Genomic DNA, 161,760 nt, shown 5'->3' on the forward strand with positions numbered 1-161,760 from the left:
GATGTTCGTCATTCAGAAAATGTCTCCGACGACCATCACTGATCCGATGCAGCAGAAGATTATGACTTACATGCCTGTCATGTTTACCATATTCTTCCTGTGGTTCCCGTCAGGTCTGGTTCTGTACTACATCGTCAGCAACCTGGTGACCATTATTCAGCAGCAGTTGATTTATCGTGGGCTGGAAAAACGTGGTCTGCATAGCCGTGAGAAAAAGCCGGCGAAATAAAATATAGCTTCAGTCAGAATGCGTTCTGGCAGTTATAACAGAAAAGGCGGTCATTGGCCGCCTTAACTATTTGAGCTAAAAAGTAAAAGAGAGATGACCATGAATACCACTGATACGATTGTCGCTCAGGCTACCCCACCAGGACGGGGCGGTGTTGGCATTTTACGCGTTTCCGGCCAGAAAGCAGTACAAGTGGCTGAGGTGGTATTAGGGAAATTACCCAAACCCCGTTATGCAGATTATCTGCCATTTCGTGATGCAGATGGCAGCGTGCTTGATCAGGGAATTGCGCTTTATTTTCCTGGTCCTAATTCCTTTACTGGGGAAGATGTACTGGAGCTTCAAGGGCATGGTGGACCGGTTATTCTCGATTTACTGCTGAAACGTATTCTGACTTTGCCTGGTGTGAGAATTGCTAATCCCGGTGAATTTTCTGAACGTGCTTTTCTTAATGACAAACTGGATTTGGCTCAGGCGGAGGCCATTGCTGACCTGATTGATGCCAGTTCGGAGCAGGCTGCCCGTTCAGCGATGAATTCCTTACAGGGTGCCTTTTCTGCTCAGATTCATCAGATGGTGGAAGCACTTACTCACTTGCGAATCTATGTGGAAGCCGCTATTGATTTTCCAGATGAAGAGATCGACTTTCTTTCTGATGGAAAAATCGAAGCCAATCTGGATAAAGTGATGGTTGAACTTGAGCGTGTACGTTCTCAGGCTCGTCAGGGTAGCCTTTTGCGTGAAGGGATGAAAGTGGTTATCGCTGGTCGCCCTAATGCAGGGAAATCCAGTCTGCTTAATGCACTGGCAGGCCGTGAAGCGGCGATTGTGACAGATATTGCAGGTACAACCCGCGATGTGCTGCGTGAACATATCCATATTGACGGTATGCCGTTACACATCATTGATACTGCGGGGCTGCGTGAAGCCAGTGACGAAGTGGAACGTATTGGTATTGAGCGGGCATGGCAGGAAATTGAACAGGCTGATCGCGTACTGTTTATGGTGGACAGTACGACAACCGATGCGGTTGAACCGGTGGAAATCTGGCCTGAATTTATGGCTCGTCTGCCTGAATCACTTCCTATCACCGTCGTTCGTAATAAAACGGATATGACCGATGAAAAGGTGGATATTACTAAAGTAAGTGGTTACTCACTAATCCGTCTTTCTGCCCGTAGTGGTGAAGGAATAGATTTACTGCGCGATCATCTGAAAGAAACGATGGGTTTCAACAGCAATACGGAAGGTGGCTTTTTGGCTCGCCGTCGCCATTTACAGGCATTAAATACGGCGGCAGAGCATCTGCAACAAGGCCATGAACAGCTTGTGGTTGTTCGCTCAGGTGAATTGCTGGCGGAAGAGCTACGTTTGGCACAACAGGCATTGAGCGAGATCACCGGTGAGTTTACTTCTGATGATCTGTTGGGCAGGATTTTTTCGAGTTTTTGTATTGGGAAGTGAATGGGTAAAATTAGTTTAACGGTTTTAGCGTGTAAAATTTGATTTACCTGCTATAGCGTGTGACAATGAGGTTAACTGCTCAAATTGGTTGATCCTGATATGAAAGTAACTAACTCGAAACAGCTCAGTGCATATTTAAAAGATGTCAGGCGCACTCAAAAGCTTTCCCAAGGTAAAGTGGCAAGCAAAGTGGGTATTCGTCAGGACACAGTATCAAGCTTTGAGCAGCACCCAGATTCTACCAAGTTGGAGACCTTCTTTAAGATTCTGTCGGCGTTGAATTTAGAACTCGATATCCGGCCAAGAAACTCTACTGAGATAAATTCGTCAGTGGAAGATGACCGCACAGTGTCAGACCGAGTGTGGAAAGAGGAGTGGTAATGGCAGCGTTGGATGTCTACATGAACGGCTACCGAGTTGGAGTATTCACTAAAACCAATACCGGTGCCCATCACTTCAAATATGATGTGGCTTGGCTTAAATTACCAGGCAGCCGTCCCATTTCACTGTCTATGCCGCTGCGCCACCAGGCCTACCAAGGTGACGAGGTATATAACTTTTTCGATAATTTGCTGCCGGATAACCCGGAAGTCAGAAGACGAATCGTTGCCAGGTACAATGCAGAATCAACACAACCTTTTGATCTGCTGGCTAAAGTGGGCCAAGACAGTGTTGGGGCTTTGCAACTGGTACAACAAGGCACTCCCGCCAATGATATCAAGAAGATTGAATACAAGCCCTTGTCTGAGACGGAACTGGAGAAAGTGCTGACCGGCTATCAGGATGATGCGCCATTGGGGATGATCGAAGGCGAGGAAGATTTTCGCATATCCATTGCTGGCGCACAGGAAAAAACAGCGCTTTTAGATATTGATGGACATTGGTATTTACCGTTAAATGCCACGCCGACAACACACATCATCAAACTTCCCATCGGCAAAATTGAGAGTCATTCATACTCCATTGATATGTCTGACAGTGTGGAAAATGAATATCTATGCATGTTGATTGCGAGGGAGTTTGGGCTGTCTGCTCCTCACTGTTTAATGATGAAAGTGGGAGGGATAAAAGCACTGGCAGTAGAACGATTTGATCGCAGGTATTCATCTGACAACAGTTGGATTATGCGGCTGCCTCAGGAAGACTTTTGTCAAACCTTGAACGTGCCTTCAGTGAAAAAATATGAGAGCCATGGTGGTCCAGGGATTACCGAGATCATGTCCTACCTCTTGGGCTCGGTTAATGCTCAATTTGACCGTTATGTGTTTATGAAGGCTCAGGTGTTGTTTTGGTTATTGGCTGCGACAGACGGCCATGCAAAAAACTTTTCACTATTTATCGAGGCTGAGGGGAGTTATCGGCTAACGCCTTTTTATGACATCCTTTCCATGTATCCTGTATTCGGAGGCAGAGGGCTTCATCCCCGAGATGCCAAATTGGCAATGGGGCTAACGGGGACAAAAGGTAAGAAGTACAAAATAGAACAGATATTTCCAAGACATTTCTTTCAAACAGCCAAGGCTGTTGGGTTTGATAAGGATGCTATGGCAAGAATTCTTATTGAGTATGCTGAGACTGTTGATACAGTTATCATGGATGTCAAAAACCAGTTGCCAGCAGATTTCCCTGCCCATATCAGTGACTCGATATTGGGAGGACTGCAAGTCAGAGCTAAACGTCTGGTAATTGGATGGGATTAACATTCTCGTCATCAATATTGTCTACTGTAGATGAAGCACAGAAATAATTATCCCCCAAAGAATATCATTCTGGGGGATAAGAGAACATTAACGTCCCAATGCTTTGTTTATTAACCCAGTGGCAATGTTACAACCATTGGGTTTTGATATTTCTGAGTGTGCGCAATCTACCAACTCTACGGTTATTCTGTCGGAGCATTTTAGCTGGTCGATAAAGTATTTTTCATCGTTGGAGAAAAACAACGACGTAGGTTTTACTGATTTCACATCCAGGTAATCGCGGATACGTGAACCAAAGATGCAAATAAAATGCTGAACGGGTAAATTTCTATCATTAGAAAGTCGCCAGGCTACTGTCGCGCCGATACTGAATCCAACCAGTATCACTGGAGTGTTGATATATGTAAGGGTATCCCTTACTTTGCATGTGTATTTATCTATTGATGAAACGTTATGGAAATATTCGTACATCGCCTCTTGATTATTTGGAGTTTCATTTTCTTTTTCGTAAGGGGAAATGAATGATACATCACCACTTAAACGTTCCGCAATTAATTTTGCGTGTTCTGAAATTCCATGGATATCCGTTAAAAATATAAATTTCATTTAATTATCATTGGGTTGGTTTAGTGTAATATTAACATACATGAGTTAGTTATATAACTAAATTGATGTTGTTTGATTTGTTGAATAATAAGTTGTTGTAGTTAGTCCCATGTTAATATATTATTTTTTGTTGTTATGAATTCAATTGAAGTGAGTTTTCATTATCTCTTCACTTTTAATTCATTATAAGTATAAAAAATTCTAAATTGTTAATAGTTATTACCTTAATAACACCCGGCTTATCCATTGCCAGGTCATGAGGTTATTGCTGTTCTGTTTAACTGTCAACTAATGATTTTTTTATCAGCCTTACAGATTATATTTACTGGAAATCGTACTTTGAAAGCACAAATTATTATTCAGTCCGCAGCACAACGACCTGATTTAAAAGATGCCGCTGATGAGATTATTTATCATAACTGGCCTTATGTTTATGCAGAATTCTCCAATGGGAGATGAGTATTGGGACGAACTATTTAAGCCAGACTTTAGCCATTTTCAACAATTTGCTATTTTACAGCAAGGGGAAAAACAGCGGTTAATTGGTGTTGCTAATTCAGTGCCTTTCCCTTGGGAAGGAGGTTCATTGGAACAACTGCCGGATAGTGGCTGGGATGAAGTTTTACGCCGAGGTATGCTTGCCCGTGGAAAGACGGGGACGAAAATGTTGTCGGCATTATCAGTAACGGTATCTCCTGAATTTCGGGGTAAGAATTTACCGGCATTGCTTATTGGTGGTTTAAAGCAAGTGGCGATTAAAGTCGGGTTGAAAGGATTGGTTGTTCCTGTCAGACCAACGTTGAAGAAGAACTACCCATTACAGGATTTCTCACAATACTGTGAATGGAAAAATGATAACAATGAACCTTTTGATCCATGGATTCGGGCACACTGGCGGCTGGGAGCGAGGATTATTCAACCTGCCATGCGCTCAATGTATATCGATGCTACGCTTGAAAAATGGCAGGAATGGACAGGCATGAAATTCCCGCAAAGTGGTCAGTATGTTATTCCTGGTGGTTTAGTGTCGTTGGTAGTGAATGTACAACAACAAACAGGCTATTACATTGAGCCCAATTTATGGATGTTTTACAGCCTGAATGCTTAATCTATTAACCGCTCAGGATGAGTATAAACCGTCGCCCTGCCGGGCTTGCAAAAGCCAGCCAGTGTCAGATTACATCGATCAGCGACTTCTACAGCCAGTGAAGTTGCTGCTGAAACGGCAAACAGAATTTCAACACCACAGGTGGCAGATTTTTGTACCATTTCATAGCTGGCGCGGCTGGATACCAGAGTAGCACCTTGCTGCCAGCCTGTTTTTGCTTTCATTCCCAACATCTTGTCCAACGCAACGTGACGGCCTACATCTTCGCACCCCCCCAATAACTCACCTTTTGGACTGATCCAACTTGCCGCATGAGTACAACCGGTCAGTGCGCCAATATCCTGAACATGAATCAATTGGGAAAGGGCATAATCAAGATGGCTTAATGAAAAGGTTTGAGTGAAAGGCAGTGGGATAATTGGACGAAAAATATCAGAAAGTTGTTCTGTACCGCAGATCCCGCACCCCGTCCGTCCTGCCATATTGCGCCTGCGCTCTTTTAACCCAGCAAAGCGGCGGCTGGAAAGCTCTATTTGCAGCTCAATTCCGCCACGACAATTGACGAGAATATCAACGCCCCGAATTTCTTGTTGAGATTCAATAATGCCTTCAGACAGTGAGAACCCAATAGCGAAATATTCGAGATCTTTGGGACTGGCCATCATCACAACATGTGAGATACCGTTGTAGACCAAAGCCACAGGAATTTCTTCTGCAACCCAATCGGCTTTGAGTGTATTGAGCTGATACTTTTGTTGCACATTCGTTTGTTTTGCACCTTCAATCACATCAAATTGCAACAACTTCCCTGATCTTGTGTTATGCATTAAATAAATTACCTAATAGTGTTGCTACATAATAATGTGGAAAAAAGAGTCTATACTCTTTGTCAGACAATGAATCTGATCACGCTACGGAAAGTGATTAATAATAGAGAACACATTCAAGATTTTTCCCGTGAGGGAATGGATGGTTGTTTAAGACAATGTGAATGAGGAGATCCCCCATGCAAGTCAGCAGAAGGCAGTTCTTTAAGATCTGCGCTGGCGGTATGGCGGGTACGACGGTGGCAGCGTTGGGCTTTGTTCCAACCGCAGCTCTTGCACAAACACGTAGCTATAAACTATTACGTGCGCGTGAAACCCGAAATACCTGTACGTACTGCTCTGTCGGTTGTGGACTGTTGATGTACAGCCTTGGCGATGGCGCAAAAAATGCGAAAGAAAGTATTTTCCATATTGAGGGTGATCCAGATCATCCGGTGAATCGAGGCGCACTTTGCCCTAAGGGTGCGGGTCTGATTGACTTTATCCACAGCGAAAGTCGTCTGAAATATCCAGAATACCGTGCTGCTGGTTCTGACGAATGGCAACGTATCTCTTGGGATGAGGCATTTGATCGCATCGCTAAGTTAATGAAAGCCGATCGTGATGCTAATTTTGTTAAAACCAACAAAGAGGGTGTTACAGTCAACCGGTGGCTAACAACAGGGATGCTATGTGCATCCGCTTCCAGTAATGAAACAGGCTATTTGACTCAAAAGTTTAGTCGCGCTCTCGGCATGCTCGCCGTAGACAACCAGGCGCGTGTCTGACACGGACCAACGGTAGCAAGTCTTGCTCCAACATTTGGTCGCGGTGCGATGACCAACCACTGGGTTGATATTAAGAACGCGAATCTGATTGTCGTGATGGGGGGTAATGCAGCCGAAGCGCATCCGGTGGGATTTCGCTGGGCAATGGAAGCGAAAATCCATAATAACGCCAGGTTAATCGTGATCGATCCACGTTTTACCCGTACAGCATCTGTAGCGGATTTCTATACGCCAATCCGTTCCGGTACTGATATTGCCTTCTTGTCAGGTGTAATTTTATACCTGCTAACCAACCATAAGATTAACCGTGAATATGTTGAGGCGTACACCAACGCCAGTCTTATCGTGCGTGAAGATTACTCGTTTGATGATGGTTTATTCAGTGGTTATGATGCAGAAAACCGTAAATATGACAAAACCAGCTGGAATTACGCACTGGATGAAAACGGCTTTGCCAAACGAGATATCACACTGAGTCATCCACGCTGTGTATGGAATCTGTTAAAAGAGCATGTTAGCCGCTATACGCCTGATGTCGTCAGTGATATTTGCGGCACGCCAAAAGACGATTTCCTGAAAGTCTGTGAATATATTGCAGAGACTTGCGTTAAAGACAAGACCGCTTCCTTCTTGTATGCACTGGGCTGGACTCAACACTCAGTTGGTGCACAGAACATCCGTACTATGGCAATGATTCAACTGCTGCTAGGCAACATGGGTATGGCTGGTGGCGGAGTTAACGCATTGCGTGGTCACTCGAATATTCAGGGATTGACTGATTTGGGGTTGTTGTCGCAGAGCTTGCCGGGATACCTGACACTACCGTCAGAGAAACAGACCGATTTGCAAACTTACTTACAGGCAAATACACCGAAACCCTTGTTGCCAGGTCAGGTTAACTACTGGGGTAATTATCCGAAATTCTTTATCAGTCTGATGAAGAGCTTTTATGGTGGTAACGCTCGTCAGGATAACGATTGGGGTTTTGACTGGTTGCCTAAGTGGGACAAAAGTTATGACGTCCTGCAATTTTTCGAAATGATGTCGAAAGGTGAAGTGAACGGCTATATTTGTCAGGGCTTTAACCCGGTTGCTTCATTCCCGGATAAAAACAAAGTGGTTGATGCACTGTCAAAGCTGAAATTCCTAATCACTATTGACCCACTTAATACTGAAACATCCACTTTCTGGCAGAACCACGGTGAATTTAACGACGTTGATTCAGCTAAAATTCAGACAGAAGTTTTCCGTCTGCCGTGTTGCTGTTTTGCAGAAGAAAATGGCTCGATTGTTAACTCTGGCCGCTGGTTGCAATGGCACTGGAAAGGAGCTGATGCGCCGGGAGAAGCTATCGGTGATGGCGAAATCCTCTCTGGTATCTTCAAACGTATGCGGGATATGTATCGTGCAGAAAGAGGAGTATTACCAGAGCAGGTGCTGAATATGACTTGGGATTACTTCAACCCGGACAGTCCTACATCGGAAGAGGTAGCTCAGGAGAGTAATGGCCGGGCACTAGTTGATCTGATTGATGCTGATGGCAAAGTTATGGTGAAGCAAGGTCAGCAATTGACCTCTTTTGCCCAGCTACGTGATGACGGCACTACCGCCAGTGGTTGTTGGATCTTTGCCGGAAGCTGGACGCCAGAAGGCAACCAGATGGCCCGTCGTGATAATTCTGACCCGTCAGGTTTGGGTAATACACTGGGTTGGGCTTGGGCGTGGCCGTTAAACCGTCGTATTTTGTATAACCGCGCATCGGCTGATCCGCAGGGTAAACCGTGGGATTCGAAACGTCAGTTATTGGCGTGGAGTGGGGCTAAATGGAATGGAGCTGATATTCCTGATTACAGTGTGGCTGCGCCTGAAACAGATGTTGGTCCGTTTATCATGCAGCCGGAAGGTATGGGGCGTCTGTTTGCGATTGATAAAATGGCAGAAGGTCCGTTTCCTGAACACTACGAGCCCTTTGAAACGCCGTTGGGTACCAATCCGTTGCATCCAAATGTGATATCTAACCCGGCTGCCCGTGTGTTCAAAAGTGACTTTGAGGCTATGGGGAAGGCGGATAAATTCCCCTATGTGGGAACCACTTACCGCCTGACTGAACATTTTCACTACTGGACAAAACATGCATTACTGAACTCGATTATCCAGCCTGAGCAGTTTGTGGAAATCGGTGAAAAACTGGCAGAGAAGAAAGGCATCAAACACGGAGATACTGTCAAAGTCAGTTCGAACCGTGGCTACATTAAGGCGAAAGCGGTCGTCACCAAACGTATTCGGACTCTGCATGTGCACGGACGTGAAGTGGATACTATCGGTATTCCCATTCATTGGGGTTTTGAAGGCGCGGCTAAAAAAGGCTTTATTGCTAATACGCTGACACCCTTTGTTGGTGATGCGAACACACAAACGCCTGAATTCAAAGCGTTTCTGGTTAATGTGGAAAAGGTATAAGGGGAAAAATTATGTCATTGCAAACTCAAGACATTATTCGTCGCTCTGCCACCCACTCTTTCACTCCTGCGCCCCGGGTGCGGGATGACCAGGAAGAAGTTGCGAAGCTGATTGATGTCACAACGTGTATTGGTTGTAAAGCTTGTCAGGTGGCCTGTTCCGAATGGAACGATATCCGTGATGAAATCGGTTATAACGTGGGTGTTTATGATAACCCGGCTGATTTAACCGCTAAATCATGGACCGTGATGCGCTTTTCGGAAGTTGAAGAGAATGGCAAGCTGGAGTGGCTTATCCGCAAGGATGGTTGTATGCACTGTGCTGATCCGGGCTGCTTGAAAGCTTGTCCGGCGGAAGGTGCGATCATCCAGTATGCTAATGGGATTGTTGATTTCCAGTCAGAACACTGTATTGGTTGTGGTTACTGTATCGCGGGTTGCCCGTTCAATGTGCCGCGTATTAACAAAGAGGACAACCGGGTATACAAATGTACCTTATGTGTTGACCGCGTTGGTGTCGGTCAGGAGCCTGCTTGTGTGAAAACCTGTCCGACCGGTGCAATCCATTTTGGCAGTAAAAAAGCGATGAAAGATTTGGCTGCTGAACGGGTCACTGAGTTGAAAGGCCGTGGTTATGAGAATGCTGGCCTGTACGATCCGGCAGGGGTTGGGGGTACTCATGTGATGTATGTGTTGCACCATAGTGATAAACCTCAGTTATATCATGGCCTACCGGATAATCCGTCTATCAGCCCGACAGTCACCTTCTGGAAAGGTATTTGGAAGCCTCTGGCTGCGGTGGGGTTTGCGGCGACATTTGCTGCCAGTCTCTTCCATTATGTGGGTATTGGTCCGAATCGTGTAACTGAGGAAGATGAAGAGGATGCACGTTGTGATACGGAATCTTCACCGAAATCAGTGAATGGGGAGGAGCGGAGATGAAAAAGAGGAAGGATATTATTATCCGTCACTCACCGGTTGAGCGGGTAAACCACTGGGCAGTAGTACTCTGTTTTCTGTTTACCGCCATCAGTGGATTGGGGTTCTTTTTCCCATCATTTAACTGGTTGATGAATATTTTCGGTACACCTCAATTGTCACGGATTTTACATCCGTTTGCTGGCTCTGTGATGTTTGTTTTGTTTATCTTTATGTTTTTCAGATACTTCAAACATAACTTTATCGATAAAGACGACATTGTATGGCTGAAAAATATTCGTAAGATTTTGAGAAATGAGGAAGCCGGTGATATCGGTCAATACAACTTGGGTCAGAAAGGTGTCTATTGGTCTATCAGTGTCTGTCTGATATTGCTGGCCGTCAGTGGTATTATTATCTGGCGTCCATATTTTGCTGATTTCTTCTCTATCCCGGTTATCCGTGTTGCTCTATTGGTTCATTCAATGTCAGCCATTGGTTTGATCTTGACCATTATTATTCATGCTTATGCGGCATTCTGGGTGAAAGGTTCTGTCCGGGCTATGGTTGAAGGTTGGGTGACTCGCGGGTGGGCGAAGAAGCATCATCCACGTTGGTATCGTGAAGTGATGAAACAGGAGAGACAGGAAGATAAGCTCTGATATATAATAATCAAGGCAGAGTAGTTATATTCTGCCTATTACTCATCAAGTTTGAGCAATACAGGAAATTATTAAAATAAAAATGGTATCAAATATTTCGATACCATTTATTATATGCCCAGTTCTTAAAAAAACAATATCCATATGATTATCTTTAAAGGTGTCCTGACTGGCTTGTGATTTATTTTACACCCAGTTCGATAATTGAATATAACTCATTTATATTTTTAGTGTTTTTAATAACAAGCCCTGCTTGGTCAGCCAGATATTCGAATTCAGTCAAGTAACGCTCTTTTCCTGATAATAGTACATCCATTGTAATATCTGTAGATTTTATTCTTTCTGATTGCGATTTTTTTATTAATCCTATCAATAAAATAGTTGCATCATTGTCCATCGCTTTTCGACAATTTTTTAAAATTAATATTGAATCATTATCAGACCAATTATGGATAACATTCTTTAAAATATATAAATCGTAACCTGAAGGAATTGATTTAAAAAAATCTCCATCTATAAACTCTATATTTTCTGAAACAGGAATTTCATTATATATATCTAATACAGCGTAATGTTTTCCTTTCACCTTTTCGCTAATTCTTATTAAAAGATTTCCTTCTCCTCCTCCAAGATCTAATATTCTGTTGTATTGGCTAAGATCATAAATATCAAGCAGTTTTCCAATTATTTTGTCTGAGTTTTTTGACATAAAACGATCAAAGTTTGATTTAAGTAATTGATTACTTTTCAAATAATCAAAGAATGGTTTTCCATGTGCTATTTCAAATGCGGGTTTGCTATTATTTTCAAGTAGGGATTTTGAATACATTAACCAAGCGTGCCAAAACTCTGGGCTAATCTCACATTTTGTCATGAGTGATTCCATACTTTCAGGATTGGCAAGTGCACTGCATTCATCAGAAAGCGCGACTCTATCGTTGTTGCCAACTAATACCCCTATTTCGATTAAGAAATCACATAATCGGCTAAGGCGGGAATGATCAATACCAGATTTATGGGAAAGTTCGTTGATATCGATATAAGCTCCATCTTTAAAGTGAACTGATAATCCTGTATCAACAAAAGCATAAATTACGGCTGATTTTCTATATGATGTAATCAGATCGATTAGCATAGCGTTATCCTTATATCTTCATATTTATAGAGAAATGAAGTATTTTCTCAAATATACATTACCTATAGTTTATTTTATTCCTAGTTGGATAATTGAAGATGATTCATCTATATCTTTAGTATCTTGAATGACAAGCCCGGCTTGGTTAGCTAAGTATTCGAATTCATTCAATAAACGTTCTTTTCCTGAAAATAGTACATCCATTAATATGTCTAAAAATATAACCATTCTGGATTGTGACTTTTTCGTATAGTTTATCAATAAGACAGTTGCACCGTTATCCATTGCCTTTCGGCAATTTTCCAAAATTAATATTGCATCATTATCAGACCAATCATGAATAATATTCTTTAAAATATATAAATCATAACCTGATGGAACTGACTTTAGAAAATCTCCATTTATAAACTCTATATTTTCTGAAACAGGAATTTCATTATATCTGTCCAATACAGCGTAGTGTTTTACTTTTACTTTTTCTCTGATTTTTATCAAAAGATTTCCCTCTCCACCTCCAACGTCTAATATTCTGTTGTATTGACTAAAATCATAAATATCAAGTAACTTTTCAATTATTCTGTCTGAGGTTTTTGACATTGCGGAGTCAAAAATTGATCTGGCTAATTTATTGTTATCAAAATATTCAAAGAATGGTTTTCCATGTGCTATTTCAAATGCCGATTTTCCATCATTTTCAAGTAAGGATTTGGGGTACATTGACCAAACGTTCCAGCAATCTGGGCTGAGTTCCCACTTTATAAATAATGATTCCATACTTTCAGGATCGGCAAGTGCACGGCATTCATCAGAAAGTGCAACTTTATCGTTTTTGTTCACTAATACCCCTACTTCAATTAAGAAATCACATAATCGGTTAAGGCGAGAATGATCAATACCAAATTTATGAGAAAGATCACTGATATCGATATAGGCCCCATCTTTAAAATGGACCGATAATCCTGTATCAACAAAAGCGTAAATTGCAGCTGATTTTCTATATGAGGTAATAAGTTCGACTAGCATTGAGTTATCCTTTATGTCTTTATATTATAAAGAAATGAAGTGTTTTATCTAAAGTCCAGGAAGTGCCATTACGACTGATTGGATATTTTTACTAAAATGTGATTATTAGCTTTGTTATTTTTTCCTGGTGATATAGTGAAGATCTAATTCTCTTTACTTGATAATTGTTTAACTTAATTTGAACACGTGTTTGAGTTAGGCTATTAACTATCAGACTATCTTAAATCTGATAAAAAGAAATGATGAAGATCACAATTGGCAGAACATAACCTGCTCGCTGAATATTATTTTAATACGTATATGTTACATTGATATAAAATGAAAATTGGCATCGAAGATTATGATGCCAATTTATATATGAATTTCTTAGTAATGCAATATCCATATAATCATCTTTGGAAGTAATCTGTAACTACCTATAATTTACTTTACCTTTAGCTCAATAGTTGAAAATGTTTCATCTATATCTTTACTATCTTTAATGGTGAGCCCTACTTGATTAGCCAGGTATTCGACTTCATCCAAATAGCGCTCTTTCGATAAAAATAGCATATCCATGAATATGCTCATAGAGTTAGCTATTGGGGATTGAGGTTTTTTCATCATGCTTATCAATAATATAGTTGAGTCATCATCCATTGCTTTTCGGCAATTATTTAAAATTGATATTACGTCATTATCACTCCAATTATGGATGATATTCATTAAGATATATAAATCATAACCTGATGGAATAGATTTCATAAAATCTCCATTTATGAAATCTATATCTTCTGAAACAGGAAGTTCATTATATCTATCTAATACAGAATAATGTTTTCCTTTTACTTTTTCATTAATGCTTTTCAGAAGATGTCCTCTTGCGCCTCCAACATCTAACATTCTGTTATATTTATTAAAATCATAAACATCAAGCAAATTTTTAATTAATGTATTAGAGTTTTTTGTCATTAGAGCATCGAAATCTGCTCTGAGTGATTTATTATCCGCTAGATGTTCAAAAATTGTCTTTCCATATACCATTTCAAATGCTGATTTACCATTGTTTTCACGTAGAGATTTTGAATACATTACCCAAGAGTTCCAATGTTCTTGGTTGGTTTCATATTTTATCATTAATGACTCTAGACTTTCAGGGTCGGTAAGTGCACTGCATTCGTCAGAAAGTGTTATTCCGTGATTGTTGCTAACCAATACTCCTATTTCAATTAAATAATCACATAATTGATTAAGGCGAGATTTGTCAACGCCAGATTTATGGGAAAGCTCGTCTATATCTACGTAGGCCCCATTTTTAAAGTGATCAGATAATCCTGTATCAACAAAAGCGTAAATTGCGGCTGTTTTTCTATGCGATGTAATCAGGTCGATTAGCATTGAGTTATCCTTTATGTGATTATTTTATAAATAAATTATATGTTTAATCTAAAGCCTAAAAATATCATTGTGACTAATTAGATATCTTTTAAACATATTTTAACCAAAATGTAATTATTAACTTTGCCATTTTTTCCTTATTAGGTGATGAGGTTTTAATTCGGCTTGTTTCCCAATTGGTTAACTCAATTTGATTGATCATAGTTAATTTATCCAATATAAAGCTAACACAACATTGAGGGGATCATAATTACATGAACAGAGCAGTAAATCAACAATGTATTATTAAAGTATTTCATCCATCCACCTTGATTACTCATTCTTAGGAGTGAGTTATTAACCAAAGATTATATTAAATCGAATAAAAATAAATGACGAAGATCACAATTAACTATTTTTGTTTTTTTAATCAAATGGCAGGAAATAACATAGTGGAATATTTTTTTTAAATTAATGTATGGAAAAAATTAATAATTATAAAACCTGAATAATTATAGGTGTTTTTAAATATATTGGTTGCTATTGAGTACACAGCTTCCAATATCATTACCTGAGTTTTTACCGTAATTTCCTAATTCTCTCTGTGGCTCAGAGCTTGCTTTTGATCTATGCTGAGTGCTAAAAACAGGCTTAAGGTTATTGTTAGCCTAAAAGCCGTAAAACAGATAACAGGAAGATAGAGCTTAATGAGTATTCGCATCGTTCCTAAAGAACAATTGAGCAAAGATCGTATCAATGAAAAAGCAGCAGATTATATCCCGCCACTGCTTTTTGCTAATCTGAAAAATCTCTATCAGCGCCGGGCTGAGCGTTTGCAACAATTGGCAACAGATAACCCATTTGCTGACTATCTTAACTTTGCAGCAGAAGTTGCTCAGGCCCAGCAAAAAGTGCTGCATGACAATCCATTGAAAATAGAGATAGTGGATATTCTGGAAAAATCTGCCGCTGAAGGTAAACCACCTCTGGATTGTAAAACATTTCCACGCACTAAGCATTGGCAAAAACTGTTTCACTCTCTGATAGCAGAATTGGCGCCGGATGCACCGGAACATGTCAGTGTCGCTCTGGATAATTTGGAAAAAGCGTCGGAGCAGGAGCTGGAACAGATGGCTGATGCTTTGCTGAAAAATGAATTCAGTAAAGTTAGCCCTGAAAAAGCACTCTTTATCTGGGCTGCACTTTCTTTGTATTGGGCACAAATGGCAAATCAAATTCCAGGAAAGGCGAGGGCAGAATATGGTGAGCATCGTCAATTTTGCCCGGTTTGCAGCAGTATTCCCGTCGCCAGTGTCGTTCAGATTGGCACAACCAACGGGCTGCGTTACCTGCATTGCAGCTTGTGTGAAAGTGAATGGCATATGGTACGGGTGAAATGCAGCAACTGTGAACAGACCCGTGATCTGAATTATTGGTCATTAAAGAGTGAGCAAGCCGCGGTGAAAGCGGAAAGTTGTGGTGATTGTGGCAGTTATCTGAAAATCCTCTACCAGGAAAAAGATCCAAAAATTGAGGCTACTGCTGATGATCTGGCTTCGTTGATCCTTGATGCCAAAATGGAAGAGGAAGGTTTTGCTCGCAGTAGCATCAACCCGTTCTTGTTCCCAAATGAGTAAGTGTTAATTTGACGGAATTGCCATGACACAAAAACCGTGTCCGCTGTACAGCCAGATCCCCGCCATTGATCGCCTGTTACATGAGCCACAGATAGCACCGTTTGTGGAACAATATGGACAGACGTTAATCACTGCGACATTAAGAAGAATGCAGGAGCAGGTCAGAATAAATATCAAGCAGCATCAGGAATTACCTGATTGGTGTGATAACTGGGCTGTGGCACTTGGTCAGCGACTGGAGCGGAAGCAAGCTTTGGCTTTAAAGCCGGTGTTTAATCTTAGTGGCACTGTGCTTCATACCAATCTTGGCCGGGCATTACTGGCAGAATCAGCTATTGAAGCGGTAACACAAGTGATGCGTTCACCGGTAACGTTAGAATATTCCCTCAATGGTGCCGGGCGTGGGCACCGTGATCGCGCTTTGGCGAATTTATTGTGTGAATTAACGGGTGCGGAAGATGCCTGTATCGTTAATAACAATGCAGCGGCGGTGTTGTTATTGTTGGCCACTATGGCGTCAGGTAAGCAAGTTGTTGTTTCCCGTGGTGAGATGGTGGAAATCGGTGGTGCATTCCGTATTCCTGATGTGATGGTTCAGGCAGGGTGCCAATTGGTTGAAATCGGTACGACTAACCGCACTCACCTGAGAGATTATCAGCAGGCTATCAATGGAGAGACTGCGCTTCTGATGAAGGTGCATACCAGTAATTACAGTATTGAAGGTTTTACTGCGGAAGTGTCTGGTTGTGAATTGGCCGCTTTGGGAGTGAAATATCAAATTCCTACAGCAATTGATTTGGGTAGTGGCTCTATGGTTAATATGGCGCAATATGGGCTGCCGGCTGAACCGATGCCTCAGGACTATTTGGATCAAGGTATCGATTTGGTTACTTTCTCTGGTGATAAATTACTGGGGGGGCCACAAGCTGGAATTATTCTGGGTAAAAAACAATGGATAGAAGCTATCCAGCGTCATCCACTGAAACGTGCTTTGCGGGCAGACAAAATGACGTTATCTGCTCTGGAAGCGACTTTACGGTTGTATCAGCGCCCTGAACAACTCTGTCAGCAGTTGCCAACATTGCGTTTGTTAACCCGCCAACAGCGAGAAATGCATGATATGGCACAACAGCTATTGCCTGAGATTCAGGCATATTATGGTGACCGGTTTATTGTTCGTAGTGAGCCATGTTATTCACAGATTGGCAGTGGTTCGCTGCCGGTTGATCGTCTGCCTAGTTGGGCTTTAACTTTCGCTGCTGCTGATGGTCAAGGGAGCACACTGGAACAGCTGGCCCGCTGTTGGCGTGGATTGGCGAAACCCGTTATTGGCCGTATCTCTGGAGGGCGCTTGTGGCTCGATTTACGTTGTCTTGAAGATGGAAAGACATTGTTGCAGGCACTATTACTATAATCTTCTGGAACTACCATAATTTTCTGAAACTACTATGATTTTCGCCACAGCAGGTCATGTTGACCATGGTAAAACCACACTGATTCAAGCTATTACCGGCGTTAATACGGCACATTTGCCGGAAGAGAAAATACGAGGTATGACCATCGATCTGGGTTATGCCTATTGGCCGCAGTCGGATGGATCTTCGATTGGTTTTGTAGATGTGCCTGGACATGAGAAATTCCTCGCCAATATGCTGGCCGGGGTCGGTGGTATCGATCATGTTTTGTTAGTGGTCGCTTGTGACGATGGGGTAATGGCTCAGACTAGAGAACATTTAGTTATTCTGCGTTTGATTGGCCGCCCGGCGGTGATAGTTGCGCTCACTAAAGCAGACCGGGTGGAACCACAACGGATAATTGACGTTTGTCAACAGATTGAATATGAGCTGGTAACTCAAGGTTGGATTGGTTCCCCTCTGTTTGTCACGGCTGCCACTGAGGAAGAAAGTGTTATCCCTCTGAGGCAGCATCTGTTGCAGTTACATCAGCAAAATAAGCAGCATGAAAAATTACATCAGCGTTTTCGTTTGGCGATCGATCGCGCTTTCAGTATAAAAGGCGCGGGTCTGGTGGTGACGGGAATGGCATTGGCCGGCCAGGTTAGTGTAGGAGATATCCTTTGGCTGACCGGCAGTGATAAACAAATCAGAGTGCGTGGCCTGCATGCTCAGAATCAACAGACAAGTATGGCTCAGGCTGGGCAGCGTATTGCATTGAATATTATCGGTGATGTGAGTAAAGAACAGGTTTCCCGTGGTGACTGGCTACTTTCCCAAAAACCTTTTAAAAATGTGGAGAAGGTACTGGTGGAAGTGGAAACTGATGAACCTTTGCGAAATTGGCAATCGCTTCATATTCATCATGCCGCCAGCCATATAACGGGTCGGATTTCATTACTGAATCAGCTTTCTGATACGCCTCAGTTGGCTGAGTTGGTGCTTGATAGCCCATTATGGTTGGTTGAGAATGACCGGTTGATATTGCGCGATATCAGTGCCAGAAAAACACTTGCCGGGGCTCGGGTGATAAACCTCAATTCTCCCCGCCGTGGTAAGCGCCAGCCAGAATTTTTGCATTGGCTCACCCGGCTTGCCAAAACATCGGACCATGCGACTAACTTAGCGCTCCATTTGTTACGAGGTGAACTTTCTCTCAGCCATTTTTCTTGGGCGCGCCAGTTAACGGAAGCGGATCTCCATCAGTTACTAGCTGATATGGATGTGATTATTGCTGATGGTATGGTGTTATCACAGAGCAATGCCAGATTGGCAGAACAGAAATTGTTACAGGTTTTAGCTGAATACCATCAGCAACATGCTGATCAACTGGGTTTGGGAAGGGCGCGCCTGAAACGGATGGCTTTGCCAACGCTGAATGAAGCGCTGGTTTATACTCTGATAAATCTCTTGCTCAGGGATGGGCAATTAAAACAGTCACATGGTTGGTTATATCTTCCTGAGCATGGTTTGGCTTTCAGTGATGAACAGGCAAAACTGTGGCAACGAGTAGCCCCCTATTTTACCGAGGATCCCTGGTGGGTACGTGATTTGGCTTCTGATTTAAAGGAAGAAGAGGCGACAATTCGCAGTTTGTTGAAAAAATCAGCTCAATTGGGACATATTACGGCCATTGTTCCGGATCGCTATTACTGTAGGCAACGAATTCAGCAGTTCGCGGAACTTATCCGCAAGTTTAATCAAAATCATGGTGCGATTACTGCCGCCGATTTTCGTGATGAATTAGGTATTGGTCGTAAATTGGCGATTCAGATCCTGGAATTCTTTGATAACAGTGGTTTTACCCGCCGTCAGGCTGAATCACATATTCTTAGGGATAATGGACTATTCTGATAGTTTTTTGTTTAAAATATGGGCAATTTCAGCAAAATCACAGTTTTGTTTCTGTTGATTTAAACAGCTTGTGTTATTTTTGCTAACTGTTATCGGCGTGAGCCTTCTATTTAACTGGATTTAGTACGGTATGAAAAGAAAGATAATATCGGGTGTTTATCTGGGATTATTGTTTATTGCAACTTTAATACTGGTTTTTGAAAAAAGTGAAGATATTTACCCGGCGTTGATCGCTGTCGGTGTGTTTGGTGTGATATTTGGTCTGGTGTTTTTTGTGTCAGCCCGGTTACTGTTTTCTGCCGCCTTTACCGGAACACTGTTTATTATCTTCAAGTTCCTTAATCAGATAAAGATTCATTACTACAAAGAACAGTTGATGTTCTCTGACCTTAACCTGATGTTTGATCCTTCTAATCAGGAAACATTGCGACACTATTGGCTGGCTGGCCTGGGAGTTGTCGCTATGTTTATCTGGTTGATGTTTAATATGACTCTGAGCTGGAAAAAATCATCACCTTTACGTGGTTTCGAATGGCGCGCTGTCAGTCTGGTGTTGGTTGCGTTCTGTGCATGGGAAGTGAGTGCTACCGCCAACGCGTTTAGAGATCAATGGGAATCTTCACTGCCAAAAGGGCGTGGTACAGTGACCAATATGGTGATGTCAGCTAAAGATGTCAAACGTCGTGTGCCTCAGTTTGGGCAATCATCCGATTATTTCCTGCAACAGGCTAAGAATGTCACGTTGCCTGTGCCGCAGTCAGAAATCAAACCCGATGTAGTGTTGCTCTTGCAGGAATCTACAGTTACTCCGCATATCTATCAGCTGCCTGATGATGCCCATCTGCCGGATCTTTATATGTTCCAGCGGGATTCCGGGGTCAGCGCACAAAGCCCAATGCGGGTACAAACTTTCGGCGGTGGTACATGGTTATCTGAATTCTCTGCTCTGACGGGGTTGAATACCGATGATTTTGGCTCACGTAAGAATGCTGTTTTTTATTTTATCGTTGATCACTTGAAATATAGCCTGTTCCGCGAGATGAAACAGAATGGCTATTACACTGTTGTTTTGACTCCATTTAATAAATCCTCCTATCATTCTGGTCATGCTTATCAGACGCTGGGTGTTGACCGTATTATCCAGCCACAGGAATTAGGGTATCCCGCTAGTCTTGATGAAAATCTGTGGACTATCTCTACACAAGAGATATTGAGTTATGTGAAAGAAATTCTGGCACAGGAAACCGATAAGCCGTTGTTTATTTTCTCACTGACTATGTATGAACATGGTCCATATGATGAAGATCATTCAGATGATTACGGGCTTTCCGGGCATGTGAAAAATTCACAGGCGGTTGGTAAGTTCAGTCACTATATGGAGAAAATCAAGGCTTCTGATCCGGCAATCAAAGATTTCAGTGAGTTCGTCGCTAAACGGGAAAAGCCTACCATTTTTCTCTACTTTGGTGATCATCAACCCAATATAGAGCTAGGCCAGTACGATAGCGTATTTTCAAATCCGGGTTATATCACTCAGTTCACTATGCGGGATAACCTAAAACAGGGAAACACTATTCAGACTGATGAACTGACAGATATTTCATTCCTTGGTGGAATGATTATGGAGAGAGCTAAACTGGATTCTTCACCTTTTTACCGGGCGAATATGACGATGCGCCACCTTTGTTGGGGGGCGCTGGATGATTGTCAGGATAAAGCGCTGGTGGATAGTTACAAACACTATATTTATCAGCAATTGGAAGTGGCAGGTAAAAAGTAAGCCGTAAAATAATAAGTGGGCAGGTGCCATATAAATATGGCGCTTGTTGCACTTTAGATGCAGGTAAACACTCTCCAACTTTCTGCCACTGCTTTGCAATTTCACCCTCAATCATTTATTGCGACAGAATATGGCAGGGAAAATCACTTTTCTTATCGGGCTGTTAACATACCTAGTCAATAAAATTATTTTATGTCATTGATAATGCTGTGAATTTATCAGATTCAGTGTGCGTTAGTATTGACCAATAGATTTAGAGTTAGTGGTCCTCGTCGTTTCTGCTCATTGAGGCTTGTGTCAGATTTGTCAGGGGCGGTAACTGCTGATGAAGTGGCAAGCGTCATCTCATCTGATCTGTGCGGGAGTAGCCACATTGATATCACATAATTATATGGGCCGACTTTTATTGAACCTAATTGATGTTAAAGTATAAGTATTTTTTATGAATAAGATTTCGGAAATTGGAGATGACTAAACCCGTATTGGATACATTTCTATGGTTATAGTTAGGCAGTTGATGGTGCGATAGGTATATCTTCTGAACTATAGATTTTGCAATAAGTGGTTGCATTTTGGCTGGATAAGCTGAAAAAACTTTATGACTTTATTGGTGCCGGAATGGATATCATGGAGTCTGTTCCTTGTGCTCTGGTCATGGTGGATTTAGTTGATGGTCATTCGGTTAGGTGTGTGATTTTTTGCGCCAACCTCGGGGGAGATGCGGATGCCATCGGTGCCATGGCTGGAGCCATTTCTGGGAAGCGATCTTTATCCACTGTAAATAGGGTTATTAACAGTGGATTTATTGATGGTCTATTGATGTGGATCCCAGTTCTGGATTATTTGCTTCTTTCTTTGTCAGTCTGATGGAGTTATGGCTTATATTTGACCAGTAAAAGGAGCGACTAATGGGGGATTTACTGCCGATTACCGTAATTGGTGCTGCCGCAGGAGATATTGTTCTTAGCTTACCAAGGCTTCCTCGCAGTGGTGAAGACCAGGAAGCCAAAGAGATTGATCAACAGATTGGCGGTTCGGGTTTTAATGTTGCTCGGGCTTTGGCCCGCCTGCAAATCCCTGTAATTAATGGCATACCCGTTGGTAATGGATACTGGGGTAAGCGGATAACTAAAGAGATGCAGGCTCTTGGGCTTGGGGTCACATTAACCAACTCATCGCTTGATAATGGCTGGTGTCTGGCAATGGTTGAACCGGATGGTGAGCGAAGTTTTGTCTCTATTAGTGGTTGTGAAGTTGACTGGAGTTCGGCAATGCTCTCAGCTATTACTTTGCCGGAAAGGGGATATATCTACTCTAGTGGTTATGTCATGGCGAGTAAAACAACGGCGATTTTGTGTGACTGGTTATTGGCGTCACCACCTGGGCAGACATTATTGCTGGATTTTGGACCTCGTTTACCCAATATAGATCCCGCTTTCATTGATGCGTTGCCTGTTGGCCGAACCATTTTGACACTGAACCGTGATGAAATGACGATATTGTGTGGAACAGGTGATCCTGTCGCTCAGGCCAGTAATTATTCCAGCAAAAGAAAAATCACTATTATCTGTCGGTTAGGTTTACAGGGTACATGGATATGTTTGCCTGATCGTGACCCAGAACATGTTGCTGCCTATAAAGTGAAAGTGGTGGATACCATCGGTGCTGGTGATGCTCATAGTAGTGGCATGCTTGCTGGTTTATCACAGGGAATGTCGCTGAAAGATGCGGTTGAACTTGGCAATCGCGTTGCTGCCATTGTTGTCAGTCGTTCTGGTGCTGCGGGTGCGCCAACCATAAAAGAACTAAAGGAATTTGTGTTTGAATAATTATCAATCAAACACAAGGGATTCAGGTTTCTAAGGTGTGATTAAAATGAATGCATTACATACAGGTTGGAAACGAAAAACGACTCTTTTTTTATTAGCTGAGACAATTTCTCTGCTGGGTTCTTCCATTGTCCAGTTCTCGATCGTCTGGTATATCACCTTAAATACTTCATCAGGAGAAATGCTAGCTATCGCGGTGCTCTGTGCATTTCTTCCACAGGTATTAATCTCTTTATTTGCCGGTGTTTGGGCTGATACTTACAACCGTAAGTTACTTTGTATTGCTTCTGATGCGCTGATTGCATTAGTGACTCTTGGTCTGGCGATCTCTTTTATGTTTGGGTTTAAGAGTATTGAGCTGCTATTTGTGGCACTGATTATCCGCTCGTTTGGTACTGGCATTCAGGCTCCGGCGGCTAGTGCTATCATTCCACAACTGGTCCCGAAAGAGAAACTGTTGCGGGTTAATGGTCTTAATACTTCTCTGAATTCACTGACGATGCTGGCTTCTCCAGCCATTAGTGGTTTTTTGTATTCTCAGACTTCGATTGAGAATATTCTTTTAGTGGATGTTGTTACTGCTGTTATTGGTATCAGTATTGTTGCATTTATTCCTATTGCCAAAATCGCTTCTGATTCTATACCGGATAATAAATTTCAGGCGATGCTAGCGGGTTTTCGCTATTTGCAAGAGAATAAGCTAATCAGAAATATTTTGATTTTTCTGATTTGTGTTTGCTTCCTGATCAGTCCAGCTGCTTTTTTGACACCTCTATTGGTTAACAGGACATTTGGTGAAGATTCATGGTTTTTAGCCGTTAACGAAATGACCTTTAGTGCCGGAGCATTGTTAGGTGGATTGCTGATTTCTTTTTGGAGTGAATATAAAAATAAACTGCGTATAACAGGAATAGCTTGCACACTGTTTGGTGTATTTATGATTGCACTTGGCAATGCATATTGGTTTCCGCTGTATCTGGCATTAAATGTCTCTTTGGGCGCTATAACGCCTTGTTTTAACGCACCAATAATTTCTATTATACAGGAAAAAGTTGAACCGGAAATGATGGGGAGAGTATTTAGTTTAGTTCAAATTGCTATGTCCTGCTCTCTGCCATTAGGCATGGTGATATTTGGTCCAGTTGCTGACTATATTAATATTCAACTCCTTTTAATGATATCTGGTGTATTGATATTACTGACTGGCGGGATATTTTTTATGTTTAACGGAGAAGAGAACAGAGAAAGTAGCAGAGCAGTTTAATAAAGCTGGTATTGCCAAAGACATCGCGTTCATTGTTTGCTTTGTGCGATACCAGTGCTTGTTTGAAGAGAAAAAAATGGAAAACACAGATAATCATTCGCAGTTTATTATCTATCAAACTCTTGTTTAATTTAACGTAAGACTCATATTAACTCAATGCTAATTCAGGATAATGACTGTGATAACAACCGATGAAAGCCACTGGAGCGATTTGTTCTCCGGTAAAAATGCGGCCAGTGCTCTGGCTTTATCGCTGGGAGTTGCGTTACATGCGATTAATATCTTAATTGCTACCACTATCTTACCTTCGGTTGTGCAGGACATTGGCGGCTTGAACCTTTATGCCTGGAATACAACGCTGTTTGTGGTCGCTTCTATTATTGGTTCGGTACTGTCTGCACGTCTGCTTAGCTCACAGGGGGCACGTAATGCTTATCTGGTTGCAGCAATATTCTTCTTCTTTGGCAGTTTGTTATGCGCGTCTGCTCCAACGATGGAAATGATGCTTATCGGACGGACAGTTCAGGGTTTCGGTGGTGGGTTACTGTTTGCACTTTCCTATGCCATGATCAACCTGGTATTTGAACAGGCGCTTTGGCCACGGGCAATGGCACTGATATCCGGTATGTGGGGGATTGCGACGTTGGTTGGCCCTGCTGTGGGGGGGATTTTTGCTGAGATAAATGCATGGCGTTATGCCTTTGGTATCATGCTGCCAATAATGCTGTTGTATGCAGTTTTCACTTACTTAATTTTGCCAAAAGGTAAACCTCAGGATAAGAATAAAGCAGCGTTGCCATTGGTGCAGTTAGTTTTATTAGCGGGAGCAGTATTGATAGTTTCTGCTGGCAGTGTATCTGACAACGTGGAGCTGAATTTTGCAGGGATTATGCTGGCATTAGTATTAATAATATTACTAGTTTGCTATGAACGTCGTGCAGTGATACGTTTGTTGCCTCATGGTGCATTACATTTGGGCTCACCTCATGCTGTGTTGTTTGCTACTATTTCATTATTGGTGATTGGCATGACTAGTGAAGTGTTTATCCCGTATTTCCTGCAAATGTTGCATGGTCAGTCACCGCTGGTTTCCGGTTATATGGCTGCGGCAATGGCAGCAGGCTGGACAGTTGCGGAGATAATCAGTGCGGGTTGGCGTGGGGCGGGTATGCGCCGGGCAATTGTCAGTGGGCCGATATTGGCACTGATAGGTATGCTGATTCTGTCATCGATATTATCACAGCCCTCGGCTGGACATTGGCAAGTGATGATTCCCATTGTAATTGCATTGACTTTGGTGGGATTTGGTATTGGCTTTGGCTGGCCACATTTGCTAACTCGTATCTTACAGGTATCGTCGGATGCCGATAAAGATATCGTAGGTGCCTCAATTACAACGGTACAGTTATTTGCCACTGCTTTTGGATCAGCATTGGCGGGTATGGTAGTGAACCTTTCCGGATTGAATGAACCCGGAGGTGTGGCAGGTACCGCTTCAGCCGCACACTGGTTGTTCCTGCTATTTGCTATCGCACCGTTATTGGCACTGTTTACTGCGTGGAGATCGGCGAAGATTAGGGCGGTGGTGTCGTAATCCTATTTATAGTGGTAACAGTAAAGTACCTGACGATTTAATAGCAGGTGAAATATCCAGAGGGTAGAGCATGATATAGGCGCTTGTTGATGACTCGTCGATATTTTCTTGTTTTTTCGACCCATGATTTTTATATGTCAACATCATCGACATATCGCTAACGGCATACAACGAGAAAAAAGTTGTATGTGATTTGCAGAAGTAACTTGCTCTTCATATTCAAACGTTAGTGTTTCATAATCATTTTCAGGAATAATTTCAATATATTGAGGTTGACCATATGCTTGCCAATATTGTATTACTGCGTACATTTCTTGTTCATGGACTAATGCACCGTGTAAACGAAGCGGTTCAACCAAGTTAGGAGCCATGTAAAGCATATCTCTTATGGGCAGTAATTCAGCGCCATTTTGGCCTGAGATAATACGTGAATCAGTTTTATCGAATACTGAAAAAGCAATTCTTGTAGGGATATTACTTTTAATCAGATTGGTAATGATATCAACTGAGATATATCGAGTAGCAAGTATTAGATGAATACCAGTAATGTGAGCTTGCTGAACAAGAGATATTAGTAATGTTTCTACCTCTTTACCTGCTTTAAGTATCAAATCGGAAAACTCATCAATTACAACAACAATATTGGGTAATTGCATCAACATGGTCATATTTTCCCCATCAGCAGGGCCCCAGAAAGGATTAGGGATAGGGTGTCTCAGATCTACTGCTTGCTGTACACGTCGGTTATATTCAACCAGACTACGAACGCCAAGTGCTGACAGTAGTTTATAACGCCGTTCCATCTCACTGATGCACCAATGTAGCGTATGAACAGTTCCTTCTGTATTGTGAATGATTCTTGTCAGTAAATGAGGTAGTTTTTTGTAAACAGAAAGTTCCAGCATGTTCGTATCAATCATGATAAAGCGAACGTCTACCGGTGTGGCTTTATATAGTATGCTAAGAATCATGGAGTGAATAAACGTAGACTTACCAGATCCTGTAATTCCCCCGATTAGCAAGTGCTGCATATTAGTCAAAGTTGTGATGATGGGTTTTCCAGAAATATCTTTGCCCAAAGCTATTGCTAGATGAGAATCAACTTCTCTAAACTGAGCGCAATCCAGAACTGTACGTAGGTAAACGGTATCACGACTATTTTTAAGTACATCCAGGCCGATATATGGTGTACCCGGTATGATTGGCACAACTTGTATAGAAGATGCAGAAAGAGAGCGTGTTATATCGTGAGATAAATTAGCAATCTGGGAAACTTTAATGCCGGATGCTGGAAGCAGATCAAAATGAATATACATTGGCCCTAGAGATATATGCTCCACATTGGCCGCAATGCCATAAGCAGCCAAGCATGATTCTATTGATTCAGCCATTTTAGCCAGTTCTAAACTGCCTGCCTGAGCTGCATTTATAGGAGGAGAGATTAATAAATCAAATGCTGGAAGACTATTTATCATAGTGTTAGACATAAATTCCTCGGCTTTGATATCTAGAAAGTTTTACTGTAATCCAGAGCGTGTTCAGAATTCTGTGTTATCTAAAAACCCCTTAGTATAGCTATTTCGTCAAGATGATCGAATCTGAATATTGGGTGATGGTTTATTGCCTTTAATTTTATGTATTTTTTCGTGATCTATTTTTTTAATTACATGTAAAACAGGGCAGTATGGGATGCTATAAATTTGATGTGTCCAGCTTGATAGTATTGTTACCATAATATGATATTACAATTTGTTGCACTGAGTGCAAAATAGGTTCTTGGGCTTCACTCCAGTGCGGGCACGGTCTAGCGCCGTTTTCGTGGCGTGTGTTTTTCCTGCGTTAGGGGCATTTTACCCATTTTTTAAAGTTTGAATTTGAGCTGAACTTCATTCTTGGTGAGAGCAAGCCGGAGCTCTTTGAGTTGGCTTTCTAATGTAGCGACTAGGTAGCTACTGAACTTTTCTTTTGCTAAGGTGCGTTCAAATACATTGCTTGGTAAAAAGCGTTTCATTTCGTTCATGAACGCATTACTGGCAATCACATTTGGTAAGGATTGAATGCGTTGTTCTAGCAAGTTTGCAAAGTCAGCAAGTTTGTAATCAGCAACTTTTTGTCTAATTAAGTCGACATCTGGTTTTGCGCCTTGCTGTTGTAACCAAGCTAGATCCCAGATATCGCGGTGGCGGACGTACTTCTGTGTGGCAGGTAACGAAACCATCTTATCCGCCATCACTTCATCAAGGGTTTCTGTGTAGATTAAAGTGTCGTCATAACCATCGGGCAGAAAATCGTAATTCTGAGTATCTACCTGTCTATCGGAATATTTTCAAGCAGCCAGTCATGACTGATATTGTCGAAACATCCTTTGATATCCCCTTCCAGTATCCACACTGGTGCTGTTTTTCGGCAGAGACAGTTAAATACCTGCTCCATCGTGTCAGCAGTGCTTCTTGCCGGGCGAAATCCGTAACTGTTGTGATCGGCAGTGGTTTCCGAGAAGGATCCAGCGCCAGCAGATAAAAAGCCTGCATGGCCCGATCCTGGGGTTTAGGGAGCAACGGAACAGTAAACGTTGTTAAGCAGTCATTTTAAATAGCCATTTAAATATAAATCAATATGTTAACTATCTTCATTGAATGCTCTCAATTCCCCTCTGCTGACAGCTTCCGGAACCGTAAAGGTGTAGCGCCCCTGCATGTTAATATGCCCGCATAGCAATGGAGACAATCTCTTTACATCTTCGTCATGCACCGGATATCCTTCTCGCCTGAGTTGTTGCACTGCGGCATCCATGTAAATCGTATTATACAGAACGATCATATTTAACACTAAACCTAATGAACCCAACTGATCTTCCTGGCCTTCGCGATATGCCTGTCTCAGTTCACCTCGTTTTCCATGAAACACATTTCTGGCTACCGCGTGTCGTCCTTCTCCACGATTAAGCTGTTTGTAAGGTTTTCATGATCGACAGGATGTTCAGACGTTCCAGTTTGAGTGAGGCTATCAGTCGCAGAATATCATCCCAGTGCGGTACGACTTTTTTCTCAAAATTCAGGCGATGTGAGGAGATGGCCGAGTTATAGCGGTGATAACGTTGGCAACCAATAGATCATACTGATTACTGAGCTCTGTTTCAATATCGGTTAGCCCGGTAAGTTCTTTTTTTACTATCAATTAGAGTGATAGACGAGCGTAACTGATGATTACTCAAAGCGATTCTGTGAGCGATGCACGTTCCGTTTTAACTACGGAGCACCCAGCTTGTCGGATTGGTTACCTAAACGGCAAGCTTATCTGCGCATTGCCATATATGTCCTTGGAGGGCAGCCTACCATATTTTTAAAAAAGGTGGCAAAAGCGCTATCGCTGGAAAAAGCCAGTTGGCTGGCGACGTCAGATTGAGCGTATCCCTCTGCTAATAGCTCAATTGCTTTGATTAGCCGCCATTGTTGCCGCCACTGTTGATAGTTCAGCCCAGTTTCACGCTGAAAAATGCGGCTAATGGTTTTTTCTGATGCGCCGATATAACTAGCCAGCTCGTACAGAGGCGGAACTGTGATCATATCGGCTAAATTTCTCAGGCGGCGGTCACTGGGCAGGGGCAACAGGGTTAATTCGCGTGGTGCCAGTTGTATCTCATCTAGGCATACCGCTAGAATATTAGCGGTCGCACCGTGCTGCCAGTTGGTATCGAACTCGGCGATGGTAATGCGTTCCAGCACTTCGCGTAGCAAAGGTGAAGCTGTCAGAACTTCTAAGCATTCAGGCAGACTAGGGTAATGGGAGCGATCGAGATACACCGATCGATAACCTGCCACACCGCTAACTTGCACCCGATGCTCTAGCTGTGGTGGAATCCAAGCGATACGACCCGGCGGGAGCATGCAGATGCTCTCATTGAGCGTAATTCGCATGCAACCTCGCTGACTAAACAGTAGTTGCCCCATCCTATGCCAGTGTGGACCAGAGTCATGCTGAGCCAATTCGGCTGCGATGCCCAATACGCTGTTGCCGAGCGAATCTGGATCAAAGGTATCCTGAGCGTTAAGCCATGTCATATACTGTGCTGTCCGATTATGTAAATTATTTGTCTTTTATATTGTAACAGACGATAGAGTGAAGATGATACCTTGATATCCCTAATTTTATCTTTAGACACAGGACTTGCTATGCAACGCAAACTTACCCTTACACTGGCAACATCTATGATGATGTTTCCCCAAGTGGTGGAAACGATCTACAGCCCAGCGCTTACTCATATTGCTGAAGGGTTTCATGTCAGCGCGGAAATGGCCGCGCAAACGTTGTCCTGTTATTTCTTTGCTTTTGCTCTCGGCGTTGTGGTATGGGGACGAATGTGTGATGTTATTGGACGGCGTCCTACTATCCTTGCCGGACTAGCGTTATATATGTTGGCATCGATCTTAGCTGTCTTCTGCGATAGTTTTACCATATTATTGGTGGCGAGGGTGTTGGCAGCCTTTGGTGCGGCGGTGGGATCAGTGGGTACTCAGACCGCCATTCGTGATCAGTTCAGCGACTACGAATTGGCGCGGGTGTTTTCGGTGATGGGGATAGCTATAGCGGTTAGTCCGGCGATTGGTGTGCTGAGCGGTACGTTACTGACCCATTATTGGGGCTATCAGGGCGTCTTTAGCGGCCTGGCGATATTAGCGGCGGTGTTGTTGGCTTATGCTGCATGGCAACTGCCAGAAACGCGCCCACAAGAGGTCGTAAAAAGCTCCTTTTTCGGTACTTTGAGCCGTATGACTAAAGATGGTGACATTTGGCACAGTGCATTGTTGGTCGCTTTATTCAATATCTGTATGTTCAGTTATTACCAGTTAGCACCGTTCCGTTTTGAAACACTGGGTCTTCCTGCGCAATGGTTTGGCTATACAGGACTGGTGTTGGCAGCCGGTGTGGGTCTTGGCGCAGCCATTAACAAGCTTTTGATCGCCAAGCACTGGTTATTTACTGCGTTGCTGATACTAGCGTGTGTTTTGCTGCTTTCTGGCGGTATCTTGTTGTTTTTGCTGGAAGAAACGGTATGGTTTGTCTTGCCAATGATGCTGGTTGTGATGGCATATGGTATTGCCATTCCCAATATTCTAGCGCGTGCCCTGCGGCATTATAAAGATTGTATGGGAACGGCGGGGGCGATCCTTGGTTTGATGTATTACCTGATGTTAGGGGGCGGCCTAGTTCTGGCAGGGTTGGCGCAACACCTTGGCATGGTACTGACAATCAGCAGCATTTGTGCACTGATGCTGGCAGGGAGTATCGTACGTAGCGAACGGAAACTCGTCTTGCCAGAAGGTGAAAACGAACGCTCCTGAGTATTTAAACGTTGGTCGGTGCTAAATGACCGGCCAACAACCGATGGAGCCTTGCGACTACGGAGTCATATTCCTCTGCCAGATACATATGTCCAACGTCAAAACTATGTTGTTGAAACTCTCCGCTTGCGATCTGGCGCTAATCAGCTAAATCTTGCTCATCAATCCAGTTATCACGGTTCCCCTGAAAAACAGCCAACGGTGCCTGATAGCTGGTGCTTTGTGGAAATAGCAATTGGGCTGAAAGTAACAAATCTGCGCGGATTATCGGTAGGTAAAAATCGAGTAATACACTCTCGTTACGCAGCGTGTCGCTTATACCTCCATTAACTAACCTCAGCTTTGCTTAAGGATAGCGATTTCAGAATCACGTAAATTTAAGCTCGGTTTTTTCGGTTGGAATGGATATGCAATTAAGCCCGATACGACCTCCAACAAAAAGCCGACTATACTCCGATGTCGTGAATGTTCTATCTGAGAAATATTTTTCAATGGGTCATTCACGGTCTCTATCAAAAAACGCTTTCTTAACATAATCTTATCCCAAATCGATAAAAACTTGGCTTTCCTATTGCAACGAACACTTGTGATAAGTGTTATCCCTTCTGCCTCCAGTTCATCACTTAAAGCTTGTGATAAATACCCTTTGTCGCCATACAGATGTCCTGTTAATCCTTTTACCCATTCCTTAACCGGATGGCGAGCATCTGTATTTCCCCGCGTTAATTTGACAGACAAACGCTCCCCACACTCATTAATGACCAAATGAAGTTTAAAACCATAAAACCACCCCATACTGGTTTTCCCCCGTTGTGCTACCCCCTCAAAAACCTTATTTCGGGGAATACGAAGATTATGGCAAACGGCGATTTTGGTGGAGTCGATAAAAGCCATGCCTTGTGATTTTTCTTTGCGTGAAGAAAGAAAAGCGCACAACGGGATAATCGCTCTTTTCTTCAAGGTTATTATTTGGTTGTCACTGACCAGATGGGGGAAATCAGCCTTAAGATACTGTTGCACATGCTCAATATAAAACGCTTTGAAATGACGATAGTGGCTCATGTGAAATAAAATGAGGAGTGTCATGATTTCACTCAGTGACAGGGAAGCGGCGCGATGGCGTTTAAGCAGGTTATTCTCGATGAGCTGTTGTTCCCAAAGCGGAATAAATTGTTGGTAAAAATCATCGACGCAGCAGTCAAGTTCTTCTAAAGTCATCATAGCCTGAGGATCTCCACGATTTTGTTTTCTATACAAAAACTTTGATCGTGCCTCGGGCTCTTAGTTCCTTTTTTCTTTCCTTTCTTAAGCAGAGTTCAGGTTAAATACAGTCCATTATCATCAGAACGCCCATCAAATCGTTATCCATGCTTTGATTTGTATATCCGTTAATTTCGCCATACATCATTCCAATAATATTTTTGCTGTGGTGATATTATATGAGACTTTATAGTATTAAAAAAGTCCGCAATTACGCGGACTTAGCGATGGTGGTGAGATGTCGTGGGACTTTGTGAATTCGCCTGAAAACTTACTCGATGTTTTGAATCTGCTCCCGCATCTGCTCAATCAGCACCTTCAATTCAATAGCGGAATTGGTGATATCGGCATTAATAGATTTAGATGCTAGAGTATTGGACTCGCGGTTAAATTCCTGCATCATAAAATCCAGACGACGGCCGACGGCCTCTTTTTTCTTCAGAATATTGTGGGTTTCTTTAACATGGGCGTCGAGGCGATCTAATTCTTCCGCCACATCAAGGCGTTGAGCCAACAAAACTAATTCTTGCTCAAGTCGGTTATTTTCGAGCTGTATCTGAGCTTCTTCCAGTTTGGTTTGAAGACGTTCCCGCTGCCATTGCATGATTTCAGGCATTTGCTGGCGAACTTTACTGACTTCTTCGGTGACAGCGTCCAGACGCTGTTCAATCATGGTCTTAAGTGCAGTCCCTTCGGTTTCACGGCTTTGAATAAAAGCATCCAGTGTTTTCTCCAGCTCTTCCAGCAATTGGGTACTGATGGCATCCAAATCCTGCTCTTCCGCTGCCATGACACCTGGCCAGCGTAGGATGTCAACAGGATTGATTTTACCTTCATTACTCTGTTGTTTAACCCAATTCGCTGCATTTACCAGCTGTTTCGCTAAAGTTTCATTTAGAATGAGTTCGCCTTGAGTGCGTGAATCCAGTTCGAAACGCAGGTTGCACTCAACTTTTCCGCGAGTCAGACGGGAACGAATGCGTTCACGGATCACCGGTTCCAAGCTTCTGAATTGTTCTGGCAGGCGGATATAAGTCTCTAAATAACGCTGATTAACGGAGCGCAGTTCCCAAGCCGCATTGCCCCATTCACTTTTGATATCGTGCCGTGCAAAAGCAGTCATACTACGAATCATGATTCGTTCCCATTTAAATAAAAGATTAAGGGATTATAACGCTCGTTGTAGATGCAGGATAGGCATTAGCCCTGTTAGGCCGTATAATGCGCCCCCAATAATGATTTAACAACGGAGATAACACTATGCGCCCAGCAGGAAGAGCGGCAGAGCAAGTGCGCCCTATCACTATAACCCGTAATTACACTAAGCACGCGGAAGGTTCGGTTCTGGTGGAGTTTGGGGATACCAAAGTGTTATGTAACGCGTCCGTTGAAGAAGGGGTTCCCCGTTTCCTGAAAGGCCAAGGACAAGGTTGGGTTACGGCTGAATATGGCATGTTACCGCGCTCTACTCATACCCGAAATGCCCGTGAGGCAGCCAGAGGAAAACAGGGGGGGCGTACTATGGAAATCCAGCGTTTAATCGCCCGCTCGCTGCGCGCCGCTGTTGATCTGAAAAAACTGGGTGAATATACCATTACTCTGGATTGTGATGTGATCCAGGCTGATGGTGGTACTCGCACAGCTTCTATAACGGGCGCTTGTGTGGCGCTGGTTGATGCGCTGGATAAAATAGTTGCAGCGGGTAAGCTAAAAGAAAGTCCACTGAAATCAATGGTTGCTGCGGTCTCTGTCGGTATTGTGGATGGTGAAGGCCGTTGCGATCTGGAATATGTGGAAGACTCAGCCGCTGAAACTGATATGAACGTCGTGATGATGGAAGATGGCCGGATGATTGAAGTGCAAGGCACTGCGGAAGGCGAGCCGTTTAGTCATGATGAATTGTTGTCCTTGTTGGCCCTTGCCAAGGGGGGATTAGAGGACATTTTTGAAGCGCAGAGAAATGCGTTGAAACAATAAGTTGATCAGGCGACGTAATTGTCGCCTTTTTTGTGTCTGTCGTGTAGCGGATAACCAAACTAAATAAGAGGAGAAACACCAATGAAAGCCTATCAGCGCGAATTTATTGAGCTTGCGCTAAGAAAACAGGTGCTGAAGTTTGGGGAATTTACCCTGAAATCAGGACGTAAAAGCCCGTATTTTTTTAATGCCGGGCTGTTTAATACCGGGCGTGATTTGGCGTTAATCGGGCGTTTTTACGCGGCAACATTGTTGGATAGCGGTATTCAGTGTGATTTGTTGTTCGGACCAGCTTATAAGGGGATCCCAATTGCAACAACAACGGCGGTTGCATTGGCAGATCACTATGATATTGATATACCGTATTGTTTTAATCGTAAGGAAGCTAAAGATCATGGTGAAGGTGGCACTTTGGTCGGTAGTCCACTTAAAGGAAATGTTGTTCTGGTTGATGATGTTATTACCGCAGGCACAGCTATCCGTGAATCCATGGAGATTATCAAGCAGCATAATGCGACTCTTGCCGGTGTGATGATTTGTCTTGATCGTCAGGAGCGAGGGAAGGGGGAAATCTCGGCAATTCAGGAAGTTGAAAGGGATTACGATTGCAAAGTGTTTTCCATTATTACCCTGAATGATTTGATTAGTTATTTAGCTAGTCAGCCAGAGATGAAAGATCACCTGGATGCAGTGAAAGCATATCGTGAGCAGTACGGTATCTGACAAGTAAGCTTTAAAAAAAGCCCTCGCCCAATAACGGGCGGGGTGAGTAGTAGAATAGCTTATTGTAACTGAGCCAATAACAGTGGCCAGCGAGCTTCAAATTCCTGTGTTGGGCGATAGTGGAATTCTGAGCGAACAAAGCGTGATAGCATCCCTTCACAAAACGCCAGTAATTGGGAAGCCAATAACGACTCATCATAACTGAAACCTTGCCCATCACGTAATTTTTTCTCTTTTAAAACTTGACGGATCTGTACTTCAATTCGTTCAAATAATTGATTTATGCGCCCTTGCAGCCGATTTTGTTCAAACATCAGAGCATGTCCTGTCATGATGCGGGTCAGACCAGGGTTTTTTTCTGAAAAGCCCAGAATCAGAACCAATATCAGACGGATACGAGTAATGGTGTCTTTTTCGTCTTGTAGAATCAGGTTAATCCGTGAAATTAATGTGTCTTCAATAAACTCGATCAAGCTGTCAAACATCCGGGTTTTACTGGGAAAATGCCGGTACAGCGCAGCTTCGGAAACGCCGACATTGGCGGCCAGTTTAGCGGTGGTTATCCGCTGGCTGCCATCACTGGATTGCAACATATGCGCAAGGGCTTGCAAAATCTCCTCACGCCTGTTTCTTTTCTTCGTATTTTCGTTTTCTGCCATGTCTGACAAAACCTCTGATAAGAACAGTAAAATAAACAAATCAGCAATTCTTTGCCCAAGGGTATTTTGAGCAAAGAATATGATAATTAGTTAATGATATTAGGTTTTATAGAGACTTATTGGCGACCGGAATGACCAAAACCACCGCTGCCTCTTTCGCTGGTTTCAAAATCTTCTACCAGATTGAATTCAGCCTGAATGACGGGTACAAAAACCATCTGAGCAATACGTTCGCCCGGTTCGATAGTGAAAGTTTTATCACTGCGGTTCCAGACAGAAACCATCAGCTGACCTTGATAATCAGAATCAATCAAACCAACCAGATTACCCAGAACGACGCCATGTTTATGTCCAAGGCCTGAACGGGGCAGAATAACCGCTGCCAGTTGCTCATCGCCAATATGAATGGCAAGCCCGGTCGGAAGAAGTTCAGTTTGTCCTGGCGCCAGTTCTACCGCGTTGTTGAGGCAAGCCCGCAGATCTAAACCTGCGGAGCCGGGAGTCGCGTAAGTTGGCAGAGGAAATTCCTGCCCGATACGTGGGTCAAGGATTTTAACGTCGATTTTTTTCATCATAGCGTCTGACTATCTCGTCTAATAAATGGTGGCTGAGTAATAACTTATTACTATGAGGTAAGCGGATATCCCCCTCATGCCAGAACAAATGTAGTGCATTAGTATCACTGTTAAAGCCGTGACCAGTAAGGGATACATCATTCGCACAAATCAGATCCAAATGTTTTTGGTTCAGTTTGTTACGTGCGTATTCTTCCACATTCTGGGTTTCAGCCGCAAATCCAACAACAAAAGGGCGATTTTCTTGCATTGTGGCTACGTTGGCAACAATGTCAGGGTTTTTAATCAGAGTAAAAGTAATTTCTTCGCCCTGTTTTTTAATTTTTTCTGGGGCAATTTGTTTAGCGCGGTAATCTGCAACCGCAGCACAACCAATAAAAATATTCTGTAAACTAGCCACCGTCAGTACTTGTTCATTCATTTCTAAGGCGCTGGTTACGTCGATTCGTTTGACACCCGGCGGGGTCGGTAAATTAACGGGGCCTGTGATAAGGGTGACTTCTGCGCCACGTGCCGCTGCGGCTTGGGCAATGGCAAATCCCATTTTGCCGGAGCTGTGATTGCTGATAAAACGGACGGGATCCAGTGCTTCACGGGTTGGTCCGGCGGTAATAGTCAGTCTTAGGTGAGCTAAGTCCTGATTGGCTTGAAAATGTTGTTCAGCCAGTTCAACAATCGCCATTGGATCCAACATCCTACCGGGGCCAACGTCACCACAAGCCTGATTGCCACTGTCCGGACCCCACAGGAGAATCCCTCGTTCTTCAAGAATCTTGAGATTATGTTGTGTTGCCTGGGCACGAAACATTTGTTGATTCATTGCAGGTAACACGGCAATGGGTGCTGGGGAAGCCAGACAGACAGTTGTCACCAGATCATTTGCTATACCAACGGCCAGACGAGCCAGTAAATCAGCCGTAGCTGGGGCAAGAATAATGAGATCAGCCCATTTGCCAAGTTCTATATGCCCCATAGCAGCTTCTGCTGCCGGGTCTAACAGGTCGTCGGAGACGGGGTAACCGGAAACTGCCTGCAACGTCAGTGGTGTAATAAACGCTTTTGCTGCCGGTGTCATTACTACTCGTACCTGTGCGCCGCGATCACGCAGGCGGCGTACCAGTTCGGGAGTTTTGTAAGCGGCGATCCCTCCGCTAATACCGAGCACAATCTGTTTGCCGGAAAGTCCTGCCATCATGGTTGTCCGAATATTAAGTTGCAAGGGTTCTGGATTTTATCACAAGAGATTACAGAGTTGAGGATAGTCTGAACTTTGATAGTGAAAAAGGGTAAGTTTGCGAGCGGCTACGCAGCTTATGAATATGATGTTCGTCCTTATTTTTAAGGCATGGAATACTGTTTGTATCAGATGAAGCAGGGCAGGGAGATGAATATATGGAAGTTGGCATTGCTGAAAATACAGAAGAAATATATTCAAATTTAGCGCCCAGAGAAAAATTGCTGGCATATGGTTCAGTTTCTTTAACGGATGCGGAGCTACTGGCTATTTTTCTCCGTACTGGGACCAGAGGGCTTCCTGTTTTACGGATGGCTGAATTTTTGTTGAAAGAATTTGGGTCTCTGTACCATTTACTCTCTGCTGATTATGACACTTTCTGTTCTCATAAAGGGATGGGATTAGCCAAGTATGCACAATTGCAGGCTATTGCAGAATTGGCAAAGCGTTTTTTCTCCAGTCAGTTTGTTCATGAAGATATTATGAGCAGCCCAAGTGTGACCCAAGAATATTTGCAAAACCTGTTATCAGGGCGTGACAGGGAAATATTTGTTGTGTTGTTTCTCAATAATCAAAATAAAGTTATCTGTCATGAGGAGATGTTTAAAGGCACAATCAATAAAGTTGAAGTTCATCCTCGTGAAATTGTCAGATCGGCGATAAAGGTGAATGCTTCATCTATTATTTTGGCTCATAATCACCCATCAGGTCATCCAGAGCCTAGTCTGGCGGATAAGATTGTCACAGACAAAGTAATTAATGCCTGTAATCTGGTTGGTGTACAAGTATTGGATCATCTGGTTATTGGCCGGCAATGTTGTGTTTCATTTGCTGAGCGAGGCTGGATTTAGCCAACTTTTTCAAGATCCTTGGGGATCTTTAGTTGTGCGGGACTTGAGCGTCAGCGATTGAGGGCGTATACTACGCCACCTTTGAGGATCTTTGGTTTGGCGAGAAGAGCCTATCTCAGCACATTTTCTGAGTAAATGTGAGTCTTTTCAGTAGAATTTGCTGAGATGGGCTCCTAAGCCTGACGAGGCGGCCATACCCAATACAAAGCTCGAGCTGATTTGATTTTTGGAGAATAGACATGTCCCGAGTCTGCCAAGTTACTGGCAAACGCCCGATGAGTGGTAACAATCGCTCTCACGCATTGAATGCGACTAAGCGTCGTTTTCTGCCTAACCTGCATTCCCACCGTTTCTGGGTTGAGTCCGAGAAGCGCTTTGTAACTCTGCGTGTATCTGCTAAAGGTATGCGTGTGATTGATAAGAAGGGTATCGATGCAGTTTTGGCTGAACTTCGTACCCGTGGTGAGAAGTACTAAGGAGCTGAAAAATGGCTAAAGGTATTCGCGATAAAATCAAGCTGGTTTCTTCAGCTGGTACTGGTCACTTCTATACCACTACGAAGAACAAGCGCACCATGCCTGAGAAACTGGAAATGAAAAAGTTTGATCCAGTTGTTCGTCAGCATGTAATGTACAAAGAAGCTAAAATTAAATAATTTTGGCTGATTTGATAAAAAACCCGGCTCAGGCTGGGTTTTTTTGTTGCCTATAGATTTTATAGTCTATATTCACTCATTTTTCTCAGCGTTTCATATATATCCGGTTATTCATAGACGTAAAATGTTGTTTCGCTATACTAACGCCTTCCGGCAGGCTGGATAGGGAACCGAAATGGCTAAAGAAAAACTAAATATTTTACATACAGAATCTTCTTGTGGTTGGGGTGGTCAGGAAATTCGTATTCTGACGGAATCCCAGGGAATGATAAAACGTGGGCACAAGGTGGTTATTGTTTGCTGTCCAAATTCTAATATCTACCGTGAAGCAAAATCTTATGATGTGCCAGTTGTAGCCTTGCCGATTGAGAAAAAACGTCTGTCCAGTTTTCTTGTTATGCGTAACTGGTTGAAAAAAGAAGGCCGTCAGTTTGACGTTATTAATACACACAGCTCGACAGATTCATGGTTAGTTGCTGTGGCTGGTGCAACGTTGAGGCATATGCCGCCAATAGTTAGAACCCGGCATGTCTCAACCCCTGTCTCTAATTCAATGACAACCCGTTGGTTGTATCTGAAAGCGTGCCGGCATATTGCGACTACCGGTGAAAAACTACGTCAGCATTTGCATATCAATAACTGTTATCCATTACAGCATATGACGTCAGTACCCACTGGTATCAATTTAGATCTTTTCCGACCGAAAGATAAGAAAGTTTGTCGTCAGCGGATTGGTATTAACGATAAACCGACATTAGGTGTCGTTGCGACGATGAGAACCTGGAAAGGGCATCGTTATCTGTTAGAAAGTTGGAAAGTTTTGCACCAGAAATATCCTGACTGGCAGCTTTTGTTTGTTGGTGATGGTCCACAACGTAAGTCACTGGAACCTTTAGTGAAGCGAGAAGGTTTGTCGGATAGTGTCATTTTTTTAGGTAACCGTCAGGATGTTCCTGATTGCCTGAATGCGATGGATTTATTTGCATTACCTTCTTTTGGCAATGAAGGCGTACCACAGGGAATTATGCAGGCAATGGCGTGTGGGATACCTGTTGTGTCAACCTCGGTTGGTGCAATTACCGAAGCGGTAGTTGATGGTGAAACAGGTTATATTGTGGAACCCAGAAACGCAGAGCTATTGACAGAAAGTTTAGAGTTGTTGATTCATAATAATGAACTGCGCTTGCAATTCAGTCATTCTTCACTAGAGCGGGCAATCGCTTTATTTGGAATGGATAATATGCTGGATAAAATGGAAAAGATCTTTTTTCACAGCATTAAAGGTAAAAATCATTAACATTCTTTAAGATTATTCTCAGTGTTATTCTTTGATTTATGGTTCTGAGTGGAAATTAACTTGTTGATATTAAATGACTATGGAGTTGATTGTAGTTTAATTGCCCTATATTCGAACGATAGCATATAAAAAAGCTTTGTTGTATATTTCGTTGAATTTTATATCAGATTAATCAGATAATTGTCTTATGCAAATCAAAAACATCCTGGTCATTATCATAGCGCGTTTCGGTGATACCTTACTGGTGACACCGGTTCTTCGTGCTTTAAAACAGAAGTGGCCTGGGGCGAATATTGATGTTATGGCGCATAAAAGAACCAAACAGATCCTTGAAAATATAAGTGATATCAATAGATTGACTGCTTTTTCAAAAGGCAAGGCAAAATGGTGTGGTTGGTTTACCCGTAAGCGTTATGATTTGGCTTTAGTATATAGCGACGATAAACCGTTATTACAGTATGCAAAACGCAAATCACACTTAACAGTTTCATTTTCGGATGAATCTTCGTTGCAATCGGGTTGGCTGGCAGTGAAAAAGCCAGAAGTATTGATGCAAGCTCAACAGGAACGGGCGATGCTTGCTAATGCGGTAGATGTTGAGGTGAGTGACTGGCGGTTGAATTATTGTGTTAGTGAAGGGGAGCTACGTTTTGCCGATGGTTTTATGCGGCAGCATCATTTGGATAATAAGCTCCTGATTGGTTTTCAGCTACAAAGCTTCCCGGCAAAAGCTTATCGTGACTGGCCGGTTGAACATTTTTATCAATTAGCGCAATACATTTATCGCTGTTATCCACATTCGCATATTATGTTATTAGGCAGCACTGATGGTGAAATTGTGGCTCAATCACTGGCAGAAAGACTCGGTGCTGAAAAATGTACTTCGTTAGTAGGGAGACTGACAATGCGACAGAATGCTGCAATAATGAGCAAGCTTGATTTGTACGTTGGAGTTGATACTGGGCCGACACATTTAGCAGGTGCATTAGGTATCCCGATGGTTGCGATGTATCACAGTTTTCACCCAGGCCGTTTTTTAGCGCCTCAACAGCATGCACATTTGGTGGCTATTGAACATCCTGTTCATTATATGCAAGCCACACGTGAAGATTCGATGTCTGCTATATCTGTTGAACAAGTCTGGCAGGCAGCTCAGAAATTATTGGCAACCAAGTCAGCAAGGTAATAAACAGATGAAAATAGGTTTAGTTGATGTCACTGTGACTATGTCTTATGGTGGCATTCAGACGGCAGTCTGGGAACTTGCGAAAGCGCTGACTGATGCCGGTCATGAGATCCATATTTTGGGTGGAACAGGTGATATCCGGCCAGAGCTAAATGGAAGAGCAATACGGATCCATACTTTTCCATTCACTCCCAGAGAGAAAGTGATTAATATTGGCCGGCGTTTTCAGCGTATTATTGAACGTTATTCGTTTGCCCGCCATGCCTGTAATACGGTTATTACTGAAGATTTTGACTGGATTATTCTGACTAAGCCATTTGATTTTTTTTGGCCACGAATGATGCCAAAAGGGAGTCGTACTAAGTTTTGTTACATGAGCGGCGGTACCAGTTTCTTCAAGGGTGACAGAACGCTGAGTAAACGAATTTCAGCCTGGGTGGCATGCAGTCATTTTAATGCCTGGCAGATTCAGCACCATTTTAAACAATTCCCAAAGGTTATTTACAATGGAGTTGATATTAATAAATTCAGGCCGGCTGACTCTTCTGTCAGAACTCGTCTGGGAATCAGTGATAAAACATTTTTGCTGACCTTTGCTGGGCGTTTGGTTGGTTGGAAAGGTATGCATGTGGCAATTGATGCAATGGCTCAACTACAAGATAAAGATGTTAACTTACTGATTATCGGTGCGGGAGAAGATCTGAAACGCTTGGAAAAACGGGTTGCGGCGCTGCGACTGGAAAAACAGGTAATTTTTCACCCACCTGTAGAACATGATCAATTGCCTGAATATTATGCTGCTGGTGATGCGGGGATCTTTCCAAGTATTGGTGATGAAGCGTTTGGAATAACGATCGCGGAAGCTATGGCGTGTGGCAGACCGGTTATTGCTAGTTATATCGGAGGCATACCTGAAGTCGTCGGTAACGAAAATAAGTCAGGTATTTTGGTCACGCCAGGGGATGCTTTAGCCATTGTCGATGCAGTTAATTTTTTATTGTCTCAGCCAGACAGAGGGCACAGAATGGGAAAAGAAGCTCGCCAGCGGATTGAAACAATGTATACCTGGGAACATTCAGCAAATCGTTTACTGAAAGCAATAAACAATGAAGATTGCCTATATTGATCCCTACCCGGTTCCTGATTATCGGGTTGCATCACTACAAATTCTGCAAAATGTTGACGCGTTTGCTCGTCAGGGGGCTAATGTCTACTTGGTTGTGCCTGAGGGTAAAAATACCGCAGAGGAGATACTTGGGCGCTCATTATCATCATCAGCTAAACTGATATCGTTACGCAATATTCGGCGTAAATGGTATTTTCCGTTGAATACCCAAAAGATGTTCTATTTTCAGGTTTCCGGCTGGTTGAGCAAGAATGAGGTAGACGCTGTTTTTACCCGTAATCTTAAAATTGCAAAGTATTTATTATGTAAATACCCAAAAATTCCTCTGTTTTTCGAAAGTCATGAGATTTTTGCCCAGTCATTTAAAGAATCACATGATTTAGGCAAAAATAAAAATCAGCGTAAATATCAAAGGTTGAGAGAAACCGAACACTTTGTTTATAGTCAGTCCAAGATTGTTTTTGTTCTGACCTCGCTACTGCGTGATGACATTATCGGTGAATATAATGTCGATACGTCTATTATTGTTGCGCCAGATGGTGTAGATATGCTGGCAGCAGAGTCAATGTCATCAAATAAACTTGCATCAACTAAGAGTAAATTCCCAACTCAGATTCTTTATCTGGGAAGTTTGCATCGTTGGAAGGGTGTTCCGACAGCGATTAAGGCGATGAGTCATCTTGAAAATGCAGTACTGAATATTGCTGGTGGTGAACCAGAACAAATTCAACAGCTACGGCAGATTGCCCAGCAGATTGGTGTTTGTGACCGAGTCAATTTTCTTGGGTTTATTCAGCCTAAATTGCGTTTCCAGATAATTGCAGATAATGATATTTGTCTGTTGCCATTAACTAAAACCAGTATTGGCAGCCGCTATACCTCACCACTGAAGCTATTTGAGTATATGGCGATGGGTAAACCTGTGGTTATTTCCGATTTTCCTTCTATTCGTGATGTGGTTGATGAAAACGCGGTCAGTTTTGCTGATAGTGAGAATGCGGAAAGTTTTGCCCAGCAAATTCAGTTATTGAGAGATAACCCAGATAGAGTTAAAGCGCAAGTCGATTATGCAAAGATGCTGGTAACAGAGCGCCTTAACTGGGATAAGCGGGCCAGGCTTATTATGCAGACGATATCAAAGGATATTTCTGCATAATAATCGGTGTAGAGATGTCATATACAGCCACTGATGATATGGCTGGGATATTTTGCTAGTCACTTTTCTTTTTATACAGCGCAATCATCAAACCAAATAAAATACCTATTTCATTGATATAGGTATTTTCGAAGGCTCCACGGACAATAAATAATCCGATAAAACCAGTTAGCAGAATAATTCCTGCTTGCCTTATCCTTCCGCTGTTACTGGTAATAATATGACTACCATTGTACAGCGCTGAGATAGTCATCAATAGAGTTGTGATCAGGCCGATGATTCCACCAGCAAACCAAAGTGCCAGAAAGATATTATGGGGGCCGATAGATGTACGAAATATCCAGTCTGGATAGTCAGCAACTCGTTCGTTATAGACCTTATGGTAGACTTTATTACCATAGCCATAACCTTTGATAGGGTTTTCCATGATTAAAACCAGAGCAGAGCTTTGGACGCCATTGGTATATCGATGTGTACTGTCTGTTTGTGTGAGCTTATAAACTAATAGCTTGGTAGCTCCATTATCTATAGTGGTTAAGTGTGCTGTGGCTGCCAGTAAACCCGAACATATTGCTGCTGCAAGTGTCAGTTTCCATTCCCGGTTAACAATAATGATAAAAGCAGTCATAACAACAACAGCGACCCAGGCACCACGGGCTAAGGTACCTAACAATAAAAATAAGCTTATCGCAGAGGCAACAGCTAATATCAGCCAGCTAACTAAGGTATGCTTTTTCCACAATGCCCAGGTACAGAGTAATATTGGGAAATAGAAAATAAAACCGTAAGAAAATTCCCGGTGGTTATAGCCGGTGAAAGGCATTTCACCCTGATTGTAGTTAATAATATATCTACCGATATCGGTCAGGCATATTGCCAGCATCCCAATGGCGAATGAGAACAGAATCATCTTGGCAATGCTTTCTTTATTCTCTTTGTACAATACAACCGGAAAAGTAAAACTGAACAGCAGCAATCCATTTAGAATAGGTTTATTCATCTCTTGAAAACTCAATGTGGGATCGACTGAAATCGCGACTGAGTAGAACATTGCTAAGATGAATAACAGAATGGATAGAAATAGCGAATTACGCATAGAGTGCATTACCTGACGAAAATCTGTTACCAGATAGGTCAGCGCGGTAATGCCAATCAGGATAATAACCAGGTTTTTATATCTTGTTATATCAGGCAGATAAACAAGGGCTATATAAATCCCAATAAGGGATAAATTCCATAATGATTTTTTATTACAACTTTTAAGATTAAACATATTCATCAATCGGTTTTCATTTTGGTTGAACTTGGTTGGAAATGATACACGAAAAGATTATCTTAATCTTCTGAGATGCAATAGAGTTGAAACAAACAGACATAATACAGGAGTTATTATCATGCCAGAACTACCAGAGGTAGAAACCAGCCGGAGAGGAATAGAACCACATCTGGTAGGGAACGTGATCCAACATGCGGTTGTCAGGAATGGGAGGTTACGCTGGCCGGTAGCGGAAGAAATTATGAAGTTGAGCGATCAGCTTGTGCTCAGTGTTCAACGCCGGGCCAAATATTTGCTGATTGAATTGGCAGATGGCTGGATTATTGTCCATTTGGGTATGTCGGGCAGTTTGCGTATCTTGTTGGAAGAACGCGCTGCGGAGAAACATGACCATGTGGATTTAGTTATGGCAGACGGCAAGGTTTTGCGTTATACCGACCCAAGACGGTTTGGGGCGTGGCTATGGAGTAATGATCTCAATCAGTGTTCAGTATTAACTCATTTGGGTCCTGAGCCACTTTCTAATGATTTTAACGGTTCTTATCTCTATACCCGATTAAGTAGTAAAAAAACATTGATTAAGCCTTGGTTAATGGATAATAAACTGGTTGTTGGTGTCGGTAATATCTATGCGAATGAAGCATTGTTTATTGCCCATATTCGGCCTGATCGCCCGGCACATACGTTGACTAAGTGTGAAGCAGATTTACTGGCAGAAACGATTAAAAAAGTCTTGCAACGATCTATTGAGCAGGGAGGGACAACACTCAGAGATTTCCTGCAATCTGATGGTAAACCGGGGTATTTTGCTCAGGAACTGTTTGTTTATGGCAGGACAGGAGAGCCATGCCGGATTTGTGGTGAGAAAATAGAAAGTGTCAAACTTGGGCAGCGCAGTACTTTCTTTTGTCGTCGTTGTCAGTTTTAGTTGATATAGGAGATCTGGGGGGCGTAGCATCGGGAGAGATCCTACAGTGCGTCGCTCCCAGAGAGCTCAGTAAATTACTTCCCGAGTTTTTTTAGCATAGCTTGTGCAACAGGTTCTGGCAGGAATGATGAGATATCGCCATCGTGGCGGGCGACATCTTTAATCAAGGATGAAGATACAAACGAGAGATTTTGTGAGGGCAGTAAAAAGACACTTTCTAATTCAGGCATAAAGTGGCGGTTCATATTGGCGAGCTGCCATTCATACTCAAAATCAGATACTGAACGAAGACCACGGATAAGAACATTGACCTGTTGTTTTTTGGCGAAATTAGCCATCAATTCACAAAAACCAACCACTTCTACATTATCCAGATGTGAGGTCACCTCTTTCGCCAGGGTAATGCGCTCATCCAGAGTAAACATTGGGTTCTTTCTGGCACTATTGGCGATAGCAAATAAAACGTGGTCAAACATATTTGCAGCGCGGGTAATGATATCAATATGCCCGTAGGTAACAGGATCAAATGTTCCGGGATAAATAGCTTTGGTTTTCATCAATTTTTACCCTCTTGCAGTCTCTTTTCCCACAACGCAACATACTTATTAAACGTATATTGAGCGTTAACAATAGCCAGTACTAACCCCTGTTTACCATCAAGAAAGCCAGCACGCAACAGCCAGGTTTTAAAGAAAGCCCCAAAAGTATGACTGAAAATCGAAAAATAACTGCACTGTTTACCTTGTTCATGACGCTGTTTTGCCCATGCTTTAGCGTAATTCAGTTGTTTTGTCTGAAACTCCATCAGATTACGGCAAGTAAGATGGAGTAAATCTCCTTTCAAAATAACAACTGGAGTTCCATGAGTTTCAAGGGATTCATGAACCTGATTATCATTGTATTGGTAACGATTGCGGGCGTAGAGGCGAATAACTCGATCCGGGTACCAGCCGCTGTGTTGCATAAAGCGACCAAGAAACAGATTCCGGCGGGCGCAACTATAGACCTTGTTGTCATCAGTATGTGCCAGAACCTGCTCGATGGATATTCTCAATTCTGGCGTCACACGCTCATCGGTATCAATCATAAAAATATAATCGCCAGAAGCATATTGCTGAGCCAGTTGACGCTGACGACCAAACCCCGGCCAGTGAATATTAGAGAATACTCTTGCTCCCATTGCCTGTGCTATCTGGCAGGTATTGTCTGAACTGCCAGAATCAAGCACGATGATCTCATCAGCCCAACTGACTGAGGCCAGGCAATCTGCTATCAAATCCGCTGAGTCTTTGGCAATCATGACAACGGAAAGGCGCTTTCTCTCATTCATTTAGTGACTCCGGGGCGGAAGGTAGGGTTCCAGTAATTTAAGTAAACGTTGAAGAGCTCCCTGATTTTCATGTAATACTTCCGCTGCGTGGCGGCCATAGTACAGACGATAATCTTCGTCATTAAGTAAGTTGTTGATTTCATAAAATAAAGACTGGCTATCAGTAACGGTAATCAGACCATTAGCTTGATCCAGTTTGGCGCAGATATCTTTAAAGTTAAAGGTATGTGGGCCCATCAACACTGGAATGGCATGGGCTGCGGCTTCCAGTGGGTTATGCCCACCACGCTCAACCAGGCTGCCACCAACAAAAGCCAGATCGGCAATACCATAGAGCAGCATCAGTTCACCCATAGTATCACCGATAACAACCTGAATATTGGCGTCAGGAATTTTATCGGAGCTGCGAAGGATATAATTTAGTCCAGCTTTCTTTGTTAATTCTTCAGCTTTAGTAAAACGTTCAGGATGGCGTGGCACTAGAATCAGTAGCAGATTTGGACATTGTTTTAGCAAATTGCAATGAGCATCCAAAATAATGCTCTCTTCGCCATCATGAGTACTGGTTGCTATCCAGACGGGACGGCGAGCAGCCCATTGGCGTCGTAATGTCACGGCTTTAGCTGCTAATTCAGGCGTTACTGAGATATCGAATTTCAAACTACCAGTGACAGCCAGCTGAGAGCGCCTCAAACCCAGTTCAATAAAACGTTCGCTATCTTCCTGATTCTGAGCCGCAATCAAGGTAATTTTTCGCAAAATTATTTTTACGAAATTACCTACTTTCTGGTATCCCACCGCTGAACGTGCAGATAAACGGGCATTGGCAATAACCAGAGGAATGTTACGTTGATGGAGTTGAAAAATCAGATTAGGCCAAAGTTCTGTTTCCATAATGATGACTAACTTTGGGTTAACTTGATTGAGAAAACGTTCCATGGAGCCGGGAAGATCGTATGGCAAATAGACGTGATTGACATCATTTCCCAACGCGGAGAGTACTCTTTCTGAACCCGTTGGTGTCATCGTCGTCACCGTAATCGGTAAAAAAGGGTAATGATGGCGTAAAGCTCTAACTAAGGGGATTGCAGCCAGCGTCTCACCGACGGACACGGAGTGAAGCAGAATGCCTCCAGCAGCAACTTTACCGGCACAGAAACCATAACGTTCACCCCAACGTTTACGGTAAGCAGGAGCCTTGCGGCTGCGAAGTAATAAACGCAACCAAATCAGAGGTTGGATAAGGTAGAGAAGTACCTGATATAAACGCAGTAACATTCTATCAAATTCATTTATATAAATTAGCGCCAATAGTATCACACTGCTTCAAAGAAAGTATGAAAATGCGTATGGCTTCTAGGATCTGAACAGAATAAGAACGGGAAATTAGGTTTTTGGGGTGAAATTGTGCTTCTATTATATATAAAGTAGCAGGGGGTTTCTTGCAGCTTCCGAACATATAGAGACAGCTTTTTCCTTAATTATCTGTATCTTTATACTGGGAATGCCATGAGTAAATTACCAATTCAATTTAACCGTATTCTGATAATAAAGTTGCGACATCATGGTGATGTGCTATTAGTTACACCTGTTATTAAGACTCTGAAGGATAATTACCCTTCAGTAGAAATTGATGTCTTACTCTACAAAGAAACAGAACCGATATTGGCTGATTTTTCTTCTGTGGAGAATATATTTTCTATAGATAGGCAATGGAAGAAGCAAGGAGCCAGAGTACATTTTAGTCATGAATGGAGATTACTTAAACAATTAAGGAATCGTAAATATGACATAGTTATTAATCTCTCTGATCAATGGTATAGTGCGTTTGTGACACGATTTACTGGAGCAAAAGTACGTATTGGGTTTGATTTAGCAAAACGGCGAAGCCTGTTTTGGAAAAAATGTTTCACAAATCTAGTACCGACAGAGCATAGTGAATTTTTGCATATCGTTGAGCAAAATTTGTCAACTCTTTCGCTGTTAAATCTTCCATCGACCAGTACTAAAGTGACGATGAGTTACCGTCAGGAGGATAGAGACACTGTTCGGATGCTTCTTGAGCAGCACGGGGTAAGTCAAAAATATATTGTGGTGCAGCCAACATCCCGCTGGTTTTTCAAATGTTGGGATGAGAAAAAGATGAGTGAAACGATCAGTGCGTTACAGTCTGATGGTTGGACAGTTGTTGTTACCTCCGGGCCAGATCGTAAGGAAGAAGATATGGTCGAGACTATTTTATCAAGCTGCCCAAAAGAAAGAGTTATTTCTTTAGCAGGCCAATTAACCTTGCCTCAACTTGCAGCGCTGATTGATGAAGCTAATTTATTCATAGGGGTAGACTCTATACCTATGCATATGGCCGCAGCATTGAAAACACCTTGTATTGCTTTATTTGGGCCATCAAAGTTAGTATTCTGGCACCCATGGGAAGCGAAGGGTGAAGTAATTTGGGCTGGAGATTATGGCGATTTACCTGATCCTGATGATGTTGATACTAAAAGGGGCATACGTTATCTGAATGTCATTCCCAGTGATGTAGTTATTACTGCCGCCCGGAGAAATTTATTATGAAATCAGTGCGTCTTGCGATTGTTCGGCAGAAATATCGCCCGGATGGTGGTGCAGAACGTTTTATCTCCCGCGCCTTAGAAGCTTTAGGTAATGAAAATCTGGAGCTCAATGTTATTACTCGTTCCTGGCAGGGAGACATTAGCCCTGACTGGTATGTTCATTTAGCAAATCCTCATAAATGGGGAAGAATCAGTCGTGAGAGAGGATTTGCTAAAGCGGCCAGAGCAGTATGGGAAAAAGAGCAATTTGATCTTGTTCAAAGTCATGAACGCATTGCTGGTTGCGATATTTACCGTGCGGGTGATGGTATTCATCAGCGGTGGTTACAGCAGCGTGCCCGGGTCTTATCCCCTTGGAGAAGCAAATTACTTTTTGCGAGTCGTTACCATCGTTATGTTATGGATGCTGAGCAAAAAATGTATTCGGCACCAGAACTAAAAATGGTTATTTGCAACTCGGAAATGGTAAAACGGGAGGTCATGGTAGATTTTGGGCTTTCGGAGAAAAAAATATCAGTTATTTATAATGCGATAAACCATAAGCAATTTTTTCCGGCAATAGAATCTCAAAGAATGCTGTTAAGAAAAGAATATAATCTTCCCCGACAGGCGAAATGTTTCGTTTATGTTGGTTCTGGGTTTGAGCGAAAGGGGCTAAAAGTAGCGATTCAAGCAGTTAGTGCTACTGATGCATATTTAATTGTTGTGGGTCAGGATAAAGAAGAGAAGAAATATAAGCAATTAGCTAATTCTCTGGGGTGCAATGAGCGAATCAGATTTATGGGCGTTCAGAAAAAGACGCTGCCTTTTTATCAGATTGCTGATGGCTTATTGTTACCTACCTTATATGATCCATTTCCAAATGTGATATTGGAGGCAATGGCGTGTGGGCTTCCGGTCATAACCAGTACGACATGCGGTGGTGCTGAATTTGTTACCTCTGGAAGTAACGGGTTTATATGTGATGCTTTGGATATCCGGGATATTACAGAAGCGATTCAAAATACGCCTTCTGATCATTTGAATAATAAAATGTCAGAATTAGCGAGAACTAAGGTACTGCCTTATACACCGGAACATTTATCACAACAGCTGATTGGGCTATACGAAAGGGTGCTCTCACCATGAAAGGACACATATTATTTATCATTGATGGATTACCTGGTGGCGGTGCAGAAAATGTCACTATCCGGCTTTGTGATGGTCTGCAACAGCAAGGGTATGATATTACACTGCTTTCTCTGGCGGAAAAATGTGAATATTTAGTGCCTGGTGGTATTGAACTGATTATTGATGCTGACAAGTACAATGGACCTTTCAGAAGACAGACTGAGATTTGCCGTAGGGCTAAATCTATGGATAAAGTTTTAGAAAAGATATTTCTTCGGAAGGGAATCCCTTCATTAATTGTCTCAAATTTGCATAAAACCGATCGCATTGTCGTGAAATCAAAGGTACTAGCGGGATTAAATGTGTGGTTTTGTATTCATGGTGTATTCTCGAGTTCGTACCTTGGCAATAAAAGCGGATTACCCCGTTGGATAAAGAAACAGAAAATTAAATGGACATATAATAACCGGAATCTAATTTGTGTCTCTGATGCCGTCGGGAAAGATTTAGCAATTAATCTGTCACTCATGCCTAAGAAAATGGTGACAATTTATAATCCTTTCAATATTCTTGACATTAAAGAAAAATCTTTGCAAAATAATCCTTATTCGGATGAAACGTATTTATTACATGTTGGTCGATTTCATCAGGTTAAGCGGCATGATCGTTTATTGGAGGCTTTTGCGAAAGCAGATCTCCCATGTAAGTTATTGGTTGTTGGTCATGGAGATGAGACCATTACCCAACAGATAAAACAACAGATTGTGGATTTAGGCTTACAATCTAAAGTTATTTTAACTGGATTCCTTGAAAATCCATTACCTGTTATTCGTGGAGCTACAGCGGTTGTCTTGAGTTCTGACAGTGAAGGATTGGGTAATGTACTGATTGAATCATTGATTTGCGATACTCCAATTGTCAGCACTGCGTGTCCAGGTGGTGTGAATGAAATTATGGTCGGTGAGTTAGAAAAATATAAATCAGAGCTGACAGTTGACTCACTTGCAGAAAAAATGCGGTTTGTTTACCTGGAGCCTCCTGTCATCACAGAGGATATGTATAAGAAGTTTGATTTAGATATTGTTTTGGCAAAATATTTATCTTTATAAAGCTGAATAAGCTAACTAATTGTTTTACCCTGAGTAAATAAAGCTGCACATAGCTCCTCTTTTAGCGATAAGTTAATTGCGCTGTATCGCTGACCTGCGTACCATAAAGCTATTATTTTGGGTCTGTTTTGGGCACATCACTAATGACTTTACCCGCATTTATTATCACGATTGATACCGAAGGTGATGATCTGTGGCAAAACCACAGTCAGATTTCGACAAAAAATACACGTTATTTACCAAGATTTCAGAGTTTATGTGAGCGTTTTGGTTTTAAACCGGTTTGGTTGACGAATTATGAGATGGCTATGGATGATTCATACATTGACTTTGCCAAAGATGTGATTGCCAGAGGTCAAGGTGAAATAGGTATGCATTTACATGCCTGGAATAATCCACCTCTTGTTCCTCTTACCGATGATGATATGCGCTATAAACCTTATCTGATTGAATTTCCCAAAGAACAAGTCAGGGCCAAAGTTGGCTTAATGACTCAGTTATTAGAAGATAAACTACAAATTAAAATGTTAAGCCATCGGGCGGGTCGTTGGGCATTTAATGAGTATTATGCTGAATTATTGGTGGAATATGGTTATCAAGTCGATTGTTCGGTAACGCCACGGGTTAATTGGCGTTTCACAAAAGGTGATCCTAAAGGTAACGGTGGAACTGATTATAGCCATTTTCCATCTTATGCCTATTTTATGGATTTACAGGATATCTCCAAAGAAGGCCGTTCTTCTTTGTTGGAAGTACCAATGAGCATCCAATATAAACACTCTCCGTTGATGAACTCCCTGAAACAGAAATACGATAATTTGCGCGGAAAGCAGCGTTCTCCATCTGTTAACTGGTTACGGCCAAAAGGCGGTAATCTGGAGCAAATGAAGAAAGTTATTCAGCAAACATTGGCAGAAGGCTGTGATTATGTTGAATTTATGCTGCATTCATCTGAATTTATGCCTGGTGGTAGTCCGACATTTAAAAATGAAGAACAAATTGAGACTCTTTATCAGGATTTAGAGGGATTATTTAACTACCTTAAATCGCAGGTCCAAGGGATGACATTGGCTGAATATTACCAGTTAAAGAAGCCGTAATGATTGAGAAAATAAAACTAACAGGATTAATTGATGTTACTGAATTTTGGTTGGAAATTAGGTTCTTTTGATGATTATCGAGAGGCTTATAATTTATACGGGGGAAGTGTGGTCACTTCTCCAAAAGTCTTGGATTTTTTCCATAAGCGTTTTCAGCTAAATGAAAAATTCTATATAAAAAGAGATGGTTCCGGGAATATCATTGGTGGAATCTGTAGCTGGAGAGATGGTTACCTCGCTGGTGAGCAGAAAATTGTCCTTAAAGAAGGAATTAATAAATATCCACTTAATTTTGATGAGATAATATTGCCGATTAAATCGGATGTTAGATCTATTATTCCATTTAAATCAAAGTTTATGTCGTCAAAAAATAAAGTTAATATTATTAACTGTTCGGATAAATTAAATGCTAAAAGACAGATATGTCTGGTTAAGGATATCTCTAGAAAAACAAGAGAAACAAGAAATAGAGAGTTGAATCGTTTTATAAAAAGTGGGGGGAGTGTTATTAATGTTGATAATTATGACTCGAAAGAATTAACAGATATTTATGATTATCTCTATTTTAAACGCAGGAATGAACATACATATAAAAATGAAATGCAAGAAATTCTTGAAGAAATACCCTCTATAAATTTTGGTAATATTTTATGGTTAGAAGGAAAACCTTGCGCAATGCAATTTATTGTTAAAAAACAATGTGAAAAATGGATTTGCTATGACTATGTTAATAGCGGAATGGATTTGAGTTATCCAAATCTATCGCTAGGAACAGTTTCTACGTGGGTTAATGTTAAGGATGCTATTGAATATAGTCATAAAAATAATTTGGAGATGAGATTCAGTTTCGGGAGGCCAACATTTGAATATAAAGATAGGTGGTGTAATAGAGACAACTTACAAAGAGTGATTTTTCCTTAATCGTTATGATAATAATGGAGCATTAGCACAGGATATGAAAATTTTTATTGTTAATCTTAAACATTCTACAGAGAGAAGAAAAAGAATAGAAGAACAATGTATTAAACTAAACTTAGATTATGAATTTATTGAGGCTGTTGATGGCCGCCTGTTATCACAGGAGGAGTTACAAAGGCAAACAAGAGAATTAAGTGATGCTATAACGCCTGGTGAGATTGGGTGTGCTTTGAGTCATATAAAAATCTACAGGAAGATAGTTGAAAATAATATTCCGATGGCACTAATATTAGAGGATGATGTTATCTTAAATGAACGTTTGCCTGAATTCTTAAATGAAATTCAGCAAGAAAAGCTAATGGCCCCTTCTGTTATTCTTTTGAGTAAAGCCAGTCAATATTTTGAACATTCCAAATATAAGTTTCCTTGTGGTGTGGATATTAAATCGGTATTGGACGCCACATTAACTTGTGGTTATATATTGAATAATCAGGCAGCTAAAAACCTCATTGCTTTCCTTTATCCTGTATGGCTGGTTGCAGATCGCTGGGCGTTTTTCAGGGAAAATGGAGTGATAAAATTATGTTGTACAGTACCCGTTTTGGTCACAGAAAGTGAGGATGCTGTTAATACAACCATATCGGGGAGAAATAATGAGCATAGTATTAAGGCAGGAAAAATTTGGAAAGAAATAAGGAAAAGAAGGCCCTTTTCTGTAAAGATTAAAAATATATTATGGAAAATATTTGTTAGAAAAATATATAAAATTAAAAAATATTGAATACTGGTTAAAGAATGCCTTTAGCCAGTATTTTGAATTTAATTTCATATTTTTTGCCAGAGATAGGAGAATACTTTCGATGGCGTAATACTTTTGATATTCCCATCTTCTGCTTTCAAGGACATCTGTTCCTTGCCGTATCCTCCAATCAGGCCCGGATCGGTTGGGCCAAACAGTGTAATATTAGGGCGGTCCAGTGCGGCGGTGAGGTGGCTCAGGCCAGTATCAACAGAGACAATGCCTTGTGCTCCCGCCAACTCCTGAGCGACTTGTGCCAAAGTCAGTTTTGGCAGAACCTCCACATGAGGGAAATCTTCCGCCAGTCTCAATGCACGTTGGTGCTCATGTTCCGCTCCCCAGGGAAGTTTAATTCGCACACCAGTTGGCTGAATTTCAGCAATAAGCTGACGCCAATGGCTTTCCGGCCAGTGCTTTTCATCACGGGTAGTGGCATGGAGAAAAACCAGATAATCACCTTGATTTTCTGATTGCTGCTTTAAAAAGTGACGGGCAATACCATAATCGCCTTGCTTTGTTGGTTTAGCGTAACCAAGGCTGACAGCAAACAGCTCGCGGATACGTTCTACGGCATGTTGCTGCTTGCTGACGGCATGGCGGCAATCATAAAAAAAACTCGCTAATGGCTCACGGATACTTTTACGGTCGTAACCATGTTTGGGGCCATGAGCTAATCGAGTTACCAGAAATGCACTCTTTAATAACCCTTGAGCATCAATAATGGCATCATAATGATGTAATTTTAGTTTTTCTTTAAATAAACGGCGTTCTGCGCAGATCTTTTTACCAAACCAATTCTTACGCCAGCGGCGAATAGCAACAGGAATAACTTGATCAACTGCACTGTGCCAGCCGGGGATTTGTGCGAATCCTTCTTCTACCACCCAGTCAAAACGGACATCAGGCAGGTTTTTTTCCGCATCAGTCAGTGCTGGGAGAGAGTGGAGTACATCTCCCATGGAAGAAGTTTTAACCAGTAAAACCCGCATTAATCCTGGTTCTCCGCTTGTAATAATTTATCCAGAGAAGCCATAATCTGTTCTGGTTGAATATCAATCAGACTCTGATGATAGCCGTGTGCACTATCACCTTTTCTGACCTTATGATAGCCAGTAATAAGGCGGATAACTTCTGCTTTATCAGACAATGGTGGCGTAAAATCTGGGCTGCTTGGGCCGTAGAGTGCAACGAGAGGGCGATTGAGTGCTGCGGCAACATGCATCAAACCAGAATCGTTGGTCACAATAGCATCACAGGCCGCGATAATATTGACTGCTTGTTCAAGAGAGGTTTGTCCAGCAAGATTGATACAGTATTCACGGGTTTCTTCAGTCAATGACTTGCGGATATCTTCTCCACCTTCATGATCTTTGGCGGAACCAAACAGCAGAATTTGATATCCCTTAGTGATAAGCTGTTGAGCCAACGCGGCATAATGATAATGCGGCCAACGTTTTGCCGGACCGAACTCTGCTCCGGGACAGAAACCGATAATCGGCCGGTGATCAGAAATATTGAATGCCGCAGTAGATTCGGCAACATCTTCATCACTGACATCTAACTGAGGCCACAGCAATGGTTGAGGAAGCTCCGTAGCGCTACTGAGTTTTGCATCGTAAGCCAGTGCGATATAGCGTTGAACCATTAATGGGAAAGCTTCTTTATTCAGTGTGCGAATATCATTGAGCAATCCATATCTCATTTCACCACGCCAGCCGGTGCGCAGAGGAATATTGGCGAAGAAAGGCACTAATGCAGATTTAAAAGAGTTTGGCAGCACATAAGCGCGATCATATTGACGTTCGCGCAGGGAGACACCCAAGCGACGGCGCTCGCCTAATGCCAGTGCGCCATGCCCTAATGGCATAGCCAGTGCCTGATTGACCTCCGGCATTTTTGCCAGTAGCGGACGACACCAGGCTGGAGCCATCACATCAATTTCTGCATTAGGATGCAGCGCCTTTAATGTCCGGTAAAGACTCTGCGACATCATCATGTCACCCACCCACGAAGGGCCGATCACCAATATTTTCATAACGAGTAGATTATTTATCCTGATTAAGCCAATGCATATATTCCGTGACGCCTTCGGCGACAGTTTTGAATGGTCTATCATAACCAGCCGCGCGAAGTTTAGTCAGATCTGCCTGAGTGAAGCTCTGATAACGGCCTTTTAAATATTCAGGAAAATTAATGTATTCAACGGTCAGTGATTTATCTTTATGGAATTCAACAACCGCATCTGCAACCGCCTGGAAAGATTCAGAGCGACCTGTTCCACAGTTATAAATACCGGAAACGCCGTTTTTCCAGAACCACAGATTAACCGCAGCGGCATCACCAACATAGATAAAATCACGTTGAAAGCCTTCACTGCCAGCAAATAGCTTAGGGTTTTGCCCTTGATTGATTTGATTATTCAGATGGAATGCAACACTGGCCATACTGCCTTTGTGCCCTTCGCGTGGCCCGTACACATTGAAATAACGGAAACCGCAAATCTGTGAATCAGCGTGAGGCAAGAGCTCCCGGACATACTGGTCGAACAGGAACTTAGAGTAGCCATAAACATTGAGAGGTTTTTCATATTGACGCTCTTCAATAAAATTATCACTGCGGCCACCATAGGTTGCTGCGGAAGAGGCGTACAAGAAAGGAATTCCACGTTCAAGGCAATAGTGCAGCAATTCTTTTGAATATTGATAGTTATTATCCATCATATACTTACCATCCCACTCTGTTGTGGATGAGCAAGCGCCTTCATGGAAAATAGCGTCAATATCACCTAAATCATCACCGGCCAGGATGCTAACAATAAACTCTTCCTTGTCCATGTAATCAGCAATATCCAGGTCGGCCAGATTGGCGAACTTAGTACCATCTTTCAGATTATCTACGACCAGAATATCTTTATATCCTTCGTCATTTAGTGCCTTGACAATATTGCTGCCAATAAATCCAGCACCGCCAGTGACAATGATCATCAGACTTACCTCTATCAATCGGGTTAATGAAGCAAATTGCTTCTATAATAACATCTAACATCTATGACGACAGCAGCTTAAGCAGGGGAATATACTGAAATATTATGGTCATTCAGGTTGCATGACGTGACGGATACAGCAAAGTTAATATTAACTGCCTGATAGAGTCGTCAGTTGCCTGATCAATGAGTAAAATATGTAACGACCCTTCACTTAAATCAGGAGAAAATAAATGTCAGCATCATTTTATCAGCAAATTAATGAACAATTAGAGCAAGCCCATTCGGAAGGGTTATTCAAAAGTGAGCGTATCATCACTTCTGCCCAAAATGCTGATATTGCTGTAGCCGATGGCAGCCACGTTATTAACTTCTGCGCAAATAACTACTTAGGTTTGGCTAATCATCCGGATCTTATTGCTGCCGCTAAAGCGGGAATGGATAGCCACGGTTTTGGTATGGCATCAGTTCGTTTTATTTGTGGGACTCAGGATACTCATAAAGAGCTGGAGAAAAAACTGGCAGAATTTTTGGGTATGGAAGATGCCATTCTTTACTCTTCTTGTTTTGATGCCAACGGTGGTTTATTTGAAACGTTGTTTGGGCCGGAAGATGCCATTATCTCGGATGCTCTGAACCACGCTTCTATTATTGATGGTGTCCGCTTATGTAAAGCGAAGCGTTATCGCTATGCCAATAATGATATGCAGGAACTGAGAGCGCAATTGGAGCAAGCAAAAACAGATAACGCGCGTCATATTGTGATTGCAACAGATGGTGTGTTCTCTATGGATGGTGTTATTGCTGACCTGAAATCTATCTGTGATCTGGCGGATGAATTTGGTGCAATGGTGATGGTGGATGACTCCCATGCTGTAGGTTTTGTTGGCGCACATGGTCGTGGTACTCACGAATATTGTGACGTGATGGATCGTATTGACATCATTACCGGCACATTAGGTAAAGCGCTGGGTGGTGCTTCCGGTGGCTATACTGCGGCACGTAAAGACGTTGTTGAGTGGTTGCGCCAGCGTTCACGCCCATATCTGTTCTCAAACTCACTGGCGCCGGCGATTGTCGCGGCATCCATTAACGTGCTGGATATGCTGAAAGAGGGTGATGCATTACGCGATCGCCTGTGGAAGAACGCCAACCTGTTCCGTGAAAAAATGACCGCCGCAGGTTTCACTTTGGCAGGTGCTGATCACGCAATTATCCCGGTCATGTTAGGCGATGCAAAACTGGCACAGGAATTTGCCGCAGAATTACTGAAAGAAGGCATTTACGTCACCGGTTTCTTCTATCCGGTAGTCCCTAAAAATCAGGCCCGTATCCGCACGCAAATGTCAGCGGCCCATACGGAAGAACAAATTGAACGTGCGGTTGAAGCGTTCACGCGAATTGGTAAGCAATTAAAAGTAATTGCATAAGGCATCTCTATGAAAGCATTGTCAAAGTTAAAAGCAGAAGAAGGCATCTGGATGACCGATGTGCCCGAGCCGGAGCTGGGGCACAATGATGTGATGATCAAAATCCGTAAAACTGCGATTTGTGGTACGGATGTGCACATCTATAACTGGGATGACTGGTCGCAAAAAACAATTCCTGTACCGATGGTTGTTGGTCATGAATATGTTGGTGAAGTTGTTGCGATTGGTCAGGAAGTGAAAGGTTTTAAAATTGGTGATCGGGTGTCTGGCGAAGGGCATATCACTTGTGGTCACTGCCGTAACTGTCGTGGTGGCCGTACTCACTTATGCCGTAATACCATTGGTGTCGGAGTAAACCGTCCAGGCTGCTTTGCTCAATATCTGGTTATCCCTGCGTTTAATGCGTTCAAAATCCCAGATAACATCTCTGATGAGCTGGCTTCTATTTTTGACCCATTTGGCAATGCTGTTCATACTGCGCTTTCATTTGATCTGGTTGGTGAGGATGTGCTGGTTTCCGGTGCAGGCCCAATTGGTATTATGGCTGCGGCAGTGTGTAAACATGTTGGTGCGCGTCATGTTGTTATTACCGACGTTAACGAATATCGCCTTGAACTGGCACGTAAAATGGGGGTTACCCGTGCGGTCAATGTCAGCAAAGAAAACCTGACAGATGTCATGGCAGAATTGGGCATGACTGAAGGTTTTGATGTTGGTTTGGAAATGTCTGGCGCACCGGCGGCGTTTCGCACCTTATTGAATACCATGAATCACGGTGGCCGTGTCGCGTTGTTGGGTATTCCACCATCAGATATGGCAATCGACTGGAGTCAGGTGATTTTCAAGGGCTTGTTTATTAAAGGCATTTATGGCCGTGAAATGTTTGAAACCTGGTACAAAATGGCGACATTGATTCAATCTGGTTTGGACCTGACCCCCATTATCACTCACCGGTTCTCTATTGATGACTTCCAAAAAGGCTTTGACATCATGCGTTCAGGGCAGTCTGGTAAAGTTATTCTGAGCTGGGATTAATCAATAAATTACCACTAAGATTAACAGGCGCTTGCAGTTTTTTGGGCGCCTGTTTTATGAGTCATTTTTTCGGATGATTTTCTATTCTGTTCTACCCTGAGATTTATCTCCAGCCAGTTTCTGGATATGCTGGCTCATGGTATTCACAACAGGATTATCAACCAAAGTGTTGCTAATGACTGCCAGATAGTCTTGACTGGTAACAGTGGTTGGCACCGCTTTTATTTCACACTGCTTGCCCCATTTACGGTGATTGTCACCAACAGGTGTGCCACTTAACAGCCTACTAGGGCTGACCAATTCAATATCAGCGGGAAGTGTTGGCAGCATCTGTTGTAATGCGCGAATGGTTGTCGGATGAGGATGACCGATAGCAATAGCTGAACCATTCTTCCGGGCAATGGAAATCGCACGGTTTAACTGATAGCGGGTTTCCGCTTCTGACTGCACATCATCAAGAAAAATATTGCGGCGGATAACGCGAACATGAGTGCCTTGTGCTGCTTTTGTTGCTTGAGTATTTCCAATCGTCACACTATCGAGAAAGTAAAGTTCATAGCGGGACAGCGAGCGCATAACCTTCTGCATTCCCGGCAAGCTTGAAGTCATCGCGCTGCCCATATGGTTATTTATGCCTACCGCATAAGGGACCTTTTGTATTGCGCGCTGAATAATGCGATCAATCTCTTCACTGCTCATTGTTGGCTGGAGAGTATCCGGTTCTAACCGTTGCTTACTTAAAGGTGCCATTGGCAGGTGGATTAAAATCTCCCGTCCTTGTTGATGGGCTTTTTCAACCATTTCCCTGCCGTGGGGAGAATCCGGCAGAATTGCGATAGAAACCGCAACAGGCATCTGCAATATTTTGTTTTCATTATGAGGACGGTAGCCAAAATCATCGATAACAATTGCCAGACGGGCAGCACTGGCTTGCAAGCTCAAGAGTAACAAGATGATAGTACCAATGAGTTTTGTAAACTTGAGTTGTCTCACCTGATCATCTCCCAAGCCAAGGTTGTGGGTTTACCGCTCTACCCTGACGGCGGATTTCAAAATACAGGGCGGGTTGTTCCTGACCGCCACTGTTACCGACCAGGGCGATGGGTTGCCCGGCACGAACTTGCTGGCCGACACTGACCAGAGCGCTCTGATTATAGCCATAAAGGCTCATATCACCTTTACCGTGCTCTATAACGACAACCAGCCCATAGCCTTGCAACCAATCAGCCAGCAGTACCCGGCCATCAGATATCGCTTTGACCTCAGTGCCTTCTGTGGCAGCAATCACCATGCCTTTCCAGCGCAGTTCGCCTTGCAGTGCCTCACCAAACTCATGTATCACCCTACCGCGGACAGGCCAGATTGCCTGACCAGCCGGACGGCCAAGGCCACCAGTCCGCGCCATCAATGCGCGTTCATCTTCAGTGGGTTTATAGCTGGAACCTTTTTTCTGCGCTTGTTTCTGTTTCGCTGCAATCTGAGCACGAACACGCGCAGCTTCTCTGGCTTCCCGTTCAGCACGTGCTTTTGCTTCCCGTTCTGCTTTAGCAATTTTATCCCGTAGACGGGTTTCATTTTGTTTTAGTTCAGCGAGACTTTTCTGATCTTTCTTCAGAGAAGACTCCAGCTCCGTCAGGGTTTTCTGCCGGGCGCTGCGGGCCACTTCCATCTGCTGCTTTTGTTGTTGTTGTTCCGTCAGAACTTGTTTCTGCTCTTTCTGTTTTTGCTGCTCAAGTTTTTTCTGTTCAGTTAAATCAACGGTAGTTTGCTCAAGCTTAACAATAGTATCCTGACGGGCTTGATTAAGGTAACTATAGTAAGCGAGGATGCGTTCTCCCCTCTTACCTTCCTCACCTCTGAACATGAGCTCAAGCCCTTGATGCTGCCCTTGACGGAAAGCAGCATCCAATTGACGTGCCAGCATACCCCGTTGCGCTGTTTGTTGTTTTTCCAGTTTCTTGATATTGGCATTAAGCGCGGTAATCTCTTTATTCAGCTTACTGAGTTGAGTTTGGGTACTGTGCAGAGAGAGGCCAACTTTAGAAATTGTATTTTCCTGATCTTGCAGTTGGCTCAACAACGTACTGCGTTTTTGCTGTTGTTGTTGCACATTCTTCTCTTTCTCTGCAATGTCTTGCTGAAGATTTTTAAGCTGATTTTTATTGTCGATAATCTGATTGGCAAAAGTATGGAAGCTGAAAACCGCGGACAGGAAAGCACAGAACAATAAGGCACGAATTTTATTCTGCCATGAGTTCTGATTGAGCCGATAATGACGGCCAGGTATTTCCTTGTTGTCTGCCATTGCTGTCAATATACCTTGCGACTGTATAACATCAGATTATTTCATGTTGAACAATTGGTTACCAGATGCTTTGCTGATTTTTTACACTTCCGGATAATATTGTTTCAACATTGAAATCAGATAATAACTGGGCACATTAGCCACTTTAGCCTATTTATTGCCGAAATTCCTGTATTCAATCAGTGTGGCAGAGAATCTTCTGATAGCGTACTTAACGCGTTCCATTTTCAGCATATTTTTATTTTTTCTCGAAACTCTCCGCAAAATTTACATTGAGCTTATGCTATTTGGCTGTAATTGACGCAACACAAAGGTATACTCTGGAGCCTTAGATATTTGTTAATAACCAACGGGAGTTTTTGCCCCCCATGCTGCAAGAAATCATGCAATTTATTAATCAGCACATGACCTTAAGCCTCATCTGGATTGCACTGCTGGTTGCCGTTATTGTGACGACGATGAAAAGTCTCTTCTCTAAAACCAAAGAGATAACCCGTGCACAAGCGATTAATTTGATCAATAAAGAAGAAGCCATCGTCGTGGATTTACGTTCCCGTGAAGATTTCCGCAAAGGGCATATCATTGGTTCAATAAACCTGACTCCATCTGAAATTAAAGACAACAACCTGGCTGAGTTGGAAAAACATAAAAAGCAGCCGGTGATTGTTGTTTCAGCGAATGGCACTGAATCGCGCACTCCGGCTGAGAATCTTCTCCGTGCTGGTTTTGAACGCGTATGCTCCCTGAAAGAAGGTCTGGCTGGTTGGACAGGCGAAAACTTACCATTGGCGCGTGGTAAAAAGTAATCATTTTGGGTGTGAGTGGAGACATTCACGTAAAAAATTTAATAAGGACATCTAAAGGTAACAATTATTATGTCAGAGCAAAACAACACAGAAATGGCTTTCCAGATCCAACGTATCTACACCAAAGATATCTCTTTTGAAGCACCAAACGCACCGCAGGTGTTCCAACAGGAATGGCAGCCGGAAGTAAAACTCGATCTGGATACGGCTTCCAGTGAGTTGGCTCAGGGGGTTTATGAAGTTGTTCTGCGTGTAACTGTGACGGCAGCGCTGGGTGAAGAGACGGCATTCCTGTGTGAAATACAGCAAGGCGGTATTTTCTCTATTGAAGGTATTGAAGGAACTCAGCTGGCTCATTGCCTGGGTGCATATTGTCCGAATATCCTATTCCCATATGCCCGTGAATGCATCACCAGCCTGGTGAGCCGTGGTACTTTCCCACAACTGAACCTTGCTCCGGTAAACTTTGATGCTCTGTTCATGAACTACCTGCAACAGCAAGCAGAGCAGCCTCAGAATGACGAACAAGCTCAACAGGAAGCTTAATGAATAGTACTGTTTCTATGACAGTTATCGGTGCCGGTTCATACGGCACCGCATTAGCCATTACGTTGGCACGTAATGGTCATAATGTTGTGCTTTGGGGACATGACTCAAAGCATATTCAGGCATTGCAACAGGCACGTTGTAATCAGAAATTTCTGCCGGATGTCTCCTTCCCTGACAATTTATTGCTTGAAACAGACCTGACAAAAGCACTGACAGCAAGCCGCAACATTCTTGTTGTGGTTCCCAGCCATGTGTTTGGTGAGGTGTTAAAGCAGGTAAAACCCCATCTGCTGCCTGATTCGCGAATTGTCTGGGCAACTAAAGGCTTGGAAGCTGATACTGGCCGGTTATTGCAGGACGTGGCCCGTGAGATATTAGGCGACGAAATACCGTTGGCGGTGCTTTCTGGCCCAACCTTTGCGAAAGAATTAGCGGCTGGTTTACCCACAGCGATAGCGATTTCGGCGACTGAATCTGCCTTTAGTGATGAACTTCAGCAACTATTCCACTGTGGCAAAAGCTTCCGTGTTTATAAAAATCCTGATTTTATTGGCGTTCAACTTGGTGGTGCCGTAAAAAACGTGATTGCTATAGGTGCGGGAATATCTGATGGCATGGGGTTTGGTGCTAATGCACGTACTGCATTGATTACCCGTGGATTAACAGAAATGAGTCGCCTTGGTACCGCTCTTGGCGCGGATCCTTCAACCTTTATGGGTATGGCGGGATTGGGTGATTTGGTCTTAACTTGTACAGATAACCAATCACGTAACCGTCGCTTTGGCATGATGCTGGGGCAGGGAATTAGCGTTGAAGAAGCTCAGTGCGAGATTGGACAGGTTGTTGAAGGTTACCGCAATACCAAAGAAGTGCGCGCATTGGCCGAACGTGCTGATGTGGAAATGCCGATTGCAGAACAAATCTATCAAATACTGTATTGCAATAAAAATGTGATAGAAGCTGCTCAAGCATTGTTAGGAAGAGCCAGAAAGGACGAGAGCGATAATGTACGCTCTTGAATCGGAAAAAATCTAATAAAAAAGATAGGTTCTAACTGTGAGAGTAAAAAATATGTCGCTAGAAGAATTGGACGAAGTTTGGAAAAACATAAGAACAGAGGCGAGAGCACTGGCTGAATGTGAACCGATGTTAGCCAGTTTTTTTCATGCGACATTACTCAAGCATGAAAATCTTGGTAGTGCTCTAAGTTATATGTTGGCTAATAAACTGGCTACGCCGATTATGCCGGCTATTGCCGTCAGAGAGATCGTAGAAGAGGCTTATAGATCAGATCAGAAAATGATAATCTCTGCTGCCCGCGACATCATAGCGGTGCGCTTACGTGATCCTGCGGTAGATAAATACTCAACGCCTCTGCTTTACCTCAAAGGGTTCCATGCCTTGCAGGCCTATCGTATTGCCCATTGGATATGGGGGGAAGGGCGTAAGGCACTGGCTATTTACCTGCAAAACCAAATCTCAATGTCTTTTGGTGTTGATATTCACCCGGCAGCAAAAATTGGTTGTGGCATCATGCTTGACCACGCTACTGGCATTGTGATTGGTGAAACGGCGGTGGTGGAGAATGACGTTTCTATCCTGCAATCCGTCACCCTTGGCGGTACAGGTAAATCAGAGGGTGATCGTCATCCGAAAGTCAGGGAGGGGGTGATGATTGGCGCAGGTTCAAAAATACTTGGCAATATCGAAATTGGTCGTGGGGCAAAAATTGGCGCAGGCTCAGTAGTCCTTCGCTCGGTTCCACCACACACAACAGCCGCCGGTGTGCCAGCCCGTATTGTCGGTAAACCTGAAAGCGAAAAGCCCTCATTGGATATGGACCAACATTTTAATGGTATCAACAATGGCTTTGAATATGGTGATGGGATTTGATTTGTGAACAACTACGTTTGAGAAATATTGTTCACAAAACTGAATAGTCAAAAATGCCGTGGTCTTTTAATTGATTAGATGCACGGCATTAACTTTAGTCAATGGCAATTACTCTTTCAATAAAGCACCTGAATAACCTAATTGCCGCCAGGCTTCAAAAACCACAACAGCAACTGAATTAGAAAGATTCATACTTCGGCTGTCTGCCAGCATTGGAATACGGATTTTTTGTTGTTGTGGCATATTATCCAGAACATAAGGTGGTAACCCTCTGGTTTCTGGCCCGAACATCAAATAATCCCCATCCTGATAACTTACCGCACTATGTGCCGGTGTTCCTTTCGTGGTGAGTGCAAACAGCCGGGCAGAAGATTCTCCTGTTAACCCTTCACTTTCTGAAAAAGCATAATAATCATGATGTTGTTTGATATTGGTAAACTCATGATAATCCAGCCCAGCCCGACGCAGCCGTTTGTCATCCCAGGTAAAACCCAGAGGCTGAATCAGATGTAATTGAAAACCAGTATTGGCACAAAGACGAATAATATTACCGGTATTAGGCGGGATTTCAGGTTCAAATAAGACGATGTTTAGCATATGCCCCCCAGAAACGAGGGGCACAGATTAGCAGAAATTGGGTAGGGATGCAGGGGGATTTCATCTCTGGTTTATCTGTTGGAACATCTTTCAGAAATTACTCATCACTTGGACACATTCATTTGCTTGTGGCTACAATATGTCTATTATATAGACAAACATTGAGGGAGATTTCTTATGGCTGATACTGTTGTACGTGCCCGTGTTAATCCTAAATCCAAAGCGGCGGCGATGGCCAATGCGAAAGCTATGGGGCTGAATCTTTCCACTATAATTCGTATGGTGGTTAATCGTCTGGCTGTTGAACCAGAATTACCTGCTGAGTTGCTGCAACTTATTAATCAGGAGACATTACAGGCTATTCGAGATCTGGAAAATGGCATAGGTGTTCACCGAGTCGATACGATAGGTGAACTAAAGCGTGATCTTGGATGGTAAATAATGTTAAAGATTGTTTACCAGAGTCGTTTTAAAAAAGATGCAAAACGTTATGCGAATAATAAAAAAGCCTTGCAAACCATTGAGCTTTTGCAGATCGATGGGCCTTTGAGCGTTACCGTGAACATTCATTAGCAGGCCAATATATTGGCTACCTTGAATGCCACGGAGCGCCAGATATTTTGCTTATTTATCAGCGCACAAATACTGAATTGAAACTATATCGAATAGGTAGTCATTCAGATTTGTTCTGAATTTTACTTCTTTTAAGGAATCAAACAGTGTAGACATACACCTTAATTAGAGCGAAAACCATTGGGGTTATTCTTCTGCCAGTTCCAGCTATCACGCATCATATCGTCAATATTACGTGTTGCTTGCCAGCCGAGAATTTCACGGGCTCTGGATGGATCAGACCAACATTCGGCAATATCTCCAGGGCGTCTGTCTGTAATTTTATATGTAATCTCTTTACCTGCGGCTTTTTCAAAAGCGTGAAGTAATTCCAGTACAGAATAACCAGCCCCGGTTCCTAAATTGAAAACTTCATAGGATTGTTGTTTATCCAGATAGTTAATAGCGGCAATATGACCTTCAGCCAAATCCATCACATGAATGTAGTCACGGACGCCAGTACCATCTTTGGTTGGATAATCGTTGCCATAGACTGATAAACATTCCAAACGACCAACAGCAACCTGAGTAATATAAGGCAACAGATTATTAGGGATACCATTAGGATCTTCGCCAATCATACCTGATGGGTGTGCACCGACAGGGTTGAAATATCTTAGACTGGTGATTTTGAAACTTGGCTCGGCTGCGGCAAAGTCTTTTAGAATTTGCTCAATCATTAGTTTGGAGGTGCCATAAGGGTTGGTTGTACCACCCACTTTGGCATTTTCAGTTAGCGGGACAAACTCAGGATCACCATAAACCGTTGCGGACGAGCTGAAAATCAATTGATGTACGCTATTAGCACGCATAGCCTGCAACAGAACTAAAGTACCAGTAACATTGTTCTGATAATATTCAAGTGGCTTTCTGGTTGACTCACCAACCGCTTTTAAACCTGCAAAATGAATCACAGATTTAATGTTATTTTCTTGGAAAATCTGATTCAGTAAATCTAAATCAAGTACATCACCTTGATAGAATTTCACTGATTTGCCAGTGATCTTTTCAATCCTGCGAAGAGATTCTGGTGATGAGTTGCAGAGATTATCGATAACAACAACATCAGCTCCTTTTTCTAAAAGGGCTAATACTGTATGGGAGCCGATGTAGCCGGCTCCTCCGGTGATTAGGATTGGCATTTAAATATTCCTGTGTACTTTATTAATTATTTTTAAATTCATGATAATCTAACACATCCATATAAAATTTTTTATCATCCCAAGTAAAATGTAGAGATTAAAACAGATGTAGTAACTGAAAGCCAGTATTAGTTACAAAGATAAATAATATCACCGATATTAGACAGGGTTTCAAGTTTAAGTAAGAGGGTGTTTAACATATAGATTTTATATTAACGGTTATTAAAATCCCATTCATAAAAATCATGGGTGACGCCTCTTCCTCCAAATCCTTCTTTCTGTGCAATCAGACCTTCATTTAAATAATATCCAGAATTTTCGGTAGAAATACCGAAACTAAAGTATTTTTTCTCATGATAAACATTATTTATCAAAGAATTTAGAATAGCATCCAAAGCTCCTGTGTTTCTTCCTACTTCATTGGATGCTAAATATTGTGTATGAACAATATGACCAAAGTCATAGACTATACAGCCTGCAATTAAAGAATCATCTTTTAGCGCTGTATAAAGCTTTATATTTTCAGGAAATTTTGATGATAGTAGTTTCATTTCATCAGAGGAATGAATTGGCGTAGCGTTAAATTTTGCTAACACACCGCTTAATAGCTCATGGAAACACCTGAAATCATCAGATGGTCTGATAAGTATATTATTTTTATCTGCTTTTCTTATGACGTTTTTCCGAGAATCAGATAGTTTTGGACGTTTATCTAATTCTATTACAGATGATAAGTCTCTTCTGATTAACTTAGCTTTATTTATAAATAAAGCATATAAGTCTTCGTTGGATGGGTATTTTTTGAACACGTCAGGGATGCACTTGTATATCATCTTCTTACATCCATTTTTTAAATAATGCTCCTTTATTAGGTCAAATATAGATAATATATCTTTTGTATGAAGCTCTTTTCCATAGATTAGTCCACCGTAAGTGAGACCATTATGGCTATATATGGTCTCATTATCAGTGTTGGCAGGGAATACTGCAACAGGGATTTGTTTTTTGTAAATTATTAAAGATGCGTCTTCGAATCTAACTTCATGATACTTAAAGTAATCAATTAAGAATAGAAAATTTCCATTTTTAGAGTTGATTACAACTCTATTCCAATTATCATAATGGTTTTTATCTAGCGGTTCTATTTTGAACATTATAAATTCTCTTTTTTTAAACAAGACACTAATATTAGTGTCTTGTTTGTTGATCTAATCATATTATTTTAATTTCAAATGTTAAGATAATCGTGTCCCAGACCTTTTAAAATAATCAATTGACTTTAATTTTTTTACCATTTATTAATATCTTAGATGTTTTTAAGATACCTTTAGATATTGTTAATCTAAACAACTTAGTTGTCTAGATTAACAATATGACCATTTATTTCTAAATAGTTTTTTTGAATAATATGAGCTTTTAGAATTTCTATTTTTTTGTTCTTATAAAAAATATGTGAGAGGGTAAGGTTTTACTAAAGCTTTTCATGACCTAGAGAAAAAGGAAGGTAACAAGTTATTAGGAATACCGTTAGGGTCCTTGTTAGTCATCCTAGATGGAATAAGTACTATACCCGTGCTCATTGAAAATGCTTGATTTTTCCTAAAATAAGGATCATCGTATCCGTCATGAAAATATTCATTACCGATGAACAAAAAGCCGAACTCGAACACCTTCATCACACCTGCCGTGATAAGAGGGAGTGTGATCGTATCAAAGCGGTTCTGCTGGCCTCTGAAGGCTGGAGTTCAGTCATGATCGCTCAGGCCCTGCGTCTGCATGAAACGACGGTTAATCGTCATATCAGCGATTACCTTAATCATCGCAAACTGAAGCCTGAAAATGGCGGCTCTCAGAGCCATCTCAACGAAACACAAACTCAGGAACTTATCGCTTATCTGACCGCGAATCTTCTGCCCACCACACAGGCTGTTATCCGTCTTGTCGAAGAACGATGGGATATCAGTTACACCGTTCCCGGCATGAATAAATGGCTGCACCACAATGGCTTCAGCTATAAAATCTATGGTCACCCCCGTTTTTGCAACACAAATTTTGATGTATGGTGGGCTTGCGTAAATCTATTCGGCGTCTGGTGAGCAATCATGCCCGCGCCACGATGAGTTCCGTGCCTGCCGAACCTTAAAAACCTCTCGGCTTCAGAGCGCCATTTTTTATATCAGGTTCATCAGCAGGCCGATACGCCGTTCATGTCATCAATTATCTGTCGTCGCAAAACCAGATGGTAACGGCTTAACTTACTGAGCTAACGCCGTTTTTCGTTGGCTCTTTTATTTAATGAACACCGTCTGATGTGCCGTAACGGCCCAGGCTATTCGGGCCAGTTTGTTCGCCAGCGCGCACGCCACAACGTTCGAGTGATGGCGGGCAAGCTGCCTGTTCACCCACTCTGCCAGACGCCCTGGATTATGCTCCAGCCGCTGCATAAAGACCCTGGCAAGGAAGCCGGAGACAACGAGCCCATCCTGTTCATTGATGGTGTCCATCCCACGCAGGGGACGAAACTCGCTGATGGCTGGATGCGCAAAGGCCAGAAAACTGCGGTGAAAACCACGGGCAGCCGTACCCGTCTGAACCTGATGGGCGCCTTGAATCTGGCCGATATCAGTAAAACGGTAGTACGCGAATATGACAGTATCGACAGTTATCACATCGCGGAGTTCTTCATTGCCATCCGTGAAACCTATCCGGTCAGTCAGAAGGTCCATATTATCCTTGACGGAGCCAGTTACCACCGGAGTGAGTGGGTAAAAGACTGGGCTTATGTGATGAATATTGATCTTCATTTCTTACCGCCCTACAGCCCGAATCTGAACCCGATAGAAAGGCTGTGGAAGGTGATGAATGAAAAGGTCAGAAATAACCATTACTTCGCCTCGACGGTTTTGTTCAGGCAGGCAATACATCACTTTTTTACGGAAATATTACCGGAACTTGCCGGGAACCTGTCGTGCCGTATTAATGACAACTTCCAGGTTCTGAATCCTGCATCTTCAAGTTAAGCGGGTATAACGTATTTCAGACTAGTAATTGTGAATTTGAGTTTAACCGTTGCAAAATCTTTTGGTATTTGTTCAATGATCAGTTTTAGGTATCATAACGACTGGTTGTACCACTTATTTCTGACATTTCCAGCCAGTTGATAAATCCGGTGTGATGACTTTTGGGATCAATTGTATAAATTATTAATAACAATGTGCATAAGGCAATACAGTTAACACTTTAAATGATTAAAGTTATTATTTGAACCATTCTAAGAGATTTTTTAGTATAATTAATATACCTAATGAAAGCTGGTATTTCAATGATTAATGAAAGGGTATGTGTGATTCAGCTATAAGAAATTCAATATCATATTCTTTGACTTGAGTCACATTATAACCGAGATTTTGTTTGGCTTTCCATACTAGATCACATATCCCATCTGTTGGCGCGAATGCTGCCGGTGCTTTTAATAGCAATTGGCGGATTTTCTCATGATCAGAACTGTGGCATGCATCTGCTAACTCGACTAAAAGCTCACGCAATATTGACCATGGTAACATGCTTTCTTGAGCGGTCATAATACGCGGGTGAGCAGTGTTGTTTACTGCATCGCCAATTAATAATTCTTCAAATAGCTTTTCACCGGGACGGAGTCCTACAACTTTTACTTCTATATCTCCTTCTGGGTGTTGTTTATTTTTCAATGTTAGGCCACTTAATCTAATCATACGGTGGGCTAAATCAAGGATCTTAACAGGATTACCCATATCAAGTACAAAGACATCTCCTCCAGTACCCATTGCCCCAGCTTGAATTACTAATTGGGAAGCCTCTGGAATTGTCATAAAGTAACGGATAATATCAGGATGAGTCACAGTGATAGGGCCACCTTTCAGAATTTGCTTGCGAAACAGTGGTACAACAGAACCTGATGATCCCAATACATTGCCAAAACGAACCATACAGAAACGGGTTTGGTTTTGTGCTTCAGCTAAAGCTTGCAAAATCAATTCTGCCAAACGCTTAGTAGCTCCCATAGTATTGGTAGAACGAACTGCTTTATCCGTTGAAATTAGAACAAAGGTTTCAACATTCGCTTTTATAGCAGCTTGAGCACTATAAAGAGTACCAAATATATTGTTACGTATTCCTTCGACTACGTTATATTCAACTAAAGGAACATGCTTATAAGCGGCTGCATGATAGACAGTTTGAATTTGGAAGCTAGCCATTGCAGCACTTAAACGACACTGATGCTGAACTGAACCTAGAAGAGGTATAATCTTAGTTTTAATATCTTCACGATGACATTGTTCATTAAGCTCTTTATCAATTGCGTAAAGGCTATACTCAGATAATTCAAACAATACTAACTTAGCAGGTTTACAGCGTAATATTTGACGGCATAGTTCAGAACCAATAGAGCCACCAGCTCCTGTTACCATGACATGTTTATTCGTTATATTAGCGTTCATTAGCTCAGGTATTGGTTCTACAGGATCACGTCCTAATAGATCTTCTATAGAAACCTCTTTTAATTCATCGATAAATGCATTCCCTTTTACTAAATCAGTTATCCCTGGAATAGAGAGAACTTTACACGGAAAATGTTCTAAACGGTGGATAACATTTTGACGTGTTGACCTAGGTGCACTAGGTATTGCTAATAATATTTTCTTAATGTTAAATCGAAGAATTAATTCTTCGATATTTTCAGTAGGATAGACACTAATTCCTTGAATCGTTGTCTTATGTAGGGTTATATCATCGTCAACAAATGCGATAGGAAAATACTCTTGCCCTTGGTTGAGAGCTAATTGTAATTGTCGGCCTGATGATCCTGCACCATAGATCAATACAGGAATTCGGTTATTTTTACTTCTATTAACTAACATTCGAAAGACAACTCTTATACCTCCAATCAGAATTAAAGCGAATGAGAAATAGATTATAGATACAGTACGGGGTAAAAAGATATTAGAAAAAAAGGCTAGCATTACTAATAATACAGTAGATAAAATTGTGCCTAGTGCAACAGTCCATAAAAACTTGAACCCTACATAGCGTAAAATCGCATGATATAGCCCTAGTTTAATAAAGAGCAGAATTGTTATAGAGATCAACACTAATAGTAATCCCCAGTGGGATAAACTTATTATAGGAGTAGAGTTATCGAGTCGTACCCAATATCCCCCCCAAAAGGCTATTCCTAATAGTATTGTATCTATAAAAACAGATATAATACGTTTTAGACTTCGTGGAAGCCTAAGAAAATAAATCAACATTATATTCTATGCCCATTAATTTGCATATTTGAAACTAATATTGTTGTTCTGGATAGTAATAGAATTAAAAGATTTTGTTAAAAATACTGAATATTAATTCTTGACTCTATCGCCAGAACCTTTACCAACAACTGTTTGTATAATGTATCTAAAATAATCAATTAATGTGAGTGAGTTAATCATATGAGCATCTGTTTCAGCCAATAGTTTTGGTGTGGACATATCTATAGTATTTATCTGTGATAGACCCGTGATTCCTGGTCTTACATCAAATATGCTACGTTGACTCCGTTCAATAATTAATTCTTCTTGATTAAAAAGGCAAGGACGGGGACCAACGAGACTCATTTCTCCTTTTAACACATTCCATAATTGTGGTAGCTCATCTAATTTACTTCTACGTAAGAAACTACCAAATTTAGTAATAGATGATGCATCAACTAAATGGCTTGCAACAGAAGCAGTATTAGTTCTCATAGTGCGAAACTTAACTAGAGTAAATGGTGTGAGATTCCTGCCTACTCTTATTTGGTAAAATAGAGGAGAGCCAGTATCGAAATACCCAATAATTATTAAACTTATTAGGATAGGAGATGCACAGATTAAACCTATTAGAGATAAAAGAATATCTAATATACGAATAATAAAACTAGTCATAGAAATATTTAAAGTCATTTGTTGAATTGTACAGTTGCAGTTTTAATTAACTGCTGTTCCATTGTGACAGGAGGTACCCAATTTAAAGTATGTTTTGTGTGGGAAATATCTATTTGTAAAGAATCACACAAACGTTGAGCGACTGATTTTTTCCCAACTATCCCAGCAGCGAAACGGATAAAACTCATTGGTATAGGAATCAGTCTAGGTGATTTATCTAAAGCATCAGCTATTTTTTTCAAAAATTCTGTGGTGGATATATCTTGATCATCACTAATCAGGAATGTCTGGTTTGCTGCATTAGGGTGATCGATACAGGTAATAATAAGATCAACTAGGTTATCCAGTGCAACAAAGCTACGCTTATTGTGAATAGCTCCTAATGGTAACCAGTGTTCAGTAGCTACAGCATTTACAAGTTTCTCAAAATTCCCAGGGGCATTGGGACCGTAGACAAGTGGTGGTCTAATGATAACGATTTCCATACCTGTTGTTGCCTGTATATCCCATAACCCAACTTCAGCTTCATATTTTGATTGTGAATAGAAATCCCATGGTAATGGTGGATCTGATATTCTGAAAGGGTTATCAATAGTTCTTCCACCGTTCACACCAATAGTACTGATGAAAATAAATCTATTAACCCCGGCTTGTGCTGCCTGGCGAGCTAAATTCAGTGTACCTTCTGTATTGATTTCTCTATATGCTGCTAATGGGTCTAATGAAGAATCATTCGTTATATGGACTCGGGCAGCAGAATGGATAATGACTTTAACTCCTTTAAGTGCTAATGAATAATCTGTTCTGGTATCAATGGAACCACTGAAAAAATCAGATAATTGATTAGTTGGATTAGTACGGCCAAAGGTCCTAACTAAGTTCCCTGATAGTTTATCAAGCACTGAACTACCAACAAACCCTGTACCACCAGTTAAAAGAATCATTATTATAGCTCTTTCCTATATATCTTTAGATATTTATTAACCATTCCCAAAAATTCATTGATTATTATTTATTAGCCAAATATGTTACTGGTTTTGGAAGGATCAGACTAATATTGGAGATATTTTCTAAGTATTTATGAAGTGGTTTTTTTACTATTTTTGATAATAACTAGTTAATCAAATAGAACTCACGGTTTTTTCCTTAGTTGGATACTTAGTATGTAGCGATTTCTTATCCACATCAGGAATATTATTCTGATAGAATTTTACTGGTTTGCTAGTCAGTATTATCAACCTTAGGGGGACTATTTATGGATGTAGCTATTTTCTACATTAGGATATATACCTAAGAAACTTTAAGATGCAGTTTTTAGCACCTGAAAATGGTCGTTAATTCTAGACATCAGCGAGTCTGCTATATCAGGTAGCGTTGTGGTGAAAAATTTGAATACTTTGTCTCGAAATTCATGTTTATCAGCGAAATAACGGTTATTTCAAACATGTTCATTCATGACCTTCCATAATCGCTCTATCGGGTTTAAATTTGGGCTGTATGGGGGAAGGTAATGTCACTCAATATTGCTAACATAAGCCCATTCCTTTACAAGATGAGCTTTGTTGTAACCCGCCCCATCCACAATAAGATGAATTTTTTGATGATAGTTAGGATAAGACCTTCTTATTTCATTGAAAAAATGGCAAATGTTGTCATCATTGATGGTTTGATATTCCTGGAACACCGTACGACCAATGGCATTCAGGTTGAGTGCACTCAATATATTCAGGCGAGTTCGGCTTCCTGTTGTTTTGACTGTTTTTTTCTCGCCTTTTCGCATCCAACCATAACCGAGTTTAGTGCCTTGAGTCGGGTAAACCGCGTCAAGAAAGAGGATGGGTTCGTCTTTCGCTGTGACTTTAAGATTTTCATAATATTCAATAAATTGTATCTGTTTTTCTGCATCAAATTTATGAGGGACACCACACGGTTTTTTATAAGAAAACTCCTGACGGTGTAGCCATTTATTCATGCCTGGAATGCTAAAGGTCATATTCCAGAGCTGAGCAACATAGGCCACGATTTCATGTGTGTGATGGAAAAGATTTTGAGATAAGTGGTTGATTAAAAAATTAGTTTGTTCTCGATAAAGTAAACTATCAGACCCCCCATTATCAGATTTAAGTTTACCCTGATTGAGGTCATCACCTATATGGCGGTCAACGGTGGTCTGATGGAGTCGCAATGCCTGGGCTATCATCACAGAACTCCCCTCTTCAGAAGCAAGAAGGATGGTTTTTATTCTATCACGTACTTTGCCATCACGAGTTGTGTCGTGAAGACGTTCAAGTTTGATTTTTTGTTCTGATGTGATAAATATTTTTATAGCGAGAATAATGATCTCCATTTCGGATAAAATCAAGCATCTTCAATGATTACGGGTATATAAAAATAAACTTTGAAGCATAGATAAGAGTGGTTCTTAAACTTTCTCTTTAATTAGTTTTTCGTAAAGAGATAATGTTTTATTGTACATTTGGTTAAAAGTAAACTGATTCTTATATTTTTTTCGTCCATTATTTCCCATAAAGTCTCTGAGAGTTTTGTCTTCCATTAGTAGTTCGAGTTTGTCTTTTATTTCGTCTGAGTTTTTTCTTTGTACTAAATAGCCAGTAGTGCCATCATCAACTAACTCACTAACACCACCAACATTTGATGCTAGAACTGGTAATGATTGTCGCATTGCTTCTATTATGCTTATTGGTAATCCTTCCCAGTTTGAAATTAATAAGAAAATATCTTGATCTGATAATAGATTATTAATATCACCTCTTTCTCCTAGGAAAGAAACGTTTTCACTTATACCTAAATGTTTGGATAACTTTATCATTTCTTCTAATAAAGGGCCTTTTCCAATCAGATCCAAGTGCCATCTTTTATTTTTTATTCCAGATAAAGCCTTAAATAAACTAATATGATCTTTTTGTTCTGAGAAGCGAGCTATAGAAACAAGATTAATGATATTATTATTTTTCCTCCTTTTATTACCTATAAAATCAGGAATTCCATTATGTATAACAACTTGCCTTTTTTCATCTGCTACTTTATATTTGATAGCAATATCTTTATCTTGCTGAGATACTGTTATGATTTTGTTTGTAAAATTAGAGAAAATTTTCTCGATTAAAATATAAAATATTTTTCTTTTCTTATCAACACCATCTGCAAAAGACCATCCATGTGCAGTGAATGTTACTGGTATTCTTTTGAATAGTAAAGCGGCGCGTCCAATAATCCCTGCTTTGGAAGAGTGTAATGCAATAATGTCAGGAGATATTGTATTTATTATCTTTCTTATTTTGTAAATGCATATTAAATCTTTTATAGGAGAGATATTTCTAACTAACTCAGGTAAAATATACGTTTTTATATCTGCTCTATGTAACTCATTAACTAAAGCACCGTGCTCTCCGACAATGACTTTGACATAATGTTTATCTTTTTTCATTTTGAAAGCTATATCTCTAACATGTATTTGTGCTCCACCTATTTCATCTGCTTTTGTTATAATAAAAATTATCTTCATGTTTGGAATCTCAATAAGAATAAGATTTGGGTTTATCTAGTGTAGATTTAAATACAACTGGTGGTTTTGCATAGTAAGTGCAACATAAATAGGCTGTGAGTAAACAGGTTCGTATCCCTTTAGATAATTCATTGGGCGTTTTGCCATCCTGTGTTTTTGTAGGTTATTATTTGGTCTGTTTAAAAAATATATTTCTCAGTTTGAAATTTTATTAAGGTATGTCTCTTTGGGAAGGTATTATCTGATTAGGCCATTTATATTTTCATTTATCCCTCTTTCCTAAATAAGTTATATGGACACCGACTTAATTCAAGTAGGTGAGTAAATTTTTTTTGACAATGTAGTCGCAAACATATATTCGGCTTCAATGAGTCCTGATGAAAATCCGCACTCTCTGCCCTCATTATTTCAACAGTCTCGATAGACTGAGTTATTTACCCGGTTCACAGAGAGTCGGTACTACCTGTCAATACATCTACTTAAGGACTTCTACTACATCAATTCATCGTCTATATCATGGGTAACTCATCGTGCTTCATAACTCGATTGTTGGTTGACCAGAGCCCAGGCTATTCGGGCATTTTTATTCGCCAGTGCAACGGCCGCTTTTATTGAGCCCGCTGCGGGCTATCACGCCTTTTAACCCGCGTTGTAATCCATTACATCGTTCGTCAGGGAGCTTTTGCACCCGATAAACCACTGAGCGGGCACCGTGGATCAGTATTCCCCGCAAATAGTTATCTCCGCGTTTTGTGATACCCAATAACCTGACTTTGCCTCCACTGCTATGCTCTTTTGGCACCAGCCCCAGATAGCTAGCAAAATGCGGGCCATTTTTGAAGCCCGTGCTGTCGCCCAAGGCTATCATCAGAGCTGATGCCCCCAGTGGGCCGATACCCGGTGCAGTGTCAGTAACCGGCCGATATCTTCTTGTTGCGCATTCAGGTGGTCGAGGCGTTTATCCAGCACCTTCAGACGCTGCTGCTGTTCTTTGAGTTCAAACAAGAGTTCCTGAAACAGTTCACGGCTTATTGGCGTCAGGTCATTTTCCGCGTTTTCCAGATGCTCAGGCAAACATTGTTCAACCTTGTGGGCGCTTTCAGGCATGGCAATGCCATATTCTAAGCCCAATCCCCGTATTTGATTAATCAGCGCCGTTCTGTTTTTCATTAGCCGCTGGCGAATCCGATGCAAACACTGAATATCCTGTTGTTCCTGCGTTTTTTCCGGAACATAACGCATCCCTGGACGACTGTCTGCTGCCACAATAGCCACGGCATCATTTTTATCATTTTTGCTGCCCATTCTAAATGGGGTGACATATTGGGGGCTGATTTGTTTCACCTCATGGTCAAATCGTTTAAATTGGCGACTCCAGTAATTTGCGCTGCCACACGCCTCCATCACGATTTTTGAAGGGGGTTGTTGCGCAATGAAAGCTATCAGTTTATCGCGTGAGACCACAGTATTTTTAATCATTTTTCCAAGCGGGGAGGCAATATGTAATTGAAACACGCGCTTTGCCAGATCAATTCCGATAACTTGTTCCATTGGACACCTCTTCATATTTTTGCTGATGTATTCAGCATGGCTCACTGAAGCCGTTTTGGGGAGGGTGTCCATTTCATTATTTCATAATTATGCTTTACTTCCAACCAGCCCTTGTGTACCAAGACATACAGCCTTTTCATCTAAACGGCCTGTAGAAACAGTAAGATAGGCTATAGAGCCAATATTGTTTAATGAAGAAAACAAAGTGCATAGGTGTACCGGTATTATGGAACGCTATTTAGGGAGTATTAAGGATTAGCAAAGTAAATTTCTGTGTCTAATTCTTTCCTGATAACTTCATGATACGAAAATTTTAAACCATTATTAAAAGTAATCGTCTTGACTCTCTGTTTTAATGGAAATAAAGCTTTAACAGTTGCTTCCGTCACTTCCGATGCCTGCTTTCTGTTAAGTTTAATTACCATTGTATATAGTGTCTTACGTTTAACTAGTGTTAATAATACACTATTTTATTTATTCCAATTATTGTGTCACCTTTCTAAACACCAATACGTGCTTTTTTATCAACGAGTTCCGGACTGTTCATTAATACCGACTTTTTTTAATTTTTCTTCTTCTTTTATAATAGCTATATTGTTTACGATAAGGTTTACTGGCAGTTCTGAGATGTTGTCATAAATCACTTCCTTCTGTTTTATCTTTATAAATACAATCTATAAATGGTCTCATAATGGAAAGACATCCTTTTATGTTCCTTCAGATAATCAACTATTTATTCGGGATTTAAATTCTGACAAATTAACCTACCCATTTCTTTTATTTTTTATCGCTTTATTCGAGCAATAACGACGAACAGTCCCAGAAGATAGGACTGTTTCGGCAATATTTTTTTGTCTGCTGATGGTTGATGGGCTTCGATTAAGTGACTCAGTAATGAAATGTTGTGAAAAACTGGCTTTTTTAAACTGGAAACCTGGTGTCTATCTGCTTCGGTCGGTTATTTATAGGCCATAATGCATTTTCCTTTGGAGAGAAAAATATCGATTATAGCAACTGACCGCCCCTCTGAAAAATTGTACTTAATTAGTCGAATCTACATAATATTTTTTATTGTTCATTTAATATGGATTCGTATTTTTTTTATAAAACTTAGATTTTTTATCTTAAAATATGACTTTCTAATAAACCATTCAATATTAAAATTAAAACTGGAGTTAAGCATGTTGTATAAGTTTTTATTTATATAATTATTTATATCATTTTGTTTTTTTTCTTTTATATGGTTGGATATTTCTTCTAGATGTTCTGTTAATCCATTGTCACATAAATACCCTTTTAAAATATTATTTTGCATTTCTATTCTGTTTGAGTCTAAATTTATAAACTCCTCTAAGCTATCTTTAAAGACATCTATCGATGGTATGATCCAGCCTGATTGAGGATATGTAGGAACATCACGATATATTAGTATAGCGACACTCCGTTGATGATACATTGATGTGATAGATATACTACTAGGAGTAGTTATTATGCTAGAGTAACGACTAAGTGTGTTCTCAAAGTTATCAGATATATCATTTTCTATTTCTATATCTAAGCTACTTGATAAAAACTGTAATATTTTTTTGTCAAATATTCTAAAAGAGAAATCTATTTTTTCTTTTAGAATATTTGAAGTAATTTCTAGTAGGATATGTTTTAACTTATCAAATTCATTATTTGAAAAATATGCAGAATTGGCAGTTGTAATTAATATTTTTCTTGAGTGTGGTAATTCTATAATATTTTTTTCTTTTAACATACGATAGGGAATGAATTTTAATGTTTCAACATTATGATTAAAATATTTTCTCTCTTTTTCACCAACGCAAATAAAATAATCTTGAATTATAGGATGAAAAAGTTGCAAATCATATTTTTTAATCATTGGGTTATTCAATGAATTTGAGAATTCGAAAATACCATCGGAACATAGTATTGTATTTTTTTTTAATTCATTGAATTTTAATGATAAGATAATGTTGTGAGGCATTGTATAAAAGGCACATACAAATAAATCAAACTTATAAAAAAAATTTAATTTTTTTTTATAAAATTTCATGCCGTTAAAAATATAAGTGATTCTTGGTAAATCTTTTAGGCCGATTTCTCTATAGTAACTTTCATTTTCTGAAAATAAAATAATCAATATTTTTGCCTATAAAGGTAGATAGTTAAGGGTTTTAGTATAAATATTTAGAAATTAAAATAAGAGTAATCTCTGTAGACAGTTTGAACACGGACAGCGCACAAGAAACTGGAGAGTACATATTATGTAGTACATGAGGATTTCAAGTTAAAATGGCAAGTAAAATAGTGCTAATGAGATGAATTCTAATATTACAGGCGTCTTAACAAAACAATACAAGAAACTTTGAGTCATACGGTTTCTTCGTGTTTGTGAGCATCAGAAAAAACGCAGATCTTCAGTTTCTACGGCTATAGTACTAAGTATATCTGATTAAGTAACTATTTAGATTATTAAGATTAAAATCAGTAGATATTGGAAATATCATGAAAAATAATAAAAAAGGATAAATGAAAACTATAGAAGAAGTTCTATCAAAAAAATCAGACATCATAACTCACTTAAATGTTTATTAATAATGTAATCCATAGTAAATTCATGTGGGAGTTCTGATGGAGGACGTTTTATGGTTAGATTGCAGATTTTATCAATTTCTGTTGATAGCTCCAGAGTGCTATTTAGTGGAATTAGTTTCCCAATGTTATTATTTATTATCATCTCTAAAGGCCCTGATTTACAATTAGTTGATATGACATATGTATTTAATATTATTGACTCTAAAATTACTGTTGGTAACCCTTCATAATCTGAACATAATACTAAAGCAAGTGCATCTTTAATCATTGGGTATGGGTTTTTTACCATGCCACCAAAAATTATATTATCTTTAAGTTGTTTCTTTAAGACAATTTTTCTGATTTTATATTCTTCAGGTCCTGATCCTAATAATAATAATTGTGGTTTTGGTTCAGTTTTAATAGCATCATATGCTTCAATAAGTAAATCATGTCTTTTTTCTTTTGCAAATCGCCCAACATGAATTATATAGGGTTTTTGTATTATTTTATTTTCACTTAAAGATAATTTCTTTATTTTATCAGCATCAAGTAAATTATATATCACACCTATTTTTTTTGGTTTTATATTAAGTTGATTGACTAGGTCGTCAGCAATGCCTTTTGATACTGCAGATATATTTTTATTATTTAAAATTTTCCTAAAAATATATAGTGTTAATTTATTAAAGTGATATTTACATAATAATCTACTATTAGTATTGTGGCATTGAAAGACGATGTTTTTTATTTTTGTTTTGAATAGTATTGTATATACACCGAATCCACAAAGATAAATCTTATTAAATTTTCCATTTTTTTCTTCTATTTCTAGGATGAAATTATCAAATGATTTACTAAATTTATTCGAAAATATATAACTACCTACAAGAGGAAATAATTTGTTCGTTATTTTAGATAGTAAAAAAATATTTTTGTTATTATAGTAATTAATATCATATATTATTTCTACTTTATCTGATATATAAGGTTTATAACATTTTTCATCATCAGGCAATAGTACAATAATAGTAATATTGTGTCCTCTTTTTGCTAACGAATTAGCTAAATTAGTTGTTACAGTTTCTATCCCACCACCTGAAAAACTTCTTATCACAAAGCAGAGTTTTTGATTCATATAATTTCATCAGTTTTTGATACTATTAAAATTTAATTTGTACTATTTTTTTATAAAGTTAAATGTTTTTAAATAATTCCATAAATTTCTCTGCGATAATTCTAGGATGGTGTAAAGCTAAAGCATAGTTTCTTGTTTGTATTTTTAAATTATCTAATTTATCTTTATTCATAACTAATTCCTTTACTTTGATATATATATCTTCAGAATCATGTATAATAGGAATTATAGGACTGGATTTTAAATTAAATTCCTCCATACAATTTTTTGTTGATGGTGCCATGACGATATGGCCTTTTAGCATGCTATAGATAGCGTTCATTCCATATGAGTTGGATTTTGTTTGATCAATTGCTATATCCACGTTGTCCATTAATATCAAATATTCTGACAGCGGTAATCTTTCTGGATATATAATCTCAACTAGGTCATTGAATTCATTTTTTATTCTTTCTAAAGCTTTTTTAATTACTTTTGTCCCTTTAAATTCTTCTCTATTTATACCATGCATTATTACAATTTTATCTCCAGTTTTCTTTATTTCATTCTTGTAATCGCCATCACAAGATAACGGTATAGTATCAACTACTTTTTCTGAAAAGTCTGATAATCTCCATGCTTCCGCATAATCATACATTACTGGAACTATCTTATTCACAGATTTTGCAACTAGGATATTTATAAACTTATCTCTTTTTCGTTGAAATAGAGAATTCTTAGATTTAGATAAAGGTATATCCATATATGGCCAGGGTTTTAAACTACCCTTTTTACCCTGTTTGATAAACTCGACGTCATCACCTGCACATAATAAGAGAGTTTTTATTGATTTCATCTTTATTAGAAAAAGTATTAATGGACCGAGATATTTAAAATTAAAAAAGGATGGGTTCATTATAATTATATAATTATGAGATAGTATGTTAGGGATTATCTTTATTAGTTGAAGTAATTTATAAAGCTTATTACCTTCATATAATTTTATGTCACCATCAATGGATTTCCATCCATCACCCATGAAACTAAAAACGAATGCGTTCATACCTAACTCATTAAAGCCTTTTGCTAGTGAGCGACCATAACCACTATATTCTCCATAAATTAATATTTTCATTTTAAGTTTTCCTAATTAAAAATGTAATAGATATTATATAAAAATAATATTGACGCTATTTGGGAATCAGTTGATCTAAATAAGCTTTCATAATAGTGATACACTTATTTTTTCATTCCAGGTTGTTGTAACGAAAGCGCCTTCATAAACTCTTCCACATATCTAAGTCACTGCCACATATACTGGCAGCAATGATTTCGTGTTACCGTTTCATGTAACGATTGCCACAAGCGTTCAATCTTGTTTAGCCAGGGAGAATAAACAGGTAAAAACAACAGATTAAATTTAGCGTTTCGCTTTAACTATGCCCTGACTTTCTGGCTTTTATGAATACCATAGTTATCTAAAATTACCGTGATACTTTCTGCATGGCGATATTGGACATTCATTTCCTCTAACAGAGTGATAAATAAATCAGAATTCGTTCTTACACCACTGACATACGTGACTTTACCTGTTTGCGCATTGAGACAACCCGCAAGATAGTGTTTTTGATTTTTCCCCGGTGTCACTACCCGCTTTTGTTGCCCCTTAAAGCACCCGTCCGCACCGCTCTTGGGGTTAAGGTCAATATCCACTTCGTCTTCGTAAAAAACGGGGTTTTGCTCTGACATGTTGGACAATGCCTCTGTAATTTTTGCCATTTTCTCGTCATACTCCGGGTCAGATTTTTTTAGGGTAGCCGCGGCCCTTCTCCACACAATCCCCCTCCGGCAAAAGTAGCGATATAATGGGCTTTTTGAGCATGATAAGTTTAATAATTTATTGATTATGCGAGTAATAAGCTCAAGACTCCAGCGTGAACGCAGGTAGCTAAAATCCTGCGGAGAGGGCGGTAATAAGAACGACAATAAAGTAAAAAGTGGCGATAAATGCCAGACAGCGGGTCTTCCTGTCGGCAGGTTTTTTAACCCTTCCAGGCCAGATAATGTAAACCAATTTATCCAGCGATTAACTGAGGAACGTGAACAGTGAAGAGTCCTGGAGACATGAGAAACAGTACTCCGTTCATGTAGCATCAAGAGCGCGGTGAGGCGACGCGCATAGTCCTTATCCCGGGTTCTATGGATAAATTTTTTCATCTGACGTCGTTCGTTTCGGGGTATTGGTGCTATGATTGGCATCACTCAGTCCATTTTGGGATTTGTTTTGATTTGGCGATTAATCAGATCGCAAAAATCGGACTGAGTTCCCTTCAAGTGATCTTATTTAGTTTTTCGAAATGATTTAATTATTTCGAACAGCTATTTATCCTTGAATCTTTTATAGAATAAATTAAACCTCCACATAATATAACTATGCTCCAAGGATCAAAAACTGTTGGGCGCTGATATATGTTTGCTAGATATACTAATATCATCGGTAACCATCTAATAAATATATCTTTTTTAATAAAATTATTAGATATACTGAATGATAATAGAGAATAAAATATCAAGATCAGAAAAAAGCCAAAAAAACCAAAGTCGTATATTAGAGTAATATAAGATGAAACATCACAATCTGTCAAGGTATATGCATTATATCCGAGTCCCCAAAAAGTATCTTTATGATTCAGAAAATCGCTGAAATAGTTTTGAAAACAAAGAGAAATACGGTTATCAACTTTATCAAAGCCATTTAATATTAAACTAAAACGATCAAATACGTAATATTGAATTAATGATACATTTTTCAAAGATGAAAGACTAATAAATATTGTGATAGTTGTTATTGAAGTTATCTTTAATAAAATTTTTGGTTTAAAAATCAAGAATATAAAAATTGAAATATAAAAAGCTAAAGAAAAACTAAGAATTCCACTTAATAATATTATCTTATTAATTTTTCGTTTTAAATTAAAACCTGAAGCCGCTAATATTAATGCAGACACAGTACCAACAACACCAGGCTCGTCATACATTGCAGAAAAGCGAAATATTTCTCCTGTACTTATAGAGTATATTTGATTACTTAAGATAACCATACCATAGTACACTCTGTAGTAAAGGCCTTCAGTATTTTTTAATGGATTTAGTGGAAGTATAATCTCCCAATTTCCTCCAAGCCCAAATAAAATTAAAAAAAAATATATTAGCCCTGGTAATAATGATATGGCATAAATAATTTTAAATACATTGAAAATATTTAACTTTAAAAAATCTGGAAGGCATAAGAAAAATAAAATAAAAAAGACTGATCCATTGAATAATGTTTCATTTTTACTTGAAAGTGAAAGAGAAAATATAATTATGAAAAATAAAATACTTAACCATATACCATTTTTCTTTAATTTTCCGCCATGTATTGTATATATGAAGAAAGTTAATATGGCTAATATACAGAAAAATCTAAAGTAATATGGAAGATTCCATGTAAAATATGGGCTTAACGTTAAGAATGTAGAGACGGAAAACAATAGAGTTAGAATCTTTTGAAGAAAATGCGCTGTATTTATATTCTTATTTATTAAGATGGAATGCATTATTCACTCTTTATATATCAATTAATGAATACCACAAAGTGGGAAATACTTATATGTACACTGACTCAATGTAAGCATAGATACGTTATTACTAACGATATGACCATAAATATATATTTGGCTTCAGTAAGCTTTATGATCATCCACATTTTCTGCTCTTTCATTACAGTTCAGTGACCTTCATATTACGTTAATGTAGATTATTCGAGCATTCATATTCTCTAGCCAGATTGTAACCTATTACATTTGTCATCTAAATTGTAGGTCACTTTACATAACGCCTTGTGCTGCAAGAACTGAAAGCTCTTCATAGTAGAAGCATGAGTTGGTACGGCCAGTATCAAGCTTCAATTATTCAAATATTAATCAAGTGAACAAACTGTAGCACTATTATGAAAGGTTATTTAGTACTACAGCCGTACTTCCTGTTTTCAACAGAAAAGCCACTGACAGAAGAGTTTAATTCATGAGATTTATCAGAGTCATGAGCATCACGAAAAATGCAAATTTCTGGTTTCTACGGCTGTAGTACTAGGCTGTGTCCCTCAGTTAAATAATCGTCTTAAGAAATAAACGGGTACAACCTAATTTCACCATAGCTATATAGTTTCTTGCGGTTTTTTTATAACGTGTGCCAATGCGACGATGCTCTTTGAGTCGACTAAAACATCTTTCTACAACATTTCTTCTTCGATATGCTTCATGGTCGAATTTAACCCGTCCATCTGACCGGGCTTTTTCGTTGGATTTATAGGGAATTATCACTTTTATTCCCTGACTTTTTAACCGGTTACGTAATGCATGGTTGGAGTAACCTTTATCAGCAATCACCGCTTTTGAACGCCGTTTCATAAAACCGTTTTTACGCCGAATACCAAGGTCATCCAACAGGCGTACTGCATATTGACTTTCGTGACATTGACCTGTAATGAGTACCACATTAAGTGGGTGTCTTTTTCCATCGACAGCCAGATGGATCCAGATGGATTTTGGAACCATAACCACCCTGAGAGCGATCCAGGCCATGGTCTCCGGTGATATCGGGATGTTTTTTGGGGCACCAGCCGCATAATGTGCCGCACGAATGTTACTGCCATCCAGAGATATGGCTGACCAATCAACTAAATCTTGCTCATCCAGTATTGACAATAACTTATTGAAAATGAGATTAATTATTCCTGATTTTGACCACCGACTAAAGCGGTTATAGACGGTCTTCCAGGAACCATAACGTTCGGGTAAATCCCGCCAAAGGGCACTGGAACATAGCACCCAAAACATGCTGTTCCGGCTGCAAGTGGGAATATACTTATATTAAATAATTCTTCATAGAAATATTTAAATGGAAAATAATTATTTGGAACGGCAAATGGGTTTATTAATTGTATGATGTCATATTTATGTGTAATTTTAAGTAATTTAAGAAAGTTAAACCTATAGTGAATTTTGTTTAAAGGGGAAATTAAACGAGAGTTTAGATCAATATCTCTAGGAATGTTTTCCCAGCCATCTTCCTGTAGCAGCTATATCAACTTGATGACAGAGATATTCTAAGCCTTCTTTTAAGTTCTTATGTAAAGAGCTATACTCTCCTATTAATAATATCTTCACAGTTTCAGGCTCTTAAGAAATTCTTCATAATTACAGTTATGATAATGAAATAAATTAGATAATTTATACAGTAGGTATAGGTTATGCCAATGAGGCCAAAATGATGAACCATAACAGATGATAAGATAAGAAAATTTAACCCAGATATAATTTCTGTTATTATAAAGGTCTTAACCATAGCTTTAGCTAGCATTATATAGGCCAATAACCATGATGCTATTTTAAAAACATCACCTATAATTTGCCATAAGAATAGGTCTCTCATAGGCATAAAATCTTGAGTAAATAGTATAGTAATAATTATATCTTTTAGTAGGTACATTAGTAGAGCACAAACTACTACTATTGGCATGATTAGCTTATAACCTGAAATTATTTCTTTTTTTAACTCATAGTTATTAGTAATTTCGGATAATCTTGGTAAATAATAAGTACTTAAAGCAGTAGTGATTACCATAAGGTACATAGCCGAAATATACCAAATACCTTGCCAGTACCCTGCTTGATCCCAACCGAGTGTTGTACCTAAATAATTTCGAATAATTAAGTGAGATACAGGAACCATGACGGCTGAGGTTATTGCCATGGCCGAATAGCCCATTAGCTTTTTTGCAATGAGGCGATTAAATGGTTGGATGAAGTGATTCCATCTTATTATAGGGTGTTTTCTTAGTAAGAATAATATTACGATTAATATAATAGATTGATTTGTGGCTAATGCAATTAATGCTCCATTTAACCCAAGAAAGATAATTAAAATGCTGGTAAATATTAATGAATAAATACTTTGGATAATATTTATTTTTATATATGTCTGAATTTCTTTTAAGCCATTTAATATGGATAATAATAACCCATTCAAGACAAATAAAACAATGGTAAAACCAAAGATAATAAACACATATTGATATTTTATATCTAGTAATATTTCTTTGGCGGCACTCTGTGATAATAGTATTAATAATGATCCAACTATAATCGATGTTGCGAGGCTAATCTTAGCCGCAGTACCAAAAAGAGCAGGTGTTTTAGGATCATTTGGCCCATATTCAGCTGTATATTTCACGACACCATTATTGATTGCACCTTGTGCAGCTGTCATAATTAATTGACTAAAGCTTTGGAATTGTCCAATCAATGCTAATCCGGCAGGGCCAATATAAATTGATACGGCTTTATTAATGATCAGCCCAGCTAGCATTTTGAATGCAGTAGCTATCAGACTTAATATTGATGTCTTGAAAAGAGTCATTATTTTTACTTATTTAATATTAAAGTTATTACAGGCAGTAACTATTTTTTCAACCTCTTCTATTGTTATGGTTGGCCCAATTGGTAAGCTTAATACTTGTTGATGAATTGTTTCAGTAATAGGTAAATTTAATTCATTCCATTCTGGATATGCTGATTGCTTGTGAGGAGGAATAGGATAATGAATTAACGCTTGGATGCCTTTTCTAAAAAGATATTGTTGGAGTTTATCCCGGTGTGGACAATTAATTACAAATAAGTGCCAAACATGGTTTTCTGGATGCAGTGAATTTTGTTCAATAGTGATAGGTAATTTTATATATGGATTATTAATGTTTTCTAAATAATGTTTAGCAATATTACGTCGATATTCTGTTTCAATATCTAAATATTTCAACTTTACAGAGAGAAATGCAGCTTGAAGTTCATCTAATCGACTGTTAATCCCTTGATAGATGTTTTTATATTTTTCATGTGATCCATAATTACGTAATGCTTTTATGGTAGTTGTTAATTCTTCATCGTTTGTTGTAATTGAGCCTGCATCACCTAAGGCACCAAGGTTTTTTCCTGGATAAAAACTAAATCCTGATGCATGACCCCAGTTACCTGCTTTTTTTCCTGCTATTTTAGCTCCATGCGCTTGAGCACTATCTTCTAATACTAATAGATTATGTTCATTAGCAATCTTCATTATTTCAGGCATCGGTGAAATTTGTCCATACAGATGTACTGGACAAATAATTTTTGTTTTTTCTGTAATCGCAGAGACTATATTATTAGGGCATAAGTTATATGTGTTTTGATCTGGCTCAACTAGAATCGGTTTTAAGTTATTTTCTGTGATTGCCAAGATTGATGCTATATAGGTATTTGCGGGTACAATGACTTCATCACCATCTTTTATTTTACCTAATTTTTTCCAGGCTCTGAGTACTAAGATTAAAGCATCTAGGCCATTGGCAACACCAATCGAATATTTTGTACTACAATATTCTGAAAATTCTTGCTCAAAGCTTTCTAGCTCATTTCCTATTATATACCAACCTGAATCTATTACCCTTGAGCTGGCTTCTTTTAATTCTTTTTCGTATTTTTTGTTTATTGCTTTTAAATCGAGAAAGTTGATCATCTTTACTTTCCTAGATAATATATTATTAAATATTTTTGACTAAAAATGGAGGTTCTATTTTAATAAGCGTTTTTATGCATATTAGAGAAAGCCTTGTAATCCCTTATATAATCAGATTCATCATAATGTTGATTTGCTAAAACTACTAAAACACAATCCTCTGAAAAATCGTGCATTTCTCGCCATATAAATGAGTCTATCAATATACCTTTTTGAGGTTGATCTAAGATCATATCTTCCGTTGCTTTCCCATCATCTAGTAATATTCTGCAACTTCCTTTGACAGCAAATAAAACTTGCTTGAGTTCTTTATGTGCATGGAAGCCTCTTGATACACCGGATTTAGTATTAAATATGTAGTAAACTCTTTTTATTTCAAAAGGGATGTTTTTATTTGCTTCTAATGAAATTAGCTGGCCTCTTTCATCGCCAAGAGTTTTAAAATCAATTAGCTTTATTAAACTCATATCTTCCTCTGAATAAGAGATTGTAAATATTTTCCATATCCATTTTTTGACATAGAGTCAGCAGCTTTAGCGATATCGTTTTCGTCTAGCCAACCATTACGCCATGCAATCTCTTCTAAACAAGCAATTTTAAACCCTTGGCGTTTTTCAATAGTTTCAACAAAGGTAGCCGCTTCTAATAAACTATCGTGAGTACCTGTATCCAACCACGCAAAACCACGCCCGAGGAGTTCCACATTTAATGAATTATCATTAAGATACATTTGATTAATTGATGTAATTTCTAACTCACCACGATTGGATGGTTTTACTCTCTTTGCGAAATCAACTACCCGGTTGTCATAAAAATAAAGACCAGTGACAGCATAATCAGACTTTGGTTTTTTAGGTTTTTCTTCAATAGAAATCGCTTTCATCTGATCATTGAATTCAACAATCCCAAAGCGCTCAGGATCTTTTACCTGATAACCAAATACAGTAGCTCCAGTTTTCTGAGATGATGCTTTTTGTAGCTTAGGTGAGAAAGCTTGTCCCCAGAAGATATTATCTCCCAGAACTAAACAGACTGAGTTATCTCCAATAAATTCTTCACCAATAATGAATGCTTGGGCTAATCCTTCAGGGTTAGCCTGAATCGTGTAACTAATATTTATTCCTAAGCTACTTCCGTCATTCAAAAGGCGTTTGAAGTTTATTTGATCTTCAGGAGTTGTAATAATAAGAATATCTTTTATCCCTGCCAGCATCGGTACTGATAATGGATAGTAGATCATTGGCTTATCATATACAGGAAGAAGCTGTTTAGATATACCTATTGTTATAGGGTATAATCTGGTGCCAGAGCCACCGGCTAGAATGATGCCTTTCATATTAATTTGGTCAAGCTATTTATGTTATTACTGATTTATACCCTATAGATTTCAAGATGCATCGAGACGGCAAGGGAGCGAATCCCCGGGAGCATAGCGAACTATGTGACCGGGGTGAGCGAGTGCAGCCAACAAAGAGGCAACTTGAAAGATAACGGGTATAGGTTAATTGTATGGTTAACTATTAAATGAATCTATTTAATGATTTTTGCTTAACATGTAGGAATTTTCTTGTATATACAGATGAAAAACCTGAGTCAGCGTTCTAATAACCATTAAATAAAGCTACCGCACTAGGTTGTTGGCTCCCAGAACGCCTATAGGGTTCTATAATCTTACCCACTGTGTTGATTTTCCAGTACTTTTGTCTTTCGTAACAAAAAGTAACGGGGGATAAGATTTTGTAACTATTTGGGGGGAGAGTAAACTGTAAGCTTCTCCGGGTCAAGCTTAACAAGCTGCTTGTTTAATTAATTGATAAAATAAGGCTGCTAATCGGGGATTTTGATGGTTTTTTGTTGGAATCGTTCCTTCGGTTGGATTCGGGGTTATTTGTTAGGTGAGAGTCAAGTTCGGTAGATTTAAGGAGGATTTAGTTAGCTGTTTAATTAAATAAAGATGTGAAAATGTTATATTTTCTGATCAGTAGGGTCACTTTGAAGGGTTTTAGGTAATATGATTTTTTATTGAATTCTTTCTCCTATATCATAACACCATAATGTTTCTCCTGTGTTTTTGGAGTAGGGCATAAGACATTCCCTCCATTCAATGTTGTCCACAATGATAGTCCGCTGTTTATACTTCCTATTTTTAAATATTGGTTGACTTTAATTCTATTACATTGTGAAGAAATTCTTTATAATTTTACTCACTTGAGATCCAATATTAATTTTTTGATGTTATGAGGGTTGATAGCGGTTAAGAATGAGCCTAAGGAAACACCTATACACAGGATTAATAATTTTATAGAGATGGATTCATCCAGAAGGAAGTAGGCAAAGAATATTGCCCAAACGGTGTAGGTGATGTTTAAAGCCATAGCTCGAATAGGTTGGAGTATACTGATTGCTTGATAGTAGAAGAGGTATGATACGGTCGTTGTCAGTGAAGCTATTAGTAGCAGGCTGGATAGTGTGAAACTTGAGAAGATAGGTATTACATTAGGTAAGGAGAAAATAAATACTGTAATAAGAATAAAATAACCTATTGAAGAGGATAACTGTCTTATAAAATAGGCGATGTCAGCAGGTATATTGTTGTTCATTCCGTAGGAACTGATAACAACTTCAGATCCCCAACCCAGTGCACAGATAAAGGCAAAAAGGAATCCTGTCCAGTTGGATATTGTTTGTGTTGTTGTTGAATAGCCTAGTATTATGGTGCATACAACGGCTAATATCAGGCCTAATGTTCCTATAAGGTGAATTCTGTCTTTAAATAGACAGAATGATATTAGAGAACCAATGGCAGGATAAGTTGCAGCGATAATTGCTGTATAACCAACACCAATATGTTGAATGGCTAGGATATAACAAGACATGCCTATTGGGCCACCCAACATAGCTGCCAGTACGATTATCCAATATTTTTTATTCTTAGTGATGGCTATTATTACCCGATATTTATTCTGATATAGCAGATATATAAACATGTATACACATGAAATTAGGTCATTCAGGAAGGCAATAATGATAGGAATAAGGAAATAAGAGGAAAGAGTGTTGCTTTTTAATAAAATAGCTAAAAGAACACCAGTGAGTCCCCAAAAAACACCTGAGAATAGTCCATAGGCATTTGCTGTTACTTTACGGTTGATAAACATAGCTATTTGGGTACTTTTTCATAAATTTATGGGCTCGTATTAAGAGGTTAATTCCATAATTTCCATTTTCCTTTTTTGAGGGAAAAACTGAAGGAAGTATAATACATATGATATATCTAATGATGAGATTTTTGTTGGCTTGTTATTTTAATTTTTTGAATTATATGATGTTTAATTACTCGTATATTAAGAATTTCATAGGGTTGTTGTTTATCCAGATAGCCAATATTACGATTTTCAGCCAGATCTATTGAATATATTCACAGATGCAGTGCGTGAGCTGGTATAGCCATCTCTTCCATTAATTAATATGGTCGTATCATGTCTATTTAGTCGGTTAGAAAGTTTAGATACTATTTTAAAAGATCGTAAATACAATCTTCTTTGGGATGAAACTCAATAGGCGAGTTGATAAGAATCTTTCTAATGTTTTCGAAATCATAATTCTCACAAGATATCTTTAAGTCATTTAATAATGAGTTTAATTTATCCCAAGGTAAAAATACTTCATTTGCTGTCATTATTCTAGGGTGATTGGTGCCAGAAACGTTATCACCAATGAGTAGCTCTTCATAAAGCTTTTCTCCAGGTCTTAATCCGGTAATTTGGATTTCTATGTCACCATGAGGATTGGTTTTATCTTTAACTGTCAAGCCGGAGAGGTTAATCATTTTTCGGGCAAGGTCATAAATTTTTACTGACTCGCCCATGTCCAGAACAAAGACGTCGCCATTGTTGCCCATCGCGCCCGCCTGGATAACTAATTGGGCGGCTTCCGGAATAGTCATGAAGTAACGTGTGATGTCTTTATGAGTTAGCGTTATTGGTCCACCATTTTTCATTTGTTGCTCGAAAAGGGGTACTACTGAGCCAGATGAACCAAGAACGTTACCAAAACGAACCATCGAGAATTTTGTATGGCTGTTTTCTTTAGCAAAGGCTTGTAGTATAAGTTCGGCAAATCTTTTTGTTGCTCCCATTGTGTTGGTCGGGCGGACAGCTTTGTCGGTAGAGATTAATACAAATTTTTCAACTTTTTGTTTAAGTGCCGCCTGAGCAAGTGAAAGTGTGCCAAAAATATTATTATTTATACCCTCCAGTGTGTTCATTTCTACCAGTGGGACGTGTTTATATGCAGCAGCATGGTATATTGTGTTAATGTTAAATTTGTTTATTATTTTATTTATCTTGTCTGAGTCTTTTATATCACCTAGAATTGGAATGATATTTATATTGAGTTCTCTTTCTGAATTTATTTTTTGAAGCTCCATTTCTATTGAGTAAAGACAATATTCTGTTAGCTCAAATAGTATCATCTGAGATGGAGATTGATTGATGATTTGTCTGCACAATTCGGATCCTATTGAACCGCCAGCGCCTGTAATCAGTATGTTTTTATTTCTGATGTTTTTACTGAGTAAATCTTGTAATGGATTAACTTGTTCTCTTCCTAGCAGATCATTAATGGAAACCCGCTTTAGTGAGTTTATTTGAGCTTTTCCTTCAACCAGATCATTGAAGCTTGGGATGGTGAGTATTTCACAATGTTCTTTTTGTAGTCTCTCAATTATTTTTTTTCTATTGGATATTGAAGCACTGGGTATGGCTAGTAATATCTTCTTTATGTTATATTTCTCTACCAGAAAATTTATTTTTTCTGGAGAGAAGACGTAAACCCCATGAATAGATAAATTATGTAATTTAGTATTGTCATCAACAAAGGCAATGGGGTTGAATTCTCGATGCATTGTCAATATGGGTAAAAGTTGCCGACCAGATTCTCCTGCGCCATAGATAATTACTGGGGCTCCTTTATACTTTAATAGATTACGCAGTGTTCTATATAAGAACCTTGTGCCACAGAGTGAGATAACCAGAAAAGAAAAATAAATAATAGGTACAGTTCTGGGTAAGAATGCTTGTTGATATAAGGAGAATGCTGTTAAGAATAGAGTCGATGATAATGAGCCAATAATAGCCCATTTCAATATGCTCATATTAACGTATTTCAATATCGATCTATAAAAACCAATTCTTAAGAAAATAAATATCGTGCAAGGTATTGTGAATATAATAGTGATCCAATGCTGTAAGCTGTAGAGCGGTACTTCTCTGTCAAGACGTAGCCACATACTTAGCCAGTATGAAATACTGATTATAAATATATCTACTATGAGAAGAACGAGGGTCTTTATTAGTCTATCTTGACCAAAAACTATTCTTTTATTCATAATTTTAAATTACCTAAAAACTAATTTGTAAATTGTTTTAAAAATAATCTTCAGGTCATGGAAAAATGACTTGTCATCAACATATTCTAAGTAGTATTTGGCTTTTATAGGCATCACAATATCAATATAGGCTTGATGAGGATCTGCATATTTATCTAATATTTGATTTTCATCGATCATTTCTATAGAAGCTAAATCTGTTATTCCAGGTTTGACAGATAATATTTTGTTTCTTACGTCATCTGGATATTTATCCATAAATTGTGGGACTTCTGGTCTTGGTCCAACTAGACTCATTTTTCCTTGAACAACATCAATGAGTTGAGCTAGTTCATCAAGTTTGTATTTACGTATAAATTTTCCAGAGTTTGTAATACGAAGATCGTGACCTACAGTGAGTTGGCCTTTCTGTTCTGAATCGGTAGTCATACTTCTAAATTTGTGAATATAAAAATCTTTATTATATTGACCTACGCGTTTTTGCCGGAAAAAAATAGGTCCTTTCGAGTCTATTTTTATCCAAATGGCAATCGCGATTAAGATAGGAGAAAGGATAATTAGCCCAATTGAGGATGCAGTGAAATCAAAAGCTATTTTTATTATTGAATAATTTATTTTCATTTATTCAAGAATTCCTTTAATTGTTTCGATAACGTAGATCTGGTCTTCTTGGGTCATTTTTGTGTATAAGGGAATGGATACAATTCTTTTGAAGTTTTCTTCTGCTACAGGGAAGTTATTTTTATCAAGAGAATAGGTGTTTTTCCATATGGGTTGTTTATGTAGTGGGATAAAATGGACGGAGCAACCTATATTTTTTTCTGCCATTTTTATTATAAAGTCGTCTCTTGATATTTTAACTTCATCATTCAATCTAATAGTATATAAATGCCAGGCATGTTGACTATTAGGTTCTTTAGGTTTAGTCGGTAAAATAATGGGTAGGTCTTTTAATTCACTATCGTAAAATTTAGCCATCTCTTCTCTTTTCTTCTGAAAAGAGTCTATTTTCTGTAATTGGTGAATACCGATGGCTGCACAAATATCTGGCATATTATATTTATAGCCTGGTTCAATGACTTCATAGTACCAGGCTGGTATTTTAGATTGATATCGGTCAAAGGCATCTTTACTAATGCCGTGCAGGCGCATGACTTTTGCTCTTTTTATAATATCTGGATTTCTGGTTACTAGCATTCCACCTTCAGCTGTTGTCATAGTTTTATTGGCGTAAAAACTGAATACGGTTACATCGGTGTCCAGAGTGCCAATTTTTTTTCCTTTGTATAAGGTTGGGAATGAGTGAGCGGCATCTTCAACGATTCGTAGATTAAATTCTTTAGCTATAGCAATTATTTCATCCATATCACAGGATAAACCGGCAAAGTGCACCGGTATGATCGCTTTAGTTTTGGATGTTATTGCTTTTCTTATGGCTGTTGGATCAATATTCAGGCTGTTAGGTAAAGAATCAACAAAAATAGGGTGAGCGCCCAGATAACGGACAACTTCTGCTGTTGCTGTAAAGGTGTAAGTAGGGACGATGATTTCATCACCAGGCTGGATATTAATGGCTTCCAACGCTAAATGTAATCCAGCTGTTGCTGAGTTTACCGCGATTGCTTCAACATCAGAATCTAAATACTGAGCAAAATCTTGTTCAAATCTTTTGGCTTTAGGTCCGGTAGTTATCCAACCCGTTTTAAGTGAATCAATAACTTCATCAATTTCTTCTTGGCCGAGTTCTGGAAGTGCGAAAGGGAGAAAAAAAGAGTTCATGATATAATCCTTATCTTTTATTTTTTACGTGGAATTTCTTATTGAATATAATTTTCATTATTCCAATGAGATACCCTGATCCATAAGATAAATGTATGCACAGAAATATTAATGGTAAGAAAATATAGTTTTTTTTGTTTTTAATATGGGCTCTTATTGATACCAGTAAAGCCAGAGATAAATAGATAAAAATACAACTTATATATAGATATAAAAATATTGGGCTAGTGAATGAGAGGACTAGTCCCAGAATTAACCCTAAGACAAAAGTCGGTGGTATTAGTTGTCGGAGTGATGTTGTTGTTTTTAATTTTAAGTTGACTAGTGGTTTAAATAAACCGTATTGATAGAACATAGAGCAGATTTTTTTAATTGAATCTCTAGGGTAGTAATCAATAATAATGTCTGGGACAAGATATATATTACCTCCATGTTTTATAATTCTACTGTTAAATTCATCATCTTGGTTTCTAGTTAAGTCTTCATCAAATAACCCTATTTTATCGAATATATTTCTTTTGAAAAAACCAAAAGGTACTGTATCAACTTTTCTTATATTCTTGACACCAACTCGAAAATAGGAATTACCCATACCAAACTGACTACTTAAGGCATATGCAATAGTATGGGCAATAATTGTAGGATTGCATGGTTTTGTACTAATAACTCCACCTATATTATCAATATCAAATTGTTTTGATAAACTATATAGTTTGGATAAGTAGTTGCTAGGATAGTTGGAATGAGCATCGATTCTGGCTATATATTCTCCTGTTGAATTTTTTATACCAATATTCAGAGCCGTAGGTACATGTTGCTCAGGGTTGTATAGTATTTTTATGAATTCATATTTCTCAGTATAACTTTGAATAACTTTCAAAGTATTGTCTGAGCTACAGCCATCTATAAAGATAATCTCTAATTGCTCGGTAGGGTAATCTTGTTTTAGAAGTGATTCGATACATTCTTTTATATATTTCTCTTCATTTAATATAGGGCAAATTACTGATATATTTTTCATGATTGAATAATAACCTCTATTTGGACAGTAATGATAGTTATTTAAATGCAATTTCTATATCTTGTTCAAATCTTCTGGTTTTAGGGCCGGTAATTATCCAACCAGTTTTAAGTCAATCAATAATTTTATCTATTTTATATTATTCAATTTCATGTAAGGTTAAAGGAAGGCATTTATCATTTATGATTTATCATTGCCTTTAGGAATTTCTTTGATAAAATATTATATGTGTGGTTTTTTGATGCGTATTTTTTACCATTATTTTTTAATTCAATTTTCTTTTCCCTTGAGAGTTTATTTAATTTAAGTAATCCATTTGCAATGGCTTGGGGAGATTCAGGTGGGATAGATAATCCGCAATTTGCGTCGGCAACAATGTTATTACCAGCTTCAACAGAATGTAATACTATGCATCCTGCCATCATATAATCTATTAATTTATTAGGTGAAATCCCAAATCTGTATATAGATTTTTTATGCCAACCTATATAAGCAATATCGAATAGCGAGAGCAGAGCAGGGATCTGTGTTTTCGGTATTGGATCACTAAAGGTAATGTTCCTCAAATTAAGTAAGTTAGCTTGTTTTACTAGATTTTCTTTTTCTAGCCCAGAGCCTACCAACAGAAAATGAAAGTTTTGTTTTTCTAATAATTTTGCAGCATCAATAAGGTAGTTCATGGCATTGGGTTTTCCAAGCGATCCGGCGTAACCCACAATGGTTTTATTCTCTGTTCTACAGTGATCGACTACTTTTCTGATATGAGGTGAAATAGGATCGATATTTTCAATTTGCCAATCATTTTCAACTATGCCATTAGGTATGATATGCAATTTTTTCAGGTCCAAGCCATGTTCTTTCATATGAGCATGTACATTAGGAAGTATTGAAATTACCGTATCTGAGTGGCGATAAGCGTAATCTTCAGCAAATTGACATAATCTTATAAAAGGATGTTTTGGGGACATGCCGCCTATTTCGATAGGAGATAAAGGCCATAAGTCGTGAACTTCATAAACTAATTTAGCTTTAGCTTTTTTTGCCAGACGTTTTGCGACAAAAATATCTAAAGGGTAAGTGCTTGATGCAATAACGATATCTGGTTTATTTTCTTTTATTAAATTATGTGTATCGAACCATATCTGCTTTAAGAAAGAGAATATATTTTTTACCCGGTCTAATCCATTGTTATGATAATGAGGGGTCGGATACCAGATAAATTTTAATCCACAAAGATTTTCGATGGTTTTTTTATTATCTGTTAGTTTTGGTTGCTTTGTACGAACATGAGAATAAGAAGCTGCAAGTATGGTAATATTATGTCCAGATTTGAGCCACTCTTGGCCTATATAATATGGCCGAAATTCCATACCAAGATCCGGTGAACCTGCATAATGGTTTATGTATACTATATTCATAGTGACTTTTCTAATTCGTCAGCAATTTTTATAGCAGCAACGCCGCCACCATATATAGATTGAACGGAGTGTATATTAGTATTAATCATATTGTGAACTGACTTGATTATTTTTTTATTTTCAGCATTTGATAATTTGTTCACGCCGGCTTCAATTAATTCTACCCATTCAGTTTGATCCCTAACTGTTACACACGGTTTTCTAAAGAAAAACGCTTCCTTTTGTAGTCCTCCACTATCTGTAATAACCAGAGCTGTATTTTTTAGTAACCATAGCATTTCTAAATATCCAACCGGTTCGATTAAGTGAACATCTAAATGTAAGCGATATGTTTCCAGCATTTTTTTAGTTCTTGGGTGAAGAGGAAGGACAACAGGATAAATTGTTTTATGTATATAATTTAATGCGTTCACTATTTCAGTTAATCTTTTTTGATTATCGGTATTTTCAGCACGATGTAGTGTCGTTAATATGAAATGTTGTGTGGGAATGAGTTCGTCAGGCCTTTTTGCCATTTGGCTAAAATATAAAGCAGTATCTTCCATCACATCACCCACTTTTTTTATATTAACCGATTTTGAATTGAAGCCTTCTCGTTGTAGGTTATTGATTGCTGTCTCTGTGGGGCAGAAAAGAATTGAGCTAACATTATCTGTGAGTATTCTATTTATCTCTTCTGGCATATTTATATTAAAGCTACGTAAACCAGCTTCAATATGTATAACTGGAATATGTAATTTAGATGCAGATAATGCTCCAGCTAAAGTTGAGTTTGTATCACCATATACCATGACCGCATCGGGTTTTTCTGTTATAAGTACCTTTTCAATTTCAATTAACATTTTTCCTGTCATTTCACCGTGCGAGCCGCCGTGAATATTAAGTGTGTAATCAGGTTTGGGAATTTTTAATTGATTGAAAAATATATCAGACATATTAGTATCAAAGTGTTGACCTGTATGAATGATAATTTCTTCGAATTTATTATGATCTTGTAGAGTGCGAGACACAGGACTTGCTTTAATGAATTGTGGTCTTGCTCCTAATACGGTTATTATTTTCTTCATGTTTGTTAACTTCCAAGTTGTTGATAGAATTTAATAAGTTTATTCTGTTCAATATCCCAATTGTATTTTTTATTTACCGCCAAAAATCCGTTATTACCCATTTTTTCCGCTATGTCATGGTTATTCGATAAATAATCTATCGCATTAGCTAACTCTTTAGGGTTTAATGGATCGATACAAATTCCACAATTGTTTGTTACAATAATATCTTTCCATAATGGGAAATTTGAAGCGATGACGGGAATACCTGCACTCATATATTCGAACATTTTATTAGGTTGTGCATCGATATGATTCGGTAATGGGTGGAATAGAACAATTCCAGCCATGGATTTAGATAAAAGTTCTTTTGTTTCTATTCGATTTAAAAAACCAAGCTCATCTATTTTATGCCAATTCTCCATGCTTTTGATTTTATTTTCTAAATCTTTTTCAGAGAAACTACCCGCTAATTTCATTTTTGTATCAGTCGTCAGGTAAGATATTGATTCAACCATTTCTTCTATGCATCTAATGGCAGATATGCCTCCTACATAGCATACTTGTTTTTCTTTTTTATCCCAATTAGTGTTATTATTACTTAGTTCACCTAATATCGGGTAATTATTAATGTCTATTGTGTTGTTATTTAGTTTTAAGTATTTATTTCTTATTGAGGGTGTTGCCGTAATAATTCCGTTAAATTTAGGGATAGCATACTTTTCATAGAGGAAGAATGTTTTAGAAATAAGCGTTTTTGCGAATTTATTTAAATAAGGTTTACTAAGGATCTGTTTGGGGACATCTTCATGGGCATCAAAGATGACTGTTTTACCTTTCTTTTTAAGTCTTAATCCTATAGGTATTAACTCCGGATCATGGAAATGATATAGATCAGAATCTAGTTCTAATGCTTTTTTGTAGACTCGATTGGTTGTTTTAAAGATTCTATTTAATCGGCCTGGCAATATACCTACGTCGATGATAGATATGTTATTCTTTATTTCATTACCTTTGCCATCCGCAACAATAAGAGATACCTCATGTTCTTTTTGTAAAGCAAAACATTCTTTTAGGAAAATACGTGTATCGAAACGCGGATGTGCCGATGTCATATGTGTGATTTTCATAAGGAGTTATTGTTATCTTTTGTAGGAAATAAGAATAATAGTATGCTTAATATCAGCAGCCCATATGTCAGTAGTAGTGCTGTAATTGCCGTGTTTGATGCTGTGTACACGAATGGTAAATATAATGTTGTTGAAAGTTCAAATGGAACTTTTTTTGAACTTAGGTTCATTGCTAAGATGAGCATATTAAATATAAAGAAATTTATTATTAAGCCAGCGATACCATATCTGGCTATACCGTCCCCAATAAAACCTGTATTAGCAGAGCCTATGGTTCCGTAATATATCTGAGATATTATTTTTGGGGCATCATTAGTGAATTCCCTATTATTATTAAATGTATAATCATAAAAATAAAAGGTATTTAATGTTGGTGTGAAGAATATTCTGCGTAACCAGTGTATAAGTGGGTCATAGAAATCGAAAATAAAATACAGTAATCCGGCAGCAAGGAATGAGTATAGGATTATGTTTATCACGGAATTACTTATGTTTCTTTTTCCTTTGATATAGAAGAAGAGAGTTATAACGGTGATATTCATGAATGCTATACTTTTTAATCCTGAAGAGCAATATATTGAATAGGAAATCATAACGCTTATTGCAATAAGGATATATTTAACAAAACCTCTTACATAGAATGAAGCTAATAATAACAATGGTGAAATTACGTATCCCCCACTTGTTATAATATACATGGTTAATAATGATGTATTTTCTTTAAAATTCTCTCTCACTGAATAAACTTTAAATATATTAGGTGGTATTAAACTGAATGCAGGGTTAGTGATAACAAAGAATAAAACAATAATACCGCATCCTATTATAAGTGTTTTATATAGATCCCAGGGGATTTGTAGTTTTGGTAACGTAATTCTATTTATTATTCGAAAGAATAATATAGACAATAAAAATAATATATTTATTGCGGATATGAAAATTACTGAATATATAGAAGCTGAATTAATTAGAGGAAATATAATTGACAATGGTATAATGTAAATTATATATATTAACCATAAAAAAACCATAATTGGATTTTTTTGGTTATTAAGTAAGAGTAGTGGTAATAATGATATCCAGCAGAATAGGATACTTAAGTGACCTTGTGGGCTGATATTATAACCTCTTACCTCTTGGAATGTGTCTAATATAAGTACAGAATTTAGATATATAATTACCTGATATATAAATATTTTTAGTATTATTTTGATTTTATTTTGCATTTTTTCTGATAAAAAAATAAATGATTGATAATACTAATATAGATAGTAAGTACATAGTAATAAAATGATAATATGCCCAACTAATAGGCCCATGTTTTATGTAATAATACCCGATATTAGAGACGGATCTATTCCAATTGTTATATAAGTTTATTATTTCTTTATTTTTAAAATGTTGATTTCTATCTATAAGATCTTTTAGAAGAAGGGTGTGTATTCTATGATATTTCATATTCGCTGGATTACCAACTAAATCATAGCTGGACCATTCATTTTTTATGTCGAACTTAAATATATTGCTACTGATTGATTTATATAAATTCTCCGACATTCTTTTACTTTTATCTATATTGAGATAATTTTCGAAGGATTCAATACCATAAGTAGAATAAATCATTCCGTTTAATACAAAAGCTAATTTGTCTGGACTTGCTTTAGGATCAACATATTCTTCAATCCAGGGCATATTATCTAAAATTGTCAGGCTACCCCCTTGATTGGCTGGAGATAACGATGATTTGTATAGTAAATGGGTGGTTGATAGATATTTATCATCACCAAAATAATCATAAGCTCTTAATAAGAGAGTAATTGCATATGCATCTGTTAACCCAGACCACCAGGGAGCAGAGAGTTTATTATTTTCATAGCCTTTATATGGCCAATCAAAATTATATAAGTAATGATTCTCACCATGGAATAACTTGATGTTGTTTAATAGCCAATCGGCTGAGAACTTAAAATTAGAAATTAGTTCTTCTTTATTGAATTTAGGTGGTGGTACATTCCATCCTGATAAAGATGAGTCCGCTCTCCATAATATATTGGTATTGTCTTTTTCTAAGCTTAAGGAGGAGTATATTATTCCGTAGTGAACGACATAAAATGGGGATAGAAATGGTTCAGGAATACGTGGTGAATGTGATAATGGAAAACCATTGCTATTAAAGTCACGTTGGGTAAATTTTCCTTTCATGGCTAAGTTTCTAACATTACCGTTGAACTCATCTAGCTCATAAGCATATTGATTGAATGTATAACTGACGATTATTACGATGATTATATATGGCATGATTTTCATTATATTTTTTGTTTTTCTCATTCTAACCCTCTTTGTCGCGTAAAAGATAATCTTAAGATATAAGCTGTACTCATTAGATAAAGAATGAAGCTTGTGAGTGAAAAGAATAAAATGGTGAGGTAAATATCCCCTAATAAATATCCGGCGAGAAGGGCTATAAATCTTAATATAATAGATGTTGATTGAATGAATAAATTACTCTTCTGGTATTCATAAATGGATAAATAGATCGATAAAGATGAATATATTATTTGTCCAGATAAATGAGGTATTAAGCATAATAAATACTTGCCTGATTCGTGCCATTCTTCACCGAAAATAAATGTTATGATTGGTATACCAACTAAGTATGTTACTATGGCAAATAAAATAGAAATTAGTCCTAGGGAATAGAATGTTTTTTTAATTTTTAAGAAAGGTGATGCAGGTATACCTTTTAAATATCCTTGTAATATAGATGAAACTGTTTGGTTTAGTAGTGTAATGGGTGCACCTGATATTTTAGATGCGATTAAATAAAATCCTGCGGATTTTAGTCCGTAGGCAGACATTATAAATAATTGAGGTAGTTCATTACTGACAGTATTAATTAAGCTGGCAGGGAAATCATAAACTGGAAATTTGTAATATTTCTTAGCGATAAGTTTTATTTTTTTAAACTCGTTTTTTCTTATTATCAGGCGATATTGAGATTTTTTACTCAAAAATAGGATACCTAATGATTGGCCTAATATCTGCCCTAAGATAAGGCTGCTTGCTCCCAAACTGGCTATACCCCCAACTATTTGAATACTAATCATAGCGACCGTTTGAGCTATTTTAGTGATAGAGAGTTCACGGTATTGTCTTTTTCTTATGCTATTGAAGCTCATTGCTCTATAAAACCCATAAGTAATAATACCTAGAGGTATATAGTATATGTGATTTCCTATAATTATTTTTTCTGGGATTTTGAATGTTGCAAAAATAGTGATTGCTATAAAACTAATGATGATTGAAATTATACAAGATAATGTGACTAATGAATTAATTTCACGTTCTTTTTCTGATGCGCTGATTGAAAATTCATAACGGAGGCAAGCACCTACTGCCAAAATACTTAAAATAGATGAAAGTGAAGCATAAATTCCTAATTCTTCAGGTGAGAATAATCTTGTCAGTACAGGTGTTGATAGCAGTAATAATATCTGGCTTAATAATGACGAAAGTAATAAGCCAGATAAATTCTTTATAAACTTATTCTTCATAGAGTTTAAATCGAGCTGGAGATTTTGTTAATTAAATCTATGGATAAATAAGGATGCATAGGCAAGCTAATCACTTCCTGGGCTATTTCGTCACCGACAGGCAGAACAATATTGCTGGCAACCGCAGGTTGTTTATTCAAGGGAATGGGGTAATGCACCGCGGTTGGAATACCCTGTTCTTTTAATCTATGTTGCAATTCATCCCGGTTTTTGACCCGGATGGTATATTGCGCATAGGCTGAGAGATTGTGTGGTTCAATATAGGGTGTGGTCATGATGCCGATTTTATTCAACGCTTGATGATAGTTTTCTGCCACAATCTGGCGTAATGCCATTTCTTCCTCAAAGATGTCCAGTTTGGGCAGAAGGATGGCGGCTTGCAGCGTGTCTAAACGGCTGTTAATGCCTATTCTGATATGATGGTATCGTCTGTCTTGGCCATGACGGGCAATTTGACGGATAATTTTCGCCAGCTCTTCATCGTTGGTGAAAATAGCTCCGCCATCACCGTAGCAACCTAAGGGTTTGCTGGGAAAGAAACTGGTGCACGAGATGGTGGTTAAGTTACAGGAGCGCTTATCTTTATAAGTCGCACCAAAACTTTGGGCCGCATCTTCTATGACGGTCAGGTTATGTTTTTCGGCGATGGCATTAATTTCGTCAAAATCGGCACATTGGCCGAATAAAGAAACCGGAATGATCGCTTTAGTTTTGGGGGTAATCGCGGCTTCCAGCAGGGCCGGATCTAAGTTATAGGTTGTGGGCTTGACGTCAACATAGACCGGAATGCCGCCCAGCAGCGCAACGGTTTCAGCGGTGGCAATATAGGTAAATCCGGGGGTGATAACTTCGTCGCCAGGTTTGAGGCCAATTGCCATTAAGGCAATTTGCAGGGCATCGGTGCCGTTCGCACAGGTAATACAATATTTGGCTCCGGTGTAGGCCATCAGCTTTTCTTCTAATTCCGCCACTTCGGGCCCTAAAATATATTTGCCGTGAGTGAGGACTTTCTGGATATTCGCGTCAATTTTATCTTTAATTCTGCGTTGCTGTGCCGCGAGGTCGGTGAATTGCATTCTTCTTTACCTTTTATACTTTAATTCGGGTCACGGTATGGTGGTTGAGTTGATAAATATGCTGAGTGTGCGGGCAGGTTGTTGTGGCTTGTCCGTACAGCGGTAAATCTAATTGTTCACCAAATTCACTCATCCAGCCAATGTGTTTGGCCGGCACGCCGACCATCAGGGCGTAATCCGGCACATCTTTATTCACGACCGCGCCGGCGCCAATAAAGGCATAGGCGCCAATGGTAGTGCCACAAATAATGGTACAGTTGGCGCCTAACGTGGCGCCTGTTTTTACCCGGGTCGTTTTATATTCACTTTTTCTTTCAATCAATGAACGGGGATTATAGACATTGGTAAACACCATGCTTGGGCCACAGAATACGCCTTCTTCTAAATGAACGTTGTCATAAACAGAGACGTTATTTTGTATTTTGCAGTGATTGCCGATGGTGACTTGATTACCGATAAAGACATTTTGGCCTAAAGAGCAGCTTTCACCAATTTGGGCGCCGGCACACACATGTGTAAAATGCCAAATGCGGCTGTTTTTCCCGATTTGTGCCCCTTCATCAACGATGGCACTGGGATGTATCATTAGGTGTTCTGCTGACATGATACCTGTTCCCTTGATTTAATACGTTAAAGGTAACGAAATGGTTTTATTATCTCGGGCTGCGAGATAGGCAGCGATAAGTAATTCTAATGATTTTAATCCTTCCCGGCCATCCGTGATGGGATTAGCTTCGCCTTTCATGACATCAATGACATTTTTATAATAAAGCGGGTGACCAAACCCATAAACGGAAGTGGTTTCATAGCTGGCTTCTTTGACTTGCCGGTCATACTCTTTTTCGTCGGAAAAATGCCATTCCTGGATTTCATTAACCGCCAAACCCCCTACCCGGACTGTACCTTTTTCACCCAGAATGGTGATAGAGCCTTCAAGGTTTTGCGGGTAAGTACACATAGTGACGGCCATCGAGCCTAAGGTCCCGTCTCGCCAGCGGATATTCAGTACGCCGGTATCTTCCGTTTGGATATCCAGGTGGGTCGATGTCATGGCCTGCACATCTTTGACCGGGCCGATCAGCCATTCAATTAAGTCAACGTAATGGCTCGCCTGATTCATGAAGGCGCCACCATCAAATTCCCATGTGCCCCGCCAGGCGGCTTGATCGTAATATGCTTGCGGCCGGGTCCAGAAAACATTGAGGTGAACCAGATGGATTTTGCCAAACCGTTTTTCACTGACTGCGCGTTTCAGTAATTGTAATGTGGCGTTTAAGCGATTTTGTTTGACGACAAACAGGCGTTTTCCGGCTTTATCAGCAGCTTTGACCATGTTTTCACCATCAGCCAGTCGGGTGGCCATCGGCTTTTCTGTGACGACATGAAAGCCTTTATTAAAGCAGGCAATGGCTTGTTCGGGATGCAGCCCGGAGGGGGTAGTCAGGATAATGATATCGGCGGTGATATTATCCAGCATGGTATTTAAGTTGTTAAAACCCGGGACGCCTGTTTTTTCTATCGTTGCTTTTAATACTGCTTGATCGTTATCACAGATTGCCACTAATTCAGCATTTTCCTGATGTGCTGCCAGAGCATTAAAATGGTTTTTAGCAATTCTTCCACATCCCACTAAAGCGAATTTTATTTTTCTGTCTTTAATTATGTTAAGCATGGTTTGTCCTGGATTAAGCTTTTATCACGTTTGGGTGATTCGGCGAATATTTACCGCGGGTGTCAACGACTAACTTTGCGTGATTGACGATGAATTCATAATTAAATTTGTCGTGATCGGTGGCTAAAATAACGCAGTCAAATGCTTTTAAGTTCTTTTCAGTGACAGGCTGGCTGATTAAATTAAAATGGTGTTCACGCATTTTAGGGAATACCGGGACGTGAGGATCGGAATATTCAATATTGGCACCCAGCTCTCTTAATTTCTCCATGATATGTACCGAGGGGCTTTCCCGCATGTCGTCAACATTCTTTTTATAGGCGATCCCCAAGACTAAGATGCGGCTACCATTAATGGATTTATTCGCTGTATTCAGGGCTAAGACGGTTTTGGAAACAACATAATCGGGCATGGATGAGTTGACTTCACCGGAGAGTTCAATAAAGCGGGTATTGATACCGTATTCTCGGGCTTTCCAGGTTAAATAGAAGGGGTCAATCGGGATACAGTGACCGCCTAATCCCGGACCGGGGTAATAGGGGACAAAGCCGAAAGGTTTGGTGGCCGCGGCTTTAATCACTTCATGGATATCAATGCCCATTTTATCGGCAACCAGTTTCATTTCGTTGACTAAACCGATGTTGACCGCCCGATGTATGTTCTCCAGCAACTTAGTCATCTCGGCGGCTTTGGTTGAGCTGACGGGAACCACCCGGTCAATTGCGGGTTGGTAAACGGCCATCCCGGCTTTTAAGCAGTTCTCAGTATGGCCGCCAATGACTTTGGGGATGGTTCGGGTTTCGAAATCAGGGTTGCCGGGATCTTCGCGTTCGGGTGAATAGACCAGGAAGAAGTTTTCACCCACTTTTAAGCCGTTTTCTTCCACCCGGGGTAATAACTCTTCTTCGGTGGTGCCGGGATAAGTGGTACTTTCTAGGGAGAGAAGTTGTCCGGCTCTTAAATGGGGTTTTATCATCTCCGTGGTGTTAATCACGAAACTGATATCGGGTTCACGGTATTTATTTAACGGTGTGGGGACGCAAAGAATAATCGCATCGCATTCGGTTATTTTTGCGAAATCGGTTGTGGCTTCGAAACCGGAATGGATGGCGTGATTAATTTTGGTAGCGGGAATATGTTCGATATAACTTTGGCCCTGATTTAATTTATCTGTTTTTGCTTTATCAATATCAAACCCAATCACTTTAAAGCCAATATCGTTATATCTCAGCATTAATGGTAAGCCAACATAACCAAGGCCGACAATGGCAATCATGGCTGTTTTATTATCAAATTTATCGGTGAGAATGTTTAGTGATGACATATTTTGCCTTTAATATTATGACCTGAAAATGTACTTGTGAAAATAAATAACATTTCGCAGTTTTTAATTAGGGTGCTATTTATTTTCATAAGTGCTATTTGGTAGGTGAAACTTTAACAGGCTATTTTTAAATAGTTTGTGTAAGGTCTATTGTTGAAATAATAAATAGTGAAATAATAATAAAGCTACCGCACTAGGTTATTGGTTCCCAGAAATCCATATAATTCCATGTCTTTATTTAATGCATTGAATTTTAAATACTTTTTCATGCCGCTCGTCGCGACAAAAAACAAAAAAAGATAAGATTTTTTAATGATTAATGAAAAGAGTAAACTGTCAGCCCTTCCGGGTCAAGCCTGACAGAATACTTGTTTGATGAATAGATAGTATAAGGTTAGTTGATATTGATATTTGTATTACCGCCCATGAAGCGGTAGCCAAATGACCAGACGCAAGCCGCCTAATGGGCTGTCTTCAGCACGTACCCAACCGCGGTGCTGGCTAATGGCGGTTTCAACAATTGCCAGGCCAAGGCCTGTGCCGCCGGATTCTCGGTCGCGGGCTTCGTCTGTACGGTAGAAAGGACGGAATATGTGTTCGCGATCTTCCGGGTTGACTCCTGGGCCGTCATCATCAACGGTAATGGTGATCCCTTGATGATCAGCATGGAATGCGACCGCAATATGGTGGTGGGAGTAGCGTAAAGCATTACGCACTATATTTTCAAAGGCACTGCCAAGCGCTGATGGGTTGCAGTAAATGGTCCAGGAACCCGGTGGTAGGGTTGCTTCAAGGGTTTTATCCATTTGTTCAGCTTCGAAGATGGCGTTATCAAGAATATCGTTCCATAAATCGGTTATTTTGATATTTTCCCGCAGGAGTTCGTTTTTATGCTGGCTGCGGGAGAGCACTAACAGATCGTTAATCATGCTGTCCAGCCGTTGGGCTTCTGTCTCGATTCTTTCTAATTCTTTGCTTTCACCATGACGGCGGCGAAGTAATGCCGTTGCCAGTTGCAGGCGGGTAAGTGGTGTGCGTAGTTCATGGGAGATGTCGGAGATTAGCCGTTGTTGTGCCGTGACCATTCTCTCCAATACGCCGATCATTTGGTTGAAGCTGTTACCTGCCGCCAGAAACTCTTGTGGCCCAGCTTCCAGTTCGGGATGCTGACGTAAATTACCTTTCGCAACGTCGTCGGCGGCATTTTTTAATTTACGGGCAGGTTTGGCTAAGCTCCATGCCAGCCATAATAGTAATGGCGCACTGATTAACATGGTGGCCGTTAATAATAATAGTGGCCGGTCAAACATCAGGTTAATAAAGTCTGATTGCGGGCTGTTCGCCGGGCGAACTAAATAGAGTTGGTAGTGATCTTCCCCATCCCGGATAGAAAATGGCCCTAACATCTCAGAGCGGCCATATTTTTTCTTTTTCGGGTGATCCGCGTTATCTGATTGGCCGATAAAGTTACGGACAACTTGCATTTCGCTTCTCTGGGCGCCAATAACCCGTCCTTCACTGGTCACTAGGATCAGGCGCTGCCCTGGTGGTGCCCATTTTTCAATGGCGCGAAATAAACGGCGCCACCAAAGTAAATCATTAGCCGGGTCTTGAGCTAATTCTGCTTCAATATGTTGTTCCAACATGACGCCCTGCCGATATTCATTTTCCAGCAGGGAGGTTAGTTGCCTGGAATCCAGTTTTGGCACCATTAAGACCAACATCAGGACTAATGCCAGGGTAAACCAGAAAATGGCGAAGATGCGTGCTGTTAGACTGTTTATCATGTTGCGGAAACCATTAAATATCCGCGGCCACGTAATGTTTTAAACCATTGCAAGCCATCTGCCCGTTCAGGTAATTTCCGGCGCAGGTTGGAAATGTGCATATCAATGGCCCGGTCAAACGGCGTCAGTCGCTTACCTAATACTTCCTGGCTCAGGTGTTCGCGGGAAACAACCTGGCCTAAGTGTTGAGCCAATAAATAGAGTAAGGTGAATTCAGTCCCGGTTAAATCTAATATTTGATTTGCGAAGCTGGCTTCCTGTCGTCCAGGGTTTAATTGCAGTTTATCAACCTGAAGGGGGGGAGGGCCATTTTCTGCCTGTTGCTGTTCACTCCAATTTGAACGGCGAAGGATAGCGCGTATACGCGCTACCAACTCACGATCGTTAAATGGTTTGGCGAGATAGTCATCTGCACCTAATTCCAGCCCCAGAACGCGATCTAGATCGCTTCCACGTGCTGTCAGCATGATAACCGGAGTTTGATGGTCTAGCCGAAGTTCTTTCAGTGTTGCAATGCCATTTTTACGCGGCATCATAATGTCGAGTAATAGCAGATCAATTGAATCGTCAAGGAATTTTAATGCCTGCTCTCCATCATGAGCGATGACAACGTTAAATCCTTCCATTTCAAGTAATTCTTTTAATAGTGATGTCAATTCTCGGTCGTCATCAACTAATAGGATTTTATGCATCGATTACTTCCTCCAATAGCAAAAATACGATAACAAACTTTGCTATTCTACGACTTTACGTTCTTTTACAAGCTCTGACGCTAGTTTGCAGCCGGGTAGGTATAGTTGTCCACAATTTGAATCGAATAGTATCGTTCGGGGAAACGAGGAGTTGTTTAATGCGTAACATAGCAGCGTTAGTTTTAGCGTCAATATTTGTTCTTGGCTCGGCGGCATCTTTAGCTGAAACAGCAAGTATAGTGCACGCTGCTACGATACCCGGTAATTGTGTACCTTGTGGTTATAAAAGCGAAGGAAGCTATCATTACCGTAATAATGATATTGGTGATAACGACCATATGTTTAATGGTATCGTTTTAACTGAGCAACAGCGTCAGCAAATGCGTGATTTGGTGGGGCAAAAGCATCAACAGCGTTCATCAATGTCTATGAGTCGCGCAGAGCGTGAAGAGATGCGTAAGCTGGTCACTGCGAAAGATTTTGATGAAGCGGCAGTAAAGGCTCAAGTTGAAAAGATGGTCAAATTTAATGTTGAACGTCAGATAGAAATGGCCCGTATTCATCATCAGATGTACCAATTGCTGACTCCTGAACAGCAAGTGCAATTGGAGCAACATCATCAGCAGCGTATTTCTCAGTTACCGAACTGATTTGTAATATCCATATGCACCATATGCAGTAAATAGTAGCAAACGAAATTTTTCCTTGCCATAGACACCATCCCTGTCTTTTTCCCCGCCTTCTGGCGGGTTTTTTTTATCTGGCTAAGATTAATTAATTTTAGCCAGATAGAGATTTTATAAGCAACTGTAAGTAACGCGAAAATTCTTAAATGTGGACACTTTTGAATGCTATGGTTGCTTATTACTGCTAAATTTCTATGCCGCCATTTAGTGGATTTAACGTGATTGCAAATTGCAAATAGTCGGGTGCCAGATGAGCATACGCCATAGTTTGTTGTATATTGGCATGACCGAGTATTTGTTGCAGTGCAACAATGTTTCCACCTTTCATCACAAAGTGACTCGCGAATGTGTGGCGTAGAACGTGCGTTGCTACCGCTAAAAACTTCAAGTTTTTGCAATGTCGTTATCATTCCTGATAGACGATACATATCCCGATTTATCGTTGACGCTTTGATCCCATCAGCTAGGCGATTACTGCGGTGTTCCAGTAAAACATGCTTGTTGAGACGGTTTATAGATGGATCATTTAACTGCCTGATTGTCTTCATCAGTTGTCGTTTTTCTATAGTGCCATTCTCTGCGGTTTGTCCGTGATATAGCCACCATAAGTTCAGTAAATCACTAAGGTCTCGTCTTGTCATTGTCGCCGTATAGAATGATCCCTGACGTGTCAATCTCATCTTCCAGTTGGCGCAAGTCGTAGTTCGTCTGTAAGCGCATCCAAAACGCCGGATTACTCCCCAGCGCAGCAGACAGTCGGATGGCAAGCGCCGGAGTTAACGCCGTTTTGCCCGAAAGAAAGCGGGAAACCGTCGCTGGAGTTACGCCGATGTTTTTAGCAAACTGGCGAACTCCAACCCCTAAATCCTCCAGCATGTTGGATACCATGACGCCTGGATGAGAAACAATAGCCTGTCTCATTAGTGATAATCCTCCAGGTTTAAAATGTAAGCATCACCATTTTTAAATTCGAATGTGATGCGCCAGTTAGCTCTGACAGTAATTGACCATATGTCAGCCCGATCCCCTTTCAAGGGGTGTAACTTGTAGGCATGAATATTTAAATCTTCTATCATGCTGGCCGTGTCGATGGCCTGTAAGCGGTCATTGATTCGGACAGCATCCTGCGCCGGGATGCCTGAAATAACTCCTTTTTCAAAAAGTTGTTTCAGCCCTTTGTGTTTAAATGACTTAATCATTTGCCCCCGTCCTTGTTACACCATGCGTAACATTATACGCCGCTGTTACATGGCATGCAACGCCAACAATAAATCACCAAGGGCCGTAACTCTAAATATCAAAAAATTTTGCAGACAATGGTTGCGTTAACTAATTGCCATTTGAGGAGATTTGGCAATAGCTTTTTGCAATGGATAAACCACTGAGCTATCGGTCAGAAGAATGGGATTGTACAAACGAATGTTTTTGTTCTTATGGTTGGTGTAGAGAAAAGTTAGCAGTTATCGTAGCTACCCGGAAACTACCTATATTTATGATAATTAAAGATCTAATTGCTATATGTTTTATTTAATCTGGTTGATTTATGCAAAGATGGCTTGTGTATAAATTTTTTGGCAAGGTGAAGTGACATGAATATCAGTTACTAAAAACGAATATTTTTGGTGCTTGAGCACGTTATTTTAGCTATGAACGATTTCAGCAATATTTGACGTGTGAAGATGTTGAAAAGATACAACGTGCAATAATCAAAATCATCGGCGCATCAAATCTTATCGGTAAATCTGAAAGTTGACTTTTGGATTCTATCAACTAGAGTATGATTATTCCCCATGAAGGCTTTGTTAAAAATTTCTCCCGTAAAGGGCTTATAACCCCTCATACATATATGAGGGGTTTCAGACCGCTGACAAACCTCGTTGAAAATAACGGGGTTTGTTTCTTTCATTATGAATCATAATGCCTCCATTTTCCTCATTAACCCGGTTTAATCCCCCGCAAGGGCGTTATTTTCGCTTCTCCTGCAATAAAATGCTCGTTCTGCAACCCACGCAAATGGGCATAGCGGTGCCCGTGATGTTGCTTAGCATCCGCAAAACTGCGCTCTATCGCCTCCTTTCGTCGTTTGTAGAACTTTTTCCCCCACGGGGTTAATCGGTTTTCTCTGGCCTGCTCTTTACTGGCCTTCCAGATACGGAGGGTTATCATTTTTCAGATTATTGGTAAAGTGCCGGATAAAAAAACTAGCACTTTGTCAATAATCTGATTGTTTTCTTTGAAAACAACGAGGCTATAGAAAATATAAAAATTCTCAGAATATTGCACACCTCCAGAAGAATAACCGGGCTTTTTTATATTCAGATAATGTTTTATCCGTGTTTGCAATTGCGTTTTTATTCTCTTGAATAGGCTCCTTGGCTAGAGAGATTTTATTTCCGTTTTTATTAACCTACGCTTTAACTTGATTAATATCTTTTGCCGTTGATTCATTTAATTTAGATACTGATTCTTTAATATCTAATATACTTGAATTTGTATTCTCAAACTGACTAGACACTTGCTGCTGATAACGTTTGTCAGCATTATGTGCCGTAGTATTTTCAAGTGCTGCTTCGGCATTGTCATCAATTTGAGGTACCCATTCTAAGTGTCTCTTATTTTGAATTGTTCTAATCCCTCCACTTTGTGTTATACCTGACATTCACCCAACCAACTGAATTTTATTGTCATAGCTATCACCATAGCGAAATCACCATCTTCTCTATGGCACAAGACTATCATCATGGTGTTCGCGTGCTGGAAATCAGGCAGGTTTTTTTATTGTTGTTATTCTAAACAATCCTGTTTATCTTATTTCATTTCACTTAAGTGGATTTGATTATTCATTTGTTTTTTGGAAGGGAAATGATATGTCTGGTAATGAGGTAAAAGATAGGCGTCCGATCAAAACACGTAATGCAATATGGGTCGGGAAAACGGCTAAATGGCTGCAATGTAGAGGGGTGACACCAAATGGCATATCGGTTGCCAGTGTTGTTTTTGCGGTATTAGCTGGGTTGTGTTTTGCTGTTTGTTTTTTGGTCAAGCCTTTCTGGCTGACTTCAGTTTTGTTGATTGTTGGAGCGCTGTCCATTCAAGCCAGGTTAATGTGTAATTTATTAGATGGGATGGTTGCTGTTGAAGGAGGATTGAAGACGGCTGCCGGCGCTGTTTTTAATGATCTTCCCGATCGTATCGCGGATTCTTTTATTCTGATTGGATTGGGATATGGTTTAACACTTTTTCCATTTGCAATTTCTCTTGGCTGTATTGCTGCATTATTGGCTGTTTTGACGGCCTATATTCGTTTATTAGGTGGTACTTGTGGTTTGCCTCAGCGTTTCCTTGGCCCAATGGCGAAACAGCACCGGATGGCATTAATCACTGTTGGTTCAATCGTCGCGGCTTTTTTATCTCAGTTATGGGGTCAGTATCTTTTGTTTGCGATATTAGTCGTTATCACGCTGGGTTGTCTCTGGACATGTATTCGGCGAACCAGAGTCATATTGGTTGAATTGCAAGAGAAGGATACTTGTCATGAATAGATCACAAGAAGTGACATTGGTAAGTAAAGGGATGGGCTCTTTTCTGTCCGGGCTTTGCCGTTTGTTAACCGGGGTGAGGATCCGCTGGATTGGGTGTAAGCCATCGGTCGCTTCCCGGATTTATTATGCCAATCACACTAGCCATTTGGATGGGTTGGTTATTTGGGCCGGATTTCCCCGAGTATTACGTTATCGGGTGCATCCGGTCGCTGCCCGTGATTATTGGAGTAAGACGGGTCTGCGCAGATATTTTATCAATAAAGTTTTTCGATCTGTCCTGATTGATCGCAAAGGGGAGGATGGTTTAAAGGAAAATACCCTTACTCCAATGGAGGATGTATTAAAACGAGGAGAATCTTTAATTTTATTCCCGGAAGGAACACGAGGAAGTGGTGAACAAATCAATAAGTTTAAAGGTGGTCTGTATTATTTGGCCAAGAAATATCCTAATGTCGAGCTTATTCCTGTTTATCTGGAAAATTTAAACAGGGTTTTGCCAAAAGGATCGGCGCTGGTTGTTCCTGTTATTTGTTCGGCAACATTTGGACAGCCTTTGGAAAAATTAGGTGAAAACGAGGAAAAAGCGGATTTTCTACAGCGGGCTCGCTTGGCCTTGGAGGCGTTAATACTATGACCATGCTTAATAATAAGTTGCTTTTGTTGTTGGGTGGCATGTTTGTGCCGTTAATTGTTGCCAGTATCATTGGAGCAATATTGGCTTCTAAATATTCCGGGGAAAGTAATCCGACAATCGAGAATCTGAATGCTCGCATCCGCGGTTGGTGGGGGATGTGCATTGTTTGTGTGTTGTCTGTCATTATTGGGCCAATAGGTTCAGTTTTATTATTTGCAAGTATGTCATTTTTTGCTTTACGGGAATTTTTCACTTTAACACCAACACGACGAAGTGATCATGAAACCATGTTCTGGTGTTTCTTTATTTTCATGCCATTACAATACATTGCCGTTGGTATTGAGTGGTATGGCGTGTTTTCTATTTTCATTCCTGTTTATGTTTTCCTGTTTTTACCTGCCCGTATTGCATTGGCTGGCGATACGACGAATTTTCTGGAGCGGACAGCTAAAATACAATGGGGAATGTTAATTGCTGTATTCTGTATTAGCCATGCGCCGGCTTTATTGATGTTGGATATTCCAGGTTATGAAGGGGAGAATGTCGAATTATTGCTGTTTTTAATGATTGTGGTGCAGATGTCGGATGTTTTGCAGTACGTGTTCGGTAAATTGTTTGGCAAACATCCGATTGTGCCTAAGTTGAGCCCGAATAAAACTGTTGAAGGTTTTATCGGCGGCATTTTGGCTTCCGTTTTATTAGGAATGTCACTTTACTGGGTAACGCCATTTTCTCCGTGGGAGGCAGGTTTGATGTCGTTGGCGATTACGTTGATGGGCTTTATTGGCGGCTTGTGTATGTCAGCGATAAAACGCGATAGTGGCATCAAAGATTTTGGTGAAATGATTGAAGGTCATGGCGGCATGTTAGATAGAATTGATTCTTTATGTTTTGCTGCACCGGTATTTTTTCACCTGACACGTTATTTCTATACATAGTCGGAAAGATTTTAACGCACGAATGAAGGTTACAGGTGATTGATCAGCACTGTGGCATGACGTGCCACAGTGCTGGACTCTGCTTTTATTGTTGATAAGGTGTATGTCTGATGAGCGTAAAGAGTCGTAGGAGCGGTAGTTAAATTATTTTCAGTTAAATTGATCTCAAAAAGGGATCCATTGTTAATGCAGACTTGGTTTTTTACCGTATTATACGCAGGGTTGAATCAATTCAGCATTATTGTATTGAGCGATAACAGGTCACAAAGGCAGATTTCTGTTTCAGCCAAAGTGATAGTATACAAAGTCTGTCGTTAGCGGGTTTGCAATTATTACATCTACAAGTTCAGAGGTCATCATGATCAACAAGATCAAAAGAATCGGTGTCTTAACGAGTGGCGGTGATGCGCCGGGTATGAATGCGGCTATTCGTGGTGTAGTTCGTGCAGGATTAACCGAAGGGTTAGAGGTTTTCGGTATTTATGATGGCTATCTTGGCTTGTATGAAAACCGTATGAAGAAACTTGACCGTTTCAGTGTATCCGACATGATTAACCGCGGTGGTACTTTTCTGGGGTCAGCCCGTTTCCCTGAGTTCAGGGATGAGAAAGTTCGTGCTATCGCTATTGAAAATATGAGAAAGATCGGCCTTGATGCACTGGTGGTTATTGGCGGTGATGGTTCTTATCTTGGCGCGAAGAAACTGACCGAAGCCGGTTTTCCATGTATCGGTCTGCCGGGTACCATTGATAATGATGTGGCGGGTACGGACTATACCATCGGCTATTTCACTGCGCTGGAAACGGTTGTTGAAGCCATTGACCGCCTGCGTGATACTTCAACTTCCCACAAACGTATTTCCATTGTTGAAGTGATGGGGCGTTATTGTGGTGATCTTACTCTGTCAGCCGCTATTGCGGGAGGTTGTGAGTTCATCGTTCTGCCTGAAGTCTCATTTAGTCGTGATGAACTGGTGGCTGAGATTAAAGCAGGTATCGATAAAGGTAAACGCCATGCGATCGTTGCGATTACCGAGCATGTTTGTGATGTCTATGAACTTGCAAGGCATATCGAAAAAGAGACTCATCATGAAACCCGCGCAACCGTCTTAGGCCATATTCAGCGTGGTGGTTCCCCAGTCGCTTATGACCGTATTTTGGCTTCCCGTATGGGGGCATATTCCATTCAATTGCTGTTGGAAGGTTATGGTGGTCGTTGCGTTGGTATCCAGAACGAGAAACTTGTTCATCATGACATCATTGACGCAGTGCAGAATATGAAGCGTGTGTTTAAACAGGATTGGCTGGAAACTGCGAAAAAGCTGTACTGATCACGTAAATACGAACAAATCTAAACCTATTGCAGCCTCTTTGGAGGCTGTAATTTCTCCTCAGTATATTCCTCTTGCATATAAGTAAATATTTTTAATTATTTCTGAGTGATAACGCTTTCTGTCAGCCTTGAATTTCATAACAGTTAAAACGGTTTTTGGAGAGATTCAAATGAGAGTCAGATGGCGTGTGGCATTGGCGTTGCTGTTGATGACCGGTAGCAGTGTATGGGCAAAAGATATTCAGCTTCTTAATGTTTCCTATGATCCAACCAGAGAGTTATATCAGCAATATAATCAGGCTTTCAGTGATTATTGGCAGCAGAAGACTGGGGATAAAGTGACAATCCGGCAATCTCATGGCGGTTCCGGTAAGCAGGCAACATCTGTCATTAATGGCCTTGAGGCGGATGTGGTGACACTGGCTCTGGCCTATGATGTGGATGCCATTGCGGAGCGTGGCCGGGTAGATAAAGGGTGGATTAAGCGTTTACCAGATAATTCTGCTCCCTATACTTCAACAATTGTTTTTCTGGTACGGAAGGGCAATCCAAAACAAATTAAAGACTGGCCGGATTTGATTCGTCCAGGTGTCTCTGTTGTGACGCCAAATCCAAAAACATCGGGTGGTGCACGCTGGAATTATCTGGCTGCGTGGGGTTATGGGTTGGCTCATAACAATCAGGATCAGAGCAAAGCAAAAGCGTTTGTTAAAGCGCTTTACCAGAATGTTGAAGTGCTGGATTCCGGCACAAGGGGAGCAACCAATACTTTTGTTGAGCGTGGGATAGGTGATGTATTAATTGCTTGGGAGAATGAAGCGTTATTGGCTATCCATGCGCTTGATAAAGACAAATTCGAAATTGTGACACCCAGCCTTTCAATCCTTGCTGAACCGACGGTTTCTGTCGTTGATAAGGTGGTTGATAAACGTGGCAGCCGTCAGTTAGCAACGGAATACCTGCAATACCTTTATTCTCCTGCTGGACAGGAGATAGCGGCTAAAAACTATTATCGTCCACGTGATAAAGTGATTGCCGATAAATACCGGTCTGTTTTCCCTGAGTTGAAATTATTTACTGTTGACAAGGTATTCGATGGCTGGGGAAATGCGCAAAAAGTGCATTTTGTAACTGGCGGTGTATTTGATGAAATTATTCAGCGTCAAAAATGAATAGCCGCCATAGGTGTACGGCGGACAATTATCACTAAAATTTGATCAGGCTCTTTTTGCTGCGATGGCGGCTTTTACGATAACAGCAAAAGCGTCAGCTTTCAGGGAGGCGCCGCCAACCAGTGCACCGTCGATGTCCGGCTGAGTGAATAATTCAGCCGCGTTACTCGCGTTTACAGAACCACCGTACTGAATAATGACTTGTTCTGCGATTGCTGCGTCTCTCTTTGCAATGTGATCACGAATAAATTTGTGCACAGCCTGAGCCTGCGCAGGTGTTGCTGATTTACCGGTACCAATCGCCCAAACGGGTTCGTAAGCGATTACTGCATCTTGGAAGGCTTCTACACCTAATGTGTTCAGAACAGCATCAATTTGTCTTGCGCATACGGTTTCAGTTTGGCCGGCTTCATTTTCCTGTTCAGTTTCACCGATACATAAAACCGGGATCAACCCTTGTTTTTTAAGCACGGCAAATTTCTTCGCAATGAATTCGTCACTTTCTTTGTGGTAAGTCCGGCGCTCAGAATGGCCGATGATGATGTATTCTGCGCCAATGTCTCGCAGCATTTCAGCGGAAGTTTCACCGGTAAATGCGCCAGACAGGTTGACGTCAACATCTTGTGCACCCAGCGCAATGTGGCAGCCAGTCAGCGCTTTTTTAGCCTGAGAGAGATAAAGTGCTGGTGGCGCGATAACGACTTCACAGCCGGCAATATGGTTCAGTTCTTTATACAAGCCAGTGATAAGTTCGTTGACCATATGGGTACTGCCATTCAATTTCCAGTTACCCATAACTAATGGATGTCGCATGTTTTTTCCTCCAACCAGAGAATTTTTAAGTAGTGGACTGAATGAAATTCATTCTTGGGATTAAGTCGTTATATCAGTGGTTCACAGTATAGTGATCATTGCAAACAATAGCTTTGCTTTTTATCACTGATTTTGATTAGTTTTCTGGTCCAGATAGCGATAGCTTAATCGGTTCAATTGCGAAAGTAAGCGTTTTTTCGCTACCGTTTATCACAATATAGCGAATGGCACCGATGTTATGGCTGAAAAATGGCAATTTTTTGCTGTTTTTCAGCAAATTATCAATATTCTCTTTGCTTTGTTCCTGTGAGAGGGTTGGATTAAAGTGGTGCATTAACGCTATCATGTACTGTTCTGTCAGAATTTGATTTTTCTGAGTTTCTGTTTCATTTTCTGATGATAGTAGTGTCAGTTGCAGGCTTTTGATTTTTTCACTTCCTCGTTCCAGTACTGCCGAGGAGTAAAGTTTTTCATTGATTTTGCTGGCAGCTCGTGTCAGTGGCAGATAAATGTCTTTGCCGGTAATGACCCGATACTCGTGTAATGGCAATGCCGGGTTGCGGCGATTATATTTTTCACGAAACCGCGGGATAGTTTCATCAAAAGAGGGGGCATTTGGCATGAGGTAGGCCGCTTGCGCTATAGGTCCAGTTGTTTTGGATGTATCGGCATGGGTTACCAATGGTAAGCCCGTGTTGCTTGCCACTAACGTTATTACCAGAAATTTATTAACGTCCATTTTCATGTTGCCGCTCGCTTGGGTTAGACTGCACCGAAAAACAGAATACACGATTGGAAGAGAATAGATGACATTACAACAATGGGGTTTTTCATTTAAAGGGCGAATTGGGCGACGGGAATTCTGGATTGGTATCGGTGTTTGTCTGGCCCTGATGTTTGTTATCTTTACTATTCAGGGAATGAGTTCTTTGACCATGCACTATGCTGTTTTTGCACTGGTTTTGGTGATGTATCCTGCGGCGGCAATAATGGCGAAGCGTTTACATGATCGCAATAAGCGGGGAGGCTGGTCGCTGCTTTTATTGCTGGCAGGGTTGCTGATTGCCGCTGATGGGGGTGGTATGGAACCATTCTGGCAATGGGGGATTGGCCGTTTTATCCCCACATTAATCATCGTTATGATGGTGCTTGATTGCGGTATATTCCGTGGCACGGATGGGCCAAACCGGTTTGGTGAAGGGGCAGAAAAAGTGGATTTTATTTCTGCCAAAGATGATTGACATTACCAGTACTGTTCGCTGGTGATATGCCCTGGTTTGCGGCGCAGGTGTTTTGTCATTCCACGCTGTTCTTTTAGTAGTTGTTGGGTATCTTTCACCATTTGGGGGTTGCCACATAGCATAATATGGCTGTTGTTGCTGTTCATCGGCAACCCAACAGCCGCCTCAAGTTCGCCATTCTCAATCAATGCCGGGATACGGCCAGTCAATGAGCCAGGGTTTTGTTCGCGGCTGACGATCGTTTGAATGCGTAATTTGCCGTTGAAGCGCTGAACTAATTGTTCCATTAAGGGCAGATAGCTTAAATCTTGTGTTAGCCTGACTGCATGTACCAATACGATGTGCTCGAATCTGTCCAGATAATCCCCTTGCTGAAGGATTGACAGATAAGGACCAATGGCTGTCCCCGTTGAAAGCATCCATAATGTTTTGCAATCCGGTATTTCATCAAGAATAAAAAATCCGGCGGCTTGTTCTGTAACCAATAGGTCATCACCGGGTTGCAGTGCGGCTAACCGTGGGCTGAGTTTGCCTTCTGGAACCGTCACTAAATAGAATTCAAGATTATTATCTGCCGGTGCATTAACGTAAGAGTAGGCTCGTTGAACCCGTTCATTCTCTATTTCCAGTGCCAGCTTAGCGAATTGACCCGCGGTAAACTCTTCAACCGGTGCATGCATCCTGATGCTGAATAAGGTATCCGTCCAGTGAATAATTTGTGTAACTTTTCCTGTAACCCAGTTTGCCATTGGAACTTGTCTCCTATCCTGAAACCCCGGAACAGTTTGTTTTTATGTCGTTATTTTAGTCTATCGATATAAATACTATTATCGATTCTGTGTCATAGGGACATGAGTCCATTTTTCTTAATATCTGGTTTGAATAGTCGGGGTTATCTTAATAGTCGATAAGAATTTCAGTAGAAAATTCAGAAAATTAACAGCTTTCTATGCTATAAATCTTATCTATAAATATGGAGATAAATTATCAAAGAAATATTCTGATTCTATCTACGAGCTAATAAAAGGTCTGTCAATATTAGGCTTTATGCTAGATCTTAATGTGCGATTCAGTTTTAAAAGAAAATTTCTGAAGGTAGGAAATAAATAGAATTTCAAAGGGTAGAAAATTCCACCCTTTCCTTATCTTTCTATTAGAAAATCTTAGCTTTTATCTTCCCAGTCTTGCGCGCGGGCAACTGCTTTTTTCCAGCCATTGTATTTGTAATTTCGTTCGGTAGTTTCAATACCCGGACGGAATTCTTTTTCAATGGTGGCTTTGCTTTTCACTTCATCCAGATTTTGCCAGTAGCCTACAGCCAATCCTGCGAGGAATGCGGCTCCCAATGCGGTGCTTTCACGCACTATAGGGCGTTCTACGCGGGTACCCAGGATATCTGACTGGAATTGCATTAGGAAGTTATTGGCAACGGCGCCGCCATCTACACGCAAGGCTTGTAATCGGGTACCTGCATCTGCTTGCATAGCATCCAATACATCACGGGTCTGATAGGCAATGGATTCTAGCGTTGCACGGATAATGTGATTACTGTTTGTCCCACGGGTCAGGCCGAAAATGGCGCCACGGGCGTAAGGGTCCCAGTAGGGTGCGCCAAGACCGGTAAAAGCGGGAACCACATACACGCCGTTACTGTTTTTAACTTTAGTGGCAAAGTATTCGGAATCAGCAGCATCGGCAATGAGTTTCAGTTCATCACGTAGCCACTGAATAGAGGCGCCACCAACGAAAACCGCACCTTCAAGTGCATAGTTTACTTCCCCGCGGGGACCACAGGCGATGGTTGTCAGCAAACCGTGGTTGGAGCGCACGGCATCTGTACCAGTGTTCATCAGCAGGAAACAGCCTGTTCCGTAGGTGTTTTTCGCCATACCGGGCTGAACACAAAGCTGACCATACAGAGCAGCCTGTTGGTCACCCGCAATGCCAGCGATAGGGATCCGGGTGCCGCCTTTACCGCCGATATTGGTCTGACCATAAATCTCAGAAGATGCATGGACGGTGGGTAACAGAGCGCGTGGGATTTGTAACTCATCAAGAATATGTTGATCCCACTCCAGATTGTGAATATTGAACAGCATCGTACGGGATGCGTTGGTGTAATCCGTAACGTGGACACGGCCCTGGGTCATTTTCCATACCAGCCAGGTGTCTACAGTACCAAACAGTAGCTCGCCTTTTTCAGCCCGCTCACGGGCACCTTCAACATGATCCAGAATCCATTTTACTTTGGTACCAGAGAAGTAAGGGTCCACGACCAATCCTGTGTTCTGGCGAATATATTCTTCCAGACCTTCTTTTTGTTTCAGTTTGGTACAGACATCTGCGGTACGGCGACATTGCCAAACAATGGCATTGTAGATGGGTTTACCGGTTTTCTTTTCCCAAATAATCGTTGTTTCACGTTGGTTGGTAATCCCAATGCCGGCAATCTGATCAGAACTAATATCCGCTTTCGCTAATACTTCTACCAACGTTGAGCTTTGGGTTGCCCAGATTTCCATGGGATCATGTTCGACCCAGCCCGGTTTAGGATAAATTTGAGTAAATTCTCTTTGGGAAATAGAGATAATATTGGCGTCGTGATCAAGAATGACTGCCCGGGAGCTGGTTGTTCCCTGATCAAGGGCGACAATATATTTTTTCTCAATCATATTTTCTGTTGTCATGATAATAACCTGTTCTGGTGATGCTCTACTTTAGGCTTTCTTTTTGCTCTGGTCTTTGGTTTTGTGGGCATCAGATGGCAAATGACGACCAATAAGTTTGCGGTAGCCGAATGCACCTATAATACCGCCGATAATCGGAGCGGTCAGAGTAACCAGGCAGTAAGGAATTTCACGTCCACCCGTCAGGGCGATATCTCCCCAACCTGCCAGATAAGCAATGAGTTTAGGGCCAAAGTCACGGGCCGGGTTCAGGGCGAAACCGGTTAATGGGCCAAATGCGCCACCAATAACGGCAATCAGAATACCAATCAGTAACGGAGCCAGAGGCCCGCGCGGAACACCGTTACCATCGTCAGTCAGTGACAGAATCAGACACACCAGCGCTGCGGCAATGATGACTTCTACCATAAATGCTTGAGAAATAGACAGTGATGCCATCGGGTAAGTGGAGAATACTCCTGCGGTAAACAGGCTTTCAGGGGTGCCGCGAACGATATTATGTACTTGCTCGTAATCAAGGAATACGCTGTAGTACATCATGTAGATGATAGCGGCAGCGACAAAACCACCGATCATTTGGGCAATAATAAAAGGAATGACTTTTTTGCCCTCAAAACGGGCAAACAGCCATAAGGCAATTGTCACCGCCGGGTTAAGGTGACCACCGGAAACACCGGCGGTGAGATAAACTGCCAATGCGACACCCATCCCCCAAATAATACTGATTTCCCACAAGCCCAGTTGTGCGCCGGCAATACGGGCAGCGGCAACACAACCTACGCCAAAGAAAACCAATAGTGCGGTACCAAGAAACTCAGCGATACATTGTCCGGTTAATGTCGTGCTAGTAGTTTGGCTCATATGTTCTATCCTACGAAGAAGATTTTAGAGTGGTAATTATTATTTTCGCCTTTCAGTATTGAAAGGAAGGTTCTGTAAATTTATCGTTAATGCGCGGAAACGAGAAATAGCGAAATTGAAATGTGTGTGTTGTGTCAACAAAATGAGCAGTTCCGCATTTTTCTGGCGTTTTGCTAAAAATTAAAGTGTGAGACACTTTGTCGTTTTTATTTGATAGTTATTTCGCATGTGTTGGGGATGTTGCTAGACAGGGGCGCTTCGGCTACATACAATCAGGCGATTGCTTATAAGGGGGAACCGAGAATGTCATTTGAAGTTTTTGAAAAGCTGGAAGCCAAGGTTCAGCAGGCGATTGATACTATTACCCTGCTACAAATGGAAATTGAAGAATTAAAAGAAAAAAATAAGTCTTTGTCTCAGGAAATTGAAACCGCAGCCAGTAGCCGTGAGTCTCTGGTTCATGAGAATGAGCAATTAAAACAAGAGCAGCTAGTATGGCAGGAGCGTTTGCGTGCCTTGTTAGGCAAAATGGAAGATGTTCAGTAATTACAAATTGCCGGCAGACAAAAAAGGGCGATCCAAAAAATCGCCCTTGATTTTATACGCTGTCGTTAGATGATCTCTTCATCTTCGCTGTCATCAAGTGCCAGTGGCTCTTCGGATAGAATGATACCGGTATTGTCAGCATACAGATAATCGCCAGAGAAGAAGGTTACACCACCGAAATTTACCCGGATATCGCTTGCTCCGGTTCCTTCATCACGACAGCCAGCAGGGATGGCCGCGATAGCCTGAATACCAAGGTCGAGCTCTGCCAGCTGGTCAACCTGACGTACCGCACCGTAAACGACAATGCCTTCCCATCCATTTTGCACAGCGAGTTGTGCCAGTTCTGCGTCAATCAATGCCTGACGTACAGAACCACCACCATCTATCAGTAAAATACGGCCGTGACCGTTGTCTTCAAGCAGGTCGTAAATTAACCCGTTGTCTTCAAAACATTTAACTGTGATGATTTGACCACCAAATGAAGTACGCCCACCAAAATTAGAGAACATAGGCTCTACCACATTTACTTCTTCTTGATAGATGTCACAAAGCTCGGAAGTATCATATTTCATAGGATTTACGTCTGGTTAAGGTATGGAACAGTAAGTATATCCCTTTCAGGCTGATGTTAGCAAAATCATCAATAACTAAGAATAAGTCCAGCCGAAAACAGAATGTTAGTCAGCAATGCTGCTTTAACCATGTGTTCCAGCATTGGGCGCATACTTTCTGGTGTGGGTTCGTTAAGCACATACCACATGTGTTTGATCAACAAAGGCAACGCGAGCAGGAACAGCCAACCGGACCAGCCTGGCAGGTTTTGTATGGTAAACAAAACCAAGCAGAGGATTGATCCGATGATGAGACAGGCATGATAGTAGCGGGCTTTTTGGGGGCCGAGACGGACAGCAAGGGTGTTTTTGCCATTCTGCTTGTCATCTTCAATATCACGCAAGTTATTAATATTTAAAACAGCAGCGGAAAGAAGGCCGCAGGCAGTTGCTGGCAGCATGACAATCGAGTCAAAAAAACCCGATTGAAGATAATAAGCCCCGGCAACACTTAACCAGCCAAAAAATATCAGTACGGAAATATCACCAAGCCCCATATAGCCATAGGGTTTTGTGCCGATTGTATAGGTAATTGCAGCAACAATTGCCAGCAGACCAAGGACCAGAAAACCTAATATGTCCCTGGGTTCTTCACAGGCAACGGCAATGAGGGTAATTCCAGATAAACAAGCCAGCAGCACAGTAATCTTCAGTGCTTTTTTCATCTGCGAGGCGGTGATAACGCCTTTTTGCATACCGCGCAGCGGCCCGATACGTTTTTCGGTATCACTTCCTTTGATAACATCGCCGTAATCATTGGCGAGATTGGACAGAATTTGCAATATAGCCGCTGTTAGCAGAGCCAGTAGGGCAACAGGCAGCTTGAAATGCCCTGTCCAGACAGCAAGGGAGGAGCCGGTAATAATGGCTGCAAGGGCGAGTGGCAGCGTTTTAGGGCGTAAACTTTCCAGCCATGCTTGAGTTTGATTGATGGGAGTTGGTGAGTTCATTTCTACGTTAACTTACTCCTTTAAATATTATAAAAAATAAATGGGAGGCTTGCCTCCCATCAATAATTATAGCGGATAAGGAATCGTATATTCCGATTATAGGATAAATCGGCTCAGATCTTCATCTGCAACCAGCTCATCTAAATGTTCTTTGACGTAATCAGCATTGATATCAACTGATTGGCCAGGACGTTCGCTGGCGTCAAAAGAGATATCTTCCATCAGTCGCTCAAGGACAGTATGCAAGCGACGCGCACCGATATTTTCAGTTGATTCGTTTACCTGCCATGCTGATTCAGCGATTTTGCGAATGCCATCAGCGGTGAAGCTGATGTTCATTCCTTCTGTTGCCATCAGGGCTTTATATTGTTCCGTCAGGGATGCATTGGGTTCAGTCAGAATACGCTCAAAATCTTCTGTGGTTAGTGCCTGTAATTCCACACGGATCGGTAGACGCCCTTGTAATTCAGGGATCAGATCAGAAGGGCTGGAAACCTGGAATGCGCCGGAGGCGATAAACAGGATATGGTCTGTTTTTACCATGCCGTGTTTGGTGGATACCGTACAGCCTTCCACCAGTGGCAATAGGTCACGCTGAACACCTTCACGGGAAACATCAGGGCCGGAAGTCTGGCCGCGTTTACAGATTTTGTCGATTTCATCAATGAAGACGATACCGTGCTGTTCAACCGAATCAATGGCCTGTTGTTTCAATTCTTCTGGGTTAACCAGTTTAGCGGCTTCTTCTTCCACCAGCAGTTTGAAAGCATCTTTGATTTTCAGCTTACGGGATTTGTGTTTCTGACCGGCGAGATTCTGGAACATGGATTGCAACTGATTAGTCATCTCTTCCATGCCAGGAGGCGCCATGATCTCTACGCCCACCGGCGTGGTAGCAACATCGATCTCGATTTCTTTATCATCAAGTTGACCTTCACGTAACTTCTTACGGAATGCCTGACGAGCAGCTGAGGGTTCAGATTGCGTCTCCGCTTGTCCCCAGTTATTTTTTGCTGGTGGGATCAAGACATCAAGGATGTGCTCTTCTGCCAGTTCTTCAGCTCGGTAACGGTTTTTTTCAATGGATTGCAGACGAACCATTTTAACCGCTGCATCGGTCAGATCACGGATGATAGAGTCGACTTCTTTACCAACATAGCCAACTTCGGTGAATTTTGTCGCTTCAACTTTGATGAATGGTGCGTTTGCCAGTTTTGCCAGCCGCCGGGCGATTTCGGTTTTACCGACACCTGTTGGGCCAATCATCAGAATATTTTTAGGCGTCACTTCATAACGCAGCATTTCATTCAGCTGCATACGGCGCCAGCGGTTACGGAGTGCGATAGCTACAGCGCGTTTCGCTTTGTCCTGACCAATGATGTGGTTGTCAAGTTCGCTGACAATTTCGCGTGGAGTCATTTCAGACATACTATCTACCCTTACGCTTTTGAAGGAAGTTCTTCGAAGTTGTGATTATGGTTGGTGTAAATACAGATATCACCAGCAATTGTCAGTGCTTTCTCTGCAATTTCTCTGGCATTGAGAGTGGTATTTTCCAGCATTGCCCGTGCAGCAGATTGCGCGTATGGACCACCGGAGCCAATGGCAATCAGGTCATTTTCCGGCTGAATAACATCGCCGTTACCTGTAATGATCAGGGAGGTGTTTTCATCTGCGACTGCCAGCAACGCTTCCAGTTTGCGTAGCATGCGGTCGGTCCGCCAGTCTTTGGCAAGTTCAACGGCCGCCTTGGTCAGATGTCCTTGATGCATTTCAAGTTTACGTTCAAATAGTTCAAACAGAGTAAAAGCGTCTGCTGTACCGCCAGCAAAACCCGCGATTACTTTGTCATTATAGAGGCGGCGAACTTTGCGGACATTGCCTTTCATGACGGTATTACCCATCGTTGCCTGTCCATCACCACCGATTACGACTTGGCCGTTACGGCGAACACTTACGATTGTAGTCACGAGTAAGCCCTTGGTTACAAAAATAGATAAATGTGACGCACGGTACTTTCGACAGTGTATATGGCTATCGAAAATACCGTGTGCACGGTGTTAGCAGTATAAATGGGGGAGAATTATCATTTTTCAACCCCCAGTAACACGGAGAATGCAACCCTGTACTCCAGTGCTTTTCAGGCGTTCCTGCATTTTTCCTGCGGTGCTTTTACTGTAAGGGCCAAGAACGACACGATGCCAGCCGTCTCCTGTTGTAATTTGGCTTTCGATACCGGCAAATGCCAGGCTGGCGCGTACGGATTCAGCCTGGTCCATATTGCGGAATGAGCCACATTGCAAAATTACACGTTGTGCATTTTCTGATGGTTTAGGCTTGCTGGTTTCAGCCGGTGGCGGTGTATGTGGCTGAACGGGCTGAGTTTGCATTTGTTGTTGTGGCCTTGTTTCCAGCGGTTGCTGTGCCTCTGCTGATGGTTTGGTGATCACTTGTGAGCGTGGCACTTGAACGCCGTTGTATGGAACTTCTGGCAGGGCAGTCGCTGGTTGGCGCATATCTGCTTGCATTTGTTCAAGTAACTGCCGTTGTTCTGCGGTCAGCGGAATTCGTGAATTTGTCTGCCCGCTGGCTGATGGCTCGCGTGGCGTCGCGATACCAACAGGGCGATTTTCCAATTCTTTGATATAGCGCCAGCGCTCTTCTGGTTTTGGCGGTAATCCATTATTTTGCTGGGGATGTTTTGGTAGTACGTCTGGCGCGCTTTCTTGTCCATTGTGGGTAATAAAGTAAAGGCCACCAATAAAGATAACGACCAATGCTACCGCGACTGCCAGAGTGGTTTTGGGCAGCCCCTGAGACTGGTATTTTTTCTTATCGTTGTTTTTACGGCGGGCACTTGAACGCCCGCGACTCACATAATCTCGTTGTGCCACTGTCTAATTCGCTGAGTTATTTAAATAAAAGGAAATAAACGACATGTTACTTAACTTGGAGTTATTTGCCTAGCTTTTAGGCGAACAGGTGCTTTGCCGGATGATTAATTCAGATTCCAGTAACTGGGAACCGCCAGATGTTGTATGGCCCTGGATTTGATCCAGCAACAGCAACATTGCTTTTTGACCAATTTCATAACGGGGCTGTCCAACGGTTGTTAATGGGGGATCGCTGTACATGGCCAGACTTAAGTTGTCGAACCCAATGATTGATAAATCTTGCGGTATGCTTAAGCCCATTCTTTTAGCCTGCCACATAACACCAATCGCCATTACATCGCTGTGGCAGAAAATGGCTGTGGGGGGTTCCGGCAGAGACATCAGCTGTTTGGTCAGCTTTGCGCCACTTTCATGGGTAAAGTTACCCTGGACGATATAATCTTCACGGATTGCCCCGCCAGAACGGCGCAATGCCTGAATATATCCCTGAAGGCGATAGCGGCAAAGCAGGATATCTTCCGGTCCGGAGATACAGGCAATGTGTTTATGCCCTAGTGTTTGCAGGTAATGAGTGGCATTGAATGCGGCGGTCAGGTTATCAATATGAATAGTCGGCAGTTCCAGCTCTGGCGCAAATTCGTTTGCCATTACCATAGGAGGCAGGTTTTTTTGTTCTTCTTTGCTGGCGTCAAATGGGATATTGGATCCAAGCAGCAACAGGCCATCAATTTGTTTGGTGACAATGAGGTTGAGAAATGTGTGTTGCTGTTTTTGCTGATGTTGACAATCACCGACTAAAACCAGGTAACCTTGTTGCGTTGCTGTCTCTTCAATACCGCAAATCACATCAGTGAAAAAGGGGTCACTGATATTCGGCACTATGACTAAAACCGTTTTTGATTCATTGCGCTTAAGATTGCGGGATAAATTATTTGGGTAATAACCCACAGCCAGTACAGCCTGTTCCACTTTTTGTCGTGTCTGGGAAGAAACTTTCTCTGGATTCATGAGTGTTCTTGATACTGTTGCGGTAGAAACGCCAGCCACTTCAGCGACATCTTTCATCGTTGCGGAGGTGCCATTCTTTTTCTGCTCCAAAACTCACTCCTCATTTCCTGACTGATTAGTTAAACGATTGTCATTTTCTGGTTGCCGGGAGACCGTCAGTGACGTTAAGCAAGTCACGACATTTGGTTTAAGGTGATGACAATGTTATTAAGGGACCATTCTAAACAGTTTGGCAAATTCGTTTATTCCTTAGTTTGCAAAAAAGTGTGATATAAATCATTTATTCGATATAGCTCGCAAATTAGTGAATAATTTTTTATTGATTAAGGATGACTCAGGGTGACTTTACTCAGTCGCAAATAGAAGTATGTTTAATCTGATAAAGTTATATGTTTTAAAATAAAGGTGATTAATCACTAACCATCCGTTGGATCAACATCAATATTCCATTTTACTTTCCGGGTTTGTGGCAGAGCCATTATTTGTGGATAAACCATCGTCATGATTTTTTGTAAAAAAATTCTGGATGGATGTTGAATCAATAGTTGCCAGCGATAACGACCACTTCTTTTGGCCTGTAATGCGGGAACCGGCCCCATGATCCATAGGTTATTATCACGCAGAGGATGATTTTCAAAAAGCAGACGCAATTGCTGTAAAAAAGCGGGTGCTTGCTGATTATCGTGATCTTCTGATCGCAAGATAATATGGCTGGTAAATGGCGGCAGAAATACACTTTGGCGTTCATCCATCGCCTGAGTCGCGAAGGCGTCATAACCTTTATTCAGTAAAATTTGCAGTAACGGATGGTCAGGATGATGAGTTTGGAGAACCACTTCTCCCTGTTTACCTGCCCGGCCGGCCCGGCCAGAAACTTGCGTATAAAGTTGTGCGAAGCGTTCTGCTGCCCGGAAATCTGCTGAGAACAGGGCGCCGTCAACATCCAGCAAGGCGACCAGTGTGACATCGGGGAAATGGTGGCCTTTTGCCAGCATTTGGGTACCAATCAGTATACGGGCACCACCGGCATGAATGTCGGCCAGTTGTTGTTCTAGTATTCCTTTGCGGCTGGTGGTATCCCGGTCAATGCGGGTAACCGGTACATCAGGGAACAATGCTGTAATACCGTCTTCAAGTTGCTCTGTGCCAAGGCCAACAGGTTGAAGATGAGTAGAACCGCATTGTGGACACTGACGCGGAACCGGGCGTTGGCTGTCACAATGATGGCAACGCAACTGACGATGGTGTTGATGCAAGGTGTAATAATGGTCACAGCGTTGGCATTCTGCAATCCAGCCACATTCATGGCAGAGCAGAGCAGGTGAGTAACCACGGCGGTTGAGAAACAGCATTACTTGATTATTGGCTTGCAGATGTCCTTCAATACGCTTTATCAGTGGTTGAGATAACCCGACTTTGAGTGGCAAGCCTTTTAAATCCAACAGATGTTGAGTCGCTGGTTGGGCATGACCTGCTCGTTTGGATAATGTTAACTGGCGGTATTTGCCCTGTTGCACATTATAAAGTGTCTCCAGCGCCGGAGTCGCAGAACCCATAATCACCGGGATATTCTCTTTTTTTGCCCTGAATACCGCCAAATCACGAGCATGGTAACGCCAGCCCTCCTGTTGTTTGTAAGAACTGTCGTGTTCTTCATCAATAATGATGACGCCAAGGCAGGCAAAGGGTGTAAATAAGGCTGAACGTGTACCGATGACAATTGCGTTCTCACCACGTTGTGCCCGTAACCATACAGCAAGGCGTTCACTATCATTCAGGGCTGAATGAAGCACATCAACCGGTGCATTGAAGCGTTCTCTGAAACGACGGATTGTTTGTGGTGTCAGGCCAATTTCCGGTACAAGTATCAGCGCTTGTTTACCTTGCGCCAGAATATTTTCCAGTACACTGAGATAAACTTCAGTTTTACCTGATCCGGTAATACCGGCTAGTAACCAGGGAGAAAATTGCTGGTCCTCCGCACGGATAGCACCAACTGCTGTGGCTTGTTCCGTATTTAATTTCAGGCGTTCGCCGGTGATTTGGAAGTGACTCCGCCAGTTCTGAGATTCAGGTTGCACTGGGTATAAATCAATAAGTGACTTCTTTTTGAGTGACAGGAAGGCACTTTCGCTTAATTCCAATTCTGTAATCTGATGGCGATATATCGCTTTTCTGCGTAGTGTTGCCAGCACCTGTTGCTGCTTAGGTGAACGTTTCAATTGCGCCAAGGGTATTTCAGCTCCCGCCGAAGTCAGTTGCCATTGCCAGAGCGGGGCAGATTCAGCGGGCTTTCCTTGACGAAGCAGTATCGGCAATGCATGGAACAGCACTTCTCCAATGGGATAATGGTAATAGCTGGATGCCCAGAGTAATAATTGCCAGAGATCTTCTGAAAACAGGGAGTGAGTATCGAGAATAGATTCTATTGATTTCAGTTGTTCTGCTGGAATATCACTACTATCAGTGGTTCCGGTGACGATGCCAATTGCCTTGCGGTTGCCAAATGGGACGATTACCCGCATCCCTGCAACAGGTAATTGAGTTTCTGTGGGCAACAGATAATCAAAAGAGCGGGCAAGGGGGATAGGCAGGGCAACCTGAACAACAGCCATAAAATTATTCCTGGCAATCAACAAATAAAGCAAAAATTGTCTATTAGAGTATCATAGACAATCAACGGATTTCATTGCGGGATAAGCAGATATTCTGTATGATCCGCCGCCTTTGGTGCAAAAGATACCAAACTTATTTTATCAACACGACGTGTGGTGTCTGGCGGCAACAGGGCTGGATAGCGACGCGGCCTTAACAGAGGTTATCCCATGAAAAAAGATATTCATCCTAAATATGAAGCAGTTACTGCAACTTGTTCTTGCGGTAATGTAATGCAGATCAAATCTACCGTTAATCACGCTCTGAACCTGGACGTATGTGGTCAATGCCACCCATTCTATACTGGTAAACAACGTGATGTTGCTACCGGTGGTCGTGTTGATCGCTTCAACAAACGTTTCAACGTTCCAGGTGTTGGCAAGTAATTGCGGATTTGTGTCTGCTTATAGAGCAGGCCACTGGTACGAACACACGCCCGATGTTTTGCATCGGGCGTTTGTATTTAAATCAGTCATTCTGTATTTAATATAGTTAAAAACCCCCTGAATTTCGCAGGAGGTTTCGTTGTGCCACTATCAATATTCCCAGGTATCGGGATCAATGCCTAATTCACGCATGATCTCTTTGGCAGCTTCTGGGATTTCATCACTACGTTCTTTACGTAAATCAGCGTCATCGGGCAGTGGTTGCCCAGTAAATGCATGCAGGAATGCTTCACACAGCAATTCACTGTTAGTCGCGTGACGCAGGTTATTTACCTGGCGGCGGGTGCGCTCATCAGTGAGGATCCTCAACACTTTCAAAGGAATTGAAACTGTGATTTTCTTCACTTGTTCGCTTTTTTTGCCATGTTCAGCATAGGGGCTGACATATTCACCGTTCCACTCAGCCATGGGGTACCTTAAATAGTTGTGAAGTCATAAAATTAAGCCGGATAACAGAACCCGCTTTCGTTGCAAAATATTGCCATTTTATCGTGATTTCCTTATCAATTATACAGTTATAGTATATGCGATAAGCTAATGACTACTAATAATAAAAGCAGCATAGTTGTGATGGATAATTATCCCATTACTTAATCTAACCGTAAAGAGGTTTAGATGTCTAGATGTATTGACGTCTATTGTGGTGGCGGGTATTCTTCCCTGATTCGAATTTATGACAGGCAGTGGTGACTGATATGACACGCAAACAGGCAACAATAGCAGTTCGCAGTGGGCTGAATAATGATGAGCAGTATGGCTGTGTTGTTCCGCCTATTTATCTTTCCAGTACATATAATTTTACTGATTTCAATCAACCGAGGGCACATGATTATTCCCGGAGGGGTAATCCAAGCCGCGATATGGTGCAGAGGGTATTGGCTGAACTGGAGGGGGGAGTAGGTGCTGTTATGACCAGCAGCGGCATGTCAGCGATTCACCTGTTATGCACGGTTTTTCTTAAGCCGGGCGATCTGTTGGTTGCTCCTCATGACTGTTATGGTGGCAGCTACCGCTTGTTTGACAGCCAGAATAAACGCGGTGCTTATGAAGTGGCTTTTATCGATCAGAGTGATAAACAGGCGTTAAAACAGGTATTGTCCAGAAAGCCAAAGTTGGTATTAGTTGAAACGCCAAGTAATCCTTTATTGCGTATCGTGGATATTGCCCATATATGCCGGCTTTCCCATGAGGTTGGTGCGACAGTGATTGTCGATAATACTTTCCTGAGTCCTGTATTACAAAAACCGCTGGAATTGGGGGCAGATCTGGTTGTTCATTCCTGTACTAAATATCTTAACGGACATTCTGATGTTATTGCCGGAGCCATTATTGCAAAGGATGAAGATATTGCGACGGATCTTGCCTGGTGGGCGAATAATATTGGTGTGACCGGTGCGGCGTTTGATAGTTATCTTCTGTTGCGAGGGATGCGTACTTTATCGCCACGGATCCTTTTACAGCAAAATAATGCGCTAGAGATTGTGAATTATCTTCAACAGCAACCGTTAGTGAAGAAACTTTTTTATCCTGCTTTGAAAGATCATCCAGGGCATGAAATTGCCTGTAAGCAACAGTCCGGTTTTGGCGCAATGATAAGTTTTGAGTTAGATGGCAGTGAATCGGCAATACGCTGTTTTCTGTCTGAGTTGAAATTATTTACTTTGGCGGAATCATTGGGCGGCGTGGAAACGTTGATTTCCCATACTGCTACCATGACTCACGCGGGAATGTCAGCACAGGCAAGGGCGGAAGCGGGTATTACGGATTCACTGTTGCGTGTTTCTGTGGGTATTGAAAATAGTCAGGATTTAATCGCTGATTTGGAAAATGCATTTCAGGCAGTAGTAAAGGAGTGACCATGAGTGCACTGGCAGTAGCAGGGGCGGAAAATGGCCGCCAATTACATAAGTTTGGTGGAAGTAGTCTCGCGGATGTGAAATGTTATCAACGGGTAGCCAAGATTATGGCTAATTACAGTCAACCTGGTGATTTAATGGTGGTATCCGCGGCAGGCAGTACAACCAACCAGTTAATTAACTGGCTTAAGCTCAGCCAGAACGATCGTATTTCTGCCCATCAGGTACAGCAGGTTTTGCGCCGTTATCAGCAGGATCTTATCAGAGGTTTGCTGCCTGAAACTGTTGCTGAAGAATTGGTGAAGTATTTTATTGCCGATCTTGAAAGGTTGAGTGCATTACTGGATAAGCCGGTGAGTGATGTGACTTATGCGGAAGTTGTGGGTCATGGAGAGATCTGGTCTGCACGTTTGATGTCAGCGGTACTTGAAGCTCAGGGTATCCCCAGTGACTGGGTGGATGCCCGTCAGTTTTTACGTGCGGAACGGGCGGCTCAACCTCAAGTTGATGTTGACCTTTCTCAGCCATTATTGAATCAGCTGTTAACGCAACATCTTAATAAGCGACTGGTTGTAACGGGGTTTATCTCCAGTAATCATGATGGAGAAACGGTTTTACTGGGGCGAAATGGCAGTGACTACTCCGCGACGCAAGTTGGTGCTCTGGCAGGGGCTAAACGGGTAACCATCTGGAGTGATGTTGCGGGTGTTTACAGTGCTGATCCGAGAAAAGTAAAAGACGCTTGTTTGTTACCTTTATTACGTCTGGATGAAGCGAGTGAACTTGCTCGTCTTGCCGCACCTGTGCTGCATACCCGTACCTTACAGCCTGTTTCCGTCAGTGATATTGATTTACTGATGCGTTGCAGCTACCAACCGGAGCAGGGCTCCACCCGTATTGAAAGGGTTCTGGCTTCCGGGACTGGGGCAAAGATTGTCACCAGCCATGATGAAGTTTGTCTGATTGAGTTGCATGTGGCTGCTCATAATGATTTTAAACAGATATACAAAGATATTGATCTGTTGTTAAAACGGGGACAAATCCGCCCACTGGCAACCGGTATCCATCCAGACTGTAATCTGATTCAGCTCTGTTACACTGCCGAAGTGGTAAATAGTGCATTGGAGGTTTTGGAAGATGCTGCGCCGCCGGGGAAACTTTCCCTGAGAGAAGGATTGGCGTTGGTGGCGCTGGTTGGGGCGGGTGTATGTAAGAATCCATTGCATTGCCATCGTTTTTATCAGCAGCTTAAAGATCAGCCGGTAGAATTTATCTGGCACGCGGAGGATGGCATCAGCCTAGTCGCTGTGTTGAGGACCAATCAGACTGAGCATGTGATTCAGGGGTTGCATCAGAGTTTGTTCCGGGCTGAAAAGCGAATTGGCCTGATTTTGTTTGGTAAAGGGAATATCGGCTCCCGTTGGTTGGAGTTATTCGCCCGTGAGCAGAAAAATATTTCTGCCCGCAGTGATTTTGAATTTATTCTGGCAGGTGTGGCGGATAGTCGTCGGAGTTTACTCGACTATCAAGGGATTAATGCCAGCCGGGCATTAGCTTTCTTTGATGCTGAAGCGACAGAGCATGATGCCGATGAGCTGTTCCTGTGGATGCGGGCGCATCCTTATGACGATCTGGTGATCCTGGATGTGACTGCCAGTGAAGAACTGGCCCGATGTTACAGTGATTTTGCCAGTTATGGTTTCCATGTTATCAGTGCTAATAAAATTGCTGGCGCTTCCAGTAGTAACGATTATCGTCTTATTCGTGATGCATTTGCCAAAACCGGTCGTCACTGGTTTTACAATGCAACTGTTGGCGCAGGCTTACCGATCAACCATACAGTGAGAGATTTACGCGAGAGTGGCGATACCATTTTATCCATCAGTGGTATTTTCTCCGGTACGCTATCCTGGTTGTTTCTGCAATTTGATGGTTCAGTGCCATTCAGTGATTTGGTTGAACAGGCGTGGCAGCAGGGATTGACCGAGCCTGATCCACGTATTGATCTGTCTGGTCAGGATGTCATGCGTAAACTGATTATCCTTGCCCGTGAAGATGGCTATGAAATTGAGCCAGAGCAGGTGCGTGTTGAGTCACTGGTTCCGAAAGAAGCGGAATCAGGTTCTATTGAGCAATTCTTTGATAACAGCAGTGCTATCAATGAACAAATGGTACAGCGATTGGCCGCGGCACAGGAAATGGGCATGGTATTGCGCTATGTTGCCCGTTTTGATGCGAATGGTAAGGCGAAAGTTGGTGTTGAGGCAGTACGTCCTGATCACCCATTGGCTTCCTTGTTACCGTGCGACAATGTGTTTGCGATTGAGAGTCGTTGGTATCGTGATAATCCGCTGGTGATCCGTGGACCGGGTGCCGGTCGTGATGTTACAGCCGGCGCGATTCAGTCTGATCTTAACCGTTTATCACAACTGCTTTAGGTTGCAAAACCCTCATTTGTTATCTGATGTGATTTCCTTTGCTTGATATTTGAGGTAGCGAGAGGATTGGTGTGCTGTAAGGACACGCTTCTTCATCGTTGCCTTGGGTATCTTGATCTGCCAAGTCAATATAAATAAAGCCAAATATTCTTTGATGAATTTTTTTCCGATTCAGGATGAATATTACTCACTATCTTAACTCAAACTTATTGTTGACTAAAAAATCCCAATCCCTCATCTTATTTAGACGTCTAAACGTATGGGTGGTTAGGTGTTTAGATGTGTAAATAAAAGTAACTGGCAAATTATAAGACAGGAAATTATTCCGCTTGTTTAACGAGGTACAGGGTATGAGTTTTTTTCACGCTAATCAGCGAGAGGCACTGAATCAGAATCTGGCTGAACTGGAAGGGCAGATCCGTGTTTCATTTGAATTCTTTCCACCGCGTACAGTTGAGATGGAAAAAACCCTGTGGAAATCCATTGGTCGTTTGAGCACTCTCAAGCCTAAATTTGTTTCCGTTACTTATGGGGCTAACTCTGGTGAACGTGACCGTACCCATAGCATTATCAAAGGAATAAAAGAGAAAACCGGTCTTGAGGCTGCTCCGCACCTCACCTGTATTGATGCCAGCCGCGATGAATTGTGCGAAATTGCCCGTGATTATTGGAATAATGGTATTCGTCATATTGTGGCTTTGCGGGGTGATTTACCTGATAACAGTGAAAAACCCAAAATGTATGGGGCTGATCTGGTTGAATTACTTAAAAAAGAAGCTGATTTTGATATTTCAGTGGCTGCTTACCCGGAAGTTCATCCGGAGGCGAAAAATTCTCAGGCTGATCTGATTAGCTTGAAACGAAAGATTGATGCGGGTGCGAACCGTGCGATTACTCAATTTTTCTTTGATGTGGAAGGTTATCTGCGTTTTCGTGACCGTTGTGTTGCCGCTGGAATTGATGTTGAAATCGTACCGGGTATTCTGCCGGTGTCCAACTTCCGTCAGCTGAAACGTTTTGCGACAATGACCAATGTTCGTATTCCGAGCTGGATGACCAGAATGTTTGAAGGGCTGGATGATGACCCTGAGAGCTCTAATCTGGTTGGTGCTTCTATCGCAATGGATATGGTGAAAATTTTAAGTCGTGAAGGTGTAAAAGATTTTCACTTTTATACCCTGAACCGTGCAGAATTGAGTTATGCGATTTGTCATACATTGGGTGTTCGTCCTTAATCATTGGCTCTTATTAAGAAATGTCGCTTAGTAAGAGCATATTTTTTCCGCTGTATTGATATGAATGGTAAATTCTTATTATATTTGTGAATATTAAGGTTAATATACTTTTGATATTTAATTTTATATAGCTGAAAGGATAAAGGGGTTTTAATGTTAATAAATAATTTATTGTTATCAATTAAATGATTAGTCGAATCTGCCAGTTGAAATTAATATTTTATTACATAAAATTTACTGATTTACTGATTTACTGATTTACTGATTTACTGATTTACTGATTTACTGATTTACTGATTTACTGATTTACTGATTTACTGATTTACTGATTTACTGATTTACTGATTTACTGATTTACTGATTTACTGATTTACTGATTTACTGATTTACTGATTTACTGATTGTTTATCCTGCCATGTTTAATTCATTTGTCTGCGATTTTATACTCTGCTTATTTTACATTAGCCTAACCTGCTGTAATCATTTAAAAACGTGAATGTAGAAATATTAAATATTTTAGATCAGGAGCGGATTTAATTTAATAAATGTAACTTTTTAGCAGGATAGTTAATGGTATTTAATAGAAAATCATTAACCGTTAATAGCGAGTTGAAAGTAAATCTTCACGTAAAAGAATATTATCCGAATAAGATAGGTGTTTAAGCGTTTTCACTCCGGTTATTTTATGAAGAAAACCGTAAAAATAACGCAATAAAAAAGGGATAAAACGGTTAATTTGGCAGGATTTAAACCTTGATAAAGGGGCTGATTATCCGAGAAAACAGAAAAGGATATTTTTATATTATCAGGCTATTTACTTGCTGATTTATGAAGGGTAGATTCGACTAATAAATAGATGTTGATACTCTCTCCTATGCTAAAAATGTGAGATCTCGCCCTGATTTGACCAATGATATCGTTCTCATCCTTCTTAAGTTAGCGAAATAGTTCAATTTAAAGTGAGATCTTGCCCTGTTAGCTGCCGTGTGTTCGAATGTAGCCATATTCATCTTTAAATCAAATCGAGCAACAGCAGCCATGAGTATTTTCCTATAAATACAGTAAATTAATGTACGCAGCATTTTTCTGTATAAAATCTGAGAAAGCAAGTTTGTTTGAATGTTGAGTCGGTAACGGAAATCTTCTGATACCCAAAACAGACAAAAGTCTGGTCACTTTTTTACATAAGTAGGGCAGGAAAAATACTAAGATATTCTTAATTAACTCAACCTAATTTTGGAAAAGATAATGCCAATCTCACCCATTAGCGGCCGTATGCCACTTAGCCAAATGCAAGCTCCTCAGCACGCTGCCGCCTCTCCTCTACTCGAACAGGGCAACCGTCTGTTCGAACAGTCTGTTCGACGTGGTTTGCTGCATTTCCAGAGTTCGGATCTCAAACAGTTGATCACTGAACTGCGCCAATTGCAGAGTGCCCCCAGCAGCGGGCAGGCCCAACGGGTACAAGATGCTATCCAGCATTGGGAGAATCACAATCCCAAAGAGGTGGCGGCCCGTGGCACCCGCCTCACCGAACTTAAACAGACCCTGGCGGAACAGGGTGCTATGGTGCGTACCCTCCAGCCGAAGGTGGTGACGACCGGTCTCCAGGCCGTGTTACAGCAGGCTATGCCGACCTTGCAGAAGATGGAAACCTATGCATGTACTGATGCAGGCACCTTTGTTAGCAAGCAGAACCCTAATTATCAGAAGATTATGGAGAGATTACGGTTATTCAATGATAACCCTGAGCGCCAGAAGGTTAACAGCCAGGCCAACATGATGTCCAACATGGCAGCCATCGCCGCCAAGCGAGGCAACGTCAGCCTCAACCAATTGCAATCCATCGCCCGCCATGTCGCTCAGGCCCAGGCTGGCTGTTGCACTACCCTGGCCTACTCTGCGGCAGCCGAATTGATGAAGCACAATCAAGACGACCAGCAGCGTATTGAGGTAGTCGCTCATCGTGGCTCCAAGGGGCATACCCAGACTCATTGCTTCGTGGTAGTCGGTCGCGATCCCAACAGTGAGCTTAGCAAACCCGAAACTTGGGGGTCCCAAGCACGCGTCATCGATCCTTGGGCTGCGACCATAGGTGGCAAATTGCAAGGTACACCGGGTAATCCTCCGATCGCCAACCTGTGGCCACCGACTGAATCCGTGTTTGACAACCATAAAGAGTAATCATGTTCAATCTCCTATTATCGGATCTGTGCCGGCTCCTGGGGCAGACCGAGGAGTCCCTGCACCCGGAGGGGCTTGATCTGCCGCTTGGCCCTTTTAGCCTGCATATCCGTCAACGTGATGAGCTGGTAACTTTGTTTATTCCGCTGGGTGATGTCCAACCCCGCTCTTTGGCTACATTAGCCGACTGGCCGCCGTTGCAATTGAGCCGCAGTGGCGAGGGTGAGACTCTGCTTTGGAGCCGAGAATGGCTGGAAAAGCTGGATGCTGAGTTGCTGGCCAGCTTAGTCGGACGGATGTTACAGCAAGCTAGGGACCTTGCGGCTACATTCCCTACCACTGAAAACCAAGGATGGCCGCCATTAGGTATTCAAGGGACCTCGTGGCACAAAGTTTAGCAAAAGTCGCTGTAAACCTTCGCCTAATGCGGGCGGGAATATCAGGCGAAAAAACCGAATGGCTTGATTACGATGAGAATTAATGCCAGAGTCAGTTACCTCTATGCCAGCGCGCGCAATCGCTCAGTGTTGTGGTCAACAGCTCAATATCATTTTTGATATCTCTGATAATGGCTACAGCCGAGGTTTCTCTGACAGAAATAGGTGGTGTTAAATAAGCCGATTTCACCAGCGTGATGCGTAATGGTAAAAAGATGCTCAAGGTGCTTGAATCTGTCATATAGCAGGAAACTATCGGCGTCGATACTTGCGCATAAAAATGAATAAGGGCGGTTTCCCGGCCCTTACAGATTTAAGTGGGTTTCCACAGCAGGTCAACGAATGTTGATCTGCGTTGACATAGTATTATGAGGCCAGTTAGTGGAAGTGTTCTGGTATCTGAATAGACCATTCTGGTAGCCGTCAAGGCTGTATTCCTTAAGGAAGCCAATCACAATTTGGCCCGCAGCGCACGGCCAAGTGTAGTACCCGCCTGTAATACAAACTGGTGTAGAAGAGTACATTGAGCCTGGTAGTGTACCGCCGTTCATCCCAGCAATGGGGTTGAATCCGTAGCCAATCTCCAGAACGGCGGCGCGAAGCAGGTTTCCTCCGTGATTACAGTTCGTCACCGGCAAGTTGAAAGTGTATTCCCATCCGCAATTTGTCGAGCCAACGGCATAGACCCACATATTGGTTAGCGGAGGTGCGGGGATGTAAGCTATCTCAGGCTTAATGTTGCGCTCCTTCTCGTCGGCGCGGATGGGGCTCTCAGGGTTAGGTAGCAACTGGGATTGTGCTGTCAGGGCATTTTTAGCAGCAGGGGCTTCCTGTGGTTGCTCTGTTTGGGCATAGGCATTAACACTAAACAGGGAAGCAAGAGATAACAAAATAGCAAGTTTACTTTTCTTCATGATTGAACCCTCTTAGAAATGGAAAGGCACAATTCTAGGGAAGTGAATCAAAATCACATTATCAAATTTTATTTATGTAATGAGTGGAGCTTAGCCGGCTCTTGTTGTGTCTTTTGCTTAGTGGAACAGAGGGGGTAAATTATTAAGGAATTGCTCTTCAAGCATGTTTCACCTGTCGAGAAATGACTTCCTTTTTGTTTGCATCCATATTTAGCTAAATTTCACAAACGGTAAATGTGGGAAAACTGTGATACCATTGAGCACATATTGTACTGAGTTATATGTAGATGAAAGATACCCGTACTGTGCTCAATAATATCACTACCGTCGTGTGGAGATTGTTTCCTGCTGACAGCGACTAACCTGTATTTCGCATTCCTGCTGCTACACCTGCTATTGTGACCATCAGTGCCTGTTCAAGCTGTGGATCAGGGTGTTGTTGCTGACGGGAACGTAGCAGAAGTTCTGCCTGCAAAACATTTAATGGATCGGTATAAACATTACGCAAGGCGATTGATTCTGCAATCCACGGTAAATCTGCCATCAAATGTTCATCTTTGGAAATGGTTAATACCGTTTTAATATCCGCTGAAAGTTGCTCTCGCAGCTCCTGACCTAACGGCCACAAACTCTTATCTACCAAGCGGTGATCATAATATTCCGCCAGCCATAAGTCCGCTTTAGCGAAAACCATCTCCAGCATACCAATGCGGGTTGTAAAGAAAGGCCAATCGCGGCACATTTCTGCCAGTACATCCCGTTTACCATTATTCACGACTTTTTGTAGAGCAGCGCCTGCACCTAACCAGGCCGGTAACATCAGGCGGTTCTGTGTCCAGGCAAAAATCCACGGGATAGCTCGCAAACTTTCCACACCCCCTGTCGGGCGGCGTTTGGCCGGGCGAGAACCCAAAGGTAGTTTAGCCAATTCCAGTTCTGGCGTTGCAGCACGGAAATAAGGCACAAAATCAGGTTGCTCACGTACATAATTACGATACATCTTGCAAGAAACATCAGACAAGGTATCCATTATCTGATGCCATTCCGGCTTAGGTTCCGGTGGGGGTAGCAGGTTGGCTTCCAGAATTGCGCTGGCATACAACGCTAGGCTACTGATAGTGACTTGTGGCAGACCGAATTTGAAGCGAATCATTTCACCCTGTTCGGTGACACGTAGCCCACCTTTCAGGCTTCCCGGTGGCTGGGAGAGCAATGCTGCATGTGCCGGTGCGCCACCACGGCCAATGGTACCGCCGCGCCCGTGGAATAAGGTTAGCGTGACGCCTTCTTTTTCACAGGTTTTGATTAGTGCATCTTGTGCGCGGTATTGCGCCCATCCCGCTGCCATTACCCCGGCATCTTTTGCCGAGTCAGAGTAGCCAATCATCACCATCTGCTTGTCCTGAATCAGAGAGCGATACCATTTAATATTCATCAATTGTTGAATGACATTCTCGGCATTGTTCAGGTCATCAAGGGTTTCAAACAGAGGGGCAACTGGCAAGGTGAACGGGCAACCGGCTTCTTTCAGCAGCAGGTGAACCGCTAATACATCAGAAGGCACTTTAGCCATTGAGATAACGTAAGCAGCGATAGCGTCTTGAGGTGATTCTGCAATCACCTTACAGGTTTCGAAAACTTCTTGAGTTTCAGCGCTTGGCTGCCAGTTATGTGGGATCAGTGGACGTTTGGAGTTCAGTTCATGCAGCAGGAAAGCCTGCTTCTCTTCTTCCGGCCAGCTTTCGTAGTCGCTTAATTCCAGGTATTGCGTCAATTCAGACATGGCGGTTGTGTGTCGGCTGCTTTCCTGACGGACATCAATGCGTACCAGTGACAGGCCGAAGCAACGAATACGGCGCAGGATATCCAATAATTGACCGTTGGCGATGATTTCCATTCCACAGGTTTTCAATGATTGATAACAGGCGTAAAGGGGTTGCCAGAGTTGTTCATTATCTACTAGCAGATCGGTGGGTGGCAGAACTTGTTCCCCTTTCAGTCGTTTCTCTAAATATTCCAATGTATTGCTGAGTTGTGTTCGCAGTTTTTTGGCAATTTCCCGGTAAGGTTCCAGAATTTCATCGCCACCTGCCAGTTTGCGAACTTCTGGTGTGCATTCAGACATGGATAATTCAGAAACCAGAACCTGAATATCTTTCAGGAACAAGTCGGCTGCTTTCCAGCGGCTAAGCAGTAATACATGGCGAGTGACTTCAGCCGTGACATTCGGGTTGCCGTCGCGGTCGCCGCCCATCCAGGAAGTAAAACGGATAGGGACAGCTTCGACCGGCAAGCTGTAATCAATTGACTCTTCCAACTGTTCATTGAATTCACGCAGGAATGCTGGCACACCATCCCATAAGCTGTTCTCCACCATAGCGAAGCCCCACTTAGCTTCATCAATGGGAGTAGGGCGGATTTTACGGATTTCATCAGTATGCCATGACTGAGCAACTAACTGGCGCAGGCGGCGCATAATATTATTACGCTCATAATCCGCCAGATCATCGTGATCTAATTGTGACAGGCAGGAGTTAACGGCTACCAGTTTGTGGATCAAGGTACGACGCGCGATTTCAGTTGGGTGGGCGGTGAGGACCAATTCAATAGACAGCTCATTCACTGCTTTTTTCAGATCGCCGTTACTGAAGTTTTTTTCTTTTAACTGGGTGAATAACTTCGCCAAAGCAACGGGGTTGCTGGCAGCTTCACCATGTGGGGATATGCTGTGATATTGTTCCGCGACGTTTGTCAGGTTGAGAAATTGATTAAAAGCACGTGCAACCGGCAACAGTTCATCATTGGATAGGTTTTGCAGTGTGGATAGTAGTTGCTGGCGGTGTGCTTCATTGCCGGCACGGGATGATTTGGATAATTTGCGGATAGTTTCAACTTTATCGAGAATATCTTCCCCTAAAGCTTCTTTGATAGTGTCTCCGAGCAGCTTGCCTAGCATGCTGACATTACTACGCATTGCGGAATATTGTTGGTTCATATGACTCTTGGCCTTTATTGCTGGCAGAATGTTGATTCTGTTCCTGTAGAAAAGTTTTATTTAAGTGGCGGGAAGCTATTTTTTGTGGCGCCACAGTGTTGTATTTACCCTAAGCCCTCATATTCATATCAGAAAATAATCAGTTTGGGAGAAATTTCTAAAATTTAATGGCAGGTCATGTTCTATAAGTATTACTTATGCGCAGAAGGCTTGGGAAAGGTGCTTTTGTTGCTTGTTATGATGCTTAAGTCCCCCTGATTTTTGGGGGACGAGTAAAACGATTAATTATTGCTTAGACAAAAATGATCGATTAACTGAGAAATTACCTTTTTGGTGGGTTCAATGAACGACATATCAATGAACTCATCCGGTTGATGTGCTTGTTCAATAGAACCTGGGCCAAGGACTAACGTTGGGCATACTTCCTGAATGAATGGTGCTTCGGTACAGTAGTTGACTGTTTCAGCCTTGCGGCCTAGCAGTTTCTCAATCACGTCAACCATCTTGTGATCGGTTGGGCATGCATAACCGGGAATAGGGGTATGTAATTCATCGATAGTTAAGCGGCCAGGCCAACGTTGCTTAACTGGTTCCAGCGCCTTATTTAACAGTCCGTTCAGATCCTGTAACGTTAGCCCCGGTAACGGGCGAATATCCATATGCAATTCACAATGGGCACAAATACGGTTTACTGCGTCACCTCCATGAATATAGCCGAAGTTCATGGTTGGGTATGGAATGGTAAACGCCGGGTTGTTGTAACGCTCTTTTAGCGTATTGCGTAGTTCAATCAGGTGACCAATAGATTCGCGCATCAAGTCAATGGCGTTTATACCACGATCTGGATCACTGGAGTGCCCGGATTGACCAACAATGCGGATAGCGTTCGATAAATGTCCTTTGTGTGCACAGATAGGATGCAATGAAGTCGGTTCACCGATGATAGCGAAATCCGGTCGGATAGTGGTACTTGCCGCAAAATAACGGGCACCTGCCATTGTTGTCTCTTCATCCGCGGTAGCCAGAATGTACAGCGGACGGGTTATTTTACTGGCATCAATATCCCGCAAGGCATCAATGATAAAGGCGAAAAAGCCTTTCATGTCTGCCGTACCTAAACCATATAGTTTGTTATCACGTTCTGTCAGGGTGAAGGGATCTTTAGTCCAGCGCCCTTCGTCAAAAGGGACGGTATCAGTATGTCCACATAGCAGTAATCCACCTGAACCACTCCCCAGAGTCGCCAGTAAATTATATTTCCCACGGACTTTGGGTACGGGTTGTATTTCAATCTCGAAACCAATTTCCTGTAACCAACTTGCCAGCAGGTTGATTAAAGACTCATTACTCTGATCGATGCTGATATCGGTGGCGCTGATTGAGGGAGTTGCGATTAACTGCCGAAATAGCTCAATAAATGGAGGTAATTTAATATTCACTGTTGACAGCCTTTATTCATGATAGTATCAATATTCATGCATTTTTTTTGAATAAAAATACATTATCCCGTTTAAATACTGAGCACAAGGTAAAGATATCCCATGTTGAATACGCTGGTTGTTGGTGCAAGTGGTTATACCGGAGCAGAACTGGCAGCATATCTGCATCGTCACCCACATATAAATCTGATTAGGCTGATGGTTTCTGCTCAGAGCGTTGATGCAGATAAATGCTTCTCAGATTTACATCCACAGTATAAAGGCATCGTTGATCTACCGTTGCAACCGCTGACTGACATGACTGATGCCGTTAAAGGGGTTGATGTGGTTTTTCTTGCCACCGCCCATGAGGTCAGTCATGACATTGCGCCGGTATTTCTGGCAGCTGGTTGCATTGTATTCGATCTGTCCGGTGCCTATCGCGTACAAAATGCTCAGATTTATCAACAATACTACGGATTCAAACATAAGCATACTCAATGGTTAGCACAAGCTGTATATGGACTTGCTGAATGGCAGGCTGAAGAAATTAAACAGGCTCAGTTGGTTGCTGTCCCGGGGTGTTATCCAACGGTTTCTCAACTCGCTCTAAAACCGCTGCTGAAAAAGGGTTTGCTGAATACCTGTCACTGGCCGGTGATTAATGCCACCAGCGGTGTGAGTGGTGCAGGCCGGAAAGCCAGTATGATCAGCAGCTTCTGCGAAGTTAGCCTGCAACCTTATGGAATATTTACTCATCGTCACCAACCAGAGATTGAGGAACACCTGGGGACCAGGGTGATTTTTACTCCACATCTTGGCAATTTTGCGCGGGGTATTCTTGCTACGATTACCTGTAAATTGAATCAGGGTGTTACCGCAGAACAGATAAGTGAGGCTTATCAACAGGCGTATAAAGATAAGCCATTGGTGCGTCTCTATAGCAAAGGGGTGCCGGCTCTGAAATCCGTTGTTGGATCACCATTCTGTGATATCGGTTTTGTTGTGCAGGGTGATCACCTGATTATTGTCGGTACTGAGGATAATCTCTTGAAAGGCGCGGCAACTCAGGCAGTTCAGTGTATGAATATACGTTTTGGGTTTGAAGAAACTCAGGCATTACTTTAATTATTGGCATGATGGAGTAAAGCAGATGGAACCTTTAGTCATAAAGTTAGGTGGCGTGTTATTGGACAATGAAGAAGCACTGGAACGCTTGTTTACTGCATTGCAGGAATATCGGCAAACACATAAACGCCAATTGGTGATTGTTCATGGTGGTGGTTGTCTGGTAGATGAACTGATGCAGAAGCTGCAACTGCCGGTAGTGAAGGAGCAAGGATTACGGGTAACACCCGCGGATCAGATAGGGATTATCACCGGCGCATTGGCAGGTGTAGCCAATAAGACCTTGTTGTCGTGGGCGACTAAGTATCAGCTTGCATCAGTTGGATTATATTTAGGAGATGGTAATGTGGTCACGGTTTCCCAACTGAGTGAAGAGTTGGGGCATGTGGGGAAAGCGATGCCGGGTGACGCTAAGTTGCTAAGAATTTTACTGGATGCTGGTTATATACCCATTATTAGTTCGATTGGTGCAACTGATAAAGGGGAACTGATGAATGTGAATGCTGATCAGGCGGCAACAGCGATAGCTCAAACACTGGGGGCTGATCTGGTATTGCTCTCTGATGTTAGCGGCATTTTGGATGGTAAAGGGCAGAAGATCTCTGATATGACCGCTCAGAAAGCTGAACAACTTATTGTGCAGGGCATCATTACTGACGGCATGATCGTGAAGGTAAATGCAGCTCTGGATGCAGCTAAAACATTAGGTCGCCCGGTGGATATCGCCAGTTGGCGCCATGCGGATCAACTGACTGCCCTATTTAACGGTGTTCCCGTCGGTACTCGTATTCTGGTTTAAATCAAGTTTGATTAATTTTCGGCAAAGCTTTGCTGATAAACAACAACGGAATTTCAAAGGGTAACTTCATGCATACTAAAGATATTAAAAAAATAGTTCTCGCTTATTCTGGTGGTCTGGATACTTCTGCCATTATTCCCTGGCTGAAAGAGCATTATGACAACTGTGAAGTTGTTGCATTTGTCGCCGATGTGGGGCAAAGCCGTGAAGATCTGGAGGGCGTGGAGCAGAAAGCTTTACGCTCTGGCGCATCAGAATGTCACGTTGTGGATCTGCGTGAGGAATTCATTAAAGATTATGTTTATCCGGTACTGAAAACCGGCGCCCTGTATGAAGGCAGCTACTTACTGGGAACTTCAATGGCGCGGCCAATTATTGCTAGAGCACAGGTTGAACTGGCATTGAAAGTGGGGGCAGATGCACTGGCTCATGGCGCGACAGGTAAGGGTAACGATCAGGTTCGGTTTGAAAGTACCTATACGGCGTTAGCGCCTCATCTGAAAGTGGTAGCACCGTGGAGAGAGTGGGATTTACGTTCCCGTGAAGCGTTGTTGGATTATCTGAAAGCACGGGATATCCCAACGACGGCAACACTGGAGAAAATCTACAGCCGTGATGAGAATGCATGGCATATCTCTACAGAAGGTGGAGTGCTGGAAAGCACCTGGAATGCATCTAATAAAGATTGTTGGGTGTGGACAGTGGAGCCAGAAGACGCGCCAGATGAAGCTGAACTGGTAAACGTTACTATTGAGAAAGGCGAAGTTGTTGGGATTAACGGTAAGGTGATGTCGCCATATCAATGCCTTGAGGCGCTGAATGTGTTGGGGGCAAAACACGGTATTGGCCGGATTGATATCGTGGAAAACCGGCTGGTGGGAATGAAATCTCGTGGTTGTTATGAAACACCGGGAGGAACCATCATGATGGCCGCATTGCGTGGTGTCGAACAACTGGTGCTGGACCGCGATAGTTTTAAATGGCGTCAGCAACTTGGGCTGGAAATGTCCTATGTTGTTTATGATGGACGTTGGTTCGCACCGTTGCGTCAGTCTATTCAGGCAGCCGCTGAGACGTTGGCTGTGGATGTCAGTGGTGAAGTGGTACTGAAACTCTATAAAGGCCAGGTGACAGCGATCCAGAAGAGATCGGCAAACAGTCTTTATTCTGAAGCGTTTGCAACGTTTGGTGAAGATGAGGTTTACGATCATAGCCATGCAGAAGGGTTTATCCGTCTGTATTCTCTCTCTTCACGTATTCGGGCATTAAATAGTAAAGAGTAATTTCATCGTTCGTGGTAATGGGGGTAATGACCAGATCGTGAATCCGTTCCCGGATTGACTTTATCTGGTCCATTATCTCCACTTACTGCATGCAGTTACGGCTTACAAAAGGCAATAAATTACTCAGGCATCAGATAATCAGGAATAAAAATATGGCACTTTGGGGCGGGCGTTTCAGTCAGGAAGTAGATCAACGGTTCAAACAATTTAACGATTCACTTCGCTTTGATTACCGACTGGCGGAGCAGGACATTACAGGTTCGGTTGCATGGTCGAAAGCGCTGGTGACTGTTGGTGTGCTGACGGCGGAGGAGCAACAAAAGCTGGAGATGGCATTAAATGAATTGCTGAGTGAGGTTCAAGCTAGTCCACAAGCCATCCTGCAAAGTGATGCGGAAGATATTCATAGTTGGGTGGAAGGGCAGTTGATCAGCAAAGTCGGCGATCTGGGTAAGAAGCTTCATACAGGTCGTAGCCGTAATGATCAGGTGGCAACAGACCTCAAACTTTGGTGTAAAGAACATATTACCTATCTTCATCAGGCAATTGTGGAATTACAGCAGGCATTGGTTATTACCGCAGAGAATAATCAGGATGCGGTTATGCCGGGTTATACTCATTTGCAAAGAGCACAACCTGTCACATTTGCTCATTGGTGCCTGGCTTATGTAGAAATGTTGGCTCGTGATGAAAGCCGGTTACAGGATACTTTAAGACGGCTGGATACCAGCCCGCTTGGATGCGGTGCATTGGCCGGAACCGCTTATGATATTGACCGCGAACAGTTGGCGTCATGGCTGGGGTTCGCTTCTGCGACTCGTAACAGTCTGGATAGCGTTTCAGATCGTGACCATGTACTGGAATTGCTGTCTGACGCTAGTATCAGCATGATCCACCTTTCCCGTTTTGCTGAAGACCTGATTTTCTTTAACAGTGGTGAAGCGGGCTTTGTTGAACTGTCAGATCGAGTGACTTCGGGTTCTTCCCTGATGCCACAGAAGAAAAACCCGGATGCGCTGGAGTTAATCCGTGGGAAATGTGGGCGGGTGCAGGGAGCATTGACCGGTATGATGATGACCCTGAAAGGTCTGCCGCTGGCCTATAATAAAGATATGCAGGAGGATAAAGAAGGGTTGTTAGATGCGCTGGACACTTGGCTCGATTGCTTGCATATGGCAGCGTTGGTACTGGATGGTATTCAAGTCAGGCGTTCACGTTGTGAAGAAGCGGCTAAACAGGGTTATGCTAACGCAACTGAATTGGCTGATTATCTGGTCGCAAAAGGTGTTCCATTCCGTGAGGCTCACCATATTGTCGGGGAAACCGTGATTATGGCGCTTGCGCAAGGTAAGGCGCTGGAAGAGCTGTCATTGGCAGAGTTGCAGAAATTTAGCAGCACAATTACTGAAGATGTATACGATATTTTGTCTCTGCAATCTTGTCTGGATAAGCGTCTTGCAAAAGGTGGTGTATCGCGGAAACAGGTCATGAAAGCGATTACAGATGCTAAACAGAGGCTAAAGCTTAAGTGAGTCATCGTTAGGGGATATTAATATCCCCTGTAAAATAAATGAGATCTTTACATATAAGTTTTTAAGGATTATCTGATAGTCTTCTCCTCACATTGATATAATTATCTATTGGTCGTTTCTATCATTTATATTAAATATGTTGAGGTGGGAATGAATATCCGCGATCTGGAATATCTTGTGGCTCTTGCGGAGCATCGGCACTTTCGCCATGCTGCCGATTCATGCCACGTCAGCCAGCCTACGTTAAGCGGGCAAATTCGTAAGCTTGAGGATGATTTGGGTGTCATGCTGTTGGAACGCACCAGTCGTAAGGTTTTGTTCACGCAACAAGGGATGTTATTAGTGGAACAGGCCAGAACGGTTCTCCGTGAGGTTAGGGTCCTACAGGAAATGGCATCACTTCAAGGGGAGAATATGTCTGGTCCTCTGCATATTGGTTTGATCCCAACAATTGGCCCATATCTGTTACCTCATATTATTCCTGAACTTCATAGTTTGTTTCCTAAGTTGGAAATGTATCTGCATGAAGCTCAGACGCAAAGTTTGTTAGCCCAGTTGGAGAGTGGCAAACTGGATTGTGTGATTCTAGCGATGATTAAAGAGACAGAAGCCTTCATCAAAGTGCCGTTGTTTGAAGAATCAATGAAACTGGCAATCTATGATGACCATCCCTGGGCAGATCGAGAAAAAATTGCAATGGATGAATTGGCAGGTGAGAAACTGCTGATGCTGGAAGATGGTCATTGCTTGCGTGATCAGGCCATGGGTTTTTGTTTTCAGGCCGGAGCGAAGGAAGATACACATTTCCGTGCAACCAGTTTGGAAACCCTGCGTAATATGGTTGCTGCCGGTAGTGGAATCACTTTATTGCCTGATCTGGCAGTTCCACAAGAGAGAAAACGCGATGGTGTCTGTTATCTGGGGTGTGGTAACCCTGAACCTAAGCGGTCTGTTATTTTGATTTATAGGCCTGGTTCACCTCTGCGTGGTCGCTATGAGCAACTGGCAGAGGTTATCAGCGCTAAAATGGGCGCTTATTACGGGCAATCAAAATAGCCGGTTCAGGCCATTTAGGGCTGCGACACGATAGGCTTCCGCCATAGTTGGGTAGTTGAAGGTAGTATTGACAAAATATTCGATAGTATTACTTTCACCTTTCTGTTCCATAATAGCCTGACCGATATGAATGATTTCAGCAGCACGCTCCCCGAAACAGTGAATACCAAGAATCTCTTTGGTTTCCCTGTGGAACAGTATTTTCAGGCTTCCGACATTCATCCCGGCAATTTGTGCGCGTGCAAGATGTTTAAACTGTGCGCGCCCAACTTCATAAGGCACTTTCATTGCGGTTAATTGTTGTTCGGTTTTACCCACAGAGCTTATTTCAGGAATGGTATAGATGCCGGTTGGAATATCTTCAATCAGATGAGCTTCGGCGTTTCCTTTAGTCATCGCTTGCGCGGCAATTCGGCCCTGATCATAAGCGGCGGATGCCAGGCTTGGATAACCGATGACATCTCCTACGGCGTAGATATTTTCATTGTTGGTTTGATAGATCTTATTGACTTTCAGTAACCCGCGGCCATCGGCTTCCAGACCAATGTTTTTCAGCCCAAGAGTATCGGTATTACCTGTTCGGCCGTTAGCATAAAGCAGACAGTCGGCTTTGACTTTTTTACCGGATTTGAGGTGAACGATAACACCATCATCAACACCTTCAATTTTAGAATATTCTTCATTGTGGCGGATCACGACACCACTATTCCAAAAATGGTAGGAAAGTGCATCTGACATCTCTTGATCAAGGAAAGCCAGTAAGTGGTTACGGGTATTGATCAAATCAACTTTCACGCCTAATCCGCGGAAAATTGACGCATATTCGCAACCAATTACCCCGGCACCATAAATAATCACATGCCGTGGTTCGTGATCCAGTTTCAGAATGGAATCGCTGTTATAAATACGGGAATGGGTGAAATCAACATCTGGCGGGCAATATGGGCGGGATCCGGTTGCGATAATAATCTTATCTGCGCTTAAGATATCGTAGTTATCATCGGCATAGCGCACACTCACCCGGTGGTCATCAATAAATGTTGCTTCCCCGGAAAACATACGACATCCATTGCGCTCATAAAATCCCTGGCGCATTTTAGTTTGCTGATTAATGACGATTTCAGCGCGGCGTAAGATTTCAGCAAATGAAGAGCGAAGAATGCGGGAATTATCACTGTACAGAGGGTTTTGGTTAAATTCGATAATACGGCTGACGGCGTGGCGGAGGGCTTTGGACGGGATAGTACCCCAGTGAGTGCAACCACCGCCGACGTTGTTATAGCGTTCGATAACGGCAACGCTTTTACCCTGTTTCACCAATCCCATTGCTGCTCCTTCTCCACCGGGGCCGGAACCAATGACAATGGCGTCAAAATGAATATGTTGCATAGAGGAAAGACCTGTTTTTACACAAAATTACAACGCCATATTAACATTGGTTGAGTTAATAACCCAATCGTCATAAGGATTTTATGTCACAGTTTAATGATGAAACAAATCCGTATCAGTGACATGATAAGAGCATGATTATAAAATTTGGTCTATTTCTTCACTATATTCAGACAGAGATATCAGGATTCGTGTGAGTAACATTACTGGCGTCAGAGCGAAACAGAAAGAAAGAACCCGTCGTTCACTAATTGAAGCGGCATTCAGTCAACTGAGTGCTGAACGGAGTTTTACCAGCCTTAGCTTGCGTGAGGTGGCTCGGGAAGCAGGCATTGCGCCAACTTCATTTTATCGCCATTTCCGTGATGTTGATGAATTAGGGCTGACTATGGTGGATGAGAGTGGCTTGATGCTACGTCAGTTAATGAGACAAGCCCGGCAACGTATTGCTAAAGGTGGCAGTGTCATCCGCACATCTGTTTCAACTTTTATGGAATTTATTGGTAATAATCCAAATGCATTCCGCTTACTATTACGTGAACGCTCAGGTACCTCTGCTGAATTTCGTGCCGCTGTCGCACGGGAAATCCAACATTTTATTGCTGAGTTGGCAGACTATTTAGAGCAGGAAAGCCATATGCCGAGACATTTTACTGAAGTACAGGCAGAGGCAATGGTGACAATAGTATTCAGTGCAGGTGCAGAAGCATTGGATATTGATTTGGAGAAAAGACAGCGTTTGGAAGAACGTTTAGTCTTGCAACTACGGATGATTGCTAAAGGTGCATATTATTGGTATCGCAGAGAAATAAATCCACCGGACCCTAAACTTAAATAACTATGAAGAAGGAGAACGAAATGATGGAACAATACCGCCAGGACAAAAGTACATTGTTACTCGCTTTTATTGTCGGATTAGCAACTAATGGAACGTTTTCAGCAGTTTTTAGCTCAGTTGTTTCTTTTTCAGTTTTCCCATTGATAACACTGGTGTTATCAATTTATTGTCTCCATCAGCGCTATTTGAATCATTCAATGCCTGATGGGGTGCCTAAACTGGTTGTCGCTTGCTTCCTCTTGGGATTATTTAGTTATAGTGCGATTATCAGGGTGGAGTACCCTGAAATTGGTTCTAATTTCCTCCCCGCGGTAATAGGGACTATATTGGTGTTCTGGATTTACAGAAAAATAAAAGTCCGTAAAAACCAGGCAATTGCAGAAAACAGCCATTAATTGATGAAAAACGCCGGAGAGATAACTATCTGCGGCGTTTTTGTTTTGTATGCTGGTTAAGTCTCAGTTTAATTTTTCCAGAAATACGCCGCATTCCATATGGTGTGTATAAGGGAACTGATCAAACAGAGCCAGGCGGCTGATTTTATGCGTTCGGGTTAATGTTTCTAAATTATGGCAAAGGGTTTCCGGGTTGCAGGAAATATAAAGAACCCGCGGATATGCCTGGATCATCTCAACTGTTTTTTCATCAAGGCCGCTACGTGGTGGATCGACAAAAATAGTTTCACATTGATAGCTTTTCAAATCGATTCCGTGAAGGCGATTAAATTCGCGTTCTCCATTCATTGCTTGAGTAAATTCCTCTGCCGACATTCGGATAATTTGCACATTATCAATATTATTGGCTGCGATATTGTATTGAGCAGCAGCAACGGATGGCTTGGCAATTTCTGTCGCCAATACTCTTTCAAAATTTTGAGCTAACGCCAGAGAGAAGTTGCCATTTCCGCAATAAAGTTCAAGTAAATCGCCTTGTGAACCTTTGGTAATATCAATCGCCCATTCGAGCATGTGAATATTGACGCTGGCATTTGGTTGGGTGAAACTGTTTTCTACCTGACGATAGATCATACTCCGACCTGCAATAGGTAAAACCTCATCAATGTAATCATGGTTCAATACGATTTTAGTTTTAGCTGCCCTGCCAATTAGCTCAACATTAAACCCTTTATTTCTTAACTCCTCCCGCAGTTTTAACGCCTGTTGTGTCCATTCATCAACCAACTTTTTGTGATAAAGCAGAGAAACAAGGATTTTATTACTGCTAGTGGACAGATAATCAATCTGAAATAGCTTATGGCGCAGGATTTGTTCGGATTTAATGGCGTCAATTAACACTGCCATCATGTTGTTGATTAATTTACTGGCAACAGGGAATTGCACAATGCGAATACGCTGTTTTGTCTGTTGATCAAACATAATATGGTACAAATCATCCTGCTCATGCCAGATTCGGAATTCTGCCCGCATTCTGTAATGAGATACCGGTGAACGGAAAACCTCTGGTTCCGGAGTTTGGAAAGGTGCCATCATGTTTTTTAAACGGCTTACCTTCTCTGCAAGTTGTTGCTCATAGCTTTCCGTTGGCAGGAGATTTTGCATTATGTTTGTTCTCTTATATCTGTAGTAAGAAAAATTTTCGTGCGAAATTGTAGGGAAAGAGCAAAGGATGTCCAGTTTTCTTATTACGCATTCATAATCCTGTCTATGCTTATATTCTAAACAGGTCTGAACCTTCATCGTAGCATGGAGGTTTGGCCTTCTAACAATCATTGTTGGACGTTTTCTCTATATGATAAATAAAAACCGGTTTTTATTATCCGCAATTTCAGTTGCAGTTATCTCTGGTTTGAATCCTGTTGCTGTTGCGGAAGAACAGCAGGATTCATTGGTTGTTACAGCAAGTCGATTTAAACAGCCTGTTTCAAGCATATTGGCTCCTTATGCCGTTGTAACACGAGATGAAATTGAGCGTTGGCAGTCAAATAGCGTAGCCGATATTTTACGCCGCTTGCCCGGTGTTGATATTGCGCTGCATGGTGGTATTGGACAGTTAAGCTCCCTGTTTATCCGTGGTACTAACTCTAGTCATGTATTGGTGCTGATGGATGGAATACGTCTGAATCAAGCTGGTATCAGTGGCTCCTCTGATTTAAGCCAAATACCTGTATCGTTGATTCAGAAAATTGAATATATCCGTGGGCCACGTTCTGCGGTTTATGGTTCTGATGCGATTGGCGGCGTTATTAATATCATAACGACCAGAGAGAAACCGGGAACCAGTTTAAACGTAGGTATCGGCTCACACGGTTACCAGGTTTATGATGGTGCAACCCAGCAAAAATTAGCTGAAAACACCTCACTGACAGCAGCAGCCAGCTATACTTATACTAAAGGATTTGATGTAGTTTCTGCGGGTAATACTGGTGGTTTCAGGCAACCTGACCGTGATGGTTTTATGAGTAAAGTGCTCTGGTTGGGGGTTGATCAGAAATTTAATGAGCAATTCAGTGGATTTGCCCGTGCTTATGGCTATGACAATAGAACATCTTATGATGCGGATATTAACTGGAGTTATCCATATGCCAGGCCAGATACTCGTGAACTTTATAGCCGTCATTATGACTCAGGGATCCAATTTAACCAAGGGATTTACTCGTCCCAATTAATCGCAAGTTATAGTCATATAAAAGACTACAACTTTGATCCTAAGTATGGGCGCTATGACAAATCCGCGACTCTTGGCGATTCTGAACAATGTAACTTGCAATGGGGAAATACCTTTCAGCTATATCAGGGAATGGTGAGTACGGGTGTCGACTTTCAAAAACAGTCCATTGACGCTGGAACAAGTTATATTCCAACGAGTGAAACAGTACGTAGTACAGGGATATATCTGACAGCACAGCAGCAATTAAATGATTTTATTCTGGAGGGCGCGATTCGGTCGGATAAGCATTCAGAAGCTGGCTGGAATACTACATGGCAAACCAGTGCAGGCTGGGAGTTTATTGAAGGTTATCGTTTGATTGCTTCTTATGGTACGGCGTTTAAAGCGCCAACTCTTAGCCAGATGTATGGTTCTTGGGGAGGTAATCGAGATTTGAAACCTGAAGAAAGTAAACAATGGGAAGGCGGTATAGAAGGCGTAACTGGTTTGTTGAATTGGCGTCTTTCTGTATATCGTAATGACATTGAACAATTGATCGATTATACAAATAGTCGCTACTACAATATTGGCAAAGCAAAAATTAAAGGTGTTGAATGGACTGGTTCAATTGATACTGGAATATTCCAGCATCAATTGACATTGCAATATATCGATCCACGTAATGGTGAAACTAATGAGATTTTAACTCGCCGTGCGAAGCAGCAAGTGAAATATCAACTTGACTGGCAGCTATATGATTTTGATTGGGGATTAACCTATCAATATCTTGGGCAGCGTTACGATAAAGATTCCAGTACATCTCCCGCTCAAGAAGTGAAATTAGGCGGAGTTAGCTTTTGGGATTTAACTGTTTCATATCCGGTCACTGTTCATCTGACAATTCGTGGTAGAATAGCCAACCTGCTTGATAAAGATTACGAGACAGTTTATGGCTATCGTACTCCAGGACGTGAATATTACCTCACTGGGAGCTATAACTTCTGATTTGAATAAACCTGTCCGCCCGACAGTTTTAGTTTTTGATTCTGGTGTCGGTGGTTTATCCGTTTACCAAGAGATCCGGCAATTGTTGCCGGATCTCCACTATATATACGTATTTGATAATGAAGCATTCCCTTATGGTGAAAAATCGGAAGAATTTATTATTGAACGAGTCGTTAAAATTGTTGATGCCGTTCAGCAAAAACATTCTTTGGCAATAGTCGTTATTGCATGTAACACCGCAAGTACCGTCAGTTTGCCAGCTTTGCGTGAGCGGTTCCGTTTCCCGGTGGTTGGTGTGGTTCCAGCGATAAAGCCCGCCGCGAAGTTAACTCGTAATGGCATTGTTGGGCTACTGGCGACGAGAGCAACAGTTAACCGAGCCTATACAAAAGAACTTATCGAAAGATTTGCGATAGATTGCAGAATTGAATCTATAGGTTCTGCTGAGTTGGTAGAATTAGCCGAAGCTAAACTGCATGGTGGTAAGGTATCTTCCGACGCTTTAAAAAAGATACTGAAACCTTGGCTCAGAATGAAAGAACCACCTGATACGGTGGTATTGGGTTGTACTCATTTTCCACTATTGGCAGAAGAATTAGTTCAGGTATTGCCTGATGGTACCCGCTTAATTGATTCCGGTGCCGCTATTGCCCGAAGGACAGCTTGGTTGGTTAAACATCAGGAGAATCTTGTTTGTACTTCAGCAGATAACCTTGCTTATTGTATGAAGATGGATGCTGAGACTGATGAATTAATCTCTGTTTTGCAGGAATATGGATTCTCAAAACTGGAGAAATTGATAATTTAAGTTAAATTTGGCGTAATAATCAGCAGTCGTTAACTTTTTTTAAAATAACTATTGCCAGCGCCGAAGAACCCCCTATAATGCGCCACCACTGACCGACACAACGCTGACAAAACGTGTGAGGCCAGGCAGAGAGAAAGCGAATAAGCGCTTGACTCTGCGGGCGAAAAGCGTAGTATACGCAGCCCGGCTGAACCAGAATGTTATTTTTTAGTTCAGCCTGCTCTTTAACAATTAATCAGACAATCTGTGTGGGCACTCACAAGACCGTATCACAAAGAAATACACTAAAGTCTTGAAGAGTGAACAACAGTTGATTCATGACGAATGAACAGTAAAATTCTTTGAGCATCAAGCTTTTAATAGAAGAGTTTGATCATGGCTCAGATTGAACGCTGGCGGCAGGCCTAACACATG

General features: G+C 41.2%; 143 protein-coding genes and 12 pseudogenes (1 of these 155 cut by a window edge). 68 read left to right on the top strand and 87 right to left on the bottom strand.

Annotation, left to right across the window (positions count from 1 at the left end):
* From yidC to C5470_RS07915, 4 genes are all read left to right on the top strand, one after another.
* Positions 1 to 229 carry the final stretch of a membrane protein insertase YidC gene (gene yidC / locus C5470_RS07900; protein WP_036845353.1) on the top strand. It extends 1,412 nt beyond the left edge of the window, so the window shows 229 of its 1,641 coding nt (coding positions 1,413-1,641); its start codon lies off the left edge, out of view; its stop codon occupies positions 227 to 229.
* A 99-nt stretch (positions 230 to 328) separates the two neighbouring features.
* A complete protein-coding gene (gene mnmE / locus C5470_RS07905) occupies positions 329 to 1,693 on the top strand; it encodes a tRNA uridine-5-carboxymethylaminomethyl(34) synthesis GTPase MnmE (RefSeq protein ID WP_166287495.1) in 1,365 nt (454 codons plus the stop codon).
* A gap of 99 nt (positions 1,694 to 1,792) precedes the next feature.
* Complete coding sequence (locus C5470_RS07910; protein WP_036845356.1) at positions 1,793 to 2,074, top strand: helix-turn-helix domain-containing protein; 282 nt, start codon at positions 1,793 to 1,795, stop codon at positions 2,072 to 2,074.
* Positions 2,074 to 3,393 carry a type II toxin-antitoxin system HipA family toxin gene (locus C5470_RS07915; protein WP_166287498.1) on the top strand — a complete coding sequence of 440 codons (1,320 nt, stop codon included), beginning with the start codon at positions 2,074 to 2,076 and terminating at the stop codon, positions 3,391 to 3,393. The genes C5470_RS07910 and C5470_RS07915 overlap by 1 nt, the downstream gene beginning before the upstream one ends.
* 87 nt (positions 3,394 to 3,480) lie before the next feature.
* On the opposite strand, the gene C5470_RS07920 is transcribed toward C5470_RS07915, so the two are convergent.
* The gene (locus tag C5470_RS07920) at positions 3,481 to 3,999 is read right to left on the bottom strand and encodes a hypothetical protein (protein ID WP_166287501.1); all 519 of its coding nucleotides are present in this window, start codon (positions 3,997 to 3,999) and stop codon (positions 3,481 to 3,483) included.
* 433 nt (positions 4,000 to 4,432) lie between these two features.
* On the opposite strand from C5470_RS07920, the gene C5470_RS07925 reads away from it, so the two are divergent.
* A complete protein-coding gene (locus C5470_RS07925) occupies positions 4,433 to 5,107 on the top strand; it encodes a transferase (RefSeq protein WP_339916187.1) in 675 nt (224 codons plus the stop codon).
* Here C5470_RS07925 and fdhD read toward each other — a convergent pair.
* Positions 5,104 to 5,934 (bottom strand): formate dehydrogenase accessory sulfurtransferase FdhD, encoded by an 831-nt coding sequence (gene fdhD, locus C5470_RS07930; protein ID WP_166287505.1) that lies wholly within the window; start codon positions 5,932 to 5,934, stop codon positions 5,104 to 5,106. The genes C5470_RS07925 and fdhD overlap by 4 nt on opposite strands.
* A 179-nt stretch (positions 5,935 to 6,113) precedes the next feature.
* Between fdhD and fdnG the strand changes: the two genes are divergently transcribed.
* Genes fdnG through fdoI form a run of 3 tightly spaced genes read left to right on the top strand, consistent with a single transcriptional unit; the run spans position 6,114 to position 10,740 of the window.
* The gene (gene fdnG, locus C5470_RS07935; protein ID WP_166287508.1) at positions 6,114 to 9,161 is read left to right on the top strand and encodes a formate dehydrogenase-N subunit alpha; all 3,048 of its coding nucleotides are present in this window, start codon (positions 6,114 to 6,116) and stop codon (positions 9,159 to 9,161) included.
* A gap of 11 nt (positions 9,162 to 9,172) precedes the next feature.
* Positions 9,173 to 10,102: a formate dehydrogenase subunit beta gene (gene fdxH, locus C5470_RS07940; protein ID WP_166287511.1), complete on the top strand. Its 930-nt coding sequence runs from the start codon at positions 9,173 to 9,175 to the stop codon at positions 10,100 to 10,102.
* Positions 10,099 to 10,740, top strand: coding sequence for a formate dehydrogenase cytochrome b556 subunit (gene fdoI, locus C5470_RS07945; RefSeq protein ID WP_036845367.1), 642 nt, complete (start codon positions 10,099 to 10,101; stop codon positions 10,738 to 10,740). The genes fdxH and fdoI overlap by 4 nt, the downstream gene beginning before the upstream one ends.
* A gap of 181 nt (positions 10,741 to 10,921) precedes the next feature.
* Here fdoI and C5470_RS07950 read toward each other — a convergent pair whose 3' ends face one another.
* The 3 genes from C5470_RS07950 to C5470_RS07960 all read right to left on the bottom strand — a co-directional run bounded on the left by C5470_RS07950 (position 10,922) and on the right by C5470_RS07960 (position 14,275).
* Positions 10,922 to 11,875, bottom strand: a complete 954-nt coding sequence (locus C5470_RS07950; RefSeq protein WP_166287514.1) for a methyltransferase — start codon at positions 11,873 to 11,875, stop codon at positions 10,922 to 10,924.
* A gap of 69 nt (positions 11,876 to 11,944) precedes the next feature.
* Entirely contained in the window at positions 11,945 to 12,898 is a 954-nt protein-coding gene (locus C5470_RS07955) for a methyltransferase (RefSeq protein WP_166287517.1), read from the bottom strand.
* 423 nt (positions 12,899 to 13,321) lie between these two features.
* Entirely contained in the window at positions 13,322 to 14,275 is a 954-nt protein-coding gene (locus C5470_RS07960) for a methyltransferase (protein WP_166287520.1), read from the bottom strand.
* A gap of 686 nt (positions 14,276 to 14,961) precedes the next feature.
* Here C5470_RS07960 and fdhE point away from each other — a divergent pair.
* From fdhE to C5470_RS08000, 8 genes are all read left to right on the top strand, one after another.
* Positions 14,962 to 15,891 (top strand): formate dehydrogenase accessory protein FdhE, encoded by a 930-nt coding sequence (gene fdhE, locus C5470_RS07965; protein ID WP_166287523.1) that lies wholly within the window; start codon positions 14,962 to 14,964, stop codon positions 15,889 to 15,891.
* 22 nt (positions 15,892 to 15,913) lie between these two features.
* The gene (gene selA, locus C5470_RS07970) at positions 15,914 to 17,305 is read left to right on the top strand and encodes an L-seryl-tRNA(Sec) selenium transferase (protein ID WP_166287526.1); all 1,392 of its coding nucleotides are present in this window, start codon (positions 15,914 to 15,916) and stop codon (positions 17,303 to 17,305) included.
* 34 nt (positions 17,306 to 17,339) lie between these two features.
* Entirely contained in the window at positions 17,340 to 19,199 is a 1,860-nt protein-coding gene (selB, locus tag C5470_RS07975) for a selenocysteine-specific translation elongation factor (protein WP_166287529.1), read from the top strand.
* A 130-nt stretch (positions 19,200 to 19,329) separates the two neighbouring features.
* A complete protein-coding gene (locus tag C5470_RS07980) occupies positions 19,330 to 20,979 on the top strand; it encodes an LTA synthase family protein (protein WP_166287532.1) in 1,650 nt (549 codons plus the stop codon).
* A 561-nt stretch (positions 20,980 to 21,540) separates the two neighbouring features.
* Positions 21,541 to 21,846: an ADP-ribosylglycohydrolase family protein gene (locus C5470_RS07985; protein ID WP_339916193.1), complete on the top strand. Its 306-nt coding sequence runs from the start codon at positions 21,541 to 21,543 to the stop codon at positions 21,844 to 21,846.
* Between the two features lie 41 nt (positions 21,847 to 21,887).
* Positions 21,888 to 22,808 carry a PfkB family carbohydrate kinase gene (locus C5470_RS07990; protein ID WP_166287535.1) on the top strand — a complete coding sequence of 307 codons (921 nt, stop codon included), beginning with the start codon at positions 21,888 to 21,890 and terminating at the stop codon, positions 22,806 to 22,808.
* Positions 22,809 to 22,854: 46 nt separating this feature from the next.
* Positions 22,855 to 24,072 (top strand): MFS transporter, encoded by a 1,218-nt coding sequence (locus C5470_RS07995; RefSeq protein ID WP_036845396.1) that lies wholly within the window; start codon positions 22,855 to 22,857, stop codon positions 24,070 to 24,072.
* 178 nt (positions 24,073 to 24,250) lie between these two features.
* Positions 24,251 to 25,666 carry an MFS transporter gene (locus tag C5470_RS08000; protein ID WP_166287538.1) on the top strand — a complete coding sequence of 472 codons (1,416 nt, stop codon included), beginning with the start codon at positions 24,251 to 24,253 and terminating at the stop codon, positions 25,664 to 25,666.
* A 143-nt stretch (positions 25,667 to 25,809) separates the two neighbouring features.
* Here the strand turns inward: C5470_RS08000 and C5470_RS08005 are convergent, their stop codons facing one another.
* From C5470_RS08005 to C5470_RS08030, 5 genes and pseudogenes are all read right to left on the bottom strand, one after another.
* The gene (locus C5470_RS08005; protein WP_166287541.1) at positions 25,810 to 27,153 is read right to left on the bottom strand and encodes a DNA translocase FtsK; all 1,344 of its coding nucleotides are present in this window, start codon (positions 27,151 to 27,153) and stop codon (positions 25,810 to 25,812) included.
* A 374-nt stretch (positions 27,154 to 27,527) separates the two neighbouring features.
* Complete coding sequence (locus tag C5470_RS08010; RefSeq protein WP_242687835.1) at positions 27,528 to 27,896, bottom strand: nucleotidyl transferase AbiEii/AbiGii toxin family protein; 369 nt, start codon at positions 27,894 to 27,896, stop codon at positions 27,528 to 27,530.
* 77 nt (positions 27,897 to 27,973) lie between these two features.
* Positions 27,974 to 28,233 (bottom strand): annotated as a pseudogene (locus tag C5470_RS08015) (reverse transcriptase/maturase family protein); the annotation flags it as partial.
* A gap of 52 nt (positions 28,234 to 28,285) precedes the next feature.
* Positions 28,286 to 28,745, bottom strand: a pseudogene (locus C5470_RS22715) (Tn3 family transposase); the annotation flags it as partial.
* A gap of 214 nt (positions 28,746 to 28,959) precedes the next feature.
* A complete protein-coding gene (locus tag C5470_RS08030) occupies positions 28,960 to 29,727 on the bottom strand; it encodes an AraC family transcriptional regulator (RefSeq protein WP_166287547.1) in 768 nt (255 codons plus the stop codon).
* A gap of 111 nt (positions 29,728 to 29,838) precedes the next feature.
* Between C5470_RS08030 and C5470_RS08035 the strand changes: the two genes are divergently transcribed.
* Positions 29,839 to 31,008: an MFS transporter gene (locus C5470_RS08035; protein WP_166287550.1), complete on the top strand. Its 1,170-nt coding sequence runs from the start codon at positions 29,839 to 29,841 to the stop codon at positions 31,006 to 31,008.
* Positions 31,009 to 31,026: 18 nt separating this feature from the next.
* The gene (locus C5470_RS08040; protein ID WP_152964045.1) at positions 31,027 to 31,338 is read left to right on the top strand and encodes a hypothetical protein; all 312 of its coding nucleotides are present in this window, start codon (positions 31,027 to 31,029) and stop codon (positions 31,336 to 31,338) included.
* Positions 31,339 to 31,344: 6 nt separating this feature from the next.
* On the opposite strand, the gene C5470_RS08045 is transcribed toward C5470_RS08040, so the two are convergent.
* Positions 31,345 to 32,229, bottom strand: a complete 885-nt coding sequence (locus C5470_RS08045) for an IS982 family transposase (protein WP_166287553.1) — start codon at positions 32,227 to 32,229, stop codon at positions 31,345 to 31,347.
* 310 nt (positions 32,230 to 32,539) lie between these two features.
* Entirely contained in the window at positions 32,540 to 33,403 is an 864-nt protein-coding gene (locus C5470_RS08050) for a YicC/YloC family endoribonuclease (RefSeq protein WP_166287556.1), read from the bottom strand.
* Positions 33,404 to 33,528: 125 nt separating this feature from the next.
* Between C5470_RS08050 and rph the strand changes: the two genes are divergently transcribed.
* Both rph and pyrE read left to right on the top strand, forming a co-directional pair.
* On the top strand, positions 33,529 to 34,245 hold the full coding sequence (gene rph / locus C5470_RS08055; protein ID WP_132353361.1) for a ribonuclease PH: 717 nt from the start codon (positions 33,529 to 33,531) through the stop codon (positions 34,243 to 34,245).
* Positions 34,246 to 34,326: 81 nt separating this feature from the next.
* Positions 34,327 to 34,968 carry an orotate phosphoribosyltransferase gene (pyrE, locus tag C5470_RS08060; RefSeq protein ID WP_166287559.1) on the top strand — a complete coding sequence of 214 codons (642 nt, stop codon included), beginning with the start codon at positions 34,327 to 34,329 and terminating at the stop codon, positions 34,966 to 34,968.
* Positions 34,969 to 35,027: 59 nt separating this feature from the next.
* On the opposite strand, the gene slmA is transcribed toward pyrE, so the two are convergent.
* The 3 genes from slmA to coaBC form a co-directional block, all read right to left on the bottom strand.
* Positions 35,028 to 35,627 carry a nucleoid occlusion factor SlmA gene (gene slmA / locus C5470_RS08065; protein ID WP_070974914.1) on the bottom strand — a complete coding sequence of 200 codons (600 nt, stop codon included), beginning with the start codon at positions 35,625 to 35,627 and terminating at the stop codon, positions 35,028 to 35,030.
* 116 nt (positions 35,628 to 35,743) lie between these two features.
* Entirely contained in the window at positions 35,744 to 36,202 is a 459-nt protein-coding gene (gene dut / locus C5470_RS08070; protein ID WP_166287562.1) for a dUTP diphosphatase, read from the bottom strand.
* Complete coding sequence (gene coaBC, locus C5470_RS08075) at positions 36,180 to 37,397, bottom strand: bifunctional phosphopantothenoylcysteine decarboxylase/phosphopantothenate--cysteine ligase CoaBC (RefSeq protein WP_166287565.1); 1,218 nt, start codon at positions 37,395 to 37,397, stop codon at positions 36,180 to 36,182. Before coaBC ends, dut begins: the two co-directional genes overlap by 23 nt.
* A 197-nt stretch (positions 37,398 to 37,594) precedes the next feature.
* Here coaBC and radC point away from each other — a divergent pair, with 197 nt between their 5' ends.
* The 7 genes from radC to C5470_RS08115 all read left to right on the top strand — a co-directional run bounded on the left by radC (position 37,595) and on the right by C5470_RS08115 (position 43,707).
* Positions 37,595 to 38,287, top strand: coding sequence for a RadC family protein (gene radC, locus C5470_RS08080; RefSeq protein WP_166287568.1), 693 nt, complete (start codon positions 37,595 to 37,597; stop codon positions 38,285 to 38,287).
* Positions 38,288 to 38,526: 239 nt separating this feature from the next.
* Positions 38,527 to 38,763: a 50S ribosomal protein L28 gene (gene rpmB / locus C5470_RS08090; RefSeq protein ID WP_004265123.1), complete on the top strand. Its 237-nt coding sequence runs from the start codon at positions 38,527 to 38,529 to the stop codon at positions 38,761 to 38,763.
* An 11-nt stretch (positions 38,764 to 38,774) separates the two neighbouring features.
* Positions 38,775 to 38,942 carry a 50S ribosomal protein L33 gene (rpmG, locus tag C5470_RS08095; protein ID WP_010847629.1) on the top strand — a complete coding sequence of 56 codons (168 nt, stop codon included), beginning with the start codon at positions 38,775 to 38,777 and terminating at the stop codon, positions 38,940 to 38,942.
* A gap of 175 nt (positions 38,943 to 39,117) precedes the next feature.
* A complete protein-coding gene (locus C5470_RS08100) occupies positions 39,118 to 40,239 on the top strand; it encodes a glycosyltransferase family 4 protein (RefSeq protein ID WP_166287571.1) in 1,122 nt (373 codons plus the stop codon).
* A 187-nt stretch (positions 40,240 to 40,426) separates the two neighbouring features.
* Positions 40,427 to 41,425, top strand: coding sequence for a glycosyltransferase family 9 protein (locus C5470_RS08105; protein WP_166287574.1), 999 nt, complete (start codon positions 40,427 to 40,429; stop codon positions 41,423 to 41,425).
* 7 nt (positions 41,426 to 41,432) lie between these two features.
* Positions 41,433 to 42,551: a glycosyltransferase family 4 protein gene (locus tag C5470_RS08110; RefSeq protein ID WP_166287577.1), complete on the top strand. Its 1,119-nt coding sequence runs from the start codon at positions 41,433 to 41,435 to the stop codon at positions 42,549 to 42,551.
* Positions 42,532 to 43,707 (top strand): glycosyltransferase, encoded by a 1,176-nt coding sequence (locus C5470_RS08115; protein WP_166287580.1) that lies wholly within the window; start codon positions 42,532 to 42,534, stop codon positions 43,705 to 43,707. Before C5470_RS08110 ends, C5470_RS08115 begins: the two co-directional genes overlap by 20 nt.
* 55 nt (positions 43,708 to 43,762) lie before the next feature.
* Here the strand turns inward: C5470_RS08115 and rfaL are convergent, their stop codons facing one another.
* On the bottom strand, positions 43,763 to 44,986 hold the full coding sequence (gene rfaL / locus C5470_RS08120) for an O-antigen ligase RfaL (protein ID WP_242687836.1): 1,224 nt from the start codon (positions 44,984 to 44,986) through the stop codon (positions 43,763 to 43,765).
* 115 nt (positions 44,987 to 45,101) lie between these two features.
* Here rfaL and mutM point away from each other — a divergent pair, with 115 nt between their 5' ends.
* Positions 45,102 to 45,911 carry a bifunctional DNA-formamidopyrimidine glycosylase/DNA-(apurinic or apyrimidinic site) lyase gene (gene mutM, locus C5470_RS08125; protein WP_166287586.1) on the top strand — a complete coding sequence of 270 codons (810 nt, stop codon included), beginning with the start codon at positions 45,102 to 45,104 and terminating at the stop codon, positions 45,909 to 45,911.
* Between the two features lie 74 nt (positions 45,912 to 45,985).
* Here the strand turns inward: mutM and coaD are convergent, their stop codons facing one another.
* Genes coaD through waaA form a run of 3 tightly spaced genes read right to left on the bottom strand, consistent with a single transcriptional unit; the run spans position 45,986 to position 48,519 of the window.
* On the bottom strand, positions 45,986 to 46,468 hold the full coding sequence (gene coaD, locus C5470_RS08130; RefSeq protein ID WP_166287589.1) for a pantetheine-phosphate adenylyltransferase: 483 nt from the start codon (positions 46,466 to 46,468) through the stop codon (positions 45,986 to 45,988).
* On the bottom strand, positions 46,468 to 47,241 hold the full coding sequence (locus C5470_RS08135) for a glycosyltransferase family 2 protein (RefSeq protein WP_166287592.1): 774 nt from the start codon (positions 47,239 to 47,241) through the stop codon (positions 46,468 to 46,470). The genes coaD and C5470_RS08135 overlap by 1 nt, the downstream gene beginning before the upstream one ends.
* The gene (gene waaA, locus C5470_RS08140) at positions 47,242 to 48,519 is read right to left on the bottom strand and encodes a lipid IV(A) 3-deoxy-D-manno-octulosonic acid transferase (RefSeq protein ID WP_166287595.1); all 1,278 of its coding nucleotides are present in this window, start codon (positions 48,517 to 48,519) and stop codon (positions 47,242 to 47,244) included.
* 231 nt (positions 48,520 to 48,750) lie between these two features.
* On the opposite strand from waaA, the gene rfaQ reads away from it, so the two are divergent.
* The 6 genes from rfaQ (at position 48,751) to C5470_RS08170 (ending at position 54,832) form a co-directional block, all read left to right on the top strand.
* Positions 48,751 to 49,815: a putative lipopolysaccharide heptosyltransferase III gene (rfaQ, locus tag C5470_RS08145; RefSeq protein WP_166287598.1), complete on the top strand. Its 1,065-nt coding sequence runs from the start codon at positions 48,751 to 48,753 to the stop codon at positions 49,813 to 49,815.
* Positions 49,812 to 50,942, top strand: coding sequence for a glycosyltransferase family 4 protein (locus C5470_RS08150; RefSeq protein WP_152963665.1), 1,131 nt, complete (start codon positions 49,812 to 49,814; stop codon positions 50,940 to 50,942). Before rfaQ ends, C5470_RS08150 begins: the two co-directional genes overlap by 4 nt.
* Positions 50,939 to 52,033 carry a glycosyltransferase gene (locus C5470_RS08155; RefSeq protein ID WP_166287601.1) on the top strand — a complete coding sequence of 365 codons (1,095 nt, stop codon included), beginning with the start codon at positions 50,939 to 50,941 and terminating at the stop codon, positions 52,031 to 52,033. Before C5470_RS08150 ends, C5470_RS08155 begins: the two co-directional genes overlap by 4 nt.
* 143 nt (positions 52,034 to 52,176) lie before the next feature.
* Positions 52,177 to 53,133, top strand: coding sequence for a polysaccharide deacetylase family protein (locus C5470_RS08160; RefSeq protein ID WP_166287604.1), 957 nt, complete (start codon positions 52,177 to 52,179; stop codon positions 53,131 to 53,133).
* A gap of 33 nt (positions 53,134 to 53,166) precedes the next feature.
* Complete coding sequence (locus tag C5470_RS08165; RefSeq protein WP_036845485.1) at positions 53,167 to 54,054, top strand: GNAT family protein; 888 nt, start codon at positions 53,167 to 53,169, stop codon at positions 54,052 to 54,054.
* Positions 54,055 to 54,088: 34 nt separating this feature from the next.
* Positions 54,089 to 54,832 carry a glycosyltransferase family 25 protein gene (locus tag C5470_RS08170; protein ID WP_051477323.1) on the top strand — a complete coding sequence of 248 codons (744 nt, stop codon included), beginning with the start codon at positions 54,089 to 54,091 and terminating at the stop codon, positions 54,830 to 54,832.
* Positions 54,833 to 54,876: 44 nt separating this feature from the next.
* Here C5470_RS08170 and rfaC read toward each other — a convergent pair whose 3' ends face one another.
* From rfaC to rfaD, 3 genes are read right to left on the bottom strand one after another with little or no spacing between them, the layout of a single operon-like run.
* A complete protein-coding gene (gene rfaC / locus C5470_RS08175; protein ID WP_036845487.1) occupies positions 54,877 to 55,839 on the bottom strand; it encodes a lipopolysaccharide heptosyltransferase RfaC in 963 nt (320 codons plus the stop codon).
* Positions 55,839 to 56,885, bottom strand: a complete 1,047-nt coding sequence (gene rfaF, locus C5470_RS08180; protein WP_036845488.1) for an ADP-heptose--LPS heptosyltransferase RfaF — start codon at positions 56,883 to 56,885, stop codon at positions 55,839 to 55,841. Before rfaF ends, rfaC begins: the two co-directional genes overlap by 1 nt.
* A 10-nt stretch (positions 56,886 to 56,895) precedes the next feature.
* Complete coding sequence (rfaD, locus tag C5470_RS08185; protein WP_036845490.1) at positions 56,896 to 57,834, bottom strand: ADP-glyceromanno-heptose 6-epimerase; 939 nt, start codon at positions 57,832 to 57,834, stop codon at positions 56,896 to 56,898.
* Between the two features lie 232 nt (positions 57,835 to 58,066).
* Between rfaD and kbl the strand changes: the two genes are divergently transcribed.
* A complete protein-coding gene (kbl, locus tag C5470_RS08190) occupies positions 58,067 to 59,263 on the top strand; it encodes a glycine C-acetyltransferase (protein ID WP_036845492.1) in 1,197 nt (398 codons plus the stop codon).
* A 9-nt stretch (positions 59,264 to 59,272) separates the two neighbouring features.
* Entirely contained in the window at positions 59,273 to 60,298 is a 1,026-nt protein-coding gene (gene tdh, locus C5470_RS08195) for an L-threonine 3-dehydrogenase (RefSeq protein ID WP_152963656.1), read from the top strand.
* Between the two features lie 81 nt (positions 60,299 to 60,379).
* Here the strand turns inward: tdh and C5470_RS08200 are convergent, their stop codons facing one another.
* Complete coding sequence (locus C5470_RS08200) at positions 60,380 to 61,291, bottom strand: divergent polysaccharide deacetylase family protein (protein ID WP_339916211.1); 912 nt, start codon at positions 61,289 to 61,291, stop codon at positions 60,380 to 60,382.
* Positions 61,292 to 61,295: 4 nt separating this feature from the next.
* Complete coding sequence (gene envC / locus C5470_RS08205; protein WP_166287610.1) at positions 61,296 to 62,603, bottom strand: murein hydrolase activator EnvC; 1,308 nt, start codon at positions 62,601 to 62,603, stop codon at positions 61,296 to 61,298.
* Positions 62,604 to 62,971: 368 nt separating this feature from the next.
* Here envC and C5470_RS08210 point away from each other — a divergent pair, with 368 nt between their 5' ends.
* The 4 genes from C5470_RS08210 to cysE all read left to right on the top strand — a co-directional run bounded on the left by C5470_RS08210 (position 62,972) and on the right by cysE (position 65,851).
* Entirely contained in the window at positions 62,972 to 63,409 is a 438-nt protein-coding gene (locus C5470_RS08210) for a rhodanese-like domain-containing protein (protein WP_036845497.1), read from the top strand.
* Positions 63,410 to 63,478: 69 nt separating this feature from the next.
* Positions 63,479 to 63,955, top strand: coding sequence for a protein-export chaperone SecB (secB, locus tag C5470_RS08215; RefSeq protein WP_021324088.1), 477 nt, complete (start codon positions 63,479 to 63,481; stop codon positions 63,953 to 63,955).
* Positions 63,955 to 64,977: an NAD(P)H-dependent glycerol-3-phosphate dehydrogenase gene (gpsA, locus tag C5470_RS08220; RefSeq protein WP_166287613.1), complete on the top strand. Its 1,023-nt coding sequence runs from the start codon at positions 63,955 to 63,957 to the stop codon at positions 64,975 to 64,977. The genes secB and gpsA overlap by 1 nt, the downstream gene beginning before the upstream one ends.
* A 52-nt stretch (positions 64,978 to 65,029) precedes the next feature.
* Positions 65,030 to 65,851 carry a serine O-acetyltransferase gene (cysE, locus tag C5470_RS08225; RefSeq protein WP_166287616.1) on the top strand — a complete coding sequence of 274 codons (822 nt, stop codon included), beginning with the start codon at positions 65,030 to 65,032 and terminating at the stop codon, positions 65,849 to 65,851.
* A gap of 108 nt (positions 65,852 to 65,959) precedes the next feature.
* Here the strand turns inward: cysE and trmL are convergent, their stop codons facing one another.
* Positions 65,960 to 66,448: a tRNA (uridine(34)/cytosine(34)/5-carboxymethylaminomethyluridine(34)-2'-O)-methyltransferase TrmL gene (trmL, locus tag C5470_RS08230; RefSeq protein WP_166287619.1), complete on the bottom strand. Its 489-nt coding sequence runs from the start codon at positions 66,446 to 66,448 to the stop codon at positions 65,960 to 65,962.
* 177 nt (positions 66,449 to 66,625) lie between these two features.
* Here trmL and C5470_RS08235 point away from each other — a divergent pair, with 177 nt between their 5' ends.
* Genes C5470_RS08235 through C5470_RS23390 form a run of 3 tightly spaced genes read left to right on the top strand, consistent with a single transcriptional unit; the run spans position 66,626 to position 67,140 of the window.
* Positions 66,626 to 66,886, top strand: coding sequence for a type II toxin-antitoxin system RelB/DinJ family antitoxin (locus C5470_RS08235; RefSeq protein ID WP_166287621.1), 261 nt, complete (start codon positions 66,626 to 66,628; stop codon positions 66,884 to 66,886).
* Positions 66,887 to 66,889: 3 nt separating this feature from the next.
* Complete coding sequence (locus tag C5470_RS23385) at positions 66,890 to 67,021, top strand: hypothetical protein (RefSeq protein WP_339916215.1); 132 nt, start codon at positions 66,890 to 66,892, stop codon at positions 67,019 to 67,021.
* A gap of 11 nt (positions 67,022 to 67,032) precedes the next feature.
* Complete coding sequence (locus C5470_RS23390; RefSeq protein ID WP_339916250.1) at positions 67,033 to 67,140, top strand: type II toxin-antitoxin system YafQ family toxin; 108 nt, start codon at positions 67,033 to 67,035, stop codon at positions 67,138 to 67,140.
* A gap of 42 nt (positions 67,141 to 67,182) precedes the next feature.
* On the opposite strand, the gene galE is transcribed toward C5470_RS23390, so the two are convergent.
* On the bottom strand, positions 67,183 to 68,202 hold the full coding sequence (gene galE, locus C5470_RS08245; RefSeq protein ID WP_166287624.1) for a UDP-glucose 4-epimerase GalE: 1,020 nt from the start codon (positions 68,200 to 68,202) through the stop codon (positions 67,183 to 67,185).
* Positions 68,203 to 68,414: 212 nt separating this feature from the next.
* On the bottom strand, positions 68,415 to 69,356 hold the full coding sequence (locus tag C5470_RS08250) for a GNAT family N-acetyltransferase (protein WP_166287627.1): 942 nt from the start codon (positions 69,354 to 69,356) through the stop codon (positions 68,415 to 68,417).
* 471 nt (positions 69,357 to 69,827) lie between these two features.
* On the opposite strand from C5470_RS08250, the pseudogene C5470_RS08255 reads away from it, so the two are divergent.
* Positions 69,828 to 70,220 (top strand): annotated as a pseudogene (locus C5470_RS08255) (helix-turn-helix domain-containing protein); the annotation flags it as partial.
* A gap of 270 nt (positions 70,221 to 70,490) precedes the next feature.
* Here C5470_RS08255 and C5470_RS08260 read toward each other — a convergent pair.
* A pseudogene (locus C5470_RS08260) lies at positions 70,491 to 70,658 on the bottom strand (IS110 family transposase); the annotation flags it as partial.
* Between C5470_RS08260 and C5470_RS08265 the strand changes: the two are divergent.
* Positions 70,659 to 71,222 (top strand): annotated as a pseudogene (locus C5470_RS08265) (IS630 family transposase); the annotation flags it as partial.
* A gap of 306 nt (positions 71,223 to 71,528) precedes the next feature.
* On the opposite strand, the gene C5470_RS08270 reads toward C5470_RS08265, so the two are convergent.
* The 35 genes and pseudogenes from C5470_RS08270 to cpxR all read right to left on the bottom strand — a co-directional run bounded on the left by C5470_RS08270 (position 71,529) and on the right by cpxR (position 112,405).
* Positions 71,529 to 73,490, bottom strand: coding sequence for a polysaccharide biosynthesis protein (locus C5470_RS08270; protein WP_166287630.1), 1,962 nt, complete (start codon positions 73,488 to 73,490; stop codon positions 71,529 to 71,531).
* 93 nt (positions 73,491 to 73,583) lie between these two features.
* The gene (locus C5470_RS08275) at positions 73,584 to 74,165 is read right to left on the bottom strand and encodes a sugar transferase (protein ID WP_339916217.1); all 582 of its coding nucleotides are present in this window, start codon (positions 74,163 to 74,165) and stop codon (positions 73,584 to 73,586) included.
* Positions 74,162 to 75,091, bottom strand: a complete 930-nt coding sequence (locus tag C5470_RS08280; protein ID WP_166287633.1) for a UDP-glucose 4-epimerase family protein — start codon at positions 75,089 to 75,091, stop codon at positions 74,162 to 74,164. The genes C5470_RS08275 and C5470_RS08280 overlap by 4 nt, the downstream gene beginning before the upstream one ends.
* A gap of 356 nt (positions 75,092 to 75,447) precedes the next feature.
* A pseudogene (locus tag C5470_RS08285) lies at positions 75,448 to 76,473 on the bottom strand (IS630 family transposase).
* A 96-nt stretch (positions 76,474 to 76,569) separates the two neighbouring features.
* The gene (locus C5470_RS08290) at positions 76,570 to 77,673 is read right to left on the bottom strand and encodes a glycosyltransferase family 4 protein (RefSeq protein ID WP_166287636.1); all 1,104 of its coding nucleotides are present in this window, start codon (positions 77,671 to 77,673) and stop codon (positions 76,570 to 76,572) included.
* A 97-nt stretch (positions 77,674 to 77,770) separates the two neighbouring features.
* A pseudogene (locus C5470_RS08295) lies at positions 77,771 to 77,952 on the bottom strand (IS30 family transposase); the annotation flags it as partial.
* Between the two features lie 246 nt (positions 77,953 to 78,198).
* Positions 78,199 to 79,224 (bottom strand): annotated as a pseudogene (locus C5470_RS08300) (IS110 family RNA-guided transposase).
* A 251-nt stretch (positions 79,225 to 79,475) separates the two neighbouring features.
* Positions 79,476 to 80,179, bottom strand: a pseudogene (locus C5470_RS22725) (IS30 family transposase); the annotation flags it as partial.
* A 120-nt stretch (positions 80,180 to 80,299) separates the two neighbouring features.
* The gene (locus C5470_RS08305; protein ID WP_166287639.1) at positions 80,300 to 81,373 is read right to left on the bottom strand and encodes a hypothetical protein; all 1,074 of its coding nucleotides are present in this window, start codon (positions 81,371 to 81,373) and stop codon (positions 80,300 to 80,302) included.
* Between the two features lie 429 nt (positions 81,374 to 81,802).
* Positions 81,803 to 82,945: a glycosyltransferase gene (locus tag C5470_RS08310; RefSeq protein ID WP_166287642.1), complete on the bottom strand. Its 1,143-nt coding sequence runs from the start codon at positions 82,943 to 82,945 to the stop codon at positions 81,803 to 81,805.
* Between the two features lie 58 nt (positions 82,946 to 83,003).
* The gene (locus C5470_RS08315) at positions 83,004 to 84,059 is read right to left on the bottom strand and encodes a hypothetical protein (protein ID WP_166287645.1); all 1,056 of its coding nucleotides are present in this window, start codon (positions 84,057 to 84,059) and stop codon (positions 83,004 to 83,006) included.
* 104 nt (positions 84,060 to 84,163) lie between these two features.
* Positions 84,164 to 85,183 (bottom strand): annotated as a pseudogene (locus tag C5470_RS08320) (IS630 family transposase).
* A gap of 107 nt (positions 85,184 to 85,290) precedes the next feature.
* Positions 85,291 to 86,523 (bottom strand): hypothetical protein, encoded by a 1,233-nt coding sequence (locus tag C5470_RS08325; protein WP_166287648.1) that lies wholly within the window; start codon positions 86,521 to 86,523, stop codon positions 85,291 to 85,293.
* A gap of 549 nt (positions 86,524 to 87,072) precedes the next feature.
* Positions 87,073 to 87,804 carry an IS5 family transposase gene (locus C5470_RS08330; RefSeq protein WP_242687839.1) on the bottom strand — a complete coding sequence of 244 codons (732 nt, stop codon included), beginning with the start codon at positions 87,802 to 87,804 and terminating at the stop codon, positions 87,073 to 87,075.
* Between the two features lie 334 nt (positions 87,805 to 88,138).
* The gene (locus C5470_RS08335; RefSeq protein ID WP_166287651.1) at positions 88,139 to 89,386 is read right to left on the bottom strand and encodes an O-antigen translocase; all 1,248 of its coding nucleotides are present in this window, start codon (positions 89,384 to 89,386) and stop codon (positions 88,139 to 88,141) included.
* Positions 89,387 to 89,395: 9 nt separating this feature from the next.
* Positions 89,396 to 90,517: a DegT/DnrJ/EryC1/StrS family aminotransferase gene (locus C5470_RS08340; RefSeq protein ID WP_166287654.1), complete on the bottom strand. Its 1,122-nt coding sequence runs from the start codon at positions 90,515 to 90,517 to the stop codon at positions 89,396 to 89,398.
* 59 nt (positions 90,518 to 90,576) lie between these two features.
* On the bottom strand, positions 90,577 to 90,984 hold the full coding sequence (locus C5470_RS08345; protein ID WP_166287657.1) for a sugar 3,4-ketoisomerase: 408 nt from the start codon (positions 90,982 to 90,984) through the stop codon (positions 90,577 to 90,579).
* Entirely contained in the window at positions 90,981 to 91,853 is an 873-nt protein-coding gene (gene rfbA / locus C5470_RS08350) for a glucose-1-phosphate thymidylyltransferase RfbA (RefSeq protein ID WP_166287660.1), read from the bottom strand. Before rfbA ends, C5470_RS08345 begins: the two co-directional genes overlap by 4 nt.
* A gap of 868 nt (positions 91,854 to 92,721) precedes the next feature.
* Positions 92,722 to 93,675 (bottom strand): DMT family transporter, encoded by a 954-nt coding sequence (locus C5470_RS08355; protein ID WP_207626928.1) that lies wholly within the window; start codon positions 93,673 to 93,675, stop codon positions 92,722 to 92,724.
* Positions 93,676 to 94,028: 353 nt separating this feature from the next.
* Positions 94,029 to 95,906 (bottom strand): polysaccharide biosynthesis protein, encoded by a 1,878-nt coding sequence (locus C5470_RS08360; protein WP_166287663.1) that lies wholly within the window; start codon positions 95,904 to 95,906, stop codon positions 94,029 to 94,031.
* Between the two features lie 9 nt (positions 95,907 to 95,915).
* Positions 95,916 to 96,527: a sugar transferase gene (locus C5470_RS08365; protein WP_166287666.1), complete on the bottom strand. Its 612-nt coding sequence runs from the start codon at positions 96,525 to 96,527 to the stop codon at positions 95,916 to 95,918.
* On the bottom strand, positions 96,528 to 97,685 hold the full coding sequence (locus C5470_RS08370) for a DegT/DnrJ/EryC1/StrS family aminotransferase (protein WP_166287669.1): 1,158 nt from the start codon (positions 97,683 to 97,685) through the stop codon (positions 96,528 to 96,530). It lies immediately after the preceding gene.
* A 10-nt stretch (positions 97,686 to 97,695) separates the two neighbouring features.
* A complete protein-coding gene (locus C5470_RS08375) occupies positions 97,696 to 98,706 on the bottom strand; it encodes a glycosyltransferase family 2 protein (RefSeq protein WP_166287672.1) in 1,011 nt (336 codons plus the stop codon).
* A 176-nt stretch (positions 98,707 to 98,882) separates the two neighbouring features.
* On the bottom strand, positions 98,883 to 100,124 hold the full coding sequence (locus C5470_RS08380) for a glycosyltransferase family 4 protein (RefSeq protein ID WP_166287675.1): 1,242 nt from the start codon (positions 100,122 to 100,124) through the stop codon (positions 98,883 to 98,885).
* Positions 100,121 to 101,191 (bottom strand): non-hydrolyzing UDP-N-acetylglucosamine 2-epimerase, encoded by a 1,071-nt coding sequence (gene wecB, locus C5470_RS08385; protein ID WP_166287677.1) that lies wholly within the window; start codon positions 101,189 to 101,191, stop codon positions 100,121 to 100,123. The genes C5470_RS08380 and wecB overlap by 4 nt, the downstream gene beginning before the upstream one ends.
* A gap of 5 nt (positions 101,192 to 101,196) precedes the next feature.
* On the bottom strand, positions 101,197 to 102,285 hold the full coding sequence (locus C5470_RS08390) for a glycosyltransferase family 4 protein (RefSeq protein WP_242687840.1): 1,089 nt from the start codon (positions 102,283 to 102,285) through the stop codon (positions 101,197 to 101,199).
* A gap of 11 nt (positions 102,286 to 102,296) precedes the next feature.
* Positions 102,297 to 103,526, bottom strand: coding sequence for an oligosaccharide repeat unit polymerase (locus C5470_RS08395; RefSeq protein WP_166287683.1), 1,230 nt, complete (start codon positions 103,524 to 103,526; stop codon positions 102,297 to 102,299).
* Entirely contained in the window at positions 103,516 to 104,628 is a 1,113-nt protein-coding gene (locus tag C5470_RS08400) for a D-glucuronyl C5-epimerase family protein (RefSeq protein WP_166287686.1), read from the bottom strand. Before C5470_RS08400 ends, C5470_RS08395 begins: the two co-directional genes overlap by 11 nt.
* Positions 104,625 to 105,854, bottom strand: coding sequence for an oligosaccharide flippase family protein (locus C5470_RS08405; RefSeq protein WP_166287689.1), 1,230 nt, complete (start codon positions 105,852 to 105,854; stop codon positions 104,625 to 104,627). Before C5470_RS08405 ends, C5470_RS08400 begins: the two co-directional genes overlap by 4 nt.
* Before the next feature lie 5 nt (positions 105,855 to 105,859).
* Positions 105,860 to 106,930 (bottom strand): DegT/DnrJ/EryC1/StrS family aminotransferase, encoded by a 1,071-nt coding sequence (locus C5470_RS08410; protein WP_166287692.1) that lies wholly within the window; start codon positions 106,928 to 106,930, stop codon positions 105,860 to 105,862.
* A 13-nt stretch (positions 106,931 to 106,943) separates the two neighbouring features.
* Entirely contained in the window at positions 106,944 to 107,534 is a 591-nt protein-coding gene (locus tag C5470_RS08415) for an acyltransferase (protein WP_166287695.1), read from the bottom strand.
* An 18-nt stretch (positions 107,535 to 107,552) separates the two neighbouring features.
* Positions 107,553 to 108,602 carry a Gfo/Idh/MocA family protein gene (locus C5470_RS08420; protein WP_166287698.1) on the bottom strand — a complete coding sequence of 350 codons (1,050 nt, stop codon included), beginning with the start codon at positions 108,600 to 108,602 and terminating at the stop codon, positions 107,553 to 107,555.
* A gap of 13 nt (positions 108,603 to 108,615) precedes the next feature.
* Entirely contained in the window at positions 108,616 to 109,926 is a 1,311-nt protein-coding gene (locus C5470_RS08425; protein WP_166287701.1) for a nucleotide sugar dehydrogenase, read from the bottom strand.
* 416 nt (positions 109,927 to 110,342) lie between these two features.
* Positions 110,343 to 111,713, bottom strand: a complete 1,371-nt coding sequence (gene cpxA, locus C5470_RS08430; protein WP_166287704.1) for an envelope stress sensor histidine kinase CpxA — start codon at positions 111,711 to 111,713, stop codon at positions 110,343 to 110,345.
* A complete protein-coding gene (gene cpxR, locus C5470_RS08435; protein WP_166287708.1) occupies positions 111,710 to 112,405 on the bottom strand; it encodes an envelope stress response regulator transcription factor CpxR in 696 nt (231 codons plus the stop codon). Before cpxR ends, cpxA begins: the two co-directional genes overlap by 4 nt.
* A gap of 158 nt (positions 112,406 to 112,563) precedes the next feature.
* Between cpxR and cpxP the strand changes: the two genes are divergently transcribed.
* On the top strand, positions 112,564 to 113,055 hold the full coding sequence (gene cpxP / locus C5470_RS08440) for a cell-envelope stress modulator CpxP (RefSeq protein ID WP_166287711.1): 492 nt from the start codon (positions 112,564 to 112,566) through the stop codon (positions 113,053 to 113,055).
* 220 nt (positions 113,056 to 113,275) lie between these two features.
* Here cpxP and C5470_RS08445 read toward each other — a convergent pair.
* The 5 genes and pseudogenes from C5470_RS08445 to C5470_RS08465 all read right to left on the bottom strand — a co-directional run.
* Positions 113,276 to 113,726, bottom strand: a pseudogene (locus tag C5470_RS08445) (phage integrase); the annotation flags it as partial.
* Entirely contained in the window at positions 113,713 to 114,012 is a 300-nt protein-coding gene (locus tag C5470_RS08450) for a HigA family addiction module antitoxin (protein WP_166287714.1), read from the bottom strand. The gene C5470_RS08450 and the pseudogene C5470_RS08445, both read right to left, overlap by 14 nt.
* Positions 114,012 to 114,290: a type II toxin-antitoxin system RelE/ParE family toxin gene (locus C5470_RS08455; RefSeq protein ID WP_166287717.1), complete on the bottom strand. Its 279-nt coding sequence runs from the start codon at positions 114,288 to 114,290 to the stop codon at positions 114,012 to 114,014. The genes C5470_RS08450 and C5470_RS08455 overlap by 1 nt, the downstream gene beginning before the upstream one ends.
* A gap of 802 nt (positions 114,291 to 115,092) precedes the next feature.
* Positions 115,093 to 115,239: pseudogene (locus C5470_RS23600) on the bottom strand (transposase); the annotation flags it as partial.
* 259 nt (positions 115,240 to 115,498) lie between these two features.
* Entirely contained in the window at positions 115,499 to 115,750 is a 252-nt protein-coding gene (locus C5470_RS08465) for a hypothetical protein (protein WP_166287720.1), read from the bottom strand.
* 208 nt (positions 115,751 to 115,958) lie between these two features.
* Here C5470_RS08465 and C5470_RS08470 point away from each other — a divergent pair, with 208 nt between their 5' ends.
* The 5 genes from C5470_RS08470 to C5470_RS08490 all read left to right on the top strand — a co-directional run bounded on the left by C5470_RS08470 (position 115,959) and on the right by C5470_RS08490 (position 120,709).
* Positions 115,959 to 116,633, top strand: a complete 675-nt coding sequence (locus C5470_RS08470) for a CDP-alcohol phosphatidyltransferase family protein (RefSeq protein WP_166287723.1) — start codon at positions 115,959 to 115,961, stop codon at positions 116,631 to 116,633.
* Positions 116,626 to 117,267 (top strand): lysophospholipid acyltransferase family protein, encoded by a 642-nt coding sequence (locus C5470_RS08475; protein WP_166287726.1) that lies wholly within the window; start codon positions 116,626 to 116,628, stop codon positions 117,265 to 117,267. Before C5470_RS08470 ends, C5470_RS08475 begins: the two co-directional genes overlap by 8 nt.
* The gene (locus tag C5470_RS08480; RefSeq protein WP_166287729.1) at positions 117,264 to 118,205 is read left to right on the top strand and encodes a phosphatidate cytidylyltransferase; all 942 of its coding nucleotides are present in this window, start codon (positions 117,264 to 117,266) and stop codon (positions 118,203 to 118,205) included. The genes C5470_RS08475 and C5470_RS08480 overlap by 4 nt, the downstream gene beginning before the upstream one ends.
* 358 nt (positions 118,206 to 118,563) lie before the next feature.
* Positions 118,564 to 119,535 carry a 6-phosphofructokinase gene (gene pfkA, locus C5470_RS08485; protein WP_166287732.1) on the top strand — a complete coding sequence of 324 codons (972 nt, stop codon included), beginning with the start codon at positions 118,564 to 118,566 and terminating at the stop codon, positions 119,533 to 119,535.
* 172 nt (positions 119,536 to 119,707) lie between these two features.
* Positions 119,708 to 120,709, top strand: a complete 1,002-nt coding sequence (locus C5470_RS08490; protein ID WP_166287735.1) for a sulfate ABC transporter substrate-binding protein — start codon at positions 119,708 to 119,710, stop codon at positions 120,707 to 120,709.
* 45 nt (positions 120,710 to 120,754) lie between these two features.
* On the opposite strand, the gene tpiA is transcribed toward C5470_RS08490, so the two are convergent.
* Positions 120,755 to 121,522: a triose-phosphate isomerase gene (gene tpiA / locus C5470_RS08495; RefSeq protein WP_166287738.1), complete on the bottom strand. Its 768-nt coding sequence runs from the start codon at positions 121,520 to 121,522 to the stop codon at positions 120,755 to 120,757.
* 136 nt (positions 121,523 to 121,658) lie between these two features.
* Positions 121,659 to 122,267, bottom strand: a complete 609-nt coding sequence (locus C5470_RS08500; protein ID WP_166287741.1) for a DUF1454 family protein — start codon at positions 122,265 to 122,267, stop codon at positions 121,659 to 121,661.
* Positions 122,268 to 122,328: 61 nt separating this feature from the next.
* Here C5470_RS08500 and C5470_RS08505 point away from each other — a divergent pair, with 61 nt between their 5' ends.
* The gene (locus tag C5470_RS08505; RefSeq protein WP_166287744.1) at positions 122,329 to 122,763 is read left to right on the top strand and encodes a DUF805 domain-containing protein; all 435 of its coding nucleotides are present in this window, start codon (positions 122,329 to 122,331) and stop codon (positions 122,761 to 122,763) included.
* Positions 122,764 to 122,765: 2 nt separating this feature from the next.
* Here the strand turns inward: C5470_RS08505 and fpr are convergent, their stop codons facing one another.
* The 3 genes from fpr to C5470_RS08520 all read right to left on the bottom strand — a co-directional run bounded on the left by fpr (position 122,766) and on the right by C5470_RS08520 (position 126,311).
* The gene (gene fpr / locus C5470_RS08510) at positions 122,766 to 123,512 is read right to left on the bottom strand and encodes a ferredoxin--NADP(+) reductase (RefSeq protein WP_166287747.1); all 747 of its coding nucleotides are present in this window, start codon (positions 123,510 to 123,512) and stop codon (positions 122,766 to 122,768) included.
* Positions 123,513 to 123,926: 414 nt separating this feature from the next.
* A complete protein-coding gene (glpK, locus tag C5470_RS08515; protein WP_166287750.1) occupies positions 123,927 to 125,450 on the bottom strand; it encodes a glycerol kinase GlpK in 1,524 nt (507 codons plus the stop codon).
* A 30-nt stretch (positions 125,451 to 125,480) separates the two neighbouring features.
* On the bottom strand, positions 125,481 to 126,311 hold the full coding sequence (locus C5470_RS08520; RefSeq protein WP_036844885.1) for an MIP/aquaporin family protein: 831 nt from the start codon (positions 126,309 to 126,311) through the stop codon (positions 125,481 to 125,483).
* 303 nt (positions 126,312 to 126,614) lie between these two features.
* Here C5470_RS08520 and zapB point away from each other — a divergent pair, with 303 nt between their 5' ends.
* Positions 126,615 to 126,857, top strand: coding sequence for a cell division protein ZapB (gene zapB / locus C5470_RS08525; protein ID WP_036844887.1), 243 nt, complete (start codon positions 126,615 to 126,617; stop codon positions 126,855 to 126,857).
* Positions 126,858 to 126,922: 65 nt separating this feature from the next.
* Here the strand turns inward: zapB and rraA are convergent, their stop codons facing one another.
* The 7 genes from rraA to priA all read right to left on the bottom strand — a co-directional run bounded on the left by rraA (position 126,923) and on the right by priA (position 134,938).
* Entirely contained in the window at positions 126,923 to 127,432 is a 510-nt protein-coding gene (gene rraA, locus C5470_RS08530; protein WP_036844890.1) for a ribonuclease E activity regulator RraA, read from the bottom strand.
* A gap of 68 nt (positions 127,433 to 127,500) precedes the next feature.
* Positions 127,501 to 128,421 carry a 1,4-dihydroxy-2-naphthoate polyprenyltransferase gene (locus C5470_RS08535; RefSeq protein WP_166287753.1) on the bottom strand — a complete coding sequence of 307 codons (921 nt, stop codon included), beginning with the start codon at positions 128,419 to 128,421 and terminating at the stop codon, positions 127,501 to 127,503.
* Between the two features lie 96 nt (positions 128,422 to 128,517).
* Complete coding sequence (gene hslU / locus C5470_RS08540) at positions 128,518 to 129,849, bottom strand: HslU--HslV peptidase ATPase subunit (protein WP_166287756.1); 1,332 nt, start codon at positions 129,847 to 129,849, stop codon at positions 128,518 to 128,520.
* Between the two features lie 11 nt (positions 129,850 to 129,860).
* A complete protein-coding gene (gene hslV, locus C5470_RS08545; RefSeq protein WP_166287759.1) occupies positions 129,861 to 130,391 on the bottom strand; it encodes an ATP-dependent protease subunit HslV in 531 nt (176 codons plus the stop codon).
* 123 nt (positions 130,392 to 130,514) lie between these two features.
* Positions 130,515 to 131,315: a cell division protein FtsN gene (ftsN, locus tag C5470_RS08550; RefSeq protein ID WP_166287762.1), complete on the bottom strand. Its 801-nt coding sequence runs from the start codon at positions 131,313 to 131,315 to the stop codon at positions 130,515 to 130,517.
* 69 nt (positions 131,316 to 131,384) lie between these two features.
* Positions 131,385 to 132,413 carry a DNA-binding transcriptional regulator CytR gene (gene cytR / locus C5470_RS08555; protein ID WP_166287765.1) on the bottom strand — a complete coding sequence of 343 codons (1,029 nt, stop codon included), beginning with the start codon at positions 132,411 to 132,413 and terminating at the stop codon, positions 131,385 to 131,387.
* 326 nt (positions 132,414 to 132,739) lie between these two features.
* Positions 132,740 to 134,938 (bottom strand): primosomal protein N', encoded by a 2,199-nt coding sequence (gene priA, locus C5470_RS08560; RefSeq protein ID WP_166287768.1) that lies wholly within the window; start codon positions 134,936 to 134,938, stop codon positions 132,740 to 132,742.
* A gap of 210 nt (positions 134,939 to 135,148) precedes the next feature.
* Between priA and rpmE the strand changes: the two genes are divergently transcribed.
* Positions 135,149 to 135,364, top strand: a complete 216-nt coding sequence (rpmE, locus tag C5470_RS08565) for a 50S ribosomal protein L31 (RefSeq protein WP_036844905.1) — start codon at positions 135,149 to 135,151, stop codon at positions 135,362 to 135,364.
* A 150-nt stretch (positions 135,365 to 135,514) separates the two neighbouring features.
* On the opposite strand, the gene metJ is transcribed toward rpmE, so the two are convergent.
* Entirely contained in the window at positions 135,515 to 135,832 is a 318-nt protein-coding gene (gene metJ / locus C5470_RS08570; RefSeq protein ID WP_166287771.1) for a met regulon transcriptional regulator MetJ, read from the bottom strand.
* Positions 135,833 to 136,119: 287 nt separating this feature from the next.
* Between metJ and metB the strand changes: the two genes are divergently transcribed.
* From metB to C5470_RS08595, 5 genes are all read left to right on the top strand, one after another.
* Positions 136,120 to 137,280 (top strand): cystathionine gamma-synthase, encoded by a 1,161-nt coding sequence (gene metB, locus C5470_RS08575; RefSeq protein WP_166287774.1) that lies wholly within the window; start codon positions 136,120 to 136,122, stop codon positions 137,278 to 137,280.
* A 2-nt stretch (positions 137,281 to 137,282) separates the two neighbouring features.
* A complete protein-coding gene (locus C5470_RS08580; protein WP_166287777.1) occupies positions 137,283 to 139,718 on the top strand; it encodes a bifunctional aspartate kinase/homoserine dehydrogenase II in 2,436 nt (811 codons plus the stop codon).
* A 350-nt stretch (positions 139,719 to 140,068) separates the two neighbouring features.
* Positions 140,069 to 140,953 (top strand): methylenetetrahydrofolate reductase, encoded by an 885-nt coding sequence (gene metF, locus C5470_RS08585; protein WP_166287780.1) that lies wholly within the window; start codon positions 140,069 to 140,071, stop codon positions 140,951 to 140,953.
* Positions 140,954 to 142,201: 1,248 nt separating this feature from the next.
* On the top strand, positions 142,202 to 143,137 hold the full coding sequence (locus C5470_RS08590) for a hypothetical protein (RefSeq protein ID WP_166287783.1): 936 nt from the start codon (positions 142,202 to 142,204) through the stop codon (positions 143,135 to 143,137).
* Between the two features lie 2 nt (positions 143,138 to 143,139).
* The gene (locus C5470_RS08595; RefSeq protein WP_166287786.1) at positions 143,140 to 143,535 is read left to right on the top strand and encodes a type III secretion system chaperone family protein; all 396 of its coding nucleotides are present in this window, start codon (positions 143,140 to 143,142) and stop codon (positions 143,533 to 143,535) included.
* A 91-nt stretch (positions 143,536 to 143,626) separates the two neighbouring features.
* Here C5470_RS08595 and C5470_RS08600 read toward each other — a convergent pair whose 3' ends face one another.
* The 4 genes from C5470_RS08600 to argE all read right to left on the bottom strand — a co-directional run bounded on the left by C5470_RS08600 (position 143,627) and on the right by argE (position 148,922).
* Positions 143,627 to 143,815 (bottom strand): hypothetical protein, encoded by a 189-nt coding sequence (locus tag C5470_RS08600; RefSeq protein ID WP_036844915.1) that lies wholly within the window; start codon positions 143,813 to 143,815, stop codon positions 143,627 to 143,629.
* Between the two features lie 94 nt (positions 143,816 to 143,909).
* Positions 143,910 to 144,488: a YolA family protein gene (locus tag C5470_RS08605; RefSeq protein ID WP_051477284.1), complete on the bottom strand. Its 579-nt coding sequence runs from the start codon at positions 144,486 to 144,488 to the stop codon at positions 143,910 to 143,912.
* A 358-nt stretch (positions 144,489 to 144,846) separates the two neighbouring features.
* Positions 144,847 to 147,483 carry a phosphoenolpyruvate carboxylase gene (ppc, locus tag C5470_RS08610; protein WP_166287789.1) on the bottom strand — a complete coding sequence of 879 codons (2,637 nt, stop codon included), beginning with the start codon at positions 147,481 to 147,483 and terminating at the stop codon, positions 144,847 to 144,849.
* A gap of 281 nt (positions 147,484 to 147,764) precedes the next feature.
* Entirely contained in the window at positions 147,765 to 148,922 is a 1,158-nt protein-coding gene (gene argE / locus C5470_RS08615) for an acetylornithine deacetylase (RefSeq protein ID WP_166287792.1), read from the bottom strand.
* Positions 148,923 to 149,024: 102 nt separating this feature from the next.
* Between argE and argC the strand changes: the two genes are divergently transcribed.
* The 5 genes from argC (at position 149,025) to oxyR (ending at position 154,699) form a co-directional block, all read left to right on the top strand.
* Positions 149,025 to 150,029, top strand: a complete 1,005-nt coding sequence (argC, locus tag C5470_RS08620) for an N-acetyl-gamma-glutamyl-phosphate reductase (protein ID WP_166287795.1) — start codon at positions 149,025 to 149,027, stop codon at positions 150,027 to 150,029.
* Between the two features lie 25 nt (positions 150,030 to 150,054).
* Complete coding sequence (argB, locus tag C5470_RS08625) at positions 150,055 to 150,828, top strand: acetylglutamate kinase (RefSeq protein WP_166287798.1); 774 nt, start codon at positions 150,055 to 150,057, stop codon at positions 150,826 to 150,828.
* Between the two features lie 68 nt (positions 150,829 to 150,896).
* The gene (locus C5470_RS08630) at positions 150,897 to 152,111 is read left to right on the top strand and encodes an argininosuccinate synthase (protein ID WP_166287801.1); all 1,215 of its coding nucleotides are present in this window, start codon (positions 150,897 to 150,899) and stop codon (positions 152,109 to 152,111) included.
* Positions 152,112 to 152,263: 152 nt separating this feature from the next.
* Positions 152,264 to 153,643, top strand: a complete 1,380-nt coding sequence (gene argH, locus C5470_RS08635) for an argininosuccinate lyase (RefSeq protein ID WP_166287804.1) — start codon at positions 152,264 to 152,266, stop codon at positions 153,641 to 153,643.
* A gap of 150 nt (positions 153,644 to 153,793) precedes the next feature.
* Positions 153,794 to 154,699, top strand: a complete 906-nt coding sequence (gene oxyR, locus C5470_RS08640; protein WP_166287807.1) for a DNA-binding transcriptional regulator OxyR — start codon at positions 153,794 to 153,796, stop codon at positions 154,697 to 154,699.
* On the opposite strand, the gene sthA is transcribed toward oxyR, so the two are convergent.
* Complete coding sequence (gene sthA, locus C5470_RS08645) at positions 154,691 to 156,088, bottom strand: Si-specific NAD(P)(+) transhydrogenase (RefSeq protein WP_166287810.1); 1,398 nt, start codon at positions 156,086 to 156,088, stop codon at positions 154,691 to 154,693. The two genes, oxyR and sthA, sit on opposite strands and share 9 nt — an antisense overlap.
* Before the next feature lie 193 nt (positions 156,089 to 156,281).
* Here sthA and fabR point away from each other — a divergent pair, with 193 nt between their 5' ends.
* The gene (fabR, locus tag C5470_RS08650; protein WP_036844941.1) at positions 156,282 to 156,926 is read left to right on the top strand and encodes an HTH-type transcriptional repressor FabR; all 645 of its coding nucleotides are present in this window, start codon (positions 156,282 to 156,284) and stop codon (positions 156,924 to 156,926) included.
* A gap of 23 nt (positions 156,927 to 156,949) precedes the next feature.
* Positions 156,950 to 157,321, top strand: coding sequence for a YijD family membrane protein (locus C5470_RS08655; protein ID WP_021325465.1), 372 nt, complete (start codon positions 156,950 to 156,952; stop codon positions 157,319 to 157,321).
* Positions 157,322 to 157,384: 63 nt separating this feature from the next.
* Here the strand turns inward: C5470_RS08655 and trmA are convergent, their stop codons facing one another.
* Positions 157,385 to 158,488, bottom strand: a complete 1,104-nt coding sequence (gene trmA, locus C5470_RS08660; protein WP_339916252.1) for a tRNA (uridine(54)-C5)-methyltransferase TrmA — start codon at positions 158,486 to 158,488, stop codon at positions 157,385 to 157,387.
* A 187-nt stretch (positions 158,489 to 158,675) separates the two neighbouring features.
* On the opposite strand from trmA, the gene btuB reads away from it, so the two are divergent.
* The gene (btuB, locus tag C5470_RS08665; RefSeq protein WP_166287816.1) at positions 158,676 to 160,538 is read left to right on the top strand and encodes a TonB-dependent vitamin B12 receptor BtuB; all 1,863 of its coding nucleotides are present in this window, start codon (positions 158,676 to 158,678) and stop codon (positions 160,536 to 160,538) included.
* On the top strand, positions 160,483 to 161,346 hold the full coding sequence (murI, locus tag C5470_RS08670) for a glutamate racemase (protein ID WP_036844951.1): 864 nt from the start codon (positions 160,483 to 160,485) through the stop codon (positions 161,344 to 161,346). The genes btuB and murI overlap by 56 nt, the downstream gene beginning before the upstream one ends.
* Positions 161,347 to 161,760: the final 414 nt, after the last annotated feature.

Origin of the sequence: Photorhabdus stackebrandtii, assembly GCF_011189495.1 — a bacterium.
GTDB lineage: Bacteria > Pseudomonadota > Gammaproteobacteria > Enterobacterales > Enterobacteriaceae > Photorhabdus > Photorhabdus khanii.

Bases quoted from the DNA above. Each gene is read 5' to 3' on its own strand.
- kbl (WP_036845492.1), top strand. From the start codon at position 58,067: ATGTCAGCATCATTTTATCAGCAAATTAATGAACAATTAGAGCAAGCC.
- C5470_RS08325 (WP_166287648.1), bottom strand. From the start codon at position 86,523: ATGCATTCCATCTTAATAAATAAGAATATAAATACAGCGCATTTTCTT.
- C5470_RS08010 (WP_242687835.1), bottom strand. From the start codon at position 27,896: ATGGCGGATAAGATGGTTTCGTTACCTGCCACACAGAAGTACGTCCGC.
- C5470_RS08590 (WP_166287783.1), top strand. From the start codon at position 142,202: ATGCCAATCTCACCCATTAGCGGCCGTATGCCACTTAGCCAAATGCAA.
- C5470_RS07990 (WP_166287535.1), top strand. From the start codon at position 21,888: ATGGGGGATTTACTGCCGATTACCGTAATTGGTGCTGCCGCAGGAGAT.
- sthA (WP_166287810.1), bottom strand. From the start codon at position 156,088: ATGCAACATATTCATTTTGACGCCATTGTCATTGGTTCCGGCCCCGGT.
- C5470_RS08235 (WP_166287621.1), top strand. From the start codon at position 66,626: ATGGCTGATACTGTTGTACGTGCCCGTGTTAATCCTAAATCCAAAGCG.
- C5470_RS07910 (WP_036845356.1), top strand. From the start codon at position 1,793: ATGAAAGTAACTAACTCGAAACAGCTCAGTGCATATTTAAAAGATGTC.
- C5470_RS08345 (WP_166287657.1), bottom strand. From the start codon at position 90,984: ATGAGTTTAATAAAGCTAATTGATTTTAAAACTCTTGGCGATGAAAGA.
- C5470_RS08580 (WP_166287777.1), top strand. From the start codon at position 137,283: ATGAGTGCACTGGCAGTAGCAGGGGCGGAAAATGGCCGCCAATTACAT.
- C5470_RS08520 (WP_036844885.1), bottom strand. From the start codon at position 126,311: ATGAGCCAAACTACTAGCACGACATTAACCGGACAATGTATCGCTGAG.
- fdxH (WP_166287511.1), top strand. From the start codon at position 9,173: ATGTCATTGCAAACTCAAGACATTATTCGTCGCTCTGCCACCCACTCT.
- C5470_RS07920 (WP_166287501.1), bottom strand. From the start codon at position 3,999: ATGAAATTTATATTTTTAACGGATATCCATGGAATTTCAGAACACGCA.
- C5470_RS08420 (WP_166287698.1), bottom strand. From the start codon at position 108,602: ATGCTTAACATAATTAAAGACAGAAAAATAAAATTCGCTTTAGTGGGA.
- C5470_RS08475 (WP_166287726.1), top strand. From the start codon at position 116,626: ATGAATAGATCACAAGAAGTGACATTGGTAAGTAAAGGGATGGGCTCT.
- fdoI (WP_036845367.1), top strand. From the start codon at position 10,099: ATGAAAAAGAGGAAGGATATTATTATCCGTCACTCACCGGTTGAGCGG.
- C5470_RS08505 (WP_166287744.1), top strand. From the start codon at position 122,329: ATGACATTACAACAATGGGGTTTTTCATTTAAAGGGCGAATTGGGCGA.
- C5470_RS08330 (WP_242687839.1), bottom strand. From the start codon at position 87,804: ATGTTTTGGGTGCTATGTTCCAGTGCCCTTTGGCGGGATTTACCCGAA.
- C5470_RS08500 (WP_166287741.1), bottom strand. From the start codon at position 122,267: ATGAAAATGGACGTTAATAAATTTCTGGTAATAACGTTAGTGGCAAGC.
- C5470_RS07995 (WP_036845396.1), top strand. From the start codon at position 22,855: ATGAATGCATTACATACAGGTTGGAAACGAAAAACGACTCTTTTTTTA.
- rpmB (WP_004265123.1), top strand. From the start codon at position 38,527: ATGTCCCGAGTCTGCCAAGTTACTGGCAAACGCCCGATGAGTGGTAAC.
- C5470_RS08050 (WP_166287556.1), bottom strand. From the start codon at position 33,403: ATGATTCGTAGTATGACTGCTTTTGCACGGCACGATATCAAAAGTGAA.
- oxyR (WP_166287807.1), top strand. From the start codon at position 153,794: ATGAATATCCGCGATCTGGAATATCTTGTGGCTCTTGCGGAGCATCGG.
- C5470_RS08395 (WP_166287683.1), bottom strand. From the start codon at position 103,526: ATGCAAAATAAAATCAAAATAATACTAAAAATATTTATATATCAGGTA.
- C5470_RS08340 (WP_166287654.1), bottom strand. From the start codon at position 90,517: ATGATCAACTTTCTCGATTTAAAAGCAATAAACAAAAAATACGAAAAA.
- coaBC (WP_166287565.1), bottom strand. From the start codon at position 37,397: ATGATGGCAGGACTTTCCGGCAAACAGATTGTGCTCGGTATTAGCGGA.
- C5470_RS08150 (WP_152963665.1), top strand. From the start codon at position 49,812: ATGAAATCAGTGCGTCTTGCGATTGTTCGGCAGAAATATCGCCCGGAT.
- fdhE (WP_166287523.1), top strand. From the start codon at position 14,962: ATGAGTATTCGCATCGTTCCTAAAGAACAATTGAGCAAAGATCGTATC.
- metF (WP_166287780.1), top strand. From the start codon at position 140,069: ATGAGTTTTTTTCACGCTAATCAGCGAGAGGCACTGAATCAGAATCTG.
- rfbA (WP_166287660.1), bottom strand. From the start codon at position 91,853: ATGAAAGGCATCATTCTAGCCGGTGGCTCTGGCACCAGATTATACCCT.
- gpsA (WP_166287613.1), top strand. From the start codon at position 63,955: ATGAATAGTACTGTTTCTATGACAGTTATCGGTGCCGGTTCATACGGC.
- priA (WP_166287768.1), bottom strand. From the start codon at position 134,938: ATGGCTGTTGTTCAGGTTGCCCTGCCTATCCCCCTTGCCCGCTCTTTT.
- C5470_RS08465 (WP_166287720.1), bottom strand. From the start codon at position 115,750: ATGTCAGGTATAACACAAAGTGGAGGGATTAGAACAATTCAAAATAAG.
- C5470_RS08170 (WP_051477323.1), top strand. From the start codon at position 54,089: ATGAAAATTTTTATTGTTAATCTTAAACATTCTACAGAGAGAAGAAAA.
- dut (WP_166287562.1), bottom strand. From the start codon at position 36,202: ATGATGAAAAAAATCGACGTTAAAATCCTTGACCCACGTATCGGGCAG.
- rpmE (WP_036844905.1), top strand. From the start codon at position 135,149: ATGAAAAAAGATATTCATCCTAAATATGAAGCAGTTACTGCAACTTGT.
- C5470_RS07915 (WP_166287498.1), top strand. From the start codon at position 2,074: ATGGCAGCGTTGGATGTCTACATGAACGGCTACCGAGTTGGAGTATTC.
- galE (WP_166287624.1), bottom strand. From the start codon at position 68,202: ATGCCAATCCTAATCACCGGAGGAGCCGGCTACATCGGCTCCCATACA.
- secB (WP_021324088.1), top strand. From the start codon at position 63,479: ATGTCAGAGCAAAACAACACAGAAATGGCTTTCCAGATCCAACGTATC.
- selA (WP_166287526.1), top strand. From the start codon at position 15,914: ATGACACAAAAACCGTGTCCGCTGTACAGCCAGATCCCCGCCATTGAT.
- C5470_RS08155 (WP_166287601.1), top strand. From the start codon at position 50,939: ATGAAAGGACACATATTATTTATCATTGATGGATTACCTGGTGGCGGT.
- fpr (WP_166287747.1), bottom strand. From the start codon at position 123,512: ATGGCAAACTGGGTTACAGGAAAAGTTACACAAATTATTCACTGGACG.
- C5470_RS08390 (WP_242687840.1), bottom strand. From the start codon at position 102,285: ATGACATCGGCACATCCGCGTTTCGATACACGTATTTTCCTAAAAGAA.
- C5470_RS08290 (WP_166287636.1), bottom strand. From the start codon at position 77,673: ATGAAGATAATTTTTATTATAACAAAAGCAGATGAAATAGGTGGAGCA.
- C5470_RS08105 (WP_166287574.1), top strand. From the start codon at position 40,427: ATGCAAATCAAAAACATCCTGGTCATTATCATAGCGCGTTTCGGTGAT.
- C5470_RS08100 (WP_166287571.1), top strand. From the start codon at position 39,118: ATGGCTAAAGAAAAACTAAATATTTTACATACAGAATCTTCTTGTGGT.
- btuB (WP_166287816.1), top strand. From the start codon at position 158,676: ATGATAAATAAAAACCGGTTTTTATTATCCGCAATTTCAGTTGCAGTT.
- C5470_RS08335 (WP_166287651.1), bottom strand. From the start codon at position 89,386: ATGACTCTTTTCAAGACATCAATATTAAGTCTGATAGCTACTGCATTC.
- hslU (WP_166287756.1), bottom strand. From the start codon at position 129,849: ATGTCTGAAATGACTCCACGCGAAATTGTCAGCGAACTTGACAACCAC.
- C5470_RS07960 (WP_166287520.1), bottom strand. From the start codon at position 14,275: ATGCTAATCGACCTGATTACATCGCATAGAAAAACAGCCGCAATTTAC.
- mutM (WP_166287586.1), top strand. From the start codon at position 45,102: ATGCCAGAACTACCAGAGGTAGAAACCAGCCGGAGAGGAATAGAACCA.
- C5470_RS08600 (WP_036844915.1), bottom strand. From the start codon at position 143,815: ATGACAGATTCAAGCACCTTGAGCATCTTTTTACCATTACGCATCACG.
- zapB (WP_036844887.1), top strand. From the start codon at position 126,615: ATGTCATTTGAAGTTTTTGAAAAGCTGGAAGCCAAGGTTCAGCAGGCG.
- murI (WP_036844951.1), top strand. From the start codon at position 160,483: ATGGCTATCGTACTCCAGGACGTGAATATTACCTCACTGGGAGCTATA.
- radC (WP_166287568.1), top strand. From the start codon at position 37,595: ATGGAAGTTGGCATTGCTGAAAATACAGAAGAAATATATTCAAATTTA.
- rraA (WP_036844890.1), bottom strand. From the start codon at position 127,432: ATGAAATATGATACTTCCGAGCTTTGTGACATCTATCAAGAAGAAGTA.
- C5470_RS08605 (WP_051477284.1), bottom strand. From the start codon at position 144,488: ATGAAGAAAAGTAAACTTGCTATTTTGTTATCTCTTGCTTCCCTGTTT.
- C5470_RS08280 (WP_166287633.1), bottom strand. From the start codon at position 75,091: ATGATTCTTTTAACTGGTGGTACAGGGTTTGTTGGTAGTTCAGTGCTT.
- trmL (WP_166287619.1), bottom strand. From the start codon at position 66,448: ATGCTAAACATCGTCTTATTTGAACCTGAAATCCCGCCTAATACCGGT.
- C5470_RS07925 (WP_339916187.1), top strand. From the start codon at position 4,433: ATGCAGAATTCTCCAATGGGAGATGAGTATTGGGACGAACTATTTAAG.
- C5470_RS08355 (WP_207626928.1), bottom strand. From the start codon at position 93,675: ATGTTTATCAACCGTAAAGTAACAGCAAATGCCTATGGACTATTCTCA.
- C5470_RS08380 (WP_166287675.1), bottom strand. From the start codon at position 100,124: ATGAATATAGTATACATAAACCATTATGCAGGTTCACCGGATCTTGGT.
- C5470_RS07950 (WP_166287514.1), bottom strand. From the start codon at position 11,875: ATGCTAATCGATCTGATTACATCATATAGAAAATCAGCCGTAATTTAT.
- C5470_RS08410 (WP_166287692.1), bottom strand. From the start codon at position 106,930: ATGCAATTCACCGACCTCGCGGCACAGCAACGCAGAATTAAAGATAAA.
- C5470_RS08535 (WP_166287753.1), bottom strand. From the start codon at position 128,421: ATGAACTCACCAACTCCCATCAATCAAACTCAAGCATGGCTGGAAAGT.
- C5470_RS08115 (WP_166287580.1), top strand. From the start codon at position 42,532: ATGAAGATTGCCTATATTGATCCCTACCCGGTTCCTGATTATCGGGTT.
- rfaL (WP_242687836.1), bottom strand. From the start codon at position 44,986: ATGAATATGTTTAATCTTAAAAGTTGTAATAAAAAATCATTATGGAAT.
- slmA (WP_070974914.1), bottom strand. From the start codon at position 35,627: ATGGCAGAAAACGAAAATACGAAGAAAAGAAACAGGCGTGAGGAGATT.
- C5470_RS08160 (WP_166287604.1), top strand. From the start codon at position 52,177: ATGACTTTACCCGCATTTATTATCACGATTGATACCGAAGGTGATGAT.
- C5470_RS08275 (WP_339916217.1), bottom strand. From the start codon at position 74,165: ATGACTTTAAATATTTCTATGACTAGTTTTATTATTCGTATATTAGAT.
- C5470_RS08470 (WP_166287723.1), top strand. From the start codon at position 115,959: ATGTCTGGTAATGAGGTAAAAGATAGGCGTCCGATCAAAACACGTAAT.
- C5470_RS08455 (WP_166287717.1), bottom strand. From the start codon at position 114,290: ATGATTAAGTCATTTAAACACAAAGGGCTGAAACAACTTTTTGAAAAA.
- C5470_RS23385 (WP_339916215.1), top strand. From the start codon at position 66,890: ATGTTAAAGATTGTTTACCAGAGTCGTTTTAAAAAAGATGCAAAACGT.
- C5470_RS08005 (WP_166287541.1), bottom strand. From the start codon at position 27,153: ATGTCTAACACTATGATAAATAGTCTTCCAGCATTTGATTTATTAATC.
- pyrE (WP_166287559.1), top strand. From the start codon at position 34,327: ATGAAAGCCTATCAGCGCGAATTTATTGAGCTTGCGCTAAGAAAACAG.
- C5470_RS08035 (WP_166287550.1), top strand. From the start codon at position 29,839: ATGCAACGCAAACTTACCCTTACACTGGCAACATCTATGATGATGTTT.
- rfaD (WP_036845490.1), bottom strand. From the start codon at position 57,834: ATGATCATTGTCACTGGCGGTGCTGGATTTATTGGCAGCAATATTGTC.
- C5470_RS08045 (WP_166287553.1), bottom strand. From the start codon at position 32,229: ATGATGACTTTAGAAGAACTTGACTGCTGCGTCGATGATTTTTACCAA.
- C5470_RS08630 (WP_166287801.1), top strand. From the start codon at position 150,897: ATGCATACTAAAGATATTAAAAAAATAGTTCTCGCTTATTCTGGTGGT.
- wecB (WP_166287677.1), bottom strand. From the start codon at position 101,191: ATGAAGAAAATAATAACCGTATTAGGAGCAAGACCACAATTCATTAAA.
- rfaC (WP_036845487.1), bottom strand. From the start codon at position 55,839: ATGCGGGTTTTACTGGTTAAAACTTCTTCCATGGGAGATGTACTCCAC.
- C5470_RS08270 (WP_166287630.1), bottom strand. From the start codon at position 73,490: ATGTTGATTTATTTTCTTAGGCTTCCACGAAGTCTAAAACGTATTATA.
- C5470_RS08450 (WP_166287714.1), bottom strand. From the start codon at position 114,012: ATGAGACAGGCTATTGTTTCTCATCCAGGCGTCATGGTATCCAACATG.
- C5470_RS08315 (WP_166287645.1), bottom strand. From the start codon at position 84,059: ATGAAAATATTAATTTATGGAGAATATAGTGGTTATGGTCGCTCACTA.
- C5470_RS08595 (WP_166287786.1), top strand. From the start codon at position 143,140: ATGTTCAATCTCCTATTATCGGATCTGTGCCGGCTCCTGGGGCAGACC.
- C5470_RS08210 (WP_036845497.1), top strand. From the start codon at position 62,972: ATGCTGCAAGAAATCATGCAATTTATTAATCAGCACATGACCTTAAGC.
- C5470_RS08405 (WP_166287689.1), bottom strand. From the start codon at position 105,854: ATGAAGAATAAGTTTATAAAGAATTTATCTGGCTTATTACTTTCGTCA.
- C5470_RS08490 (WP_166287735.1), top strand. From the start codon at position 119,708: ATGAGAGTCAGATGGCGTGTGGCATTGGCGTTGCTGTTGATGACCGGT.
- argC (WP_166287795.1), top strand. From the start codon at position 149,025: ATGTTGAATACGCTGGTTGTTGGTGCAAGTGGTTATACCGGAGCAGAA.
- pfkA (WP_166287732.1), top strand. From the start codon at position 118,564: ATGATCAACAAGATCAAAAGAATCGGTGTCTTAACGAGTGGCGGTGAT.
- cpxP (WP_166287711.1), top strand. From the start codon at position 112,564: ATGCGTAACATAGCAGCGTTAGTTTTAGCGTCAATATTTGTTCTTGGC.
- rph (WP_132353361.1), top strand. From the start codon at position 33,529: ATGCGCCCAGCAGGAAGAGCGGCAGAGCAAGTGCGCCCTATCACTATA.
- C5470_RS08360 (WP_166287663.1), bottom strand. From the start codon at position 95,906: ATGAATAAAAGAATAGTTTTTGGTCAAGATAGACTAATAAAGACCCTC.
- C5470_RS08310 (WP_166287642.1), bottom strand. From the start codon at position 82,945: ATGAATCAAAAACTCTGCTTTGTGATAAGAAGTTTTTCAGGTGGTGGG.
- C5470_RS08135 (WP_166287592.1), bottom strand. From the start codon at position 47,241: ATGAATGAGAGAAAGCGCCTTTCCGTTGTCATGATTGCCAAAGACTCA.
- mnmE (WP_166287495.1), top strand. From the start codon at position 329: ATGAATACCACTGATACGATTGTCGCTCAGGCTACCCCACCAGGACGG.
- envC (WP_166287610.1), bottom strand. From the start codon at position 62,603: ATGGCAGACAACAAGGAAATACCTGGCCGTCATTATCGGCTCAATCAG.
- C5470_RS08425 (WP_166287701.1), bottom strand. From the start codon at position 109,926: ATGTCATCACTAAACATTCTCACCGATAAATTTGATAATAAAACAGCC.
- C5470_RS08110 (WP_166287577.1), top strand. From the start codon at position 41,433: ATGAAAATAGGTTTAGTTGATGTCACTGTGACTATGTCTTATGGTGGC.
- argB (WP_166287798.1), top strand. From the start codon at position 150,055: ATGGAACCTTTAGTCATAAAGTTAGGTGGCGTGTTATTGGACAATGAA.
- C5470_RS08370 (WP_166287669.1), bottom strand. From the start codon at position 97,685: ATGAACTCTTTTTTTCTCCCTTTCGCACTTCCAGAACTCGGCCAAGAA.
- tdh (WP_152963656.1), top strand. From the start codon at position 59,273: ATGAAAGCATTGTCAAAGTTAAAAGCAGAAGAAGGCATCTGGATGACC.
- C5470_RS08165 (WP_036845485.1), top strand. From the start codon at position 53,167: ATGTTACTGAATTTTGGTTGGAAATTAGGTTCTTTTGATGATTATCGA.
- cpxA (WP_166287704.1), bottom strand. From the start codon at position 111,713: ATGATAAACAGTCTAACAGCACGCATCTTCGCCATTTTCTGGTTTACC.
- C5470_RS07955 (WP_166287517.1), bottom strand. From the start codon at position 12,898: ATGCTAGTCGAACTTATTACCTCATATAGAAAATCAGCTGCAATTTAC.
- ppc (WP_166287789.1), bottom strand. From the start codon at position 147,483: ATGAACCAACAATATTCCGCAATGCGTAGTAATGTCAGCATGCTAGGC.
- metJ (WP_166287771.1), bottom strand. From the start codon at position 135,832: ATGGCTGAGTGGAACGGTGAATATGTCAGCCCCTATGCTGAACATGGC.
- C5470_RS08365 (WP_166287666.1), bottom strand. From the start codon at position 96,527: ATGAAAATAAATTATTCAATAATAAAAATAGCTTTTGATTTCACTGCA.
- C5470_RS08400 (WP_166287686.1), bottom strand. From the start codon at position 104,628: ATGAGAAAAACAAAAAATATAATGAAAATCATGCCATATATAATCATC.
- cpxR (WP_166287708.1), bottom strand. From the start codon at position 112,405: ATGCATAAAATCCTATTAGTTGATGACGACCGAGAATTGACATCACTA.
- C5470_RS08030 (WP_166287547.1), bottom strand. From the start codon at position 29,727: ATGACATGGCTTAACGCTCAGGATACCTTTGATCCAGATTCGCTCGGC.
- C5470_RS08480 (WP_166287729.1), top strand. From the start codon at position 117,264: ATGACCATGCTTAATAATAAGTTGCTTTTGTTGTTGGGTGGCATGTTT.
- C5470_RS08655 (WP_021325465.1), top strand. From the start codon at position 156,950: ATGGAACAATACCGCCAGGACAAAAGTACATTGTTACTCGCTTTTATT.
- C5470_RS08375 (WP_166287672.1), bottom strand. From the start codon at position 98,706: ATGAAAAATATATCAGTAATTTGCCCTATATTAAATGAAGAGAAATAT.
- glpK (WP_166287750.1), bottom strand. From the start codon at position 125,450: ATGACAACAGAAAATATGATTGAGAAAAAATATATTGTCGCCCTTGAT.
- fdhD (WP_166287505.1), bottom strand. From the start codon at position 5,934: ATGCATAACACAAGATCAGGGAAGTTGTTGCAATTTGATGTGATTGAA.
- cysE (WP_166287616.1), top strand. From the start codon at position 65,030: ATGTCGCTAGAAGAATTGGACGAAGTTTGGAAAAACATAAGAACAGAG.
- selB (WP_166287529.1), top strand. From the start codon at position 17,340: ATGATTTTCGCCACAGCAGGTCATGTTGACCATGGTAAAACCACACTG.
- rpmG (WP_010847629.1), top strand. From the start codon at position 38,775: ATGGCTAAAGGTATTCGCGATAAAATCAAGCTGGTTTCTTCAGCTGGT.
- C5470_RS07980 (WP_166287532.1), top strand. From the start codon at position 19,330: ATGAAAAGAAAGATAATATCGGGTGTTTATCTGGGATTATTGTTTATT.
- C5470_RS08250 (WP_166287627.1), bottom strand. From the start codon at position 69,356: ATGTTCAAAATAGAACCGCTAGATAAAAACCATTATGATAATTGGAAT.
- rfaQ (WP_166287598.1), top strand. From the start codon at position 48,751: ATGAGTAAATTACCAATTCAATTTAACCGTATTCTGATAATAAAGTTG.
- waaA (WP_166287595.1), bottom strand. From the start codon at position 48,519: ATGTTACTGCGTTTATATCAGGTACTTCTCTACCTTATCCAACCTCTG.
- metB (WP_166287774.1), top strand. From the start codon at position 136,120: ATGACACGCAAACAGGCAACAATAGCAGTTCGCAGTGGGCTGAATAAT.
- argH (WP_166287804.1), top strand. From the start codon at position 152,264: ATGGCACTTTGGGGCGGGCGTTTCAGTCAGGAAGTAGATCAACGGTTC.
- coaD (WP_166287589.1), bottom strand. From the start codon at position 46,468: ATGAAAACCAAAGCTATTTATCCCGGAACATTTGATCCTGTTACCTAC.
- rfaF (WP_036845488.1), bottom strand. From the start codon at position 56,885: ATGAAAATATTGGTGATCGGCCCTTCGTGGGTGGGTGACATGATGATG.
- tpiA (WP_166287738.1), bottom strand. From the start codon at position 121,522: ATGCGACATCCATTAGTTATGGGTAACTGGAAATTGAATGGCAGTACC.
- C5470_RS08415 (WP_166287695.1), bottom strand. From the start codon at position 107,534: ATGTCAGCAGAACACCTAATGATACATCCCAGTGCCATCGTTGATGAA.